182 protein-coding genes, 2 tRNA genes and 1 riboswitch (1 of these 185 running past the window's edge) are annotated in these 200,063 nt (G+C 68.3%); of the genes, 103 read left to right on the top strand and 81 right to left on the bottom strand.

Features of this window, described 5'->3' with window-relative positions; all coding sequences use genetic code 11:
• Positions 1–425, bottom strand: the 5' end (the start) of a protein-coding gene (gene trpD / locus F3087_RS35615) for an anthranilate phosphoribosyltransferase (RefSeq protein ID WP_150406527.1). 637 nt of this gene lie to the left of the window's left edge; 425 of the gene's 1,062 nt are visible here — the first part of the coding sequence; its start codon is at positions 423–425; its stop codon lies beyond the left edge, outside the window.
• Positions 426–625: 200 nt separating this feature from the next.
• Entirely contained in the window at positions 626–1,069 is a 444-nt protein-coding gene (locus tag F3087_RS35620; RefSeq protein WP_223885590.1) for a hypothetical protein, read from the bottom strand.
• A 239-nt stretch (positions 1,070–1,308) separates the two neighbouring features.
• Between F3087_RS35620 and ctaE the strand changes: the two genes are divergently transcribed.
• The 4 genes from ctaE to qcrB are packed head-to-tail and all read left to right on the top strand — an operon-like array spanning position 1,309 to position 5,717.
• Positions 1,309–1,920 (top strand): aa3-type cytochrome oxidase subunit III, encoded by a 612-nt coding sequence (ctaE, locus tag F3087_RS35625; RefSeq protein ID WP_150406528.1) that lies wholly within the window; start codon positions 1,309–1,311, stop codon positions 1,918–1,920.
• Between the two features lie 58 nt (positions 1,921–1,978).
• The gene (gene qcrC / locus F3087_RS35630) at positions 1,979–2,842 is read left to right on the top strand and encodes a cytochrome bc1 complex diheme cytochrome c subunit (protein ID WP_191094313.1); all 864 of its coding nucleotides are present in this window, start codon (positions 1,979–1,981) and stop codon (positions 2,840–2,842) included.
• Between the two features lie 20 nt (positions 2,843–2,862).
• Positions 2,863–4,101, top strand: a complete 1,239-nt coding sequence (gene qcrA / locus F3087_RS35635) for a cytochrome bc1 complex Rieske iron-sulfur subunit (RefSeq protein WP_150406529.1) — start codon at positions 2,863–2,865, stop codon at positions 4,099–4,101.
• Positions 4,098–5,717 carry a cytochrome bc1 complex cytochrome b subunit gene (qcrB, locus tag F3087_RS35640; protein ID WP_150406530.1) on the top strand — a complete coding sequence of 540 codons (1,620 nt, stop codon included), beginning with the start codon at positions 4,098–4,100 and terminating at the stop codon, positions 5,715–5,717. Before qcrA ends, qcrB begins: the two co-directional genes overlap by 4 nt.
• Positions 5,718–5,875: 158 nt before the next feature.
• Here qcrB and F3087_RS35645 read toward each other — a convergent pair whose 3' ends face one another.
• Positions 5,876–6,397, bottom strand: a complete 522-nt coding sequence (locus F3087_RS35645; RefSeq protein ID WP_223885609.1) for a polyadenylate-specific 3'-exoribonuclease AS — start codon at positions 6,395–6,397, stop codon at positions 5,876–5,878.
• A gap of 162 nt (positions 6,398–6,559) precedes the next feature.
• Between F3087_RS35645 and F3087_RS35650 the strand changes: the two genes are divergently transcribed.
• On the top strand, positions 6,560–7,945 hold the full coding sequence (locus tag F3087_RS35650; protein ID WP_150406531.1) for a class II 3-deoxy-7-phosphoheptulonate synthase: 1,386 nt from the start codon (positions 6,560–6,562) through the stop codon (positions 7,943–7,945).
• Between the two features lie 212 nt (positions 7,946–8,157).
• Here the strand turns inward: F3087_RS35650 and pknB are convergent, their stop codons facing one another.
• On the bottom strand, positions 8,158–10,104 hold the full coding sequence (gene pknB, locus F3087_RS35655) for a Stk1 family PASTA domain-containing Ser/Thr kinase (protein ID WP_150406680.1): 1,947 nt from the start codon (positions 10,102–10,104) through the stop codon (positions 8,158–8,160).
• Between the two features lie 161 nt (positions 10,105–10,265).
• Between pknB and F3087_RS35660 the strand changes: the two genes are divergently transcribed.
• Positions 10,266–10,631: an Rv2175c family DNA-binding protein gene (locus tag F3087_RS35660; protein ID WP_150406532.1), complete on the top strand. Its 366-nt coding sequence runs from the start codon at positions 10,266–10,268 to the stop codon at positions 10,629–10,631.
• 37 nt (positions 10,632–10,668) lie between these two features.
• Here F3087_RS35660 and F3087_RS35665 read toward each other — a convergent pair whose 3' ends face one another.
• The 4 genes from F3087_RS35665 to F3087_RS35680 all read right to left on the bottom strand — a co-directional run bounded on the left by F3087_RS35665 (position 10,669) and on the right by F3087_RS35680 (position 16,308).
• Positions 10,669–11,712, bottom strand: a complete 1,044-nt coding sequence (locus F3087_RS35665; protein WP_150406533.1) for a phytoene/squalene synthase family protein — start codon at positions 11,710–11,712, stop codon at positions 10,669–10,671.
• Positions 11,709–13,412: an alpha-(1->6)-mannopyranosyltransferase A gene (locus F3087_RS35670; protein WP_150406534.1), complete on the bottom strand. Its 1,704-nt coding sequence runs from the start codon at positions 13,410–13,412 to the stop codon at positions 11,709–11,711. The genes F3087_RS35665 and F3087_RS35670 overlap by 4 nt, the downstream gene beginning before the upstream one ends.
• A 125-nt stretch (positions 13,413–13,537) precedes the next feature.
• On the bottom strand, positions 13,538–15,079 hold the full coding sequence (gene crtI / locus F3087_RS35675) for a phytoene desaturase family protein (RefSeq protein ID WP_150406681.1): 1,542 nt from the start codon (positions 15,077–15,079) through the stop codon (positions 13,538–13,540).
• 77 nt (positions 15,080–15,156) lie between these two features.
• On the bottom strand, positions 15,157–16,308 hold the full coding sequence (locus tag F3087_RS35680) for a polyprenyl synthetase family protein (protein WP_150406682.1): 1,152 nt from the start codon (positions 16,306–16,308) through the stop codon (positions 15,157–15,159).
• A 109-nt stretch (positions 16,309–16,417) separates the two neighbouring features.
• Here F3087_RS35680 and F3087_RS35685 point away from each other — a divergent pair, with 109 nt between their 5' ends.
• Positions 16,418–17,419: a methylenetetrahydrofolate reductase gene (locus tag F3087_RS35685; protein WP_396897602.1), complete on the top strand. Its 1,002-nt coding sequence runs from the start codon at positions 16,418–16,420 to the stop codon at positions 17,417–17,419.
• Between the two features lie 90 nt (positions 17,420–17,509).
• On the opposite strand, the gene F3087_RS35690 is transcribed toward F3087_RS35685, so the two are convergent.
• From F3087_RS35690 to F3087_RS35755, 14 genes are all read right to left on the bottom strand, one after another.
• On the bottom strand, positions 17,510–19,537 hold the full coding sequence (locus tag F3087_RS35690; RefSeq protein WP_150406535.1) for a CocE/NonD family hydrolase: 2,028 nt from the start codon (positions 19,535–19,537) through the stop codon (positions 17,510–17,512).
• A gap of 392 nt (positions 19,538–19,929) precedes the next feature.
• On the bottom strand, positions 19,930–21,081 hold the full coding sequence (locus F3087_RS35695) for an LLM class flavin-dependent oxidoreductase (RefSeq protein WP_150406536.1): 1,152 nt from the start codon (positions 21,079–21,081) through the stop codon (positions 19,930–19,932).
• Entirely contained in the window at positions 21,078–21,884 is an 807-nt protein-coding gene (locus F3087_RS35700; RefSeq protein ID WP_150406537.1) for a DUF1684 domain-containing protein, read from the bottom strand. The genes F3087_RS35695 and F3087_RS35700 overlap by 4 nt, the downstream gene beginning before the upstream one ends.
• A complete protein-coding gene (locus F3087_RS35705) occupies positions 21,881–23,251 on the bottom strand; it encodes an NtaA/DmoA family FMN-dependent monooxygenase (RefSeq protein WP_150406538.1) in 1,371 nt (456 codons plus the stop codon). Before F3087_RS35705 ends, F3087_RS35700 begins: the two co-directional genes overlap by 4 nt.
• Positions 23,248–24,375 carry an LLM class flavin-dependent oxidoreductase gene (locus tag F3087_RS35710; RefSeq protein ID WP_150406539.1) on the bottom strand — a complete coding sequence of 376 codons (1,128 nt, stop codon included), beginning with the start codon at positions 24,373–24,375 and terminating at the stop codon, positions 23,248–23,250. The genes F3087_RS35705 and F3087_RS35710 overlap by 4 nt, the downstream gene beginning before the upstream one ends.
• Positions 24,375–24,614: a hypothetical protein gene (locus F3087_RS35715; protein ID WP_150406540.1), complete on the bottom strand. Its 240-nt coding sequence runs from the start codon at positions 24,612–24,614 to the stop codon at positions 24,375–24,377. The genes F3087_RS35710 and F3087_RS35715 overlap by 1 nt, the downstream gene beginning before the upstream one ends.
• Complete coding sequence (locus F3087_RS35720) at positions 24,614–26,290, bottom strand: dipeptide ABC transporter ATP-binding protein (RefSeq protein WP_150406541.1); 1,677 nt, start codon at positions 26,288–26,290, stop codon at positions 24,614–24,616. The genes F3087_RS35715 and F3087_RS35720 overlap by 1 nt, the downstream gene beginning before the upstream one ends.
• Before the next feature lie 2 nt (positions 26,291–26,292).
• A complete protein-coding gene (locus F3087_RS35725) occupies positions 26,293–27,156 on the bottom strand; it encodes an ABC transporter permease (protein ID WP_150406542.1) in 864 nt (287 codons plus the stop codon).
• Entirely contained in the window at positions 27,149–28,159 is a 1,011-nt protein-coding gene (locus F3087_RS35730; RefSeq protein ID WP_150406543.1) for an ABC transporter permease, read from the bottom strand. Before F3087_RS35730 ends, F3087_RS35725 begins: the two co-directional genes overlap by 8 nt.
• A gap of 2 nt (positions 28,160–28,161) precedes the next feature.
• Positions 28,162–29,781 carry an ABC transporter substrate-binding protein gene (locus F3087_RS35735; protein WP_150406544.1) on the bottom strand — a complete coding sequence of 540 codons (1,620 nt, stop codon included), beginning with the start codon at positions 29,779–29,781 and terminating at the stop codon, positions 28,162–28,164.
• Complete coding sequence (locus F3087_RS35740) at positions 29,778–30,890, bottom strand: LLM class flavin-dependent oxidoreductase (RefSeq protein WP_150406545.1); 1,113 nt, start codon at positions 30,888–30,890, stop codon at positions 29,778–29,780. The genes F3087_RS35735 and F3087_RS35740 overlap by 4 nt, the downstream gene beginning before the upstream one ends.
• A gap of 3 nt (positions 30,891–30,893) precedes the next feature.
• Positions 30,894–31,853, bottom strand: a complete 960-nt coding sequence (locus F3087_RS35745; RefSeq protein WP_223885591.1) for an ABC transporter substrate-binding protein — start codon at positions 31,851–31,853, stop codon at positions 30,894–30,896.
• A 14-nt stretch (positions 31,854–31,867) separates the two neighbouring features.
• Entirely contained in the window at positions 31,868–32,659 is a 792-nt protein-coding gene (locus F3087_RS35750; RefSeq protein ID WP_150406547.1) for an amino acid ABC transporter ATP-binding protein, read from the bottom strand.
• Entirely contained in the window at positions 32,656–33,660 is a 1,005-nt protein-coding gene (locus F3087_RS35755; RefSeq protein WP_150406548.1) for an amino acid ABC transporter permease, read from the bottom strand. The genes F3087_RS35750 and F3087_RS35755 overlap by 4 nt, the downstream gene beginning before the upstream one ends.
• Positions 33,661–33,931: 271 nt before the next feature.
• Positions 33,932–34,026, bottom strand: a riboswitch (SAM riboswitch).
• Positions 34,027–34,415: 389 nt separating this feature from the next.
• Between F3087_RS35755 and F3087_RS35760 the strand changes: the two genes are divergently transcribed.
• Positions 34,416–35,138 (top strand): hypothetical protein, encoded by a 723-nt coding sequence (locus F3087_RS35760; RefSeq protein WP_150406549.1) that lies wholly within the window; start codon positions 34,416–34,418, stop codon positions 35,136–35,138.
• 7 nt (positions 35,139–35,145) lie between these two features.
• On the opposite strand, the gene F3087_RS35765 is transcribed toward F3087_RS35760, so the two are convergent.
• The 5 genes from F3087_RS35765 to F3087_RS35785 all read right to left on the bottom strand — a co-directional run bounded on the left by F3087_RS35765 (position 35,146) and on the right by F3087_RS35785 (position 40,261).
• Entirely contained in the window at positions 35,146–36,306 is a 1,161-nt protein-coding gene (locus F3087_RS35765) for a glycosyltransferase (RefSeq protein ID WP_223885612.1), read from the bottom strand.
• Positions 36,285–37,031: an LppM family (lipo)protein gene (locus tag F3087_RS35770; protein WP_150406685.1), complete on the bottom strand. Its 747-nt coding sequence runs from the start codon at positions 37,029–37,031 to the stop codon at positions 36,285–36,287. Before F3087_RS35770 ends, F3087_RS35765 begins: the two co-directional genes overlap by 22 nt.
• 96 nt (positions 37,032–37,127) lie before the next feature.
• A complete protein-coding gene (locus F3087_RS35775; protein ID WP_223885614.1) occupies positions 37,128–37,946 on the bottom strand; it encodes a carotenoid biosynthesis protein in 819 nt (272 codons plus the stop codon).
• A gap of 103 nt (positions 37,947–38,049) precedes the next feature.
• On the bottom strand, positions 38,050–39,615 hold the full coding sequence (locus tag F3087_RS35780; protein WP_150406551.1) for a phytoene desaturase family protein: 1,566 nt from the start codon (positions 39,613–39,615) through the stop codon (positions 38,050–38,052).
• 34 nt (positions 39,616–39,649) lie between these two features.
• The gene (locus tag F3087_RS35785; protein WP_150406552.1) at positions 39,650–40,261 is read right to left on the bottom strand and encodes a GNAT family N-acetyltransferase; all 612 of its coding nucleotides are present in this window, start codon (positions 40,259–40,261) and stop codon (positions 39,650–39,652) included.
• A gap of 143 nt (positions 40,262–40,404) precedes the next feature.
• Between F3087_RS35785 and F3087_RS35790 the strand changes: the two genes are divergently transcribed.
• The 22 genes from F3087_RS35790 to ileS all read left to right on the top strand — a co-directional run bounded on the left by F3087_RS35790 (position 40,405) and on the right by ileS (position 66,229).
• Entirely contained in the window at positions 40,405–40,845 is a 441-nt protein-coding gene (locus F3087_RS35790; protein ID WP_223885592.1) for an SAV_6107 family HEPN domain-containing protein, read from the top strand.
• A gap of 148 nt (positions 40,846–40,993) precedes the next feature.
• The gene (locus F3087_RS35795; protein WP_150406553.1) at positions 40,994–41,422 is read left to right on the top strand and encodes a DUF3040 domain-containing protein; all 429 of its coding nucleotides are present in this window, start codon (positions 40,994–40,996) and stop codon (positions 41,420–41,422) included.
• A gap of 415 nt (positions 41,423–41,837) precedes the next feature.
• On the top strand, positions 41,838–42,269 hold the full coding sequence (gene mraZ / locus F3087_RS35800; RefSeq protein ID WP_040733463.1) for a division/cell wall cluster transcriptional repressor MraZ: 432 nt from the start codon (positions 41,838–41,840) through the stop codon (positions 42,267–42,269).
• A gap of 142 nt (positions 42,270–42,411) precedes the next feature.
• Positions 42,412–43,440 (top strand): 16S rRNA (cytosine(1402)-N(4))-methyltransferase RsmH, encoded by a 1,029-nt coding sequence (gene rsmH, locus F3087_RS35805; protein ID WP_317983948.1) that lies wholly within the window; start codon positions 42,412–42,414, stop codon positions 43,438–43,440.
• A gap of 85 nt (positions 43,441–43,525) precedes the next feature.
• Positions 43,526–44,338: a hypothetical protein gene (locus tag F3087_RS35810; RefSeq protein ID WP_150406555.1), complete on the top strand. Its 813-nt coding sequence runs from the start codon at positions 43,526–43,528 to the stop codon at positions 44,336–44,338.
• Positions 44,335–46,227, top strand: a complete 1,893-nt coding sequence (locus F3087_RS35815) for a peptidoglycan D,D-transpeptidase FtsI family protein (RefSeq protein WP_396897603.1) — start codon at positions 44,335–44,337, stop codon at positions 46,225–46,227. The genes F3087_RS35810 and F3087_RS35815 overlap by 4 nt, the downstream gene beginning before the upstream one ends.
• Before the next feature lie 127 nt (positions 46,228–46,354).
• On the top strand, positions 46,355–47,941 hold the full coding sequence (locus F3087_RS35820; protein WP_150406556.1) for a UDP-N-acetylmuramoyl-L-alanyl-D-glutamate--2,6-diaminopimelate ligase: 1,587 nt from the start codon (positions 46,355–46,357) through the stop codon (positions 47,939–47,941).
• Positions 47,938–49,452, top strand: coding sequence for a UDP-N-acetylmuramoyl-tripeptide--D-alanyl-D-alanine ligase (locus F3087_RS35825; protein WP_150406557.1), 1,515 nt, complete (start codon positions 47,938–47,940; stop codon positions 49,450–49,452). Before F3087_RS35820 ends, F3087_RS35825 begins: the two co-directional genes overlap by 4 nt.
• A complete protein-coding gene (mraY, locus tag F3087_RS35830) occupies positions 49,449–50,525 on the top strand; it encodes a phospho-N-acetylmuramoyl-pentapeptide-transferase (RefSeq protein WP_150406558.1) in 1,077 nt (358 codons plus the stop codon). The genes F3087_RS35825 and mraY overlap by 4 nt, the downstream gene beginning before the upstream one ends.
• A 49-nt stretch (positions 50,526–50,574) precedes the next feature.
• On the top strand, positions 50,575–52,011 hold the full coding sequence (gene murD, locus F3087_RS35835) for a UDP-N-acetylmuramoyl-L-alanine--D-glutamate ligase (protein ID WP_150406559.1): 1,437 nt from the start codon (positions 50,575–50,577) through the stop codon (positions 52,009–52,011).
• Positions 52,008–53,450: a putative lipid II flippase FtsW gene (gene ftsW / locus F3087_RS35840; protein WP_150406560.1), complete on the top strand. Its 1,443-nt coding sequence runs from the start codon at positions 52,008–52,010 to the stop codon at positions 53,448–53,450. The genes murD and ftsW overlap by 4 nt, the downstream gene beginning before the upstream one ends.
• Positions 53,447–54,547: an undecaprenyldiphospho-muramoylpentapeptide beta-N-acetylglucosaminyltransferase gene (murG, locus tag F3087_RS35845; protein WP_150406561.1), complete on the top strand. Its 1,101-nt coding sequence runs from the start codon at positions 53,447–53,449 to the stop codon at positions 54,545–54,547. The genes ftsW and murG overlap by 4 nt, the downstream gene beginning before the upstream one ends.
• Positions 54,548–54,590: 43 nt before the next feature.
• Positions 54,591–56,030 carry a UDP-N-acetylmuramate--L-alanine ligase gene (gene murC / locus F3087_RS35850; protein ID WP_223885615.1) on the top strand — a complete coding sequence of 480 codons (1,440 nt, stop codon included), beginning with the start codon at positions 54,591–54,593 and terminating at the stop codon, positions 56,028–56,030.
• A 4-nt stretch (positions 56,031–56,034) separates the two neighbouring features.
• Positions 56,035–56,784 (top strand): cell division protein FtsQ/DivIB, encoded by a 750-nt coding sequence (locus tag F3087_RS35855; protein WP_223885593.1) that lies wholly within the window; start codon positions 56,035–56,037, stop codon positions 56,782–56,784.
• A 407-nt stretch (positions 56,785–57,191) separates the two neighbouring features.
• The gene (gene ftsZ / locus F3087_RS35860; RefSeq protein WP_150406563.1) at positions 57,192–58,424 is read left to right on the top strand and encodes a cell division protein FtsZ; all 1,233 of its coding nucleotides are present in this window, start codon (positions 57,192–57,194) and stop codon (positions 58,422–58,424) included.
• A 305-nt stretch (positions 58,425–58,729) separates the two neighbouring features.
• A complete protein-coding gene (gene pgeF, locus F3087_RS35865) occupies positions 58,730–59,455 on the top strand; it encodes a peptidoglycan editing factor PgeF (RefSeq protein WP_150406564.1) in 726 nt (241 codons plus the stop codon).
• The gene (locus tag F3087_RS35870; protein ID WP_150406565.1) at positions 59,455–60,237 is read left to right on the top strand and encodes a YggS family pyridoxal phosphate-dependent enzyme; all 783 of its coding nucleotides are present in this window, start codon (positions 59,455–59,457) and stop codon (positions 60,235–60,237) included. Before pgeF ends, F3087_RS35870 begins: the two co-directional genes overlap by 1 nt.
• 187 nt (positions 60,238–60,424) lie before the next feature.
• The gene (locus tag F3087_RS35875; protein ID WP_150406566.1) at positions 60,425–61,228 is read left to right on the top strand and encodes a cell division protein SepF; all 804 of its coding nucleotides are present in this window, start codon (positions 60,425–60,427) and stop codon (positions 61,226–61,228) included.
• A gap of 89 nt (positions 61,229–61,317) precedes the next feature.
• The gene (locus tag F3087_RS35880) at positions 61,318–61,620 is read left to right on the top strand and encodes a YggT family protein (protein WP_150406567.1); all 303 of its coding nucleotides are present in this window, start codon (positions 61,318–61,320) and stop codon (positions 61,618–61,620) included.
• Between the two features lie 68 nt (positions 61,621–61,688).
• Complete coding sequence (gene wag31, locus F3087_RS35885) at positions 61,689–62,546, top strand: DivIVA-like cell division protein Wag31 (protein ID WP_150406568.1); 858 nt, start codon at positions 61,689–61,691, stop codon at positions 62,544–62,546.
• Between the two features lie 80 nt (positions 62,547–62,626).
• Complete coding sequence (locus F3087_RS35890) at positions 62,627–62,830, top strand: hypothetical protein (RefSeq protein WP_150406569.1); 204 nt, start codon at positions 62,627–62,629, stop codon at positions 62,828–62,830.
• A gap of 267 nt (positions 62,831–63,097) precedes the next feature.
• Positions 63,098–66,229 carry an isoleucine--tRNA ligase gene (gene ileS, locus F3087_RS35895; protein ID WP_150406570.1) on the top strand — a complete coding sequence of 1,044 codons (3,132 nt, stop codon included), beginning with the start codon at positions 63,098–63,100 and terminating at the stop codon, positions 66,227–66,229.
• Between the two features lie 43 nt (positions 66,230–66,272).
• Here the strand turns inward: ileS and F3087_RS46225 are convergent, their stop codons facing one another.
• Together F3087_RS46225 and F3087_RS35900 are read right to left on the bottom strand one after the other, a co-directional pair.
• The gene (locus F3087_RS46225; protein ID WP_191094314.1) at positions 66,273–66,431 is read right to left on the bottom strand and encodes a hypothetical protein; all 159 of its coding nucleotides are present in this window, start codon (positions 66,429–66,431) and stop codon (positions 66,273–66,275) included.
• A complete protein-coding gene (locus F3087_RS35900; protein ID WP_150406571.1) occupies positions 66,431–66,847 on the bottom strand; it encodes an ester cyclase in 417 nt (138 codons plus the stop codon). The genes F3087_RS46225 and F3087_RS35900 overlap by 1 nt, the downstream gene beginning before the upstream one ends.
• A 42-nt stretch (positions 66,848–66,889) precedes the next feature.
• On the opposite strand from F3087_RS35900, the gene F3087_RS35905 reads away from it, so the two are divergent.
• Both F3087_RS35905 and F3087_RS35910 read left to right on the top strand, forming a co-directional pair.
• Positions 66,890–67,537 carry a TetR/AcrR family transcriptional regulator gene (locus F3087_RS35905; protein ID WP_150406572.1) on the top strand — a complete coding sequence of 216 codons (648 nt, stop codon included), beginning with the start codon at positions 66,890–66,892 and terminating at the stop codon, positions 67,535–67,537.
• 308 nt (positions 67,538–67,845) lie between these two features.
• Positions 67,846–68,349, top strand: coding sequence for an NlpC/P60 family protein (locus tag F3087_RS35910; protein WP_150406573.1), 504 nt, complete (start codon positions 67,846–67,848; stop codon positions 68,347–68,349).
• On the opposite strand, the gene F3087_RS35915 is transcribed toward F3087_RS35910, so the two are convergent.
• A complete protein-coding gene (locus F3087_RS35915; protein ID WP_150406574.1) occupies positions 68,346–69,230 on the bottom strand; it encodes a UTP--glucose-1-phosphate uridylyltransferase in 885 nt (294 codons plus the stop codon). The genes F3087_RS35910 and F3087_RS35915 overlap by 4 nt on opposite strands.
• Before the next feature lie 256 nt (positions 69,231–69,486).
• Here F3087_RS35915 and F3087_RS35920 point away from each other — a divergent pair, with 256 nt between their 5' ends.
• From F3087_RS35920 to F3087_RS35935, 4 genes are all read left to right on the top strand, one after another.
• Positions 69,487–69,828 (top strand): TfoX/Sxy family protein, encoded by a 342-nt coding sequence (locus F3087_RS35920; RefSeq protein WP_150406575.1) that lies wholly within the window; start codon positions 69,487–69,489, stop codon positions 69,826–69,828.
• Between the two features lie 239 nt (positions 69,829–70,067).
• Entirely contained in the window at positions 70,068–71,384 is a 1,317-nt protein-coding gene (locus tag F3087_RS35925) for a DNA polymerase IV (RefSeq protein WP_150406689.1), read from the top strand.
• A gap of 195 nt (positions 71,385–71,579) precedes the next feature.
• Entirely contained in the window at positions 71,580–72,080 is a 501-nt protein-coding gene (locus tag F3087_RS35930) for a hypothetical protein (RefSeq protein WP_223885595.1), read from the top strand.
• 199 nt (positions 72,081–72,279) lie between these two features.
• Positions 72,280–75,486, top strand: coding sequence for an arabinosyltransferase domain-containing protein (locus F3087_RS35935; RefSeq protein ID WP_223885616.1), 3,207 nt, complete (start codon positions 72,280–72,282; stop codon positions 75,484–75,486).
• Between the two features lie 13 nt (positions 75,487–75,499).
• Here F3087_RS35935 and rarD read toward each other — a convergent pair whose 3' ends face one another.
• Positions 75,500–76,420: an EamA family transporter RarD gene (rarD, locus tag F3087_RS35940; protein ID WP_150406577.1), complete on the bottom strand. Its 921-nt coding sequence runs from the start codon at positions 76,418–76,420 to the stop codon at positions 75,500–75,502.
• Between the two features lie 35 nt (positions 76,421–76,455).
• Between rarD and F3087_RS35945 the strand changes: the two genes are divergently transcribed.
• Both F3087_RS35945 and F3087_RS35950 read left to right on the top strand, forming a co-directional pair.
• Positions 76,456–78,864, top strand: a complete 2,409-nt coding sequence (locus tag F3087_RS35945) for an HAD-IC family P-type ATPase (protein WP_150406578.1) — start codon at positions 76,456–76,458, stop codon at positions 78,862–78,864.
• A gap of 64 nt (positions 78,865–78,928) precedes the next feature.
• Positions 78,929–79,747 carry a PhzF family phenazine biosynthesis protein gene (locus F3087_RS35950; RefSeq protein ID WP_150406579.1) on the top strand — a complete coding sequence of 273 codons (819 nt, stop codon included), beginning with the start codon at positions 78,929–78,931 and terminating at the stop codon, positions 79,745–79,747.
• A 158-nt stretch (positions 79,748–79,905) separates the two neighbouring features.
• On the opposite strand, the gene F3087_RS35955 is transcribed toward F3087_RS35950, so the two are convergent.
• Complete coding sequence (locus F3087_RS35955; RefSeq protein WP_223885596.1) at positions 79,906–81,975, bottom strand: MMPL family transporter; 2,070 nt, start codon at positions 81,973–81,975, stop codon at positions 79,906–79,908.
• Positions 81,976–82,107: 132 nt separating this feature from the next.
• On the opposite strand from F3087_RS35955, the gene F3087_RS35960 reads away from it, so the two are divergent.
• Positions 82,108–83,367, top strand: a complete 1,260-nt coding sequence (locus F3087_RS35960; protein ID WP_150406580.1) for a sensor histidine kinase — start codon at positions 82,108–82,110, stop codon at positions 83,365–83,367.
• On the top strand, positions 83,364–84,020 hold the full coding sequence (locus F3087_RS35965; protein WP_150406581.1) for a response regulator: 657 nt from the start codon (positions 83,364–83,366) through the stop codon (positions 84,018–84,020). Before F3087_RS35960 ends, F3087_RS35965 begins: the two co-directional genes overlap by 4 nt.
• Here the strand turns inward: F3087_RS35965 and F3087_RS35970 are convergent.
• Complete coding sequence (locus F3087_RS35970) at positions 83,987–84,544, bottom strand: helix-turn-helix domain-containing protein (protein WP_150406582.1); 558 nt, start codon at positions 84,542–84,544, stop codon at positions 83,987–83,989. The genes F3087_RS35965 and F3087_RS35970 overlap by 34 nt on opposite strands.
• Positions 84,545–84,580: 36 nt before the next feature.
• Here F3087_RS35970 and F3087_RS35975 point away from each other — a divergent pair, with 36 nt between their 5' ends.
• Positions 84,581–85,843: an alpha/beta hydrolase gene (locus F3087_RS35975; RefSeq protein WP_150406583.1), complete on the top strand. Its 1,263-nt coding sequence runs from the start codon at positions 84,581–84,583 to the stop codon at positions 85,841–85,843.
• 90 nt (positions 85,844–85,933) lie between these two features.
• Here the strand turns inward: F3087_RS35975 and F3087_RS35980 are convergent, their stop codons facing one another.
• The 3 genes from F3087_RS35980 to lspA are packed head-to-tail and all read right to left on the bottom strand — an operon-like array spanning position 85,934 to position 88,156.
• Positions 85,934–86,602, bottom strand: a complete 669-nt coding sequence (locus tag F3087_RS35980; RefSeq protein WP_150406584.1) for a hypothetical protein — start codon at positions 86,600–86,602, stop codon at positions 85,934–85,936.
• A complete protein-coding gene (locus tag F3087_RS35985) occupies positions 86,595–87,521 on the bottom strand; it encodes an RluA family pseudouridine synthase (RefSeq protein ID WP_150406585.1) in 927 nt (308 codons plus the stop codon). Before F3087_RS35985 ends, F3087_RS35980 begins: the two co-directional genes overlap by 8 nt.
• Complete coding sequence (gene lspA / locus F3087_RS35990; RefSeq protein WP_150406586.1) at positions 87,518–88,156, bottom strand: signal peptidase II; 639 nt, start codon at positions 88,154–88,156, stop codon at positions 87,518–87,520. The genes F3087_RS35985 and lspA overlap by 4 nt, the downstream gene beginning before the upstream one ends.
• A 76-nt stretch (positions 88,157–88,232) precedes the next feature.
• Between lspA and F3087_RS35995 the strand changes: the two genes are divergently transcribed.
• Entirely contained in the window at positions 88,233–89,186 is a 954-nt protein-coding gene (locus F3087_RS35995) for a hypothetical protein (protein WP_150406587.1), read from the top strand.
• Positions 89,174–89,899, top strand: a complete 726-nt coding sequence (locus F3087_RS36000) for a YdgA family protein (protein WP_223885597.1) — start codon at positions 89,174–89,176, stop codon at positions 89,897–89,899. The genes F3087_RS35995 and F3087_RS36000 overlap by 13 nt, the downstream gene beginning before the upstream one ends.
• 30 nt (positions 89,900–89,929) lie before the next feature.
• Here F3087_RS36000 and F3087_RS36005 read toward each other — a convergent pair whose 3' ends face one another.
• The 4 genes from F3087_RS36005 to F3087_RS46900 all read right to left on the bottom strand — a co-directional run bounded on the left by F3087_RS36005 (position 89,930) and on the right by F3087_RS46900 (position 95,495).
• Positions 89,930–90,376, bottom strand: a complete 447-nt coding sequence (locus F3087_RS36005; protein WP_150406588.1) for a QcrA and Rieske domain-containing protein — start codon at positions 90,374–90,376, stop codon at positions 89,930–89,932.
• 14 nt (positions 90,377–90,390) lie between these two features.
• Positions 90,391–90,963, bottom strand: coding sequence for a DUF6529 family protein (locus tag F3087_RS36010; protein ID WP_150406693.1), 573 nt, complete (start codon positions 90,961–90,963; stop codon positions 90,391–90,393).
• Positions 90,953–91,615, bottom strand: coding sequence for a hypothetical protein (locus F3087_RS36015; RefSeq protein ID WP_150406589.1), 663 nt, complete (start codon positions 91,613–91,615; stop codon positions 90,953–90,955). The genes F3087_RS36010 and F3087_RS36015 overlap by 11 nt, the downstream gene beginning before the upstream one ends.
• Positions 91,616–92,030: 415 nt before the next feature.
• Positions 92,031–95,495 carry a BTAD domain-containing putative transcriptional regulator gene (locus tag F3087_RS46900; protein WP_223885598.1) on the bottom strand — a complete coding sequence of 1,155 codons (3,465 nt, stop codon included), beginning with the start codon at positions 95,493–95,495 and terminating at the stop codon, positions 92,031–92,033.
• Positions 95,496–95,608: 113 nt separating this feature from the next.
• Between F3087_RS46900 and F3087_RS36035 the strand changes: the two genes are divergently transcribed.
• Positions 95,609–96,505, top strand: a complete 897-nt coding sequence (locus F3087_RS36035) for an alpha/beta fold hydrolase (protein WP_150406590.1) — start codon at positions 95,609–95,611, stop codon at positions 96,503–96,505.
• Positions 96,502–97,077, top strand: a complete 576-nt coding sequence (locus F3087_RS36040; RefSeq protein WP_150406591.1) for an NADPH-dependent FMN reductase — start codon at positions 96,502–96,504, stop codon at positions 97,075–97,077. Before F3087_RS36035 ends, F3087_RS36040 begins: the two co-directional genes overlap by 4 nt.
• 187 nt (positions 97,078–97,264) lie before the next feature.
• Here the strand turns inward: F3087_RS36040 and F3087_RS36045 are convergent, their stop codons facing one another.
• The 9 genes from F3087_RS36045 to F3087_RS36085 all read right to left on the bottom strand — a co-directional run bounded on the left by F3087_RS36045 (position 97,265) and on the right by F3087_RS36085 (position 107,529).
• Positions 97,265–98,200, bottom strand: coding sequence for an extracellular catalytic domain type 1 short-chain-length polyhydroxyalkanoate depolymerase (locus F3087_RS36045; RefSeq protein ID WP_150406592.1), 936 nt, complete (start codon positions 98,198–98,200; stop codon positions 97,265–97,267).
• 102 nt (positions 98,201–98,302) lie between these two features.
• Positions 98,303–100,246: an acetate--CoA ligase gene (acs, locus tag F3087_RS36050; protein WP_150406593.1), complete on the bottom strand. Its 1,944-nt coding sequence runs from the start codon at positions 100,244–100,246 to the stop codon at positions 98,303–98,305.
• Between the two features lie 69 nt (positions 100,247–100,315).
• Complete coding sequence (locus F3087_RS36055) at positions 100,316–101,953, bottom strand: solute symporter family protein (RefSeq protein ID WP_150406594.1); 1,638 nt, start codon at positions 101,951–101,953, stop codon at positions 100,316–100,318.
• The gene (locus F3087_RS36060) at positions 101,950–102,306 is read right to left on the bottom strand and encodes a DUF485 domain-containing protein (protein WP_150406595.1); all 357 of its coding nucleotides are present in this window, start codon (positions 102,304–102,306) and stop codon (positions 101,950–101,952) included. The genes F3087_RS36055 and F3087_RS36060 overlap by 4 nt, the downstream gene beginning before the upstream one ends.
• Positions 102,307–102,469: 163 nt before the next feature.
• Positions 102,470–104,224 (bottom strand): sodium/solute symporter, encoded by a 1,755-nt coding sequence (locus F3087_RS36065; protein ID WP_223885599.1) that lies wholly within the window; start codon positions 104,222–104,224, stop codon positions 102,470–102,472.
• A gap of 318 nt (positions 104,225–104,542) precedes the next feature.
• Positions 104,543–104,911 (bottom strand): hypothetical protein, encoded by a 369-nt coding sequence (locus F3087_RS36070; RefSeq protein WP_150406597.1) that lies wholly within the window; start codon positions 104,909–104,911, stop codon positions 104,543–104,545.
• Positions 104,908–105,705, bottom strand: a complete 798-nt coding sequence (locus F3087_RS36075) for a LytR/AlgR family response regulator transcription factor (RefSeq protein WP_150406598.1) — start codon at positions 105,703–105,705, stop codon at positions 104,908–104,910. The genes F3087_RS36070 and F3087_RS36075 overlap by 4 nt, the downstream gene beginning before the upstream one ends.
• A gap of 72 nt (positions 105,706–105,777) precedes the next feature.
• A complete protein-coding gene (locus F3087_RS36080; RefSeq protein ID WP_150406599.1) occupies positions 105,778–106,977 on the bottom strand; it encodes a sensor histidine kinase in 1,200 nt (399 codons plus the stop codon).
• 102 nt (positions 106,978–107,079) lie between these two features.
• On the bottom strand, positions 107,080–107,529 hold the full coding sequence (locus F3087_RS36085) for a hypothetical protein (protein WP_150406600.1): 450 nt from the start codon (positions 107,527–107,529) through the stop codon (positions 107,080–107,082).
• A 125-nt stretch (positions 107,530–107,654) separates the two neighbouring features.
• Between F3087_RS36085 and F3087_RS36090 the strand changes: the two genes are divergently transcribed.
• Together F3087_RS36090 and dnaE are read left to right on the top strand one after the other, a co-directional pair.
• Positions 107,655–108,050, top strand: coding sequence for a DUF3052 domain-containing protein (locus tag F3087_RS36090; RefSeq protein WP_150406601.1), 396 nt, complete (start codon positions 107,655–107,657; stop codon positions 108,048–108,050).
• A gap of 252 nt (positions 108,051–108,302) precedes the next feature.
• On the top strand, positions 108,303–111,851 hold the full coding sequence (gene dnaE / locus F3087_RS36095; protein ID WP_150406602.1) for a DNA polymerase III subunit alpha: 3,549 nt from the start codon (positions 108,303–108,305) through the stop codon (positions 111,849–111,851).
• Positions 111,852–111,873: 22 nt separating this feature from the next.
• Here dnaE and F3087_RS36100 read toward each other — a convergent pair.
• From F3087_RS36100 to F3087_RS36110, 3 genes are all read right to left on the bottom strand, one after another.
• Positions 111,874–111,952, bottom strand: a tRNA-Phe gene (locus F3087_RS36100).
• A gap of 119 nt (positions 111,953–112,071) precedes the next feature.
• Positions 112,072–113,259, bottom strand: a complete 1,188-nt coding sequence (locus F3087_RS36105) for a Cmx/CmrA family chloramphenicol efflux MFS transporter (RefSeq protein ID WP_150406603.1) — start codon at positions 113,257–113,259, stop codon at positions 112,072–112,074.
• 76 nt (positions 113,260–113,335) lie between these two features.
• Positions 113,336–113,908, bottom strand: coding sequence for a TetR/AcrR family transcriptional regulator (locus F3087_RS36110; protein WP_150406604.1), 573 nt, complete (start codon positions 113,906–113,908; stop codon positions 113,336–113,338).
• 113 nt (positions 113,909–114,021) lie between these two features.
• Here F3087_RS36110 and F3087_RS36115 point away from each other — a divergent pair, with 113 nt between their 5' ends.
• The gene (locus F3087_RS36115) at positions 114,022–114,339 is read left to right on the top strand and encodes a hypothetical protein (protein WP_150406605.1); all 318 of its coding nucleotides are present in this window, start codon (positions 114,022–114,024) and stop codon (positions 114,337–114,339) included.
• The gene (locus tag F3087_RS36120; protein ID WP_150406606.1) at positions 114,336–114,659 is read left to right on the top strand and encodes a type II toxin-antitoxin system PemK/MazF family toxin; all 324 of its coding nucleotides are present in this window, start codon (positions 114,336–114,338) and stop codon (positions 114,657–114,659) included. The genes F3087_RS36115 and F3087_RS36120 overlap by 4 nt, the downstream gene beginning before the upstream one ends.
• A gap of 187 nt (positions 114,660–114,846) precedes the next feature.
• Here F3087_RS36120 and F3087_RS36125 read toward each other — a convergent pair whose 3' ends face one another.
• From F3087_RS36125 to F3087_RS47220, 3 genes are all read right to left on the bottom strand, one after another.
• Positions 114,847–115,464, bottom strand: coding sequence for a class I SAM-dependent methyltransferase (locus F3087_RS36125; protein WP_150406607.1), 618 nt, complete (start codon positions 115,462–115,464; stop codon positions 114,847–114,849).
• A gap of 279 nt (positions 115,465–115,743) precedes the next feature.
• Positions 115,744–116,607, bottom strand: coding sequence for a hypothetical protein (locus F3087_RS36130; RefSeq protein WP_150406608.1), 864 nt, complete (start codon positions 116,605–116,607; stop codon positions 115,744–115,746).
• Positions 116,608–116,777: 170 nt separating this feature from the next.
• Complete coding sequence (locus F3087_RS47220) at positions 116,778–116,903, bottom strand: hypothetical protein (RefSeq protein ID WP_263407263.1); 126 nt, start codon at positions 116,901–116,903, stop codon at positions 116,778–116,780.
• Between the two features lie 598 nt (positions 116,904–117,501).
• On the opposite strand from F3087_RS47220, the gene treZ reads away from it, so the two are divergent.
• Positions 117,502–119,226, top strand: a complete 1,725-nt coding sequence (gene treZ / locus F3087_RS36135; RefSeq protein ID WP_150406609.1) for a malto-oligosyltrehalose trehalohydrolase — start codon at positions 117,502–117,504, stop codon at positions 119,224–119,226.
• Positions 119,227–119,315: 89 nt separating this feature from the next.
• A complete protein-coding gene (locus F3087_RS36140; RefSeq protein WP_191094315.1) occupies positions 119,316–120,563 on the top strand; it encodes a serine hydrolase domain-containing protein in 1,248 nt (415 codons plus the stop codon).
• A 1-nt stretch (position 120,564) separates the two neighbouring features.
• Here the strand turns inward: F3087_RS36140 and ilvA are convergent, their stop codons facing one another.
• Positions 120,565–121,920: a threonine ammonia-lyase IlvA gene (gene ilvA, locus F3087_RS36145; RefSeq protein ID WP_150406610.1), complete on the bottom strand. Its 1,356-nt coding sequence runs from the start codon at positions 121,918–121,920 to the stop codon at positions 120,565–120,567.
• A gap of 98 nt (positions 121,921–122,018) precedes the next feature.
• A complete protein-coding gene (locus F3087_RS36150; protein WP_150406611.1) occupies positions 122,019–122,456 on the bottom strand; it encodes a nitroreductase family deazaflavin-dependent oxidoreductase in 438 nt (145 codons plus the stop codon).
• 89 nt (positions 122,457–122,545) lie between these two features.
• Between F3087_RS36150 and F3087_RS36155 the strand changes: the two genes are divergently transcribed.
• A complete protein-coding gene (locus F3087_RS36155) occupies positions 122,546–122,773 on the top strand; it encodes a hypothetical protein (RefSeq protein ID WP_150406612.1) in 228 nt (75 codons plus the stop codon).
• Here the strand turns inward: F3087_RS36155 and F3087_RS36160 are convergent.
• Positions 122,770–125,457 (bottom strand): helix-turn-helix transcriptional regulator, encoded by a 2,688-nt coding sequence (locus tag F3087_RS36160; protein WP_150406613.1) that lies wholly within the window; start codon positions 125,455–125,457, stop codon positions 122,770–122,772. The genes F3087_RS36155 and F3087_RS36160 overlap by 4 nt on opposite strands.
• Before the next feature lie 123 nt (positions 125,458–125,580).
• Here F3087_RS36160 and F3087_RS36165 point away from each other — a divergent pair, with 123 nt between their 5' ends.
• Positions 125,581–126,180, top strand: coding sequence for an MspA family porin (locus F3087_RS36165; RefSeq protein ID WP_223885600.1), 600 nt, complete (start codon positions 125,581–125,583; stop codon positions 126,178–126,180).
• A gap of 147 nt (positions 126,181–126,327) precedes the next feature.
• Complete coding sequence (locus F3087_RS36170) at positions 126,328–127,539, top strand: DUF2235 domain-containing protein (RefSeq protein WP_150406614.1); 1,212 nt, start codon at positions 126,328–126,330, stop codon at positions 127,537–127,539.
• Here the strand turns inward: F3087_RS36170 and treY are convergent.
• The 4 genes from treY to F3087_RS36185 form a co-directional block, all read right to left on the bottom strand.
• Positions 127,459–129,843 carry a malto-oligosyltrehalose synthase gene (gene treY / locus F3087_RS36175; protein WP_223885617.1) on the bottom strand — a complete coding sequence of 795 codons (2,385 nt, stop codon included), beginning with the start codon at positions 129,841–129,843 and terminating at the stop codon, positions 127,459–127,461. The two genes, F3087_RS36170 and treY, sit on opposite strands and share 81 nt — an antisense overlap.
• A gap of 59 nt (positions 129,844–129,902) precedes the next feature.
• Positions 129,903–132,023: a glycogen debranching protein GlgX gene (gene glgX, locus F3087_RS36180; protein WP_150406616.1), complete on the bottom strand. Its 2,121-nt coding sequence runs from the start codon at positions 132,021–132,023 to the stop codon at positions 129,903–129,905.
• Positions 132,024–132,097: 74 nt separating this feature from the next.
• Positions 132,098–132,223, bottom strand: a complete 126-nt coding sequence (locus F3087_RS47225; RefSeq protein ID WP_263407264.1) for a hypothetical protein — start codon at positions 132,221–132,223, stop codon at positions 132,098–132,100.
• A gap of 60 nt (positions 132,224–132,283) precedes the next feature.
• Positions 132,284–133,228: a bifunctional helix-turn-helix transcriptional regulator/GNAT family N-acetyltransferase gene (locus tag F3087_RS36185; RefSeq protein ID WP_150406617.1), complete on the bottom strand. Its 945-nt coding sequence runs from the start codon at positions 133,226–133,228 to the stop codon at positions 132,284–132,286.
• A 156-nt stretch (positions 133,229–133,384) separates the two neighbouring features.
• On the opposite strand from F3087_RS36185, the gene F3087_RS36190 reads away from it, so the two are divergent.
• The gene (locus F3087_RS36190; protein WP_223885601.1) at positions 133,385–134,671 is read left to right on the top strand and encodes an adenosylmethionine--8-amino-7-oxononanoate transaminase; all 1,287 of its coding nucleotides are present in this window, start codon (positions 133,385–133,387) and stop codon (positions 134,669–134,671) included.
• Between the two features lies 1 nt (position 134,672).
• On the opposite strand, the gene F3087_RS36195 is transcribed toward F3087_RS36190, so the two are convergent.
• Entirely contained in the window at positions 134,673–135,047 is a 375-nt protein-coding gene (locus F3087_RS36195) for a cupin domain-containing protein (protein WP_150406619.1), read from the bottom strand.
• A gap of 61 nt (positions 135,048–135,108) precedes the next feature.
• Between F3087_RS36195 and F3087_RS36200 the strand changes: the two genes are divergently transcribed.
• The 3 genes from F3087_RS36200 (at position 135,109) to bioD (ending at position 137,689) form a co-directional block, all read left to right on the top strand.
• Complete coding sequence (locus F3087_RS36200) at positions 135,109–135,588, top strand: MarR family winged helix-turn-helix transcriptional regulator (protein ID WP_150406620.1); 480 nt, start codon at positions 135,109–135,111, stop codon at positions 135,586–135,588.
• Positions 135,589–135,641: 53 nt separating this feature from the next.
• Positions 135,642–136,796: an 8-amino-7-oxononanoate synthase gene (locus F3087_RS36205; RefSeq protein ID WP_150406621.1), complete on the top strand. Its 1,155-nt coding sequence runs from the start codon at positions 135,642–135,644 to the stop codon at positions 136,794–136,796.
• Between the two features lie 218 nt (positions 136,797–137,014).
• Positions 137,015–137,689 (top strand): dethiobiotin synthase, encoded by a 675-nt coding sequence (gene bioD, locus F3087_RS36210; RefSeq protein WP_150406622.1) that lies wholly within the window; start codon positions 137,015–137,017, stop codon positions 137,687–137,689.
• On the opposite strand, the gene F3087_RS46230 is transcribed toward bioD, so the two are convergent.
• The 4 genes from F3087_RS46230 to F3087_RS36230 form a co-directional block, all read right to left on the bottom strand.
• Complete coding sequence (locus tag F3087_RS46230; protein WP_191094316.1) at positions 137,682–137,840, bottom strand: hypothetical protein; 159 nt, start codon at positions 137,838–137,840, stop codon at positions 137,682–137,684. The two genes, bioD and F3087_RS46230, sit on opposite strands and share 8 nt — an antisense overlap.
• Before the next feature lie 197 nt (positions 137,841–138,037).
• Positions 138,038–139,063 carry an ABC transporter substrate-binding protein gene (locus F3087_RS36220; RefSeq protein WP_191094317.1) on the bottom strand — a complete coding sequence of 342 codons (1,026 nt, stop codon included), beginning with the start codon at positions 139,061–139,063 and terminating at the stop codon, positions 138,038–138,040.
• Between the two features lie 1,648 nt (positions 139,064–140,711).
• Entirely contained in the window at positions 140,712–141,428 is a 717-nt protein-coding gene (locus tag F3087_RS36225; protein ID WP_263407266.1) for an ABC transporter ATP-binding protein, read from the bottom strand.
• 149 nt (positions 141,429–141,577) lie between these two features.
• Positions 141,578–142,609 carry a FecCD family ABC transporter permease gene (locus F3087_RS36230; RefSeq protein ID WP_150406624.1) on the bottom strand — a complete coding sequence of 344 codons (1,032 nt, stop codon included), beginning with the start codon at positions 142,607–142,609 and terminating at the stop codon, positions 141,578–141,580.
• Positions 142,610–142,916: 307 nt separating this feature from the next.
• Between F3087_RS36230 and F3087_RS36235 the strand changes: the two genes are divergently transcribed.
• From F3087_RS36235 to F3087_RS36260, 6 genes are all read left to right on the top strand, one after another.
• On the top strand, positions 142,917–144,086 hold the full coding sequence (locus tag F3087_RS36235; RefSeq protein WP_150406625.1) for an alpha/beta fold hydrolase: 1,170 nt from the start codon (positions 142,917–142,919) through the stop codon (positions 144,084–144,086).
• Between the two features lie 86 nt (positions 144,087–144,172).
• Positions 144,173–145,267 carry an ABC transporter substrate-binding protein gene (locus F3087_RS36240; protein WP_150406626.1) on the top strand — a complete coding sequence of 365 codons (1,095 nt, stop codon included), beginning with the start codon at positions 144,173–144,175 and terminating at the stop codon, positions 145,265–145,267.
• Complete coding sequence (locus F3087_RS36245; protein WP_150406627.1) at positions 145,267–146,121, top strand: ABC transporter permease; 855 nt, start codon at positions 145,267–145,269, stop codon at positions 146,119–146,121. Before F3087_RS36240 ends, F3087_RS36245 begins: the two co-directional genes overlap by 1 nt.
• A complete protein-coding gene (locus tag F3087_RS36250; RefSeq protein WP_150406628.1) occupies positions 146,097–146,858 on the top strand; it encodes an ABC transporter ATP-binding protein in 762 nt (253 codons plus the stop codon). Before F3087_RS36245 ends, F3087_RS36250 begins: the two co-directional genes overlap by 25 nt.
• Positions 146,855–148,204, top strand: a complete 1,350-nt coding sequence (locus F3087_RS36255; RefSeq protein WP_150406629.1) for an LLM class flavin-dependent oxidoreductase — start codon at positions 146,855–146,857, stop codon at positions 148,202–148,204. The genes F3087_RS36250 and F3087_RS36255 overlap by 4 nt, the downstream gene beginning before the upstream one ends.
• 58 nt (positions 148,205–148,262) lie before the next feature.
• A complete protein-coding gene (locus tag F3087_RS36260) occupies positions 148,263–149,456 on the top strand; it encodes an MFS transporter (protein ID WP_223885603.1) in 1,194 nt (397 codons plus the stop codon).
• Between the two features lie 87 nt (positions 149,457–149,543).
• Here the strand turns inward: F3087_RS36260 and F3087_RS36265 are convergent, their stop codons facing one another.
• Positions 149,544–150,128: a TetR/AcrR family transcriptional regulator C-terminal domain-containing protein gene (locus tag F3087_RS36265; RefSeq protein ID WP_150406630.1), complete on the bottom strand. Its 585-nt coding sequence runs from the start codon at positions 150,126–150,128 to the stop codon at positions 149,544–149,546.
• A 229-nt stretch (positions 150,129–150,357) separates the two neighbouring features.
• Between F3087_RS36265 and bioB the strand changes: the two genes are divergently transcribed.
• From bioB to F3087_RS36285, 4 genes are all read left to right on the top strand, one after another.
• Positions 150,358–151,371 (top strand): biotin synthase BioB, encoded by a 1,014-nt coding sequence (bioB, locus tag F3087_RS36270; RefSeq protein WP_150406631.1) that lies wholly within the window; start codon positions 150,358–150,360, stop codon positions 151,369–151,371.
• Between the two features lie 8 nt (positions 151,372–151,379).
• Positions 151,380–151,607 (top strand): biotin synthase auxiliary protein BsaP, encoded by a 228-nt coding sequence (gene bsaP / locus F3087_RS36275; protein ID WP_223885604.1) that lies wholly within the window; start codon positions 151,380–151,382, stop codon positions 151,605–151,607.
• Positions 151,607–152,263 carry a DUF2567 domain-containing protein gene (locus F3087_RS36280; RefSeq protein ID WP_150406632.1) on the top strand — a complete coding sequence of 219 codons (657 nt, stop codon included), beginning with the start codon at positions 151,607–151,609 and terminating at the stop codon, positions 152,261–152,263. The genes bsaP and F3087_RS36280 overlap by 1 nt, the downstream gene beginning before the upstream one ends.
• 94 nt (positions 152,264–152,357) lie before the next feature.
• Positions 152,358–152,891, top strand: coding sequence for a DUF1353 domain-containing protein (locus F3087_RS36285; RefSeq protein WP_150406633.1), 534 nt, complete (start codon positions 152,358–152,360; stop codon positions 152,889–152,891).
• Positions 152,892–153,206: 315 nt separating this feature from the next.
• Here the strand turns inward: F3087_RS36285 and F3087_RS36295 are convergent, their stop codons facing one another.
• Positions 153,207–153,965, bottom strand: a complete 759-nt coding sequence (locus F3087_RS36295) for an NUDIX hydrolase (protein WP_150406634.1) — start codon at positions 153,963–153,965, stop codon at positions 153,207–153,209.
• A 76-nt stretch (positions 153,966–154,041) separates the two neighbouring features.
• On the opposite strand from F3087_RS36295, the gene nadA reads away from it, so the two are divergent.
• The 5 genes from nadA to F3087_RS36320 all read left to right on the top strand — a co-directional run bounded on the left by nadA (position 154,042) and on the right by F3087_RS36320 (position 159,880).
• Positions 154,042–155,100, top strand: a complete 1,059-nt coding sequence (nadA, locus tag F3087_RS36300; RefSeq protein WP_150406635.1) for a quinolinate synthase NadA — start codon at positions 154,042–154,044, stop codon at positions 155,098–155,100.
• A gap of 67 nt (positions 155,101–155,167) precedes the next feature.
• Entirely contained in the window at positions 155,168–156,739 is a 1,572-nt protein-coding gene (locus F3087_RS36305) for an L-aspartate oxidase (protein WP_150406636.1), read from the top strand.
• 91 nt (positions 156,740–156,830) lie between these two features.
• Entirely contained in the window at positions 156,831–157,691 is an 861-nt protein-coding gene (gene nadC, locus F3087_RS36310; protein ID WP_150406637.1) for a carboxylating nicotinate-nucleotide diphosphorylase, read from the top strand.
• Between the two features lie 102 nt (positions 157,692–157,793).
• On the top strand, positions 157,794–158,795 hold the full coding sequence (locus tag F3087_RS36315; RefSeq protein ID WP_150406638.1) for an alpha/beta hydrolase family protein: 1,002 nt from the start codon (positions 157,794–157,796) through the stop codon (positions 158,793–158,795).
• A gap of 134 nt (positions 158,796–158,929) precedes the next feature.
• Positions 158,930–159,880: an alpha/beta hydrolase family protein gene (locus tag F3087_RS36320; protein WP_150406699.1), complete on the top strand. Its 951-nt coding sequence runs from the start codon at positions 158,930–158,932 to the stop codon at positions 159,878–159,880.
• Here F3087_RS36320 and F3087_RS36325 read toward each other — a convergent pair whose 3' ends face one another.
• Genes F3087_RS36325 through F3087_RS36335 form a run of 3 tightly spaced genes read right to left on the bottom strand, consistent with a single transcriptional unit; the run spans position 159,881 to position 161,971 of the window.
• Positions 159,881–161,059: a winged helix DNA-binding domain-containing protein gene (locus tag F3087_RS36325; RefSeq protein WP_150406639.1), complete on the bottom strand. Its 1,179-nt coding sequence runs from the start codon at positions 161,057–161,059 to the stop codon at positions 159,881–159,883.
• A 29-nt stretch (positions 161,060–161,088) separates the two neighbouring features.
• On the bottom strand, positions 161,089–161,574 hold the full coding sequence (locus F3087_RS36330; RefSeq protein ID WP_223885605.1) for a tellurite resistance TerB family protein: 486 nt from the start codon (positions 161,572–161,574) through the stop codon (positions 161,089–161,091).
• Between the two features lie 55 nt (positions 161,575–161,629).
• On the bottom strand, positions 161,630–161,971 hold the full coding sequence (locus tag F3087_RS36335; RefSeq protein WP_150406640.1) for an ArsR/SmtB family transcription factor: 342 nt from the start codon (positions 161,969–161,971) through the stop codon (positions 161,630–161,632).
• A gap of 109 nt (positions 161,972–162,080) precedes the next feature.
• On the opposite strand from F3087_RS36335, the gene F3087_RS36340 reads away from it, so the two are divergent.
• The 9 genes from F3087_RS36340 (at position 162,081) to hisH (ending at position 172,945) form a co-directional block, all read left to right on the top strand.
• The gene (locus tag F3087_RS36340) at positions 162,081–163,310 is read left to right on the top strand and encodes an MFS transporter (RefSeq protein WP_150406641.1); all 1,230 of its coding nucleotides are present in this window, start codon (positions 162,081–162,083) and stop codon (positions 163,308–163,310) included.
• A gap of 209 nt (positions 163,311–163,519) precedes the next feature.
• On the top strand, positions 163,520–164,512 hold the full coding sequence (locus tag F3087_RS36345; RefSeq protein WP_150406642.1) for an alpha/beta hydrolase family protein: 993 nt from the start codon (positions 163,520–163,522) through the stop codon (positions 164,510–164,512).
• Positions 164,513–164,594: 82 nt separating this feature from the next.
• Positions 164,595–165,461, top strand: a complete 867-nt coding sequence (locus F3087_RS36350; RefSeq protein WP_150406643.1) for an arylamine N-acetyltransferase family protein — start codon at positions 164,595–164,597, stop codon at positions 165,459–165,461.
• A 61-nt stretch (positions 165,462–165,522) separates the two neighbouring features.
• Positions 165,523–167,271 (top strand): penicillin-binding transpeptidase domain-containing protein, encoded by a 1,749-nt coding sequence (locus tag F3087_RS36355; RefSeq protein ID WP_150406644.1) that lies wholly within the window; start codon positions 165,523–165,525, stop codon positions 167,269–167,271.
• A 156-nt stretch (positions 167,272–167,427) separates the two neighbouring features.
• Positions 167,428–169,005 carry a serine/threonine-protein kinase gene (locus tag F3087_RS36360; protein ID WP_317983950.1) on the top strand — a complete coding sequence of 526 codons (1,578 nt, stop codon included), beginning with the start codon at positions 167,428–167,430 and terminating at the stop codon, positions 169,003–169,005.
• Between the two features lie 202 nt (positions 169,006–169,207).
• Positions 169,208–170,545, top strand: a complete 1,338-nt coding sequence (gene hisD / locus F3087_RS36365; RefSeq protein WP_150406646.1) for a histidinol dehydrogenase — start codon at positions 169,208–169,210, stop codon at positions 170,543–170,545.
• Positions 170,542–171,675: a histidinol-phosphate transaminase gene (locus tag F3087_RS36370; RefSeq protein ID WP_150406647.1), complete on the top strand. Its 1,134-nt coding sequence runs from the start codon at positions 170,542–170,544 to the stop codon at positions 171,673–171,675. The genes hisD and F3087_RS36370 overlap by 4 nt, the downstream gene beginning before the upstream one ends.
• A 20-nt stretch (positions 171,676–171,695) precedes the next feature.
• A complete protein-coding gene (hisB, locus tag F3087_RS36375) occupies positions 171,696–172,313 on the top strand; it encodes an imidazoleglycerol-phosphate dehydratase HisB (RefSeq protein WP_150406701.1) in 618 nt (205 codons plus the stop codon).
• A complete protein-coding gene (hisH, locus tag F3087_RS36380; protein ID WP_150406648.1) occupies positions 172,310–172,945 on the top strand; it encodes an imidazole glycerol phosphate synthase subunit HisH in 636 nt (211 codons plus the stop codon). The genes hisB and hisH overlap by 4 nt, the downstream gene beginning before the upstream one ends.
• A gap of 11 nt (positions 172,946–172,956) precedes the next feature.
• Here the strand turns inward: hisH and F3087_RS36385 are convergent, their stop codons facing one another.
• Positions 172,957–173,418 (bottom strand): hypothetical protein, encoded by a 462-nt coding sequence (locus F3087_RS36385; RefSeq protein ID WP_150406649.1) that lies wholly within the window; start codon positions 173,416–173,418, stop codon positions 172,957–172,959.
• A 211-nt stretch (positions 173,419–173,629) separates the two neighbouring features.
• Between F3087_RS36385 and F3087_RS36390 the strand changes: the two genes are divergently transcribed.
• The 7 genes from F3087_RS36390 (at position 173,630) to hisI (ending at position 178,988) form a co-directional block, all read left to right on the top strand.
• The gene (locus tag F3087_RS36390; RefSeq protein ID WP_150406650.1) at positions 173,630–174,154 is read left to right on the top strand and encodes a hypothetical protein; all 525 of its coding nucleotides are present in this window, start codon (positions 173,630–173,632) and stop codon (positions 174,152–174,154) included.
• Between the two features lie 138 nt (positions 174,155–174,292).
• Positions 174,293–174,733 carry a MarR family winged helix-turn-helix transcriptional regulator gene (locus F3087_RS36395; RefSeq protein WP_150406651.1) on the top strand — a complete coding sequence of 147 codons (441 nt, stop codon included), beginning with the start codon at positions 174,293–174,295 and terminating at the stop codon, positions 174,731–174,733.
• 139 nt (positions 174,734–174,872) lie between these two features.
• On the top strand, positions 174,873–175,604 hold the full coding sequence (priA, locus tag F3087_RS36400; protein ID WP_150406652.1) for a bifunctional 1-(5-phosphoribosyl)-5-((5-phosphoribosylamino)methylideneamino)imidazole-4-carboxamide isomerase/phosphoribosylanthranilate isomerase PriA: 732 nt from the start codon (positions 174,873–174,875) through the stop codon (positions 175,602–175,604).
• On the top strand, positions 175,601–176,416 hold the full coding sequence (locus tag F3087_RS36405; RefSeq protein WP_150406653.1) for an inositol monophosphatase family protein: 816 nt from the start codon (positions 175,601–175,603) through the stop codon (positions 176,414–176,416). Before priA ends, F3087_RS36405 begins: the two co-directional genes overlap by 4 nt.
• Before the next feature lie 4 nt (positions 176,417–176,420).
• A complete protein-coding gene (gene hisF / locus F3087_RS36410) occupies positions 176,421–177,194 on the top strand; it encodes an imidazole glycerol phosphate synthase subunit HisF (protein WP_150406654.1) in 774 nt (257 codons plus the stop codon).
• A 442-nt stretch (positions 177,195–177,636) separates the two neighbouring features.
• The gene (locus tag F3087_RS36415; protein ID WP_150406655.1) at positions 177,637–178,575 is read left to right on the top strand and encodes a TIGR03564 family F420-dependent LLM class oxidoreductase; all 939 of its coding nucleotides are present in this window, start codon (positions 177,637–177,639) and stop codon (positions 178,573–178,575) included.
• Positions 178,576–178,622: 47 nt separating this feature from the next.
• Positions 178,623–178,988 (top strand): phosphoribosyl-AMP cyclohydrolase, encoded by a 366-nt coding sequence (gene hisI, locus F3087_RS36420; RefSeq protein WP_150406656.1) that lies wholly within the window; start codon positions 178,623–178,625, stop codon positions 178,986–178,988.
• On the opposite strand, the gene F3087_RS36425 is transcribed toward hisI, so the two are convergent.
• From F3087_RS36425 to F3087_RS36440, 4 genes are all read right to left on the bottom strand, one after another.
• On the bottom strand, positions 178,961–179,401 hold the full coding sequence (locus F3087_RS36425) for a MarR family winged helix-turn-helix transcriptional regulator (RefSeq protein WP_223885606.1): 441 nt from the start codon (positions 179,399–179,401) through the stop codon (positions 178,961–178,963). The two genes, hisI and F3087_RS36425, sit on opposite strands and share 28 nt — an antisense overlap.
• Before the next feature lie 201 nt (positions 179,402–179,602).
• Positions 179,603–180,184: a permease gene (locus tag F3087_RS36430; RefSeq protein WP_223885607.1), complete on the bottom strand. Its 582-nt coding sequence runs from the start codon at positions 180,182–180,184 to the stop codon at positions 179,603–179,605.
• Between the two features lie 74 nt (positions 180,185–180,258).
• The gene (locus tag F3087_RS36435; RefSeq protein ID WP_150406658.1) at positions 180,259–180,720 is read right to left on the bottom strand and encodes a peroxiredoxin; all 462 of its coding nucleotides are present in this window, start codon (positions 180,718–180,720) and stop codon (positions 180,259–180,261) included.
• Positions 180,721–180,837: 117 nt separating this feature from the next.
• The gene (locus F3087_RS36440; protein WP_150406659.1) at positions 180,838–181,131 is read right to left on the bottom strand and encodes a hypothetical protein; all 294 of its coding nucleotides are present in this window, start codon (positions 181,129–181,131) and stop codon (positions 180,838–180,840) included.
• Between the two features lie 194 nt (positions 181,132–181,325).
• Here F3087_RS36440 and F3087_RS36445 point away from each other — a divergent pair, with 194 nt between their 5' ends.
• The 11 genes from F3087_RS36445 (at position 181,326) to F3087_RS36495 (ending at position 193,125) form a co-directional block, all read left to right on the top strand.
• Positions 181,326–182,870, top strand: coding sequence for an anthranilate synthase component I (locus tag F3087_RS36445; RefSeq protein ID WP_150406660.1), 1,545 nt, complete (start codon positions 181,326–181,328; stop codon positions 182,868–182,870).
• Positions 182,867–183,649: a TIGR02234 family membrane protein gene (locus tag F3087_RS36450; RefSeq protein ID WP_150406661.1), complete on the top strand. Its 783-nt coding sequence runs from the start codon at positions 182,867–182,869 to the stop codon at positions 183,647–183,649. The genes F3087_RS36445 and F3087_RS36450 overlap by 4 nt, the downstream gene beginning before the upstream one ends.
• Positions 183,650–183,832: 183 nt before the next feature.
• Positions 183,833–184,651: an indole-3-glycerol phosphate synthase TrpC gene (gene trpC, locus F3087_RS36455; RefSeq protein WP_150406662.1), complete on the top strand. Its 819-nt coding sequence runs from the start codon at positions 183,833–183,835 to the stop codon at positions 184,649–184,651.
• Positions 184,648–185,910, top strand: a complete 1,263-nt coding sequence (gene trpB / locus F3087_RS36460) for a tryptophan synthase subunit beta (RefSeq protein ID WP_150406663.1) — start codon at positions 184,648–184,650, stop codon at positions 185,908–185,910. Before trpC ends, trpB begins: the two co-directional genes overlap by 4 nt.
• A 70-nt stretch (positions 185,911–185,980) precedes the next feature.
• Positions 185,981–186,781 carry a tryptophan synthase subunit alpha gene (gene trpA, locus F3087_RS36465; RefSeq protein ID WP_150406664.1) on the top strand — a complete coding sequence of 267 codons (801 nt, stop codon included), beginning with the start codon at positions 185,981–185,983 and terminating at the stop codon, positions 186,779–186,781.
• 73 nt (positions 186,782–186,854) lie between these two features.
• Positions 186,855–188,024, top strand: a complete 1,170-nt coding sequence (gene lgt / locus F3087_RS36470) for a prolipoprotein diacylglyceryl transferase (protein ID WP_150406665.1) — start codon at positions 186,855–186,857, stop codon at positions 188,022–188,024.
• 246 nt (positions 188,025–188,270) lie between these two features.
• Entirely contained in the window at positions 188,271–188,780 is a 510-nt protein-coding gene (locus tag F3087_RS36475; RefSeq protein WP_150406666.1) for a TM2 domain-containing protein, read from the top strand.
• 252 nt (positions 188,781–189,032) lie between these two features.
• Positions 189,033–189,788, top strand: coding sequence for an amino acid ABC transporter substrate-binding protein (locus F3087_RS36480; RefSeq protein WP_191094318.1), 756 nt, complete (start codon positions 189,033–189,035; stop codon positions 189,786–189,788).
• A gap of 12 nt (positions 189,789–189,800) precedes the next feature.
• Complete coding sequence (locus F3087_RS36485; protein WP_150406667.1) at positions 189,801–190,469, top strand: amino acid ABC transporter permease; 669 nt, start codon at positions 189,801–189,803, stop codon at positions 190,467–190,469.
• Positions 190,470–190,795: 326 nt separating this feature from the next.
• On the top strand, positions 190,796–192,214 hold the full coding sequence (gene pyk / locus F3087_RS36490; protein ID WP_191094319.1) for a pyruvate kinase: 1,419 nt from the start codon (positions 190,796–190,798) through the stop codon (positions 192,212–192,214).
• A 95-nt stretch (positions 192,215–192,309) separates the two neighbouring features.
• Positions 192,310–193,125, top strand: a complete 816-nt coding sequence (locus F3087_RS36495) for an acyl-CoA thioesterase (protein ID WP_223885618.1) — start codon at positions 192,310–192,312, stop codon at positions 193,123–193,125.
• 73 nt (positions 193,126–193,198) lie between these two features.
• Here the strand turns inward: F3087_RS36495 and F3087_RS36500 are convergent, their stop codons facing one another.
• The 4 genes from F3087_RS36500 to F3087_RS36515 form a co-directional block, all read right to left on the bottom strand.
• Positions 193,199–193,612 carry a hypothetical protein gene (locus tag F3087_RS36500; RefSeq protein ID WP_150406669.1) on the bottom strand — a complete coding sequence of 138 codons (414 nt, stop codon included), beginning with the start codon at positions 193,610–193,612 and terminating at the stop codon, positions 193,199–193,201.
• Between the two features lie 131 nt (positions 193,613–193,743).
• Positions 193,744–194,364 (bottom strand): arsenate reductase/protein-tyrosine-phosphatase family protein, encoded by a 621-nt coding sequence (locus tag F3087_RS36505; protein ID WP_150406670.1) that lies wholly within the window; start codon positions 194,362–194,364, stop codon positions 193,744–193,746.
• Between the two features lie 252 nt (positions 194,365–194,616).
• Entirely contained in the window at positions 194,617–195,129 is a 513-nt protein-coding gene (locus F3087_RS36510; protein WP_150406671.1) for a monooxygenase family protein, read from the bottom strand.
• 1,250 nt (positions 195,130–196,379) lie between these two features.
• A tRNA-Leu gene (locus tag F3087_RS36515) sits at positions 196,380–196,463 on the bottom strand.
• 224 nt (positions 196,464–196,687) lie between these two features.
• Between F3087_RS36515 and F3087_RS36520 the strand changes: the two genes are divergently transcribed.
• From F3087_RS36520 to F3087_RS36530, 3 genes are all read left to right on the top strand, one after another.
• Entirely contained in the window at positions 196,688–197,305 is a 618-nt protein-coding gene (locus tag F3087_RS36520) for an ANTAR domain-containing response regulator (protein WP_150406672.1), read from the top strand.
• Between the two features lie 287 nt (positions 197,306–197,592).
• Positions 197,593–198,795 carry a branched-chain amino acid ABC transporter substrate-binding protein gene (locus F3087_RS36525; protein ID WP_150406673.1) on the top strand — a complete coding sequence of 401 codons (1,203 nt, stop codon included), beginning with the start codon at positions 197,593–197,595 and terminating at the stop codon, positions 198,793–198,795.
• A gap of 113 nt (positions 198,796–198,908) precedes the next feature.
• The gene (locus F3087_RS36530) at positions 198,909–199,946 is read left to right on the top strand and encodes a branched-chain amino acid ABC transporter permease (RefSeq protein WP_150406674.1); all 1,038 of its coding nucleotides are present in this window, start codon (positions 198,909–198,911) and stop codon (positions 199,944–199,946) included.
• Positions 199,947–200,063 lie beyond the last annotated feature (117 nt).

Consider the following 200,063-nt stretch of genomic DNA (forward strand, 5'->3'; position numbering starts at 1 on the left):
GCCACCGCCTCCGGCCCGAGCGCCAGCCGCACCCCGAGCGATTCGAGCACGTCCGCCCCGCCGCTCTTCGACGAGGCCGCGCGGTTCCCGTGCTTGACCACCGGCACCCCCGCCGCGGCCACCACGATCGAGGACATGGTGGAAATGTTCACCGACCCGGACCGATCGCCGCCGGTCCCGACGATGTCCACCGCGTCACCGTCGATGTGCACCAGTCGCGCGTGTTCGAGCATCCCCGCGGCGAGCCCGGTCAGCTCCGCGGGCGTCGGCCCCTTGATCTTCATGGCGACCCCGAACGCCGCGATCTGAGCCGGAGTGGCGTTGTCCGACATGATCTCGTCCATCGCCCACGCCGTGTCGTCCGCGGCCAGGTCGCCACCGTCGGCGAGGGTTCCGAGCACCTGGGGCCAGCTGCGCACGCTCATGACTCCACCTCGCTGGCGCTCGGTTCCGTCACGCGCGCGGCGCGCTGTGTCACGATTCGCTCGCTGCGCTCGCTCATGAATTAACTTTCTCCCGTCACCTGGTTTCACAACCAGTTTGTCGCGAAGCAGCTTACTGCCCCCGGTCAGGGCAAAGCCCGTCGTTAAACCGCGCCCGGCCGAGTCGGGAGAACTTACTGCCGCTACCCGGTCGCGGGCCCGGATTGTCCGGCCGCCGGCCGCGGTTGCAGCGCATCCCACCCATCCGCGGTCCCGTCGTGCCGCTGCGCCAGCCCGGCCATCCGCGAACGCTCCTGCGAACAATGCAGCGCGTCCAGCACCTGCACCCGTTGCAGGATCACCGTCTCCAACGCGTCGGTCCCCGGCCCGCCGACCTGCGGCGCGGGCGCGTACCCGTCCTGTGCCGCGATCGCACACACGGCCTCGACCTGTCCCGGCGGAATCCGCAGATGATGCCGCAGCACCGCATCCGCGTCCGGCACCAGCTCGCTCGCCCGCGCCAGCGCCGCCGAACACGCCTCGGCGTCATCGAAACTCGACGCGACCACCACCAGATCGGCCCGGCTCGGATCCAGCGGCGCCGGACCGCCGCGCCCGAACAACCGACCCCACAAACGCGCTGCCACATCGCCTCCATCTCAGCTTTTACTTACGCACACCTGTCATGCTGTGGTCCAGCTACCCGAGGGCACGCGGACCCGGCACGTAAACACGTTCCGACCGATGCCGCCGCGCCGCGGGCAGCCCGACCTCAACACGCCGAGCCCTGGTCGAGAGGCTGTCTGTCCGTGGGTTTTCCGACACGGGGACACAAGTTTCGCACCCGGGTACTTGTGTCGTACTACGACGAGTCATACTTACCCCCGTGACGACCGCAGTAGGGACCCCCGGATCGGCCATTACCCAGCGTGTGCACTCGCTGAATCGGCCCAACATGGTCAGCGTCGGTACCATCATCTGGCTGTCCAGCGAGTTGATGTTCTTCGCCGGCCTCTTCGCGATGTATTTCGTCGCGCGCGCACAGGCGCACGGCGTCTGGCCGCCGGAACCGACCGAGTTGAACCTCAAGCTCGCCGTGCCGGTCACCGCCGTGCTGGTCGCGTCGTCGTTCACCTGCCAGATGGGTGTGTTCGCCGCAGAGCGAGGCGACGTGTTCGGCCTGCGCCGCTGGTACGTCATCACCCTGATCATGGGCGCGATGTTCGTCGCCGGTCAGGCCACCGAGTACCACGCACTGGTCGGAGAGGGCACCTCGATCTCGAGCAGCGCCTACGGCTCGGTGTTCTACATCACCACCGGCTTCCACGGTTTGCATGTCATCGGCGGTCTGATCGCGTTCGTGTTCCTGCTGATCCGCACCAAGGTCAGTAAGTTCACCCCCGCGCAGGCCACCGCCGCGATCGTCGTCTCGTACTACTGGCACTTCGTCGACATCGTCTGGATCGGCCTGTTCGCCACGATCTACTTCGTCCGCTGAGCCGGGCATACCCCAGTCTTTTGCACACGTCGGTTCCGTCTACTCCAAAGGGACACAGATGAGTTCATCTCCCCCGTCAGCGCCAGAGCCCGCCAGCAACGGGAACGGCGAGGCCAGCAAGACACGCAGGCAGCGCCGCGTTCGCCGTCGCATCGCGGGCGGGCTCGCGCTGTTGGTGGGCCTCGTCGGTGCGGGCTTCCTGGCCGCGGCCTTGACGCCGGACCCGCAGCGGGCGACCGCGAACGAGGATTCCTCGGCGCTGATCCGCGAGGGTAACCAGCTCTACGACACCTCCTGCATCACCTGCCACGGTGCGAACCTGCAGGGTGTCCAGGATCGTGGCCCGAGCCTCATCGGCGTCGGCGAGGCCGCCGTCTACTTCCAGGTGTCCTCCGGTCGCATGCCGATGGCCCGCAACGAGGCCCAGGCGCAGCGCAAGCCACCGAAGTTCGACGAGCACCAGACCGACGCGCTGATGGCGTACGTGGCGGCCAACGGTGGCGGCCCCACCGTGGTCCGCGACGCGAACGGCGAGATCGCGCAGGAGTCGCTGCGCGGCGACGACATTGCCCGCGGTTCGGAACTGTTCCGGATGAACTGCGCGTCCTGCCACAACTTCACCGGGCGCGGCGGCGCGCTGTCCTCCGGTAAGTTCGCCCCGCCGCTGGAGCCCGCCTCCGAGCAGCAGATCTACGACGCGATGATGACCGGCCCGCAGAACATGCCGAAGTTCTCCGACCGGCAGCTGTCGCCGGAGGAGAAGCGCGACATCGTCGCCTACGTCATGAACGCGAAAGAGGAGAAGGCCCCCGGCGGCTGGGACCTCGGCGGCTTCGGTCCCGCGACCGAGGGCCTGGTCATGTGGGTGATCGGTATTACGACGGTCGTCGGTGCCGCGATTTGGATCGGGTCGCGGTCATGAGCGAGAAGGAGCCAAACGACATGGGTCGGCCGGATGAGGGCCACGACGGCGGCGAGCCGTCGAAGGAATCCACGGGCCACGGATCCCACGAGGTGGTCGCCGGTTCCGACGGCCACGCGGTGGCGGAGTCCGATAGCCACGCGGTGAAGCGCGACTACACCGAGGCCGAACTCGACGCGATGACGCGCGACGAGCTGGTCAAGCTCGGCACCGAGCGGGACGGCGTCGACGTCGCCTACCGGCGCGAGCGGTTCCCGGTTCCGGGCACCCGCGCCGAGAAGCGCGCCGAGCGCGCGGTCGCGTTCTGGTTCGCCGTCTCCGGCATCGCCGCGGCGGCGCTGGTCGGTGTGTACCTGTTCTGGCCGTGGAAGTTCAAGCCGTCCGACGAGGAAGGCCACACCGCCTACTCGCTGTTCACCCCGCTGGTCGGTGTCACCTTCGGTGTCTCGGTGCTGGTCATCGGCGTCGCGGTGGTGCTGATCCGCAAGATGTTCATCCCCGCCGAGCTGTCCATCCAGGACCGTCACGACGGCCCGTCGCCCGAGGTCGAGCGCCGCACCCTGGTCGCCGAGCTCACCGACGCGCTGGAGACCTCCACGCTGGCCCGCCGCAAGCTGATCACCCGCACGGCCGGCGCCGGCGTCGGTGTGCTCGGCATCGGCGCGCTGCTGGTGTTCGTCGGCGGCATGGTGAAGAACCCGTGGGCCAAGCGGGAGAAGTCGCCGCTGTGGGTCTCCGGCTGGACCCCGGACTTCGAGGGCGAGACCATCTACATCCGCCGCGACACCGGTCGCCCGGAGGACGTCGTGCTCGTCCGTCCCGAGGACATGGACGCGGGCGGCATGGAGACGGTGTTCCCCTGGAAGGAGAAGTGGCGCGGCGACGAGCACGCCACGCTCCAGTCGCTGCGCGGTATCCGCAACGCGGTCATGATGATTCGCCTGCGCACCGAAGACGCGCAGAAGGCGATCAAGCGTAAGGGCCAGGAGAGCTTCAACTACGGCGACTACTTCGCCTACTCGAAGATCTGCACCCACCTCGGTTGCCCGACGTCGCTGTTCGAGTCGCAGACCAACAAGATCCTCTGCCCCTGCCACCAGTCGCAGTTCCTGGCGACCGAATGGGGTAAGCCGGTCTTCGGTCCCGCCGCTCGCGCACTGCCGCAGCTGCCGATCACCGTCAACTCCGAGGGCTACCTGGTCGCCAACGGCGACTTCATCGAGCCGCTCGGCCCGGCATATTGGGAGCGTCGTTCATGAGTCCTTCTGCTGCCGCACAGGCCAACGAGATGGACGAGCGGTACCAAGCCGCCGCGTTCGTGAAGCGGTCGATCAACAAGGTCTTCCCGACCCACTGGTCGTTCCTGCTCGGTGAGATCGCGCTGTACGCGTTCATCATCCTGCTGCTCTCGGGTGTCTACCTGACCCTGTTCTTCGATCCGTCGATGACCGAGGTCGTCTACAACGGTTCGTACCAGCCGCTGCGTGGTGTCACCATGTCGCGGGCCTACGAGACGTCGCTCGACATCACCTTCGAGGTGCGTGGCGGTCTGTTCGTCCGCCAGGTGCACCACTGGGCGGCGCTGCTGTTCGCGGCGTCGATCATCGTGCACCTGTTCCGCATCTTCTTCACCGGCGCGTTCCGCAAGCCGCGTGAGGCGAACTGGGTGATCGGCTCGCTGCTGCTGATCCTGGCCATGTTCGAGGGCTTCTTCGGTTACTCGCTGCCCGACGACCTGCTGTCCGGCACCGGCCTGCGGGCCGCGTTCGGCGGTATCACGATGAGTATCCCGATCGCCGGCACCTGGATGCACTGGCTGATCTTCGGCGGGGACTTCCCCGGCACGATCATCATCCCGCGCCTCTACATCGCGCACGTGCTGCTGCTGCCCGGCATCATCCTGGCCCTGATCGCCGCCCACGTGGCGCTGGTCTGGTACCAGAAGCACACCCAGTTCCCCGGGCCGGGCCGCACCGAGAACAACGTGGTCGGCGCGCGCATCATCCCGGTGTTCGCCGCGGACCAGGGCGCGTTCTTCGCCTTCACCCTCGGCATCGTCGGCATCATGGGCGGCCTGTTCCAGATCAACCCGATCTGGAACCTGGGTCCCTACAACCCGTCTCAGGTCTCCGCGGGTTCGCAGCCGGACTTCTACATGATGTGGACCGACGGCCTGGCGCGTCTGATGCCGCCGTGGGAGCTCTACCTGGGTCGCTACACGGTTCCGGCCGTGTTCTGGGTGGCGCTGATCATGGGCCTGGTGTTCACCGTGCTGATCATGTACCCGTGGATCGAGAAGCGGCTGACCGGCGACACCGCCGGGCACAACCTGCTGCAGCGTCCGCGCGACGTGCCGGTGCGCACGGCGATCGGCGCCATGTCGATCGGCTTCTACGTCGTGCTGACCCTGTCCTGCGTCAACGACATCGTCGCGCTGAAGTTCGACATCTCGTTGAACGCGACCACCTGGATGGGCCGCATCGGCATCCTGGTCGTGCCGCCGCTGGCGTACTTCATCGCCTACCGGTTCTGCATCGGCCTGCAGCGCAGCGATCGGGCGGTGCTCGAGCACGGCATCGAGACCGGCGTGATCAAGCGCCTGCCGCACGGTGAGTACATCGAGGTGCACCAGCCGCTCGGCCCGGTCGATGACCACGGCCACCCGATCCCGCTGGAGTACCAGGGCGCGACCGTCCCGAAGAAGATGAGCAAGCTCGGCTCGGCCGGCAAGCCCGGCACCGGCAGCTTCCTGCGGGCGGACCCGTGGCAGGAGAGCGAGCAGCACTTCGAGACCGAGCACGCCGAAGAGCACAAGCAGCTCAAGGTGTTGCAGGCGCGTCAGGAGAAGGAACTCGGTGGCAAGCACAACCACTGATAGCTGAAACACAAAGGCCCCGAGTCGAAACCGGCTCGGGGCCTTTGCGTTCGGGTTCTGCGTTTCGGATCGGCCCGGCGTCGGCGAAATCAGTTGCCGCGTTGGCGAAAGCGAAGGCCCCGAGTCCAATTCGACTCGGGGCCTTCGCATTCAGATTTCTACAAACGCGGTGCGCTGCGGCGGGACGCCTCGATGGCCTCGAACTTGGCCAGGTTGTGCCGGGCGTCGGCGAGCGCGTCGTGCGCGTCCGGGGGGACCGGGGGCAGCTCGGGGCGGCCGTGCGCGTCCCAGTGCTGGCGCAGCTCGTTGGTGTAGCGGGGGAAGATGGTGGGCAGGTCGACCATGGAACCCCACAGCTGGCACAGCGCCACGTGGTCGTACGCGCCGACCCAGGCCCACAGCTCCGGCACCACCGATGAGCGCGGCACCAGGAACTTGTACAGGTCGTCGCGGATCTGCTTGCGGCTACGCCACAGCGGCGAGGACGGCGAGGGCAGCTGCGGCAGCACGTGCCTGCGCACCCACGGGCCCGCCTTGTCCGGATCGAATTCCGTGGACACCGCGTAATATTCGCGCCCGTCCTCGCACACGACACCGATGGAGACCAGGTCGATGACGACCCCGTCCTCGATGAATTCGCAGTCGTAAAAGTATCGAAGCGAGATCGGTCTACTCCTCAGCAATTCGGTATGGCGCCGGTTCGATCAGGCGTACGTTCCGAACAATCACCCTAAGCGGAACAGGGGCCGGATTCGCAGCCGGGCTCGGATCCGCGGGGAGGTGGCCGGAGACACCCCTATGGTGGGTACCACGGACGTCCGACTCATCCGTATTCTGAACGAGTGAACTGGACCGTCGACGTACCGATCGATCGCCTGCCGGAACTGCCTCCGCTGCCTACCGAGTTGCGCAGGCGGTTGGACGAAGCGCTGGCCCGCCCCGCGTTACAGCAGCCGTCGTGGGATCCAGAACAGGCCGCGCAGATGCGCACCGTGCTGGAGAGCGTGCCGCCGATCTGCGTGCCCGCCGAGGTGGAGGACCTGCGCGAGCAGCTCGCCGAGGTGGCCCGCGGCGAGGCGTTCCTCATGCAGGGCGGCGACTGCGCCGAGACGTTCGCCGACAACACCGAGCCGCACATCCGCGGCAACATCCGCACCCTGCTGCAGATGGCCGTCGTGCTCACCTACGGCGCCAGCCTGCCGGTGGTCAAGGTCGCGCGCATCGCCGGCCAGTACGCGAAACCGCGTTCCTCCGATACCGATTCGCTCGGCCTGAAGTCCTACCGCGGCGACATGGTGAACGCGCTGGTCGCCGACGCCGCACAGCGCGAGCACGACCCGTCCCGGCTGGTCCGCGCCTACGCCAACGCCAGCGCCGCGATGAACCTGGTGCGCGCGCTGACCGGCGCCGGCATGGCCGACCTGCACAAGGTGCACGACTGGAACCGTGACTTCGTCGCCAAGTCGCCCGCCGGCGCCCGCTACGAGGCGCTGGCCGAGGAGATCGACCGCGGCCTCGCGTTCATGACCGCCTGTCGGGTGAACGACCCGAGCCTGAAGTCGGCCCGCATCTACGCCAGCCACGAGGCCCTCGTCCTCGACTATGAGCGCGCCATGCTGCGCCTGAGCGAGAACGCCGCCGGCGAGCCGGTGCTCTACGACCTGTCCGCGCACTTCCTCTGGATCGGCGAACGGACCAGGCAGCTCGACGGCGCACACATCGCGCTCGCCGAACTGCTGGCCAACCCGATCGGCCTGAAGATCGGACCGACCACCACGCCCGACATGGCCGTGGAGTACGTCGAGCGGCTCGACCCGAACAACGAACCCGGCCGGCTCACCATCGTCTCGCGCATGGGCAACGGCAAGGTCCGCGACGTGCTGCCGCGCATTATCGAGAAGGTCCAGGCCACCGGCCACCAGGTGATCTGGCAGTGCGACCCGATGCACGGCAACACGCACGAGGCCTCCACCGGTTTCAAGACCCGCCACTTCGACCGCATCGTCGACGAGGTCCAGGGCTTCTTCGAGGTGCACCACGCCCTCGGCACCCACCCCGGCGGCCTGCACATCGAGCTCACCGGCGAAGACGTCACCGAATGCCTCGGCGGCGCCCAGGACATCTCCGACCTGGACCTCTCCGGCCGCTACGAAACCGCCTGCGACCCGCGGCTGAACACCCAGCAGTCGCTGGAGCTGGCCTTCCTGGTCGCCGAAATGCTCCGCTGACCCAGCGTTTTCACCGCTCGGTCCCAGAAGCGCGCAAGTCTCCTTGTAGCCGTTAACCAGCCCGAGCACGACTCGGCCGACGGCCCGCTGTGCGCCTCCGGGCAGCAGCATCACCCAGCCGCACCACTTCTGATTTCCCGCACCGAAAATCGCATGCAATTTTCGGTGCGGGAAATCAAGAGTGGTGCGGCGAGGTCGTTCTTGGTCGGTGCCTAAGGCAGGGCGACCAGGGATACCGTGTTGCCCGATTCGATGTTGGCGCCGACGGCCGGGGTTTGCGAGACGATGAGTGAACTGTCGCTCGCGACAAGCTGTTTCACCTCGACCTGCACGCCGAGCGATTGCAGCTTGGCCCGGGCGTTGGCGACGGTCCAGCCGCGGACGTCGGGCATCTTCAGGGCGTTGGAGACGATCAAGGCGACGCCGTCGCCGGATTGAACGGTCGCGCCGGCGGCGGGATCGGTCCCGATCGCCTTATCTGCTTCGATGGTGCGGTCGAACTGAGACCTGTTCTCGCGCACGGCAATACCGGCGGCGGTGAGGATCTTCGTCGCCTCGTCGGTCGTCTTTCCGCGCACATCGGGCACCTTCACCGGCTGAGAACCCTTGCTGCGGTAGACCTTTACCTGTCCGCCCGTCGGCAGCACGACGCCGGGGCCCGGATCGACCTTGGCCAGCGTTCCTTTCGGCGCGGAGTTGCCGATCTCACCCGAATCCACCGGTTGCAACCCGGCATCGCGAATCAGCTGGTTCACCTTCGTGATCGGATCACCGGGCTGCACGTCGGGCACCTTCGGCTTACCGCTGGACACCAGCACCGCGACCGTCGACCCCTTGGTCACCCGCGAGCCGGCGGACGGATCGCTGCCGACCACACCGCCGACCGGAATGATGTCCGACGCCTTCTGCCGGAGCTCGGTCTCGAACCCGGCATCTCGCAGCGCCGCGACCGCACGATCGGAATCCATCCCGGCGATCGCCGGAACCGGCGAATATCGGCCGACTCCGAGCCACCAACCGCCGACCCCGACGACCAGCGTGAGGATCGCCACAATGGCGACCCACACCCACGTCGTCCGGCGCGACTTGGACCGATCGGGGGCGTACGCCTGATACGGCGACGACGCGTGCTGCTGCCGCACCGGTTGCTGCGGCGGCTCGTAGCCGTCCGGCGGACCGTAGTCGACCCGGGGCCGCGGCGCGGTGACCACCTTCGTGTGCTGCACGGTCGGCGGCGTGTACGGCTCCGGCACCGCCGCGGCCTGCTGGGTGGCCGGCGTCGCTATCCGATAGCTCGCACTCAAATGCTCCGCCGACTCCTGCGGCGCGGGCACCCGATACGGCGGCAGGTTCAGCTTCGCGCCGATCTGCCGCAGCGCCGCCGCCATCTCGTTCGCGTCGGAGAACCGGTGTGCGGGTTCGCGCGCGGTCGCCTTGGCGACCAGCTCGTCGAACTCCTGCGGCACCCCGGAGATGAACCGGCTCGGGCTCGGCACGTCGTTCTCGATCCGCTGATACGCGACCGACAGCGACGTGTCGCCGGTGAACGGCACCTTCCCGGTGAGCAGCTCGAAGATCAGCACGCCGAACGAATAGACGTCACTGCGCGCGTCGGCCGTGCCGGTGGTCACCTGTTCGGGGGACAGGTACGCGGCAGTGCCGAGAATCACGCTGGCCGAGGTGGTATTCGCCGCCGCCACCGCGCGGACCAGGCCGAAGTCGGCGATCTTCACCTCGCCGTTGTCGGAGATCAGCACGTTCTCCGGCTTGATGTCGCGATGCACCAGTCCGGCCGCGTGCGCGACACCGATCGCCGCGAGCACCGGTTCGGCCACCGCGCGCACCGCGTGCGGCGGCATCGGGCCGCGCTCGCGCAACAACTCGCGCAGCGTGCCGCCCTCGACCAACTCCATGATCAGGAACGGATACTCACCGTCCACGCCCTGGTCGTACACCGCGACCAGCGACGAATGCTTGAGCTTGGCGACCGCGCGCGCCTCGAACTCGAATCGGGAGAGAAACTGCGGGTCACCGGCGAATTTCGGGTCCATCACCTTGATCGCCACCGGACGATCCAGACGGGTGTCGACGCCCCGGAAGACCATCGACATGCCGCCGCGGGCGATCGGCGCATCGATGCGATAGCGCCCTTCCAGCATCTGGCCGATCAATTGATGTCCTCCGGCTTTCACAAAGTTCTCACCCCTCGCGGTTGATCCCACAAGCGATCGACCGCCCCGTGCGGCCCTCACGATGGTATCGACCAAACGCACCCGGGTGTCTCACGACTTGCTGCGGGTGACCGTCTACCGTTATCCGCGTGAGTGCATTTCCTTGCAGTGATGATGTCCTTCCGGAGTCCGTGGCTGTGCTGCCGCTGCCCGAGGTGGCCGACAGACTCGGGCTCGTGGTGACCCGCGTCCATCAGATGCTGCGTGACCACCAACTGCTCGCCGTCCGCCGCGACGGCGTGGTCAGCGTCCCCGAACGATTCTTCGATCAGGACGGCGTGGTCAGGTTCCTGCCCGGCCTGATCACCGTGATGAAGGACGCCAAATACACCGACGAGGAGATCCTGGAATGGATCTTCACCGAGGACGACAGCCTCCCCGGCATGCCGGTCGACGCCCTGCACGGCCCGCTGGCCCGCGAGGTCATCCGCCGAGCCGCGGCAGATCCGTTCTGAGCTGTCGATGCACAGTGCATCCCAGCTGCACGTCAGGTCAGGGCCTTCGGTTGGGTACTGCTGCGGTGGTGAATTGGATCGCCGCTACGCCTAGGCGTTGGTGGCGGGGGACTACTGCGCGCTGGCTGAAGACTGCGTAGTCGGTGGACTCGATGCGGTCGAGGATGCTTGCGTAGAGGACGGCCGCTGTACGGATGGCGGGGCGGACTCGTGGTTCGAGCAGGTCGATGCCGGGTTCGGCGCGGCGGTAGATGTCGCGGTTGATCGCGATCAGGTGGGCGAGGGCTCGGCGGACTCGCGGATCCGTGCGGCGCGTGCGGTGGCAGTGGACGAGCAGGTCGTGGTCGACACCGAAGGCGGCCAGCTCGTCTGCGGGTAGGTACACCCGGCCGCGGTCCAGGTCTTCCGCGACATCGCGCAGGAAGTTGGTCAGCTGGAACGCCTCGCCGAGCGCCGCCGCAGCAGGTTCCGCCTCCGCGATCGGCACCACGGTGCCCAGCACCGGTAGAACTTGCAGGCCGATGGCAGCAGCCGAGCCGCTCATGTACTCGCACAGATCGGCCATCGTCGCGTAACGATCGCGAAAGCGGGGAGTGCCGGGAACGTCCATCCGCATCGAGTCCAGGAATGTCCAAAAATGTTGGGCGGCAATGTCATAGCGGCGAATAGTGTCGGCGACCGCAAGCATGACCAAGCCTCGACGGTCCTGGCTCGCGGCATGCAGGGAGTTCCCGAGAGGCCAGGCGGCGTCGGGTGACTCCAGCGCGATCCGCAGCTGCTTCTCGATCAGGTCCAGTTCATCGCCGGGGCCGTGCCCGGGCGGGTCGGGCCGATCGCGCTCGGAAAGCTCCCGCACCTGACCCGGATAACGCTGCACCACATCGGTTTCCGCATGGTCCACGATGTCGTCGACCATCCGGGCGAATGCGTACAGCGCGTGCACCGCCGGTCGCCGCTCGGCCGAAAGCAGCCGAGTCGCAAGGAAATACGTGCGCCCATGGGCTGCCGCGATCCGCTTGCATTCGCGATAGGCGACGCTCAACTCTGCCTGCCCCGCGACGCGCGGCGCATCGCCGATCATGGCCGGGCGTCGGTGGCCGCGTCGAGGTTCGGCGGCGTGGCCCGCAACCGCAGCGGGTCCACCTTGCGCAGTGACATTGCCGCCACCACGGCGGCGAAGGTCGCCAGGGCGACGTGCCAGAAGCTGTAGAGCCCGATCGATCCGTCCGGTTGGAACACCAGCATCAACCAGGTACACAACCCGACCAGCACCATCAATGTCGTGGTCGACAAGGCGAACCCGGCGGCCAGCGCCAGCGGCCACGAGTAGTACCAGGGCAGCGCGGCGGGTGACAGGATCACGATCCCGACGAACGCGATCAGGATGCCGAACACCGCTTCACGCTCGCTGTGCCGGAACCGCCACCAGGCCCACACCAGCACGACGACCAGCGCCAAGGCGCACATCGCCCTGGTCACGGTGAGCACCTTGCCGGAATCGAGCGAGGTGAACCAGCCGACCGCGTGCATCATGATGGTCGGCAGCGAGAGCCAGTTGATGATCTTCTTCGACCCGGACAGCGCGGTCAGCCAGCCGATGCCGACACCGGCGATGGCCGAGGCGGCCACGAACACCGCCGCGAACACGCTGAGCCCGAGTCCGGCGATCTTGGCGAACATCAGCGCCGGGTGCGGCATGTCCTCGGTCGGCTCGGCGGCATCGTGCGGCCGCTCGCTCTCCGGGAGGTTCGCCGGGTCGCGTCCGGCCCGCTGGGCGGCGCGCTTCTCGCGTTCGTGCAGCATCCAGATCCACACCAGGAACGGCAGCGCGATACCGGCCGTCGCCTTGATCGCCACTCCGATGGCGACCACCACGATGCCCGCGACGTGATGGCGTTCCAGCACCAGCGCGATGCCGGCGCACATCAGCCCGACCATCAGCATCTCGTTGTGCACGCCACCCCAGAGGTGGATCAGCACCAGCGGGTTGAGCACCGCCAGCCACAGCGCCACGGTCGGCTTGCCGCCGAGGTGTTTGGTCAGGTAGGGGACCGCCCACATCATCAGCGCGAGGCCGGGCAGCATGACCAGGCGCATCGCGATGGTTCCCGCGACCACGTTGTCCCCGGTGATACTGGTGATCCCGCGGCCGAGCAGCAGGAAGATCGGTCCGTAGGGCGCGGTGGTGGTCTTCCACACCGGGCTCACGTTGTCGAGCAGCACGCCGGGGTTCGCGATCGGTCCGACGACGTAAGGATCGAAACCATCGCGCAGCAGCGCGCCCTGCGCCAGGTACGAGTAGACGTCCTGGCTGAACATGGGCACGGCGAACAGCAGCGGCGTGATCCAGATGACGACGATGGCCCGTAACTCGTTCAGCGTCACGCCGGCGTCGAGGCGATCGCCCCGGCCGATCGTGGTGCGGCCGAGTCGCACCCACGCGGTGATCATCAGCAGCACGCCGATCCAGATGACGATCGTGGACAGCGCGTAGCCGTGGCCGAACCGTAGCCAGGACAGGTGCAGCGCCTCGAGGATCGGGTCGCGCTTGCGCGTGCTGCCCGCGCCGAAGCCGCCGAAGGTGATCATGATCGCGCCGTAGAAACCGAGCAGCGCCGAGTGCCCTTCCGGGCTGCGCAGGAAGATCGCGACGGTGCGCATCCAGGACCGCACACCGGGTGCCTCGGCGGCGGCCGATTCGCGCTTCGCCGCGGTGTTCGGTGCGTGGCCGGTGATTTCAGTCAAGGTGGCCTCTGCGGCGCGCGTTTCGGGGGATGCCATCTGGTGTCGGTCCCCCCGAATGGTCAGCGGTCGCAACCGCGAGTGAATAGGTCGGCGCCTAGTTTACGGCGTCGCCGGGAACACTATCTCGCTGGTACGCGCGGTTTCATCTCGAGCGGGTGCGGCTAGCCGGTAATGCGGGTTGCCGCCAGTTTTCCGGACAGCAGGGTGGTCGGTACCCCAACGCCCGGCGTGGTGCCGCAACCAGCGATAACTACATTGTCGCTGGAGCGCGGAAAATTGCGCGAACGAAATGGTCCGGTTTGCCGGAAGAGGTGCGCCGCGGAGAACGGGGTACCGGCCAGCATGCCTTGATCCAGCCAGGTTTGTGGCGTGTCCAGATGGTCGACGGTGAAATGCTCGGCAATGCCGGTGTAACCGCGGCTTTCCAGCACTTCGAGCAGTTCACGCAGGTATGCGGGCGCGAGCCGGGGCCAATCCAGGGGAGCGGCGTCCAGATTGGGGCAGGGAGCCAGCAGCGAGAATGGTTCGTGCGGTCCGTCGGCGCGGGTGATGAACAGGCCGGGGTCGGTGAGGGCGGGTCGAGTGAGCAATAGCGACGGGTCGCTCATCAATCGACCGCGGCGCCCCGCGATCTCCTTGAACGTCGTGTCCCACGCGTCGCCGAATTCGATCGTGTGATGCGCCTGGACGGGCCATGTGCGCGCTACTTCGGCTGGGACGGTGCCGTGCGCGACGACCGCGGAGGGCGCGGCCCGCAATCCGCGGCGGCGACGCACGCCGAAGCGTTCGATGGATCCGATATCGGCGGTCAGCACCAGGGCATCGCAGTCGAACGTGCGACCGTCGGCCGTGCGCACCCGCTCGGCTCGCCGCCCCGCGTAGTCCACCCTGGTCACCTCGGTGCCGAGTTCCAGCGTCCCGCCCGCGGCCGTGAACGCCTCGGCCATCGCCGCCGCGATGGCCCGCATCCCGCCTTCGGGGAAGTAGACGCCGAGCGAGGTGTCCATGTGCGGGATCGCGCCGTACACCGCCAGCGCCTCGGCGGGCGCCAGGCCTGCGTACAGCGCCTGGAAGGTGAACAACCGGGCCAGCCGCGGATCCCGCAGGATCCGGTGCACCCGCGGACCGAGCCTGCCGAATCCGCCGAGCCGCACCAAATCCAGGAGGGCACGGCGCTTTTCGGGCACGCGAACCATGTCCAGGGGCGAATCGAAGTTGGTGTCCATGAACTCGCCGAACTCGGCGGCGTAGATCCGCGCCAGCCAGTCCCGCAGCCGTCGATAGCGCCGCGCCTCGGCCGGACCGCAGACCAGCGCGACCTCCTCGGCCATCGCGTCGGCGTCGGCGAACACCCGCAGGGACGCGCCGTCGGCGAACTCGGCGTGATAGCTGGGGGTGAGTTGCTGGATGCGCAGCGCGGGTTTACAGGTCTCCGGTGTCCGCCCGACCGCGGCGAGCGCGTCGGTGATCAGCTCGGGCAGCGTCAACACGGTTGCGCCGGAATCGATCTCGTAATCCGGTCCCTGGTAGCGCCCGACTCGTCCGCCCGGATGATCGGCTCGTTCGAGCAGGGTCACTGTGCGGCCCGCGCCGGTGAGATAGAGCGCGGCGGACAATCCGGCCAGTCCGGCACCGACTACAACGACCCGATCCGTCGGCCCGGCAACAGTTTTCAGCACGCGCGTGACTGACCTGTCCCGCATAGGTGCGCGATCGGCCGGTGCGGCAACGTCTTTCATTCAGCTTCCCCTTTTCGCGGCCCGCGTCGCCGAATGCGCACTCACGCAGCGCGCTTGGTCGCCGCCAATGCCATGGCGCGCAACCGCTCTTTCGAAGCCGGTGTCGCCGTGCTGGTTTCGATCGCGGCCAGGCCGGCCTCGGTGAGCTCGGTGATCCGCCGCTCCACCTCGTCGACCGCGCCGAGTTCGGTGATCACGGCGCGCAGCTTCGCCACCTCGTCCGCGTCCAGATCGGTGCCGATGCTGGTGCGCAGCAGCTTCGCCGCGGCCGGATCGGCCTCGTCGGCCCTGGCCAGCGCCTCGGCGAGCAGCACGGTGCGCTTGCCCTCGCGCAGATCGTCACCGGACGGCTTGCCGGTCACCGCCGGGTCGCCGAATACGCCCAGCAGATCGTCACGCAGCTGGAAGGCGATGCCGATATCGGTGCCGAACAGGCGGTAGGCGTCGACCAGACCCTGGTCGGCGTCGGCGATGGCCGCACCCAGGTGCAACGGGCGTTCGACGGTGTAGGCGGCGGTCTTGTACCGGTTGATCCGCAGCGCGGCCTCGACCGATTCGTCCGCGCCGGCCTCGCCGTGGATGTCGAGCAGCTGCCCGCCGAGCACCTCGGTGCGCATGCCCGCCCACACCGGCGCGAACCGGGCGATCGCCGCCGGATCCAGCCCGGACGCGTGCACCATGTCGTCGGCCCAGGCCAGCGCCAGATCGCCGACCAGGATCGCGACGCTGGCGCCGAAGTGCGCGGAGTCGCCGGTCCAGCCGCGGTCGCGGTGGCGCTGCTCGAAGTCGACGTGCACGGTCGGGAACCGGCGGCGGGTGCGCGAGGAGTCGATGATGTCGTCGTGGATCAGCGCGCAGGCCTGCACCAATTCGAGCGCCGAGCAGGCGGTCAGCACCGCGTCGGCGTCCGGTCCGTCGGCGTCGCCGCCCGCGCCGAGCCAGCCGGTCCAGGCGAACGCGGGCCGGGTGCGCTTGCCGCCGCGCAGCACGAACAGTTCCAGCGCGTCCGCGGCCTCCACGAAGACCGGGCCCAGCTGCTCGACCAGCTCCCGCCGGGTGGCGAAGAACCTGGTCAGCGCGTCTTCCACGGCGGCGACGAAGGCCGGCGTGCCCGGCTGCGGTGCGATGAGCTCGGCCGCCGAGGTGCGGTGAGGCGTCTGGATACCGGATCCGGCGGACAGGGGAGCCTCCAAGGTCGTGCGGGCGATGGGCGCGTGGCGCCACGGGTTTTGTTGCGAAGAATACGCGTACTCGTCGGTACGACCCCTCGGGCCTGCCACCCCTCACCACTAGACTGAACCGGTGACTTTCGACAATGCGCGGGGACCCTCGACCCCAGGCGGTCCGCCCCGGACGCAGCCGGACGTCTCGGCCACCCCTTCCGTTGTCCAGAGTCTGCGGACCCATTCCAGCACCTCGGTGCCGTTCTCGGTGGAGTTCAATCCGCCGCGCGACGCCGCCAACGAGGCCCGGTTGTGGCGGGCCGTGCGCCAATTCGAGCGGATGCATCCGGCGTTCGTCTCGATGACCTACGGCGCGGGCGGATCCACCCGCGATCGCACCGTGCGGGTCACCGGCGAGCTGGCCCAGCAGACGACCCTGCTGCCGGTGGCGCATCTCACCGCCGTGGAGCACAGCCTGTCCGAATTGCGTTCGCTGGTCGGCTCTTACGCCGATTCGGGGATCCGCAACATCCTGGTGCTGCGCGGCGATCCGCCCGGCGATCCGCTCGGCGAATGGCAGCAGCATCCCGAGGGCGTCGCGTATGCCGAGGAGTTGGTGCGCATCGTGCGCGATCTCGGCGACTTCCACGTCGGCGTCGCCTCGTTCCCGCAGGGCCACCACCGCTCGCCCGATCTGGACTCCGACACCGCCTACCTGGCCGCGAAACTGCGTGCGGGCGCGGAGTATTCGATCACCCAGATGTTCTTCGACGTCGAGCACTACCTGCGGTTGCGCGACCGGATCGCCGAGTTCGACCCGATCGAGGGCGCCAAGCCGATCATCCCCGAGCTGATGCCGATCACCTCGCTGCGCACGGTCGCGCGCGCCGAGGAACTCTGCGGTCGCGCGCTGCCGGCCACGGTCTTGGAACGGCTGAACAACGCCGCGGGCGACGATCCGGACGCCAACCACGCCGCGGTGCGCGAGGTCGGCATCGAGATCGCCACGGAGATGGCCCAGCGGCTCATCGACGAGGGCGCACCCTGCCTGCACTTCATCACCCTGAACTTCGCCAAGGCGACCACCGAGGTCCTCACCAACCTCGGCTACGGCGTCACCGCCGCCCCGATCAGCGCCTAGCCCGCACAGCCGCACCACTCTTGATTTCCCGCACCGAAAATCGCATGCAATTTTCGGTGCGGGAAATCAGAAGTGGTGCGGCTGTGGGGGTTACCAGCCGGGGGTGCCGGCTAGGGGGACGTTGACGTAGCTGGGTTCGGATGGGTCCAGTTGGAGGTGCTGGGGTTTGAGTTCGGTTGCGTCCAGTAGTGGGCGGATGGGGAGGCCCTTGGGGTAGTTGCCTGCGAAGATGTCGATCCGAAGCCGGTGTCCCGGTTGCAGTATCGCGTCGGTGGGGGCGAGGCCTAGGTCGAGTTGGGTGGGCTGACCGGGGACGGTGGGCTGTCGAGCGGCGAGGGACATCATCGGGAAGGGATCGGTGTACGCGCCGTCGGGGGAGCGGCGGCTCTTGGCGTCGTCGATGGCGCGCATCGAGGACATCAGCTGGCCGGTGGTCAGTGTCACCGAACGGCCGTCCGGGGCAACATCATTCAGTGTGGCGGTCCAGTAGCCGTCGGTGGCGTCGTGCACCGTGTTCAGGTGCACCGCGATCGGCCCGGAGATCGTCGTCGGCTCGGCCACCGGGGGGCTGGTGAAGGTCAGCCCGCTGAGTTCCTGCACCCTGGCGTCTTTGCCGCAGCCGGAGAAGACGAGGATGCCCGCGGTGCCTTGAACGGCGTCGGCCGAGCAGAGGCTGGCCAGACCGGGCGCGACGGTGAGGCGGGTCGGCTCGGAAGTCGGCTCGGCCGTGAGGGTTCCGTCGTGCACGCTGGTGGTCGTGGTGCCGCTCGGAGCGGCCGACAGATACAACCGGCGATGGCTCGCCTCGGCCCGCGGGAACTGGTCGTTGCTCGTCCAGCCGGCACCCTGCTGCCACATCGTCACCGGCCCGTATCCGTCGATGCCGTTGTCGATTCCCTTGAGCCACTTGTCGAACCACGCGCGCTGCAACACATCGATGCGCGGCGGTTCACCGGCCTTGCCGCGCATGTCGAAGCCCGCGTTCACGTGGTAGCTGTTGCCCATGATCAGCTGCTTCTGCCCGGGCGGCAGCGGAATGTCTTGGTAGATCCGGGGTTCACCGTTGGCGAAGTTGTCGTGCCAGCCGCCGATCACCAGCGTCGGTACCGTGATGCGCTCGGGATGCCCCAGCCACGCTTGACGAATCGGGCTGTCGGGGTCGAGAACGCTCTGCAATTGCGGCTGGATCGCATCGAACGAATCCGTGCTCATCGTCTGAATTCCGACGTCCATGAACGACATCGGACTGGCCAGCCGGTCGGCGAGCCACTGCATGTCGAACTTGCCCTGCATCAGCGACACCAGATCCGGCACGAACTTGGCCACATTCACCGCGAGCAGGTAGGGGAGCAGGATGCCGATGGCCGCTCCGCCGGGGGCGATCATGTCGCGTACCAGGTCGTTGCCCGGCACCACCGGCACGATGGCTTTCAGTGCGGGCGGCTGCTTTTCGGCCGCCTGCACCTGATTGATCGCGGAGTACGAGGCGCCGGTCATCCCGACCTTCCCGTCCGACCACGGCTGCGCGGCCGCCCAGGCGATCACCTCCGGGGTGTCCTGCTGATCCTTCGGCCCCCACGGCTCCCAGATCCCTTGGGAGAAACCGGTTCCGCGGACATCGACCACGACCTGGGTGTAACCGCTTCGAATCAGGTTGGGGTCCACCGCAAAAGCCCGCCCGAACCCACCACCGGCCACCCGCGTCGCATCGGTCAGCGCCTCCAGCGGGGTGCCGGGCAGCTCGAAGTCCCGCAGGAACCCGACGATCGCGTCGGATAACACCGGCACCGACAGCCCCGTCTGCGCGATCATCGACAACAGCTTGGTGTAGGGCGTCAGATTCACGATCGTCGGCAGCGGCGTGCTGACCGGACCGTTCGCGTCCGCAGGCCGGTACACATTCGCCTTCAGCACCGTCCCGTCACTCATGGTGATCGGCACATCCCAATCGATGTGCATCCCCGGATACTGCTGCGGCCCATCGTGCACCGCCGTCCACGCGGCAACACCCGCAGGCGCAGCGGGCACCCCAGGCGCCACCACCACCTGCGAAACTCCAAGCAGCGCAAGAACTCCGATAAGCGCCCTGGTCCACCGACGGGCTGGAGCAATCAACATCGACATCTCCCTCTCCTGATCGGCCAGAAATATACATGCACGCCTGTATGTTTTGACCTGATCGAAGGAACTATGTCGTAGTGCCCAAGAACGCCCCAACACCCTGGGCACCGTACCCAACGCATAGCGCTACGACAGACTCGATCGCCATCCGCTGACCACCGCGGCGCTCTGCCTGCGGCGCGCGTTTTTGCCTGGCGCGCACGGACTTGCCAGCGGTTTTGTGCGCGCGGGCCTGAAAGGCGCGCGGCCGGAACTTATGCCGGGGTCGTGTGCATCGGGCGGCGCGCGTGCTCCGCCTCGTGGTTGTGTCACCTGCTGCGCGCGTATCTGCCTGGCGCGCACGAAACTGTGGGCAGTTTCGTGCGCGTCAGGCAGATTGGTGCGCGCGGTCAGGCGGCGCGGGCGGCGCGCAGGCCCCAGGCGTCGGCGAGGAGGCGGTGGGACTCCAGGCGGTCGGCGTGGTGGTGGGTGATGCTGGTGACGAGGAGTTCGTCGGCACCGGTGACGCGTTGCAGGGCCGCGAGGCGTTCGGTGACCGTGCTGGGGGAGCCGACGAACTGGGTGGAGAGGCGGTCGGCGACGAGGCGGTGCTGCTCCGGGGTGAGCGGAGTGGCGGTGGCGGGGTCGAGGTAGTCGGCCGCGCCGGCGCCGCTGCGGATGCTGTGCACCCAGTGGCCGTAGGTGGCGGCGTGGTGCTGGGCGGTGGCGTCGTCACCGGCGACGACCACGTCCGCGGATACCACCACGTAGGGCTCGGCCAGCAGCGCGGAGGGGCGGAACGCGGCGCGGTAGGCCTCGACGGCGTCCAGGGCGGTGCCGGGCGACACGTGATAGGCGGCGGCGAACGGCAAGCCGAGTTGGCCTGCCAGCACGGCACTTTCGCCCCCGGAGCTGCCGAACAACCACAGGTCGACCTGTGCGCCCTCACCCGGAACCGCGTGCAGCGCAACCCCGTCCTTGCTCACGAAGTGCCCGCCGAGCAGCGCGCGGATCTCGTCGACCTGTTCGGCGAAGTCCTGCGGCTGCGCTCCCTCCTGCTGGAGCGCCGCGGCCGAGGCGAGGAACTTCGATCGGTCGGCGACCCGGCCCGGATCGAACGGCGGCGGTACCACGACACCGTCCCTGATCACGGTCCGCCCGGTCGCCGTATCGACCTTGGGGTGGCTGCCTTTCGGATGCGACGGCTCCGAGCCGTACTGGCTGCGCCGATGACCGGACCGCCCCAGCCCGAGATCGAGGCGGCCGGGGTACAGCGCGTCGATCGTACCGAACGCCTCCACGATCGACGCCGACGTGTGATGCCCGACCTGAACGGCCGCCGACCCCACGCGAATTCGCGAGGTGGCCGCCGCGACGAGGCCGATCAGGGTGATCGACGAAGAACTGGCGACCGACACGAAATGGTGCTCGGCGAGCCAATAACGGTGGTAGCCCCACTGTTCCGCGTGCTGGGCGAGATCGATGGTGTTGCGCAGCGCCTGCTGCGCCGTCGATCCGGCGCTGACCGGAGACAGGTCGAGGATGGAGAGCGGGACCGTCATGAATTCCTCCCTAGCCGTGGATGCTGCTCGCCCGCCTCGATCGCCACGCGCAGCCGGTTCTCCGCGGGCGCGAGCGGGCAGGTCGCGAAATCGGTGAAGGCGCACGGCAGATTGGCCGCGCGGTTGAAATCGAGGCGTACCGTGCCGTCCGCGTCCGGCGCGCCGACCGCGAGCGCGCGGGCCGCCGGGTAGGTGGTGATGCCGCTGGTCGCGTCGGTGAACAGCAGGCGCAGGTCGTTCGGATCGCCGAACGCGATGACTCGCTCGGTCGCCTCGCCGATGGTGAATTCGATGGTGCCGGAAGCGGTGTGGTGATGTTCGAGTCCGTCGACCACCGCGCCGGTGGTCACCGTGCGCTGCTCGTCGAACGGCGTGAACCGCCCCTGCACCACCCAGCGCGGATCGGGCGCGTAGGTGGGAATGCCGTCGAAGCTCGACAGCGTCGGCGCGGCCGGATCGTGCACGCGCACCGCGTACAGACCGGTGCGCCGGATCACCTCCAGCACCCGATGTTCTTGCAGCACACTGAGTCCCGGCGCACCCTCGGCCGGCTTGATGATCTGCACGCCCGCGATGCGCGTGCCGTCGAACTCCAGCCGGTCGGCGGGCTGGGCGGTGATGAACACCTTGTCGTCGGTGACCCACCAGGTGCCGGGCACGTCCGGCAGTCGCTCGGGTTGGTCGGTGAGCCAATGCAATCCGGTCAGGCTGAGGAAGCCGAGCGGATCGCGCAGCTGGTCCTCTCTGCTGTCGTGCCAGTGCGCCCACTCGGTTTCGAAAACGGTGCTGATGCTGGTCGTCATGACGCTCGGGCTCCTTCGTGGGCGGTGGTGTGCTGGTGTGGATGGCGCAGACCGAGATGGTCGCGCAGCGTGGTGCCGGTGTATTCGGTGCGGAAACTGCCGCGCTCCTGCAGTTCCGGGACGACCCGGTCGACGAATTCGTCCAGTCCGCCCGGGGTGAGGTGCGGCACGAGGATGAATCCGTCGCTGGCGTCGGCCTGGACGTAGGTGTCGATCTGCTCGGCGACCGCGGCGGGCGTGCCGACGAACTGCTGGCGCGCGGTGACCTCGATGATCAGCTCACGGATGCTGAGCTTTTCGGCCTCCGCCTTGGCCCGCCAGGCTTCGGCGACCGCGCGCGGGTCCTTGGCGTGGCGGACCCGGCCGCGGGTGATGGCGACGTTGTCGGTCGGCTCGACGTCGGGCAGCGGTCCGTCCGGGTCGTAGCCGGAAAGGTCACGGCCCCAGACCTGTTCGAGGAAGGCGATGGCGGTCTGCGGCCCGACCTGCTGGCGGCGGATGTGGCGGGCGCGGTCCTCGGCGTCCTGCGCGGTGTCGCCGAGCACGAAGGTGGCCGCGGGCAGGATCTTCAACTCCTCCGGTGTCCGGCCGTATTTCGCCAACCGGCCCTTCACGTCCGCGTAGAACCGTTGTCCCGCTTCGAGGGTGCCGTGCACGGTGAAGATCGCGTCGGCGGCGGCCGCGCCGAACTCCCGGCCGTCGTCGGAATCGCCTGCCTGCAACAACACCGGGTGCCCCTGCGGGCTCGGCGGCAGCACGAACCGTCCGGCGATATCGAATTGGCCACCGCGATGCCGGGTTTCGGGAATCTCCCGGGCGAATACGCCGGCGGCCCGATCGACCACCAGGGTGTCGGCGGCCCAGCTGTCCCACAGCTTGCGCGTCACCTCGACCACCTCGGCGGCCCGCTGGTAGCGCTGCGCGTGTTCGAGATATCCGCCGCGCCGGAAGTTCTCGCCGGTGAACGCGTCCGACGAGGTGACCACATTCCAGGCCGCCCGCCCACCGGAGAGGTGGTCCAGCGAGGCGAACTGCTTGGCCAGCTCGAACGGCTCGTTGTAGGTGCTGTTGATGGTGCCCGCGAGGCCGAGCTTGTCGGTCACCCCGGCCAGCGCGTTGAGCACGGTGAAGGTGTCCGGCCTGCCGACCACGTCGAGATCGTGGATGCGCCCGAGGTGCTCGCGCAGCCGCAGTCCCTCGGCGAGGAAGAAGAAGTCGAACAGGCCGCGCTCGGCGGTTTTCGCCAAGTGCACGAACGACTCGAAATCGACCTGGCTCTTGGACGCCGGGTCGGCCCAGACGGTGGTGTTGTTGACGCCGGGGAAGTGCGCGGCGAGATGGATCTGCTTGCGTGGTGTGCCGGTCACGACGGCGTGCCCTCCTGGATCGTGGTACCTGCGTAGCGGCTGACCGGACGCGGCAGCCCGAGTCGGTCTCGCAATGTGCTGGCGGACAGTGGCTTCCGGTCCAGCGCGGCGAGGCGCCGGACGGCCGCCGGTACGGCGAGCGGGCGCAGCACGACGCCGTCGGCCGCGCCGGAAGCGTCGATGGAGCCGAGCAATTCGCGCAAGGTCGCCGGAGTTCCGATGTGGCGCAGGCCGGCCGGAGTGACGGCGGTCCACTGATCCAGCTGAGCCACCTCATCTCGCGCGGCCTCGGCCGAATCGGCCAGATGCACTTCGACATCAAGCAGAACTCGCACGGAATCCGGATCGCGGTCGGCCGCTCGAACGGCCGTGCGCAGCGCCGTCCGCAGCACCCGCGCCGAGTCGAGATCGCTTGCGGCGACCCGGATCAGATCGGCCCGACGCACCGCGACACCGGTGCTCGCGTCGTCGTGCGCCCGGACCGAGACGATCGATTGCCCCTGCGGCGAGCGCGGCGTGATCGACGGCCCCTTCACCGAGAAGTTGTCCCCGGCGAAGTCGATGTAGTGCAGCTTGTCTCGATCGATGAACCGCCCGGTGGGCACGTCGCGGATCTCCGCGCCGTCCTCCCAGCTGTCCCACAGCCGGGTGACCACCTCGATCGCCTCGTCCGCCTCGTGCCACAGCGACGCCACGTCCTGCTCGCCCTTGCGCCCGAAAGCCCTTGCCTGCTCCACGCCTTCGGACACGGTGACCTCCCAACCGGCGCGCCCGGACGAGGCGAAATCGAGACTCTGGATCGCCTTGGCCAGATGGAACGGCTCGGTGTGCGTCACGGGTCCCTGCGGCAACAGGCCGATGTGCCGGGTGGCCGCCGCGACTCGGGCGGCGATCGCCACCGCGTCGAGCCTGCCGCGCGCGACCCCGGGCCCACCGGGCTGCAACCCGAACGAGTCGGGCACGAATACCGCGTCCACACCGGCCGTTTCGGCCGCGGTGACGGCGTCGACCCAGTACGCACCGGTGAACAGATCCTCGGCCCGCGAGTCGTCCCGGCGCCACGACGCCGGATGAATCCCCGTCCCGGCGAGCTCGATCGCCAGGAAGAAGTCGGATTCGGCCATCAGTAGGTTTCCTTCCAATCGAGGCACTGCCGCGCCGCCGGGTGCACGCCCGCGGCGTCCGGCGCGAAGAAGAACGCGTGCTGCCACAGGTCGGTGGCGGCGCTGCGCTCGGGCCCGTGCAGATGGGTGCGCCACCAGCGCTTCGCCCGCGCGGGCAGCGAGCCCGGGCGCTCCGGCCTGCTGCGGCAGTGCGCGGGGCGGTCAGAACGGACGAGTATCCGGTAGGTCGAGTCCGACATCAGGATGGTCCTTTCGCGACGGCGGGAGTGGGGATGGCGGAGAGCAGCTCGCGGGTGTACTCGTGCTGCGGATTGTCGAAAATCGCCGCGGTCGGGCCGGATTCGACGATGCGACCGTGCCGCATGACGGCGACGTGATCGCTGATCCGGCGGACCACCGCGAGGTCGTGGGAGATGAACAGATAGCTCAGCGCCAGCTCGGTTTGCAGCCGGTCCAGCAACTCCAGGATCTGCGCCTGCACCGAGGCATCGAGGGCGGAGACCGGTTCGTCGAGCACCAGCAGGTCCGGGTGCAGGGCGAGGGCCCGGGCGATGGCGACGCGCTGGCGTTGCCCGCCGGACAGTTCCGCGGGGCGGCGCTGCGCGAAGTGCTCCGGCAGGGCCACCTGCTTCAGCAGTTCGGCGACCCGCGCCTGCCTGGCCGCGCGATCACCGACGCCGTACGCGCGCAACGGTTCCTCGATGATCGTGCCGACCCGCCAGCGGGGATCCAGTGAGGAGTACGGGTTTTGGTACACCACCTGGAACCGCTTGCGCAGCAACCGCAGCCGGGTGCCGCGGACCCGGGTGAGCTCGTGTCCGTCGAAGGTGACCCGGCCACTGTCGGGTTCGGTGAGCCGCAACGCGATCCGCGCCGTCGTCGACTTACCCGACCCGGATTCGCCGACCAGCGACAGGGTTTCGCCACGGCCGAGTTCGAACCCGACGCCGGCCACCGCCGTCACCGACCCACCGGCCTGCGCGCGGAACCGCTTGCGCACCTCGCGCAGCGCCAGCAGCGGCGCACCCTCCCGCGGCTTGGGCGTCCGGTAGGCGCCCGCGGGCGCCAGGCTCGGCGACGCGGCCAGCAGCCGCTTGGTGTACGGATGCCGCGGCTGGGCGAGCACGGTCGCGGTCGGCCCGCTCTCCACGATCTCGCCGTTGTTCAGCACCACGATCCGGTCGGCGCGCTCGGCGGCCACCGCGAGATCGTGGGTGATCAGCAGCACTGCGGTGCCCTTGTCCGCGATCTGGGCCGCCAGCTGATCCAGCACCCGCCGCGCCACCGTGGCGTCCAGCGCGCTGGTCGGCTCGTCCGCGATCACCAGCTCCGGCCGGCAGGCCAGCGCGGACGCGATCAGCACCCGCTGCCGTTGCCCGCCCGAAAGTTCATGGGGGTACTGAACTTCCCGAAGTTCGGGTCGATCGATGCCCGCCTCGGCAAGCAGTTCGATCGCGCGCTCCCGCGCGGAGCGCTTGTCCGCGAGCCGGTGCACCAGCAGCGCCTCGGCCACCTGATCGCCCACGCGCCGAACCGGATTCAGCGACAGGCCGGGATCCTGCGGCACGAACCCGATCCGCGCACCGCGCAACCGCTGCAACGCCCGCTCGGACCGAGTGTCGACGACGTGCCCGTCGAACGCGATGGTCCCGCCGCTGATCTCGGCGTTCGCCCCGAGCAGGCCGATCACCGCCTGCGCGAGAGTGGACTTGCCCGAACCGGATTCACCGACCAGGGCCACCACTTCGCCACGCGACACACTGAGCGAGACGCCGTCCAACGCGGTGACGTCGCCGGAGTCCGACCGGTAGCGCACGCGCAGGTTGTCGATCCGCAGCAGCGGGCCCGCTTGCGGCCCCGCGGTTTCGGCGGGGGCGTCGATCGGTTCCGCGCGCGGCGAAGAGGTGGTGGTCATGGCTATTCGTTCCTTCCTACGGCGCGCCCGAGGCGCTGGGCGGCCACGACGACCGCGACGATGACCAGGCCGGGGAGGGTGGTCATCCACCAGGCGGTGGCGAGATAGTTGCGCCCCTCGGAGATGAGCGAACCCCACTCGGGGGTAGGCGGTTTCGCGCCGTAGCCGAGGAAGCTGAGCGCCGAGATGGACAGCACGGCCATGCCGAACTCGACCGCGGCCAGCGCGAGCACCGGCTGGTAGGAGTTGGGCAGCACGTGCCGCAGCAGTACCGTGTACCAGCGGACCCCGGAGGCGTGCGCCGCCTCGACGAACACCTCATGGCGTACCCGCAGTACCTCCGATCGCATCACGCGCGCGAAGTTGGCCACGAGCGAAACACCCACCGCGATCGCCACATTCCGGGTGCCGAAGCCGAGCGCGGTGACCAGGGCCAGCGACAGCAGCAGGGCCGGAATCGACAGCAGCACATCGACCACGCGCATCACCGCGGCGTCGACGATGCCGCCGACCGCCCCCGACAGCAGGCCGAGGACCGACCCGGTGATCAGCGCGATGCCCACCGCGGCGAGCGTGGCGGTCAGCGAGAGCCCGGCGCCGTGCACCATGCGCGTGTACAGGTCGCGGCCGAGATTGTCGGTGCCGAACCAGTGCTGCGCACTGGGGCTTTGGAACTTCTGCGCGGGCACGCCGATCAGCGGATCACCGCCGGCGAACACGGACGGGAACAGCGCCCAGCCGATGGCGAGCAGCACCACCACACCGGACAGCACCAGAACCACGTTGTCGCGCAACCATTTCCACCGCAGTGCCGGTGTGCGCAGGCGGGGCACCGCGCCGCGCCGCTCGTCGATGACGTCAACCATGAATTGCCACCCCTTCGGCAGTGCCGCCGATTCGATCGTCGGCCGCCTCGTCCTTCGCCACCCGCCGCGACCGCGTGGCGATACGCGGGTCGAGCAGCGGATACAGCAGGTCCACCGCGAGATTCACGGAGACGAAGACGACCGAGGTGAGCAGGACGATGCCCTGCACCACCGGAATGTCCTGGGCCAGTACGGCGGTCTGGGTGAGGCGGCCGACACCCTGCCGGGCGAACACGGTCTCCACTACCACCGACCCGGCCAGCATGTTGCCGACCAGCACTCCGGCGATGGTGAAGGTGGGCACGCTGGCCGAGCGCAGCACATGCTTGCGCTGCACCCACCAGCGCGAACCGCCCTTCGCCAGGGCCACATCGACGTACGGCTGACGCCAGGTCGAGGCCAGCCCGGAGGCCAGCACCTGGGCGATCACCGCGCCGATGGGCAGCGCGAGGGTCAACGCGGGCAAGACGGTACCCGCGAACCCGTGCCCGCCGAACGCCGGCGTCAGCCGCAACTTGAACGAGAACAGTTGCAGCAGCAGCAATCCGGTCCAGAAGGTCGGCACCGACACCGCGAGCGAGGGGAGCGCGGTCAACGCGGTCCGCAGCCACGGCCGCCGGGTATAGGTCGACGCGAACGCCAGTGCCACGCCGCCGACGGTCGCGAAAACCAAGGCCAGTCCGGCCAATCCGAGCGTGCCGGGCAGCGCACTGCCGATGGCGTCGGTCACCGGCTGCCCGGTGACGATCGAGTGCCCGAGATCACCACGCACCGCATGCCCGAGCGCGGTCCAATACTGTTCCCACAGCGGACGATCCAGCCCGTAGCGGGCCTGCAACTCGGCGATGGCGGCCTTGTCCACCGGCGTGCCCGCACCGGCGCCGTCGGCCGCGATCGAGATCGGGTCGGCGGGCAGCAGGTAGAGCACGACGAACGAGATGGTGAACGCGGCCCAGAGCACCCAGATCGCCTGCAGGACCCGCAGAGCCAGATAGCGCGCCATGACTACCGCCCGCTCAGCCAGGTGTCGAAGAACTGTAGTCGCGCCGACGCCTCGAACTTCAGATCCTGGGTGGTACTGGCGGCGCCGATGGCCTGGGACAGCTCCACCGTCGGGATGAGCAGCCCGGCATCGAGCACCTGCTGCTGCGCGGTGTGCACGAGACCGTTGCGCACACCGGTGTCGACGGTGCTCAGCTGCCCGTTCAGCGCGTCGTCGAGCGCAGGAATCGGTCCGCGCGCATTGAGATTGCGCCCTTCCAAACCGAACGAGGTGCGCAGAATGTCCCCGTCGGCGCGGGTGGTGTTGCCGTAGGAGCTGTCGAAGTCCTTCGTGTTCTGCCGGGCGGTCTGCTCGGCGGTCGACACCAGATCCAGCTTCAGCTCGACCCCGACCTGGCGCAGCTGCTGCTGCACCAGCTCGATGATCGCTTGATTACCACCGAACACCTGGCTGAACACCACCGAGAAGGACAGTCGCTCACCGTTCTTCGCCCGGATGCCGTCGCCGCCGGGCACCCAGCCCGCCTGGTCGAGAATGCCGCGGGCCTTGGCCGGGTCGTAGGCCAGCCGCGCCGAGAGATCCGCGTAGCCGGGCGTGCTGCTGGCCAGGGGACTGGTCGCGGGCTTGAACTGAGGCCCGAGCACGGTGTCCACCAGCTGCTTCCGGTCGATCGCCGGCAGCAGCGCCTGGCGCACCGCCGGGTCGCGCAGCGGTCCGCGGGTCACGTTGGTCTGAAAGCCGAACGGCACACCGGGATTCGCGGTGCTCAGCACCCGCCCGCCGGCCGCCTCGATCTGCGGCGCGTCCTGCGGCAGCGCATCGCTGATCGCGTCGAGCTGACCCGACGCGAGACTGCCGGTGCGCACGCCGGATTCGGGCACCACGGTGAACTCGATCTTGTCCAGGTAGGCCTCGCCGCGATGCGCGAACACCGCCGAACCCCACTGGTACCCGGCGCGTTTGGCCAGCGTCGCCGACGCGTCCTGGCGGTAGCTCGCGTAGGTGAACGGACCGCTGGCGATGTTGTCGCCGAGGCAGCGCTGCTCGGCCGGCTTGGCGGTGGTGGCCTCGGCCTGGATCCCGAGCTGGGTGGTCGAAGTCGCCTGCAGGAACTGCGCATTGGGCTTGCTGAACTCGACTCGCGCGGTCAATCGGTCCACGGCGGTGGTGCCGACGTAGTTGGTGAGGTAGCTGGAGGCCAGTGCCGCCTTCGCCCCGCCGAGCTTGATCACCGAGTCGAAGGTCTGCCGCACCGAGTCCGCGGTGAACGCGGTGCCGTCGCTGAACGTGACGCCGTCGGTGAGGTGGAAGGTGAACACCTTCGCGTCCGGGGTGACCTCCCAGCTCTGCGCGAGCCACGGCTTCAGCTCGCCGGTCTTCGGATCCTGGTCGGTCAGCGAATCGACGATCTGCCGGGTCACATAGAGGGTTTGGTTGGTACCCGACTGTGCGGGATCCGAGCAGGTCGGCGCCTGCGACAGGCCGTAGCGCAGGGTGCCGCCCGGTTTGGGCGGTCCGGCGTCGCCGCCGGGCGCGGCCGACTCGGCGCCGCAGGCGGTCACGGCGGTGGCCGCCGCGAGGGCGCCGGCCAGCGCGACGATTCGGTGTCGGGTGCGAATCACGAGGTAACTCCAGAAGTTTCGGCGCGGACGGGTGTGTCGCGCGGGTCGAGCTCGGCGGCATCGGCGCCGGTGGCCAACGGGCGGCTGGGAATTCGGCGGCGCAGTTCCGGCGCCACCTCGGTCTGGAACAGCGCGAGGCTGTCCAGGTAGTCGATCTCGGGGCGGCCGTCGCGCTCGGCGGACAGGTGGATCACCTCGTGGCCGAACTGCTCGTGCTGCCTGCCGACCTTGTCGATGACCTGCTCCGGGCTGCCGACCAGAGCTGAACTGCGGGTGACGAAGTCGTCCAGGGTTTCGAACACCACCGGCAGGCCGAGCTTGCGCGCCAACGCGAGTCGCGCCTCGAAGATCGGGCGGTACGTCGCCAAGGCCTGCTGGGAACTACGGGCGACGTGGAAGCCCGCCGTGCCCGCGCCGACCAGCGCGTCGGCGGGGTTGTGCCCGTAGAACTCCCAGCGCTCCCGGTAGTGGCGGACCAGTTCGGCATACGGCTCGATCGGGTTGGTGACGTTCGCCGAGAACAGCGGATCACCTTGGCGCGCAGCCAGTTCCACCGAATCCCGGCTGGTCGCGCTGCCGTGCCAGATCCGGATCTTCGGCTGCCACGGCCGCGGCAGCGCCTTGGCGTTGGTCAGCTCCGGCCGGAACCGGCCCGACCAGGTGACGCTGTCGCTGTCCCAGAGCGCCCGGAACAGGTCGTAGCCTTCGCGATTGCGGTCCCACTGGTCGTCGGTGGTGACGTGGAACAGCTCGGCCTGCGCGGCCCCGTTGCCCTTGCCGATGATCAGTTCGAGGCGGCCGCCGGACAGGTTGTCCAGCGTCGAGTAGTCCTCGAAGGCGCGCACCGGATCCAGCAGGCTCAGCGTGGTTACCGCGGTGAACAGCGTGATGCGGGAGGTGACGGCGGCGATGTGGCTGAGGATCACCGGCGGTGCGGCGGACAGGAACGGATCCTCGTGCCGCTCACCGACGGCGAAGCCGTCATAGCCGAGATCCTCGGCGAGCCTGGCCTGTTCGACGACGTTGAGCAGTCGTTCTCTGGTGCCGGGCAGCCGGCCGGTGCTCGGATCCGGCACCCGGGTGACGAGGGTGAAGAGTAGGAATTTCATGTCTCACCGCTGCTTCGGTAGGCCGGGCGGGTTGATCCGCGACTCGGTGACCTGTTCGGTCTTCAGGCCCCACCGATCGATCACCTGCTGGTAGGTGCCGTGCTCGATGGCGTAGTTCAGCGCGTGCTGGACCGCGGTGATCAGCCCGTTGTTCTTCTTGGTGAGCACCGCGATCTCGCCTTGCAGCGCGTCGCCCGCTCCGGAGAAGGTGGCCAGGATCTTGGTCTGGTTCGCGGTGGCGGAGTGGTAGATCGCGGTCGGGTTCGGGCCGATGTAGGCGTCGAGCCGCTGCGAGGCCAGCGCGAGATAGTAGTCGCTGGTCTTGTCGAAGTAGGCGATGTCGATCGGCGGCAGCTTCTCCGCGGTGTTCTGCTCGTTCCACTTCACCAGCAGCTGCTCCTGGTTGGTGCCGGTGCCGACGCCGATCCGCTTGCCCGCCAGGCTTTTCCGGTCCTTGTAGTCGAGGGTGCTCTGCTTGGGCACCTCGAGTGCGACGGTGTCGTTGCGGTAGGTGGCGAAGTCGTACTTCTCCTTGCGCTCCTCGGTGACCGTCACGTTGGAGATGAACGCGTCCACCTCACCGGAATCGATGCGCACGAAGTTCTGCGACCAATCCGCCACCTGCACATCGAGTTTCAGGCCGAGCACGTCGGCGACCAGCGAGGCGAAATCGACCTCGGAGCCGACCACGGTCTTGTCGTCGTTGGCGTAGAACCGCAGCGGCGGCGCGGTGCCGGACGCGCCGGTCACCACCAGGGTGCCGCGATCGCGGATGGCCTGCGGCACCTCGGCGGCGATGCTGTCCACCTTGGCGGCGCGCACCCGGCCGGTCTGGGCGGCGGACAGATCGAAGGTGATCGCACCGGCGGGCTGGGCCGCGGACTCCGCTTCGGGATCGGTGCAGCCGGTGGCCAGCAGTACGACCGCGGTCGCGGCGGCGGTGGCCAGGGCGGAGAGCTTCATCGGATACCTGTTCATCAACGGACTCGGGAAAGGAAGGCGCGGGTGCGCGGGTGTTCGGGATGGTCGAGGACGGCCTCGGGCGGTCCCTGCTCGACGATCGCGCCGGCGTCGAGAAACACCACGGTGTCGGCGATTTCGCGGGCGAAGCCGATCTCGTGCGTGACGATCACCAGCGCGGTGCCGCCGTGTGCGAGGTCGCGGATCACATCCAGGACCTCGCCGACGAGCTCGGGATCCAGCGCGGAGGTCGGTTCGTCGAACAGGATCACCCTGGGGCGCAAGGCAAGTGCGCGGGCGATCGCCACTCGCTGCTGCTGCCCGCCGGAGAGCCTGCGCGGGTAGGCGCCGGCCAGCTCGCCGATGCCGACCCGGTCCAGCAGCACCCGCGCCTCGGCCTCGACCGCTGTGCGGTCGCGTCGCTTGCCCCATGTACGGCCGGGGCCGGATGCGGACAGCGGTGCGATGGTGACGTTGTCGAGCACGGTCAGATGCGGGAACAGGTTGAACTGCTGGAAGACGAACCCGATGCGGGAGCGCTGCTTGCGCACCTCGCGGTCGGGCAGCGCGTGCAAGGTGTTGCGGCGCAGCCGATATCCGATCAGTTCACCGTCGATGTGCACGGTGCCCGCGTCCAGCGACTCCAGGTGATTGACCACCCGCAGCAGCGTGGACTTGCCCGAACCGGACGGGCCGATCACCGTGACCACCTCGCCGGAGCGCACGGTCAGGTCGACGCCGCGCAAGACCTCGTGCGCGCCATAGGATTTGCGGACGCCGCGGACCTCGACGGCGAGTGCGGCGGTCATCGGGTCGCTCCTCGTGGTGCGGTGGAACCGGATTCGGCGACCTCGCGCAGCTTCTGCCAGGCCCGCTGCACCGGCGACGGCGGTGGCGTGCGCTGGGTGCCCTTGGCGTAGTGACGCTCGATGTAGTACTGCGCCACCGACAGAATGGTGGTGAGCACGATGTACCAGGCGGTGGCGACCAGCAGCAGCGGCACCACCCGGCCGTTGCGGCCGTAGATCACCTGGACCTGGTAGAACAGCTCGGCGATCGCCATCACCGACACGATCGAGGTGCCCTTGAACAGGCTGATCACCTCGTTGGTCGCGTTCGGCAGGATCGAGCGCATGGCCTGCGGGACCACGATCGAGCGGAACTGGCGCACCTTCGGAATACCCAGCGCGGCAGCCGCTTCCAGCTGGCCGGCGTCGACGGAGATGATGCCCGCGCGGATGATCTCGGCCGAGTACGCCGCCTGATGCAGCGCGAGCCCGATCACCGCCGCGGTGAACCCGCTGATCACGCCGTTCACCTCGAAGGTGAAAAACGCGGGGCCGAACGGGATTCCGACCGAGAGCGTGTTGTACAGGTAGGCGATGTTGAACCAGAACAGCAGCTGCACGATGAGCGGAATCGACCGGAACGCCCAGATGTAGCACCACGAGATCACCCGCAGCACCGGGTTGTTCGACAGCCGCGCGATAGCCAGCGCGGTGCCGAGCAGGAAGCCGAGCGCGGTGCCCCAGGCGGTGAGTTCCAGCGTCACCTTCAGCGAGGCCAGCACCGACTTCGCGGTGATGTACTTGGCGAACGTCGGCCAGTCCCACCCGGGATTGGTGACCAGGCCATGGACGAACTGGGCCAGCAGGATAAGCGCGACGGCGCTGATCACCCAGCGCCATGGATGCCACTGCTTGGCCACCTTCGGCGCGGAATCCGCCGGTGTCGCGGCAGAGTCGTCCTGCAGGGGGTCGGGATGGACAGCGGCCTTGTCGACGGCATCGGGTGCAACAGATGCACTCATGACTCCGCCTCGCTGGCGCTCGGCTCCGTCATGACTGCATTGGCAGCTGTGCCTTTCGGCCGCTCGCTGCGCTCACTCATGGTCGTGGTCCTTCGGAAGAACGAACGAGACCGCGCCACATCGGGCCGCGGTCACATCACCCGGCCAGCGACGGGTGCAACGAACTGGCTGCGGGTCAGCCCCGACAGCTCGCGGACGTCACTTTGCATTGGTCGATATGTCGGCGGCCCCAACGGGTGCCTCGGGCAGCGGCGATTCGCACTTCGGTTCTCCTCCATCGGTCCCGGCGGAAGCACCCGCACCCGGTGAACCGGGGGGTTGCTGCGACGTCGACGAGCCAGGTCTCTCGGTCGCTCTGGATGGTTGTCGCCGATCCGGACAACGGACGATGTCAGGGTCGAGCCGAATTATCATGCCCAGCAGGGGAACCCTTAGGCAAGGGAAGCAATCATCGTGAGCGTAGATCTTGCCGCGGCCCGGTTCGCCGGGTAGATCGGATAGCCGGATATGCGCTGGCACAGTCTGATCGGTGCCGGTCGGCGTTCGCGGTGCGGGCGCTCACATACTCGGGCGGCTCCGCCGGGAAGCAGCATACGGCCTACTGCACGCTGCCGAGTGGGGACCCCGCGATCCGGGCGTCGCCACTGCGGCCCTGGGGACACGCCGATAGCTTGCCGTGGGTAATACAACCAGTTCAGCGCGTTTGCCGGAGTACCGTCAGCCTTCGATTGCGTCGACGATGAGAAGAGGTCTCCATGGCCGTACCGCGCCGTCTGACCGTATTGTCCGCTGTCGCGATCTGCTCGGTCGCGCTGGTGCTCGCGGCCCCGACCGCGGGCGCGGTCCCGACGCCACCCGCCGCTCCGGTCCCGCCGGTGGTCACCGACCGTTCCGGGCAGAACGGCGCCGTCGCGCCCGGCGATCTGTTCGGCGTCTACAACGCCGCGATCGACGGCCTGCGCGCCTTCGGCATGCAGCCGTTCCTCTACCCGACCGCGGCCGCGTACTGCCTCAACGGCAACTCCCTGGGTCTGGCCCCGGCCGTGGCCGGCGCGGTGCCGGGGCCGTGGCCCAAGACGTCGGTCACCATCCCCGGACTCGACCTGTCCGCCGTCAAGGCCGGGCAGACCATGTTCACCTTCGTTCCCTACGGCCTGAACCAGGACGGACCGGACACCACCGGCATGCAGGTGGCCTGGCTGAACGTGACCAGTGGTCGCGGCGGGCTCGCGTCGATGGGCCCGCTGTCCACCATCCTGCGCGCGATGATCCCGGCCGAGGTGCCGATCGCCCTGCGCCCCATCGCCGAACGCGCCATCCAGGACTTCTTCTTCGCGGCCCTCCCGATGGGCGGCGTGCGGGCGGTGCCGGTCGATACGGGGCAGGGCACCGTGCTCGCGGCGGTCTTCGGCACCGTCGAGAACGGTGGCAAGTCCTGTTTCTTCCTGCCGACGGTGGGGATCACCGAGGTTCCGTAGCGAGGCATCAGGTGTTGAGCGCGCGGTGTTTCCAGCGCAGCGTGCCCTGCCGCCGGGCGCGCTGGGAACGTGCCCACAGCGTCAGATAGGCGGCTACGGAGAATGGATGCGCCAGTGCCGCAAGGACATCGGCGGAGCCGAGCCTGCGGGTTTCGAGCGACCGCGCCAGCAGCCTGCCGGTGACGGCGGCCGCATAGCCGGCCACACCTGCGCGGCGGACGGCCCCACGACCCCCCAGAGCCGCCAGTGGCGGCACCCAATAGGCCAGGGCGGCAATCGTTCCCACGGCCGCACCGCCCGCGATGGTGCCGCCGTACGCGGACCACAGCCATCGGGTGTATCCGGCGTCGAGTTCGGCTGCGCTCTCGTACATGCGAGTGCTTGCCATGCGTCCCGCGGCGACGAGTGCGGTGGGTTGCCCTGCGCGGCGCAGCGTTCGGGCGAGGTCGAGGTCTTCGGTGACGCTGGCGGCCACCGCCGAGTGTCCGCCGACGGCGCGATATGCGGCGGTGTCGAACACCAGAAACTGGCCGCAGGCAACGGAAGTCGACGGTCGCAGGCTCCGGTTGGCGGGTGCGATCGGTAGCGTCGCCGCCCACGACCAAGCCAGCAACGGCTGTACCAGGGCCTCGGTCAGCGACTCGGCCCGTTGCCTCGGCCACGGAGATACCAACGCGACCCGGCGCTTTCGCAATTCGGTGACCGCCGCCGCGATCGCGTCAGGTTCCAGCCGCACATCCGCGTCCACGAAGACCAGGACCGGCGCGACCACCGATTCGGCCAATCGCGCGCACGCGGCGGCTTTGCCGGTCCAGCCGGACGGAGGTTCGGTGTCGTTGCGCAACACCGTGATTCGCGGATCGTCACCGGCCGCCTCGACTGCGGCCGCGAACGTGTCATCGCCCGACGCGTCATCGAGAATCACGACACTCATCCGCGCGACCCCGCGCTGCGCCCGCAGATCCGCGATCAGCCCGGGCAGCCGCGCGGCCTCGTCCCGAGCCGGTACGCACACCGCGACCGGCTCGATCACGCTGGTCGCGGTATTCGCCAACTGGCGCACCGTGATCCGGTTGTAGAGCGCGATCCCCGCGCCCAGCACCGCGATCCCGGCGCCGGCCCGAACCGTGCCCCGCCGAACGGAACTCAGCGGTTCTGCTTGACCGATTTCCACCAGCGACTCCAGGAGAGGCCGGTGGGCGCGCCGGGCGCGGGCGGGTTGCGGTCCATGTAGGCCATGGCCGCGATGATGGCGGCGACGGCGAGGGTGATGCCGCCGACGATGCCGGCCCAGCCCGCGAACGAGCGGGTGTTCGGGTCGGCGTAGCTGACCTCGGCGCGCAGCGTGGAGACGTCGCCGGCGGGCAGCTTCCAGGACACGATGTTGTCGCCCTCGCGGTTGCCGTTGGTCTTGGCCACGCGGGCCGGGAACGCGATGGTGAACTGCACATCGGAGCCGTGCGGCGGCACGGATTTCAGGTCGACCCGGCCGGTCAGGCTGACCAGATCGCCGGCCCGCTGGAACTGCAGTTGGAACATGCCCTGGGTTTGCTCGGACAGCTGACCGAGCTGGCCGACCTCGCCGAACGACATGTCCTCGAAGAACACCTGACTGCCGACGTACCCATCCTGCGAATAGGACTCCACCCGCACCTTCGCGGCGAGCGAGTCCGGCGCCTTCAGCTGCGGGCCCTTGTCATTGGGTTCGGCGGGCACCACCGCGGCGACGATCCGCCCGGAGACGCGGTCGTTGGACGAAACACCCATCGACACCTGCACCCGCAGGCAGCCCGCGAGGACGGGCACCAGCATTGCCGCGAGCAGAACGGCCGCGGCGACACGCACGCCAAGGCGGCGCGTCCGCGGCGACGGTAGTACCGGGGCATCGGGCATCGTGGTGACGGGACTCGGCTGCACGGGGACATCGTGCCAGGCCATCCGTCCAGATGCCCACGCGACGGGCGGAACGAGGCGCGCGATGTGTCCCGGCTAGCCCGCACGCTCCGGTCGCGGGCGGGAAAAGCGCAGGTGACGCAGCAGCGGGAGGCCCAGCACGGCGAGCCCGACGCCGCCGTAGCACGCCGAGATCGGCAGCCCGAGAAACACGGCGTGCGCGAGCGCGGAACCGAGCCAGGTCCACAGGAAAACCGCCACCGGAACGGATATCGCGGAAACCTTGTCCAGCCCTGCTGACGGATTCGGCGGGATATCCAGCCCCACTGACGCAGGCACCGCTCGATCCAAGACGGTCAGCAACGTACCCATGAGCAACGCCACCGTGAACCAGCCGAGATAATTCGTGACCGGAATCTCGGGCAGGCCGGGCAGTCCGGAGTCGGTGTCGCACCACGTCCACTGCCCGTCGGCGACCATCTGCGGGTCGAGGAAAAGATCCCAGCCGACCGCGCCCACCGCGGTCAGGCCGATCCGGGACAGCGCCCGCCGCGACAGCAGCCCCGCGACCACCCAGATCGGATACAACCCACCGGTCCAGGCCAGCGGAACCACCAGCGGAACCCCGCTGAGCGCCGGCCCCAGCCGATCGACCGCGTAGTCGTAACACCCGAACGGCACACCCGTCGCGGTCCCGACGACCTCGGCAGCCAGCCCGAGCCCCGACACGACCACCAAAACCCCGGCCGCATAACGAATCCCACGCGTCGCGGTCGCGTGCGCCAACGCCGTGCCCGCCGACAGCAGCACAACCGCCACCGTGACCCGATCCCGCGCATCACCGGACGTCAGCGGGTACGCGATCTGCACCAGCACCAGCGCCACCGCAAAGCCCACCGGCGCAAGCCGGCGCACTGTCCCATGTGCGCCACTCACAGCCGCACGCCTTCTGATTTCCCGCACCGAAAATCGCATGCGAATTTCGGTGCGGGAAATCGAAAGTGGTGCGGCTGCGTGGTCATCGCTTGCGCAGCAGCGGGAATCGGCGGCGGCGCAGGTCGCGTAGGGCCAGGGTGGCGGCGCTGCGGCCGCTCGCGCCGGAGACGCCGCCGCCCGGGTGGGTGGACGCGCCGGTCAAGTACAGCCCGGGTGCGCCGGGCACGCGCTGGCCGGACAGTTCCGGCAGCGGCCGCCACAGCATCATCTGGTCCAGCGACATCTCCACGTGCATCACATTGCCGCCCAGCAGCCCCATCTCGCGCTCCAGATCGACCGGGGTCTGGACGAACCTGCGCAGCACGGAATCGGCGAAACCCGGTGCGTAGGAGTCGACTTCGGCGATGATCCGATCCGCCTCCCGCTCGGCGTGCGCGGCCCACTCGCTGCCGTCGGCCAGCCGATACGGATGCCACTGCGCCCACAGCGAGAGCTGATGCTCGCCGGGCGGCGCGATGCTCGGGTCCAGCGCGCTGAAACTCATCGCCAGCACGACCGGCCGCGGCGGCAGATCGCCGGCCGACGCGGCCCCGTACGCGAGCCGGAGCTGCCGCCGGTCGGACACGAGAAACTGCAGGCCACGGGCGGATTCGCCGACCGAGCTGCCGAGGTAACTCGGCAGCGACCGGGTCGCCACCCGCACCACCATGCCGATGCCCGGCCCGACCCGAATGCGCCGCCGCCAGTCGTCGAGCACGGCGGCGTCGAATCCGCCCGCGCGCAACAGATCCAGCGTGGTCAGCACGTGCGGGCCCGCGATAACGGTGTCGGCGTGGAGGTTTCGCCCCGACGCCGTGCGCACCCGCCAGCCGTCCCCGTCGCGCCGCAACTCGGTCACCGCGTCACCCGCCGTCACCACGCCACCATCGGCACGCAGCCGCCGCACCAGCGCCGCGGACAGCGCGCCGCTGCCGCCGACCGCACGACCGGGCGGCAGCGTGTGCATCAGCGCGGCGAACCCCACCATCGGCGCGGTGCCCGGCTCGGACATCGGGGGACCGGACTGCGCACCGAACCAGGCCAGCGAGGCCTTGAGCCGTTCGTCCTGAAAGTGCGTGTCCAGCAACGCATCCCCGGACTGCAAGAACTCCCGCGACAGCGCGCTCCCGCCGTCCTTCGCGTCCAGCCCCCAGAACGACCGCAGCAACCGTCCCGGCGTCGGCCCGCCGCCGAACGCGCGCATCACCCTGGCGCTGCGCGGCCCCCACACCTCGACGAACCGCCGATACGCCACGGCATCTCGTTCGCCACAGGCGGCCGCGATCGACGCACAGGTCGCATCCAGATCGCGATGGAACACCAACGGCGCGTGTCCCGCGAAACCCGGCGTGAAACCCCAAGGGTCGCAATCGATATACCGCAGCCCGAAGCGGTCGAGTTCGAGTTCCTCGATGATCCCGGTGTGCCGCACCATGATGTGCGCCGACGACCCGCGATCGACCAGATGCCCGGGAAACCGCTCGACCGTCGACACCGCCCCGCCGAGCACCTCGTCGCGCTCGAGCACCTGCACCGCGTGCCCGGCCCGCGCGAGATAGCAGGCGGCGACCAGCGCGTTGTGCCCCGAGCCGACGACAACGACCGTCACGTGACCCTCACGCCGGTACCCCGAAGGCTCAGTGTCACAGCGGCAGCCGTCGTCCGAGGATGGCGAACGGCCGATTGTCGCCCGCGAACACGAAATTCCGTACCACGTCGGTGAATTCCTGCCGCCGATACAGCCGCCAGGCCCGGTTGTCCTCGCCGGCCACCTCCGGGGTGGACAGCAGCACCGCCTGCTCCGGCCGATCGCGCAGCAGCCGTTGCAGCAGTGTGGCGCCGATGCCGAGACCCTGTGCCGACGGGTGCACGTGCAGCTCGGTCAGCTCGAAATAGTCCGAAAGCAGTTCGCGCGTCGAATGTTCCGGCCAGCCGGAGCGCCGCATCCCGCTGTGCACCTGCTGATGCCACCACTGGTGCGCGGCGCCGCGGTAGCCGTAGGCGATCGCCACGATCGGCGAGGAGCGTAGGTCGACGTGCCCCGAATCGTCGGGCACCACCGCGGCGACGGCCTGCCAGCCGGGGCGGGTGGTGTGCTCGGTCCACATCGGCGCGCGATGGTGTTCGGTGCCGCGCGGATAGTCCATCGCCGCGACATACACCGCCAGCGCATCGTGCAGCCGGGAGCGCAGTGCCGCGACGGAGAGGTCGACGACGACAGGTGCGGGGGTGTGATTTGGCTTGACGGCGGTCATGGCTCTCGTCGGGTCCACTGCGGGCGCGGAAGTTTGTCGGTGGGTGTCTCTATATTCGAACTCAATTCAAACGTTCGAATGCCTGTTCGATCACACCAAGGCGGTGTTGGCCCACAGGCAAGCGATGGCGGAGGGACTCCGAGATGTCTGGTCGGGTCGAATATCCGGGACAGCCCGGTCGGGCGGGCAAGCTGCTGCAACGGGCCGACGGCCTGCTCATGCAGGCGGCGGGGGAGCGGGACCCGCGCGAGCGCTTCCGCGCCGCGTATATCGCCGCCCTACGCGGGGCCGGCGCGGTGATCGCGCTCACCGGCGCGGACGCCGCGCCGCGGGCTCGTTCGCGCAACGCGTGGGTGCTGTTGCAGTCCGCCGCGCCCGAGTTCGTCATGTGGTCCGATTACTTCAGCGCACGGTCGGAGACCAGGGCCGCGCTGGAGGCCGGACTCGATCGCGACATCGACGATGACGAGGCTGACGAGTTCTATTCGCGGGTAGGAGCATTCCTGCACGACGTCGAAGATCTCCTTAGCGCATCGGCCCGGTTGCGCCCCGCACCGGGGTGGACAAACGGCATGACCGGATAGTGACCGGCGGCACGCCCACATAGTTATGGGCGACTAGGTGGTACGGCCCTGATCGAACTCGTATCATTGGTGTCAGATAGCCGCCAAGGTCGGCTATCAGGTCGCCTACCCGGAGGCGACAGCCACGCCTAGTGCCGGGGGAGGTACCGTGCCACTCTCCGAGCACGAGCAGCGCATGCTCGAACAGATCGAGAGCGCGCTCTATGCTGAGGATCCGAAGTTCGCGTCGTCCGTCCGCGGCGGGCGCCTTCGCTCGACCTCGAGTCGTCGCAGACTCCAGGCCGCGGCCTTGTTCGTCCTTGGTCTGTTCCTACTCGTCGCCGGCATCGCCGCTCCAGTGAAGCCCGGCGGCTTCCCGATCATCAGTCTGGTCGGATTCATCGTCATGTTCGCGGCCGGCGTACTGCTGCTGGTCGGCACGTCCAAGGGCATGGCGAAGGGTGATCGGGCCGGCGGCGACGCCACGCCCGGCGGTCCGAGCGGTGGAACGGCCGGACCGCGTGGGCGCCAACGTAAGTCCGGCGGTTTCTCCGAACGCATGGAGGACCGATTCCGGCGACGGTTCGAGCAGGATTAACCCGCTCGTAGCCTGATATCTGCACACAGACGGCGACGCCGCACCGATCCGGTGCGGCGTCGCCGTCTCGCGTGTGGATAACCACGGACCGTCGGTGATCTTCGCGCGGGGTGCGCGGCACTTCCTCCACATCTCCCCACAAGATCCCCCACTTCCCCCCATCCGCGGCCGAGTGACGCGGCACCTGGGCGTTTGCTGGGTGTTTCCGGGCCTTTGTCCATGCGGACTGTGCGTGTCGGCAGAACACGCAAAAAGTTCTCCACCATGGTGATAGCTGGGATGACCTGCGGAATCGTCTGGGCCGGGAGCCAGATCACCGGCAGTTTCGATTGAAAGTGGGGGAAAGTGGGGTAATGTGGAGCGCGCACTACAGGAAAGGCCGACCATCGAGGTGATCGACTAGGGAGGTATCGAGTTGTTTCTCGGTACCTACACACCTCGGCTGGACGACAAGGGGCGACTCACGTTGCCTGCGAAATTTCGAGACGATCTGGCGGGAGGGTTGATGGTCACGAAGGGTCAGGACCACAGCCTTGCCGTGTATCCCAAGGAAGAGTTCACCGCGCTCGCCCGGCGAGCCGCGGCGGCATCTCGAAGTAACCCGCAGGCTCGCGCATTCGTCCGGGCTCTAGCGGCTGGTACGGATGAACAACGTCCGGACGCACAGGGCCGGATCGTGTTGTCTGCCGAACATCGGCGCTACGCAAACCTGCAACGGGATTGCGTGGTCACCGGCTCGGTCGACTTCCTCGAAATATGGGACAAGCAGGCGTGGGACTCCTACCTCGCCGAGCACGAGGAGGACTTCTCGCAAGCGAGAGACGAGTCGCTGGGCGGAATCTTCTAGCCCCGAGCGAACGAGTGCCGCGCGGCCTCTGCCCGGACGCGGACCCTGACGTACTTCCCCGACGCCAGGTGCCGAGGTTCGGTCAGAGACCACGGGGCATTCGTCTCCGGCAACGGTTTCTTATGCAAAGCATTCTCCGAACATGGCGACCCGTCCGCGGTGCGCGACGAAGCGAGGCAGATCCCGGGAGGTCGAGGTGAACCGTGAGCAGGACGGCCCCCGCCATGTTCCTGTTCTGCTCGGGCGAGCCGACGGGTTGCTCGGGCCCGCGCTCACCGAACCCGGCGCCGTCTATCTCGACGCGACCCTCGGTCTCGGCGGACACGCCGAACATTTCCTGCGTACCTATCCCGGCCTCCGGCTCGTCGGTCTCGATCGGGACACCGCCGCGCTGAAGCTGGCCACCGAGCGGCTCGCGCCGTTCGCGGATCGAATCACCCTGGTGCACACCCGTTATGACGGGATCGCCGAGGCACTGGCGCAAGCCGGGTTGACGGCCAAGGGCTCGGTTTCCGGCATCCTGATGGACCTCGGCGTGTCCTCGATGCAGCTGGACGAGGCCGAGCGCGGCTTCGCCTACTCCATCGATGCGCCGCTGGACATGCGGATGGATCCGACCACCGGACCGACCGCCGCCGACGTGCTCAATACCTACAGCCACGGCGACCTGGCCCGGGTGCTGAAAACCTATGGCGAGGAACGCTTTGCGGGCCGGATCGCGTCGGAGGTGCTGCGCCGCCGCCAGCAGAAGCCGTTCACCACCAGCGCCGAGCTGGTGGAGCTGCTGTATGCGGCGATCCCCGCGGCGACCAGGCGGACCGGCGGGCATCCGGCCAAGCGCACGTTCCAGGCGCTGCGGGTGGAGGTCAATCGCGAGCTCGATTCGCTGCGCGCGGCCTTGCCCGCGGCGCTCGATGCGCTGCGGATCGGCGGCCGAATCGTCGTCATGTCGTATCAGTCACTCGAGGACAAGGTGGTCAAGCAGGAGTTCGCGCCGCGCGCGGCCTCCCGCACCCCCGTCGACCTACCGGTCGAATTGCCCGGCATGGGACCGGAATTCCGGATGCTGACCCGTGGCGCGGAGAAGGCGACCGAGGAGGAGATAGAAGAGAACCCGCGGGCCGCACCGGTAAGGATGCGGGCCGCGGAGCGAATTCAGGAGGCCGGATGAGAGATGAGCTCGTCCGGCGGACCGGGTGCGGGGCCTGGACAAGGGAGGCCGGATGTCCCGCACAGACTCACGAGGGGACGGCAGTATGAGCATACGGACGCGCACCGTCGAGGCACCTGGGCGGATCGCCCGCCGGGTCCACGAATCCGAGCGGGTGAAATCGGGCGCCGCGCAACGGGCCTACGCCCGCCGCCGGACTCGCGCCGAAACCCGTTCGGACACACCTGATCTGCCGCCCCGGCAGGGGTCGGTGATGGCCGCGCGGATTCCGTTCGTCGCGGCGATCATCGCGCTGCTCGGCTGCGGTCTCGCACTCACGCTGCTGCTGACCACCCGCGCCGCGGAGGACAGCTACCAGCTCGGCGACATCCGCGCGACCAACAAGCGGCTCGCCGACGAGCGGGCCGCGCTGCAACGCGAGGTGGAGTCCGCGGACTCCGCGCCCGACCTGGCCGCTCGCGCAAGGGAATTGGGCATGATTCCGGCCAAGGACCCGGCCCGCATCGTGGTCGCCCCGGACGGCACCGTGACGGTGATCGGCAAGCCGATGCCGGCCGACGGCCCCCCGGTGCCGCCGCTGAATGTCTCGCCCACCACCCCGCCGAACCCGCAGGCGGGCAACGCCCAGGCCCGCGGTGAACGCGTGATGCCGGTGACGACCACGCCTGCGCCGCCGCCCGCCCTGCCGCCCGCACCGGGTACCAACCCCGGGACGAACGCTCAGGTGAACGCGGCCCAGGCCAGCCCGGTTCCGGTCAGCCCGGTCCCGCCGGTGCCCGCCGCCCCGGCCGAGGCCACCCCGCCGCAGGCCGAAACCCCGCACCCGCCTGCGGATCTCGCGCAGGGACTGCCGGAAACCCCACAGCCGCAAGCGCTTCCTGACGGGGGCCAGCGGTGACACAGACCAGGCCCGCGCCGCGCCGGCGACGCGAGCCTGGTCCGAGCAGGTCGGCCCGGCCACGCTCCGCGCCGCCCAAGAAGGACCGGCCACTACGCAGGCGACTCGGCGCCGGGCGGATCATCATGCTGATCGCGCTCGGTGTCGTCGCGTTGCAGCTGTTGTGGATTCAGACCATCGGCGCGCCGAACCTTTCCGCACAGGCGGCGACGCAGCGCACGCAGCACGAGCCCGACTACGCGGTGCGCGGGCCGATCACCGATCGCAACGGCAAGTCGCTCGCGTACACCATCGCCGCGAAGCAGCTGAATTTCCAGCCGGTCGTGGTCCGCAAGCAGCTGGCCGACGCGAAAGCGAAGAACAGCAAGGCTCCCGACCCGGACGAGCGGTTGAAGGCCATCGCCAAGACCGTGCACGACAAGCTCGGCAAGGCGGGCCCCGCGGAGGCGGACCTGCTCGCCAAGCTGCGCAGTGACGAACCGTTCGTGTACCTGGCGCGCGGCGTCGACCCGCGGATCGCCGCGGATATCCGCACGCAGTATCCCGAGGTCGGCGCCGATTCTCAGTATCCGAGGGAACACCCGGGCGGATCGCTGGCAGCCAACATTCTCGGCACCACCGGCTGGGACGGACACGGCCAGATCGGGCTCGAGTCGTCGCTGGACTCGGTGCTCGCGGGCACCGACGGTTCGCACACGTTCGATCGCGGCTCCGACGGCGCGGTCATTCCCGGCAGCTCGCGAGACAAGCAGGACGCGGTCAACGGCCACGGCGTCGAGCTGACCGTGGATTCGGACTTGCAGTACTACGTGCAGCAGCAGGTGCAGCAGGCCAAGGAGATGTCCGGCGCCAACTCGGCCTCGGCGGTCGTGCTCGACGCCAAGACCGGACAGGTCCTGTCCATGGCCAACGACAACACCTTCAATCCGCAGCTGGGCCCGCAGACGTGGGCGAGCGCGGAGATGAGCAACCCGTCGGTGTCGAACGTGTTCGAGCCCGGATCGGTGAACAAGATCATCACCGCGGCCGCCGCGATCGAGTACGGACTGACCAATCCCGATGAGGTGCTTCAGGTTCCGGGCAAGATCCGGATGGCGGGGGTGACCGTCAACGACGCTTGGGTGCACGATGTGGCGCCGTACACCACCACCGGCATCTTCGGTAAGTCCTCGAACGTGGGGACCCTGATGCTCGCCCAGCGGGTCGGTGAGGATCGCTTCGCCGACATGGTGAACCGCTTCGGCCTCGGCCAGCGCACCGGCGTCGGCCTGCCGGGCGAGAGCGGCGGCGTGGTGCCCGCCCGGGATCAGTGGTCCGGCGGCACCTTCGCCAACCTGCCTATCGGCCAGGGTCTTTCGATGACCACGTTGCAGATGACGGCCATGTACCAGGCCATCGCCAACGACGGTGTGCGTATCCCGCCACGGATCATCAAGGCGAAGATCGCGCCGGACGGCGCCCGCACCGACGAGGTGCAGCCCGACGGAGTGCGGGTGGTGAGCCCGCAGACCGCCGCGACGCTGCGCACGATGTTCCAGTCGGTGACCCAGCGTGACCCGATGAACGCCAACCAGAACGGCACCGGCGGGCCCGCCGCGATCGAGGGCTACCAGATCGCGGGCAAGACCGGCACCGCGCAGAAGGTCGACCCCAACTGCCAGTGCTACTCGACCTCGTCGTTCTACATCACCTTCGCCGGCATCGCCCCCGCCGACAACCCGCGCTACGTCATCGGCCTGATGCTGGACAACCCCATCCGCAGCGCCGACGGCAGCGGCGGTCAATCGGCCGCGCCGCTGTTCCACAACATCGCCTCCTGGGCGTTGCAGCGCGACCGCATCCCACCGTCGCCGGAACCGTCCAAGCGATTTGTGCTCCAGGCCGACTGAGTCCGCGCGGTGTGGGACATACCGTGCGTGCGGTGCGAGGTGTTCGGTAGGTGCGTTGCTTGCCCGTGACCGGCCGTCGGTAACCTGACTCGTCGTCCCAGTCCCGCCCGTATCAGAGAGGAGCAATGTGCCTGCGCAGCCCAGCCAGCACGCGCTCCGGCCTGCCGATCCGCCGGCCACCGCGCTGACCACCGTGCTGGCGTCGACCGGCGCCGAGGCGATCGGTCCCGCCCTCGCGGAGATCCAGGTCACCGGCATCGAGCAGCGGTCGCAGGCCGTGCGACCCGGTGATCTGTTCACCGCCTTACCCGGCGCGCAGGCGCATGGCGCCCGGTTCGCCCGCGATGCGGTCGAACGCGGCGCGGTCGCGGTGTTCACCGACGCGGCGGGCGCCGAGCTGGCCGGGGAGCTGAATGTGCCGGTGCTGGTGAAGGAGAATCCGCGTGCGGCGCTCGGGGAGTTGTCGGCCCTGATCTACGGCAATCCGTGTGAACGGCTGCGCATCGTCGGCATCACCGGTACCTCGGGCAAGACGACGACCTCGTACCTGGTGGAGGCCGGTCTGGCCGCCGCCGGGCTGTCGACCGCGCTGATCGGCACGATCGAGACCCGGATCGGCGGCCGCCGCGTGCCGAGCGCGCTGACCACGCCGGAGGCGCCGCAGCTGCACGCGATGTTCGCGCTGATGGTCGAGCAGGGCGTGGACGCGGTGGTGATGGAGGTGTCCAGTCACGCGCTGGCGCTCGGCCGGGTGGACGGCGTCCGCTTCGCGGTGGGCGGGTTCACCAACCTGTCGCAGGACCACCTGGACTTCCACGCCGACTTCGAGGACTACTTCGCCGCCAAGCGCAGGCTGTTCGAGCCGACCTCGCCGATCGCCGCGCGGACCGCGGTGATCTGCGTCGACGACCAGTGGGGCAGGCGGCTCGCGGACGGCCTCGACGGCCCGATCACGGTGTCCACCACCGGAACCGGCGATTGGGCGCTGGACGGCGCGATCACCGCGCACGGCGGCGAACAGGACTTCACCGCGGCCGGACCGGACGGCAATATCGCTGTGCGACTGCGGCTTCCGGGTCGCTACAACGTGGCCAACGGGCTGCTCGCGATCGCCGTGTGCGCGGCCGCCGGGGTCGAGGCGTCGATCGCCGCGCCCGCGCTGGCCACCGTCGACGTGCCCGGCCGGATGCAGCGGGTGGAGCGCGGGCAGAACTTCCTCGCGATCGTCGACTACGCGCACAAGCCGGCCGCGCTGGAATCGGTGATCGCCACGCTGCGTGGACATCTCGCGGCGGACGCGCCGGAATCGCCCGGACGGCTCGCCGTGGTGGTCGGGGCCGGTGGCGACCGGGACGCGGGTAAACGCCCGCTGATGGGCGCGGTAGCCGCCCGCGGCGCCGACCTGGTGATCATCACCGACGACAATCCGCGCAGCGAGGACCCGGCCGACATCCGGGCCGCGCTGCGCGCCGGTGCGCTGGCCGAGACCGAACGCGGCGAGGTGCGCGAACTCGGCGACCGCGCCGAAGCCATTGCGGCGGCGGTGAATTGGGCTCAGCCCGGCGACGTGGTACTGGTTGCGGGCAAGGGGCACGAGGCAGGGCAGGAGATCCGGGGTGTGAAGCACCCCTTCGACGACCGCGACGTGCTCGCGGCGGCACTGGACAAGCGAAGTCCGCACAACGCGGACGCGGAGGACTTGACGGTTTCATGATCGAGATGACACTGCGGGAGATCGCGGACGTCGTCGGCGGCACGCTGCACGACGTCCCCGACCCGGAGGTGCGGGTCACCGGTTCGGTCGAATTCGATTCGCGCCGAATCGGTTCCGGCGATCTGTTCCTGGCCCTGCCGGGCACCAGGGCGGACGGGCACGACTGGGCCGCCACGGCGGTCGCGGCCGGCGCGGTCGCGGTGCTCGCGGCCCGCCCGGTGGGGGTGCCCGCCATCGTCGTCGCGCCGAACCCCGGTTCGGTGCCGTCGAGTTCGGTTGCGCTGGCCGGTGATTCGGACGGTTCCGGGGCCGCGGTGCTGGCCGCGCTCGCCGACCTGGCCCGCGCCAGCGTGCAACGGCTCACGGCCGCGGGCACGCTCACCGTGATCGGGGTGACCGGCTCGTCCGGCAAGACCTCGACCAAGGACCTGCTCGCAGCGGTGCTCGCGCCGCTCGGCACCGTGGTCGCGCCGCCCGGCTCGTTCAACAGCGAGCTCGGCCATCCGTGGACCGCGTTGCGCGCCAACGCCGATACCCGCTTCCTGGTGCTGGAGATGTCCGCGCGCGGCCCCGGCCATATCGCGGCGGCCGCCGAGGTGACCCCGCCGAGCATCGGCGTCGTGCTCAATGTCGGTACCGCGCATCTCGGCGAGTTCGGCAGCCGCGAGGCGATCGCCAAGACCAAAGGCGAACTGGTGCAGGCCCTTCCGCCGTCCGGGCTGGCCGTGCTCAACGCCGACGACCAGCAGGTCGCCGCGATGGCGGCGCGCACCACCGCCCGGGTGGTGACCGTCGGCACCTCCGCGGGCGCCGATCTGCGGGCCACCGACATCCGGCTCGACGACGCCGCGCGCGCGGGCTTCACGCTGCATACGCCGGTGGGCAGCATCGCGATTCAGCTGGCGGTGCACGGCGAACACCAGGTCGGCAACGCGCTGTCCGCGGCGGCGGTCGCCCTCGAATGCGGCGCCGACCTGGACACCATCGCGCGGTCGCTGTCCGGCGCGCGCGCCGCGTCCGCCCGCCGGATGGACGTGCAGACCACCGCGGCCGGGGTGACCGTGGTCAACGACTCCTACAACGCCAACCCCGACTCGGTCCGCGCCGCGCTCAAAGCCCTGGTCACCATGTCGCGTGCGGGCGAAACGCCGCGCCGCAGCTGGGCCGTGCTCGGCGAAATGGGCGAGCTCGGGGAAGAATCCGTGATCGAACACGACCGGATCGGCCGGCTCGCGGTGCGCCTGGACGTGCACCGGCTGATCGTGGTCGGCACCGGAAGGCCGTCCCGGGCGATGCATCAGGGAGCGGTGATGGAAGGCTCATGGGGCGAGGAGTCGATCCTCGTGCCCGACATCGGCGCGGCCATCGCGTTGCTCGACGACGAAGTCGAGGCGGGCGATGTGGTGCTGGTCAAGGCGTCGAAGTCGGTAGGCCTCTGGGAAGTCGCCGAACACTTGATCAAGTCGGAGCCATCCAGCGGACGTACGGGAAGCACGGAGGCAGTTGAGTGAGACAGATTCTATTCGCGGCCGCGATAGCGCTGGCCGTATCGATTCTGCTGACCCCGCTGCTGATCAAGATGTTCGCCAAGCAGGGCTTCGGCCAGGAGATCCGGGTCGACGGCCCGGCCAGTCACCAGGCCAAGCGCGGCACCCCCACCATGGGCGGCGTCGCCATCATCATCGGCATGTGGGCCGGTTACCTGGGCTCGCACCTGATCGGCATCGGCTACCGCGCGGACGGCCCGTCGGCGTCCGGCCTGCTGGTGCTCGGCCTGGCCACCGCGCTCGGCGGTGTCGGCTTCGTCGACGACTTCATCAAGATCCGCAAGCAGCGCAACCTCGGCCTGACCGCCGCGGGCAAATACCTCGGACAGCTGACTGCCGCAGTCGTTTTCGGCGTGCTGGCGTTGCAGTTCCGCGGCGCGAGCGGGCTGACCCCGGCCAGCAGGCACCTGTCCTACGTGCGCGACATCAGCACGGTGACCATGGGCGTCGTCGTGTTCCTGGTCTTCGTCTGCCTGGTCGTGGTCGCCTGGTCCAACGCGGTGAACCTCACCGACGGCCTGGACGGGCTCGCGGCCGGCTCGATGAGCCTGGTGCTCGGCGGCTACGTGGTCATCACGTTCTGGCAGTACTACCACGCCTGCGAGATCAAGGCCGAGGTCGGCTGTTACAACGTGCGCGACCCGCTGGACCTGGCGCTGGTCTGCGCCGCGGGCGCCGCGGCGTGCGTCGGCTTCCTGTGGTGGAATGCCGCGCCCGCCAAGATCTTCATGGGTGACACCGGCTCGCTGGCGCTCGGCGGCATGCTGGCCGGATTGTCCATCACCACACGGACCGAGCTGCTGATGATCGTCATCGGCGCGCTGTTCGTCGCCGAAACCCTGTCGGTGGTGTTGCAGGTGGCGGTGTACCGCACCACGCGCAACCGGCTGTTCAAGATGGCGCCGTTCCATCATCACTTCGAACTCAGCAAGTGGGCCGAGACTACGGTGATCATCAGGTTCTGGCTCTTGGCCGCGATGGCTTCCGCCGTCGGTCTCGGTTTGTTCTACAGCGAATATCTCTCTGCGGTCGGGTGAACTAGCGATGGTCGAACATTCTCCTCGGGCCCTGCGATCACCTGGGCCCATGCTCGAATTCCTGCGTGGCCGTGACGTTCTCGTCGCGGGCTGGGGCATATCGGGACGCTCGCTGGTCGAGCCGCTACGCGATATCGGCGCGCGCCCGGTGGTCACCGACGGCGGCGCCGCGGCGCTGGCCGAGGCGGCCGGGCTCGGCCTGGACGTCGCCACCTGCGTGGAACTGGAAACCACGGACTGGAGCCGGTTCGCGCTGGTGATCACCAGCCCGGGCTGGCGGCCGGACTCGCCGGTGCTCGCCGCGGCGGTGGCCGAGGGCACCCCGGTGTGGGGTGACGTCGAATTCGCCTGGTGGGTCGATCAAGCCAGGATCTACGGACCCGTGCGCAAGTGGCTGGTGATCACCGGTACCAACGGCAAGACCACCACCACCCAGATGACGCACGCCATCCTGCGCGCCGCGGGCATCCCGAGCGTCGCCTGCGGCAACATCGGCCTGCCGATCCTGGATGCGTTGCGGCGCAACCCGGGACCGCAGGTGCTCGCGGTCGAGCTGTCCTCGTTCCAGCTGCACTGGGCGCCGTCGGTGCGCCCGGAGGCGGGCGTGGTGCTCAATGTGGCCGAGGATCACCTGGATTGGCACGGCGGCCTGGACGCGTACGCCGCCGCGAAGGCGCGGGCGCTGGTCGGCCGGGTCGGCGTGGTCGGGCTCGACGATCCGGTGGCGGCCTCGCTGGCCCGTCGCTCGAAGGCCCGGCGCACCGTCGGCTTCCGGATCGGCGTGCCCGCCGACGGTGAGCTCGGCGTGGTGGACGGCAAGCTGCTCGATCGCGCGTTCACCAAGGCCGCGATCCTGGCCGAGGTCGGCGACATCAGCCCGCCCGGCCCGGCCGGCGTCGCGGACGCGCTCGCCGCGTCCGCGCTGACCAGGGCCATCGACGTGGCGCCGCAGTTCATCCGGGAGGGGCTGATCGAGCACAAGGTCGGCCCGCACCGGTCCGCGTTCGTGCGCGAGGTCGGCGGCGTCGACTTCATCGACGACTCCAAGGCGACCAACCCGCATGCCGCGCGCACCGCGATCCTGGCGCACCCGCAGGTGGTCTGGGTGGCCGGCGGTCAGCTCAAGGGCGCACAGATCGAAGACCTGGTCGAGGAGGTCGCCGACCGGCTGGTCGCGGTGGTGCTGATCGGCGCCGACGCACCGGTATTCGCGGCCGCGTTGGCGCGACACGCGCCTGAGGTCCCGGTCATCGAGCTGATCGCGGGAGACGATGCAGGGATGGGTGACGCGTCGAGAGATAAGGCCGACGTCGTCATGGCGCGCGCCGTTCAGGCCGCGGCCGGGTACGCCCGGCGCGGCGACGCCGTACTGCTCGCCCCCGCGGCGGCCTCGCTGGACATGTTCGCCGACTACACGCATCGGGGCCGCAGTTTCGCGGCCGCGGTGCACGCACTGGAAGACGGTGACGTCGGGCGGACGCTATGACGGAAACGGCGCGGCGGAAGGAACAACCTGGGGCCGGGGCCAGGTTCGTGGCCTGGCTGGCGCGGCCGCTCGCGTCGTTTCATCTGGTGGTCACCATCGCCACCCTGCTCACCGTGCTGGGCCTGGTGATGGTGCTGTCCGCGTCCAGCGTCGAGGCGTATGCCGATGGGGGATCGGCGTATTCGCTGTTCATCCAGCAGGCGATGTTCGCCGCGATCGGCACCGTGCTGTTCTATCTGGCGCTGCGGATTCCGTTGCGCCGGTTGCGGCAGTGGTCGTTCCCGCTGTTCGTGCTGTCCGTGCTCGGTCTGGTGCTGGTGCTCATTCCCGGCATCGGCTCCAAGGTGCAGGGCGCGCGGCGCTGGATCGACCTGGGCCTGTTCAACGTGCAGCCCTCGGAGATCGTGAAGGTCACCCTGGTGGTGTGGGGCGCGCACCTGCTGGCGTCGCGCCGTTCCGAACACGCCGGGCTGAAAGACATACTGATGCCGCTGGTTCCGGCGGGCCTGCTGGTGTGTCTGCTCGTCGTGGTGGAGCCGAACCTGTCCACCACTATCGCGCTGGGCATCGTGCTGGCCGCGCTGCTCTGGTTCGGCGGGCTGCCGCTGCGGCTGTTCGTGACGGTCGCGGTGTCCGGCATGATCGCGGCGGCCGTGCTCGCCCTGTCGGCCGGTTATCGATCCGACCGCATGCGCGCGTTCTTCAACCCCGGCGACGACCCGCAGGGCATCGGTTATCAAGCCCGCCAAGCGCTGTACTCGCTCGCCGACGGCGGCATCTGGGGCCGCGGCCTCGGCCAGAGCCGGGCCAAGTGGAGCTACCTGCCCAACTCGCACAACGACTTCATCTTCGCCATCATCGGCGAGGAACTCGGCTTCCTCGGCTGTGCCCTGGTGCTCGGACTGTTCGCGCTGTTCGTCTACACCGGGATCCGGATCGCCAGCCGCTCGGTCGATCCGTTCCTGCGGTTGCTCACCGCGACCGCGACCACCTGGATCACCGGGCAGGCGCTGATCAACATCGGTTACGTGGTCGGCCTGCTGCCGGTCACCGGCCTGCAGCTGCCGCTGGTGTCGGCGGGCGGTTCGTCGCTGGCCATCACGCTGTTCATGTTCGGCATCATCGCCAACGCGGCCCGGCACGAACCGGAGGCCGTCTCCGCGCTGCACGCCGGGCAAGACGGTAGGTTCAGTAAGTTGCTGCGGCTGCCCAAGCCGGAGGTGTACTCACCGGCGCGAGCCAGCGCCGCACGGGCGAAATCCGCGCAGCGAAAGGCGCCACGGCCGGGCAGGCAAGCGTTGCCCGCGCGGCGTCCGCAGCCGGAGCCGGGACGGCGCCGCTCGCCGGAGAGCCGCGGCACCAGCTCGCTGCGCGCCACCCGAGCGTGGGAGCCCAGCTACCCGGTCAACCACACAAGAGAACGAGGAAAATCTAGGTGATCTCGGTAATCGTCGCAGGCGGCGGCACGGCGGGCCATATCGAACCCGCCCTCGCGGTGGCGGATGCGCTGCGGCGGCTCGACGATTCGATCCGGGTGACGGCGCTGGGCACCGAACGCGGGTTGGAGACCCGGCTGGTGCCCGAGCGCGGCTATCCGCTCGAGCTCATCCCGCCGGTTCCGTTGCCGCGCAAGCCCACCGCGGACCTGCTGCGGCTGCCCGGCCGGGTCCGGGCGTCGGTGGCGCGGACCCGGGCGGTGATCGACGCGGTCGAGGCCGACGTGATCGTCGGTTTCGGTGGATACGTCGCGCTGCCCGCCTACCTCGCCGCAGGGCAGGGGCTGCTGCGCCGCCGGCGCAAGGTGCCGGTGGTGGTGCACGAGGCCAACGCCAAGGCCGGGATCGCGAACAAGGTCGGCGCCCGGCGCGCCGCGCGCGTGCTTGCCGCGGTGCCGGATTCGGGCCTGGCCAGGGCGCAGGTTGTCGGGATTCCGGTGCGCGCCTCGATCACCACGCTGGACCGGGCCGCGCTGCGCGCCGAGGCGCGCGCGCACTTCGGCCTGCCCGCCGAGGGACCGGTGCTGCTGGTGTTCGGCGGCTCGCAGGGCGCACGCAGCCTGAACGAGGCGGTGTCCGGCGCCGCACCGCAACTCGCCGCGGCGGGCATCTCGGTGCTGCACGCGCACGGACCCAAGAACACCCTCGAGGTCACTGAGAGTGGTGCGGGCGCACCGTATGTCGCGGTGCCGTATCTTTCCCGGATGGATCTCGCCTACGCCGCCGCCGACGCGGTGGTCTGCCGCTCGGGCGCGATGACCGTCGCCGAGGTGTCGGCGGTCGGCCTGCCCGCGTTCTATGTGCCGCTGGCACACGGCAACGGCGAACAAGAACTCAATGCCAGACCCGTCGTCCGACAGGGCGGCGGCAGGATTGTCCCGGATTCGGAGCTGACGCCGAAATACGTGATCGATGAGGTGATTCCGCTGCTCATGGACTCCGCACGGCTGATCGAGATGGGCCGCGCCGCGGCCGATGCCGGGCACCGCGACGCCGCCGACGCGGTGGCGCGGATCGTGCTGGAGGTAGCAGGTGGCTGACGAGGATCTCTCGGCCCTGCCGCCGTCGCTGGCGCGGGTGCACATGGTCGGCATCGGCGGGGCCGGCATGTCCGGCATCGCCCGGATCCTGCTGTCCCGCGGCGGCGCCGTGTCCGGCTCGGACGCCAAGGAGAGCCGCGGCGTGCTCGCGCTGCGTGCTCGCGGCGCGCAGGTGCGCATCGGCCACGACGCCAGCGCGCTGGACCTGCTGCCCGGCGGCCCGACCGTGGTGGTCACCACCTACGCGGCCATCCCGAAGACCAATCCCGAACTGGTGGAAGCGAAACGGCGCGACATCCCGGTGCTGCTGCGCCCGGCCGTGCTCGCCTCGCTGATGCAGGGGCATCGCACGCTGCTGGTGTCGGGCACGCACGGCAAGACCTCCACCACCTCGATGCTGATCGTGTCGTTGCAGCACTGCGGCTTCGACCCGTCCTTCGCGGTCGGCGGCGAGCTGAACGAGGCGGGCACCAACGCCCACCACGGCACCGGGGACATCTTCGTCGCCGAGGCCGACGAGAGCGACGGGTCGCTGCTGCAATACGACCCGGATGTCGCGGTGGTCACCAACATCGAATCCGATCACCTGGACTACTTCGGCACCGACGAGGCCTATGTGCAGGTCTTCGACGATTTCGCCGACCGGCTCGCCGACGGCGGCCTGCTGGTGGTCTGCCTGGACGACCCGGGTTCGCGCGCGCTCGCCGAGCGGGTGGGGGAGAAGCTGGCCGCCAAGAACATTCGGGTCCTGGGTTACGGCTCCGGCGAACTCGCCGACGCGCCGGTCCCGGTCGGTGTGCGGCTGCACAGCTGGGAGCCGCGCGACGTCGGCGGCATCGCCCAGTTCCAGCTCGACGACGAAGCCACGCCGCGCACCCTGCGGCTGTCCGTGCCCGGCCGGCACATGGCGTTGAACGCGCTGGCCGCGTTGCTCGCCGCGCGGGCGACCGGGGCCGACGTGGACGAAATCATCCAGGGCCTGGAGGGTTTCGGCGGCGTGCACCGCCGGTTCCAGTTCGCCGGCCGGGAGAACGGCGTGCGCGTCTTCGACGACTACGCCCACCATCCGACCGAGGTGCGCGCCGTGCTCGGCGCCGCCGCGGAGCTGGTGCAGCAGGAGGCCCGCGATGGCGCCCGCTCCCGCCAGGGCCGGGTGATCGTGGTCTTCCAACCGCATCTCTACAGCCGCACCGCGACGTTCGCGCAGGACTTCGGCGCCGCGCTGAGCCTGGCCGACGAGGTGGTCGTGCTCGACGTGTACGGCGCGCGGGAGAAACCGCTGCCCGGCGTGAACGGCGCGCTGGTCGCGCAGTCGGTCACCAAACCCGTGCACTACCAGCCGGATATGTCGCGGGTCGGCCGTCAGGTCGCCAAGCTCGCGCTGCCCGGCGACGTGGTGATCACCATGGGCGCCGGCGACGTGACCATGCTCGGCAGCCAGATCCTCGACGGTTTACGGGCGCGTCCACAGTACGGGCGGTGAGGCCGTGACCGAGCGATCGAGGCGCGGTGTCGGGTCGGTGCGGGACAAGGGCGTCGGCGCGGCGCGTTCGGCCGGTGCGCGGCTGAGCCCGAACGGGTGGCGGCGGGTCCGGTTGTGGGGATTGCTGGGCGTGTGCGTCCTTGCGATCGTCGGCGGCGTCGCGTGGTTCACGCCGGTGCTGTCGGTGCGCACCGTCGACATCGACGGCGTGGTCGCGGTGCCCGAACAGCAGGTGCGCGACCTTCTCGAAATCCCTTCCGGCCGGTCGATGTTGCGCATCGACACGACCGCGATCGCCCGGCGTGTCGCGAGCATTCCGAAGGTGCGCACGGCCCGGGTGCAGCGGGTCTTCCCGTCGACCGTGCGGGTGACCGTGGTCGAGCGAACTCCGGTGCTGTTCTTCGACAGCCCGCAGGGCGCGCACCTACTGGACGCGGAGAGCGTGGAATTCGCGATCGAGGACGCGCCGATCGGCGTGCCCAAGCTGATCACCGATCGCCCGGCCAGTGACGCGCCGGTGACCAGGGCCGCGGTCGGGGTGCTTGCCGCGCTGCCGCCCGCGCTGGCGGTTCAGGTGGACGAGGTTGCGGCACGGTCAATTTCGGATATTTCGCTGAATCTCAAGGACGGGCGCACGGTACTCTGGGGCGGCATGAACGACGCCGCACGTAAGTCGGCGGTCGTGCTCCCGCTGCTGACCCGCCCCGGAACGGTGTTCGATGTGTCGAGTCCCAACCTGGTCACGGTAAAGTGAGCGATACCCATTGCGCCCGCGTCGAATTGCAGTATTCGACGGGTGGCGTTCGCCGACCTGGAAAGGTCGCGCGAGCTGCCGCTTCCGGGCCTGACGCTCACGGCACCGGCCCTTGCGCCGGGAACCGAGCGCCGGGGGGCAACCGTTCACCATACGTCGTGCGGCGCTGCGAGACGAGAGGGATCACACAAGATTCTGTCTCTTGTTTCGGCGCGCCTGCGCGCGTATTGCGGCGGCGGCGAATAGCGTTCCGCAGCAGTCGGATACTTGACATAACGCTAACCCTATGGTTCAGGTTTAGGGTTTGCCCGAGCGGCGGTTCGCTGAGTGAAGCCGCTCAGGCGAATACGGCGGAGTGTCTCGAATCCGAAAACGACAGGCTTTAGATCGAAGGAAGGCGAGAGCCCATGACGCCCCCGCACAACTACCTTGCCGTGATCAAGGTCGTCGGTATCGGCGGCGGCGGTGTCAATGCCGTCAACCGGATGATCGAACAGGGCCTCAAAGGTGTCGAGTTCATCGCGGTCAACACCGACGCGCAGGCCCTGCTGATGAGCGATGCCGACGTCAAGCTCGACGTCGGCCGTGAACTCACCCGTGGTCTCGGAGCCGGCGCCGACCCCGAGGTCGGCCGCCGCGCCGCCGAGGACCACAAGGACGAGATCGAAGAGGTGCTCAAGGGCGCCGACATGGTGTTCGTCACCGCGGGCGAGGGCGGTGGCACCGGCACCGGTGGCGCCCCGGTCGTCGCCCAGATCGCCCGCAAGCTCGGCGCGCTGACCATCGGCGTCGTCACCCGCCCGTTCTCCTTCGAGGGCAAGCGGCGCGGCGGCCAGGCCGAGACCGGCATCGGTCAGCTGCGCGAGTCCTGCGACACGCTCATCGTGATCCCGAACGACCGGCTGCTACAGCTCGGCGACGCGGCGGTCAGCCTGATGGACGCATTCCGCTCGGCGGACGAGGTGCTGCTCAACGGTGTCCAGGGCATCACCGACCTGATCACCACCCCGGGTCTGATCAACGTCGACTTCGCCGACGTCAAGAGCGTGATGTCCGGCGCGGGCAGCGCGCTGATGGGCATCGGCTCGGCGCGCGGCGAGGGCCGATCGGTGAAAGCGGCCGAGTCGGCGATCAATTCGCCGCTGCTGGAGGCGTCCATGGACGGCGCGCACGGCGTGCTGCTGTCCATCGCGGGCGGCTCCGACCTCGGCCTGTTCGAGATCAACGAGGCCGCGTCGCTGGTCCAGGAGGCCGCGCACATCGAGGCCAACATCATCTTCGGCACGGTGATCGACGACTCGCTCGGCGATGAAGTGCGCGTCACCGTGATCGCCGCGGGTTTTGACGGGGGAGGTCCCGCCCGGCGGACCTTCGAGAACCCGAGCCGGAGCACCATCGGATCGGCCCGCGCCGGCGAGATCGGCCAGAGCCGTCCCGCCGAGGTGGCGGCCCGCAGCACCGACATCGCGGCCGCGTCCGCGAGCTCGACCTCCTCGACCCGTGGCGCCGTCCCGAGTTACCGGGACAGCGAGAAGGCCAGGATGGCCGACCCGACCGTGGCGAACAACGCACGGACCCACATCGAGCCGCCCGACGATGACGACGACGATGTCGACGTCCCGTCCTTCATGCGACGGTGACGCCCAGACAGCGCGCAGAACAAGCTGAACCGCGAAGGCCCTGATCCACTTCGGATCAGGGCCTTCGTGGCCTCCACCCCCGCGAACCCAGATCCGCACCAACAGCGCCCCCGTCGTCCGACACGGTCCGTCGACCCATGCCCGCCGCACTACTTCTGATTTCCCGCACCGAAAATTGCATGCGATTCCAGGTGCGGGAAATCAGAAGTAGTGCGGCTGACGTGCTGACCGGCGGGGGTGGGGGGGAGTGTTGTAGTCCTGGTGGCGGGTCGTCGGGGGTGGTGAGCGCTATTAGGCTCGGTGGCATGACTTCTGCCCCTACGCTGACCGTTCGACGAGTGACGACGACTAGGGCGGGTGGGTTTTCGGCGCCGCCTTATGAGTCGTTCAATCTTGGGGATCATGTCGGCGACGATCCGGCGACGGTGCGGCGCAATCGGGATCGGCTGGCCGAGGGGATCGGGCTCACGCCGGACCGGCTGGTGTGGATGGAGCAGATCCACGGACGCAACGTCGAGATCATCGACGGCCCGCGCGAGGAGCCGGTGCCGGCCACCGACGCCCTGGTGACCAAGGTGCCCGGCCTGGCGCTGGTGGTGCTGACCGCCGATTGCGTGCCGGTCCTGCTGTCCGACGACGAGGCGGGCGTCATCGCCGCCGTGCACGCCGGGCGGATCGGCGCGCGGATCGGGATCGTGCCGCTGGTGCTCGAGGCGATGGTGTCCATCGGCGCGCGCATCGACCGCATCGGCGCGTTCCTCGGCCCGGCTGCCTCGGGGCGGCAATACGAGGTGCCCGCCGCGATGCGTGCCGACGTCGAAAAGCACCTGCCGGGTAGCGCTTCCACCACCGTGCGCAAGACGCCCTCGCTCGACCTGCGCGCCGGCATCGCCAGGCAGCTCATCGAGGCCGGGATCAACGGTGTCGCCATCGACCCGCGCTGCACCATCGAAGACCGCACCCTGTTCAGCCACCGCCGCGGCGCGCCGACCGGGCGGCTCGGCAGCGTGATCTGGTCGGAGGTGCGCTGATGACCGGCTCGGAAGCCGTTGCGGCCCAGGTCGACGCGCGCACCGCGGAGCTGGCCACCAACCTGTCCGCGCTGCTCCAGCGGGTCGACGCGGCCTGTCTCGCGGCGGGGCGCGCGCCGGACTCGGTGCGTCTACTCCCCGTGACGAAGTTCTTCCCGGCCGCCGACGTGGCGATCCTGTATCGCCTTGGCCGGCGCGAGTTCGGCGAATCGCGCGAGCAAGAAGCCACAGCAAAGGTGGCAGAACTGCCAAATTTGGTCGGCCAGGGAGCTGAAAGTGACGAAGGACTCCCGGATGTCCAGTGGCACATGATCGGTCGCCTGCAACGCAACAAGGCACGGGTCGTCGCGCGCTGGGCGCACGCCGTGCACTCGGTCGACAGCGAACGCCTGGCAACGGCTCTGGACACGGGCGCGCAGACCGCGCTGGACGCGGGGGAGCGGACCGGCCCGGTGCGCGTCCTGTTGCAGGTGAGCCTGGATGACGACCCCTCGCGCGGCGGTGTCGCGCCGGCCGAATTAGCCCGTCTCGCAGAACAAGTTGCCGGGTCCAAGGCATTACGACTGTCCGGTCTGATGGCCATTCCCCCATTGGGGGCTGAGTCTGATGCGGCATTTGCGCGACTTGCGACTTTGCACACCATGCTGCTCGCCGAGCATCCCGGCGCGACAGAACTTTCCGCAGGAATGTCGGGCGATCTGGAATCTGCCATCGAACACGGCTCCACCTGTGTGCGTGTCGGTACCGCCTTGATGGGCGCTCGACCGATAACCTCGGCGTAGCAAAGAAACCTCATCAGTCACATTCGACACATATGCTTGAGGCAGACGAGGGCTGAGCAAGACTTCAACACCCGGCCGCCACCGGGGCCGAAGGAAGGTCGACCAATATGAGCGAGCGCAGCGAGCGAGTTCTCGACGCAGCCACCATCGTGGTCATGACTGCGCCGAGCGTCAGCGAGGCCAGGTCATGAGCACGCTGCATAAGTTCAAGGCGTACTTCGGCATGGTCCCTCTCGAAGACTACGAAGACGACTATGTCGATGATCGCGCCCCACGAGGGAGCGACGATCGCGTCGCGCGCCGGCCTCGGCCCCGTGACTACCCGGACGGCTACGGTGCCGACCGGTACCCCGAAGACCGTTACGGCGCTGGTCATTACGCCGCCGACGGCTTCGACCGCGAGGACGCCGACTACTCGGAACCTGCCTACAAGTCGCCGTACAAGGCCGGCTACCCGGTCTCCCGCCGCGAGGAGTACGCGGACGAGCCCTACGGCGAGGACCGCTACGAATCGCAGCGTCGGCCGACCCGGATCGAGACCGCGCCGTCCTCCGGCCGGTTCCGGGGCAGCGGCAGCCTGCCACCGCTGCGGGGTGCCACCCGCGGTGCGCTCGCCGTCGATCCCGACGCCGAGGAGCGTCGGCTCGAGGAGCGCGTGCGCCCCGAACCGGCACCCGCGCGCAGGCCGGGGATCTTCGAGGACGGAGGCCCCTTGTCCAAGATCACGACACTGCGCCCGCGCGACTACAGCGAGGCCAGGATCATCGGCGAGCGGTTCCGCGAGGGCAACCCGGTGATCATGGACCTGGTCGATCTCAGCAACGCCGACGCCAAGCGCCTGGTCGACTTCGCCGCCGGACTCGCGTTCGCGCTGCGTGGCTCGTTCGACAAGGTTGCTACGAAGGTGTTCCTCCTCTCACCGGCCGACGTCGACGTATCAGCCGAAGAACGCCGTCGCATCGCCGAAACCGGCTTCTACAACCAGAAATAAGGTCGTGATCTGGGGGGTGTTGCAGACCGGTCGCAGGTGGGGCGGCGCGGTCATTTTGCGCAAAGCGGATTTTGCGGCAGAGTGAACTCGTGGCCTTGTTCGCGGTGCTGTACTTCGTACTGTTCATCTTCTGGCTGTTGCTGATCAGCCGGGTGATCGTCGAGTTCATCCGAAGCTTCGCTCGTGACTGGCGTCCCACCGGTGTCGTGGTCATCATCCTCGAGATGATCTTCACGATCACCGATCCTCCGGTGAAACTCCTGAGGCGGTTGATACCACCGGTGTCACTGGGGGGAATTCGCCTGGATCTGTCGATTATGGTCCTGCTTTTCATCGTCTTCATCTTGATGTCGATCGTGGGCAGGCTCGGGCAGCCGGTAGCCCCGGTGTGACAGAATGGGCCGTGAAGTAGCTTGCTAGATCTGCTAGATCTCCAAAAGACGCGTGAAGGGATCCTTCCATGCCGCTGACTCCAGCCGATGTGCACAACGTCGCGTTCAGCAAACCGCCGATCGGGAAGCGCGGCTACAACGAGGATGAAGTCGACGCCTTCCTGGATCTCGTCGAGCAGGAACTCTCGCGTCTGATCGAGGAAAACGCCGATCTGCGTCAGCGGGTCGCCGAACTCGACGCGGAACTGGCCGATGCCAAGAAGAATCGCGGCCCGGTCGGCCCGAACAACGTGAAACCGCCTGTACAGCAGGCCCCTCCGCCGCCGCCGGAGCCGATCAAGCCGCCGGTGCAGCAGGCCCCGCCTGCCCCGATGCCCGCGCCGCCCGCCCCGAAAGAGGCGCCGAGCGCGGACGCCAATCTGCAGGCCGCCAAGGTGCTCAGCCTCGCCCAGGAGATGGCGGACCGGCTGACCAGCGACGCGAAGGTCGAGGCGGAAAACCTGCTCTCGAACGCCCGGGCAAACTCCGAGCGTCTGGTCGGCGATGCCCGCACCCGCTCCGAGGCGATGATCGCCGACGCGCGCCAGAAGGCCGACGCGATGCTCTCGGACGCGCAGTCCCGTTCGGACAACCAGCTGCGCCAGGCCAAGGAGAAGGCCGACGCCCTGCAGGCCGATGCCGAGCGCAAGCACACCGAGATCATGGCCACCATCACCCAGCAGCGCAGCGTGCTGGAGAGCCGGATCGAGCAGCTCAAGACCTTCGAGCGGGAGTACCGGGTGCGGCTGAAGTCCTACCTGGAATCGCAGCTCGAGGAGCTGGAGAACCGCGGCTCGGCGGTCCCGGTCGACGGCGGCGAGGCGTTTGCCGACGCCAACACGGCCAACAACCTGCAGCCGGCCTCGTTCGCCAAGGGTGGCAAGTAAGCCGCTCATACCGAGCACTACCCGCAGTTCAATACACTTGAAGGAACTGTCGAGCCGCCTGGCATGCGTTGGGGGTTTCCATGCTCGTGTTGACGCTCGTTCTTGCCGCCGTCGGCTTCGCACTACTGGTCGCCGCGCTCACCACCGGATCGGTGATCTGGGCGTGGGGTTGCATCCTGGTGTGCGTGCTCGGCGCGGTGCTCCTGCTGGTCAGTGCCTTGTCTATGGGTAAGCCGGACGAAGATTCGACTCCGCCTCCGCCGGGCCGCCACGCGAAACGCTAGGCGGGCCGTAAACAGGTTTGACCGCACTGGCTAGAATCAAACATGAACATGGTGTTGATCCGGCCATCACCGGGGAGCCTTCGGAAGAACAGCACCCGCTGCCCGTGCGGCGGTGCCCAGTAGAACCGAACGGGTGAGCCCGTCACAGCTCACAATGAGAGGTCCGGCTGCTCTGGCCGGGCAAGCGGGGTGGTACCGCGGTTTCGGCGCACCGGCGCCGGCATCGTCCCCGTGCCAACGGAAACGGCACGAGGAGACGCATCCGCGATGGCGGACCAAACTTCCAGCAACAGCGGCTATCCGAGGGTCGACCTCGGTGCCGGAGCGACGTTCCCCGAGATGGAACGCCGCGTGCTAGACGCATGGGCGGCCGCCGACACCTTCCGCGCGAGCATCGAAAACCGTTCCGGGGCAGCGGAGTTCGTCTTCTACGACGGACCGCCGTTTGCGAACGGGCTGCCGCATTACGGGCATTTGCTCACCGGATACGTCAAAGATCTCGTCCCGCGTTTCCAGACGATGCGCGGCAAGCGCGTCGACCGGCGTTTCGGCTGGGATTGTCACGGATTGCCCGCGGAACTCGAGGCGGAAAAGCAGCTCGGTATCACGGACAAATCACAGATCGAAGCAATGGGGCTCGCCGAATTCAACGCGGCCACTAAATCTTCCGTGCTCCGCTACACCGGCGAATGGCGCGATTACGTGACGCGTCAGGCTCGTTGGGTCGACTTCGACAACGACTACAAGACACTCGATCTCGACTTCATGGAGTCGGTGATGTGGGCGTTCAAGTCGCTGCACGAGAAGGGGCTGATCTACCAAGGTTTCCGGGTACTGCCCTACAGCTGGTACGAGCAGACACCGCTGTCCAATCAGGAAACCCGGCTCGACGACGCGTACAAGATGCGCCAGGATCCGGCGGTCACCGTCGACATGCCGCTGCGCGTGCCGGCCGACCATCCGCTGCACGCGCTCGACGGCGCCAACGCGTTGATCTGGACCACCACCCCGTGGACCCTGCCGTCGAACCTCGCGATCGCCGTGCACCCCGACGTGCGCTACGTGCACCTGCGCGGCACCGACGGCAAGCGTTATCTGCTGGCCGCCGAACGCGTGTCGCACTACACCCGCGAATTCGGCGACGAGCCGGAGGTGCTCGGCGAGTACGACGGCGCGGCGCTGACCGACCTGGCCTACGACCCGCCGTTCGACTTCTTCGCCGGCCACCCGCGCGCGCACCGCGTGCTGAACGCCGACTACGTGACCACCGACTCCGGCACCGGAATCGTGCACCTCGCACCGGCATTCGGTGAGGAGGACATGGACGTCGCGACGGCCAACGGCATCGAGATCGTGCAACCGCTCGATCAGGGCGGCAAGTTCACCTCGATGGTGCCGCCGTACGAGGGCCTGATGGTGTTCGACGCCAACCCGGTGATCATCAAGGACCTCAAGGCCGCCGGAAAGCTGTTGCGGCACGAGACGATCGAGCACTCCTACCCGCACAGCTGGCGCTCCGGGCAGCCGCTGATCTACATGGCGGTGCCGTCCTGGTTCGTCGCGGTCACCACGTTCCGTGACCGGATGGTCGAGCTGAACCAGCGGATCTCCTGGGTGCCCGAGCACATGAAGGACGGCCAGTTCGGCAAGTGGCTGGAGGGTGCGCGGGACTGGAACATCAGCCGTAACCGCTACTGGGGCAGCCCGATCCCGGTGTGGGTGTCCGACGATCCGGCCTACCCGCGCACCGACGTCTACGGCTCGCTGGACGAGCTGGAGCGCGACTTCGGCGTGCGCCCGACCGATCTGCACCGGCCGATGATCGACGAGCTGACCCGCCCGAATCCCGATGACCCGACGGGCAACTCGACCATGCGCCGGGTGCCCGAGGTGCTCGACTGCTGGTTCGAGTCCGGCTCCATGCCGTTCGCCCAGGTGCACTACCCGTTCGAGAACACCGAGTGGTTCGACAGTCACTTCCCGGGCGACTTCATCGTCGAGTACAACGGGCAGACCCGCGGCTGGTTCTACAACCTGCACGTGCTCTCGACCGCGCTGTTCGACAGTCCGGCGTTCAAAACCGTTGTCGCGCACGGCATCGTGCTCGGTGACGACGGCCTGAAGATGAGCAAGTCCAAGGGCAACTACCCGAACGTCAACGAGGTGTTCGACCGGGACGGCTCGGACGCGATGCGCTGGTTCCTGATGAGCTCGCCGATCCTGCGCGGCGGCAACCTCATCGTCACCGAGCGCGGCATCCGCGAGGGCGTCAGCCATGCGCTGCGGCCGCTGTGGAACGCGTGGACCTTCCTGCAGCTCTACGCCTCGAAACCCGGTACCTGGCGCACGGATTCGCCGAACGTGCTCGATCGTTACATCCTGGCCAAGCTCGCGCAGACCCGGGATACGATGACCGAGGCGTTCGAGACCTACGACATCGCCGGCGCCTGCGACGAGCTGCGCGGGTTCGCCGACGCGCTCACCAATTGGTATGTGCGCCGGTCGCGTTCGCGCTTCTGGAGCGAGGAGCCGGATGCGGTGGACACGCTGCACACGGTGCTAGAGGTGGTCACCCGGCTGGCCGCGCCGCTGCTTCCGCTGATCACCGAGGTGATCTGGCGCGGGCTCACCGGCGGCGAGTCGGTGCACCTGACCGACTGGCCGAAAGACGGTGAGCTGCCTGCGGATCCGGAGCTGGTCGCCGCGATGGACGAGGCCAGGGTGGTCTGCTCGACGGTGCTGAGCCTGCGCAAGGCGCAGAACCTGCGGGTGCGGCTGCCGCTGGCCGAGGTCACCATCGCCGCGGCCGACGCCGAGCGGTTGGCGCCGTACGCCGACATCATCGCCGACGAGGTCAACGTCAAGAAGGTCGACCTGACCACCGACGTCGCCGTGCACGGCCGCTTCGAACTGGTGGTGAACGCCCGGGCCGCCGGTCCGCGCCTCGGCAAGCAGGTGCAGACGGTGATCAAGGCGGTCAAGGCCGGCGAATGGTCCGAGGACGCCGCCGGTGTCGTCACCGCCGCCGGAATCGCCCTGCTCCCGGAGGAATACACCCAGCGCCTGGTCGCCGCCGAACCCGAGTCCACCGCCGCGCTGCCCGGCAATGCCGGTCTGGTGGTGCTGAATTCGGTGGTGACCGAGGAACTGGAGGCCGAGGGCTGGGCCCGCGACCTCATCCGCGACCTCCAGGAGACCCGGAAGTCGTTGGGGCTGGACGTATCCGACCGGATCACCGTGGTGCTCGAGGTGCCCGCCGATCGGGCCGGGTGGGCCGAGACCCATCGCGGCCTGATCGCGGGCGAGGTGCTCGCCACCACGCTCACCCTGGGTGCAGCGGGCGCCGACGCCGCCGAGCTGGTCGGGGGAGTGCGCGCACAGGTCACCAAGGCCGGATAGTTCGACACGGCGAGGGCGGGGCCAGTCGGTCCCGCCCTCGCGGTTATCCCTTGCCCCGCACCGAACCTGGCTGTGGCCGCGCCGCCGCTGCTGAATTGCCCAGCGGCGGTAGCCAATACGCGTCGGCGCTGTCCTGTCGCCGATCGCGCCGTTCGTAGCGGTGCGCCGCGACCCCGCGCTTGGCCGCCTTGTACGCGCCCATCAGGCCGGCGCCATCAGCTGCTGCATGATCGCGGCGGTGTCCAGCCAGACGTTCTCCCGGCTGATCTTGTGGTCGCGAACCTCGCAGACGTGCAGGATCCGGAAGCTGATCTGCCGATTGTTGCCCGGCACGCCGAGCAGCATGCCGGTCGCCCGGCCGTGCCACACGGATTCGTCGACGAAGAAGTCCTCGCCGTAGTACCGGTGCACGCTTTCCATCTTGTCCTCGCTGATCGCGGCGAACAGATCGCGGTAGCGCTGGGCGATCGCGTCCGGCTCGCGCAGGTTCCCTTGTGGATCGCCGACCGCGTCGTGCTCGACCTCATCGGCCAAGGTCGCCATGATCGCGTCGACATCGTTGGCCGCCTCGGCCGCACAGTGCCGCTCGAACAGCTCGTCCATCTCTTCTCTGGTCATCACACGCCCTCCGGAATAGTGAGATTCTGCTATCGTGGTGAGATGACTTTCTCACGGCGAGACGAGATTCTCAATAGTGGTCGAGCGACGAATCAGAAGATGCGGACCAGGGAGGCCTTGATCACCGCCGCGCTCGAGCTCGCCCGCAACGGTCACCCGCCGTCGATCGCCGAGGTCGCCGAGGCCGCGAAGGTCTCCACCGCCACCGCCTACCGCTACTTCCCGAATCCGCAGTCGCTGTGGTCGGACATGGCCACCCGGCAGGCCGGGTTCGCCGGTGGCTTCCCCGACCTGCTGCGTGACCTGCCCGAGGATGTGGAGGACCGCATCGAGCGGGTGGTGCGTGAGTGCTGCGCCTTCCAATTCGCCGACGAGGTGGTCTGGCGCGGCGTGCTGCGTGCGACCCTCGACCGCTGGTTCAGTCAGGTGGATGTCGCTGAGGCGGAACGGGTTCCGGTGCGCGGGGTGACCCGGCTGGAGATGGCGCGGATCGCGCTGGCCCCGCTGCGGGAGACGCTCTCGGCCGAGCGGTTCGAGCGGTTGGTGAATGCCGTCGTGCTCGTGTTCGGCGTCGAGGCGCTGGTCTCCACGCGCGATACCAGCGGGCTCGATCCCGAGGCGGCCACCGAGACGATGAGCTGGGCGGCCCGCGCGCTCGTTCGGGCCGCGATCGCCGAGTCGAAGGCGTGAGGGCCGTTTCGTCGGGTTCCAGCGTGTCGATCATGCCTGTGAGGCAGATCACATGCTAGAAATTAGCTGAAGTATTGTCGCAGGTCCGAGGCTCGCGGCAGAATCGGACCTGGTGCTGCTGTTGCAGAGAAGTACTTCTGGGGCAGCAGTGAGTTCGTGGATTGTCCTACCTGAAACGCGCTGTGTCCGGCGTCGCCGCGCCGGCCGCGGCCATTGCGGCTCCTGCTGGATGACGCGGCTCGACCCAGGCGTCCGCCGGGACCGCCGGATGGCGACCCGCTCGCCGGGCCGCCGGAAGGGACGAGCACGTGAACAGAAAACCCTTGCGTCGCATCGCTTTCGGATTCCTCCTAGCCACCGCCGCGACGCTCATCCTGGCCGGACCGGGATGGTCGGACACCGGCAGCGCGACCGGCAGCGCCGAATCCCTGTCCGCCTCCGGTTCCGCCGCGATCCCGCTGCCCAGCTCGCACGGGGTAGGTGCGCTGGCCGCCGCGGTGTCGCAGACCGGAAAGCCCTACGAGTGGGGCGGCACCGGCCCGTTCACCTGGGACTGCTCCGGCCTGGTCCAGTGGGCGTTCCGGCAGGTCGGCGTCAACATTCCGCGCACCACCTGGGAACAGGCCAGAGCCGGCGCGCCCGTCCCGTTCTTCGCCCTCTCACCGGGCGACGTGGTGGTACTGAACACCGACGGTTCGCACGTCGGCATCTACGCCGGCTTCGGTCAGATCTTCAACGCCTACGACTGGGGCGTGCCGGTCGGCCTCAGCCCGCTGCGTCAGTTCGACATCTTCGCCATCCGCCGCTTCTAGCGGGTCTCCTCGACCAGGCTGCGCAGCAGCGGGGCGTACTTCGGATTGGCCAGCGCCGAGGCGAACTGGGCGACCAGATAGTCGGCCGGGTTGCCGGTGTCGTACCAGCTGCCACGGATCACCTGGCCGAAGACCGGGTTGTCGGCGGCGTGCACGTTGATCGCGTCGGTCAGGTAGACCTCGCCGGAGCGGTGCTCGTACCAGGCCTTGGTCTGGGTGCGCAGCTCGTCGATGATGCCGGGCGTGACCACATAGCCGCCGATCGCGGCGAAGTCCGACGGCGCGTCCTCGGGCTTGGGCTTCTCCCGCAGACCGGTGATGCGCAGCAGGCCGTTGCCCTGGTCGTCGGCGACCACCGGCACGCCGTAGCGCTGCGACTCGGCCGGGTCCATCGGCATCAGCGCGAGCACCGGGGCGCCGGTCGCCTCGTAGGCGTCGATCAGCTGCTGCGCGCGCGGGACCTCGGCGACGAACACGTCGTCCGGCCACAGCACCAGCATCGGCTCGTCGCCCAGATTGCGGGCCGCGTTCAGCACCGGGGTGCCGTTGCCGTAGGGGCCGTGCTGGTCGAGGTAGGTGATGTGGCCGAGCCGGGACAGGTCGCCGACCTCTTCGACAGCGTCGGCGTAGGCCGTCTTGCCGTCCGCGCGTAGCTGCGCCACCAGGGCCGGGTTGGGCCGGAAGTGATCCTGGATCAACGATTTTCCGCTGCTGACCACGATGGTGATGTCGGTGATGCCCGACGCGACCAGCTCGCGGACGGTGTGCTCGATGACCGGCTTGTCGCCGACCGGCAGCATCTCCTTCGGGATGGCCTTGGTCAGCGGGAGGAGCCGGGAACCGATACCGGCGGCCGGGATCACGGCCTTGCGGATCTTCATAGGTCCGATCATCACATACGAAGCTGGGCGGTAAGGCCGGTCCCCGTGCTTCGTCAACTGTTTACCGAAACCGTGTAGTGCGCCGCCGCGGGCGATATCCGCCCAGGTCGTGGGCTGGTTGACCGTTCAAGGTCGGAGCGCGGGCGGGCGGGCAAGGGCTGTTGATCTCTACAGGAAATCAACAGCTAGTACGCAGTCATCGCCCAGCGTCGGGACCTGCCGGGATCTGTCGGTGTCCGGGCGTAGATTTCGGGTCGTGAGTACAGACAAGGCCACGGTCGCCGGGATCCTCGAGCAGCTCGAGCCGCTGGACGTGCGAGCCAGGGCGATGTTCGGCGAGTACGGCCTGTACTGCGACGACAAACTGGTCGCCTTGATCGCCGACGATCACCTGTTCGTCAAACCCACCGCCGTGGCCACCGGTTACGCCGACGAATCCTGGCTGGCGCCACCGTATCCCGGCGCCAAGGACTACTACCGGGTGCCCGCACCGCGGCTGGCGGATACGGCCTGGTTGGGCGAGTTCGTGCAGCGCACCGCCGAGGTGCTGCCGGTGCGGGTACCCAAGTCCAGGAAACCCTCGGCGAAACCACGGTGAGCGGGCAGCATCCGCCGGCCCGCGCGCAACCGCGCGGCGCGGTGACCACCGACGGGCCGGCGGCCGAGCGCGCCGACCCGCCGCGTGGCGACGCGCCGGGCGACGCATCTGGGGACGGGACGAACCCGGTCCGCGCCGACGTGCCGAGCGCTCCGATCGGCGACGTGCCTGCCGGCACACCGGGTTTCGTGCGCGCCGATGCGCAGAGCACGGCCCGGCGCTGGGTGCTGCATATTGATATGGACGCGTTCTTCGCCTCCGTCGAACAGCTGACCCGTCCCACGCTGCGCGGGCGGCCGGTGCTCGTCGGCGGCACCGGCGGACGCGGTGTCGTCGCGGGTGCGAGTTACGAGGCGCGGGTCTACGGCGCGCGCTCGGCGATGCCGATGCATCAGGCGCGCAGGCTGGTCGGCGTCACCGCGGTGGTGGTGCCGCCGCGCGGCGTCGTCTACGGCGTGCTGAGCGGGCAGGTGTTCGACGCACTTCGCAGCCGGATTCCGGTGCTGGAAACACTGTCGTTCGACGAGGCCTTCGGCGAGCCTGCCGAGCTGGCCGGCGCGACGGTCGCGCAGGTCGAGGAGTTCTGCGCGGACCTGCGCGCCGCCGTGCGCGAACGCACCGGACTGACCGCCTCGGTCGGCGCGGGCACCGGCAAGCAACTCGCCAAGATCGCCTCCGGTCTCGCCAAACCCGATGGGATACGGGTGGTTTCGGCGGTCGAGCAGCCGCAGATGCTGGCCGCGCTGCCGGTCCGGAAGCTGTGGGGGATCGGCCCGGTGGCCGAGCACAAGCTGCGCTCGCTCGGCATCGAGACGGTCGGCGCGTTCGCCGCGCTGCCCGAATCCGAGGCCATGTCGATCCTGGGCAGCAGCGTCGGCGCCGCGCTGCACCGGCTGGCCCGCGGCATCGACGACCGGCCGGTCGCCGAGCGCAACGAGGCCAAACAGATCAGCGCCGAAACCACCTACGAGACCGACATCGTCACCCTGGCCCAGTTGCGCCCCGCCATCGAGAAGATGGCCGCGGCCGCGTATCGCCGCCTGGTCAAGGACGGTCGCGCGGCCCGGACCGTCGTGCTCAAGCTGCGCAAATCCGATATGAGCATCGTGACCCGCTCGTTCACCCTGCCCTATGCCACCGAGGACCTGGTCACGCTGACCACCGCCGCCCAGCGCTCGGCGATCGACCCGGCCGAGCTCGGGGCGATCCGGCTGGTCGGCGTCGGCTACGGCGGATTGTCCACGGTGCGACAGGAATCCCTGTTCCCCGAACTGGATCAGGCGCCGATCGCCGAGGAATGGGAGAACGCGGCCGAGGTCGAACCGGACGCGGTGCCGGTGATCGCGCCGTCGGCTAGCGCGCCGTCCAGCCCGCTCTGGCATCCGGGCATGGACGTCGAGCACGCCGAGTTCGGCCACGGCTGGGTGCAGGGCGGCGGCTACGGCGTGGTGACCGTGCGGTTCGAGACCCGTTCCACCGGACCCGGTCCCGCGCGCACCTTTCCCGCCGACGATCCGAGCCTGACCAGAGCCGATCCGCTGAACAGTCTGCGGTGAGCGCGCGGGCGAACGGCTCGACATCGCCGAGCCCACCGGCTACGTTCGCTGCCGACGACATCAGTCAGTCCCGTGTGGGTCCACGCGGTGGTCCTCGGGGCCGGTAGCCTGGGAGCTCGTGCAGCGCCGCCGGTCGGGTGGAGGCTGCCATTTGTGGACATGACACGGACCTACTCGAACGCAAAGGACGAGCAGTTGAAGCTTCGTAAGACTGGACGCATCGCGATCGCCGGCCTGGCCGTGGTTGCCGCGCTGGGGATGACCGCGTGCGGCAGCGACGACAAGGACAAGCCCGCCGCCAAGACCACGACCAGCGCCAAGGCGTCGGCGTCGGCGAGCGCCGCGAACCTGCCGCCGGTCCCGACCGTCGCGGAGCTGAACACCGCCCTGGGCCGCGCGCTCGACCCGTCGGTTCCGGCGTCGGAGAAGCTCGACGGCGTGCAGGGTGCCGAGGCCGACCCGACGCTGCCGGACCGCCTCTCCCAGGCGGCCAAGGGTGCGGACGTGAAGATCGAGGTCACCGACGTCTCCAGCTTCGGCGACAGCGTCAACGCCAAGGCCAAGTTCATCGTGAACGGCCAGGAGAACATCGTCGACGTGCCGTTCGTCGCGGACAACGGCAAGTGGAAGATCCAGAAGTCCTGGGCCTGCGCCATGCTGACCAACCTGGGCCAGACCTCCACCGCCTGCGGCTAGATCGGGTCCGTCGCGGTCGGCTCTGCGGAGCCGACCGCGGCAACGACCTAGCTGGGACTCTGTGTCATCCGATGATTTCGCGCTAGCATCCACCGTCGTGACTGTCAGTGACGCTGTGCGTGAATCCGCTCAACCGCCGGCCAAGCAGGCGGACCAGCAGGATTCGAGCAAGCGCCGCACTGCTTCCGGTCGGCTCCGCATGCTGGCGATCGTCAGCGGGGTGCTCGCGCTCCTCGCGGCGGTATCGATTCCGTTCCTGCCGATCAAGCAGGACCAATCCAGTGTGGTGTGGCCGCAGGCGGCCGCGGTGACGTCGGTGACCTCGCCGCTGATCACCTACGCGCCGATGAACCTGTCCGCGCAGATCCCGTGCGCCGCGTTCGGCGCGCTCGCGGATACGGGCGGCGTTGTCGTGTCGACGATTCCGCGCCAGTCGCCCGACCTGGAGCGCTACGGGTTCGTCGCGAAGGTCGTCGCCGATACCCCGGATCGCGCGGGGCGGGTCGACGTGGTCTCGCGCAACATGCTGCTGTGGTCCGCGCCGCTGAGCGCGGTCCGCGACTCGTCCTGTGCGGTCGATATCCAGATGAACACCGGGCGGACCACGGTGTCCGCGCCGGGTCTCGCGGATTCGGACAAGGAGTTCGCCGCCGACGTCCGCCCGCAGGTCGTCGGCGTGTTCAGCGAGCTGACCGGCGCCGCGCCGGCCGGGCTGCACGTGAATGTCCAAGTGGATTCCCGGTTTTCGTCGTCGCCGACCCTGCTGAAGCTGGCCGCGATAGTGCTGGCCGCCTTGGCCACCGTGGTCGCGCTGGTCGCGCTGTACCGCTTGGACAGCCTCGACGGCCGCCGGACCCGGCGATTCCTGCCGACCAGCTGGTGGCGGTTGCGCCCGGCCGACTACGTCGTGTTCGCGACGCTGCTGGTGTGGCACTTCATCGGCGCCAACACCTCCGACGACGGCTACATCCTCGGGATGGCGCGCGCCTCGCAGAGTTCCGGCTTCATGTCGAACTACTACCGCTGGTTCAGCGTCGACGAGGGCCCGTTCTACACCCCGTACACCGACATGATCTCGTTGCTGACCCATGTGTCCTCGGCGAGTCCCTGGGTTCGGTTGCCCACCTTGCTGGTCGGCGTTTTCACCTGGTGGGTGATCAGCCGGGAGATCCTGCCCCGGCTCGGTACGGTGTTGCGGGACAACAAGATCGTCGGGTGGACCAGCGCGCTGGTGTTCCTCGCGTTCTGGATGCCCTACAACAACGGCTTGCGCGCCGAACCCTTTGTGGCCCTTGGCGTCGTGCTCACCTGGGCCTCGGTCGAACGGGCCATCGCGACCCGGCGGCTGCTGCCCTACGCGCTCGCCATCATCGTCGCCGCGCTGACACTGACCTGCGCGCCCTCGGGCCTGATCTGTCTCGGCGCGCTTGCCGCCGGCGCGCGCACCATGACCGCGGTGCTCGTGCAGCGGGCGAAGAACTCCGGTTACCTCGCGCTGCTGCTGCCCGTGCTCGCGGCCGGCACCGTGGTGCTGACCGTCGTCTTCGCGGATCGGACCCTGGCGGGCGCCCGCGAAATGTTCTACGTGCACGGCCGGATCGGCCCCGGCGAGTCCTGGTTCTTCGAGTTCCTGCGCTATCAGTATCTGTTGCAGATCAACGCCGACGGCTGGCTGACCAGGCGGTTCGGCATGTTCATGCTGCTGCTCGGCCTGGCGGTCTGCGTGGTCACGATGCTGCGCCGGGGCGGGCGCATCCCGGGGACGGCGCTCGGGCCGGGCCGCCGGCTGGTCGGCATCACCGTCGCCGCGATGGTGCTGATGATGTTCTCCCCGACGAAGTGGACCCACCAGTTCGGCGTCTTCGCTGGCCTGGCCGCCTGCGTCGCGGCGCTCACCGCGGTCTCGATCAGTCCCGCGGTCATGCGCCCGCTGCGCAACCGCGCGCTGTTCGCCGCCGCCGTATTCTTCGCCATGGCACTGACTTTCGTCGGCGCCAACGGCTACTGGTACGTCTCGGCCTGGGGCATCCCGTGGTGGGACAAGCCGCCGACCTTCGTCGGCTTCGGCCTGTCCACCTTCGCCGCGGGACTCTCGGTGCTCGCGCTGGCGGTCGCGGCCTGGTTCCACATCCGCCCGGAGTCCCAGCCGCGGGCCGGCTCGGTGCCCGGCCGGTTCGCGCGGGTGCCGGTGCTGGCCGTCGTCGCGGCCGCGATGGTGTTGTTCGAGGTGCTGTCCTTCGCCAAAGCCGCGGTGGCACAGTATCCGTCGTATTCGCTCGCGCAGTCGAACCTGTCCGCCGCCACCGCCGGTGGCTGTGGCCTCGCCGACAAGGTGCTGATCGAGACCGATCCCAACGCGTCGGTGCTGAAGCCGCTGTCCGGCGACCCCGCGACCGCGCTGGCCGGCGCCGACTCCGCCGGCTTCACGCCGAACGGCGTGGCCACCGACCTCACCTCCGACGAGGTCGAATCCACCACGGGCAAGGCGAATTCCGTCGCCAGCGCCGGCTCCGACGACACGACCGACCCGAAGGCCGGATCGAAATCGCCCGGCTCCGAGGCGGGTACGTCGGGGGTCGGCATCAACGGCAGCAATGTCCCGCTGCCCTTCGGCCTCGACCCGGCCACCACCCCGGTGCTCGGCAGCTACCGTGACGGCGCGCAGGTGCCGGCCGAGCTGACCTCCGGCTGGTATCGGCTTCCCGAGGACAGCAACGGAAGTCGCGGCCCGATCGTCTCGATCGCGGTGGCAGGCCGGATCCGGCATGTGGACAGCGACGGCATCGTGCACCCCGGTCAGGATCTGCGCGTCGAGTACGGCCGGGCCGGATCCGACGGCACCGCAACCACACTCGGCAGCGTCGACCCGATCGACATCGGCCCGTCGCCGTCCTGGCGCAACGTGCGCGTCCCGTTCGACCAGCTGCCCGGCGACGCGAACGTCGTCCGGATCGTGGCCAGCGACAAGGATCTCGGCAAGGACCAGTGGCTCGCGGTGACCCCGCCGCGCGTGCCGCAGACGAAAACCCTTACCGCCGTGGTCGGTTCGAAGACGCCGGTGCTGCTCGACTGGGAAGTGGTGCTGCACTTCCCCTGTCAGAACCTGGCGCCCACGCACGCGGGCGTCGGTGACCTGCCGACCTACCGGATCCTGCCGGACCGCAACGGCGCCACCATCACCAACCTGTGGCAGGCGCACGACGGCGGCGGCCCGCTCGGCTGGACCCAAATGCTGTTCACCGCGCGGACTTTGCCCACGTATCTGGACCAGGACTGGGACCGTGACTGGGGCTCGATCGAGCAGTACCTGCCGCTGGATCCCAACGCGCAGCCGGCCAAGGTGACCGTCGACGAAACCCAGCGCTGGGGCACCTGGACCCCGGGCCACATCAACACGGCCTGGTAGCCGGCGCGCGGACCTACCCGCGCTCCGATCCGGCTGCCGCGGTGCTCCGCGCGTCGAGATGGGTCCGCCGCGCACGCAACAGGGCGTGCGCGGTGAAGATGGCCAGCGCGGCCCAGATGAGCGCGAAACCGGCCCACCGGGAGGCAGGCATGGGTTCGTGGGCGATCGCCACGCCCCAGGCCAGCTGGAGGGCCGGAGTGAGGTACTGCAACAGCCCCATGGTGGACAGCGGAACCCGTTGCGCGGCAACCGAGAACAGCAGCAGCGGAATCAGCGTGACCGGGCCGGTCGCGATCATCAGCGCGGCATGCCCTGGGCTGGAACCGAATTCGCTGCGTCCGGTGACCGCCAGCCCGATCACGAAGAGCAGCGCGAACGGCGCGGCCACCACCCCCTCCGCCGCGATGCCGCGCAGCGCGTCCAGCGGAACCACCTTCTTCACCAGACCGTACGTCGCGAACGAGCAGGCGAGGACGAGCGCGATGACCGGCGGTCTCCCGTAGTCGACCGTGAGCACCGCCACCGCGGCGGCACCGAGCCCCAACGCGGCCCACTGCGCCCGAGCCAGTCGCTCCCGGAAGATCAACACCCCGAATGCCACCGTGACGAGCGGGTTGATGAAGTACCCCAGCGCGCACTCCACCACATGCCCCGAGATGACGCCGTACACGTACACACCCCAGTTGAGCGCGATCGCCGCCGACGCCACCGCGGCCAACCGCCAGGTCCGCGCGCCGATCCCGCGCAGCTCGCGCAGCCGTCCCGACACCAGCAGCACCGCGAGCACCACCAGCAACGTCCACAGGATCCGCTGCGCGACCACCTCGGCCGCCCCGGCGAACGCCAGCAACCCGAAGAACGCGGGGAACAAACCCCAGAGGAAGAACGCGCTCGTACCGAACGCAACACCCGGGATAGACCTGCTCCGCTGCACGCTTGCGACGCTACTTCTCCCGTAGCCTTGCGGTCATGTCGACAACCGTGCAGGCAGCGCGCGCCACCGGACTCACCGCGGCGGAGGTCGAGCAACGTCGCCGCGACGGGCTCACCAACGACGTGCCGGACCGAGCCAGTCGCTCGGTCCGCGACATCGTCCGGGCGAACGTCTTCACCCGGATCAACGCCCTGCTCGGCGTGCTGTTCGTCCTGGTGCTGGCCACCGGTTCGATCATCGACGGCATGTTCGGCCTGCTGATCATCGCGAACAGCGCGATCGGCATCATCCAGGAGGTCCGGGCCAAGCGCACCCTGGACAAGCTGGCCATCGTCAGCCAGACCAAGCCGACCGTGCGCCGCGACGGCAAGGCCGTCGAGGTGCCGCCGCGCGAGGTGGTCCTGGACGACCTGATCGAGCTCGGCCCCGGCGACCAGATCGTGGTCGACGGTGAGGTCGCCGAGGCTGCGCAGCTGGAGATCGATGAGTCGTTGCTCACCGGCGAGGCCGACCCGATGGACAAGCAGGTCGGCGCGGAGGTGATGTCGGGCAGCTTCGTGGTCTCCGGCAGCGGCTGCTATCGCGCGACCAAGGTCGGCAAGGACGCCTACGCGGCCAAGCTGGCCGACGAGGCGAGCAAGTTCACCCTGGTGAAGTCGGAGCTGCGCAGCGGCATCGACACGATCTTGAAGGTGATCACCTACCTGCTGATCCCGGCGGGCCTGCTGAGCATCTACAACCAGCTGTTCTCCAGCAAGGAGTCCTGGCGGCCCGCGGTGAGCGGCATGGTCGCGGCGCTGGTGCCGATGGTGCCGGAGGGTCTGGTGCTGATGACCTCGGTCGCGTTCGCGGTCGGTGTGGTCCGGCTGGGGCGGCGGCAATGCCTGGTGCAGGAGCTGCCCGCCATCGAGGGCCTGGCCCGGGTGGACGTGGTGTGCGCGGACAAGACCGGCACGCTCACCGAGAACGGCATGCGCCTGTCCGAGATCAAGACCCTGGACTCGTTCGAGGACAACGACGTTCGCCAGGCGCTGGCCGCGCTGGCGGCCGACGATCCGCGCCCGAACGCGAGCGTGCAGGCCATCGCCGAGGCGCTGCCGGACGGCCCCGGCTGGCAGCGCACCGCGGTCGCGCCGTTCTCCTCGGCCAAGAAATGGAGCGGCTGCTCCTACGGTGAGCACGGCGACTGGCTGCTCGGCGCGCCGGACGTGCTGCTCGACCCGGACTCCGACGCGGCCGGGGTCGCCGAGGAACTCGGCTCCTCGGGCCTGCGCATCCTGCTGCTGGCCCGCAGCGATCGCCCGGTCGACGCCGCGGACGCGCCGGGCACCGTGCACCCCGCCGCGCTGGTCGTGCTCGAGCAGCGGGTCCGGCCCGACGCCAAGGAAACGCTCGAATACTTTGCCGGCCAGAACGTTTCGATCAAGGTGATCTCCGGCGACAACGCCGTCTCGGTCGGCGCGGTCGCCGCCTCGCTCGACCTGCAGGGCGGCGATCACGCGGTCGACGCGCGCCAATTGCCCGACGACCGTGAACAACTCGCCGACGTGCTCGACCACGAGACCACCTTCGGCCGGGTCCGCCCGGACCAGAAGCGCGCCATGGTCGCCGCCCTCCAGTCGCGCGGCCACACCGTCGCGATGACCGGCGACGGCGTGAACGACGTGCTCGCGCTCAAGGACGCCGACATCGGCGTCGCGATGGGCGCGGGCAGCCCGGCCACCCGCGCGGTCGCGCAGATCGTGTTGCTGGACAACAAGTTCGCGACGCTGCCGTACGTGGTGGGCGAGGGCCGCCGGGTGATCGGCAACATCGAGCGGGTCTCGAATCTGTTCCTCACCAAGACCGTCTACTCGGTGCTGCTGGCCTTCCTGATCGGCATCGCCGGGGTCGGCTCGCAGATCTTCGGCTACGACCCGATCGGCTATCCGTTCCTGCCCCGGCACGTCACCATCGCCGCCTGGTTCACCATCGGCATCCCGGCGTTCATCCTCTCGCTCGCGCCGAACAACGAGCGCGCGCGCAGCGGATTCGTCCGGCGCGTCATGCGTTTGGCCATCCCGTCCGGCGTGGTGATCGGTGTCGCCACCTTTGTCGCCTACCTGATCGCCTACGCCGGCCCGGACGCCACCGCGCAGCAGAAGGAACAGGCAGGCACCACCGCGCTGATCACCCTGATCATGATCGCGGTGTGGGTGCTCGCCATCGTGGCCAGGCCGTATGTGTGGTGGAAGGTGGTGCTCATCGGGGCCTCGGTGGCCGCCTACATCTTCCTGTTCACCGTCCCGTTCACCCGGCACTTCTTCAAGCTGGATCCGTCCGACGTCGGGCTCACCACGGCCGCATTCATTTGCGGCGCGGTCGGAATCGTGCTCGTCGAGGTCGCGTGGTGGGTGAGCGCGAAGCTGCTCGGCGAGAAGGGAAACGACAAACTGGACATCTGACCCGGCGCGCCGCGAGAAGCCTTGTGCGAAGCGACCATTCAGTGTTGGAGTACCTTCTCCGAATATGGAGGTACTGCTGCACCAGATCGACGCGTTCGCCGACGCACCGTTCTCGGGCAACCCAGCCGCGGTGATGCCGCTCTCGTCGTGGCTCCCGGATTCGTTGCTGCAACACCTGGCCGAGGAGAACAACCTCGCCGAAACCGCCTTCTACACCGCGGAATTACCGCCGGAGGCCGGTGCGCCGCCCGGGGATTGGCCCGCGTTCCACCTGCGCTGGTTCACTCCGGCCGTCGAGGTCGACATGTGCGGGCACGCCACGGTGGCCAGTGCCGCACAGATTTTGGCGGACATGCATCCCGGCGCCGATCGGGTGAGCTTCTTCACCCGCAGCGGCTGGCTGCACGTGGACCGCACCGACGACGACGAATTCGTGCTCGACCTGCCCGCCGTGCCGTCCACCGAGGTGGAACCCGATCTTGTGCTGGTAGCTGCGCTCGGCGTCCGCCCGGTGCGTGCGTTCACCGGCACCGACGAGGTCATCGTGGTGGCCTCGGAGCAAGAGGTCCGCGATGCCGAACCGATCTTCACCGCATTCCCGCCGCTGCCGCGCGGAGTGATCGTCACCGCGCGTGGCGATGCCGTCGATTTCGTGTCGCGCTTCTTCGCGCCCGGCGTCGGTGTGGCCGAGGATCCGGTCACCGGATCGGCGCACGCCCAACTGGTTCCGCTGTGGGCGCACGAACTCGGCCGCACCGAACTCGCCGCCCGCCAGCTCTCCCGCCGCGGCGGCAGCCTGCGCTGCGAACTGGCCGGTGAGCGCGTGCTGCTCGTCGGCCGCTGCCGCCGCTACCTGGATGGGGTTGTCACACTGCCGGACTGACCCGAGTCCCGCGACTCACGCGCGCTACCACCAGGATTCGCGCAGCCGAGTCGTGTCCTGTCACCACGGTGCGGCACACCACAGCGCGGCGTGGTGATGTCAGTCCTCCGCCGGGATGAAGTGGGGATGAATCATCCCGGCGGAGGGCTGTCCCCTCCCTATATCGGCGACGGTTCCTGCTCGCGCGGGATCGACACCGAATCCTGTTGTGGCCTGGCCGGTTTCGACGGCCACCAGACCAGGTCGCCGGCCAGCACGGTCAGCGCGGGCACCAGCACCGACCGCACCAGCAGCGTGTCGAGCAGCACGCCGAACGCCACGGTGAACCCGACCTGGACCATCGCCACCAGCGGCAATGTCATCAGCACCGCGAAGGTCGCGGCGAGCACCACGCCCGCCGAAGTGATCACGCCGCCGGTCACCGACAGGCTGCGCAGCATCCCGTACCTGGTGCCGTGCCGCGGTGTCTCCTCGCGGGCGCGGCTCATCAGGAAGATGTTGTAGTCGACGCCGAGCGCCACCAGGAACAGGAACGTCATCACCAGCAGCGACGGCTCGAGCCCGTGGAAGCCGAAGAGGTGCTCGAACACGAAAATGCCTGTCCCGAAGGCCGATCCGAACGACAGCAGCACGGTCAGCACCAGCCCGATCGGCGCGACGACCGAGCGGAGCAGCAGGCCGAGGATGACGGTCACCACCAGCAGCACCAACGTCAGCACCCGCCAGTTGTCCCGCGCGGAGGCGGTGTCGACATCGAGATTCATCGCGCTCGGGCCGCCGACCAGGGTGCCCGCGCCGACCTTCGGCAAGGTGTCGCGCAGCCGTTCGATGGTGGCGTACTCGGCCGCCGAATCCGGTGCGTCCACCGGGATCGCGGTGATCGCCGCGTATTCCGGCCCGACCCGCCCTTCCTCGGCGAACCCGACGCCTGGGTCGGCGCGCACCGCCCGCAGGACCTCCGCCCGGAATTCGTTGCGGGCCAACACGGTCAACGGCAAGCCGCCGCGCTCCGGGAAGTGCGCGGCGATCTGTTGCTGTCCGGCCACCGAGTCCGGCGCGGTGACGAAACGATCGGCCTGCCCGAGCGCGCCGGTGTCACCGAACAGCCCGAGTGTCAGTACCGCGAGCACGCCGACAGACCCCACGGCCGCCACAGCGGGGCGACGAGAGATGGCTTGCCCCACGCGATCCCACAACGTGGTCCGTTGCTCCACCGCAGCTTGCAGGCGGGGAATGCGCGGCCAGAACACCCAGCGGCCGCACAGCACGAGCACCGCGGGAAAGAACGTCAGCATCACCGCCAGCGTGCCGACGATCGCCGCCGCGCCGACCGGGCCGAGCCCCGCGGTGCTGTTCATGTCGGCGACCAGCAGGCACAGCAGGCCGGCGGTCACCGTCGCCGCCGAGGCGATGATGGCCGGGGCCGCCCGGCGCAACGCCGCGGACATCGCCGCGCCGGGGGCCGAATGACGGTGCAGCTCTTCGCGATACCGCGCGACGATCAGCAGCGTGTAGTCGGTGCCGACGCCGAACGCCAGAATGGTGAGGATCGCCGAGCTCTGATCGCTCACCGTGATGCCGAACGCGCGCACCAGCCCGTACACCGCGGCCATCGACACGACGTCGGCCACCGCCACCGAGATCAGCGGCGCCAACCACAGCAGCGGACTGCGATAGGTGAGCAACAACAGCACGGCCACGACCGCCACGGTCACCAGCAGCAGTTGGGTGTCGACGCCGTCGAAGCTGCCCTCGAAATCGGCCTGGAGTGCCGCGGGGCCGGTGACGTGCACGGTGAGTCCGTCCGGGTGGTCGGCCACCTTCTTCCGTATGTCCTTGATGTACTTGCCTGGCTCGCCACGGGATTCGTCGACCGTCAGCGAATACAGCAGCGCGGTGCCGTCTTTGGCGAGCGTCGGCTGGTTGCCCAAAGGGGCGGTGCCCGGAGTCAACTCGGCCGACAGCGCCGAAAACTGCTGCGCCGCAACGGACCGGTCCAGGTCGGTCAATCCGCTCTGCCGGAAGTAGGACAGCACGAACAGGTTCGCTGAGCCGCCCGGCAACGTCGCTTCCAACTCGGCGGCCGCGGTCGACTGTGCCGATGCGGGTAGATATTCCACCATCCGATCGGTCTTCACGCCATCAAGCTGTCCGGCCAGCGGCACCAGCGCGAGCAACGCGACCAGCCACAGGCCGAGCACGATCAGCGCGCGTGTTCGCATCCCCATCTTTTCTCCTCTGTCGAGTCCCGAATGCAGCGTCGCTGGCGCGGACCGGGAATGCGTCGGCCGGTGGAGGGCAGTTCGAGGTACTCCGCACGGAGTACGTGGGCGGCCGCGAAACCGCGCACAATGGCTGGAATGGAGCGGCGATGGTGGATCGACGGCGCGATCACCGGTGTGGTCCTGGTCGTGGGATTCGGCTGGGCCCTGCTGATGCCGGGGGACTCCGCGCTCGACCCGCTCGGCGTGCTGCTGCTCGTGGCGGGTGTGCTGCCGCTGCTGGCCTGTCGGCGCGCGCCGCTGGCGGTGCTGGCCGCGCACTTCGTGGTCGCCGCCGTGTACCACCTGTCCGACTACCCGCACGAGGCGCTGATCCCCGCCACGATGGTCGCTCTGTTCGCGGTCGCTCGTTACGGGAACCGGCGGCGCACGCTGCTGGTGTTCCTCGTGGTCATCACGCTGACCGAGCTCGGCATCTTCTATTCCGCCGAATCCGGCGAGAACACCGCGTTCCTGGCGATCGACTCGGTCGGGTGGGTGCTGGTCGCCTGTGTGGCCGGTGAGGCCGCACGCCTCCAGCACGCCTATCTCGCCGCGATCGTGGATCGGGCCGAACGGGCGGAACGGTCCCGCGACGAGGAGGCACGCCGTCAGGTCACCGAGGAGCGGCTGCGCATCGCCCGGGATCTGCACGATCTGCTCGCGCACACCATCACCGTCATTCAGGTGCAGGCCGGCGTCGCCGCTCATCTGCTCGCCGAGCGCAAGGCCGAGCCGTCGACGGTGATCGCTGCCCTGGACACGATTTCCGACGCCTGCGTGGACGCCAGAGCCGAACTCACCGCCACCGTGGGCGTGCTGCGGTCCGCGGTGGCCGAGCCGCGCGCTCCGCTGCCCACCCTGGCGCAGCTCGGCGCGCTGGCCGGACCCATCGAAGCCGTGGGTGTCGCGGTGCGGATCGACCGCACCGGGCGGGTACGTGCGCTCGCGCCCGCGGTCGAGCTGGTCGGATACCGGATCGTCCAGGAGGCGTTGACCAACGTGGCCAAACACTCCGGGGCGAGCGCGGCGCGGGTGGGTCTCGACTATGCGGACGACCGGCTCACCATCCGGGTCACCGACAACGGACGCGGAACCGGCAGCACGGCAACAGAACTCGACTCGAATCGCGGAATCGGCAACACCACAACCGGATTCGGCATCCTCGGCATGACCGAGCGCGCCGAGGCGATCGGCGGGACGCTGATTGCGGCGGGGACGAGCGGGGGATTCGCGGTCACCGCCGACCTGCCGGTCGCGGATCGGGGCGAGGCGAGCCCCGGCGTGGTCGGCAAGTTCCCCGATGCCGCCGCGCCCGTGGGTACCGGCCGCGACGACTTCGCCGGTGCCGCCTCATGATTCGGGTACTCCTCGCCGATGATCAAACACTCGTCCGGAGTGCCTTCGCGATGCTGGTCGCCTCGGCGCCCGACATGATGGTGGTCGGCGAGGCCGCGACCGGCCGTGCCGCGATCGCGCTGGCCCGCACCGAGCGGGCCGACGTCGTCGTGATGGACATCCGCATGCCGGATCTGGACGGCATCGCCGCCACCGCCCGGATCGCCGCCGACGAGAACCTGGCCGGCGTCCGGGTTTTGGTGCTCACCACGTACGACACCGACGACAACGTGCTCGCGGCGCTGCGCGCGGGTGCCAGCGGTTTCCTCATCAAGGATGCCAAACCGGCCCTGCTGCTCGACGCCATCCGGACGGTCGCCGCGGGCGACGCGCTGCTCTCGCCGGGCGCGACCGCCGCCGTGATCGCCCGGGTCCGCGCGGTTCCGGATCCGGTGCCGCGCCCGGAGATCGCCATCCTGACCGACCGCGAGCTGGATGTCCTCGTCCGCATCGCCCGCGGCATGACCAACGCCGAGATAGCGGAGGCGCTGACGGTCAGCCCGCTGACCGTCAAGACCCACGTCAGCCGGATTCTCGCCAAACTCCTTGCCCGGGACCGGGTTCAGCTGGTCATCGCCGCCTATGAGGCGGGGCTCGTCACGCCGTCGGGCTGATCCTCGATGGGGAAGAGGATGGGGCTCAGCAGGTATTGCGTGCGGCCGGGCGCCGCCTCGTTGCCCAGCTTGGGGACGATCGCCGCGCGCATGCCCTCGATCAGCTCGAGCACCTCGTCGTCGCTGAGCCAGATCGCGTACTGGCGATAGCCGACGGCGTCGCGGGTCAGGTCGGCTTCCGGGCGATCGAGGTAGGCGTTGAACTCGGCGAGCAGGGTGGCCATGGCGGCGGTGAATACCCGGCGGTGGTCGTCGGGGGTCAGCGCTCGAACGGCCTCGGGGCCGACGCTCGCGCGGTCCTGCCGTAGCCGGTACCGGCGCTGCACCGCGCCGCGTACCCGTTCCTCCTCGGCCACTTCGAGAATGCCGCCCGCCGTGAGCATTTCGACATGCCGGTAGACGGTCGCCTTCGAGGTATCGGGCAGTCGCTCGCACAGTTGCGCGGTGGTGAGCAGGCGCCCGCCGCGCATCGCGTGCACGATCCGCAATCGCACCGGATGCGCCAGCAGCTCCAAAGGGTCCATTGCCCAACGATCTCACAACTGATACCATTCTCAAACATGAGAACGGTAGTGGAATCGGACGGGCCAACCGCCGTCCGGGTCGTGGAATTGCTGCGCGACGGGGAGTTCACGGGGGTCGCCGAGCTGTTCGGTGCGCCGTTGCGGGCGGCGGTGTCGCCGGATTCGCTGCGCGCCGCGTGGCTGACCGAGATCAGCCGGATCGGCGCGGTGACCGCGATCGGCGAGCCCGCGATGGAGCCGTTCGGCGACAAGCTGATTCGCGCGAGCGTGCCGGTTACCTGCGAGCGCGGCGAATTCGCCTTGATCATGTCTATCGACGCGGCGGGCCTGCTGCAAGGACTGCGGCTGGCGGACACGGCCAACGCGTGGGCGCCGCCGGACTATGCCGACCCGAGCGCCTTCGCGGAACGTGAGATCACCGTAGGCGCAGGCGAACTCGCGGTCCCGGGCACTCTGAGCGTGCCGCACGGCCCTGGACCGTGGCCCGCCGTCGTGCTGCTCCATGGCGGTGGCCCGTTCGACCGGGACGAAACCGGCGGTCCGAACAAGCCGTTCAAGGATCTGGCCTGGGGCCTGGCCGGCCGCGGCATAGCGGTGCTCCGTTTCGACAAGGTGACCTACGCGCATCCGCAGTTCGCCGAGCGGCCGGACTTCACGATGGCCGACGAATATGTGCCACATGCCGTTTCGGCCGTGGACCTGCTCCGGCAGCACCCCGGCATCGACCCGGCCCGGATCCACGTCCTCGGCCACAGTATGGGCGGCAAGGTCGCGCCGCGGGTAGCGGCGGCGGCACCCGAGGTCGCCGGGCTGGTGATCATGGCGGGGGATACCCAGCCCATGCATCGCGCCGCGGTGCGGGTCATCCGCTACCTCGCCGGGCTCGACCCCGGCCCGCAGGCCGACGCCGCGGTCGCGGCGATCACCCGGCAGGCCGACGTGGTGGACAGCCCGGCGCTGTCACCGTCTACCCCACGAGCGGACCTGCCGTTCGCCTACTCCGGCGCTTATTGGCTGGATCTGCTTGCCTACCAACCCGTCTCGACCGCAGCGGCGCTCACGACACCACTACTGATCCTCCAGGGCGCCCGCGACTACCAGGTCACCGTCACCGATGACCTAGCCGGATGGCGGTCCGGTCTCACGGACCGTCCCGATGTCACCATCCGGGTCTACGACCTGTGCGACCATCTCTTCTTCGCCGGTACCGGCCCCTCGACCCCCGGTGACTACCAAACTCCGCAACACGTAGACCCTACCGTCGTATCCGACATCGCCAACTGGCTAGCACACCCCTGACGCTGGATGCCGGACGCAGCGCGTCCTTTGTCCAGCCGCGCACGAATCAGCTAGCAAATCCATGTGCGGCAGGAGAATTGGTGCGCGGCATTATTGATCCGGGACGGGTCCGTCGTTCGGGCCGGGCTGGACGACGTCGAGTTGGTCGGGGAGTAGCGGTACCACGCCGAATCGACCGGCCACGGCGTCGGCGGGCAGCGCTTCGACCGCGCGGATCCCGTTCTGGGAGGCGATCTTCCGGAGGCCGTCGAGCGGTCCGCGCACAACCAGGCCGACGGTGCAGGCGCACCCGGAGCGCAGGCGAGCGGCGGAGAGCGCGGCGATCCGGGTAGCCCGTTCGTCGGACGCGCTCCGGGGGAGCAGCCATGCGGCCGATTCCGCGGAGGTGACCGCCGCCTCGTCGCCCTCCGGCACCGGCACCGCGATCAGCGGAGTCTGCACCCGGGGAACCGGAACCTGGTACAGCACTTGCGAAATCCGCAGGCCACCGCTGTTCGGCGGAATCTGTTCCGGCACCAGCGGTTCGGTGAACGACACCAGCGCCCAGTGCTCGGCGCCGTCGGTGCCGGTCAGCGAGTCCCCTGCGCGCGCAAGATAATCCGCGACCAGCTCGCCCTGCTCCGGTCCGAGCCGATCGGTGAACACCCCCGCCTTGCGCGGCGGGTTCAGCACCCCGAGCAGCACGATGAACACGACCAGCGCGACGGCCGCCGCCCCGAGGACGATCCGGCCGCGGGGCAGCGCCCGCCGGTCAGGCATTGCGCAGGACGTCCAGCGCGTGCTTCAGATCGTCGGGGTATTCGCTGGTGATCTCCAGCCAGCGACCGTCCGCGGGATGGTTGAAGCCGAGCGAACGGGCATGCAGCCATTGCCGTTCCAGGCCGAGGCGCTGGGCCAGCCGCGGGTCCGCGCCGTAGGTGAGGTCGCCGCAGCATGGGTGCCGGATCGCGGAGAAGTGCACCCGGATCTGGTGCGTGCGACCGGTTTCCAGGTGGATGTCGAGCAGGCTCGCCGCTTGGAACGCCTCGACGGTGTCGTAGTGCGTGATGCTGGGCCGTCCGTCCGCGGTGACCGCGAACTTCCAGTCGTTGCCGCGGGCCCGCCCGATCGGGGCGTCGATGGTGCCGCTGCTCGGATCCGGATGTCCTTGCACCAGTGCGTGATACCGCTTGGCCACGGTGCGCTGCTTGAACGCGCGCTTGAGCACCGTGTAGGCGTGCTCGGACTGCGCGACCACCATCACCCCGGAGGTGCCCACGTCGAGCCGGTGCACGATGCCCTGCCGCTCGTGCGCGCCGGAGGTGGAAATCCGGTAGCCGGCCGCGGCCAGCCCGCCGATCACCGTCGGCCCGGACCAGCCGACACCGGTGTGCGCGGCGACGCCGACCGGCTTGTCCACCGCGACGATGTCGTCGTCGGCGTACAGAATCCGCATGCCCTCGACCGGGGCGACCTCGATCGAGAGCTCCCGCTTCGGTTCCGGGAAGATCACCTCGAGCCAGGCGCCCGCGGCGAGCCGATCGGACTTGCCCGCGGCGATGCCGTCGAGCTGCACGGAGCCCTCCTCGGCGAGCGCGGCGACCGCGGTGCGGGACAGGCCGAGCAGCCGGGACAGCCCCGCGTCCACGCGCATGCCGTCGAGCCCGTCGGGAACGGGCATGGTTCGTGTTTCCCTCATGCAGTGTTCCCTTCGCTGGTGGTCTTGTTCGCGGTGGTTTCGGTCGCCTCGTCCTCGGCGGCGTCGGGCTCGTCGCGTCCGGTGCGCGTCCCGTTCGGCTCGAAGCCGAACACGGTCAGCACGACCAGCAGGATCGCGCCGCAGACGATCGACGAGTCGGCCACGTTGAACACCGGCCACCAGCCGATCGCGATGAAGTCGACCACATGCCCCTGCAACGGCCCCGGCGCCCGGAACAGCCGGTCGACCAGATTGCCGAGCGCGCCGCCGAGCACCATGCCGAGCCCGATCGCCCACCACAGCGACCGCAGCGTGCGCCCGATGCGCACCACCCCGATCACCACGGCCGCCGCGACCAAGGTCAGCAGCCAGGTCATGCCGGTGGCCATCGAGAAGGCGGCGCCGGGATTACGCACCAGGCTGAACCGCGCGAAGTCGCCGATGATCGACACCGGCTCGCCCGGCTTCAAGTTCGCCACCACGAGACATTTGGTGAGCAGATCCAGTCCGAGCAGGACGGCCGCGATGATTAGTAGGGTCCGCAGCCGCTGCGGCGGAGCCGCTGGTGTCGCCTCCTCGGCGTGGTTTGCTGGGTTCTCCTCGGACGGCGGCTCATCACTCACACGCACCATCATCGCTCGAGCTACCCGACACGTTGTGCGGTGGTCACCCGCAAGACCCAGCTGACACTCAGGAACCGGTCGTACCCTGATGCTCGTGACGGTGTTGTCTTCCCCCCACATCCCTCGGTTCGCGCGTTCGGGTGTGCTGCTGATAGTGCTCGCGGTCGGCCTGACCGCGTTCGGAACCGGTTGCAGCGGTGGCAGCGAGTCGCGCTCGGAACCGGACAGCACCGAGCCGCTCGGCATCGGCAAGGGCGTGACCGTGCCGATCCCGGCCGCGATCACCACCATCGTCGACCCCGGCGCCGAGCCGCGCTCGCTGCTGCGCCGCGACTATCCGGCGGGCACCGTGCAGCAGGTGACGCTGAATACCTCGCATCGCATCGCCCAGCAGATCAACGATCAGCCCGCGCGCGACTTCTCCGCGCCCGCGCTGTCCATCCCGATGACCGCGAAGACCGACGCCGAGGGCATCGACCTGACGCTGGGCACCGTCACCACGCCGGACCCGTCGCTGGCCAAGGCGCTCACCAAGACCGGCGGTTCGCACGCCGGATTCGATCTCAGCGACCTCGGCGCCATCACCGCGCTGCGGCTCGAGCCGTCGCCGGACACCTCCAATCCCGCGCGGGCCGCGCTGGAACAGGCCTTCTATCAAGCGGTCTACCGATCGATCGCGTTCCCCGATCAGCCGGTCGGCGAGGGCGCGGTGTGGACGGTGCAGCAGGAGATCAGCGGCGGAGTCACGCTCGAACAGACCACCACGGCGACGTTGACCAGGCGCGACGGCGACCGGCTGACCATCGAGCTCGACGTCATCCAGCAGCCCAAGTCCGCGGTGTGGAACCTGCCCAACAACGCGGGCAAACTCGATATCCAGGACTACGTCATGCAGGGCAACGGCACCATCACCGTCGATCTCGGGTTGCCGCTGCCGGTTTCCGGGGCCATCACGGTCGGCGGGCATCAGGGTTACCGCGATCCGCGCAGTGCGAGCGTGCTGGAGCAGACGATAGACACGCAGGTGTCGTGGACGGAGTGAACCGCGGGGTCGGGCTGTTGCTGGCCGCTGCTTCCACCGCGCTGGTCGCGGCGTGTGGATCGTCGAAATCGGCGGCTCCGGAATCGTCGCCATTGCCGTCGCTCGGTCCGGTCGCGGCCGCAGCGCCGGTGAACGCGGCGCCGATCACGAATGCCGATCGGTTGCGTGACCAGTTGCTGACCGGGACGAATCTGCCGCCGAACTTCACCGCGCTGCCGACACGGGCCGACGTGGCCGCCGATGGGCAGGCCTCGCCGACCGACCCGGCCGAATGCGCGAAAGTCCTTACTCCCTTGGCTGCGCAGCGGCCGGGCTCGCTCGCCAATGCGTCCGTCGGGTATTCGGGGCCGAACTTCTCCAGCATTGATATCGACGCGGCGAGCTACGCGAACGACGTGGTGGCGTCCGCGTTTTCGGAATTGCAGGCGACCCTGCGCCGGTGCACCCATTACTCCGGCACGGACGCCACCGATATTTCGGTCGATTACCGAGTCGGCGGGTTGACCCCGCCGGCGGCCGGTGACGCGGCTACCGCTTTTCAGGTGCGCACCAGCAGTGACGGGCTGACGTTGCATTCCTCGGTCGCGATCGTCCAGGTCGGCAGCACGCTGGCACAGGTGGCGGTGACCGCGCCGGAACCGGTCGAGGCCGGGGTCCTGAGCGATCTGACGGCCGCGCAGGTACGTCGGCTACAAGGTGTTTCGGGGCCTTGATCAGGACCGGCGGATGGCCGAGCATCTCGCTTAGCCGGGTACCACCGAATCGCCCACGACTCGAACGGTTTTCGCGGCCAGCGGCTTGGTCGCCGGACCGTTCGAGACCGAGCCGTCCAGCTTGTACTTGCTGCCGTGGCACGGGCAGTTGATCGTGCCGCCGGATATCGACGCGACCGTGCAGCCGGCGTGCGTGCAGGTCGAGGACAGGCCGACGAAGGTGCCCGCGCTCGGCTGGGTCACTACCGTGTCGCCGACGATCACGCCGCCGCCCACCGGGACATCGGCGGTCTTGGCGAGTGCCTTCGCGGCCGGCTGATCGGCGCCCGCCGGGTTGCCTGCGGGTGCGGGATTCGGTGCGGGCGCGGCGTTTTCCTTGCCGTAGGTGGTGCAGGCGGTGAGCGCCGCGGTCGCGACAACGGCGCCCGCGCCCGCCGCGACCATGCTGCGGCGGGTGAAAACCGATTCGTTGGTCATGGATGGATCTCCGATCAGAAGGTGAGGCCGTTGTTCTGGAAGAACCAGAGCGACGAGGTGAGCCAGAGGCCGGTCAGCCCGGCCAGGACGAGACCGCCCGCGACCGGGATCACCCAGCCCGGCAACCCTTTTCGGGTGAGCAACAGCATCTTCGCGACGAACGCGCCGTAGAAGAAGCAGCCCAGCAGGGAATGCAGCAGCACGCGCGTGTCGTATTGCTGAAAACCCAAGGCGTACAGGCAGTGCACCGCGACCGGCACGCTGACCAGCACGGCGAGCCGGCCCGACCAGACGTGCGCGGTGCCGATCCAGGACGGTGCGCGGACCGGCAGTTTGCCGTACATCGCCAGCGCCGAAACGAATTGGAACAGCGCCAGCAGGAATGCGACGGTCGCCAGCCACGCCTTCACCGCCTGCGGGCCGGAGAAGCCCGCGATATTGACGGAGAACGCCGACGGCTCATGGGTTTTGGCGTAGACCCCGAGCAGCACCGACACCGCGGCACCGATGAGCAGCGGGATCGCTATGGCCGCGAACGCTTTTGCGTTCGGCTGTCCGACGGGCGTCGTCTCTCGCTCAGCCGACACTGTCACCACCACTTACCTTGTTCGCGGTTATTTTCTTGCCGTTGACGATTGCCGTGCCGTCGGGGGACAGGCCGGGAGCCGGGGAGGTCGAACCGTCCTGCGCGCGCTGAACACCCGTGACATTGCCGTTGGCGTCGACGATCCAGCTCTGCCGGGCGCCACCCTCGTTGTAGACATAGAGCCCCGCGGGCGATTGCACCGGTGCGGCACTGAATTCCCACTTCTTCTCACCGAGCCACAACGTGCCCCCGACCATCTTGCCGTCATAGCGCCCCTCCAGCTTGGCGTCGTTCTTCCCGCTCAGCTGGAGCGCGCCGCCGGTCGCACTGCCCTGCAACCACGACTCCACCTTGTTGCCATCACAGGCATAAGCGGTCGCCCTGTCACCTGCGACGGCGACCGACAGCGTGATCGGCGCACCGCTCGCCAGCGGAATATTGCCGACATAGTCCGCTTTCGGCGGAAACTGTAGCGGCGGCGCAGCAGTAGTCGGCGCCGGAACCGCACTGGTCGTCACCACACTCGTGGTCACCCCCGGCGAATCCGGCGCAGCCGCCACCGGTTCGGTCTCCTTGGACATATTGACAACAAGCAAGACAATCCCCAACACGGCCACCGCCGCCAGAGTGAGCCAAGGCCCAAGACGTTTCATAGGTTCTCCTCGATACCCGGCCGTCGAAATTCCAGCCGAAGCGATCCCGCCCAGGCTGCGCCGGCACCGCTCTTCGCATTGTCAACGGCACAGCCCACCCCCCGGTTCAAACGGACATTCACGACAGCCGAATATCGGCGTGTCGAGTGAATGTGTCGTGTCGCCCGCGCGGACATCGTCGTGGCGTGAAGCCCTTATGCGGCGAAAGCGATGGATCCGTGCAACGGAGGTGGTCCAGGAGTTGGATCGCCTCGGTCCCGATGCCTCGGATCAACGTGACGAATTGCGCGAAATATTGTCCGAGACAACGGACGATCTGCGTTGGTGAGCACGGTGCGGCATTAAGGCGAGCTCGAGTGCAGAGCGGTACGTCTGCTGACCGGTCCAGCAGGCAGTGAGCACGCTGGGCGCATGGTCAGGTGCGGGTCGAGGCGGCGAGGGTGCGGGCTTCGGGGACGGTGAGTTCGGTGCCTGCGGTGTGGGCGGCGGTGAAGGCGTGGTCGCCCAGGACGGCTTGGAGGGTGGTGGTTGGGCGGTCGATGTCTGGGCGTTCGGCGGGGAGGAGGGGGATGCCGTTGGTTTCGCGGATGGTGTGGGCGGCGCCGAGGAGTTGGGCGGCGGTGTCGAAATGGCCGAGGGCGGCGGTGGCCGAGGCCAGGGCGGCCAGGGCGAAGGTGGTGTCGCGCGGGGCTTCGATGCGTTGGGCGCCGTCGAGGGCGGTCAGCGACATGGCGAGGGCGGCGGCCGGGTCGCGGGGTTCGAGCAGGTAGCTGAGTTCGACCTGGAGCATGGGGACGAACAGCGGGGTTTCCTCGCCGTCGGCGGGGGCGAAGGCCAGGAGTTCGTGCAGGATATGTTCGGCGACTTCGGGTTTGCCGTTGCGGCGGGCGGTGAAAGCGAGGACGACCGAGGCGAAGAGGCGGCCCGGGCCGTAACCATGTTCGGCGGCAACCCGCATGGCCTGGTCGCCGAGGGTTTGGGCACGGTCGAATTCGGTGTGCTGCATGCTGATCCAGCCGAGCCAGCAGAGGTGGGTGCACACCTGGCCCCACAACTCCAGCTCCTGAGCCAAACCCAGTGCCTCCGTGTGGATGTCGGTGGCGCCGGACAGATCGCCGGTCAATTCGGCGAGACCACCCAGCCATTCGGCGGCTTGCAGCCTGCCCCAGCGGTCATCGATTTCGGCGAACAGGCGCGCGGCGGCGCGGGCGTGGAGTTCGAGGGCCGGCAAGTCGACTCGGCTGTGTGAAGCCTTCGCCAGGGCGACGTGTCCGAGTGCGACGCCCCATCGGTCGCCGAGTTCCTCGCATACCGGAAGTGCCTTGTGCACCAAGGCTTCCAGTTCTGGGAGGTCGCCCGATTCGAGCGCCGAGAACGCGAGGAAAAGCTCGGCGCGGGCCCGCCCGGCCGCGTCGTCGACGGTGTCGTACACGGCCGCGATCTCGCGCCGCCTGGTCGCACCATCGGTGAATTCGCCCTGTTGGAAAGTGAATCCGACTCGCCAGGCAAGAGCCGGAGCCCGTCGCCGCGCCGAACCACCCAGCGCGAGCGCGGCATCGAACCACCGCCGCGCCTCGGCCAACCGCCCACGCAGCAACCAATACCAAGCAAGCGCATTGACCAGCTGCAAGGACTCATCGGCCGCACCGGCGCGCACGAATCCATCCAGCGCCGCCCGCAAATTAGCCCCCTCCACATCCAACCGCCGCAACCATCGCCGCTGATCGGCCCCATGCAACTCGGGCGCCGCCCGCTCGGCCAGCATCAGGTAATACCGATGATGCGCCCGATGCACCCCGTCGAATTCACCCGCCTCCACCAGCCGATCCAGACTGAACGCCGCCACCGACTCCAGCAACCGATACCGCCGCCCCGCGGCATGCACAAGCGACCGATCCACCAGCCGCGCAACAACATCGGCAACAGTGGACTCATCGACACGCGGCGAGCGGCCGACTTCGGATCGGATGAGAGGATCTGCGCCGCCACCGCCACCGCCGCCACCGCCACCACCGCTGCCGCTGCCACCGCCGCTGCCGCTGCCGCTGCCGCCGCCGCTGCCGCTGCCGCCGACACCGCCGCTGCCGACACCGCTGCCGCTGCCGTTGCTGCTGCTGCCGACCCCGCTGCCGCGGGACATATTTCCTGCTAGTAGTCCTGCATCGGACGACTCGTCCGTCTCGGCGGCGACGTTGTACGGCTCGAATCCATCTGTAGCGCAGACGATCTCGGCCGCATCGAGCGTGCACCCGCCCGCGTGCACGGCGAGGCGACGCAGCACCGCCCGCTCCGTTTCGTCGAGTAACTCCCAACTCCAGTCGATCATTGCGGTGAGCGTCTGCTGACGTGGTGGGGCGCCGCGATGGCCGGTGGCGAGGAGTCGGAAACGATCGTCGAGGCGGGCGACCATCTCGTGTACGCCGAGTGCGCGCACCCGAGTTGCGGCCAGTTCCAGGGCGAGCGGGATGCCGTCCAGTCTGCGGCACAGGGTGGCGACCGGTTCGGCAGTCTCGGCGTCGAGGACGAAATCTCGGGCGCCGGCCTGGGCGCGGGTGACGAAAAGCTTTACGGCGCTGGATTGTTCGAGGTCGGCGAGGTTTGCGTGGGATGCGGGTATCGCGAGTGGTTCGACGGCGATGACGTCCTCGCCGGGTAGCCGCAGCTGCTCGCGACTGGTGGCCAGGATGTGCAGGTTCGGCGCCGCGCCGAGGAATAGTTCGGCGAGGTCGGCGGCGTGCTCGACGACATGTTCGCAGTTGTCGAGTACCAGCAGCAGTTCCTGCTCGGCGAGCACCTCGCACAGCAGCTCGGTCGGATCGGCGCCGTCGGTGGCGCGAATGCCGAGCACCTGCGATACCGCCTCGACGAGGAACGTCGCCCCATCGGCCGCGGTCGGTTGCAGCGGGGCCAATTCGACCAGCCAGGTGCCGTGCGGGAATCGGTCGGTCGATGCGGCCGCGGCGGCGAGCGCGAGCCGGGTCTTCCCGACCCCGCCCGGCCCGGTGAGCGTGACGAGCCTGGCCTCACCGACAGCGCGGCTCAACTCGGCGAGATCCGCTGCGCGCCCGATGAGTTCGGTGCGTTGCGCGGGAATGTTGGAACTACGCCGCCGCAGTACGGTTTCCGGCCGCGGCGTGGCGAGTTCCAGCTCCTGCCCGAGAATCGACCGTTGCAGCGCAACCAATTCCGGACTCGGGTCGAGGCCGAGCTCGTCGGCCAACTGCCTGCGCAGATCCTCGTAACTATCCAGCGCCTCGGCCTGCCGACCCGCCCCGTACAGCGCCCGCAGCTGGGCAGCGCGAAGCCGTTCGCGCAGTGGATGTTCGGTCACGATGGTGGCGATTTCGCTGGCAACATCGCCGTATTCGCCCAGCGACAAGCGCGCTTCGGCCAACTCTTCCACCGCGACCAGACGCTGCTCCGTCAACTGCGCGATGGCCGGTTGCGCGAACGCGGCGTCCCGGAAGTCCGCGAACGCGGGCCCGCGCCACAGTCCGAGCGCTTCGCTCAGCACCCGCGCCCGATCCCGCGGCTCGGCCGTCTCCCGCGCGGTCGCCACCAGCGAGCGGAACTGCAGCGCGTCGAGATCGGTACTCGCCAGCCGGTAACCGGGTGGCGGCGAGACCACCAGATCACGTCCCCCGGGTTCGGCATCCGCCAAGGCCCTGCGCAGTTGGGAGGCCTTGGCCGCAAGCGTGCCCGCCGGATTGCCGGGCGGATCGTCGGCCCAGATGTCGTCGATCAGCCGATCGCCCGACACCGGTTGCCCGGCGTTGACCAGCAGATCCGCCAGGAACGCGCGCACCTTGGCACCAGGGATCGGCACGGTCGTACCGGAATCCGTCCAGACCATCAACGGACCGAGCACACCGAAACGCATACCGGCAGCTTAGCGATGCCGCTGCGCAGCGGAAACGCACCGTAAACAAACCGGAAGGCACCCCGGCCACAGTGGTTCACAACGCAGAACCAACCCACCGAAAGAGCCCCGACATGAAACTCGCGACCGTCTTCGCCACCGCCGCACTCGCCGCTACCGCCTTGCTGACCGGCTGCGGAACCACCGACCCGAAGCCTGCCGACCCCGGCGCTTACGCCGATATCAACGGCCTGCACATGTACTACGAACTACACGGCACCCCGACCGAGCAACCCCCACTGGTCCTGCTGCACGGCGCACTGTCCGGCATCACCACCGACTTCGGCCAGCTCATCCCGGAACTCGCCAAGACCCGCCGGATCATCGCGATCGAACAGCAGGCCCACGCCCACACCGCCGACATCGACCGCCCGCTGCGCACCCCGCAGATGGCCGAGGACACCGTGGCCTTGCTGCACCAGCTCGGCGTGCAGCGCGCCGACATCCTCGGCTACAGCATGGGCGCCGGTGTCGCCCTGCAGATTTCACTGACCCACCCGGAGTTGGTGCGCAAGCAGATCCTCGCCGCCGGCGGTCTCGACGCGGGCGCGATGCATCCGGGCCTGATGGACGGTCTGGCCGAGCTGAAACCCGAACAACTGCACGGCACACCGTTCCACAACGACTACCTGACGAATGCCCCACGCCCCGAAGACTTCCCGCGTCTGGTCGCCAAGGTGACCGAACACGACCAGAACGCGAGCCCGGTATTCCGCGTCGAAGCGGTGCGCCAGATCAAGGCCCCGACCCTTACGGTGATCGGCGATTCCGACATCGTCCGCCCCGAGCACGCGGTCGAGATGTTCCGCCTCTTCGGCGGCGGCATCATGGGCGACACCCCCGCCGGCCTGCCGAACGCGCAGCTGGCCATCCTCCCGGGCACCTCCCACATCACCCTCGTGCACCGCCCCGAACTGCTGCTCCCGATGATCCCGGCCTTCCTCGACGCTCCCGTCAGGGACGCCCGATGACCCGGTTGCGTGTGGCGCTGATCGTCGGCAGCACCCGCACGGGCCGGTTCGGCCCCACCGTCGCCGACTGGTTCGCCGGCCGCCTGCACCGCCGCGACCTGGACCTGGACCGCATCGACCTCGCCACCGCCGACCTGCCCGACCAGCTGACCGGCCACGACGACCCGGCCCCCGCCGCCGTCCGCGCCCTCGGCGCCCGCTTGACCGCCGCCGACGCCTTCGTCGTGGTCACTCCCGAATACAACCGCAGTTTCCCGGCCTCGGTGAAGAACGCCATCGACTGGTTCGACACCGAATGGGCCGCAAAGCCGGTCACCATCATTGGCTACGGCAGCGATCCCGAAGGTGGCCACGCCGCCGCCCACCTTCGCCAGGTGTTCGCCGAGCTCAACGCCGTCCCCATCCGCCGCACCCTCACCATTCCCAAAGCGTGGCAACGCTTCGCCGCCGACGGCACCTGGCCCCGCCGCGACCCCGAACTGGAAGAAGACACGAATGCCTTAGTGGACCAACTCCTCTGGTGGGCAATCGCTTTGCGCGCCGCTCGCAAAGCGACGCCCTTCGTCCCCTAGCGAGTGCTGCCGACAACAACGGGGACCCGGGTGAAGGAGCATCGGCCGGGCGAAATGCGCAGGCGCTGGCGGCGGACCCGACCCCCCTCAACACCGCGGTGGCCGGGTCCGCCGCAGTGGGGTTACCCCGGAGCGATCGCTGCGGAAACCTCTGGCTCGGGTAGGTGCGCTTGGGGCGCTGGGTGTTTCAGCAGGTTTGGTGTGGGGGCGGCATGCGGTGAGCCAGGAGGAACCGCATCAGGTTCCGCTGGATTTCGAGGCCGTGTGCCTGCTGCACGAACCCGGCGCCGATGGCGTGTTCGGCGAGCACGGGGAGGGTGAACTGGGCGAGTTCGCAGCCGCGCGGGCCGGCGTAGTGCTCGACGGTGAGGGGGATCGGCAGACCCGGGCCGACGGCGAGGACCTCGACGTCGGTGGGCACGGCGGGGGCCGAACCCGGGTCGGCCAGGTTGTCGGCCGCGAGCCATTGGGCAAGGTTGGTCCGGCCGATGACGATGTTGCTGATCTCGTCGAAGAGGGTCTGCAGGAAGAAGGCAGGCATCGGGCGGGCGCGCGGGCCCATCGCGTCGATGATCGGCCCGGCCTCGAGTCTCGTCAGATACGGCGCGCCCGCCATCGGGGCGATCGCCGCGTACAGGTCGGGGTAGGTGGCGCCGAGATTGGTGGTCATCGCACCGCCGGCGGAGTATCCACCCAGGTAAACCCGGGAGCGGTCGAGCTCGAACTCGTCGGTGAGGGCGACGGTGAGGCCCGCGATGATGGACGGCTCACCCTCGCCGCGCTTCTGGTGCCCGGCCTTGTCCCAGTTCCAGCACAGGCCCTTGTTCGACGCGCGGTCCTGGATCGGATACGCGAGCACGAAATCCATCTCGTCGGCGACCCGCCTGAGCGAGAAGCCGCTCGGCTGCGGGTGTGCGATCGGATCGTCGCACCCGTGCAGATACACCATCAGCGGCTTGCCCGCGGTCGCGCCGGGCGGCAGATGGAGGTAGTAGCACCGGGTGCCCGCCTCATTTGTGAAGCAGCGCTTGTCCAATTGGGCTCGCGCACCCGGCGCACCGGCCAGCAGACAGCCGGCCAGCAGCAGGAAGACGCCGAAGAGGCGAAGCCCGGTGACTCGCACACCACGAGCCTAAACCACCCGCCGCGTATCGCGGGTTTCCTGGGCGACGGACCCGACCCCTCATCGCCATTGCGGTCGCCGGGTCCGTCTCCGGGGCGGGAGTTACCCGCGGGCGATAGCCTCGAAGACCTTGGGGTCGACCAAGGTAGAGGTATCGCCCAGCTCGCGGCCTTCGGCGACATCGCGCAGCAGCCGGCGCATGATCTTGCCGCTGCGGGTCTTCGGCAGTTCCGGAACCAGATGGATTTCCCGGGGCCGGGCGATCGGGCTGATCTCGTGCGAGACCGCTGATTTCAGCTCGGTGACGAGCGGATCGCCGCTGTTCGTCGCGCCCGCGGTGAGGATGACGAAGGCGACGATGGCCTGACCGGTGGTGTCGTCGCTGGCCCCGACCACCGCCGCCTCGGCGACCGCCGCGTGCCCGACGAGCGCGGATTCGACTTCGGCGGTGGAGATCCGGTGGCCGGACACGTTCATCACGTCATCCACCCGGCCGAGCACCCAGAGGTCCCCGTCCTCGTCGAGCTTGGCGCCGTCACCGGCGAAATACCAACCGGCGGCGGCGAATCGGGCCCAATAGGTCTCCCGGTAGCGCTCCATGTCGCCCCAGATGCCGCGCAGCATCGACGGCCACGGCTGGTCCAGCACCAGCAATCCGGCTGCGCCACGGTCGAGTTCGGCGCCGTCGTCGTCGACCACCTTCGCCGAGATACCCGGCAGTGCGGCCATCGCCGCACCGGGCTTGGTCGCGGTGACGCCGGGCAGCGGGGAGATCATGATGGCGCCGGTCTCGGTCTGCCACCAGGTGTCCACGATCGGCGTGCGGTTGCCGCCGATGACTTCCCGGTACCAGCGCCAGGCTTCGGGGTTGATCGGCTCGCCGACGCTGCCGAGCAGGCGGAGCGAGGACAGATCGTGGGCGTCGGGGATCTCGCGGCCCCACTTCATGAACGTGCGCACCAGCGTCGGAGCCGTGTAATAGATGCTGACGCTGTACTTTTCGATGATCTGGAAGTGCCGGTGCTCGTCGGGTGAGTTGGGCGTGCCCTCGTAGACCACCTGCGTGGTGCGGTTGGCGAGCGGCCCATAGACGATGTAGCTGTGCCCGGTGACCCAGCCGATGTCCGCGGTGCACCAGTAAACGTCTTGTCCCGCTTTGTGATCGAACACATTGTGGTGGGTATATGCGGCCTGCGTGAGGTATCCGCCGGAGGTATGCAGGATCCCCTTGGGCTTACCCGTAGTTCCGGACGTGTAGAGGATGAACAGCGGATGCTCGGCATCGAACGCCTGCGCCTCGTGTTCGGGTGACGCATCGGTGACCGTGTCGTGCCACCACAGATCACGACCCTCGGTCCACGGCACGTCGATGTTGGTGCGCCGCACCACGAGTACGTGCTCGACCGTCGACGGCGCACCGCCGAGCGCCTCGTCGACCGCCGCCTTGAGCGGCGCCGCCGTCCCGCGCCGCCACTGCCCGTCGGTGGTGATCACCAATCGGGCCTCGGCGTCGTCCACCCGCTGACGCAGGGCGGTGGGGGAGAAGCCGGCGAACACCACGGAGTGGGTGAGCCCGAGCCGGGCGCAGGCGAGCATCGACACGATGGCCTCGGGCACCATCGGCATGTAGATGGCGACCCGATCACCCGCCCGCAACCCCAGCTCGGTCAGATAGTTTGCCGCCCTGCAGACTTCGTCTCGAAGTTCCTCGTAGGAGATATCGCGTGAGTCGCCGGGCTCGCCTTCCCAGTGAATGGCGATCTGGTCACCGTGCCCGGCGAGCACGTGCCGGTCGACGCAGTTGTGGGCGACATTGAGCTTGCCGCCGACGAACCACTGCGCGACCGGCGCGTCGCTCCAGTCCAGAACCTGCGTCCACGGCTGTTCCCAGTACAGCCTCCGCGCCTGCTCGGCCCAGAACTCCATCCGATCGGCCGCCGCCAGGTCATACAGTCCCGCATCGGCATTCGCCGTCGCGGCGAAGGTATCGCCGGGTGGGTAGGACACCGGAGTGGTGTCGCGGGGATCGGTGGTTGCGCTGGTCACGCGATATCTCCTAACGAGAGAACAAGGGGGCTGTAAACCCTCGAGTTTGGGGCGACTATCGGCTGACGGTCAGTGCACTACCGCCTTCTCCGCACCGACGCCGGTCAGCGAACGGACCTCCATCTCGGCGGCCTTGGCCGGGTTCTCGTCCTTCTTGCCGAGGAACGTCCCGACCACACCGAGCACGAAAGCCAGTGGGATGGACACGATTCCGGGATTGGACAGCGGGAACCAGTCGAAATCGGAGCCCGGCAGCATCGAGGACGCGGTACCGGACACGGCCGGCGAGAACACGATCAGCACGATGGTCGAGATCAGCCCGCCGTACATGCTGAACAGCGCGCCGGTGGTGTTGAACCGCTTCCAGAACAGCGAGTACAGGATCGTCGGCAGGTTCGCCGCCGCCGCCACCGCGAACGCCAGCGCGACCAGGAAGGCGATGTTCTGCCCGTTGGCCAGGATGCCGAGGCCGATCGCGATCAAGCCGATCACCACGGCGGTGATCCGGGACACCCGCACCTGCTTGGCGTCATCGACCTTGCCGCGCTTGATGACTCCGGCGTAGATGTCGTGCGCGAACGAGGTCGCCGCGGTGATGGTCAGTCCGGCGACCACCGCGAGGATGGTGGCGAACGCGACCGCCGAGATGACCCCGAGCAGGACCACGCCGCCGAGCTCGAACGCGAGCAGCGGTGCCGCGGAGTTCTGTCCGCCCGCCGCCGCCAGGATCCGGTCCGGTCCGACGATGGCCGCGGCGCCGTAGCCGAGCACCAGGGTGAACAGGTAGAACGCGCCGATCAGCCCGATCGCCCACACGACTGATCGGCGCGCCTCCTTCGCGGTCGGCACGGTGTAGAAGCGCATCAGCACGTGCGGGAGACCCGCGGTGCCGAGCACCAGCGCCAGACCGAGAGACAGGAAGTTCAGTTTCGAGGTGGCGGTGGCGCCGTACTGTGCGCCGGGCGCCAGCACGTCCCGGGCGGCCACGCCCTTGGCCTTGGACCCGCTGACATGCTCCTGGGCCGAGCCGAGGATGTCGGACAGGTTGAAACCGAACTTCGCGAAAACCATGACCGTCATCAGCGCGGCGCCCGCGATGAGCAGCACCGCCTTGATGATCTGCACCCACGTGGTGCCCTTCATGCCACCGACCAGCACGTACACGATCATCAGCACGCCGACCACGGCGATCACGACGGACTGCCCGGTCTTGTCGGAGATGTCGAGCAGCAGCGCGACCAGGCCACCGGCGCCGGCCATCTGCGCGAGCAGATAGAACAGCGACACCGCGAGCGTGGTCAACGCGGCTGCGGTGCGCACCGGGCCCTGCTTGAGCCGGAAGCTCAGCACATCGGCCATGGTGAATTTGCCGGTGTTGCGGAGCATTTCGGCGACCAGCAGCAGGGCGACGAGCCAGGCGACCAGGAACCCGATGGAGTACAGGAACCCGTCGTAGCCGTACACCGCGATGGCGCCGGCGATACCGAGAAAGCTTGCGGCAGAAAGATAGTCGCCAGCGATGGCGATGCCGTTCTGCGGTCCGGAGAACCCGCGGCCGCCGGTGAAGAAGTCGGCGGCGGTGGCATTGTTGCGGCTGGCTCGCACGACCACGACCATGGTGATGATGACGAACACCGCGAAGATGGCGATGTTGGCCGTCGGGTTGCCGACCGTCGCGGCGGCGGCATAGGTGCTGACGTGGCTCACGCGTGGCCTCCCTCGAGCTGGTTGCGGATGGCCGCCGCGCGCGGATCCAGTTCACGGTTGGCGAACCGGACGTAGAGCGCGGTGATGGCGAAGGTGGAAACGAATTGCCCGAGGCCGAGCAGCAATCCGAGGTTGATGTTGCCGAAGACCTTGTGCGCCATGAAGTCGTGCGCGTAGGCGCCGAGCAGCACATAGCTGAGGTACCAGAGCAGGAACAGGGCGGTCATCGGAAATACGAAGCGGCGCAACCTAGTTCGTAACTCTTGAAAGTCCGGGCTGGCCTGTACCTCGACGAATTCCGCTGCACTCGGCGTGCGCCGTGGGGCGGTGCCGTCGAGTTCTGTACTAGTCATGGGCGTCCTAGCTTGTGACATGGCTTACTTGTTCAGCACCGTATCGAGGCCCGCGTGAGGAAACGATGATGTGGTGTGGGTCACTCCGGGAAGGCGGCCGATTGTGCGGTGAACGGTCGGTGTGACGCGATGAGCGGTTGAGCGTCGAGCGCGGCCGGACGGCTCACTTCGAGCGCAGCGTGCCTTCGCGGTCGGCGCCCATGCCGAGCCGTTCGGGGGCGTGCATGCGGACGAAGATGCGGCCGACCCGCCGGGTGCCCGGACCCTGGGTCACCTTGCTGACCAGCACCATTGCCGCGAACGCCAGCGGGACGCTGATTGCCGCCGGATAGCCGATCAGCGCGGCGGGCCAACCGTCGGCTACCTCGCCGGACAGGCCGCCGGTCACCGACACCACGGTCGCCCCACCGGCCGCCAGTCCGCCCGCGATCAGGCCCGCGCCCGCGCCCGCCGCGGTGAGCCCGCGCCACCAGATGCCGAGGACGAGCAGCGGGCACAGGGTAGAGGCGGCTACCGAGAACGCGAGACCGACCGTGCGGGACAGGTCGAGCGAGGCCACCGTGAGCGAAAGAGTAAGCGGCACAGCGCCGGCGACCACTGCCGCCGCCCGGAAGTCGCGAATTCGCCCGCGCAGCATGTCGGTACTCAGCACGCCCGCGATGCTCACCAGCAGTCCGGATGAGGTGGACAGGAACGCGGCGATCGCGCCCGCCGCGACGAGGGCGGCCAGCAATTGGCCGGGCAGGCCGAGGACCACCGAGGCGGGCAGTAGTACGACCGCCGCGTCGGAGGTGCCGGTGATCAACAGTTGCGGCACGTAGAGCCGCGCGAAAACCCCTAGCAGGATGGGGAATAGATAGAACACACCGACGAGTCCGATGACGGCAGCCGCGGTCACGCGTGCGGCCCGGCCGTCCGGATTCGTGTAGAAGCGCACCAGGACGTGCGGCAAGCCCATGGTGCCGAGGAACGTCGCGATGATCAGCGAATACACCTGATAGGTCGGGTGCGCGCCGCCGAAACCGACGCCCGGCTCCAGCCATTCGGCGCCGTTCGCGGGGGCACCCGCCACCACCGGCACCGTCGCGCCCGCCTCCAGCACCAGCTCGGTACCCGGCGACAGCGCGTGCGGGCCCGGCGGCAACACCACGCGACCGGTCACCGGACTGCCGTCGAGCGTCCCGGTGATCGAAACCTGTTGTGCCGCAGCGACCTGCACCACCACCGCGGTGCGCACGTCGACCACGGTGCGCTCGGTGACCACCGGGGGAGCGGGCGCACCGAGCTGCTGATCCTCGGCCAGAAAGTGCCCGAGCAGCACCAGCGCCGGAATCGTCACCGCCGTCAACTTCAACCAGTACTGAAACGCCTGCACCAGCGTGATCGACCGCATCCCACCACCGGCCACGTTCGCGATCACGATCGCGCCCACCGCCGCCGCCCCGACCCAATCGGGCACGCCGAGCAGCGTATGCAACGTCAAACCCGCGCCTTGGAACTGCGGAATCAAATACACCGCGCACACCAGCACGACCACGGTGGCCGCCAGCCTGCGCAATCGCACCGAGCCCAAACGGAATTCGGCGAAGTCCGGCACGGTGTAGGCCCCGGATCGCCGCAGTGGCGCGGCGACGAACAGCAACAGCGACAGGTATCCGGCGGTGAACCCAACCGGGTACCACAACGCATCCGCGCCGTACTTCGCGATCAACCCCGCGACGCCGAGAAACGAAGCAGCCGAGAGGTATTCACCAGATATGGCGGCAGCATTCCACCCGGACCTGACACTGCGCGAGGCAACCAAGAAGTCAGAAGTAGTGCGCGCCAACCGAACCCCGTAAGCGCCGATCGCGACAGTCGCGAGCGCGGCAGACAACAGCGCGAACACAGTCAGCAGCGGCACCGCCCCCGCAGTCACCGCCCCCTCCCTCGATGCGCCACCAACCCACTGCGCGCAACCGCGCATCCGACACCATCCCGCGCACCGTTCGGCCTCCCGCTGACGAAATCGCCATCTATTTCGTCAGCGGGGGGCAAAGTTATGCGCGTCGAGCAAAGCTCGGTGCGGCAAACGGCCAACTCCCATCGCCGAGGCTTGTGCGCAGATCCGTTTGTGCCGCGACCGTTTCGGTTTGCCGCGCAAGAGATTGCCGACAGTTTTGTGCGCGGCGGGACGGACGGTGCGCGGCGAATAGTGCGGATAGCGGTGGGATCCGTTGTGGTGCGGCGGTTCACGTCAGTCCTCGGCCAGGTCGAGGAAGTCCTGCTCGTTGCGTTCGGCTAGGCGGACGTAGAGGCGTCCGACGAGGTAAAGGAGTGGGTAGACGGCGACGCCGAGTAGGAGCCACGGTAGGCGCAGGCCGAAGACCACCGTCGAGCCGACGGTGCCGATGCCGAAAAGTACGGGCAGTGAGCACAATACGACGACGATGATCAACCCGAGGCGCAGCGCGAGACCGAGCTGCGCGCGGATCAAGCCGCCGATCAACGCCTCGCCGATCTCGGTCTGCTCGGCCACTTCCATCCGGGTGCGGACGCGGCGCGCACCGCGCCGTTCCGACAGCACGACGCGCTGCCTGGCCGGGCGATGCTGCGGTCCGGTCATTGGCCGGTCCACTGTTGCCGCGGGCCGTGCACCAGACGCTGTTTCAGCTCGCGGACCTGCCTGCGGCTGACCGGTAGTTCCACCGCTGCCGTATTGCCGTCGGCGCGTAGGCACACCACCGTTCCGGTGCCGACCGTGCGCAGACCGGTCACCAGTCGCAGCGCGACCAGGTAGGAACGATGCACGCGCAGAAATCCCGCATCCTGCCAACGGGACTCCAACGCGGACAACGGAATCCGCACCAGGTGCGAGCCGGCGCTGGTGTGCAGGCGCGCGTAGTCGCCGTCCGCCTCCACCCAGCTGACGCTCGACCGGGGCACCAGCGTCGTGACGCCGCCGAGCTCGACGGGAATGACCTCACTCGGATCGGCCTGCGGTTCATCGACAACCGGGGCCGGGGTGCCGCGGGTCGACGCGATCCGGCGCACCGCCTCGGCCAGCCGCGCCTCGCGCAACGGCTTCAGCAGATAGTCGACCGCGCCCAGATCGTAGGCGGCCACCGCGCGATCGTCGTGTGCCGTCACGAAGACCACCGCGGGCGGGTTCGCGAACTCCGACAGGATGCCCGCCAGCTCCATTCCGTCCAGCCCCGGCATGTTGATATCCAGGAAGACCGCGTCGATCGAATGCGCGCGCAACACCCGCAACGCGGTGGTCGCGTCGGCCGCATCGTGGATCTCGCCGACCCCGGGCTGCGCGCGCAACAGATACACCAGCTCGTCCAGAGCAGGCTTTTCATCGTCGACAGCGAGCACCCGTAAGGTGCCGCCCGCACTATCGGTGGTCCGCGTCACAACCGCTCCATCGTAAGCAATCGGCCCGATCGCCCGGCCCCGATCCCCGTCGACTCGACGTCCACCGCCACCTCACGCCTGGATACCGGCGCGGAACTTCGGGACCCGCAGGGAGACCTTCGTGCCCGCGCCCGGAGCGGTTTCGACGACGAGGCCGTAGTCGTTGCCGAAGGCGGCGCGCAGCCGGTCGTCCACGTTGGCCAGGCCGACGTGTGCCGATTCGCCGGAACTCGCGGGGCCGCTGCCGGTTTCGATGGCGTCGAGGGCGCCGGAACGGAGCAGTTCGGGGTCCATGCCGACACCGTCGTCCTCGACGCTGATCAAGCAGTCGGTGCCCGCGTCGGCGGCCGTGATGCTGACCGTGCCGCCGCGGGCGGCGCGGGCGAGGCCGTGGCGGACCGCGTTTTCGACGAGGGGTTGCAGCGCGAGGAAGGGCAGGACCACGCCGAGGACCTCGGGTGCGATTTGCAGGCGCACGTCGAGGGCGTCGCCGAAGCGGGCGCGTTCGAGGGCGAGGTAGCGCTCGATATTGCGCAATTCATCGGCCAGCACGGTGAATTCGCCGGCGGCACGGAAGGAGTAGCGGGTGAAGTCGGCGAATTCGAGGATCAGTTCGCGGGCCCGATCCGGATCGGTGCGCACGAACGAGGCGATGGTGTTGAGCGCGTTGTAAATGAAGTGCGGGCTGATCTGGGCCCGCAACGCCCGGACCTCGGCGCGGTCCAGCCGCGCTCGCGAGGCATCCAGCTCGGCCAATTCGAGCTGTCCGCAGGCATACCTGGCCACCTCGGCCACCGCCCCGAGCCACCCCGGCCCCGGCTGGCCCGTGGTGACCACGCCGATCGCCCCGGCCACCCCGGTGCTGTCGATCAGCAGCGGCTGGGCGATGAGCGTGCGGCCCGCGTGCTCACCGCTGCCCGGCCCGGACACGAGCACCGGCCGCTCCCCGGCGACGGCCCGCTTGGCCGCCTCGGTGAAGTGCTCCGCGAGTTCGGCGTGCGGTCCGTCCCACGCGAGCAGCGTGCCGTCCGGATCGGCGACACCGAGCGCCTCGGCCCCGGTGAGCACGCGCAGATGCGGAGCCGAGTCCTGCGCCGACTGCGCGGTGAGCCCGCGCCGCAACGGAATCGCCGCCAGCGACGCGGTATGCAGCGCCGAATGCACCGCCCGCTCGGCCGGCGTGGTCACCACTCGCCGGGTCCGCGGCCAGATGACCAGCGCCCCGGCGATCAACGCCGCCGAGACGACCATGGCCACAACGGTCGTCGTCATCGTGGTCCCGGAATCCGATAGGGCGACAGCGCATTCATCCGCCGATTATCGCGTCCGCGGCGGAATCGCCGGCGTATTCGCCACGCTGACCTCGAACTCGCCTTATCCCTGGTAAGGATCGACCCGGAACTCGACCGTGCCCGGCTCGGGGATGTGCGCCGCACCGACGGTCATCGTGCCGGTGAATCGGCCGATGCCCGGATGGAACAGCGCGGAATAGCCGCTGTTGCCCCAATATCCGGGTCCGTGCGCGGTCACCGTGAATGCCCCGGTCTCGCCGGTCTCCACATTGCGCCAGTTCAGCGTGAGCGCCAGGTTGCAGCTACCGGCGCCGAACATGGTGGTCGCCACGCTGAACGCCGCGTGCTCCGGATAGGCGTTGCTGGTCACCGCGGAGCTGACCTGCGCGACGCAGAGCCCATCGGTGAGCGAATAGAAACTGTCGAACTGGTCGACGATCTGGGCTGCGGCGGGCGCGGACGTGGCCACCATGGCGGCCACCGCGACGGCGGGTACGGCGGGAATCGCGAACAGTGCTCTGAGCGAATTCATCAAACACCTCGGCAGGTTCGGTCACACTCGGGTCTGTCGTATGGCCTGACTATGCTCCTTCCGCGCGGCGATATCCCCGATTTGCTGCCCTCGATTCCGGGGGCATTGCCATTTACAGTCGACCCATGAGCGCCGGTTACTCCGGAACGCCGTTGGCGAAGAAGCTGGGCATCAAGCCCGGCCATCGGCTCGCGTTGCGGCACCGCCCGCCGGGCTGGCGGATTCCCGATCTCCCCGTCGAGGTCGAACTCGCCACCGAGACCCCCGATGTCCTGATCGTCTTCTATCGCACGCATGCCGAATTGGCCGCCGAGGCGCCCGCGCTGGCGGCCGGATTGCCGCGCGGCAGCATGCTGTGGATCGCCTGGCCGCGCAAGGCCGGCGGCCACGTCAGCGACATCGCGGAGAACGATCTGCGGGAGCTGCTGCTGCCGATCGGCGTCGTGGACGTGAAGGTCGCCGCCTTCGACAATGATTGGTCCGGTTTGAAATTCGTCTGGCGGAAGAAAACTCGACCGTGAGTGTCGCGGCCGACTGCCGCGGATGGCTCGAGCACGCCAGAGTAGGGTCAACCGGTCCGCGCCAGACGTCACTCGCGGAAATCAGACATCTCTAGGGCGACTCGCCAGACGCGCCGGTGATCTTCGACACCGACACGCCGGGCCCTCCTGGGACGTCTCGTTGCGCGCCGCGCGCCTCGGAAAAAATGTCATACCGACGTGCCTAGAATCGCTAGGCCAACCCCCGTCGAGACCTTGGGAGGAAGGACCGTCTTGGCCGCCTCGTCCGGATCGTTCGTTCACCTGCACAACCACACCGAGTACTCCATGCTCGACGGTGCGGCTAAGATTTCGCCCCTGTTCGCCGAGGCGAAACGCTTGGGGATGGACGCGGTGGGGATGACCGACCACGGCAACATGTACGGCGCCTCCGAGTTCTACAACTCGGCGAAGAAGGCAGGCATCAAGCCGATCATCGGCATCGAGGCCTACATCGCGCCCGCCTCCCGGTTCGACACCAAGCGCGTGCAGTGGGGCGATCCGAGCCAGAAAGGCGACGACGTCTCCGGCTCCGGCGCCTACACCCACATGACCATGGTCGCGGAGAACGCGACCGGGCTGCGCAACCTGTTCAAGCTGTCCTCGCTGGCGTCGCTGGAGGGTCAGCTCGGCAAGTGGGCGCGTATGGACGAAGAGATCATCGCGCAGTACGCCGAGGGCATCATCGCGACCACCGGCTGCCCGTCGGGCGAGGTGCAGACGCGGTTGCGCCTCGGCCACGACCGCGAGGCGCTGGAGGCCGCGGCCAAGTGGCAGGAGATCTTCGGGAAGGACAACTTCTTCCTGGAGATCATGGACCACGGGCTGTCCATCGAACGCCGGGTCCGCGAGGGTCTCATCGAGATCGGCCAGAAGCTCGGCATTCCGCCGATCGCGACCAACGACTGCCATTACGTCACCAAGGACCAGTCGACCAATCACGAAGCGCTGCTGTGCATTCAGACCGGCAAGACGCTCAGCGACCCCACCCGGTTCAAGTTCGACGGTGACGGTTACTACCTGAAGTCCGCCGAGGAGATGCGCGCGCTGTGGGACGCCGAGGTTCCCGGCGCCTGCGACAACACCGTGCTCATCGGCGAACGCGTGCAGTCCTACGACGACGTGTGGGCCTTCAAGGACCGGATGCCGGTGTTCCCGGTGCCCGAGGGCGATGACCAGAACTCCTTCCTGCGCAAGGAAGTCGACCGCGGTCTGGCCCGCCGGTTCCCGGACGGGGTGCCGGAGGAGTACTACACCCGCGCCTACTTCGAGCTCGACGTGATCAAGCAGAAGGGCTTCCCGGCCTACTTCCTCGTCGTCGGCGACCTCGTGTCGCACGCGAAAGAGGTCGGCATCCGGGTCGGTCCGGGCCGTGGTTCGGCGGCCGGTTCGCTGGTCGCCTACGCGCTCGGCATCACCAACATCGACCCGATCCCGCACGGCCTGCTGTTCGAGCGGTTCCTCAACCCGGAACGCCCGTCCGCACCCGATATCGATATCGACTTCGACGATCGCCGCCGCGGCGAGATGGTCCGCTACGCCACCGAGAAGTGGGGCACCGACCGGGTCGCCCAGGTGATCACCTTCGGTACCATCAAGACCAAGGCCGCGATCAAGGACTCCGCGCGAGTCCTGTTCGGCCAGCCCGGTTTCGCCATCGCCGACCAGATCTCCAAGGCGCTGCCGCCGCCGATCATGGCCAAGGACATCTCGGTCGCGGGCATCACCGACCCCGACCACGAGCGGTACAAAGAAGCCGCCGAGGTCCGCGAACTCATCGGCAGCAACCCCGATGTCGCGAAGATCTACGAGACCGCCCGCGGCCTCGAGGGCCTGATCCGCAACGCAGGCGTGCACGCCTGTGCGGTGATCATGTCCTCCGAGCCGCTCACCGACACCATCCCGGTGTGGAAGCGTGCCCAGGACGGCGCCATCATCACCGGCTGGGACTACCCGTCGTGTGAGGCCATCGGCCTGCTGAAGATGGACTTCCTCGGCCTGCGCAACCTCACCGTCATCGGTGACGCGATGGAGAACATCAAGGCCAACCGCGGCATCGATCTCGACCTGGACACGCTGCCGCTGGACGACAAGGCCACCTACGAATTGCTGTCCCGCGGTGACACGCTCGGCGTGTTCCAGCTCGACGGTGGTCCGATGCGCGACCTGCTGCGCCGCATGCAGCCGACCGGCTTCAACGACATCGTCGCGGTGCTCGCGCTGTACCGCCCCGGCCCGATGGGCATGAACGCGCACAACGACTACGCCGACCGCAAGAACAACCGGCAGCCGATCAGCCCGATCCATCCCGAGCTCGAGGAACCGCTCAAGGACATCCTCTCGGAGACCTACGGCCTGATCGTCTACCAAGAGCAGATCATGTTCATCGCGCAGAAGGTCGCCTCCTACTCGATGGGTAAGGCCGACGCGCTGCGTAAGGCCATGGGTAAGAAGAAGCTCGAGGTGCTGGAAGCCGAATACAAGGGCTTCCACGCGGGCATGACCGCCAACGGGTTCTCCGAGGCCGCGGTGAAGGCGCTGTGGGACACCATCCTTCCGTTCGCCGGTTACGCGTTCAACAAGTCGCACGCCGCCGGCTACGGTCTGGTCTCCTTCTGGACCGCCTACCTCAAGGCCAACTACCCGGGCGAATACATGGCCGGGCTGCTCACCTCCGTCGGTGACGACAAGGACAAGGCCGCGGTCTACCTTTCGGACTGCCGCCGCCTCGGCATCACTGTGCTGCCGCCGGACGTCAACGAGTCCGAGCTGAACTTCGCCTCGGTCGGCAAGGACATCCGGTTCGGGCTCGGCGCGGTGCGCAACGTCGGCGCGAACGTGGTGTCCTCGATCATCGCCGCGCGCAAGGAGAAGTCGAAGTTCACCGACTTCTCCGACTATCTGAACAAGATCGACGCGATCGCCTGCACCAAGAAGGTCACCGAATCCCTCATCAAGGCAGGCGGATTCGACTCGCTGGGGCACCCGCGCAAGGGGCTGCTGCTGATCCACTCCGACGCCATCGACGCGGTGATGTCGACCAAGAAGGCCGAGGCGATCGGGCAGTTCGACCTGTTCGGCGGGGTGGACGCGGACGAGTCGGTGTCGTCGGTGTTCAACGTGAAGGTGCCCGACGACGAGTGGGAGTCCAAGCACAAGCTGGCGCTCGAGCGCGAGATGCTCGGCCTGTACGTGTCCGGGCATCCGCTCAACGGCGTCGAGCATGTGCTTGCGGCGCAATCGGATACGCACATCCCGGCGATCCTCGAAGGCGACATCAAGGACGGCACCCAGGTGACCGTCGGCGGCATTCTCGCCTCGGTGAACCGGCGGATCAACAAGAACGGCCTGGCCTGGGCCTCGGCCCAGCTGGAAGACCTGGCCGGTGGCATCGAGGTGCTGTTCTTCCCGCAGGCGTACTCGGTGTACGGGATGGACGTGGTCGAGGACGCGGTGGTGCTGGTGAAGGCGCGCGTCTCGGTGCGCGACGACCGGATCTCGCTGATCGCCAACGATCTCGCGGTGCCGGATCTGTCGTCCATCGGTGTGGCCAAGCCGCTCGCGGTGGTGATGTCGACCCGGATGTGCACGCCCGACAAGATCGGCGAGTTCAAGCGCATCCTGTCCCGGCATCCCGGCACCGCCGACGTGCACATCCGGCACGTGGGCGCCCGGGAGAAGACGACGCTGCTGAAACTCGATGACAGCCTGCGGGTTACGCCGTCGTCGGCGCTGATGGGTGACCTGAAGGCGCTGCTCGGTCCCGGTTGCCTGGCGGTCTGAGCACCGCCAGGCTCGGTGTCGGCGGAAGCGACAGGATTCGAACCTGCATGGGCAATGCCCAGTCAGCGTTTAACTGACCCCTTTCCACAAGGCGCGCTTCCGATGTCAGTATGCGAGCCGGGGTGCCTGCGGGTGGTGCTTCGGGGAACATCCTGTGGGTGGACTGTTCGACGCGAAAATCTCCGGCGGGGCCGGCCCGCCGGAGATCTTCTGGTTGTGCTCAGTGCACGAGTTCGGGCTGTTTGCCGTGGTGCGGGGCGGTGATGGGGCGGCGGTTCAGGAGTTGCTCCGCAGTGACCGTGCCGATGGCGGCCAGGCCGATGGCGGCGCCGATCCAGGCGACCGACGAGTAGCCGAGGCCGGCGCCGATGGCCAGACCGCCCAGCCACGGGCCGAGGGTGATGCCGATGTTGAACGAGGAGACGTTGAAGGCCGGGGCGAGGGTGGGTCCGTCGGCGGCCAGGTTGAAGACTCGGCTGTTGAGGGTGGGGTTGGTGCCGAAACCGAAGGCGCCCAGCAGGAAGGTGAGGGCGACGACCGGGGCGGGGTGTTCGGCGGTGAGGGCCAGCAGGATCGACGTGATGATCACGCCGGTGAAGCCGATGTACAGCGTGCGGATCGGGTGGGCGTCGGCGGTGCGGCCGCCGACCACGATGCCGAGGAAGCTGCCGACGCCGTAGACCACCAGCACGATCGGGATCCAGCCGTCGCTCAGGCCGGTCGTCTTCGAGAGCAGTGCGCCGAGGTAGGCGAAGGTGACCATCAGCGCGGCGGTGGAGAGCGCGGTCGTGCTGTAGGACAGCCACAGGCGGGGATTGGCGATGCTGCGCAGTTCTTTTCGGAGATCCGGCTGGGTTTCCGCGCGGCCGGCCGGGATCTTGGCGAGCACGCCGACCATGGCCAGCACGGACATGATCGCGACCGCCCAGAACGCGGCGCGCCAGCCGAGATGCTGGCCGATCACGGTACCCGCGGGCAGGCCGATGACGGTGGCGATGGTGAGGCCGCCGGCCACGATGCTCATCGCCTTGCCGCGGGCGTTCGCGGGGACCAGGCCGATGGCGGTGGTGGCCGCGACCGACCAGAAGCCGGCGTAGACGAACGCGCCGACCGCCCTGGTCGCGAACAGCACCCAGTAATCCGAGGTCAGCGCGCCGACGACGTGCGCGCCGACGAATACCGCGAGGAAGGCGAGCAGTGCGCTGCGGCGGGGGAGGCGCAGGGTGGTGACGGCGAGGATCGGTGCGCCGATCAGCATGCCGATGGCGAAGGCCGAGATCAGCAGTCCGGCTTGGGGAATGGTGACGCCGAGGTCGGTGGAGAGCTCGGTGAGCAGGCCGGAGAGCATCATCTCCGAGGTGCCCTGGGCGAAGATGGATAGGCCCAGGATGTAGACGGCGAACGGCATCGGGTACCTCTCTGGTTTTAGATCATTCAGTTCAAAACTGGCACGTGGAAAGAGACTGTCGGCGTGGGGGATTGGGTCAGAGGGCGTTCAGTGCGGTCGCGGCGATGGCTTGCAGCGCGTCGCGGCCGACGCCGCCGCGGGCGGCTACGCGCATGCCGCCGATGGTGGCGTTGATGAAGTGCGCCAGCTCGCGGGCATTCTTGGTCTTGTCGATTTCGCCTGCGCGCCTGCCGCTTTCGAGCACCTCGGTCAGGGCGGCGAGGCGTAGTTCCTGGTCGTCGCGCAGCGCCGCGGCCACTTCCGGATCGCGGGGTGCGAGTTCGATGATCGAATTGACGACCAGGCAGCCGAGTGGGTCGTCGTCCGGGGCGTCGACGACCTGTTGCAGGAGGGTTCGCATCTTGTCCCTCGCGGACTGGTCGCCGTCGAGTAGTGCGAAGGTGGTGGTGTTCTTCGTGGTCATGTATCGGCGTAATGCCCGCTCGAACAGGTCGTGCTTGCTCGTGAAGGTGTTGTAGATGCTGCTGCGGCCCAATCCGGTTGCGTCGCACAGGTCCTGGGTCGAGGTCGCCTCGTAGCCCGCGGTCCAGAACGCGCGCATCGCGGCGTCGACTGCCCGCTCCTCGTCGAACTGTCTCGGTCGTGCCATGCGAAAGACGTTAACACAGTTTTGTACTGACCGTTTCAAAAGAAGGTGATGCGAACAGGTGCATCACTATCTGATGCTTGATAGCGCATCTGCATCGATGTAAAATCTGATGCATGACCAGACGAACCACCTTGACCCTCACTGAGCGGGAGGAACGCACCCTCGCGACGCTCAGTGACCGAAAGGGAGCCGAGTGGGTGCTGTTCGAATCCCTCGCCGCACACCTCGGTTACTCCCTGACCCCCGATGCGTCCGAAGCGACTGTCATCCGAGTTCTGATGTCGATCGGCGCGCAAGTGCTGATCGACCAAGCACTGGAGGACGGTTATGAACAGCTCGCCGAGATTTGGCCGGAGATCCACGATGAGGCCGAGGCTGAGGAGCGGCGCCGCAGGTATGCGGACGAAGTCGATCGAGTGATGCCCGGATGACACTCGTCGTGCCGAGCCGTGGTCAGATCTACAGTGCCGACTGCGGCTACGGACCTAAACCTTGGTTGATCGTCTCCAACAATCGCCGGAATCGGCAGCTGCCACGCATACTTGCCGTCCGCATTACGACGACGGACAAGTATGCGAGTTTGCCAACTATGGTGCCGCTATCGACCGATGATCCGCTCGTCGGTCACATCGTTACCGACGACCTACAGCAATTACATCGAGACGAGTTCACCACGTTCCTCGGCGCGGTGTGCCCGGCCACCATCATGGCGGTCAACACAGCGTTGAAGCTGGTGCTGGCCATTCCGTGACGCGGAGACCTGCTGTGTTGCGACGATTCCAGTCGCACGTCGGCTCTCGGGCATTCGATAAATCGACTTCGAACGGCCGGGGGTCGACGTCACTCAGCTGTCGGCGGGTCGTAGGTGTCGCGGCTCGGATCGCAACCGTCGCGGAACGAACTTGCACCGCTGGTTGTCATTCAATACCGCGTGTTAGCTAGGGGGAGACTGCGGTGCCGAGAGATTGGGCGGCGAGGAATCGGGGGGCGTCTTCAGCGTAGAAGACGTCGATGTCTTGGATTTCGAAGCCGGCGGTGGTCAGTAGGCCGCGGATGTTGCGGTTCAGGTTGCAGCCGCCGCAGAGGGTTTTCTGGATCGGGTTCAGGCGGTTCTGCCACACCTGGACCTTGTGGTCCGGGGCGAGGCCGTGCTCGACGAAGTGCAGGGTTCCGCCGGGAGCGAGCACTCGGCGGACCTCGGCGAGTGCAGTCGCAACATCGGGGATCGTGCACAGAGTCCAGGTCGACACCGCGGAGTCGAAAGTGTTGTCCGCGAACGGAAGTGACTGTCCATCCAGCCCGGCCCGCTCGACCGGCACCTTCGACGCCGCAACCCGCTCACTCGCCAACTTCCACCCGAGATCAGCAGGCTCGACCGCACTGACCGAATCCACCGCCGCCGGATAGAAAGGCACATTCAACCCAGACCCGAACCCGATCTCCACAACCCGCCCCCGCAACCCGGAACACACCCGCTCCCGCAACGGCTCATTGAACCGCATCCCACACGCCACATCGACAATCCGCGGCACAACTCGATCTCCATAGAAGCCCACCAGCCCACTCTCCCAGCACCACCCCCAACGCGCCACCAGGCGCAACCTCTCGCCGACCCTGATCGGCGGCAGACACCGATCTTGCGCAGCGCCGAGACAGGGTCTGTGCTGATCGGGCCGGTGAATTGGAAACAGTGGTGAATGCTGTCGACCGCGGCTCGATGCCAGTCGCTCATCGAAGCCGACTGGTTGACCGGAGGTCTGCTCCGCGGTGCGGGCTGTCGGCCATATTGTGCCCGGTCGCTCATCGGCACCGCACCGCGCAAACTGCCGGGAGATCTACAACCCGGTGCAGGCCTTCGGGGGTGCGTCGGGTGCCTTTTCGGCGACCGGTCGCATGGTTGGGCCGAGTGCTGGGCGTAAACGGGACCAGGGGACTTCTACGCAGGGGTAGCCGTAGACGTAGAGGCCGGTGTCTATGTAGATCTGGATGCCGGTGGGAGTGGGGATCCAGTTGGCGAAGTTCTTTTCTGTTGGTTGTAGCGCGGTCGTGATGGTGGGGCTGTCGGCTAATTGGGGATGGACCTGTTTTGTTGCTTCGGTTGTGGCGGCGGCCAGTTCGGTGATTCCGGACTGGCGGTCGGTGAAGAGGTCGCCGATCAGGATGGGGGCGGCGGTGTGGGCGTTGGTGGTGATGGTGGCGAGGATCTTGAACGGGTGGGCCTCGCCCTGGTAGCTGATCAGGCCGGAGATGACTTCGCTGATCGTGCTGTCGGTGGAGAAGAGCTTGCCGGTGGAGTGGACGGAGTGTGGGCGTGGGTCGTCGCTGTGGTTGACCGCGTCCAGTTGTTCCTGGATGTACGTCCGCACACCGCGATTGAAGACCTCGGCGACCCGCGGATCGCCGCCGGACAGCTCTAACGATGCTGCGACATCGGAGGTGCCGACACCGTTGGGCACCTCCACCTTTCGAACCGTGTAGGTCGAACCCGCGGACTGGACCGTGGTCGAGTCCGCAGGTTCCGCACTCGTGGCCGGTGCCGTCGAAGCGCCGCCAGTCGTTGCCGCCGAAGCACTCGGACGCTGCTGCACGGCGCTGCTCGGGCCGCCCCCATTCGAGCCGCCGGCACCACAGCCGCTGAGCGCCACGGCCAGCGACAGTCCCACCACCGCCCGCGTCACCGTCATCGTTTGCTTGGTCACCGATCGCACCGCATGACCTCCTCGTGGAATCGAGCCGCACACATCATCGCTGCACCCGTGGCCCCGTGGGAAGTAGGCGCGCGAGGGTCGCACACATCGAAGATCGCTTGTCGATGCACGCGACAACGAGCCCCCGCCCCCTGCTCATCCCAACCGTGCATCAACCCGCATCATCCGACGCCGAGCACGCCGAGCACGCCGAGCACGCCGAGCACGCCAAGGGACGTCGGGCACGTCGGGAACGCGGGGCACGTCGAGCGCGCCGGGGGACGCGGCATGCCGGGCACGCGGGGCATGCCGGGGACGGTCAGGGACACCGGGGCACGCGGGGGACGTCGAGCACGCGGGTTACGCCAGGCACACAGAGCGACGCCGGGCACGCAGGGCCGCCGAGCGACGTCGGGCACGCGGAGGGACGTCGGGCACGCGGGGCACGACGAGCGCGCCAGGGACGCGGGCATGCTGAGGACGTCGGGCACGCAGGGCCGCCGGGCACGCAGGCCGCCGAGCGCGCCGGGCATGCCGAGCGACGTCGGGCAAACAAGGGGACGTCAGGCAAAGCAGGGGGACACCGAGCGTGCCGGGGATGCCGGGGGACGTCAGGCACGCAGAGCGATGTCGGGCACGCAGAGCGATGTCGGGCACGCCGGGGGGACGCCGAGCACGCCGGGGATTGCCGGGGGACGCCGGGGACGCCGAGTATCCGGGGGACGCCGAGCACGCCGAGCATGCCTAGCGCGCCGGGCGCGTCGGGGGACGCCGAGCACGCCTAGAGCGCCCGGGGATTGCCGGAGGACGCCGGGCACGCCGAACGGCTGCGGGGATGCTGAGGATGCCGGGCTACGGGGATTGGGTTGCGGGGCGGGGAGGCCTGGGCCGTGGAATGCTGGCGGGGTGACCTTGTTCGAGGTGTGGGCGCCGCGGGTGGAGCGGGTGCGGGTGGATGTGGATGGTGTTGTGCATCCGATGGGGCGGTTGGGGGGTGGTTGGTGGCGGGCTGAGGTGGTTGCTGCTGATGGGGCGCGGTATGGGTTTTTGCTTGATGATGATCCGAAGGTTTTGCCGGATCCGCGGTCGGCTCGGCAGCCGGACGGGGTGCATGAGCGGTCGGCGGTGCACCGGCTTGATCGGTCGGTGTGGACGGATTCCGGGTGGACCGGGCGGGAGTTGGCCGGTGCGGTGTTCTATGAGATGCACGTCGGTACCTTCACTCCGGAGGGGACGTTCGACTCGGCGATCGAGCGGCTCGACTATCTGGTCGATCTCGGTGTCACCGTCGTTGAGTTGATGCCGGTGAACGCGTTCGACGGCTCGCATAACTGGGGTTACGACGGGGTGCTCTGGTATGCGGTGCACGAGCCGTATGGCGGGCCGGATGGGTTGCAGCGGTTCGTGGACGCCTGCCATGCGCGTGGGTTGGCGGTGGCGCTGGACGTTGTCTACAACCATCTCGGCCCCTCCGGGAATTACCTCCCGCGCTTCGCGCCCTACCTCACCGAGGGGCGCAACACGTGGGGGCAGAGCCTGAATCTGGATGGCCCCGACTCCGACGAGGTGCGCCGGCACATCATCGGCAACGCCTTGCGCTGGCTGCGCGACTTCCACATCGACGCACTCCGCATCGACGCCGTGCACGCCCTGGTCGACCGCACCGCGAACCACATACTCGCCGAACTCGCCACCGAGACAACGCGTCTCGCCGCGCACGTGCGCAGGCCGCTCACCCTTATCGCGGAGAGCGACCTGAACGACCCGAAACTGATCACCCCGCGCGCCGCGGGCGGTTACGGACTGACCGGCCAGTGGAACGACGACCTGCACCACGCGATCCACACCGCGGTCTCCGGTGAACGTCAGGGCTACTACGCCGATTTCGGCTCACTGCGCTGCCTGGCCCACACCCTGACGCACGGATTCTTCCACGCCGCAACGTTTTCCAGCTTCCGTGCGCGCACCCACGGCCGCCCGATCGACACCGCGGTGATCCCGGCCAGCTCCCTGCTCGCCTACACCTGCAACCATGACCAGATCGGCAACCGCGCCATCGGCGACCGCCCCAGCGCCAATCTCACCGACGGCCAACTGGCGATCAAAGCCGCACTGGTGCTGTGCTCGCCGTACACGCCGATGCTGTTCATGGGCGAGGAGTGGGGCGCGAACACCCCGTTCCTGTTCTTCACCTCGCACACCGACCCGGTGATCGCGGCCGCCACCGCGGACGGCCGCAAGGCCGAATTCGCCGAACACGGCTGGAGCACCGACGAAGTGCCGAACCCACAGGACCCGGAGACGTTCCTGCGCTCGAAGCTGAACTGGGCCGAACTCGAAGAATCCCGGCACATCCGGCTACATTCCTGCTACCGGAAACTGCTGGCCCTGCGCCGCGAGCGACCCGAACTCACCGACCCGTGGCTGACCCATATCTCGGTCGATTACGACGAGAACGCGCGCTGGATCGTCGTGCATCGCGGCGAGCTGAAACTGGTGTGCAACCTGTCCGAAGACCAGGTCACCGTGCCGGTCACCGGCTTCTCGCTGCTGTCCTGGGAGCCGCCGACCTCGGGCCCGTCGGCGACGACGCTACCCGCGCACTCGTTCGCGCTCCTCGCCGACCACTGAGCAAAACCCCGGTTGCGGGGAAGTCACGAAAGAAAACTGTCCGAGACAGATCCATTGCCCGGTGTGACCGCCGCCATTACCGTAGAAAGATGAGCAACGAGGCTTCCGGGGATCTAGCGCCGATCCCGACCGGGATGGGTGGCCAGGCCACCGCCGAATTCGCCCCACTGGTGCGCGCTTTCGCCAGAACCTTCGGACACCGCCGCGGCGCGGGCGGCGCCCTCTCGGTGCACCTGCACGGCGAGCCGCTGCTCGACATCTGGACCGGATCCGGCGGCAGCACGCCGTGGACCCAGGACACCGGGTCGATCATCTTCTCCGCGACGAAGGGCGTCACCGCCACCGTCATCCATCGCCTCGCCGACCGGGGGCTGATCGATTACACCGCTCCGGTCGCGGAGTACTGGCCGGAGTTCGCCGCCAACGGCAAGGCGAAAATCACCGTGCGCCAAGCGATGACGCACAGCGCGGGCCTGTCCGCGCTCGCGCCGCTGGCCACCGGCCTCGGCGACGTGCTCGACCACGAGCTGATGGAACAGCGCCTGGCCGCCGCGAAACCCGATCGCCTGCTGGGCGTTCCGGCCTATCACGCGCTCACCTTCGGCTGGCTGATGGCCGGCCTGGCCCGGTCGATCACCGGCCGCAGCATGGGCGAGCTGTTCCGTTCCGAGGTCGCCGACCCGCTCGGCATCGACGGCATCCACCTCGGCGCACCGCCGCCGGACGCCCCGACCACCTATGCGCCGCTGGCCGGCTCCCAGCTGAGCCTGATCGGAAAGCCGGTCAGCGCAATGATATTGGGCCGCAGCCACCGGATCCCCGGTGCGTTGGGCGCGGCTACCCGCTGCCTGTTCCTGCCCGGATTGGAATCCATCCTGGCCGGCGACCAGCCACCGATCCTGAATACCGAACTCGGCGCCGGCAACGGTGTCTGCACCGCAACGGCGCTCGCCACCATGTACGGCGCGCTCGCCAACGACGGTGTGGCAGACGGCCGTCAGTACCTGAGCCCGCGAACGATCAAGGCGATCCGGCGGATTCAGACCTACCGCCTCGACCACGCCCTGTTCTACACGCCCATGCTCTGGCGGCTCGGCTACCACTCGCTGCCGATGCCGGGCGCGCACGCCGGATTCGGCCACATCGGCCTCGGCGGTTCCTTCGGCTGGGCCGAACCGCGCCTCGGCCTTTCGGTCGGCTTCGTGCACAACCGGCTGTCCGTCGGCCAGATGTCCTACGACATGTCGGCGGCGTTCTGGATGCTGCCGATGCTGCTGAACTGCCTGCGCGCCACCCGGCGCATCCCCCTGGAGGAGACGCGCGAGGCGGCGGCATAGGTCAGGTCAGATAGCGGTAGGCCGGCGAGCCGGGTTCGAGTCGTTCGCACTGGATCGGCGATTCGGCCATCCGTTCCAGCAACGCGCCCAGCCCATCCGGGGCGCCGAGCTCGATACCGACCAGCGCCGAACCGGTTTCGCGGTTGTTGCGCTTGACGTACTCGAACATGGTGATGTCGTCGTCCGGCCCGAGCACCTCGTCCAGGAAGCGCCGCAGCGCGCCCGGCTCCTGCGGGAAGTCCACCAGGAAATAGTGTTTCAGGCCGCGGTGCACCAGCGAGCGCTCGATGATCTCGCCGTAGCGCGATACATCGTTGTTGCCGCCGGAGACCAGGCACACCACCGTCGAACCAGGCTGCACCGTGAGCTCGGACAGCGCCGTAACCGCCAGCGCCCCAGCGGGTTCGGCGATGATGCCCTCGTTCTGGTACAGGTCGAGCATGGTCGTGCAGATGGCGCCCTCGTCGACCTGCATCATCCGGAACGAGCTTGTCCCGGTGGGGGATTCGGTGGTGGTCAGTAACGGCAGCGAGGCGTGCGAGACCACCCGGCCGCCGAACCCGGCGATCGCCGCGAACGGCACCTGACCGATCCGGCGCACTGCGGCGCCGTCCACGAACGGGTCGATCTCCGGCAGCGTCACCGGTCCGCCGGCCACCAGCGCCGCGGTCATCGAGGCCGCACCCGCCGGTTCCACACCGAGAATCGAGGTGTGCGGCGACCGGTCGCGCAGGTAGGTGCCGACGCCGGCCAGGCAGCCACCGCCGCCCACCGGCACCACGACCAGGTCGGGGGAGGTGCCGAGCTGCTCCAGGATTTCCGGCGCGATGGTGCCCTGCCCGGCCGCGGTGCGCACGTCGTCGAACGGCGGCACCATGGTCGCGCCGGTGCGTTCGACGTCGTCGCTGGCCGCCGCGGCCGCGGCATCGTAGGTTTCGCCGACCGCGATCAGCTGCACGAATTCGCCGCCGTGCACCCGGATCCGGTCGCGTTTCTGCTTGGGCGTGGTGGTCGGGACGTAGATGCGGCACTTGATGCCCATCGCGTGGCAGGCGAACGCCACGCCCTGTGCGTGGTTGCCCGCGCTGGCCGCGACCACGCCGGCGGCGCGTTCGCTCGCGGTCAGCTGCATCACCAGGTTGTAGGCGCCACGCAACTTGTATGAGCGGACCGCGGACAGGTCCTCGCGCTTCAAGTAGACGTTCGCTCCGGTGAGCCGCGATAGCCGCTCGCTGCGTTGCAGCGGAGTCGGCTCGATAATCTCGGCAATTCGCTTGGCGGCAGCGTCGATCTCGTCCGCGCTCAGCGCGGGACGAGAACTGGACAGTGCGTCGATGACATCAAGCGGATTGGACACCCGAAATATGCTGCCACCCGCCGCTTCGGGCTGCTGCGGCGGGTGGCGGTGCTGCACAGAATCAGCCGGCATCGCGTCGGATGATCCGACGCCGGGGCTCAGTCCTGCGGAGTCAGGACGAAGACAGGGATGACGCGGTCTGTCTTCTTCGTGTACTCGTTGTAGTCCGGCCAGACCTCGGCGGCCCGGTCCCACCACACCTGCCGCTCGTCACCGGTGACCTCGCGGGCGGTGTAGTCCTTGTTCTCCGTGCCGTCGCGCAGTTCGACGTGCGGTTCGGCCTTGATGTTGTAGTACCAGACGGGATGCTTCGGTGCGCCGCCCAGCGAGGCGACCACCGCGTATTCGCCGTTGTGCTCGACCCGCATCAACGGGGTCTTACGCAGTTTGCCTGACTTCGCACCCTTGGTGGTCAGCAGGATGACCGGCTTTCCCTGCATCGTGGTGCCCTCGGCGCCGCCGGAGTTCTCGTACTTCTCGGCTTGCTCGCGGGCCCAGTCGGATGTACTCGGTTCGTATTCTCCTGTCAGTGGCATGAACGAGGAAACGTCTCGGGGATCCACTGTGTTCCCGGCGACACCAAAGTTCGGTAGACCGAACTTCACTGTCCGCATATCCTTACTAGATGGCAGTTGTTCACCCGTCGGCCCGCTCCGCGACCATTGAGATCGCCGGGAGCGCGTGGCCGCTGTACAAGCTCGAGGCGCTGGCCGCCGCGCTGGTGATCTGCCTGATTCTCGCGCTGATCACCGGATCGCCGCAGGTGGCGGTGCTGATCGCCGCAGCAGTCGGGGCGGCCCGCTGGCTGGTCGGCGTGGCCGTCGCACGTCGTTCGGCCGACCGCAGCGCCTAGTCCGCGTCGAGCGGGAGATCCGCGAGTTCACCTCGCGACAGCACGCCCAGCTTTGGATACGCCTTGTACAGGTGATGGCCGACGGTGCGTGGACTGAGGAACAACTGCGCGGCGATGTCCCGATTGGACATGCCCTGCGCGGCCAATCGGACGATCTGTAGTTCCTGCGGCGTCAATGCCGCCAGCACGCCCTGCGCGGGGCGGGCGGCGGTGCCGACGCCGAGCGCCGCGAGTTCGGTGCGGGTTCGTTGGGCCCACGGGTTGGCGTCGAGTCGTTCGAAGGCTTCCAGCGCGGGTTGCAGCTGAGTTCGCGCGTCGGCCTTGCGGCGCGTGCGACGCAACCATTCGCCGTACAGCAGTTGGGTTCTCGCCTGTTCGAACGGCCGGCCGCCGAGGCGCAGCGCCGCGCGGTAGTGCTGGTCGGCGTTCGCGTCATCGATCAGGGCCCGGCCCCGGAATGCCAGAGCCGAGACCCACTCCTGCTGCGCGACCTCGGCCCATTCGGTCAGCCGGTCCAGTGCGTCGCCCGCGCGGGCCGGATCACCGAGCCGGACCGCCGCCTCGATCAGTTCGGGTAGCGCACGCCGCCCGGCCACGTGATGACGTGCGGGTTCGACGGTCAGCAGGGCCAATCGGGCGAACGCGCTGTCGACCTTGCCGAGCCCCAGCTCCAGTGAACCGAGTGCGAGATGTGTCCACGGCGCGCCCGCCGCGGCACCACCGCCGAACTCCTCGGCGAGCGCACGATCGACCAGTTCCCGGCAGTCTTCCGCCCGGCCCTCCAGCGCCGCCAGATACGCGAGGTAGGCGGACAGCTGACTGATCCACTGCCCGTGCCCGAGATCGGTCGCGATCCGCAACCCCTCGGTCGCGGCGATCCGGCCCTCACCCGGCCGGCCGAGAAACGCCTCGGCCTCGGCCCGGAAGAACAGCAGCGTCGGCAGCAGCGCGATCCGGCCCTGCTCGCGGCATTCGGCGACGAGTTCGCCGGCCAGCTCGGCGACCTGGTCGTCCTGCCCGACGACCAGACCCATGCCACACAGCTGCACCAGGTCCCGCGGACTGTCCGCACCCGCGTTCCGCGCCGCGGTCGCCGCCGCGCGCAGGTCGACGGTGAACCGCCCGTTGGCCGCCGCGACCATGTAGCGCGCGATCGGTGCGAGCGGTTCGCTGTCCGGCAGCGCGAGCGTCGTCAGCGAATCGACCACCTCGGCCAGCTCCGGCGCACCGAGGTACCAGGCCGTGTGCAGCGCTTGAGCGAGGATGCGCGCGGCACGCGGCGGCTCGGACGCCCGCACCGCCGCGGCCGCGCCGAGTAGCAACCGGTGCGCCGAAAGTGGCTTGCCCGCACCGAATTCCGCGACGCCGCGGACGAGGTCGAGGCGTGCCAGCACCAGTTGATCGGTCGTCTGGGCGGCGGCGCGTTCGGCGAGCTGCCTGGCTAGATCGGGCAGCCCCGTTTCACCCGCGGTCTCGGCGGCGAGCACCAGCCTGCGCACCCGATCCGTCGCCGCGGTGCTCAGTCCGGCCGCGCGTTCGTAGGCGGCGACGGCACCGTGATAGCCGCTGCGTTCCCGAGCGCGGTCGGCGGTTTCCTCGAGCGCGGCGGCGGTGGATTCATCCGGACCCGTTGCCGCCGAAGCAAGGTGCCAGGCCCGCAGGTCGGCATCTTCGTCCGAGGTCAGCGCCTCGGCGAGGGCGCGGTGGACAGCGAGGCGCTGAGTCAGCGGCGCACCCTGATAGATCGCCGAACGCAACAGCGGATGACGGAAGCTCAACGTCCGGCCGTCGCTGTGCACGAGTCCGGCGTCTTCGGCCGGCGCCAGATCGGACAGCTCAGCGTCGAGCGCGGCGCCCGCCCGCAGCACCGTGGCGAGGTCGGCATTGCTCGCCGCCGCCGCGATCAGCAACAGCAGTCTGGTCGGCGCGGGCAGCCTGCTCGCCTGACCGTGGAACGCGACCTGGAGCCGCTGCGTCAATGGCAGCGGATTCGCTCCTGCGCCAGGTGATTCCGCCGCGAGCACGGCGGGCAGCTCGCGTAAGGCCAGCGGATTGCCGCCCGCCTCGCTGAGCAGCCGATACCGCAGCACCGGGGACAAATCAGGGTCGCGACTGTCCACCAGGGCGGCGGCCGCCTCCGGCGGCAGCCCGGTCACGATCAGCTCAGGCAGACCCGGGGCGGGGAAAACGTCCACCCCCGGACGGGTCGCGAAGATCATCACCACGCCCTCCGCGTCCAGCCGTCGGGCGGCGAACAGCAGCGCTTCCGCGGTCGCGCGATCGAGCCAGTGCGCGTCATCGATCAGGCAGAGCAGCGGCCCGTCGGTCGCCTCCTCGGCCAGCAACGACAACACCGCGAGGCCGATCAGCAGCCGATCGCCCGGATCCGGTTGCGCCAGACCGAAAGCGCCGCGCAACGCGTCGCGCTGCCGGTCGGGCAGGGTGTCCAGCAATGCGATACCCGGCCGCACCAGCAGATGCAGTCCGGCGAAGGGCAATTCGGCTTCGGATTCGATGCCCGCGCTGCGCACCGCCGGAATGCCCTGGGCGGCCGCATAATCCAGCAGCGCCGTCTTGCCGATCCCGGGCTCGCCGCGCAGCACCAGCGCGCTGCTGCGCCCGTCGCGTGCCGCAGCGAGAAGCCGATCGATGTGTTCTTGTTCGGCTTGTCTTCCCTGGAGCATGTCCACACCGTATCGGGCAGCTGGACGACCGATCATCGGTCGGTAAGCGCGCGGCAGTTATGCCGTGTCGCACCCGGCTGATATAGCCATCGGCTACTAAGGTCTGGGGCTATGGGGTCGAATGTGAAAAGGACTGTCCAGGCCTTGGCGGGCGTCGCCGTGACCTGCGCGTCCGTTGCTGCCCTCGCGCCGACCGCGACTGCCGAGGTGATCAGCATGCCCCCGCACGAGAAGTCGTTCGTCCCGCCGGGCGACGGTGCGAAGAAGTTCACCATCGGCAGCCGGGAGGAGTACATCTACCGGATTCCGCCGTTGAACTTCATGGGGACCACCCGGGAGGCGCTGGTCAGTTCGATCGGCTACGGCCAGGTCGAGGGAGCCTCGGCGGGCAAGCTCCGGATCGGCTATCACGTCGGCTGCGCGGTGACCATCGGCGCGGGCACCCTCGGTGCGACGCCCGACCTCGTCATCGGCCAGTCGCCGAGCGTCAATCCGAACCCGGTCGCCACCCTGAATCTCGCCCCCGGCGAGGTCGGCGAGGTAGCAATTGCCGAGAAAGACATGATTCCCGGCAAGTTGATCCAGCTCAGCTTCCGCGATTTCCATATCAAGGTGAATTCGTGCACCGGCCCGGTTACTCTCCGGCAATACGCGTACGTCGATTACAAATCCCCCGAGGTCGACGATTCCGGCGCGGTCTTCGGCGATCCCACCTGGCTCTGAGCGGCTGAATCGTCCCGCCCGACCTGGCCGAACCGGCCTACCTGATTGAAACAGGTGTTGTTCATTAACACCTTTTACCGTGTGCTCGATGATTCGAGTAGTCGAGTACGCGGGTTTCATCAGGAACCCGGCGGGAGGATCTGGTCCATGAAACGCCTGGTCGTATGTTGTGACGGAACGTGGAAAGCGGAGTCCAGCAGCACGGTATCCAACATCATCAAGATCGCGCAGACGATCCGGTACGACGCGGCCGGTCCGCTGGGCGAGACGATCCCGCAGTGGGTCACCTACGTATCGGGGCCCGGTGCCCGTGGGTTCCTGTCCGATCGGCTGATGGGTGGCGCCTTCGGGCTCGGCCTGGAGGCGAATCTGTCCTCCGCGTACTGGCACCTGGCGCTGAATTGGCAGCCGGGCGACGAGATCTACATCTTCGGGTTCAGCCGCGGCGCGTTCACCGCGCGCAGCCTCTCCGGCCTGATCGACCGCATCGGGATCCTGACGCCCGAGGCCATGATCAACGGCAAGTACCCGGAGGCGCTGAACATCCACCAGCAGGTGGCGCCGAAAGACGGGACGACGCCGCAGGAGTGGATCGACTTCCGCAAGGCCAACTGCCACAAGAACGCGCCGATCATCAACTTCCTCGGGGTCTTCGACACCGTCGGCGCGCTCGGCGTGCCCGGACTGACCTCGCTGCGCTACAAGTTCCACGACGTCAAGCTCGCCCCGAGTGTGCACTGCGCGCGGCAGGCGCTGGCCATCGACGAGCGGCGGCGCAACTTCGAGCCGTGCCTCTGGGAGGTGCCGGTCGAGCCGAACGTGAAGTACCGCAGGGGATTCCAGCGGGTCAAGCAGGTGTGGTTCGAGGGCGTGCACAGCGACATCGGCGGCGGCTACGCCGAATGCGGGCTCTCCGACATCACGCTGCGCTGGATGGTGCGCGAGGCCGAGTCGGTCGGGCTCGCCTTCGACCGCGAACGGCTCGAGGAGCTGTCCAAGACCTGCCGGGCCGCGGACGCGGAACGGCACATGCGGCCGCATCCGTCGCTCGGCCTCGGCTACCGGGTCCTGAATGTGGTTCGCACGCTGCGGCATCCGCGCAGCCCGCGGTTCTACCTGGACTCCTGGCGGCGCTTGGCCAACGGTCACGAGCAGGGCATCCGGCTGGCCTCGGTGGTCAACGAGAACGATGACTACCGCCCGCCGAACCTGCGCCGCTGGCGCGCCCGGTTCGGCGGGATGTTCCCGGAGGAGCTGCTGGAGAAGGTCAGCCCGGTCTCAGCGCACCAGCAGTGCGACGGGCAGCCGGCCGAAGAGCTTCTCCAGGCGAGCCCGGCCCTGGAAGGTGTGGCCGGTTAGCCGGTCCGTCCAGGTGCCCTGGGGCAGGTCGAGAGTCGTATCGCCCCAGCCGGTTTCGGCGAGGTCGACGCTGTGCCTGGTGGTCGCGACGATCACCTCGGGGGCCGCGCCGACGCGGCCCCTGGCATAGGACACCAACCTGCTGGCCTGCTCGCCGATGGCGAACAGCGGCAGGTAGGTGCCGCCGACGAAGCAGTCGGGGCGCTCCCGGCGCAACCACAGCGCGTACGCGACGATCCACATCTTCGCCGCCCCGGTGGTGTCCAGCGCCGGTGTGCCGGTGAGGGATTGCAGCATGCCGGTGCGGACCGCGAAGTCCACCGGGCGCCGGTTGTCCGGGTCGACGAGGGAGTCCTCCCACAGCTCGCACCCTTGATAGATGTCCGGGATGCCGGGGCCGCAGAGCTGGAGCAGCTTCTGCGACAACGCATCCGACCACGCGTGCGGTGCGAGCTCGTGCACCAGGTCGCCGAGTTCGGAGCCGACCGGGCCGTCGATCACCGCGTCGATCCAGGTGTGCACCGCGGTCTCGAACTCGGAATCCGGTTCCTCCCAGGAGGATTTGGTGCCGGCCTCGCGAATCGACTTCTCCGCGAACTTGTGCAGCCGCTCGCGCAGGCCGGGGACCGACGCTGCCGGGCGGCCGTCGGCCGGCCAGACGCCGAACATGTTCTGCAACAGGAACAATGTGGTCGCGCCGTCCGGTCCGGGGGTCGACTCCTCCCAGGACTCGACGTTCTGCGCCCACGTGTCGGCGGCTTGGGAGAGCACGCCGATGCGGGCGCGCACGTCCTCGCCGCGCTTGGTGTCGTGGGTGGACAGCGTGGTCATGGTGGCGGGCCAGCGCTGCGCGCGTTCGCTGTTGGACAGGTGGAATTCGTTGAGCGAGTGCGCGAACCGGGCCGGATTACCGCCTACCTCTTGCAGCGAGACCAGCCGGGCGGCCTGGTAGAACATGGTGTCCTCCACCGCCTTCGCGGTGACCGCGCCGCAGACCTGGCTGAACCGCACCGCCGCCTCGCCGTCCGCGGCGAGCGCGGCGACCAGCACCGCCAGCGGCGCGGTGAGTTCGCTGTTGCGCTTCTCCACCTCGGCGATGACGGCGGCGATCATGCCGGCCAGCGGCGCGTAGTCGGCCCGGTAGACCGGCATGAACGCGAGCACCTCGATGGTGGCGTTGGTCATCGCCATGGTGTCGAAACTCTCGGCGCCCGCGTCCCGCTTGATCGCCCCGACGAGGCGCCGAACCTCCGGCGCCAGAATGCTTTCCGCGACGGCGCGCTTGATCCGGTGCTCGGTCTCGCCGATCCAGGAGCGGTCGCTGCCGTGCCCGGCGACCTGCTTGGACAGCTCGGTCAGCGCCTGCTCGCCGTCCGGGTCGATGAGCACGCCGCCGAGGTCGGCCAGCGCGTCGTAGCCGGTGGTGCCGTCGACCGGCAGGGTCGAGTCCAGGGGTTCCCGGTTGGCCAGGATCTTCTCTACCAGCAGCAGCCGGTTCGGGCCGATCAATCTGCGCACCCGCGCGAGATAGGCGGTGGGATAGGACAATCCGTCCGGATGGTCGATGCGGACGCCGTCGATCAGGTCGTGCTCGCACCAGGCGGCGAGCTCGCGATGGGTGGCTTCGAAGACCTCTTTGTCCTCCTGGCGGACGGCGGCCAGGCTGCTCACCGCGAAGAACCGGCGGTAGGTGCACACGCCTGCCTTCCAGCTCACCAGGCGGTAGTGCTGTTTGTCGTGGATGCGCAGCGCGTTGTCGCCGTCGGTGCCCTGGGCGATGGGGAAGCGCAGATCGTGCAGGGCCAGCATCGGTTCGGAGCCGGACCGATCGACTGTCAGTGCGGCCGGGTCGTTCTCGCTCTGCAACACCGGCAGGGCCAGCCGGCCGCCCGCGCCGTTGGCCGAGCTCCAGTCGATGTCGAAGTAGTGCGCGTAGGCGGATTCCCGGCCGTTGCGCAGCACATCCCACCACCACGCGTTCTGCCGCGGATCGGCCACGCCGACATGGTTGGGCACCAGGTCGACGATCAAACCCATACCGCGGCTGCGCACTTCGTCGGACAGCGCCTTGAGCCCGGCGGGCCCGCCGAGCGCCGCCGACACCGTGGTGGGGTCGGTGACGTCGTAGCCGTGCGTCGAACCGTGCGCCGCGGTGAGGATCGGCGACAGGTACAGGTGCGAAATGCCCAGCTGCTGTAGGTATTCCGCGATGGTCCTGGCGTCGCTGAAGGTCAGTGCGTCCGGCCGCAGCTGGAGCCGGTAGGTGCTGCGGACCGTGGTCGGCCTGGCCGGGGTGCGGCGCATCGAGAGGGGATCGGTCACGTGCGTCTCGGTGGATTCCGGTGTGGTCATGGGTGTTCCGGTCATCCGGCGTGACGGAGGACCAGCAGGCAACGGGATTCGACCGGCAGGGTGGCCGCCGCGGGGTAGCTCGCGTCGGTCAGCCCGGTCGGCGTCGAGCAGTCGAGCGCGACCGCCCACTGGGTTCCGTAGTCGGAGTTGGGCAGGGTGAAGTCCATGGCCTCGTCGTGCGCGTTGAAGCACAGCAGGAACGAGTCGTCGGTGATCCGCTGGCCGCGCGGGTCCGGTTCGTGAATGCCCTTGCCGTTCAGGAAGACCGTGAGCGACTTGCCGAAGCCGCTGTCCCAGTCCGCGGTGGTCATCTCCGCGCCCTCCGGGGTGAGCCAGGCGATGTCGCGCGCGCGGTCCTTCGAGCGCACCGGCCTGCCGTCGAGGAAGCGGCGGCGCCGGAAGACCGGGTGCTCGGTGCGCAACGCGATCACGTTGCGGGTGAATTCGAGCAGGTCCGAATTCTTCTGCATCAGTGACCAATCCATCCAGGCCAGCGGGGAATCTTGGCAGTAGACGTTGTTGTTGCCGTGCTGGGTGCGGCCCATCTCGTCGCCGTGCGCGAGCATCGGCACGCCCTGGCTGAGCACCAGCGTGGCCAACAGGTTGCGGCTCTGCCTGTCCCGCAGCGCCAGGATGTGCGGATCGTCGGTGTCGCCCTCGACCCCGCAGTTCCAGGACCGGTTCCAGCTCTCGCCGTCGCGGTTGTCCTCGCCGTTGGCCTCGTTGTGTTTCTCGTTGTAGGACACCAGGTCCCGCAGGGTGAACCCGTCGTGCGCGGTGATGAAGTTGATGCTCGCGCTGGGCCTGCGGCCGGTGGCCTCGTACAGATCCGAGGAGCCGGTGAGCCGGGAAGCGAACTCGCCCAAGGTGGCCGGCTCGCCGCGCCAGTAGTCGCGCACGGTGTCGCGGTACTTGCCGTTCCACTCGGTCCACAGGCCGGGGAAGTTGCCGACCTGGTATCCGCCCTCGCCGACGTCCCAGGGTTCCGCGATCAGCTTGACCTGGCTGACCACCGGATCCTGTTGCACCAGATCGAAAAACGTGGACAGCCGGTCGACGTCGTGCAGCTCGCGGGCCAGCGTGGCGGCCAGGTCGAAGCGGAAGCCGTCGACGTGCATGTCCAGCACCCAGTAGCGCAGCGAGTCCATGATCAGCTGCAAGGTGTGCGGGTGCCGCACGTTCAGGCTGTTGCCGGTGCCGGTGTAATCCATGTAGTGCGAAGGGTCTTCGTCGAGCACGCGGTAGTAGGCGGCGTTGTCGATGCCGCGGAAGCCGATGGTCGGCCCGCGATGGTTGCCCTCGGCGGTGTGGTTGTAGACCACGTCGAGGATCACCTCGATGTCCTCGGCGTGCAGTGCGCGCACCATCGCCTTGAATTCGGTCACCGCGGAGTCGGCGCGTTTGATCGCGGCGTACTCGTTGTGCGGGGCGAGGTAGCCGAAGCTGTTGTAGCCCCAGTAGTTTCGCAGGCCCTGATCGAGCAGCACGCTGTCGTGCAGGAACTGGTGCACCGGCATCAGCTCGATCGCGGTGACGCCCAAGCCTTTCAGGTGCTCGATGATCGCCGGGTGCGCGATGCCGGAATAGGTGCCGCGCAACTCTTCCGGGACGTCGGGGTGGGTCGCGGTCATGCCTTTGACGTGCGCCTCGTAGATCACCGTCTCGTGGTACGGGCGGTTCGGCGCGCGGTCGGTGCCCCAGTCGAAGTACGGGTTGATCACCACGCCTGCCATGGTGTGGCCGAGCGAGTCCAGGCCGTGCGTGTACAGCGACGGGTCGTTGTCGAATTCGCCGTCGAACGCCTTGCCGTACGGATCGAGCAGCAGTTTGCTCGGGTCGCAACGTAATCCGTGGTCCGGATCGTAGGGACCGTGCACCCGGAACCCGTAGCGCTGACCGGGGCCGACCGCGGGCAGGTAGGCATGCCACACGTACCCGTCGACCTCGTCGAGCGGCACCCGGGATTCGGTGCCGTCCCGGTCGATGAGGCACAACTCGACGGCGTCGGCAACCTCGGAGAACACCGAGAAGTTGGTGCCCGCCCCGTCGTAAGTCGCGCCGAGCGGGTAAGCGGTGCCGGGCCACACACCGAGTGGTGTCGCGTCACCGGACGCTGCGTCGGGCTGAGCCATAGGAACGACATTAGCGGCAGCGGGCTATTACTCGGAGCGGGTGGTTGCCGACCGGGCGGGTCAACGGGGGCTGGTCAGGTGTCCAGCCAGCGCGTCGGATCGCCCGGCGCGACGGCCGGGCGGGCCGGTCCGCCCAGCACGGCGCGTTGCAGCCGGACGGGGTGACCGGCCAGGTAGCCGTCCTGGTAATCGCACAGCAATGGCGGAGTGGGCCCTCGGTTGCGGGTGGTTTTGCCCGCCAGCTTGTCTTTCGACGTTGCTTATTCGGGCTGCCCGAGTGAGCGTCGCCAAGTCTGGCCGATCAGATCGGCGCCCCAGCTGTGGTGCGGGCTTTCCTCGGCCAGTTCGAAACCGGCGCGCTTGTAGATGTGCCGAGCCGAGGTGAGGACGTCGTTGGTCCACAGCACCATCTCCCGGTAGCCCGCGGCGGTGGCGAAGCGCAGGCACTCCTCGACCAGTGCGGCGCCGATGCCGAGGCCGCGCGCGGTGGGTTCGACCAGCAGCAGGCGCAGGCGGGCGGTGGTGTCGTTCTCGGCGACGCAGAAGATGCTGCCCACCGGTTCGCCGCCGGATTCGGCGATCCAGGCGTGCTCGCGCTCGTCGTCGTGGGACGCGAGGTAGTCGGCGACGATGCGCACGATCAGTTCCTCATACGTTCCGTCCCAACCGTATTCGTCGGTGTAGAGCCGGGCGTGCCGTTCGATGACCCAGCCGTAGTCGCCGGCCTTGGGCTCCCGGATGCGAAAAGGCGGCGCGGCCACCGCGTTGGCCGGGTGGTCCAGGATCTGCTGGATGGTCTGCATGGCGGTGACCAGGCGGGCGCGCGCGGCCGGCGGCTTGGCGTTGAGCAGGTAGCCGATCTCGGCGCTGGAGCGTTGGTCCAGGACCGCGGCGATTTCCTTGCCGCGGACGGTGAGTCGCACCTCTTGGCGGCGGCCGTCGCTGCTCGACCGGTTGCGCTGGACCAGGCCCGCGTCCTCGAAGCTGCCCAGGATGCGGCTCAGGTATCCGGCGTCGAGATCCAGTGTCTGGCGCAGGGTTACCACCTCGGCGGTCCCGGAGTTGGCCAGTTCGAACAGGATTCGGGCCTCGGTGAGCGAATACTCGCTGTCCAGCAGGCCTTCGCGGAGCACGCCGATGACCCGGGTGTAGCGGCGGTTGAACTCACGGACTGCGGCGATATCCGTGGCGGCGACGGTGGTCACGACGGCTCCATTCGTGCGGTGATCGTTGACTCAGTCAAAGAATAGCTCCGGATGGCCGCCGGGTGGCGAAATTCGGCGGGGTTATCTTTCGTGCGCAGATCCGGTGGTAACTTGAACGGCGTTCAAGCCTGCCGTTGTTCGACCGCGAGGATTCCTGTGGCACTGACCCTTGACGAGATCGCCGCCATCGATGCGAAGCATGTCTGGCATCCCTATGGCGGATTTCCCGCGACGACGGAGCCGCTGGTCGTCGCCGAAGCCTCGGGCACGCGGCTCACGCTGGCCGACGGGCGCGAGGTCATCGATGGCATGAGTTCGTGGTGGGCGGCGATTCACGGCTACCGGCACCCGGTCCTGGACGCGGCGTTGGTGGCGCAGTCGCAGCGGATGAGCCACGTGATGTTCGGCGGGCTCACCCATGAACCTGCGGCGCGGTTGGCCGGACTGCTGGTCGAGCTGACTCCGGCTGGTCTGGACAAGGTGTTCCTGTGCGACTCCGGCTCGGTGTCGGTCGAGGTCGCGGTGAAGATGTGCCTGCAATATTGGCGCGCGCTCGGACGGCCAGGGAAGCGGCGGCTGCTCACCTGGCGCGGTGGGTATCACGGCGACACGTTCACGCCGATGAGCGTGTGTGATCCGACGGGCGGCATGCATTCGCTGTGGACCGATGTGCTGGTCGATCAGGTGTTCGCGCCGATGCCGCCGCGCGAGTATCGCGCCGAGTATGTGGCCGAGCTGGAGCGCATGATCAGTGCCCACGCCGACGAACTCGCCGCGGTCATCGTGGAACCGATCGTGCAGGGTGCGGGCGGAATGCGCTGGCACCACCCGCGGTATCTGACCGATCTGCGCAGGCTGTGTGACGAGCACGGGGTGCTGCTCGTCTTCGATGAGATCGCGACCGGTTTCGGCCGCACCGGAACGTTTTTCGCGGCCGATCAGGTCGGGGTCGGTCCGGACGTGATGTGCGTCGGCAAGGCATTGACCGGTGGTTACCTCACCCTGGCCGCCACACTGTGCACCACGCTGATCGCCGAGACGATCAGCGCGGGACACGGCGGTTTGATGCACGGGCCGACCTTCATGGGCAACCCGCTGGCCTGCGCGGTCGCCGTGGCCTCGCTCGAACTGCTGACGGCGGGGGATTGGCGGAGCGAGGTGGCGCGGATCGAATCCGGGCTCGAGGCGGGGCTCGCGCCGTTGCGCGGGCTGCCCGGTGTCGTCGAGGCGCGGGTGCTCGGTGCGATCGGGGTGATCGAACTCGATCGTCCGGTGGATATGCGCACCGCGACCGACGCCGCCGTCGACGCCGGGGTGTGGTTGCGGCCGTTCCGGAATCTCGTCTACACCATGCCGCCGTTCATCAGCACTGATGCGGACGTTGCGGCGATCACCGCCGGAATGCGGGCCGCGGTCGCCGCGCAATCTCGAATTGCGGTGTAGCTCAGGCGATCCAGGGCGGCACGACCAGGGTGTCGCCGCCCGGCACGCCCGCCTTGGCACCGGCCGGTGCGGTGACGATCGCGGTGAAGCCCTCGTCGCCGGTGCTCACCTGGCGCAGCACGTTTGCCGGGAGGATGACCGTATCGCCCTCGGCGGCAGTGAGTTTCGTGCCGTCCAGGTCGATGGTCGCGCGGCCGGCGACGAGGGTCCAGATCTGTTCGGTATCGATGAAGTGGACCGGGCCCGCTTTGTCGGCCGGCACCTCGACCCGCCACAGGGCGAGCGAGCTACCGCCCTGTGTGGGGGAGGCGAGGGTGGTCATGACGCCGCCGGGGGTTTCGGTGCGACGGGTTTCGGTGTGTTGGATGACGGTCATGCTCGGTCGCTCCGTAAGATAGACAATGAAGTTGTCCATATAGTCAACGAGGTTGTCCAATATGTCAAGTGATTCCGGTGGGTACGAGCTGCCGCTGCGGATGCTGCTCGGGTTTCGCGCGGTCATTGATGAGGTGCATGCCGAGTTGGTCGAGCACGGGCATGCCGAGCTGCGGCCGATGCACGGGTTCGTGTTCCAGGCTGTCGGGCGGGTCGGTGGGCCTTATGGGTGCACTGCCGCCGACCTCGGGCGTGCCCTCGGGATCTCGAAGCAGGCCGCGGGCAAGCACATCGAGGCGCTCGAGCGGCTGGGATATCTGCGGCAGGGGCACGATCCGAACGATGCGCGGCGCAAGGTTTACACGTTGACCGAACGGGCGCTCGACATGCTGAATCGGTCCGCTGAGATCTTCGACCGGATTCATGCACGCTGGGCGCGTCAGCTGGGTGCGGATCGGCTGGCGCAACTCGAGCAGGATCTGCGCACGGTGACGCCGGGTGAGGTGTTCCGTTTCGATACGCCGAACTGGTTCGGCGGGTGAGGCCGGTGCCGGGCATATGCACCTTGAACGGTGTTCAAGTATGCTCCGGAGCTGTGACTACCGATCCATTGAGCTGGTTGGACGAGCGCGCGTCCGCGCGGGTGGCCGCCGGGCTGCGCCGTGAACTCCGTCCCCGGGCGGCGCGGTCGCCGTCGATCGACCTCGCCTCCAACGACTACCTCGGGCTGGTCCGGCACCCCGAGGTGATCGACGGCGCGATCGAGGCGGTGCGACGGTGGGGCGCCGGGTCTACCGGGTCCCGGCTCGTCACCGGAACCACCACCGAGCATGCGCGGTTGGAGGCCGAACTCGCCGAATTCGTCGGTGCCGAAGCGGGACTCGTGTTCGCGTCCGGGTATGCCGCCAACCTCGGCGTGGTCACGGCGTTGGCCGGGCGCGGGGCGTTGGTGGTGTCCGATGCCGGCAGCCATGCGTCACTTGTGGACGCGTGCAGGCTTTCTCGGGCTCGCGTGGAAGTTGCCGCGCACGGTGATGTCGACGCGGTCGACCGGCTGCTGGCCGCGCGGACCGAAGAGCGGGCGCTGGTGCTCACCGACTCGGTGTTCAGTGCTGATGGTGATCTCGCGCCGCTGGTCGAGTTGCACCGGGTTGTCCGGGCGCGGGGTGCGGTGTTGATCGTGGACGAGGCGCACGGGATCGGGGTGCGTGGTGACGGTGGACGCGGGTTGGTGCACGAGGTCGGCTTGGCCGGCGAGCTGGACTTGGTGATTACTGCGACGTTGTCCAAATCCCTTGCTGCACAAGGCGGAGTGGTGCTGGGCAGTGAGCGGGTGCGTGCGCATCTGATCGATTCCGCGCGGACGTTCATCTTCGATACCGGACTCGCGCCCGCTGCGGTCGGTGCCGCGCGGGCGGCACTGCGGGTGCTGCGTCGCGAACCGGAACTGGCGGGCCGGGTGCTGGAGCGGGCGGCCGACATCGCGCGGATTGCGGCTGTGCCCGTACCGGATTCGGCGGTGGTGTCGGTGGTGCTCGGTAAGGCGCAGATTGCCTACGACGCGGCGCAGGCGTGCCGGGCGCGCGGGCTCGACGTCGGTTGCTTCCGTCCGCCGTCGGTGCCGGAGGGTACTTCGCGGCTGCGGCTGACTGCCCGTGCCAACTTGACTCCGGCCGAACTCGACGTCATCGCAACGGTTCTCGGCCAGGTACTGGTCGAGGCGCGCGGACTGGATGTGGTGCGCGCGTGAGTGCCGACAGGGGTGCGGCCGGAGAACATGGGTATCGCGCGGGACTCGGCCAAGTAGGGCTTGGCCGAAGCCGAGACGGCAGCGTGCAGGATGGGTAGCGCGGCATCCTGGGCGACGGGCTCGACCACGCCGACCGTCCCCGCGAGCGTGGTTCCGGCGCATGTGAGTATTGAGGACATGGCGATCGCAGGAGGTCGTGGGTTGCAGGAGGTGGCGGTATGAGTGTTCTGTTGGTGACCGGAACTTCCACGGAGGTCGGCAAAACCGTGGTCACCGCGGCCGTCGCCGCACTGGCCATGGCCGAAGGCCGATCGGTGGCGGTGTGCAAACCGGGCCAAACCGGTGTCTCCCTGACCGAACCAGGCGATCTCGCCGAGATCGAGCGGCTCAGTGGCGTCACCCGCACCGTCGAACTCGCGCGCTTCCCCGACCCGCTGGCACCCGACACCGCCGCCCGGCGCGCGGGACTGCCCGAGCTGACGCTGGCCGAAACCCTGTCCGGAGTAGCCGAACTCGCCGACGCGGACCTCACCCTGGTGGAGGGTGCGGGCGGCCTGCTGGTCCGACTCGGCGACTTCACTCTTCTCGACCTCGCCCAAAAACTCGACGCACCGGTACTTCTGGTGACCGCCGCCGGCCTCGGCACCCTGAACCACACCGAACTGACCACCCGCGCACTGCAATCGGCGCGCGTACCGTGCGCGGGCTTGGTGATCGGTTCGTGGCCCGACGAACCCGATCTGGCCGCCGAATGCAATCGCGTCGACCTGCCCCGCGTCACCGGTGTCGATCTCGTCGGCGCCGTTCCGGCCGGTGCCGGTGCTTGGGACCGGGACCGGTTCACCACGGCAGCTCCCAGTTGGTTCACTCCGACCTGGTCGCCGTTCAGTTGAATGTACGGCCGGACAGCGTCCGCAATGCCGCGCTATCTGCACGCTCATCGACGCGGACGGCGGCACCGATGTCGATGCGGTGCACGAGAATCTGCCCGCCGGGGTCGCGCCCGAAGACAACGAACCTCGACTGGCGCATCTCGTTCAGCAAGCTTGCCGCCCTCGCGGAGGGCGGCCCCATTCCCTGAGGTGGCTGTCGAGCGTCAACGCTGCCCGCCGCAGGAACTCAGTGGCACGAGTCAGGGGCGCAACGCGTACCTCACTGTTTCGGGTGACGTTCCGCTCGATGCGCACCGGGATGGCCGCGAAGTTGGTGCGCGGCCGGCGATTTGGCGTGCGGCAGGTCGGTCAGCGGATGGTGTCGTCGGCTTTGGGCTGGATTGTGGAGGCGGGGACCAGGTTCCAGCGTTCTAGTTGCTTGCGGATCTGCTCGGCGGCGTCGATGTTGAGCGGGCCGCTGGTCCACATGGCGTAGGGGAGGTTGAGGAAGCGGCCCTCGGTGACGGCGCGGAGTTGGTTGATGCCGGGCTTGGCGCGCAGCGCGTCGACCTTCTGGGCGAAGGTTTGCGGCGGGTAGTCGACGAACATGATCGCGTCGGGGTCGGCGGCGGCGAGGCGCTCCCAGGAGACCCGGGTCCAGGTGTCGGGCACGTCGCTGAGTGCGTTGCGCCCGCCAGCGGCATCCAGGATCGCTTGCGGCGCACCGAAACTGCCGCTGGACATGAGCGAGTCGGTGGCGCTGTCGAACAGGAAGATGGTCGGCTTGCGCTCGGCCTGCGGTGCACTCGACAGTGCCGCGAGCCGCTGATCCAGGTCGGCGGTCACCTCCTTGGCGCGGTCGGCCCGCCCGGTGATCGCGCCGAGATTGGTGAGGTCGTCGCGTAGCGCGGTCCACGGTTCGACGATCCCGCGCGGCCGTTCACCATTGTGCTGACGGCAACTCTCGGTGAGCGTATACGCGGCAATCCCCGCCTTGCTCAACGAATCCGGCGTCAGATTCTTCGCCTCGTCATACCCGTAACTCCACCCCGCGACCATCACATCGGGCCCCTGCGCCAACACGGTCTCCCGCGAAGGATATTCCGGCGCAACAGATTTCAACTGATCCACCACCGGCCCATAGTGCCGCCGCAACGTATCCGCATCCCGCTGCACACTCGACACCGCAACAACCTGATCCTGCGCCCCCAGCGCCAACGCCATCGAAATCAAGTTCCCGTCATTGACGAACAACCGCTGAGCCGGCGCCGGAAACCGCACATCCACATCACAATTCCGAACAGCGATATCCCCAGCACCCCCCTTCTCCGCACTACACCCAACCACCGCCCCCACCAGCGCAACCGCCACCAACACGCGCAAACCGTGCTTCATCCATTCGCCTCTCGAGTAACAACAAGTTCAACTACTGATCCGCAACGGGACCCAGCCACACCAGCCAGCGATTGGTACTCACTGACGTCCCCCTCATCGCCCCCACCCATCACAAACGGGACATGACCGCGCCAAATCACGAGTACGGCCGCCGTGGTGTCCCGTTCGCGATCAGAGTGCGCGCCAAACGGGACATGGCCGCGCCGAATCGCGAGTGGGGCTGTCGTGGTGTCCCGTTCGCGAGTGGAGTGTGCGGCGAACGGGACATAGCTGTGGTGGCCGCCGCGATGCCTGCGCGCAATCGCGTCGAGTGCCTGGGATCTGCCAACGAATGTGGCTGCGACAGGTTGTGAGTGGGCGCCGTGGAGTCCCGTCCCCCGCTCGTGCCGACCGTGAACGGGGCATGGCTGCGCCGAATCGCGGGTGGGGCCGCCATAGTGTCCCGTTCGCGAGCGGTGTTGAAACTGGATAGGACTGGCTGAGCCGGATCGCGGGTAGACCCGCAGCAGTTCCGCTCGCACCGGTGTCGGGTGCCTGAGATCGGTGCGAGCCATGGCGGCGACCAGAAACGAGTAGGTACACGCCGAAGTCCTTTCGCGGGTGGAGTGCGCGGCGAACGGGACACAGGTCTGCCAACGAACGTGGCTGCGACGAATTGGGAGTGGACGTTCCGTGGAGTCCCGTTCGCTGGGCGTGCCCGCAGTAAGAGGGACAGGACTGCGCCAGATCGCGAGTGGGGCTGCTGTGGTGTCCCGTTCGCGGGTGGGTTGTGCGTCGGAGGGTATGTGCGGCAACGCGATGTGATGCCAGGGATGGCGGGTAATCCCGCCGCTGTGATGCGCGCCGACGGAATGTCGTTGCGGCAGGTTGGTGAGTAGGCCCTCGGCGGCGTCCCGCTCGCTGTCATCGCAGATCGCGAACGGGACATGGCTGCGCCAAATCGCGAGTGGGGCCGCCGTGCGGTCCCGTTCGTGAGCTGAGTGCGCGTCAGACGGGACATGGTCGCGTCGACTTGTGAGTGGGGCTGTCGTGGTGTCCCGTTCGCGGGTGGAGTGTGCGGCGAACGGGAGACGGGTCTGCCGACGAATGTGGCTGCGACGGGTTGGGATGGGCGTTCCGTGGTGTCCCGTTCGCGGGTGGGTTGTGCGTCGGAGGGTATGTGCGGCAACGCGATGTGATGCCAGGTATGGCGGGCAATCCCGCCGCTGTGATGCGCGCCGACGGAATGTCGCTGCGGCAGGTTGGTGAGTAGGCCCTCGGCGGCGTCCCGCTCGCTGTCATCGCAGACCGCGAACGGGACATGGCCGCGCCAAATCGCGAGTGGGGCCGCTGTGGTGTCCCGTTCGCGCGTGGGGAGCGCGTCCGACGGGACACGGGTCTGCTAACGAATGTGGCTGCGACGGATGGGGAGTGGGCGCTCGGCGGAGTCCCGTTTGCCGGGTGTGCCCGCAGTGAGCGGGACAGGACTGCGACAGATCGCGAGTGGGGCCGCCGTGCGGTCCCGTTCGTGAGCTGAGTGCGCGTCAGACGGGACATGGTCGCGTCGACTTGTGAGTGGGGCGCTGTGGTGTCCCGTTCGCGAGCAGGGTGTGCGTCGGACGGGACTTGGTTGTGGTGGATTGGGAGGAGGGGGTTGCTGGGGGTGGGGTCATGGGGTGGGCTCGCGGGGGGTGATCAGGAGGTGGGGGTGGCCGGTTTTTGGGTGTGGGATGCGGAGGGCGTGGACGCCGAAGACCTCGTCGACTACTTCGGGGGACAGGGCGTCGGGGGGTGGGGTGAGGGGGTGGGCGGTGCCGTTGTGTAGCACCAGGATTCGGTCGCAGTAGCGGTCGGCCAAGGCTAGGTCGTGTAGGGCCATGATGACGGTGCGGTTCAGTGTGCGGGTCTTGGCGAGGAGGTCGAGGCTGTGGGTGATGTCCAGGTGGTTGGTGGGTTCGTCCAGTAGCAGGATCGGGGTGTTCTGGACGAGGGCTCGGGCTAGGAGGACGCGTTGGCGTTCGCCGCCGGAGAGGCGGTGGACCGGGCGGTCGGCGAAGCCGGTGAGGTCGACGGTGGCCAGAGCTTCTTGGACGACCTGCTGTTCGTGCGGTGAACCGGCTCCCCACGGCGGGAGGTATGGCGTAAGGCCCAGCGCGACAACCTCGCCCGCGCGCAGGTCGGCGGGTGGGCGTTCGTCCTGCGCCACCATGGCGACGGTGCGTGCTCGGCGGCGTGCCGACATCTGGTGCAGGACTTGCCCGTTCGCGATCACGTCGCCGCGTACGGGTCGCCGCACTCCGGCGAGCGTCTGTAGCAGTGTGGTTTTCCCGGTGCCGTTCGGGCCGACGATCCCGATGGTCTCGCCGGCCTGGATCGCGAAGGTCACATCGGTGACCACGGTCCGTCGGCCGGCAGCGCACGCGAGCCCGCGTACCTCTAATGCCCCGGCATCGCTTCGCGTTTCGACTGCTGCACCATTGCCGCGTGCTGCGTCTGACCTGCGATCGAGTCGTGCTCGATGATCGTTGCGCAGGTTCATGATTCACCGAACCGATAACGCCGACGCCCCATCAGGATCAGGAAGGCGGGCGCGCCGATGAGCCCGGTCAGCACACCAACGGGGATTTCCGTGGGGCGAACCAGGATTCGGGTGGCAGCGTCGGCGACGACGAGGAACAGCGCCCCGCAGAGAGCGCAGGCGGGCAGCAGCGTGCGGTGACGCGGCCCGACCAGCAGGCGGGCGGCGTGCGGGACGACCAGTCCGACGAAACCGATGCCGCCGGAAACCGCAACGAGCACCCCGACCAGCACCGCAAGCAACAGGAACAGTCCGATGCGCAGCTCCTTGACCGGAACCCCCAGCGACGCAGCGGTATCCGCACCGACGGTCAACGCATCGAGCCACCCACTCGCCACGAGCAGCGCAACCCCCGCGACCACGACCACACTGAGCGGCAACGCGATTCGCGTCCAGTCCGCCCCCGCGAGACTGCCGAGCAACCAGAACAACACCGACTGAGCCGCAGCCGGATCCGGCCGACGAAAGATGAGATAACTGCTCAACGCCGCGAACGCGGATCCGAGCACCGTCCCAGTGAGCACCAACCGCAACGGCGTCAACCCACCCTGCGCGACCGCGATCAGGAACACCAACCCCGCCGCGACGAACGCCCCGGCCAACGCCCCGCCGGACAACGCCCACACCCCGGCACCAGCGAACAACCCCGAAGTAATGACCGCGGCCGCCCCCACACCAGCCCCCGAAGACACCCCGAGCAGATAGGGATCGGCAAGCGGATTCCGCACCAACGTCTGCATCGCCGCCCCGGCCAACGCCAACCCCGCCCCGACGATCGCCGCCAGCACCGTCCGCGGCACCCGCAACTGCCAGACGATGGTGTCGAGCCCGAAATCAGTAGGCGCCTGCCCGGTGACCCGATGCCGCAGCACCTCCACCACCGAGGAAACCGGCAGCGTCTCCGCCCCGAACCCGGTGGCAAGCACCATCGCGCAGATCAGCAGTACCCCGAGCAAGGGGAAGATGAGCGCCGAGCGCACACGGCTCATGCCTGCACCTCGCTGGCGCTCGGTTCCGGCATGCGCCGAGGCGCGCTGGCACATGATTCGCTCGCTGCGCTCGCTCATCGGTAATGCTCCACAGGCAAGTCGCGGCCTCTCCAGAGTTGTCCTGGCAGGGGAGGTCTGACTCTCGCCGGTGAGGGCGATCACAGTGGCGCGACCGTTCCGGTTTCGCACCGGATTCTCGCACCTGCCAGGGATGACGGAGGAACTCTACCGGTCGGTCGGGTTAGTGCCGTCGCCAGGGTTGTGCGGGGAATGGCGACCATCCACACCCTTACGTACGGTGGGATAGATGTCGCCGTTCGATGACCGGCACCCGTCCACTGTCTCGGACTGGGACGACGCGCGACGCAAAGCCCGGCTACGGGACACCAGCCTGTGGCACGAGTGGAAGACGTTGCGCCGGACCAGGTCGGCAGTGCTGCGGGTGGTCGTGCTGCTCGCTGCCGTACTCGTCGTTTTCGCCCAGTACCTGACCTTCGATGTCGAACCGGAGCAAGCCCGCCTGGCGCGCACCGACCCCGCGATCCTGCCCGTCGCCGCCCCGGCCGACCCCAAGAACTGGGACACCGTGGTGGTGGACATGGTCGGCCTCGGCGGCCTGGACGCCAGCTCGACCGCCGCCGCGCTGCCCTCGCTGCGCGGAATGGGCGTGGTGTGGGCGATCCGCTACGACAACGAAGGTATCGACACCAAGGTGATCGCCGACCTGATCGTGCGCGCCGCCGAGCTGTCCGGGCTGAAGAACGTCGTGCTGGTCGGGCACAGCATGGGCGGCGTGATCGCGCTGGAGGTCGCGAAACACATCCACCTCGACAGCGACCGCCGCCTGGTCGGCGTGATCCTGGACTGCACGCCCGTCGACTTGAACGCGGTCCGCCCGGAAAGCCGCGGCGCGGGCGAGGACATGGTGCGCTGGATGCGCTGGCTGCCCGGTGCGCGCGAGAGCCGGCTGCTGCGGCTCGCGGTGGAAACCTATGCGCGCCGGGATCGTTTCCTGTCCGACGGCGGCGGTGGCATCCCGCCCGGCATCCGCTTCGCCAAGCTCGGCGAGGTACTGCGAGAAGTGTTGCGGGAGAAGATCTTCTCCCGCAACGCGGCCAGCAACGGCCTGATCGAGGCGCAGTTCACCGCGATCGTGGCCGGCGGCGCGACGGGCGATCTGCACGCGCTGGCCGCGCCGGCCGACGGAAAGCCGCGCCCCGCTATCGTTTTCATCCGGCCGCGCGATCCGGACCGGGACCGGGTGGTCGACGTCGAGTACTCGCATCGGGTGCTGATCGAGGAGTCCGGCGGCGTGGATGGCACACTGTCGGTGGTGCTCGCGCGAAACACCGGGCACGCCAACCCGATGCAGCGGCCGGTCGAGTACAACACCTTCATCGATCAGCAGATCCTGCCGTTCATCCAGCGCTATCAGGCGCAGGTGCGGGAGACGGCGGTCGCGGCCGCGCCGCGCTGATACCGCATCGGGCGCCGGGACGGGCAGTTCGAACCAGGCTGAGACAAACGGTGTTCGGGCCGGTTTTGTCTTGTTTGAATCCGTCTATGTACCGACCACGCACGTTTTTGTTCGGCCGCCCAGGCCGCACCACCGCCGCATTGCTCGCCGTGGCAGCCGTTGCGACCCTCGGACTCACCGGCTGCTCGAACAACGACAAGCCGGTCGGTCCCGTCGCCGCGGACACGCCACTGCCCGTTGAAGTTCCGGCTGGAACCAAATTAGTCCTCGCAGACCAGTCCGAACGCCTGCAACAGGTGCTCCGGATCTCCGGCGAGCTGGACAAGCTGCCGTTCAAGGCGGAGTTCGCCAATTTCGTCGGCGGCCCGGCCATTCTCGAGGCCTTCCGCGCCGAAGCCGCCGACGTGGCGTGGGTGGGCGACGTCCCGCCGATCCACGCGCTGATCGCCGGGCAGGACGTACCGATCGTCGCGGCCTATCAAACCAGTCCGGCCGCGCTGAAACTCGCTGTCGCGCCGGGCAAATCGGTGAGCACGCTCGCGGATCTCAAGGGCAAGAAGATCGCCTACGCCGAGGGCACCGCCCAGCAGGCGGCGGTGCTGCGCGCGCTGGACAAGGCCGGGCTGAAAACCGGTGACGTGCAACTGGTCCGGTTGCAGCTGGCGGAGTTCCTCGACGCCGTGCGCACCGCGCAGGTCGACGTCGCCCCGCTGATCGAGCCGAATGTCACCCGGCTGCTGCGGACTCCGGGCGCCTCGCTGATCCCGGACTCGCAGACCGAAGGCATCTATGGCGGCCTCGGTTACCTGTACGCGCGGCGCGCGGTGACCCAGGATCCGGCCAAGGCGGCCGCGACCCGCGCGCTGGCCGCCGCGTTCGTCCGCGCCAATCAGTGGGTCAACACCCATCAGGACGAGTGGGCGCGGAAGTACTACGTGGAGAACCAGAAGGTCAGCCCAGAAGATGCCAAGCGCATCGTCGATTCGCTCGGTCTGTTCACCTTCCCGCACCTGGACCAGCAGCTCATCGCCCGCCAGCAGGCCACCATCGACGCCATCGACAAGGCCGGTGAACTGCCGAAGAAGGTGCAGGCGGCCAAGGGCTTCGACCTGCGCTACGACGCCGCGATCACCGAGGCGGTCACCCAGAGCGGCGCCGCGTTCGCACCGAAGGAACGCTGATGGCGACGGTAGACGCCGGGGTATTTCACCGGCTCGGAAGCCGCACCGCGCCGACGCTGGCCAAGCGCAAGCCGGCCCGGCCGTGGCTCGGACCGGGACGGCCGATTCCGTTCGGCGCCGCCATCGGGCCGACGCTGCTGATCCTCGCCTGGGTCATCGGATCCGCCTCCGGCACCTTGGATCCGGAGACCTTGCCCGCGCCGTGGACGGTCGCCTCGACCGCCGGTGACCTGATCGCCGACGGCAGGCTGCAATCCAATCTGCTCACCTCGGTGCAGCGGGCCGGTATCGGCTTGGTCATCGGTGTGCTGGTCGGTCTGGTGCTCGCGCTCGTCGCGGGACTGAGCCGGATCGGTGAAGCGTTGGTGGACGGGCCGATTCAGATCAAGCGCGCGATTCCGACGCTCGCGCTGATCCCGCTGTTCATCGTGTGGTTCGGCATCGGGGAGGAGATGAAGCTGCTCGTCATCACGACGAGCGTGGCGATCCCGATCTACCTGAACACCCACGCCTATCTGCGCAGCGTCGACTCCAGGTATGTGGAACTCGCTCAGACGGTGGGCCTTTCGCGCTGGGGCTTCATCCGGCGGATCGCGCTGCCCGGCTCGCTGCCCGGCTTCTTCACCGGACTTCGCCTCGCGGTCACCATCGCCTGGCTGGCCCTGGTCGTGGTGGAACAGGTGAATGCCACCAGCGGCATCGGCTACCTGATGACGCAGGCCCGCACCTACGGGCAGATCGACGTGATCGTGGTCGGGCTCGTGATCTACGGCCTGCTCGGACTTTTCGGTGATCTCGCCGTGCGCGCGGTGGAAAGGAAGGCGCTGTCATGGCGACAGACATTGGGGGACTGAACGTCGTCCGGACGCGCGAGTTGCGTCGCGGGTTCGGCGAGCGAGTCGTGTTGCAGGACATCGACCTCGACATCGCGCGCGGGGAATTCGTTGCCCTGCTCGGCCGGAGCGGCTCGGGCAAGAGCACGTTGCTGCGGGCGCTGGCGGAACTGGACTACGACGTGCCGGGTTCGGGCGAGCTGACCGTGCCCGCCGAACGTGCCGTGGTGTTCCAGGATTCGCGGCTGCTGCCGTGGATCCGGGTGCTCGACAATGTGATCCTCGGTCTGAGCGGGAGCAAGGCCGCCGAGCGTGGCCGGGCCGCGCTGGCCGAGGTCGGTCTGGCCGGCCGGGAAAAGGCTTGGCCCAGGCAGCTTTCCGGCGGCGAGCAGCAGCGGGTCGCGCTGGCTCGTTCGCTGGTGCGGGAGCCGGAGCTGTTGCTGGCCGACGAGCCGTTCGGCGCGCTCGACGCGCTCACCCGGATCAAGATGCACGCGCTGCTGCAAGACCTGTGCGCCAAGCATCGGCCCGCCGTCCTGCTGGTCACCCACGACGTCGACGAGGCGGTGCTGCTCGCCGATCGCGTCCTCGTGCTCGACGAGGGCCGCATCGCCGTCGACCAGCGCATCGATCTGGAACGTCCACGCAGGCACAGCGATCCGGGCTTCATCCGGCATCGGTCGCTGTTGCTCGCCAGCCTCGGCGTCGGTTCGACCGACCTGCCGAGCCGTCACGAAGAAGAGAAGCAAGCCTCATGAGTACCCCGCGTCAGCTCAGCCTCAACGCGTTCATCTACCCGTCCGGTCACCACGAGGCCGCCTGGCGGCATCCCGACAGCCAGCCCGGGCGCATCTATGACGTCGACTACTACCAGCAGATCGGCCGCACCGCCGAGGCCGCGAAGCTCGACGCGGTGTTCTTCGCCGACGGCCCCGCGCTGCGCACCAACGTCAAGCACAACGCGGGCTCCGGGCTGGAGCCGATCACGCTGCTGACCGCTATCGCCACGGCGACAACGCATCTCGGGCTGATTGCCACCGCATCGACCACCTACTACGAGCCGTACAACCTGGCTCGGCTGTTCTCCACGCTGGACCACATCTCGCGTGGGCGGGCCGGCTGGAACATCGTCACCACCGGAACCGACTTGGCTGCCGCCAACTTCGGGTTGGACAAGCATCCGGATCATGCCGAACGCTATGCGCGGGCAAGGGAATTCGTCGACGCCGTGGTCGCGCTGTGGGACAGCTGGGAGGACGACGCGATCCTGCTGGACCAGGAGAGCGGGGTGTACGCCGACCCGGAGAAGATCCACCCGATCGACTTCGTCGGCGAACATCTGAAGGTGCGTGGACCTTTCAACGCGCCGCGCACGCCGCAGGGCTACCCGGTGCTCGTGCAGGCGGGGGCGTCGAACGAAGGGCGTTCGTTCGCAGGCAAATACGCCGAGGCGATCTTCACCGCGCATCAGCGGCTCGAGGACGCGCAGAAGTTCTATGCCGACATCAAAGCGCAGGCACAGGGTTTCGGGCGCAACCCGGAACACGTCAAGATCCTGCCCGGCATCAGCCCGTTCATCGGCGATACCGAGGAGGCGGCGAAGCGGCTGGAGCGTGAGTTCAACGAACTCACCGTGCCGGAATACGGTCTGACCCAGCTGGAGAACATCGTCGGCAAGAGTTTGCGTCAGCTGCCGCTGGACGAGGCGGTCCCGGTGGATCTGTTCGACGACGCGGGCGATGTCACCGACAACGCGCGCAGCCGGTTGCAGGTCGTCGCGGGCATCGTGCAGCGGGAGCGGCCGACGGTGCGTGGGCTGCTGCACAAGCTGGCCGGTGCGCGCGGACATCGGGTGTTCGCCGGAACGCCCGAGCAGGTCGCGGACACGATCGAGGAGTGGTTCCGCAACGGCGCCGCCGACGGTTTCAACGTGATGCCGCCGTACTACCCGGGCGGACTGGAAGTTTTCGCCGAGACCGTCGTCCCGATCCTGCAAGAGCGCGGCCTGTTCCGCACCGAATACACCGGCACCACCCTGCGCGACCACTTCGGCCTCCCGCGCCCGGCGGGCCGGACCGCGCGTCAACCGGCCCTGGCCCAGTGAGTCGCGGGGACATCGAAAGTGACTGTCTCACACTGATTCACTGCTCGGCTGCGGCGCGGTGAGCGCGGAAGTCGATACCCGGCAGCCGGTTCGGCTGCGGTCGCTCACCTGGACCGTGTTCGTGCCGATGGCGTTGTACGGCACCGGAGCCGGTGCGGCCTCGCCGATGTATGCGCTGCGGGCGCTGGATCTCGGGGCCTCGATCGGGCTGGCCGGGGTGCTGGTCGCACTGAGCGGGCTCGGCATGGTGGTGGCGGATCTGCCTGCGGGGCGGATCGTGGCCCGGATCGGGGAGCGAGGTGCGATCGCGGTCGGCTCCGTGCTGGGCGTGATCGGGGTGTTGTGTGCGGTTGTCGCGCCGAATGTTTGGTGGCTGGCGGTAGGTCTGCTGCTCAACGGTGCGGCCGCCGCGGTGTGGGGGCTGGCGCGTCAGTCCTACATCGTGGCGGTCGTGCCGGCGGCGGACCGCGGCCGGGCGATGTCCACACTGGCGGGGGCGCACCGGTTCGGGTACTTCTGCGGGCCGTTCCTCGGTGCCGCGCTGGTGCATGCGATGGGGCCGAGCGGTGCGTTGTGGTTGCAACTGGTCACCACGGTGTTGTCCGGCGCCGCGATGGTCGCGATCCCGGCGCCGGAAGGTGCGGATTCGGGCAAGAGTGGACACACTCTGCGGTCTGTGGTCGTCGAAAACATCGGAGTGCTCGGCACTTTGGGATCCGCGGCGTTGTTGATGGGCGCCGTGCGCGCGGCCAGGGTCTCGGTACTCCCGTTGTGGGCGGCGCACATCGGACTGAGCGCGTCGACCACGAGTCTGGTGTTCGGCATCGCGGGCGCGGTAGACGTTCTGATGTCCTATCCGGCGGGCCTCTGGTTGGACCGGCGCGGCAGCCGAGCCACCGGTATCCCGGCAATGATGTTGTTCGCCATCGGATTCGGCGCGCTGCCGTTCACCTCATCGGTACTCGGCATGGGCGCGGTCGCCGTGCTCCTCGGCCTCGCCAACGGCGTGAGCAACGGTCTGATCATGACCGTCGGCGCCGACGTAGCCCCCGACGGCCGCCGCGCCGAATTCCTCGGCGCTTGGCGGTTGACCCACGACATCGGCATGTTCGCCGGCCCGATCCTCGCCGGAGCGATCAGTGCCATTGCCCTGCTGAGCATTTCATCGCTCGCGCTCGCCGCCGCGGCAACCGCCGGGGCGGTCGCCATCTACCGCTGGTTCCCCGGCCAGAACCCGCACGCGGAGCGCTAGCACCGCCGCACACCTTCTTGTTTCCCGCACACGGATTTGCATGCGATTCCATGTGCGGGAAATCAGGAGGTGTGCGGCGGGCGTTGCTCAGCGGACGCGGGTGCCCAGGAGTTGGCGGACGCCGGCGATGAAGAGTTGCAGGCCGAAGTCGAAACGGGCGGTGGGGTCGGGGGATTCGTCGAGGGGGGTGTCGTCGGGGGGGAGGGCGCCGGCGGAGTCCATTTGCATTCTGGACTGCTCGTCGACGGTTTGGCCGAGGACGTAGTACAGGAGGGTGAAGGAGGTCAGGTCGGCTTCGGGGCGGGGCATGCCTGCGCGGATCGCGGCGCTGGACATGCGTTCTCGGCCCTTGCTCGTGGTGAGCCTGGAAGCGTAAGTGGCGGAGACGAGTTCGGCGCCGTCGCGGTAGGCGAGCAGGCAGTCGCGCAGGCGGTGGGCCAATTCGCTGAGCTGACCGGACCATTCGGTGGCGGCGATCGGGTCCTCCATGGGCAGCAGGATCTTGTCCGCGACCGCGCCGAGCAGGGCCTGTTTGTTGGGGAAGTGCCAGTAGAGCGCGCCGGGTTGCACCTGCAGTGAGCCGGCCAGCCTGCGCATGGTGAGGTCGGCGAGGCCGTACTGGTCGAGGATCGCGATGGCGCCGTCGACCACGTCCGCTCTGTGCAGTTGCACCCGAATTCCTTCCCGTCCGAGGGTGGCGCTGGTGGCCGCCTTCGTGGTTACGCAGGCTACCGGTTCGGGCGTGGCGGCTCGCACGCCGTGGTGTTCGCCGCACGCCCGGATGAGCCGTTGTGCGGCGGCGCACCCGGCTCACAGTGTTTTGACTCACTGTCGGGTCTACCCTAGCCTGAACACCGTTCAAGTTGCCCGGCCACCTCGGCCGACCGAAGGGATTCGTGCAGTGACCCAGGCTTCCGTCGACACCTCCATTCTGTCCGTCGCCCGCGAGCAAGTACTCGAACGCGGCGAGGGACTCACCCAGGAGCAGACCCTGGAGGTGCTCCGCCTCGGCGACGACCATCTCGAAGAACTGCTGGCCCTGGCGCACGACGTGCGGATGAAGTGGTGTGGCCCCGAGGTCGAGGTCGAGGGCATCATCAGCCTCAAGACCGGCGGCTGCCCGGAGGACTGCCACTTCTGCTCGCAGTCGGGCCTGTTCCAGTCGCCGGTGCGCGCGGCCTGGCTCGACATTCCGAGCCTGGTCGAGGCCGCTAAGCAGACCGCGAAGACCGGCGCCACCGAGTTCTGCATCGTCGCCGCGGTGCGCGGCCCGGACGAGCGGCTGATGGCGCAGGTCGCGGCCGGCGTCGAGGCGATCCGCAACGAGGTCGACATCCAGGTCGCCTGCTCGCTCGGCATGCTCACCCAGGACCAGGTCGACCAGCTCGCCGCGATGGGCGTGCACCGCTACAACCACAACCTGGAGACCTCGCGTTCGCACTTCCCGAACGTGGTCACCACGCACACCTGGGAAGAGCGCTGGGACACGCTGCGCATGGTCCGTGAGGCGGGCATGGAGGTGTGCTGCGGCGGCATCCTCGGCATGGGCGAAACCCTGGAGCAGCGTGCGGAATTCGCGGCGAACCTGGCCGAGCTCGAGCCCGACGAGGTGCCGCTGAACTTCCTCAACCCGCGTCCCGGTACCCCGTTCGGTGACCTCGAGGTGCTGCCCGCGGCCGACGCGCTGCGTGCGGTCGCCGCGTTCCGGCTCGCGTTGCCGCGCACCATCCTTCGGTTCGCCGGCGGTCGCGAGATCACCCTCGGCGACCTCGGCGCCAAGCAGGGCATCCTCGGCGGCGTCAACGCTGTCATCGTCGGCAACTACCTCACCACGCTGGGTCGGCCCGCCGAGGCGGATCTCGATCTGCTCGGCGAGTTGAAGATGCCGATCAAGGCGCTCAACGAAACACTCTGAGTAGACCCATGAGTAAGGTCATGGACATGGACGAGCGCTACAACCCGTTCACCGGCAAACGGATCGTGCCCGGCCTCGAGGATGCCGTGCCCGCGGCCGCCGCGCTCGGCCTGGAGCCGCCGCGGTTCTGCGAGCAGTGCGGCCGCCGGATGATCGTGCAGGTGAGCCCCGACGGCTGGTGGGCCAAGTGCTCGCGGCACGGCGTGATCGACGCGGCCAGTCTGGAACTGCGCTAGTGGGCGGGTCGAAGAATGCGCTGCGGGGCGCGGTGATCGTCGCGGTCGCGGTGATCGTGGTGAGCGCGCTCGGCGGCATCGGGTGGGGTCTGCTCGCGCCGACCGAGCAGCTGTTCGTGGTCGAGCCGGGGCGCGGTGCCGTGCTGACCGGCGAGAGCGTGCATCAATTCGACGCGGTGGCGATGTTCGTGTGCTTCGGCGCGGTGGCCGGAGTGCTGAGCGCGGTCGCCACGTGGCGGTGGCGTAGTCAGCGTGGGCCGCTGTTGCAGATCGGCCTGCTGGTCGGCTCGCTGATCGGGGCCGTGGTGATGGCGCGGCTGGGGGAGCAGGTCGCCGAGTGGTACCACCCGCGGCCGCACGATCCGCCGGTCGGGCAGATCGTCGAACTGCCGACGGAGGTGGGCACCTGGCTCGCCTTGATCGTGCAGCCGCTGCTCGCCTCGCTGCTGGTGCTGTTCTTCGCGGCATTGAATCCGTCCGAAGATCTCGGCACCGGCACCGCCGTCGAGGCCGGAACCTACGATCCGGCAGGCGCGTTCGACCCGTACGGCGCCGCGTCGTACCCAGCGGGCGCCGGTCCGCTCCCTTACGGTAGTTACGAACCGGCCGGCGAGGGCGGTTCCGGTTCGTTGCCGGAGACTCGTCCCCACCGCTGACGCGTTGTCCGAACCGTTGCCCGCGGGACGGCGCAGGCGTACCAAACCGGCCTAGAATTGTGGGACACGCTGTGCGTTCAGAGAGGAACGAGTCGTGGCGTTCGTCGGTAGCGGGCTGGTGGTCGAGGAACTCGACGCCAAGTTCTGGCGAGTGGTCGAACCGCTCGTCTATCAAGGTGATTCCCAAGAATTCGTGATCCCCGCCGGGTTCCGGACCGACTTCGCTTCGGTGCCGCGGGCTTTCGTGTGGCTGGTGCCGCGCTACGGCGCCTACACCCGCGCCGCCATCCTGCACGACTATCTGCGCAGCTCACAGGCGGTGGGCATCGCCGACGCGGACGGCATCTTCCGCCGCTGCCTGCGTGAACTGGGCGTCACGGTGCCACGCCGCTGGATGATGTGGGCGGCCGTGCGTTTGGCCAGCGGCCTGCGCGGCGCAACTCCCGGCGCGCTGATCACCTGGGCACTGATCGCCGTGCCTTCCGTTGTGTTCCTGGCGATCCCGGCGATCGTGGTACAGATCTTCCTGGTGCTGTTCTGGCTGATCGAGCTGCTCTCCTGGGGCATCGCCCGCCTGTTCACCCGCACCATGACCCCACCCCCACAACCCCAGATGAAGACCGCCTGAGCTGCTTCCGTTGCGCGCCACGCACTCCGGTTGATCGGGGTGGGGGCGGAATAATTGGGTGGAGGGGGTGTTGGGGGTGGGGGTAGGTTCGGCGGGTTGAGTTGGACGGGTGGTGGAAGGAGGGGTGGCGGTGAGTGGGGATAAGGTGGCGGCGGATCTGGCGGTTGGGCGGGAGCGGGCTGATCTGGTGGCTTGGCGGCGGCGGGATGCGTTGCGGCGCAGTAGTGCTGCGCAGCCGGTGGCTAACAAGAAGCGGTATCGGCGGGGGAGTAAGCATCGGAACGCGAACGTCGATTCTTGAGTCCTGCGCTGCGGTCAGGAGGGTGGGCGCAGGGCGGCGAATTCGTCGGTGACGCGGAGGCCGGAGTCGGTGTAGCGGTAGACGGCGGCGGGGCGGCCGCCGGCGCGGCCGGGGGCTCGGGTCTTGCCGGTGGGGGTGATTACCTTGCGGCGGGACAGGACTCGTTGCAGGTTCGTCGTGTCGACATCGTAACCGAGTGCGGCGCAGTAGATTTCGCGCAGCGTGGACATGGTGAAGTCGGCGGGGGCGAGCGCGAACGCGATATTGGTGTAGGAGAGTTTGGCGGCCAGGCGGGTGCGGGCGTGGTCGACGACGGTGCCGTGATCGAAGGACATGCGCGGCAGCGCGGACAGCGGATGCCAGGCGGTGTCGTCGGGTAGCTGCGGGTCTGCGGTGAGCGGGACCAAGCCGAGGTAGGCCGAGGCGATGCGGCGCGGGGCGGGGACCCGGTCGGGGGCGCTGAAGACCGACAACTGCTCGAGATGCGCCAGCTCGCGCACATCGACCTTCTCCGCGAGCTGGCGGCGGGCCGAGGTGTCGAGGTCCTCGTCGTCGCGCAAACGGCCGCCAGGCAGCGACCAGGTGCCCTTCTGCGGGTCCAGCGCGCGCTCCCACAGCAGCACCGCCAATTCGGTCCGTTGCCCGGGTGGGCACCGACCGATTACCTCGTTTCCGGCATCGGCAGGGCTCGGACCTGCGGCGATGTTCGCGGGGAACCGGCGAACCTGGAACACCGCGGTGAGCGATTCGTGGATGGTGCTACTATGGGCCACGTTTTCGATTATAAGTCGAAAACCTGGTTTGGTGCGAATCGGCGGAGTAGCTGTTCGCACGACGAAGGGAGCCATCATGGCGACGATGGGTGCGAAACTGGCGCCTCCGCTGATGGGGCAGGTGTTCGACGGGCCGTCGGGGTTCACTGGTGTCGAAGCCACCCCCGAGTGGGCACAGGAGATCAAGCGACTGGCCCGCGAACGAAACGCGACGATTCTCGCGCACAACTACCAGTTGCCGGAGATCCAGGACGTGGCCGATCACGTCGGCGACTCGCTGGCGCTGTCCCGGATCGCGGCCGAGGCCCCGGAGGACACCATCGTGTTCTGCGGCGTGCACTTCATGGCCGAGACCGCGAAGATCCTCAGCCCCGCCAAGACCGTCCTGATTCCGGATCAGCGAGCAGGCTGCTCGCTCGCGGATTCCATCAGCGCGGACGACTTGCGTTCCTGGAAGGCCGAATTCCCGAACGCGGTGGTGGTGTCGTATGTGAACACCACCGCGGAAGTGAAGGCGCTCACCGACATCTGCTGCACCTCGTCCAACGCGGTCGACGTGGTCGCCTCGATCGACCCGGACCGCGAGGTGCTCTTCCTGCCGGATCAGTTCCTCGGCGCGCACGTCAAGCGGGTCACCGGCCGGGAGAACATGCACATCTGGGCCGGCGAATGCCACGTGCACGCGGGTATCAACGGCGACGAGCTGACCGAGCAGGCCCGCACCCACCCGGACGCGGATCTGTTCGTGCACCCCGAATGCGGTTGCGCCACTTCGGCGTTGTACCTGGCCGGCGAGGGCGCGTTCCCGGCCGAGCGGGTGCACATCCTGTCCACCGGCGGCATGATCGACGCGGCCAAGCAGGTGCGCGAGCAGCGCGGTCAGGCAACGCAGGTGCTGGTCGCCACCGAGATCGGCATGCTGCACCAGCTGCGAAAGGCCGCCCCCGGCATCGACTTCCAGGCCGTGAACGACCGCGCCTCGTGCAAGTACATGAAGATGATCACCCCCGCGGCGCTGCTGCGCTGCCTGGTCGAGGGCCGCGACGAGGTGCACGTCGACCTGGAAACCGCGGCGCGCGGCCGTAATTCGGTGCAGCGAATGATCGAGATCGGTACGCCGGGCGGTGGTGAATGACGCCGACCCCTGCCCTCGCGGCGGTGGTCGGACAGCGGTTGCGCAACGCACAGAGAGGCACGGGCGAATGACTCCAGTGTCGATCGACTGGGAGACCGAGGCCGATCTGGTGGTGATCGGCGGTGGCGTCGCGGGACTGACCGCGGCGCGCACCGCCTCGCTGCGCGGGCTGCGGGTGTTGACGCTCAGCAAGGGCGGTGCCACCGACACGTCCACCCAGTACGCCCAGGGCGGGATCGCTGTTGTTGCGCCGGAAGGTGATTCGGTCGAATCGCACGTGCACGACACGGTCGAGGCCGGCGCCGGACTGTGCGATGTGGACGCCGTGCGATCCATCGTCGAAGGCGGGCAGGCCGCGGTCGCGGCGTTGACCGACCTCGGTGCGGTCTTCGATCTCGGCCGGGACGGGCAGATTTCGCGGACCCGCGAGGGCGGGCACAGCACTCGGCGGATCATCCACGCGGGCGGCGACGCCACCGGCGCGGAGGTGCAGCGGGCATTGAACGCGGCCGGTTTGCCGGTGCTGTTCGGCGCGGCGGCCTGTGAGATCCGCACCGGTCCTGCCGGTGTGCAAGGTGTTCTAGCGGTGTCGGACAAGGGATTCGGTGTCGTGCACGCGCCGGCGGTGCTGTTGGCGACCGGTGGTCTCGGGCAGCTCTACGCGCTCAGCACGAACCCGCCGGGTGCGACCGCCGACGGGGTCGCGCTGGCGCTGTGGGCCGGGGCCGCGGTGGCCGATCTGGAGTTCTTGCAGTTCCATCCGACGGTGTTGTACACGCCGGGTGGGCTCGGGCGCCGTCCGCTGATCAGCGAGGCGGTGCGGGGCGAGGGCGGCATTCTGGTGGATTCCGAAGGAGATTCGGTGACCGCCGGGGTTCATCCGCGTGGTGATCTGGCGCCGCGGGATGTGGTGTCGCGGGCCATCGCGGCGCGGATGCGCGCGCTCGGCACGGACCACGTCTATCTCGACGCGCGAGCGATCGACGGTTTCCCGCAACGGTTTCCGACGATCACCGCCTCCTGCCGCGCGGCGGGCATCGATCCGGGTACCGACCTGATTCCGGTCGCTCCGGCGGCGCACTATCAATGCGGTGGGGTGGTGACCGACCCGCACGGTCGCACAGCGGTGCCGGGGCTCTATGCCGCGGGCGAGGTTGCGCGCACCGGACTGCACGGCGCTAATCGGTTGGCGTCCAACAGCTTGCTCGAAGGTCTCGTCGTCGGCGAACGGGTCGGCGCGGCGGCTGCCGAACGGCTCGGTGAGCGCGGTCGAGCGACCGACGTATCCACCCGGATCGTCGACAGCGCGGATCGCGGTGTGGTGCAGCAACTGATGACCGACCACGCCTCGGTGGTGCGGGACCGCGCGGGGCTGGACGAGGCGCTCAAGCGCATGAAAGACGCAGTGACACAACGTGAGACCGGGCATGTGGCCGGCCCCGATATTGCCGCGAACATCAAGGCGATCGAGGATGCCGCGCTCACCCTGACGGCCCGCACCTTGCTGCTCGCCGCCTCCGCCCGCACCGAAAGTCGCGGCTGCCACACGCGTTCCGATCACCCCGAGTCCGACGACCGCCTCCGCCACAGCATGTCAGTAGTGCTGGACGAGGACGGTCGCCCCCGGCTCGACCAATAACCGACCGTGTCGCGAGGGCACATGGTGGTGGCAAACCCGCCATGTGCCACTCGACCCCGGTCGCACGCACGAGTAGATAGAGGAGTGATTGATGGCTCTGGACAGTAGGTTGGACAAGGCTGAGGTGCTCGCCCTCATCCGGACCGCGCTCGACGAGGATCTGCGCTACGGCCCGGACATCACCACTGCCGCGACGGTGCCCGCCGACGCGGTGGTGAAGGCGTCCGTGGTGCCGCGGCAACCGGGGACGGTGGCCGGGCTCGACGTCGGACTGCTGGTGCTGGACGAGGTGATCGGCGCGGGGAATTACGAGGTCGCCGGCCGCGTCGCGGACGGAACCCGGGTCACCCCGGGGCAATCCGTGCTCACCGTCGTCGCCCCCACTCGCGCCCTGCTCACCGCCGAACGCACCATGCTCAACCTGGTCTGCCATCTCTCCGGCATCGCCACCGCCACCGCCGCCTGGGTCGACGCGGTCGAGGGGACGGACTGCAAGATCCGCGACAGCCGCAAGACGCTGCCCGGACTGCGCGCGTTGCAGAAGTACGCGGTCCGGGTCGGCGGCGGGGTGAACCACCGGATGGGTCTCGGTGATGCCGCGCTGATCAAGGACAACCATGTGGTCGCCGCGGGTTCGGTGGTCGAGGCGTTGCGGGCCGTCCGCGAGCTGGCGCCCGACATCGCCTGCGAGGTCGAGGTGGACAGCCTCGAGCAACTCGACGCGGTGCTCGCGGAAGACGTGGAACTCGTGCTGCTCGACAACTTCCCGCTGTGGCAGACCCAGGCCGCCGTGCAACGCCGCAATGCGGTGGCGCCGCAGACGAAGCTGGAATCCTCCGGCGGGCTCAGCCTCGAGGTGGCCGCCGAATACGCGGGCACCGGTGTCGATTACTTCGCTGTCGGCGCGTTGACCCACTCGGTGCGCGTGCTGGACCTGGGCCTGGACATGTAGCGGAACGATCGCGGGTGCCGATCAACGAGTGTGTTGTCTCGTCTTGATCGCATTACCGTTGTTACGCAATACATTTGCGTGAACCCGTGCCACGATGCCGTAATGAACAGCGGGTGTCGCCTGCTTGCCTCGGTGCTGTCGATCGTGACAATTCTTGCGGTGTCGTGGGTCGGTGCGCCGTCGGCTGCGGCCGAATCGGACTGTGCTGGAAGTGTGGTCATCCGGCCGATCGCTGTCGCGGTCGACGGGGAGCAGTCGAACGGGTGGGCCTATGAGCCGTATCAGTGCACTCCCGGTGACCTGCCGCCGGCGCGGCTGATCCTTGCGGTGCACGGGTTCAACGAGAAGTCGTCCGACTATCCGGACGTGATGTCCGCGAACGCGCAGCGGAGTGGAGCGACGCTGCTGACGCTCGATCAACGGGGCGGGGACAGCCAGTGGAAGACGGGGGAATGGAATCCCTGGGCCGGTTGGCACGACGTGGTCGCTACCGCGCAGTGGTACAGGAGCGAGCATCCGTCGATCGGTAAGACCGTGCTGTGGGGGTGGAGCCAAGGCGGCATGACCAGCGGGCTGGCGTTGGCGTACGGGCCTGCGGGGTTGTTCGATTACTGGGTCGATACCGCGGGTCCGTCGAACACCGTCGATTACTGGAATGCGGGCAACACGCTGGGGCTGCCGCAGGTCTCGCAGATCGAGCGTGACGCCGGTGGTTGCACGCCGGCGGTCTGCCCGCAGGCGTATGCGGATCGATCCACGGTGGCGCTCGCGGCGAAGATGAGCGCGCAGCGGGTGTTCCTGGTGCACGGGACCGCGGATCCGATTGTCCCGTACCAGCATTCGCTCGATCTGAAGAACGCGCTCGCGGCGGCGGGGCAGCCGTATTCGATGTACACGGTGGTGACGGGGCGAGGGCCGGACGGGGCGGTGCTGCCCGGTACGCACTGGATCGGTCCGGTCTGGTTCCAGGGAGCCTGTGTGGTGGAGCGGTTGCTCACGGATCTCGAGCCGTTGGACGGGGCGGCTCGCGAGTACGTCACCGATGTGCTGGCCGGGGTGGACACAGCGCCCGCCGCGCCACCAGGTGCGACCTGTGCGGCTTGACCAGCTGTGATGTGGCCGACTTCAGTCGGACGTTGCGGACTCCGGCTATTAGCCGAGTGTTTGCCACTGCTGGGTACTATGCGGCGATGATTGGTGGCCGGCGCGCGGTTGCGTGGTTGTTGTCGAGCGTGACCATGTTGGTTGCGTCGTGGCTGGTTGCGCCCTCGGTGTCGGCCGAGCCGGAGTGTGCTGGGGACGTGGCCGTGCGGACGGTGGCGGCGACTGTCGATGGTGAGCAGGCGACCGGGCGGGTTTATGAGCCGTATCGGTGCAGTCCGGGTGATCTGGCGCCGCGCAGTCTTATCGTCGCGGTGCACGGGTACAGCGAGACGGCCGCTTCGTATCCCGACGTCATGGCTGGGATGGCTCGGCGCACCGGAGCCGCGCTGCTGACGCTGGATCAGCGGGCCGAGGGCAGTGTGTGGAAACCGGGTGAGTTCAATCCGTGGGCCGGATGGCAGGACACGGTGGCGCTCACACAGCAGTTCAAGAGCGAGCATCCGTCGGTCGGCAAGACCGTGCTGTGGGGTTGGAGTCAAGGCGGTCTGACGGCCGGGTTGGCATTGGCGTACGGGCCCGCCGGGTTGTTCGACTACTGGGTCGATGCCTTCGCTCCGACGAACATCGTCGACTACTGGAACTTGACCAGCGCGTTCTTCCCGGCGCAGCGAGCGCAGATCGAGCACGACGCGGGCGGCTGCACACCGCAGCAGTGTCCGCAGGCCTACGCCGACCGCTCCCTGGTCGCCATCGCGCCGAAGCTGAATGCCGAGCGCACCTTCCTGATCCACGGACTCTTCGATTTCGATGTGCCGTACCAGCATTCGGTCGATCTGAAGAACGCACTGGCTGCGGCGGGCAAGCCGTACTCGATGTACACGGTGGTGACTGAGCGGGGTCCGGACGGCAGCATTCAACCCGGTCTGCACGATGTCGGGCCGACCTGGCAGCAAGGCATCTGCGTCGTTGAACGGGTGGTCGAGGGGCTGGAACCGTTGGATGGGGCGGCCCATGACTACGTCATCAACGTGCTGACCGGCGTCGACACCGCCCCGCTCCCGCCGGGTGCGAGCTGCCCGGCCTGATCAGGCGGTCAGTTCGCGTTGCAGCGGGGTGCGGAAGCGGGGGATAGCGCGCACGTCGCCGAACCATTCGGCGGTCCGCGCGGCCTCGGCCTCGATCAGTGCGACGGCGTCGGCGCCCACGTCTTCCAGTAGGCGATAGACGATTTCGCCGTCGCCGCGCTGCCCCCAGCCGCCGACGATGCGGCCGTTCCACCAAATCGTCGGTCCGATATTGCCATTGGTGTCGAACAGGGCCGGTGCGTGCGGGCCGAGGTACCAGTCGCGGGACTGCCAGCCCATCGGGGTCGGGTCGAGGCAGGGCAGCAGCGCGGCCCAAGGTTCCGGCGCCGCAACGGGTTCCACGTCGTCGGCGAGCAGAAGGCCGGTGGCGCCGTCCAAGTCGACCTCGACCACGTCGAGATCGGTGAGCGCCTTGCGTACTTCGCCGAGACCCCAGCCGGTCCACCACTTGAGGTCGGTGATCGGGGCCGGGCCGAAGGCGTGCAACCACTGCCGGAGCAGTTCGGCGCGCGCCTGTTCGGCCGACATCGACGGAACCCCTTGGGGCAGCCAGGATTCGATGGGCTCCCAGGTGTACTGGCTGCTGGCCCAGCTGCCGTTCGGGCGGCCGCGCACGATCCGGCCTTCGCAACCGAGAGTGACCAGCACCCAGGTGGTGATGTTGGTCGGGCGCGAATACGACTTCCCCGGAGCGGGATCCACTTGGGTGCGCAGCCGGGGCACGTCCTTGCTCAGCTGTGCGCCGGTGGCGGCGCCCCTGGCCAGCAGCGCGTCGTGCGTTTCGGCCTCGACGTCGTCCAGCCAGCTCGCCACGTCGCCCTCGACCGCCCCCGATTGCTCGATGAACTTGCGGTAGGCGCGACGCTGCTTGTGCGCCAACGCATCCGCGCACGACGCCTGCAAGACCGGGACCAGGTCGAGCGGCGCGATGAACATGGTGCGGCGCATCGCGAGCATGCGCAGCAGCGTCCGGTCGTCGTAGAGGGCCTGCTCGACGTCGGGCGGGGCGAGGGTGTTGCTGCGGGACCCGACGGACAGGAACACCGTCGCCGGGTCGGTCGCGTGCAGCACCACCATCGATCGGACGATCTCGGCCACCTGATCGGACCGGTTCGCCGCCGCGAGCCGATGCCGCACCGCCAGGCGGGCCCGTCGCTCAGCCACATCAATCGAACGCATCAGCGAATCCTAGCGTTCGACGGTGCGGTTCAGATGCCGTAGTCCTGCGGGTTCAGGCGCAGGGTCTGGCAGGCCTCGCGGACCGCGGCGATCTCGGTCTGGTCGAAGTTGCCGTCCGCGTTGCCGATCATGATGCCGATCCGGACGACCGCGTCGGCCTCGGTCGGCTTGCCCGCGGCCTTGCCGATCTGTTGCAGCACGTGGGCGCGGCCGAAGGCTGGGTCGCTGGTCAGGCGGTTGCAGTTGTCCTCGAACAGGGCGCGCAGGTCGTCGATCGGGAAGTTCTGCAACACCTGATCGGCGGCGATCAGGTTCGCGACCTTCATCCGCTCGGCCGGGTCGATGCTGCCGTCGGCGGCCGCGACCAGCGCGCAGATGCCCATGCTCGCGTCGCGGAAGGAACCGCCGCGCAGGTCGTTCTTCTTGGCCAGCAGCTGGGCCTGCCATTTCGGCGCGTTGTCCATCAGCTTGCTGATCAAGGTCGCGTTGGACATCAGGCGGTTCAAGAAGGCCATGACCGGGAATTTAGCAGACCTGCGCCGACCAGTCCCGGCCACAAACGATCCGGCGTCAGTGCCCCGGTTTCCAGGCGCGGACCAGGTCGAGCAGGCCGGGGAAGCGGGCTTCCAGGTCGTCGATCCGGACCTTGCTGCGGCGCTCCAGGCCGTAGCGCTGCTGGCGGGTGACGCCGGCCTCGCGCAGCACCCGGAAGTGGTGGGTGAGCGTCGATTTCGGGCGGTCGATGTCGAACCAGCCGCAGGAGCGGTCGGTGTCGGGGGATTCGGTGAGCAGCTTTTGAATCATGGTGAGCCGCAAGGGATCGCTGAGCGCGGCGAGGACGTGATCGAGGCGGAGGTCGGCACGGTCCGGCTCGGGGAGCCGGGTGTCGGGGACTTCGGTTGCCGATGGCATCGCGGGACTCCTGAGGGTGTGGGTGCCCTGTACGGGTTTTATCGTACTAGATGCTAAGTTCGATTTCGTTCGTATCGGTACGATAAAAGTCGAACCAGTGGAGGTTGGGATGGCGACGCTCACTGCGCACCGGGTGAACCGGGACGGGCTCGTGTGGCTGGCGGCATGGCCGGTCATGGCGGTGTTCGTGCTGTCGAACGCGGCGACACCGCTGTACGTGGTGTGGCAGCGCGAGCTCGGGTTCTCGGCCGGCACGCTGACGGTGATCTTCGCCAGCTACATCGTCGGGCTGCTCGGTGCGCTGCTGGTCGCGGGTGTGGTGTCGGATCGGGTCGGGCGTAAGCCGGTGCTGTTGCCCGCGATCGCGCTGGCGGTGGTGGCGTGTGTGCTGTTCGCCACCGCGAGTTCGGTTGCGGTGCTTGCGGTTGCGCGGTTGCTCACCGGGATCGCGGTGGGTGCGGCGGTGTCCGCGGGGATGGCGGCGGTGACCGATGTGGGTGGGCCGGAGCGCAAACGGCTTGCGGCGCTGGCCGCTTCGTCGGCGATGGTGTTGGGCGCGGGGTTCGGGCCGCTGTTGTCCGGTGTGCTGTCGGAGACCGTGCCCGGCCCGACGGTGACCATCTTCGTGGTCGAAATCGCGCTGCTCGTCTCGGCTTTCGTGGTGGTTGCCCGGCTGGATCTGCCGAAGGGCGCCGGTGGGCGCGGGCCGTGGATTCGGATTCCCGCGGTGGCGCCGGGTGGGCGGACGGCGGTGCTGCTCGGCATCGCAGTGTTCGCGCCGGGGATCACCTCGACCTCGTTCGTGCTGTCGCTGGGACCGTCGCTGCTCGCGCACCTGCTCGGCGCCACCAACCGGGTGATCGCGGGCGGGCTGGCCTTCGTGATGTTCCTGGGCGCCACCGGCATCCAGTTCGCCGCGCGCCGCCTGCGGGTGCGCACGATTCTGCTCGGTGGCGCGGTCGCAACGACGGTAAGCATGCTGACCCTGGTGCTGTCACTACAGCTTTCCTCTCTCACCCTGTTCGCAACGGCCGCCGTCCTCGCCGGAATCGGCCAGGGCCTGGGCCAATTCGGCGGCCTCACCGCGATCAGCGCCACCGTCCCCGCAGCTCGCCTCGCCGAAGCCAACGCCGCCCAGAACGTCGGCGGCTACCTGCCCGCGGCCGTCCTGCCGTTGAGTGCCGGTTTCCTCAGCGACGCAATAGGTTTGACCGGCGGCGCAACCACCTTCGCCATCGTGGTGATCACTGCTGCCATCGCAGGCGGCTGCTCGGTCCTCCTCCGATCGAGCAGTTCGTCACGCCAACAGCGGAATCCGCACTCTCACACATCGAGGTGAGTCAAGAGGTCGTTCCGGCGTATCGAGGGGAGTCAAATGGTTGCTGCTGAAGATCAACTGGCGACCATATGACGCACCTCGATATATGAGTGGTGGCGCGCATCGGCGGATGCGCAGTGCGGGGTGGGACGGGTACGCGGCGGGGCGTAGGGCGCATGGGTCCGGCCTGGTTTGGCCGGTTCGCGCTGGTGGCGTGCCATTATTCGAGGATGAGGCGTGGATTCGTAGTGGTCGCGGTGGGTGCGCTGTTGGTTGGGTTGGCTACTGCGGTCGCGCCGTCGGTTGCGGCTGAGCCGGAGTGTGAGACGCAGGTGGCGGTGCGGGCGGTGACGGTCAGCGTCGATGGGGAGGATGCGACGGGGCTGGTGTATGAGCCGGATCGGTGTGGGGCGGGGGACTTTTCGCCGACGGATCTGGTTGTCGCGGTGCATGGGCACGATGCCGGGTCGGACAGCTATGCGGGGTATCTGACGTCGATTGCCCGGCAGAGCGGTGCGCCGGTGCTTTCGATGGATCTGCGCTCGGACAGCAGTGTGTGGCGTACCGGTGAGTGGAATCTGTGGGCCGGTTGGCACGACCTCGTGGCGTCCACTCAGTGGTACAAGGATCAGCATCCTTCCATCACGCGCACGGTGCTGTGGGGGTGGAGCCAGGGCGGGATCATGAGTGGGCTCGCGGCGGCGTACGCCCCGCCCGGATTGTTCGACTACTGGGTCGACAATTACGGTCCCGCAGATGATTTCACGATGTGGCTGGGTTCGGCGGTGATCGATCCCGTGCTGCCCGCACAGATCGAACGCGATGCCGGTGGCTGCACGCCCGTTGTCTGCCCGCAGGCCTATGCCGAGCGTTCGCCCGCGCTGGTGGCCGGTCGGATGAGTGTGCGGCGCGCGTTCCTGATCCACGGCACCGGAGACAACGTGGTGCCCTATCCGACGACGCTGGAGATGCGCGCCGGACTGCTCGCCGCAGGCAAACCCACGTCGATGTACACCATCGCCACCGGCCGCGACCTGTACGGCGCGGTGGTCCCCGGCGATCACAGCGTCGGACCCGCCTTCTTCGAGGGCGGTTGCGTAGTCCAGCGACTCCTGCTCGGCACCGAACCTACCGACGGCCCCGATCGCGACTACCTCGTCGACGTCGCCCACGGCATCGCCACCGCACCGCCCGCCCCACCGAACGCCAAGTGCGCCGCCTGATCGCATCGACCTCGATCCGGGAACAGGATCGCGGCCGCTTGCGGTTGATGTTGACGACACCGACGACGAAGTGAGGGTGAGAATGGGTAAGCCGACGGATCCGGCGTATCACTGGGACGGCGCGGAACTGGACCTGGACGGGTACCTGGCGCGTATCGGGTTCGACGGCGAGCGGGCGCCGACGGTGGAGACGCTGCGCAAGGTGGTGCGTGCGCACACCACCTCGATTCCGTTCGAGAACCTGGAGATCCTGCTCGGCCGCCCGATCCTGCTGGACCTGGAGTCGTTGCAGAACAAGCTGATCCGGCAGCGCCGCGGCGGCTACTGCTATGAGCATGTCGGCGTGTTCGCGGCCGCGTTGGAACGGCTCGGGTTCGGTATCACCGCGCTGAGCGCCCGGGTCACGATGGGCGCGGACGAGGGCCTGCGCCCCGCGACGCACGCCCTCCTGCGCGTGACCACCGATGACGACGACCGAGTCTGGCTGTGCGACGTCGGCTTCGGCTCCGGCCCGCTCGAACCGTTCGAACTCTCTACGGAGACAACCGATTTCACCGCGGGCGAGTGGAAGTTCCGGCTCGAATACACCCGCGGCGAGCTGGACAGCGACCTGTGGGTGCTGCACCAGTTCGGCAAGGACGGCTGGATCAGCCGCTACACCTTCGCGACCACCCCGCAGTACCGCATCGACTTCGCGGTCGGCAACCACTTCGTCGCCACCTCGCCGCGTTCGCCGTTCACCACCCGCCCTTACGTGCAGCACTTCGGCCCGGACATCCACCTGACCGTCGACGGCACCACGCTGATCACCGAACGCCCGGACGGCACCAGCGAAACCCGCCTGATCGAAGCGAGCGAACTGCCGAAGATCCTGTCCGAGGAGTTCGCCATCGACCTCACCGAAGCCGACGCCGCCGCCCTGGTTACAGGCTCCTGGCGGACCGCGTGAACCAGCCCGCCCCGGCGTAGCCTCTCTCACCTCGCCGGGGCCGGCAGATACAGTCGGCTGGGTGCGTACCCGCCGGAATTACCTCGTCCTGTTCGCCGCACCCGCGCTCGTGCTCGCCGCCTGCTCGTCCGGTCCGGACCAGCCGGACACGGTCGCAGGCCAGTTCGCCGACGCGCTGAACCGCGACGATGTCGCGGCCGCGGCCAAGCTGACCGACGATCCGGCGAAGGCCGCCGACGCCCTCGGCAAGCTCTACGACGGCCTCGGCAAGGAGGTCCGTTTCGACGTCCGCTCGATCGACAAGAACACCTTCACGCTGGCCGCCACCTGGAAGCTGGGCAAGGACGGCAAGTCCGAGTGGACCTACACGACCACCGGCACCGCGAACGACAGCGACGGCTGGAAGGTCAAGTGGAACCCGGACACGGTCGCACCCGGCCTGGCCGCCGGCCCGCTGAGCTACAGCGCGGTCTATCCGCAACCGTCGCGCATCCTCGATTCCACCGGCGGCGAGTTGATGACCCAGCAGGTGGTCACGCTGGTCAACGTGAGCCCCGGCGCCGACCTCGGCGCGCTCGCCGGTCTGCTCGGCCCGATCTCGCCCGGCATCACCGCGCAGTCGTTGCAGGCGGATCTGGCTGCGGCGCAGGGCAAACCGGTCACCGCGATCAGCCTGCGCGACGCCGATCTCGCGCCGATCCAGGCGCAGCTGTCCGGTCTGCCCGGCGTCACCCTCGCGCCGCAGACCCGGCTGCTCACCAACGACAAGTCGCTCGCCTCGCCGACCCTGTCCGGGCTGGCCGAACTGTGGCAGAAGAACGCCGACGACAACGCGGGCTGGGCGGTGCGCGCGCAGACCGGCGACGGCACCCAGCGCGTCGGCGGCCAGGATCCGAAGCCGACCGCCGATATCGCGTCCACCCTGAACATCGACCTGCAACAGGCGGCCGAGGCGGCGCTGACGCCGATCCCGCAGCCCGCGGCGATCGTCGCGATCCAGCCGTCCACCGGCAATGTCGTCGCGGTCGCGCAGAACGCCGCCGCCGACGCACAGGGGCCGATCGCGCTCACCGGGCTGTACCCGCCGGGTTCGACGTTCAAGACGGTGACCGTCTCGGCCGCGCTGCAAGCGGGCACGGTCACGCCGGACACCGTGCTGCCCTGCCCGGGCGTCGCGAACATCGAGGGCCGCAAGATCCCCAACGACAACAATTTCGACCTCGGACAAGTCCCGCTACATACCGCGTTCGCGCGTTCGTGCAACACGACGATGGGCGAGCTCGGGGTGAAACTGCCCGCCGACGCGCTGACGAACGCGGCCGCGCAACTCGGTCTCGGCATCGACTACGTCACACCGGGACTGACCACCGTGACCGGCAAGGTGCCGCCCGCGGACACCCCCGCGCTGCGGGTCGAATCCGCCATCGGGCAGGGCCAGGTGACCGCGACACCGTTCGGTATGGCACTGGTCGCCGCGTCCATCGCGCGCGGTTCGGTGCCCGCGCCGACGATCGTCAAGGGTCAACCGGGCACACCGGACAAGACGCCGGCCGCGTTGCCCGCGAGCGTCGCCGACCAGGTCAAGGCCATGATGCGGGAAACCGTCACCGCCGGAACCGCGACTCAGCTGCGCGACATCCCCGGCTTGCTCGGCAAGACCGGCACCGCCGAATTCATCGACGACAAGCACGCGCACGGCTGGTTCGTCGGCATCGCCGATGACCTGGCATTTGCCGTATTCATCAACGACGCCAACAGCTCTGGGCCCGCGGTGGACGCGGCCGGACGGATGCTGCGGGCGGCGCATTAGTCGCGGCGCGCCGATGTGGGCGGAGAATATGCCCGTGCTGGCGCGGACCGAAGTCGCGCGGCCCGCTACACTCGTCCCCGGACCGCGTCTGTAAGCAATATGCGGGATGTCACGATTTCGAGAAGGTTCGGAGTAGGCGCCATCGATACCGGTCAGTTGATCGCGGAGCATTACCGCCTGGTCGAGCGGATTGGTAGCGGCGGCACAGGTGTTGTTTGGCGTGCCATCGACGAGCGTCTGCAACGCTCGGTGGCCGTCAAGCAGATCCACATCAAGCCGAGCCTCCCCGAGGCCGAGCGTGATGTGGTGCGCCAGCGTGCCATTCGCGAGGCCCGCAACGCCGCTCGTTTCCAGCATCCGAATGCCATTGTGGTGTTCGACATCACCGAGCATCAGGGTGATCCCTGCCTGGTGATGGAATACCTCAAATCCAACAGCCTGGCCGGCGTGCTGTCCGCGCAGGGCCCGCTGCCGTTGACCCAGGTCGCGCGGATCGGCGAACAGGTCGCCTCGGCGCTGATCGCCGCGCACGACGCGGGCATCGTGCACCGGGACGTGAAGCCGGGCAACATCCTGCTCGACGACCACGGCACGGTGAAGATCACCGACTTCGGCATCTCCCGCGCCGCCGGTGACGTCACGCTCACCGAGACCGGGCTGATCTGCGGCACCGCCGCCTATCTCGCGCCGGAGATGGCGCGGGGCGCGGACCCGACGCCCGCCTCGGACGTATTCGCCTTGGGCGCAACTCTTTTCCACGCGCTGGAGGGCGAACCGCCGTACGGCGCGAACGCCAACCCGCTCGCGGTGCTGTACGCCGCGGCCAACGGTCAGGTCAGCGAGCCGCGAAACGCCGGGCCCGCAACGGATTTCCTGCTCGACCTGCTCAGCCCGGAACCGCAGGACCGGCCCACCATGCGGGCCGCCCTCGACCATCTGGCCGCGTTCGCCGACTCCGGCCCCGCGCCGGTGGCCGCCGGATTCGTGCCCGCCAGTGAGGCTTTCGTGCGCCGCCGCAACGGCGCGCCGGAATCGGCGACGCGTGCCCTGCGCCCGTCGGCGGTGTCCGCGCCGGTGCAGCAGCCGGCCGAACGGCAGCAGCGCCCGCAGCAGCCCGCGCACCGTCCGCAGCACGCGCCGCGGCGGCCCGCGCAGCCGAACACCGCCACCCATCCCCGCACGCAGGCCCAGCCGCGCCCGGTGCCGCGCAAGTCCGGCGGCAAGAGCAAGGCCGTCATCATCGGCGCCGCGATCGGCGCGGTGGTGGCGGTGGCCGCGATCCTGATCGGTGCGTTGAGCCAGAAGGACTCGAATTCGCCGACGGTGAATGCGGGTCCGCCGTCGACGAGTGCGGCCAGCGGTGGGCCCAGCTCGGCTCCGCCGACCGGAACGCCCGGCAAGACCACCAGCGATGGCAAGGTCACCGAGGGTCCCGCGGCGGCGTTGGTGAAGCGGTTCTACGACGACGCCAGCGGATCGTGGTCCATCCTGACGCCGGCGGCGCAGAAGGTCTACGGCACCGAAACCGGGTTCCGCCAGTACTGGGACGCGCACACGGTCGAGAACTTCACCAACATCAGGAAGTCCGGCGACAGCGGTGCGGATGGATCGATGGACATCAAGCTGGACAGCCTGATCATCGACGGCCAGGACAAGCCGCTGGTCCTGCGGGTGATCAGCTCCGGCGGCAAGCTGCTCATCGACAGCGACACGCGCTTCCCGAACCTGTCCTGACTTTCGCGGAATCCGGCGTCGACGTCTGCTGATCGCCCTTCGTCGCGGTAGATGAGCTGGTCGGCGCCGGTCCCGGGCGCTACCGGTGAGACGCAGGGCGCAACAGGGCAGACCGTGCGGATAACGGCTGGCGTCGGCCGGATAGGCTGGTAGCTGCAACTTTCCTGTTGCGGATTCGGCTGAAGACAAGGATCGACACCACATGACTACCCGCATCGAGCTCGCCCGCGTTGATCTGCGCGGTCGCACTCCCTCCGTTGCCGAGCTGCGCGCCGCGCTGCCGCGCGGGGGAGTCGACGTCGACTCGGTGCTGCATCATGTGCGGCCGGTGGTCGAGGCGATCCGGGATCGTGGCGTCGCGGCGGCCCAGGAGTACAGCGAGCGGTTCGACGGGATCAGCCCGGCGACGGTGCGGGTGCCCGCGGCCGAGCTGGAGAAGGCGCTCGACGAGCTGGATCCCGCGGTGCGCGCGGCGCTGGCGGAGTCCATCGCCAGGGCCAGGAAGGTGCACGCCGATCAGCGGCGCACCGACAAGACCACCGAGGTGGTCCCCGGCGGCACGGTGACCGAGCGCTGGGTGCCGGTCGAGCGGGTCGGGCTGTATGTGCCCGGCGGCAACGCCGTCTACCCGTCCAGCGTGGTGATGAACGTGGTGCCCGCGCAGACCGCGGGCGTGGGCTCGCTGGTGGTGGCCTCGCCACCGCAGGCACAGTTCGGTGGCCTGCCGCACCCGACCATCCTGGCTGCCGCGCAGTTGCTCGGCGTCGACGAGGTATGGGCGGTCGGCGGGGCACAGGGCGTCGCGCTGCTGTCCTACGGCGGCGTCGACACCGACGGCGCCCAGCTGGAGCCGGTCGATCTGATCACCGGGCCCGGCAACATCTACGTCACCGCGGCCAAGCGGCTGTGCCGCGGCCTGGTCGGCATCGACGCCGAGGCCGGGCCGACCGAGATCGCGATCCTGGCCGACGCGACCGCGGACCCGGTGCACGTCGCGGCGGATCTGATCAGCCAGGCCGAGCACGACGTGCTCGCGGCCAGCGTGCTGGTCACCGACAGCGCGGACCTCGCGGACGCGGTGGACGCGGCGCTGACCCGGCAGATGGCCGTGGTGAAGCACGCCGAGCGGGTGACCGAAGCGTTGCACGGCAAGCAGTCCGGCACGGTGCTGGTCGACGACATCGAGCAGGGTCTGCGGGTGGTGAACGCCTACGCGGCCGAACACCTCGAGATCCAGACCGTCGACGCCGCCGCCGTGGCCGCCCGAGTACGCAGTGCCGGTGCGATTTTCGTCGGCGCGTACGCACCGGTGAGCCTCGGCGACTACTGCGCGGGCTCCAACCATGTGCTGCCGACGGCCGGATGTGCCCGGCACTCTTCGGGTTTGAGCGTGCAGACGTTCCTGCGCGGCATCCACGTCGTGGACTACACCGAGGCGGCGTTGAAGGATGTGGCCGGTCACGTGGTAGCGCTGGCCAACGCCGAGGACCTGCCCGCCCACGGCCAGGCCGTGCAGGCGCGTTTCGAGGCGCTGTCATGACCGGCCAGGCCACCGTGCCGGGCGCGGACATCAGCCTGGACGACCTACCGCTGCGGGACAACCTGCGCGGCAAGAAGCCTTACGGCGCACCGCAATTGACCGTGCCGGTGCAGCTGAACACCAACGAGAACCCGCACCCGCCGAGCCGGGCGCTGATCGACGACGTCGCCGAGTCCATTCGGATCGCCGCCGCCGACCTGCACCGCTACCCGGACCGGGACGCGGTGGCGCTGCGCGGCGACCTGGCCGAATACCTCACCAGGCAAACGGGTATCGCGGTGGACACCGACAACGTCTGGGCGGCAAACGGTTCCAACGAGATCCTGCAGCAGCTGTTGCAGGCGTTCGGCGGACCCGGCCGCAGCGCACTGGGTTTCGTGCCGTCGTACTCGATGCACCCGATCATCTCCGAGGGCATCGACACCGAATGGATCGAGGCCAAGCGCAACGCCGACTTCGCCCTCGACGTCGACTATGCGGTCGCCGCGATCGCGGAGCGCTCGCCGAACGTGGTCTTCGTGACCAGCCCGAACAACCCGACCGGACACAGCATTCCGCAGGATGATCTCGCGCGGATCCTGGAGGCCGCGCCGGGCATCGTGGTGGTCGACGAGGCGTACGGGGAGTTCTCTGCGCAGCCGAGTGCCCTCGCGCTGATCGATCGGTTCCCGGCGAAACTGGTGGTGACCAGGACCATGAGCAAGGCGTTCGCCTTCGCCGGCGGCCGGCTGGGCTACCTGGTCGCCGCGCCCGCGGTGATCGACGCGATGCTGCTGGTGCGGTTGCCGTATCACCTCTCGGTGGTCACCCAGGCGGCCGCGCGGGCGGCGCTGCGGCACGCCGACGAGACCCTCGGCAGCGTCGCAGAGCTTGCCGCGCAACGTGATCGGGTCGCGACGGCGCTGGCCGAGATCGGCTTCGACGTGATCCCGAGCGACGCGAATTTCCTGCTGTTCGGCCGGTTCACCGACGCATCCGCGAGCTGGCAGCGGTATCTTGATCATGGCGTGCTGATCCGCGATGTCGGCATCCCCGGCTACCTGCGCACCACCATCGGGCTGGCCGCGGAGAACGACGAACTCCTGAAGGTCAGCCGCATTCTGGTGCACACCGACGTGACGCCCCGATGAATCCGCCTGTGGAGGAACCAATCATGAACCGAATCGCGCGGGTCGAGCGTGTCACCAAAGAGTCCAGCATCGTGGTCGAGCTGGACCTGGACGGCTCCGGCAAGACCGAAATCGCCACGGGCGTCCCGTTCTACGACCACATGCTGACCGCGCTGGGCGCGCACGCCAGCTTCGACCTGACCGTGCGGGCCGAGGGCGACACCGAGATCGAGGCCCACCACACGGTGGAGGACACCGCGATCGTGTTCGGCCAGGCGCTGGGAAAGGCGTTGGGGGACAAGGCCGGCATCCGCCGGTTCGGTGACGCCTACATCCCGATGGACGAGACGTTGGCGCACGCCGCGGTCGACGTCTCCGGGCGACCATACTGCGTGCACACCGGCGAGCCGGAACACCTGCTGCACGCAGTGATCCCCGGATCCGGTCCCGGCGCACCGTACTCCACCGTGCTCAACCGCCACGTCTTCGAGTCGATCGCGTTGAACGCGCGCATCGCGCTGCACGTGCGCGTGCTGTACGGCCGCGACCAGCACCACGTCACCGAAGCCGAATTCAAGGCGGTGGCAAGGGCTTTGCGTGCCGCGGTCGAACTCGACCCGCGGGTGCACGGCGTTCCCTCGACGAAGGGGACGCTATGACACTGAAGTCTGTCGCGCTGCTCGATTACGGCTCGGGCAACCTGCACTCGGCCGAGCGCGCGCTGGTTCGCTCGGGCGCGAAGGTCGAGGTGACCGCCGATCCGGAGATCGCCTTGGCCGCCGACGGTTTGGTCGTGCCCGGCGTCGGCGCGTACGCCGCCTGCATGGCCGGACTGCGCGCGGTGCGGGGCGAGCGAATGATCGGCCAGCGCCTGGCCGGCGGTCGTCCGGTGCTCGGCATCTGCGTCGGCATGCAGATCCTGTTCGAGCGCGGCGTGGAATTCGGCGTGGAGACCGACGGCTGCGCGGAATGGCCCGGCGTGGTGGAACGACTGTCCGCGCCGGTGCTGCCGCACATGGGCTGGAACACCGTGTCGGCGCCGCAGGACAGCGTGCTGTTCGCCGGCCTGGACGAGGAGACGCGGTTCTACTTCGTGCACTCCTACGCCGCCCAGACCTGGGATCTGCCGCCGGGCGAGCATTTCGCCGCACCCAAGCTGACCTGGGCCGAGCACGGCGTGCCGTTCCTCGCCGCGGTGGAGAACGGGCCGCTCTCGGCGACCCAGTTCCACCCGGAGAAGTCCGGCGACGCCGGGGCCCAGCTGCTGCACAACTGGGTGCAGTCGCTGTAAGCCCAACCGGACTACCGGGTTTCGGCCCGGTTGACCAGCCAGCGGCCGTTCACGTTCTCGACGGTGATCAGCAGCGACATCTTGTTGGTCTTCGGCATGCCGCCGGTCTCGTCGCTGGTGGTCGTCCGCACCACGTCGACGGTCACGTCCGCGCGGGCCTCGTCACCGGAGACGACCCGGCAGTCCACCGAATCGACGGTCGCGCGGGTGTGGCTGGCGGCGGCGTTGGCCTGAATGGTCGGCCGGGCCTCCTCGAACTCCGCGCGGAACATGCCGGTGGTGATGTCGAGCATCTTGCCGGCATGGTCGTCGAAGCGCGCGTAGTCGTAAGTCCCTGCGACGGTGCCGAAATCGCAGCCGGCCAGCCGCGCCTCCTCGGGCGGGGCTGCCGCTGCGGTCTGCGCGGTGGCCAGCACCGCGGTGCAGGTGGCAGCCGAAATCAGGAGCACGGCAGGCAGGGTCGAGCGCGACATACGAGATCCCTAGGGAGAGTGCGGAGTCGGCGACCGGAGTGATCGCCGTGGCGAGACACTACCGGCGATTCCCCGGTCGCGGGGGCTGCCCGCGGCGTCGGTCGTGGGCGCCGCCTCCGGGTAGACCCTGACTCGTCCGCGCGGGATATCGGGGTTGCCACCGGATTCGCTTGTGGCGGCGTGGATCTATGGTCGATCCGAGGAGGCCGCTATGAGGAGCGTCACAGTCCCGTTGGTCGTGCTGACCGGGTACGCCGTGGTCGCGTGTTTCGTCTTCGGCACCGCCGCGGCGGAGACATTGCTGTTGTATCCCAACATCTTTCGGGACGTCCCGGAGTCGCTGGAACTGTCCCAGCGGTTCATGAGCGTGGTCAGCGTCGGTGACGTGATGCGACCGCTCGGTGGTGTGCTGACGCTATGCGCGGTGCTCGCGCTCGTGGCGGCGGTGCGGTATCGGGTCGGGTTGCGCTGGACCGGGCTGTCGCTGATCTCGTTGATCAGCGGGCAGTTCCTGCTGTCGGTGCTGTACGAGTGGCCGCGGGCGACGATCCTGTTCGACGATCGGGACGAGCACACCCTCGCCGAGATCGAACGGGCCGCAACGGAATTCCAGATCGGGGAGGGGTTGCGCCTCGTCGCGGCGGCGCTGACCGCGCTGTTCGCGGTGGCAGCGGCCCTGGTCTGTTACCGCCGCCGGGTGCTGGCAGCCCATGCCCGGACGGGCGCGGTCGTCTAGATCGGGTGGTCTCGACCCGCGATAGTCATCGGTCTGCTTCGGCGCCAACCGCGCCGAAGCGGCAGACCTCGCCGAGGACGTATCGCGATTCGCCCGTTCACATATTGTGGGTGCGACCAACAAGAGTTAGATTGCACCATGGAGATCTCGCAGGAGGGTGCGCCCGCCAGACTGCGGGCGCTGCCCACCCGGCTGGTCAATCAGGTCGCCCTCGTCGCCAATCGGGCGACCGAGCGGGCGCTGAACGCCACCGGCTCGCGGCGTTACCACTACGCGCTGCTCGCGGCGCTCGGCGAGTTCGGCTCGATCAGCCAGGCCGACCTGGGCCGGCGCACCCGGATCGACCGCAGCGACATCGTCGCCACGGTGAACGAGTTGGCCGGCCGCGGCTTCGTCGAGCGCAGCCCAGACGAGGGCGATCGCAGGCGCAAGATCGTCACCATCACCGAGGCGGGCACGGCCCATCTCGCCGAGCTGGACGAGCGACTGGCCGGCGCGCAGGACGAACTACTGTCCGGCCTCGACCCGGCGGAGCGCGCGGAGCTGGTCCGTCTGCTCACCCGAATCCTCGATCGGTGATTCAGCTCCTATATGCGCAGGCCGGAGACGGGCCGGACGAACGGAACCACTAGGGTGGTCGCGTGAGTGAGCGCAGCGAACGAACCATCAATACAGCGTCAAAGACGTCGACGGAGCCGAGCGCCAGCGAGGCGCAGTCGTGAGTCTTGTGCTGCTACCCGCCGTCGATGTCGCCAATGGAGAGGCCGTGCGCCTCGTGCAGGGGGAGGCCGGGAGCGAAACCAACTACGGCTCGCCGCGCGATGCCGCCCTGGAATGGCAACGCGCCGGCGCGGAGTGGGTCCATCTGGTCGACCTGGACGCCGCCTTCGGCCGCGGCTCGAATCGTGAGCTGCTGGCCGGTGTGGTCGGCGAACTCGACGTCAAGGTGGAGCTGTCCGGCGGCATCCGCGACGACGACACCCTGGAGGCCGCGCTGGCCACCGGGTGCGCCCGGGTGAACCTGGGCACCGCCGCGCTGGAGGATCCGATCTGGTGCGCCAAGGCCATCGCCAAGCACGGCGAACGCGTCGCGGTGGGCCTGGACGTGCGGATCATCGACGGCGACTACCGGCTGCGCGGCCGCGGCTGGGTCAGCGACGGCGGCGACCTGTGGGAGGTGCTGGAGCGCCTGGAGCGCGACGGCTGCTCGCGCTACGTGGTCACCGACGTCACTAAGGACGGCACGCTGACCGGCCCGAACCTGGACCTGCTGCGCGAGGTGTGCAACGCCACCGACGCCCCGGTCATCGCCTCCGGCGGCGTCTCCACCATCGAGGACCTGATCGCGATCGCCGAACTGGTGCCCGAGGGCGTCGAGGGTTCGATCGTCGGCAAGGCGCTCTACGCGGGCCGGTTCACGCTGCCCGAGGCGCTGGCCGCGGTGAGATGAGCCCGGACCTATCGGCTCTGCTCGCGGTCGCCCGCGAGATCCTGGACTCGGTCACCTCCCGCTTCATCGAGGGGGTCGGCGCGCCGAGCGCGGTGACCAAGGGGCGCAACGACTTCGCCACCGAACTCGATCTGGAGCTGGAGCGCACCATCTCCGCCGAGCTCGAGCAGCGCACCGGAATCAAGGTGCACGGTGAGGAATTCGGCGGGCCGCAGCTCGTGTCCGGCACCGCGTGGGTGCTCGATCCGATCGACGGAACGTTCAATTACTCGTCCGGGCACCCGCTTTCGGGCATGCTGCTCGCGCTGGTGCACGAGGGCGAGCCGGTGCTCGGCCTGACCTGGCTGCCGCTGCTCGGACAGCGGTATGCCGCGATCACGGGCGGACCGGTGCAGCTCAACGGGCAACCGCTGCCGCCGTTGCCGCACGGCAAGCTGGCCGAGGCGATGATCGGCTTCGGCGCGTTCAATGTCGATGCGCGAGGCCGGATTCCGGGGCAGTTCCGGTTCGATCTGCTCGGCCCGCTCAGCCGGCTCTCCTCGCGCGTGCGGATGCACGGATCCACCGGCATCGACCTGGCGTTCACCGCGGCCGGGGTGCTCGGCGGCGCCATCGTGTTCGGCCATCACCCGTGGGACAACGCCGCGGGCGTCGCGCTGATCCGGGCCGCCGGCGGCGTGGTCACCGACCTGGCCGGCGCGCCGTGGACCATCACCTCGGGCTCGGTGCTGGCCGCCGCGCCGGGCGTGCACGAGGAACTGCTCGAAATGATCTGCACGGTCGCCGATCCGGCGACCGCGGAGGAAGGGTGAGGCAATGACGTTGGCGGTACGCGTGATTCCGTGTCTGGACGTCGACGCGGGCCGGGTGGTCAAGGGCGTGAACTTCGAAAACCTGCGCGACGCAGGCGATCCCGTCGAGCTGGCCGCGACCTATGACGCGCAGGGCGCCGACGAGCTGACCTTCCTGGACGTCACCGCCTCCACCGGCGATCGCGGCACCATGATCGACGTGGTGACCCGCACCGCCGAGCAGATCTTCATTCCGCTCACCGTCGGCGGCGGGGTGCGCACGGTCGACGACGTCGACCGGCTGCTGCGCGCCGGCGCGGACAAGGTTTCGGTGAACACCGCCGCGATCGCGCGGCCCGAGGTGCTGCGCGAGATGTCGGAACGCTTCGGCTCGCAGTGCATCGTGCTGTCCGTGGACGCGCGCACGGTGCCGGAGGGGCAGCCCGCGACGCCCTCCGGCTGGGAGGTCACCACGCACGGCGGCAAGCGCGGCACCGGCATCGACGCGGTCGAATGGGCCACCCGCGGAGCCGAATTGGGCGTCGGCGAGATCCTGCTCAACTCGATGGACGCCGACGGCACCAAGGCGGGCTTCGACCTGCGGATGATCCGCGCCGTCCGCGCCGCGGTCTCCGTTCCGGTCATCGCCAGCGGCGGCGCGGGCGCGGTCGAGCACTTCGCCCCGGCCGTGCAGGCGGGCGCGGACGCGGTGCTCGCGGCCAGCGTGTTCCACTTCGGCGACCTGACCATCGGCCAGGTGAAGGACTCGATGCGCGCGGAAAACATCGTCGTCCGCTAGCCCGCCCGCGCCCAATTTCGCCCGGCGCGCACGAATTCGCTAGCGATTTGGTGCGCGGCTCGGGATTTGGTGCGCGGCTGGAGTGTTGGTGCGCGGCTCGAGGATGTACGCGCTTTGAGGTTGTATACGCGGGCCGGGGTAGTGCGCAGTTATCGGGTGCGCCGCGCACGATTTCGCCCGCCGCGTAGAAGTTTGTTCGCTGCGAATGGGTTGGCTAGAGATTTCATGCGCGGCATGGGGTTGTGTGCGCGGCGGCGGGGTGGCGGCCGGTGCCGGAGCAGCGGGAGGGGCGGGTGTTGCGTATCGAATGGTTCGCTGCGTGTGAGTTTGTTGACGAAATCGTCTGCGCTCTGCGAAATCGTGCGCAGGAGGGAGTGCGGCGGACTCGGCGGGAATCGGCCGTGGCGGAATGTGGCTTGCGCTGGGTGGCGTTGGTGGGGAGATGAGCATCGGTATTGCGTTGTCGCCCTTCCGTCTCGACAAAACCGACAACGCGGTGGATGCGGCGGTCGCCGCGGGCAGGCAAGTCGCTGCGGCGGGGTTGAGTTCGCTGTGGTTCGGCCAGACGTTCAGCCACGACAGCATCGTGCTGTCCACGGCGGTGGGGCGGGAGGTACCCGAGCTGGAACTGGGTACCTCGGCGATTCCGATCCCGGCGCGACATCCGCTGCTGATCGCCAGTCAGGCGCAGACCGCGCAGGCGGCCACGCACGGCCGGTTCACGCTCGGCCTCGCCCTCGGCGCGCGAGCCTTCACCGAGTCCGCCTTCGGTGTCCCGTACGACCGGCCGATCGCCCGGTTGCGTGAGTTCTTGAGCGCGCTGCGCGCCGTACTCGACACCGGCACAGTCGATTTCCAAGGCGAGTTGCTCACCGCGGTCGCGCCGATGCCCGCCGCGGTGGCGGGCGCGAAGCCGGCGGTGCCGGTGCTGGTCGCCGCGATGGGGCCGCAGGCGCTGCGGGCCACCGGTGAATTGGCCGACGGCACACTGCCTTTCCTGGTCGGCCCGAAGGCGCTGGCCGAACACGTCGTCGCGCCGATCACCGAAGCCGCTGAGCGAGCGGGCCGTTCCGCGCCGCGCATCGTGGTCATGGTCGCGGGGGTGGTCACCGCCGATGTGGAGGGCGCTCGCGCGGCGGCCGAGCAGTCGACCGCGTTCTACGACGACATCCCCTCCTATCAACGGATCATCGAACTGTCCGGCGCTTCGCGGGCCGCCGATCTGGTCGTCATCGGCGACGAACAAGCCATCGCCGACCGCGTCGCCGAGTACTTCGAGGCCGGCGCCACCGACGTCGTCTTCAGCCAAACCGACCTGAGCACCCCCGCCGACGAGCAGCGAACCTGGCAACTACTGGGCGAACTGAATCGCGCCGCCTGACCGGGCCGCCGGGAATAGCACCCATGTCCGGCTGTTATAACCGTGCTATGACTCTCGACCCCGCCATCGCCGCCCGGCTCAAGCGCAACGACGCCGGATTGGTCGCCGCTGTCGCGCAGGAGCGCGGCACCGGCGACGTGCTGATGGTCGCGTGGATGGACGACGAGGCGCTGGCCCGGACGCTGGAAACCCGTAAGGCCACGTACTATTCGCGGTCGCGCCAGCAGTACTGGGTCAAGGGGGAGACCTCCGGTCACACTCAGTATGTGCACGAGGTCCGGCTCGACTGCGACGGCGACACCATCCTCTTGGTCGTCGATCAAGAGGGCGCGGCCTGCCACACCGGGACCCACACCTGTTTCGATACGGACGTGCTGCTGGCCGATCAGGTCTCGGCGGGCGGATCTTCCTGAGTCGTCCCGCTCGACCGGCCCAGCGCATCGGTGAGATGGTCGGCGAGTAGCTCGCTCAGCTCCGCCAGCTGGGCGGTCTGTTCCGGCTCCAGGCCGTCGAAGACGAAGCGGCGCACCGCATCCAGATATCCGGGGGCCGCCTCGACCACCTTGTGGTAGCCGTCGTCTGTCAGTACCGCCTGCACGCCACGGCGCCCGACGGTAGCCGAGCGCTCCGCCCAGCCCATCCGCTCGAGCTTCGATACGACGTGCGAAAGCCGTGATAGCGATGCATTTGCCTTGTGGGCGAGGTCACTCATCTGTAAGCGATGTCCAGGTTCCTCGGACAGCAGAGTCAAAACCCAATACTCGAAATGGGTGACCCCGGATTCGCGCTGCAGCTGGGTATCCAAAGCGCCTGGTAGGCGGGTCATCAGCGCGACAATCGCACGCCAAGCTCGTTGTTCTACGGGGTCGAGCCACTTCGTCACTGTGTGCCTTCTTTCAAGCCAAGTGACGTGGTTTTGTTAGGTAGCCTACCGATTATTGAAAAGCATGTTCACAGTCACCCGTGGCGCCAAGTTTGCCACGACTTCGCTCGCTCGTCATGCAGATGCTGAGTAGCGTGAGTTCACTCACAAACCGTCGGGCCGGGTCATGGCCTTATCGGTAGTGGTCGCGGGCGGTGTCGTGGTGCCGCGCTGCTTCGGATGCCGGCGCCGCCACCACCGCATGACGACCAGCACGAGGGCCGCCAGCCAGATCGCCGCGGCGGCGATCGCACCGGCCATCGAGGCGCCGCGGAAGGCGGGCGCGTCGACATCGAGGATCCGCTGCCCGGCATGGGCGGCATTGCTGCCGCCGAGCACGATGGTGAGCGTCATCAGATTGGGGATCGCGACGAGCACGGCGATCACGACGGCCGCACCGGCCATGAACCGGCCACCCCGGCGCCGCCACACCCGAACCGCGAACAGCAGCAGGAACAGTGGGATGACCGTGCACACGCCGCCGAAGACCAGGCCCCAGCCGATGCCCTTGGCGAAGCTGCCGTTGACCATCTCCGCGATCCGCTGCGCCCACCAGCGCGGGATGAACGCGGACAGGATGAAGTACGCGATGAACAGGACGGCGATCACCGCCAGTCCGCCGACCACCCAGGTCTTCCAGGCGGGCCCGGTCGACTTCTGCTCCAGCTGTCCGTCGGTCGCAGTCATGAGCCCAGAGTAAGCCGGGCGAGGGCGGAAACGTGGTGATCGCCCCGGCGTTTCCGGTACGACCGTGCCGGGACCTACTGCGCGCGCTCGCGCAGGAACTTCAGCGCCTCGTCGGCGTGCACGTTGGCGCGCAGCTCGCCGGTGATGATCTTGCGGACGGTGCGGTCGGGATCGATGACGAAGGTCTGCCGCTTGACCGGAGCGAGCTTGCCGAGCAGCCCGCGCTTCACGCCGAACTGCGCGGCGACCGTGCCGTCGGGATCGGAGAGCAACGGATAGCCGAGGCCCTGCTTGTCGGCGAATCCCGCCTGGGTGTCGACGCCGTCGGCGCTGATGCCGACGCACGAGGCGCCCAGCGCGGCGAAGTCGCCGGCCACGTCCCGGAAGTGGCAGGCCTCCGCCGTGCACACCGGGGTATTCGCGGCGGGATAGAAGAAGAGGACCAGCGGGCCGTCCGCGAGCAACGCGTCGAGCGAACGGGGAGTGCCGGTTTGATCGGGGAGCTCGAACTGAGGGGCGAGCTGTCCTGTCTGCATAGAAAGGGACAGTACCGGGCGCATGTCGCACCCGGTACCGGTCCGTTCCGGCTCATGTCGAACCTCCGTCTGCATGCCGATGACGCGCGGGCCGAAGACGGACGACGTGGTTACGTCCTAGATACCGATCAGTGCCGCGACTTCGGGGTTCTTGATCTGCATCACGTCGAGGATGCCGTGCGCGCGCAGGAACGGCTTGAGTTCCTTGATCCGGTCGGCGTGCGTGGCGTACTCGTCCGGGAAGTGATTCCTGTCCAGCGACTCGAGGGCCTTCGCGTAGGTGACGAAGGTGGCTAGTGCGTTCGGGGCACCCTGTTGGCCTGCCTTCGACTGCAGACCGACCATCCGTGGGGCCTGGCTCGGCGCACCGCCCGGGGCGGCGTGCCTGCCCTCCGGTTGCGAGGGGTACATCAGTTGTCTCCTCTCGATCATGGATACCGCGTGCGAGATGGAACGGAGCGAGCATAGAGACGCCCGTCACAGCCCTGTCGAGGGCATCAGAACCGGGCGGTCGTGTTTGTGACGGATGTGACTTGCGCGGGTCGGTATCGGCCCGCCCGGGGTGCGCCGCGTGAGGTGTCGGTGCCCCCTGGGATGATGTGACCATGCAAGGCGCGTCGACTCCCACCACCACGACCCGGGCCCAGTTCCATCTGCTGGCCGCGGAGCATCGAGTGGTCCCGGTGACCCGAAAGGTGTTGGCGGACTCCGAAACTCCGCTCTCCGCCTACCGCAAGCTGGCCGACGATCGGGCGGGCACGTTCCTGTTCGAGTCGGCGGAGAACGGACGATCGTGGTCGCGCTGGTCGTTCATCGGCGCTGGTAGTCCGTCCGCGTTGACCGTGGTCGACGGCGAGGCGGCCTGGCTGGGCAACATTCCGGTGGACGCGCCCGCGGGCGGCGATCCGCTGCTCGCGCTGCGCGAAACCCTCGAGCTGCTGAAGACCGAGCGGCTGCCCGGGCTGCCCCCGCTGACCGGCGGCATGGTCGGCTACCTCGGCTACGACGCGGTGCGCCGGATCGAGCGGCTGCCGAACCACGCCCACGACGATCTGCAACTGCCCGAAATGGTGCTGCTGCTCGCCACCGACCTGGCCGCGTTCGACCATCACGAGGGCGCGATCACGCTGATCGCCAACGCGGTCAACTGGAACGGCACCGCCGAGCGGGTGGACGAGGCCTACGACGACGCGGTCGCCCGGCTGGACCGGATGACCGAGGCGCTCGCCGCGCCGGCCGCGTCCACCGTGTCGGTCTTCGATCGGCCCGAGCCGGAGTTCCGCCGCCGCCGCACCACCGAGGAGTTCGGCGCGGGCGTGCGCCGCCTGGTCAAGGAGATCGAGGCGGGCGAGGCGTTCCAGGTGGTGCTCTCGCAGCGCTTCGAAATGGACTACGACGGTGCGCCGCTCGATCTCTATCGGATGCTGCGCGCGTCGAACCCGAGCCCGTACATGTACCTGCTGCACGTCCCGGACGGCGACGGCGGCACCGCGTTCTCCATCGTCGGCTCCAGCCCGGAATCGCTGGTCACGGTGAAAGACGGGGTCGCGACCACGCATCCGATCGCGGGCACCCGCTGGCGCGGGGCCACCGAAGAGGACGACCTGCTGCTGGAGAAGGGCCTGCTGGCCGACGAGAAGGAGAACGCCGAGCACCTGATGCTCGTCGACCTCGGCCGCAACGACCTCGGCCGGGTCTGCCAGCCGGGCACCGTGCGGGTCACCGAGTATCGGCACATCGAGCGCTACAGCCATGTGATGCACCTGGTTTCGACGGTGTCGGGCCGGCTCGCCGCGGGCAAGATCGCGCTCGACGCGGTGCGCGCCTGTTTCCCGGCGGGCACGCTGTCCGGTGCGCCGAAGGTGCGCGCGATGGAACTCATCGAGGAACTCGAGCCGACTCGGCGCGGCGTCTACGGCGGCGTCGTCGGCTATCTCGACTTCGCCGGTGACGCGGACACCGCGATCGCCATCCGCACCGCGCTGCTGAAAGACGGCACCGCCTACGTCCAGGCGGGCGCGGGCATCGTCGCCGATTCCGACGCCGAGTACGAGGACGTCGAAGCTCGCAATAAAGCGATGGCGGTGCTCAAGGCGGTCGCCGCGGCGAAGACGGTGCGCGCGTACGGCGCGAAGGGCGACGACGCATGACGGCAGGTTCCAGCGAAGGCGACCAAACTCCCGATCCCGACCTTGTCACCCCGGACACCGCAGGTGCTGAGCCGGCCGAACCCGCCGCGCGGCGTAAGTCTCCGGTCGGCGCGCTCGTCCTCCTGGCCGTCGCGGCCGCCGCGCTGTGGGCCTCCTCGCGAATGACCTGGGTGACGGTCGCGTCCACCGACGGCCTCACCGAACCCCGCACCGACCGGCTCAACGGCGGCGTCTGGTTCGGCGCGCTCACCCCGCTGGCCCTGGTGCTGCTGGCGTCCATTGCCGCCGTACTGGCCACGCGAGGCTGGTTGCGTCGCGTGCTGGGCGTGGTCATCGCGTTGATCGCCGCGGTCGCCGCGGTTCCGGCCTTCGCGTTGCTCACCAACTCCGGCAAGATCGCCGAACGCGCCGCCAAGCTGGCCGAACTCCCGGCCAGGGCACAGGTGGGGGAGGCGACGACCTCGATCTTCCCGGCCGTGCTCGCCCTGCTCGGCGCGCTCGCGGCCTTCGCGGCGGGCGGACTACTCGCCCGGATGCCGCAGGACACCGCCCGGATGTCCGGTAAATACGACAACCCGGTTTTCCGTCGCGCCGCGGCCACCGAAGAGGTGACCAAGCAGCGCAACGAGACCGGCGCCGAGCCCGGTTCGACCCAGCTCTCCGAACGTGTGCTCTGGGACGCCTTGGACGCGGGCACCGACCCGACCGAGGACGCCGTGAACACCGGTGGGCGGACCGGCGATCCGGACGCCGACGAGGCAGGCGGACGTGTCCGCTGAGCGATTCGGCCCTGGCAACTGTGGCGGTGCACACCTTGCGCACGGACTGGTTGCCTGGTCCACAACACGACCCGGCGCAAACGCGGCCGGTACGTCCATTTATTCTTGGTCAGCATCGGTGAGACAGCGCCTGGGGAAATTCTCAGGCAGCAAGTCCGTCTCCCCAGAAAGGATTCGAGCCAGATGACGGTACTCGACTCGATTCTCGACGGGGTCCGCGCGGATGTGGCCGCTCGGGAAGCCCTCCTCGATTTCCAGGCGATCAAAGCGGCCGCCAAGGCGGCGAACAGCCCCCTCGACGCGCGCGCGGCACTCCTCGAAGACGGCATCGGCGTCATCGCCGAGGTGAAGCGCGCCAGCCCGTCCAAGGGCGAACTCGCCGACATCCCCGACCCGGCCAGCCTGGCCAAGGCGTACGAGGACGGCGGCGCGCGGATCATCAGCGTGCTGACCGAAGGCCGCCGCTTCCACGGGTCCCTGGAGGACCTGGACGCGGTGCGCGCCACGGTGAACATCCCGATCCTGCGCAAGGACTTCGTCGTCGGGCCGTACCAGATCCACGAGGCCCGCGCGCACGGCGCCGACGTGATCCTGCTGATCGTCGCGGCGCTGGAGCAGGACGTGCTGTCCTCGCTCATCGACCGCACCGAATCGCTCGGCATGACCGCGCTCGTCGAGGTGCACACCGAGGAAGAGGCCGACCGCGCGCTCGAGGCCGGCGCCTCGGTGATCGGCGTGAACGCCCGCAACCTCAAGACGCTCGAGGTCGACCGGGACGTGTTCGCCCGGATCGCGCCCGGCCTGCCCACCGAGGTCATCCGGATCGCCGAATCCGGCATCCGCGGCACCGCCGATCTGCTGGCCTACGCGGGCGCGGGCGCGGACGCCGTGCTCGTCGGCGAAGGGCTGGTGACCAGCGGTGATCCGCGCGCGGCCGTGTCCGAGCTGGTGACCGCGGGCACCCACCCGTCCTGCCCGAAGCCGGCGCGGCGGGGCCGGTGACCGGAGTGACCGAACTACCCAAGGCCAGCGACGGCGTCGCCCACCGCAGCGCGCACGAGCCCGACACCGGCGGCCACTTCGGCGTCTACGGCGGCAGGCACGTCCCCGAGGCGCTGATGGCGGTCATCGAAGAGGTCACCGCGACCTACGAGAAGTCCCGGCTCGACCCGGACTTCCTGAACGAGCTGGACCGGTTGCAGCGCGACTACACCGGGCGTCCGTCGCCGGTGTTCGAATGCACCCGGCTCGCCGAGCACGCGGGCGGCGCGCGCATCCTGCTCAAGCGAGAAGACCTGAACCACACGGGTTCTCATAAGATCAACAACGTGCTCGGCCAAGCCCTGCTGGCCAAGCGCATGGGCAAGACCCGGGTCATCGCGGAAACCGGCGCGGGCCAGCACGGCGTCGCCACCGCCACCGCCTGCGCGCTGCTCGGCCTGGACTGCGTCATCTATATGGGCGCCGTCGACACCGCGCGGCAGGCGTTGAACGTGGCCCGGATGCGGCTGCTCGGCGCCGAGGTCATCTCGGTGACCACCGGCTCGCAGACGCTCAAGGACGCGATCAACGAGGCGCTGCGCGACTGGGTCAGCAACGCCGACGACACCTACTACTGCTTCGGCACCGCCGCGGGCCCGCACCCGTTCCCCATGCTGGTGCGCGACTTCCAGCGCGTCGTCGGCCTGGAGGCCAGGGTGCAGGTGCAGGAATCCACCGGCAGGCTGCCCGACGCGGTCGTCGCCTGCGTGGGCGGCGGCTCCAACGCCATCGGCATCTTCCATCCGTTTCTCGACGACACCGACGTCCGGCTGATCGGCTACGAGGCGGCCGGTGACGGCGTCGAAACCGGCAGGCACGCGGCCACTTTCACCGGCGGCACGCCCGGCGCGTTCCAGGGCGCCTACTCGTACCTGCTGCAGGACGAGGACGGCCAGACCATCGAGTCGCACTCGATCTCGGCCGGTCTGGACTACCCGGGCGTCGGCCCCGAGCACGCCTTCCTCAAGGACATCGGCCGCGCCGAGTACCGCCCGATCACCGACACCGAGGCGATGGACGCGCTGCTGCTGCTGTCCCGCACCGAGGGCATCATCCCGGCGATCGAGTCCGCGCACGCGGTAGCCGGGGCGCTGCAACTGGGCAAGGAACTCGGCCCGGGCTCGATCATTCTGGTGAACCTGTCCGGTCGCGGCGACAAGGACATGGATACGGCGGCGCGTTGGTTCGGGCTGATCGATGAAGGAGCAGTTCAGTCGTGAGGGAGCGCAGCGAGCGAACCATGGATACAGCGTCTATGACGTCGACTGCGGGCGTTAGCAAGGTGCAGTCGTGAGTCAGCAGTCTCGTCTTGCGAATACCTTTGCCGCTGCGCGTGGTGAAGGGCGTGCCGCGCTCATCGGCTACCTGCCCGCGGGTTACCCCGACCTGGCCGGTTCCATCGAGGTCGTCCGCGCGATGGTCGAATCCGGTTGCGACATCATCGAAGTCGGCGTCGCCTACTCCGATCCGGTGATGGACGGCCCGACCATTCAGGCCGCCGCCGATCAGGCGTTGCGCGGCGGCGTGCGGGTGCGCGACGTGTTCTCCGTCGTCGAGGCGATCACCTCGGCCGGCGGGCAGGCCGTGGTGATGAGCTACTGGAACCCGGTGCTGGCCTACGGCGTCGACCGTTTCGCGCGCGATCTGGCCGGGGCCGGCGGCGCGGGCATCATCACGCCGAACCTCATTCCGGAAGAGGCCGACGACTGGTTCGTCGCCTCGTCCACGCACAACCTCGACCGCATCTTCCTGGTCGCGCCGTCCTCCACCGAGGAGCGTCTGGTGAAGACCCTGGAGGCGTCGCGCGGATTCGTGTACGCGGCCTCGACCATGGGCGTGACTGGCGCTCGCGATGTGGTGTCGTCCGCGGCGCCCGCGCTGTGCGCGCGGATCCGGACGCACTCCGACATCCCGATCGGCGTCGGCCTCGGCGTCCGCTCGGGTGCGCAGGCGGCCGAAATCGCTTCCTACGCAGACGGAGTCATCGTCGGCTCGGCCTTGGTGACCGCCGCGGGCGAGAGCCTGGACGCGGTGCGCGCGCTGACCGCGGAGCTGGCCGAGGGCGTGCGTTCGGCGACCGTCGCGTCGTAGGTGCCGGGTCTGACGGCAGTCCCCACGGAGCGGTGGTTCCATCGCCGATGAGGTTCTCCGCTACGGTGGCCCCGTGACCTTACGAGTCCTGGCGTACATACCCAGCCCCCCGCAGGGCGTGTGGCACATCGGCCCATTCCCGCTGCGGGCCTACGCGCTGTGCATCATTCTCGGCATCATCGTCGCCATCTGGTGGGGTGAGCGCCGCTGGCGCGACCGCGGCGGACAGCAGGGCGCGATCCTGGACGTCGCGATGTTCGCGGTGCCGTTCGGCTTGGTCGGCGGCCGGCTCTATCACGTCGCCACCGACTGGCAGAAGTACTTCGGCCCGGACGGCGACCCCAAGGCCGCGCTGGAGATCTGGAACGGCGGCCTCGGCATCTGGGGCGCGGTGCTGCTCGGCGGCGTCGGCGCCTGGATCGGCTGCCGGGTGTATCGAATCCCGTTGCCCGCGTTGGGCGATGCGATCGCCCCGCCGATCCTGCTGGCCCAGGCCATCGGCCGGCTCGGCAACTACTTCAACCAGGAGCTCTACGGCCGCAAGACCGACCTGCCGTGGGGTCTGGAGATCTTCTTCCGCTACGACGACAACCTGAAGCCGGACGCGATGAACGGCGTCTCCAACGGCGTCGTGGACAAGGTCGTGCACCCGACGTTCCTGTACGAGCTGATCTGGAACGTGCTGATCGTGGTGCTGCTGGTGCAGCTGGACAAGCGCTACCGGATCGGGCACGGGCGCCTGTTCGCGCTCTACGTCGCGGGATACAGCTTCGGCCGTTTCTTCGTCGAGCTGATGCGTGACGACGAGGCGACCAAGATCGCCGGCATCCGGATCAACTCGTTCACCTCCGCGCTCGTATTCCTCGCGGCCATCGCCTATTTCGTGTTCGCGACCAAGGGGCGCGAGACCGCCGAGCAGTTGCAGCCGAGCAAGGAACAGCGCCCCTGGCCGTGGCAGATCGGCGCGGTGCGCGCGGCCAATGCGGCGGCCGTGGCGAATGCGACCTCGGACACGGTTGTGCTGGAACGGGATTCGGCCGCCGAAACCGACGGCGCGACCGCCACGGACACACTCGAGACCGACGAGTCCAGCGAAACGGACGCCGAGCCGGACCGGGACGCCGATTCCGCGACGGACTCCGACGCAGACAAGACCGCCGAAACCAGCACCGACCCGGGCACCGCGAGCACTACCGCGGTGACCAGCACGTCGGAGAAATCCACGGACTCCGACAAGTCCTGAATACAACGGTGCCGCCGCGGATTACGCGGCGGCACCGCTGTCTGTCCGGCCGGTTTGCTCCGAATTTCCCACCGCCGATAACAATGCCGCATCACCTGCGATAACCCCGGGGAATGCCGAACGCTACGGGGCGACAAAACGCAGCGCTCCGACCACAATGTCTCGTGATCGTCGCGAGCATCTCCCCGCTCGGCGGATCGATCAATGCCGGGCAGAGGGTGCCCAGCACGAATGAGGAGGACATTGGTGACCGACCCCTACCAGCAGAACAATCCGGGATTCGGCGGGCCGCAGTACGGTCCGCCCGGCACGGGGCCGGATCTGAACAAGCCGCAGGACACCGCGGCCATGCCGCAGCAGTTCGACTCGCAGCCCTACGCCCAGCCGTCGGACCCGTACGCCCAGCAGCCGCAGTACGGCCAGCCCAACCCCTACGGCCAGCAGCCCGGCGGCTACCCGCCGGCCGGCTTCGGCCCGCAGGGCTACAACCCGAACGATCCCGAAGCCCCCTGGGGCCGTGACCAGTTCGGTGCGCCGTTCTCGGACAAGCAGAAGCTGATCGCGGGTCTGCTGCAGATCTTCGTCGGCGCGTTCGGCGTCGGCCGTTTCTACACCGGCCATACCGGCATCGCCATCGCCCAGATCGCCGTCACCTGGCTGACGTGTGGCTTCGGCGTCGTCTGGCCGATCATCGACGGCGTCCTGATGCTGGTCGGCAAGGTGCCCGACAGCGAAGGCCGCCCGCTGCGCGACTGAGCACACCGATAGCCGACGGGCATCGCCGATCCGGCGGTGCCCGTTCCTCGTTCCGGCCGCGGTCGTGCCCGTCTCGGCGGCGACACAGCAGGTCAGAGCCCCGAGAAATGGGGGCGGCGCGCTCGAATTCGGCGAGTACAACCCTTTCGCGCACCATGATCGATATAGGGTCCATCGAATGAGTCCCGGCGTAGCATGAGCCGGATTTGCGTGTTGTGCGTGGGATGTCCGCGTACCGAAGAGAGGGAACCCGTGCGTCGCAAGCTGTTCGCCGCCGCCATGCTCGCCATCGTCGCCGCCACCGGGCTCACCGCCTGCGGGAGCAGCAGCGATCCGAACGTGTTGAAGGTCGGCACCGAAGGCACCTACTCCCCGTTCAGCTTCCAGGGTTCCGACGGCAAGATCACCGGTTACGACATCGAGGTGATCCAGGCCGTGGGCGACAAGCTCGGCAAGAAGGTCGAGTTCGTGCAGACCCCGTGGGACGCGATCTTCGCCGGCCTCGAGTCCAAGCGCTTCGACCTGGTCGCCAACCAGGTGACGATCAACGACGAGCGCAAGAACAAGTACGCGCTCTCCGCCCCGTACACCACCTCCGACGGCGTGATCGTCACCCGCGCCGACAACAACGCCATCACCACCCTCGCCGACCTCAAGGGCAAGACCTGCGCCCAGTCCGCGACCAGCAACTGGGGCAAGGTCGCCACCAACGCGGGCGCGAAGGTCGAGGCGGTGGAGGGCTTCGTGCAGGCCATCCAGCTGCTGAAGAACGGCCGCGTCGATGCCACGGTCAACGACACCCTGGCCGTCGCCGAATACACCAAGAAGACCGGCGACACCGGCGTGAAGGTCTCCGGCAAGACCGGCGAGACCAGCAAGCAGGCCTTCGCCGCCCGCAAGGACGACGCGCTGATCAAGGACGTGGACAAGGCGCTGACCGAACTGCGCGCCGACGGCACGCTGGCCAAGATCTCGGACAAGTACTTCGGCACCGACGTCAGCAAGTAGCCGACGCCCTCCATGGATGCCGCTACCAGGGAACTGATCTGGCACAACCTGTGGCCGATGCTGCAGGCCACGCTCAAAATGACCATCCCGCTCACCGCGGTGAGCTTCGTCATCGGCTTGGCGATCGCGCTGTTCGTCGCGCTGGCCCGGATGTCGCCGGTGTGGCCGCTGTCCGCGGCCGCCCGGTTCTACATCTCGATCATCCGCGGCACGCCGCTGCTGGTGCAGCTGTTCATCGTGTTCTACGCGCTGCCGCAGTTCGGGCTGGTGATCGACCCGTTCCCGGCGGCGGTGATCGCGTTCAGCCTCAATGTCGGTGGTTATGCCGCGGAGATCGTGCGCGCGTCCATTCTCAGCGTGGCCAAGGGACAGTGGGAGGCCTCGCAGGCCCTCGGCCTGACGTATCCGCAGATGATGCGGCTGATCATCCTGCCGCAGGGCTACCGCATCGCGGTGCCGCCGCTGTCGAACACGTTGATCTCGCTGGTGAAGGACACCTCGCTGGCCTCCACCATCCTGGTGACCGAACTGCTGCGCGTCGCGCAGCTGGCGGCCGCGCCGACGTTCGACTTCTTCGCGCTCTATGGCGTCGCGGCGGTCTACTACTGGGTGATCTGCCTGATCCTCGGCTTCGGTCAGACCAGATTGGAGACGCGTCTCGCGAGGCACGTGGCGACCTGACCGACCTTGCTCCCGCGAACCCCGGCTACCCCGAGATCGGTAGCCGGGGTTCTTGCGTACCGGGCCACCAATCCGCGCCGATCCATGACGCGGCAACATCTGAAACAGCGATGCTCCAGCTACTCACTTTTGCGCGATTCGGCACCGAAAATATCTACTAACGAGTAACATTCGATTGCCGTTGTTTCAAATAGATGGCGCTGGCCAGGGCTGTTGCGCAATGCGTAACGACTTGGAGGTTTCACCAAGTCGCGGTTCATTTTTTAACTCAGCTTTCACCTGGGGCACAGGCGGCCCCGGGCACTGGTCGGGACTAGGCTCTACCCGTGATGCGACGGACGAAGATTGTGTGCACGCTCGGCCCGGCTACTGCCTCCGAGGACCGTATCCGCGAACTCGTCGAGAGCGGCATGGACGTGGCTCGACTGAACTTCAGTCACGGCGAACACGCGGATCACGCAGAGAACTACAAGAAGGTGCGGGCCGCCTCCGATCACCTGGGCAGAGCGGTCGGCATTCTCGCCGACCTCCAGGGACCGAAGATCCGGCTCGGCCGATTCATCGAGGGTAAGACCGTCTGGGCGACGGGCGAAGAGGTCAGGATCACCGTCGACGAGGTCGACGGCACCCATGATCGAGTGTCGACCACCTACAAAGAACTCGCGCAGGACGCGAAGGCCGGCGACCGGCTGCTCGTCGACGACGGCAAGGTCGGGCTCACCGTCATCCGGGTGGACGGCAACGACGTCGTCTGCCGGGTGACCGAGGGTGGACCGGTCTCCAACAACAAGGGCGTTTCGCTGCCGGGCATGGACGTCTCGGTGCCCGCGCTGTCCGAAAAGGACATCGAGGACCTGGAATTCGCGCTGAACCTCGGCGTGGACTTCATCGCGCTGTCCTTCGTGCGATCCCCGTCCGATATCGAGCTCGTGCACGACATCATGGACAAGGTCAACCGCCGGGTGCCGGTGATCGCCAAGCTGGAGAAGCCGGAGGCGATCGACAACCTCGAAGCCATCGTGCTCGCGTTCGACGCGGTCATGGTCGCCCGCGGTGACCTCGGCGTCGAACTGCCGCTCGAGCAGGTCCCGATCGTGCAGAAGCGGGCCATCCAGATGGCTCGGGAGAACGCCAAGCCGGTGATCGTGGCGACCCAGATGCTGGAGTCGATGATCGAGAACTCGCGCCCGACCCGGGCCGAGGCCTCCGACGTGGCGAACGCGGTGCTCGACGGCGCCGACGCGGTGATGCTCTCCGGCGAGACCTCGGTCGGCGCCTGGCCGATCGAGACGGTGCGCACCATGGCGCGCATCGTGCACGCGGTGGAGACCGAATCGACCAGGGTGCCCCCGCTGACCCACGTGCCGCGGACCAAGCGCGGGGTCATCTCCTACGCCGCCCGCGACATCGGCGAGCGGCTCAACGCCAAGGCGCTGGTCGCGTTCACCCAGTCCGGTGACACCGTGCGCCGCCTGGCCCGGCTGCACACCCCGCTGCCGCTGCTGGCGTTCACCCCGCTGCCGGAGGTGCGCAGCCAGCTCGCGCTGACCTGGGGCACCGAGACCTTCATCGTGCCGATGGTGGACACCACCGACGCTATGATCCACCAGGTCGATGTAGCACTGCTGTCCATGGAGCGATACCAAAAGGGTGACCTCGTGGTAATCGTGGCCGGCTCCCCGCCGGGTACGGTCGGTTCCACCAACCTGATCCACGTGCATCGCATCGGTGAGGAGGATCATTAACTGTGAACAGCTCTCTTGGAGGGTCGGTCGTCGATTCGTCGGCGGCCGGGAAGTCTGATCTGGACGTTTTACTCGGTCTGCTCGACCTGCAGCAGATGGACGAGGACGTGTTCGTCGGGCAACATCCGGAGAAGGTGTGGAGTCGCACGTTCGGCGGCCAGCTGGTCGCCCAGGCGATCATCGCGGCGGGCCGTACGGTCGGTGACCGTCCGGTGCACGCGATCAACGCGCATTTCGTGCGCGGCGGCGATCCGAAGAAGCCGATCGAGTACCGGGTGGACCGGCACCGAGACGGCCGCGCGTTCGCCAACCGCACCGTCACCGCCCTCCAGGACGATCAAGAGCTGTTCGTGATGCTCGCGGCGTTCCAGGACTGGCACAAGGGCCTCGAGCACGGGCACCCGCTGCCCGACGTGCCGGACCCGGAGACCTTGCCGCGCATCGAGGAGAGCTTCGTCGGCTTGGAAGACAAGCTGGAGATGTTCATCAAGGCGCCGCACCCGATCGACATGCGCTACACCAACGACCCGGCCTGGATCATGAAGGGCACAGGGGAGCGGCTCAACCACAATCGGGTGTGGATGCGCACCGACGGGCGGCTGCCCGACAATCCGCTGCTGCACGTTGCGACGCTGGGTTATTCGTCCGACACCACGGTGCTGGACTCGATCATCACCACGCACGGGCTGTCCTGGGGGCTGGACCGGATCGTCGCGGCGACGGTGAACCATTCGATCTGGTTCCACCGGCCGTTCCGGTTCGACGAGTGGGCGCTCTACGCCACCGAGTCCCCGGTCGCCTCGGGCTCGCGTGGGCTGGCGACCGGTCGCTTCTTCTCCCGCTCCGGGGAGCTGCTCGCGACCACCGTGCAGGAGGGGCTGATTCGGCACTTCCCCGCGCGGGGCAAGTAACCGATCCGCTGAACTTCGCCGCATCCGCTTCCCGAGCAGTCGGGAAGCCGGTGCGGCGCAGTCGTTTCCGGGGTCAGATCCGTTCGCGCTCGACGTCGAGGTCCGCGCGCTGCCTGGCGCGGATCGAGAACGGGATGTTCTGGCCCGGCTCGGTGCGCGCGGCGCCGTAGATCCCGTGTAGCAGTTGCTGTTCCAGGCCGGCCATGTCCGCGTCGGTGAGCTCGGCAGGCGCGCCGACCAGGCTCAGCGCGATCTCGTAGGTGCCGCGTTCGCCCGGCTCGTCGCCGGGATGCTCCATCCGCCACTGGGTTTCGAGGGTGACGTGGGTCGGATCGTCGGTGTCCACCGGGAGCGTGAAGCGCCAGGCGAACACCTCGCGGTCCTGCAGGTGGTCGTCCACCACCTCGCGTACGGTCTCGACGACTCGTTCGAGGGTTTCCGGTGTCACATACACATGGAGCGAAACATCCGAAATGCGTTTCGGCATGTCTATTCCTGTCGTGTGTCGAACCAGCAACGGTGGAAGTTGGTGTCCGCGGGAGTGTAATACGTCCGGCCGGGAAATGGACATAGCAGCTCTGCATTGCTGTGTCGGAGAGCGGTATTTGGGTCGAAAGACTACCTGATGCGGTGCGCCGCCAGAAAGGATGCCAGCGGTGGGGAAGCCTCGCCGGGTTCGATGACCAGGCCGGGGCGTTCGTCCCGCACCGGCCGCGACTGCTCGTGCGGGGCCAGCGCGAGCAGCAGCGGCACCAGGGCCTCCGCGATCCGGTCGCCGACCTCGCAGTAGGCCTGCTCGGACAGCCCGACCGGGTCGGTGATGTTCTCCCGGCCGACGATCGACAGATCGTTGCGCGCCCGGTGCAGTTCGGCGATCGAGCGGGCCCCGGTCACATGCGCGATCCGGTGCGCTTCCAGGAGGGTGAAGGTGCGCGCCGCGACGCCGAAACCCATCTCGCTCACCGTGTCGCGGATCTGCTGGGTCATGGTCAGCACCAGATCGGCGCTGTCCACCATCTCGTCCTTGAGCCTGCGCGCCTTGAAGCCGCTCGCATCCGCACCGAGCCCCTCGATCGCCTGCGCGGCCAGCGGCTCGGCCGGGAAGCCCACCAGGGCACGGGTTCCGGCGCTCTCCGCGGTCAGGTTCGGCAGGGCGTGTTCGACCGCGAGGGCGCGGGTGAGGCGCTCGGCAATCACCGAACGGCAAACATTGCCGTTGCAGACGAACAGGACGTGCATAGGAATACGGTAAACGTTCGATAACGCCGCCGATGGCCGAAAACCTCCGAAACCCACGGTCTAGACCAATATTTCATCTACAGGTCAGATGCCGTACACGAATAGCGGCGCACATGAGGTGTGCGTCGCATTTGCCGTTGATCATGTTCGACTGTGTCCCTGTGCACTTACCCCGCCGCGCAATCATCGAAACGCAATGTTGTGATTGCCTTGTGATATGACTGTACAGCCGATCATGGGACGATCGGGTTGCTAGTCGAGTTCGCCACTGTAGTAAGTCTTTTCGTCCACCACCGGCGCCACCTTGGACGGCTGATCGTGCACCCGCCCCCGGGTGGAGAACATCCGCCCGCGCGAGGCGATCACCGGCGCGAACCGGGTCATCCCCGTCGTGGTGCCCATGTCGTCGTACATCGCGTCGATGCCGCCGCGCATGAAGTACGCCTCGTGCCAGAACCCGGTGCCGCCGGAGTCCCGCAGGAACTTCTGCCACCAATCCCGATGCGGCGCCGACCGGGTCCACGCCTCCAGGCTGTCCAGATCCCGCCAGTACTGCCGGGCTCCCCAGTGCGGCGGAAACAGCGACCAGATCACGTCCTCGTGCGACAGCAACCCGTCCGGCCGATCCTGGTGCGACCGATACAGTTTCGGCCCCAGCCCGAGCAGCCGCAGGATGCCGCGCGGCTTCCACACCCGCATCCCGAGATAGATGACAACAAGATCCGGATACGCACCCAGATCCACCGTGGCCCTGTTCACCCGCATCGCAACCTCCGCTGATTTGGGCGTTCTAGTTGCCCACCCTACGCGGGTGAATACGAGACGGATCGTCAAACAGTTCGATGAGTCGCACACGCCATTCACCGGTTGGCTGCCGACGCGGGGTAAGACCGCGAGGTGATCGGCTCGTCGTGTAACCGGCCCGACCCCGGCAGCCCGGTATCACCGGGGCTGTCGGCTGCGCTCGAGTCGTAGGAATCGATGGCCTCGGACGGGTGCACGAGGCCGTCGAAGGCACGCCTAGTCCGCGCGCAGCTCGGTGTACGTCGTGTTGGAGTTGTTGCCGGAGCCGCCGTATTCGTCAGAACACGTATCTGTGGTGCCGCATCGTCTTCGTTGCAGTGCGTAGTACGGACTGGCATCCCTTGCGCTGCGAGTCGCGCGGCAGTCCGTTATGGAACGTGGCAGCGGACTGTTTTGGAACCTGCGCCAGAAATGCGGAGCATTCGCCGAAAACCCCTGTGGTCCAACATTTTCAGTCGGTGCCGTGACATAGAGTGTTGGCACCTCCAACCGAGGGGCGGTGGACATGGTCCACACACCGCGCCCAGGATGGAGGTGATGGGGAATGGCGAAACATCGCCGGGCAAAGAGCGATGCCCCGGTCGACTACGGCATCTTGCTTGCAACAGCTGCCGTGGTCGCCGGGGCGCTCATGCTGGTCCGCTGGATGAGGGCTAGCTAAACCCATCAGGTGGGGCGTCGGTAGCAACGGCGTCCCACCGCCCAGCATCACTCATGTGACGCTCTGATACTACTCGACTGCGAACGAATCGGCGTGATTCGAACCAAAACGCGAGTCATCACCAGCTCGAACGCCGCAACCCGCCCGCGAAACGCTCACCGCCCCGGCAAGCCACCCGGAACCGTCACGGCCGCACGGGTTTTGACATCCGCACGCGTGTCAGTGCGGCGAGTCGGGGTGCGGGAGATCAGAAAGCGTGCGGGAAATCAGAAGATGCGCGGCATCCATTACAACGAGACAAGTTGGCGATCGGCTACAACCTGACCCCAACGAAGCGGCCAAACCACAATGCCCAAAGCCCTGCGGCTGACCGCAACACCCCCGCGACCGCTATACCCTCGCCCGCCAACATCCTCACGATCGCAACCACTGGAAGGGGGTTCGGGGGGCGAAGCCCCGCCGAGCGGGGCCCGGGGGTTGCACCCCCGGAAGAAATGACGAGACAACCCCCGTCCGCGCGTTCTGCGGACAGGGGTTGCCTATTGTCGAGTGCCGAGTGTGGGACTCGAACCCACACGTCCTTTCGGACAACGGTTTTTGAGACCGTCGCGTCTGCCAGTTCCGCCAACCCGGCGCACCGGGAGGAAATGATAGCGGGTGGGACGGGCTGGTACCTAACCGGTTGCCCGGTGACGCGCGGCCGGGCGGTTTGCCCTGGGTATATGCGTTCTATGCCGAAGTGAAAGGTACTCTTTACATCACTCGATAGCGCGGTGGTGAGGTCGATGGTCGACTTGTTGGACCAACGTCCACCCTTCGGCGTGTCGGGACAGGCATCTGAACCAGAGGGGTCTACCTATGAGCACAGCAGCAGGGGGCGCAAGCACTAAGCGCGACGCGGGGGCGAAGCGGGTTGTCGTCGCGGAGGATGAGGCGCTCATCCGCATGGACCTGGTCGAGATGCTGACCGAAGAGGGTTATCTGGTTGTGGGTGAGGCCGGCGACGGCCAGCAGGCGGTGGATCTGGCGGTGGAGCATCGCCCGGATCTGGTGATCATGGATGTGAAGATGCCGCGCCGGGACGGTATCGATGCGGCGGCCGAGATCGCGTCGAAACGGGTTGCGCCGGTGGTGATTCTGACTGCGTTCAGTCAGCGCGATCTGGTGGAGCGGGCCCGGGACGCGGGAGCGATGGCGTATCTGGTGAAGCCGTTCACCAAGTCGGATCTGGTGCCGGCGATCGAGCTGGCGGCGAGCCGTTTCCATGAGATCACCGCGCTGGAGGGCGAGGTGGCGAACCTGTCCGACCGGCTGGAGACGCGCAAGCTGGTGGAGCGGGCCAAGGGCGTGCTGATGCAGACGCAGGGGCTTTCCGAGCCGCAGGCTTTCAAGTGGATTCAGCGGACCGCGATGGATCGCCGGACTACGATGAAGGCCGTCGCCGAGGTCGTGCTGGAGAACTTGGCGCCCAAGTGAGCGGTCGGGTCCGCTGGGCGGACCCCTGTGGCAGGCACGGCGTGTCGAAGGACTGCGTCCGTCTGAGCTGATTAAGCGTGGATTTTACGCGGGTGAAACGCAATCGTGAACAAAAATTCGACACGATGTCGCGTTCATGATCCGAATGTGATGCGGAACTAACGTATGGACGCTAAGTTCTGACCGGGTCGACGTGGTCGGCCTCCTCGGTGATCCCGGGGGAGCACAGGACTTAGAGGTGAAACGTGCTTAGTTCGACATGGCACAGTCGTACGACGCGAGGTGTTTTGGCTATCGGCGCTGCCGCCGCGCTGGTGCTGACCGGATGCAGTGACAAATCGACCAGCACCGGCGGGACGGACACGTCCGGCACCAGCGGCGCGGCCGGGCTGTCCATCCAGCCGGTGGCGCAGGTAGACATCAACGGCAAAGAGGTGTCGAAGACGGACCCGGCCAAGGCCGCCGACCCTGCCGGTGACGGCAAGGCGACCTGCCCGGCCGGCACGACCATCGCCTTCGCCGGCGCGTTGACGGGCCCGAATGCCGCGCTCGGGATCAACATTCAGCTGGGCATCAAGCTGGCGCTCGACCAGCACAACAAGGCCAACGCGGGCTGCAAGATCGAACTGAAGTCGTTCGACACCGAGGGCGACCCGCAGAAGGCCACCCAGGTCATCCCGCAGGTGGTCAACGACAAGTCGATCATCGGCCTGATCGGCCCGGCGTTCTCCGGTGAGACCAAGGCGACCGGCAAGATCCTCAGCGACGCGGGCCTGGTCTCGGTGACCTCCTCGGCCACCAATGCCACGCTGACCCAGAACGGCTGGACCACCTTCTTCCGCGGCCTGGCCAACGATGACGTGCAGGGTCCGTCGGTGGCGAAGTACCTGACCGGCACCGCGGGCTACAAGAAGGTCTGCGTCGTCCAGGACAACAGCGACTACGGCACCGGCCTGGCGAAGAGCATCACCGATGGTCTCGGCGCCGCAGCCGACGCCGCCTGCTCGTCCAGCATCAAGACCGGTGACAAGGACTTCTCTGCCACGGTCACCAAGATTGCCTCGGCCAACGCCGACGCCGTCTTCTACGCCGGTTACTACGCCGAGGGTGCTCCGCTGGCCCAGCAGTTGAAGTCCGGTGGCTTCAAGGGCGTCTTCGTCGCCCCCGACGGCACCAACGATCCGCAGTTCCTGTCCCAGGCAGGCAGCGCGGCCAAGGGCGCGACGCTGACCTGCCCGTGTGGTCCGGCTCCGGAGAAGTTCGCCAAGGATTACCAGGCCTTCAACGGCCAGCCGTCCGGCGTGTACTCGGTGGAGGCCTACGACTTGGCCACGATCCTGGCCAAGGGCATCGACAGTGGCAAGGCCACTCGTCCGGACCTGCTCGCGTACGTGAAGTCCTACGACGGTGCCGGCCTCGCGCGTCAGTACAAGTGGAACGCCAACGGCGAACTGAGCAACGCGTTGATCTGGATCTACACGGTCAAGTAACCCACCCGAACGATCGCGCAGCACGTACCGGGGTTCGCGCGAATCCCAGTACGTGCTGCTGTGTCGTTAGGGGCGAATCTATGAGGGCGAATCGATGAGGGCGAATTAGCGAAATGACTTCAACGGCATTAACCGGCGCTGTACAACTCGCCGGCGGATCAATCGACTTCAACTATGAAGGAGTGATCCACGATTTCTGGCGACTGACCGTCGACGGATTGTCCTACGGTGCGATCTACGCGCTGGTTGCTGTGGGCTACACCCTGGTCTACGGCGTTTTGCGGCTGATCAATTTTGCCCATTCGGAAATATTCATGCTCGGCTTGTTCGGCCAGTATGTCGGGCTGATGTTGCTCGGGTTCTCGCCCAGCGGTGATGTCTACTCCCAGGGCATCATCCTCACCATTACCTATCTGGCGTTGGCCATGATCTTCGGCATGGCGGTATCCGGCGCCGCCGCGGTCGGATTGGAGCGCGTGGCCTATCGGCCGCTGCGCAGACGCGGCGCCAAACCACTGATCTTTCTCATCACCGCGATCGGCGCCTCGTTCGTGATCCAGGAGGTGGTGCACTTCGTGCTGCCGAAGATCTGGCCGAGCCTGGGCGGCACCAACGCGCAGAAGCCGATCATGCTGGTGGAGCCGACCAAGCAGTTCAACATCGGTGGCGCGGACATCACCAACGTGACGCTCGTGATCATCGGCGCCGCAGTCATTCTCGCGATCGCCACCGAACTGCTGATCAATCAGACCAAGTTCGGCCGCGGCATCCGGGCGGTCGCGCAGGATCCCGATACCGCGACGCTGATGGGCGTCTCGCGGGAGCGGATCATCATGCTCACCTTCCTCATCGGCGGCGTGCTCGCCGGTGCGGCCGCGCTGCTGTACGCGCTCAAGATCCCGAACGGGATCATCTACTCGGGCGGGTTCATCCTCGGCATCAAGGCGTTCAGCGCCGCGGTGCTCGGCGGCATCGGCAACCTGCGTGGCGCGCTGCTCGGTGGCCTGCTGCTCGGGCTGGCGGAGAACTACGGTCAGATCCTGTTCGGCACCGAATGGCGTGACGTGGTCGCGTTCGTGGTGCTCGTGCTGGTCCTGATGATCCGCCCGACCGGCATTCTCGGTGAGAGCCTCGGGAAGGCGCGAGCATGAGTGAGCGAAGCGAACGCCCAATGAACACAGCTGACCAGTCGGTCATGCCGGAGCCGAGCGCCAGCGAGGTGCAGGCATGAGTGACACGAAAACCGTTACCCCGCCGACCAAGCCGGA

The organism is Nocardia colli (assembly GCF_008704205.1).
Classification (GTDB): Bacteria; Actinomycetota; Actinomycetes; order Mycobacteriales; family Mycobacteriaceae; genus Nocardia; species Nocardia colli.

Excerpts from the sequence above, each read along its gene's own strand:
- F3087_RS35760 (WP_150406549.1), top strand. The coding sequence starts at position 34,416 with ATGGCCGTACCGCGCCGTCTGACCGTATTGTCCGCTGTCGCGATCTGC.
- F3087_RS36425 (WP_223885606.1), bottom strand. The coding sequence starts at position 179,401 with ATGACCCGCCTACCAGGCGCTTTGGATACCCAGCTGCAGCGCGAATCC.
- F3087_RS36385 (WP_150406649.1), bottom strand. The coding sequence starts at position 173,418 with ATGTCGCGCTCGACCCTGCCTGCCGTGCTCCTGATTTCGGCTGCCACC.
- F3087_RS35960 (WP_150406580.1), top strand. The coding sequence starts at position 82,108 with ATGGAGCGGCGATGGTGGATCGACGGCGCGATCACCGGTGTGGTCCTG.
- nadC (WP_150406637.1), top strand. The coding sequence starts at position 156,831 with ATGGCTCTGGACAGTAGGTTGGACAAGGCTGAGGTGCTCGCCCTCATC.
- F3087_RS35720 (WP_150406541.1), bottom strand. The coding sequence starts at position 26,290 with ATGACCACCACCTCTTCGCCGCGCGCGGAACCGATCGACGCCCCCGCC.
- F3087_RS35665 (WP_150406533.1), bottom strand. The coding sequence starts at position 11,712 with ATGATCGGCGATGCGCCGCGCGTCGCGGGGCAGGCAGAGTTGAGCGTC.
- F3087_RS36390 (WP_150406650.1), top strand. The coding sequence starts at position 173,630 with ATGAGGAGCGTCACAGTCCCGTTGGTCGTGCTGACCGGGTACGCCGTG.
- F3087_RS36520 (WP_150406672.1), top strand. The coding sequence starts at position 196,688 with ATGAGCACAGCAGCAGGGGGCGCAAGCACTAAGCGCGACGCGGGGGCG.
- F3087_RS35825 (WP_150406557.1), top strand. The coding sequence starts at position 47,938 with ATGATCGAGATGACACTGCGGGAGATCGCGGACGTCGTCGGCGGCACG.
- F3087_RS36140 (WP_191094315.1), top strand. The coding sequence starts at position 119,316 with ATGAGCAACGAGGCTTCCGGGGATCTAGCGCCGATCCCGACCGGGATG.
- pgeF (WP_150406564.1), top strand. The coding sequence starts at position 58,730 with ATGACTTCTGCCCCTACGCTGACCGTTCGACGAGTGACGACGACTAGG.
- F3087_RS47220 (WP_263407263.1), bottom strand. The coding sequence starts at position 116,903 with ATGCCCCGCGTGCCCGGCATGCCGCGTCCCCCGGCGCGCTCGACGTGC.
- F3087_RS35770 (WP_150406685.1), bottom strand. The coding sequence starts at position 37,031 with ATGCCCGATGCCCCGGTACTACCGTCGCCGCGGACGCGCCGCCTTGGC.
- trpC (WP_150406662.1), top strand. The coding sequence starts at position 183,833 with ATGACGGTACTCGACTCGATTCTCGACGGGGTCCGCGCGGATGTGGCC.
- F3087_RS35900 (WP_150406571.1), bottom strand. The coding sequence starts at position 66,847 with ATGACCAGAGAAGAGATGGACGAGCTGTTCGAGCGGCACTGTGCGGCC.
- F3087_RS36510 (WP_150406671.1), bottom strand. The coding sequence starts at position 195,129 with ATGCGGGTGAACAGGGCCACGGTGGATCTGGGTGCGTATCCGGATCTT.
- F3087_RS36440 (WP_150406659.1), bottom strand. The coding sequence starts at position 181,131 with ATGTACCCCTCGCAACCGGAGGGCAGGCACGCCGCCCCGGGCGGTGCG.
- ileS (WP_150406570.1), top strand. The coding sequence starts at position 63,098 with ATGGCGGACCAAACTTCCAGCAACAGCGGCTATCCGAGGGTCGACCTC.
- pknB (WP_150406680.1), bottom strand. The coding sequence starts at position 10,104 with ATGCTGGAAGGGCGCTATCGCATCGATGCGCCGATCGCCCGCGGCGGC.
- F3087_RS35950 (WP_150406579.1), top strand. The coding sequence starts at position 78,929 with ATGGAGGTACTGCTGCACCAGATCGACGCGTTCGCCGACGCACCGTTC.
- F3087_RS36495 (WP_223885618.1), top strand. The coding sequence starts at position 192,310 with ATGGACGAGGACGTGTTCGTCGGGCAACATCCGGAGAAGGTGTGGAGT.
- F3087_RS36195 (WP_150406619.1), bottom strand. The coding sequence starts at position 135,047 with ATGACCGTCATCCAACACACCGAAACCCGTCGCACCGAAACCCCCGGC.
- F3087_RS35750 (WP_150406547.1), bottom strand. The coding sequence starts at position 32,659 with ATGACCGCCGCACTCGCCGTCGAGGTCCGCGGCGTCCGCAAATCCTAT.
- F3087_RS36160 (WP_150406613.1), bottom strand. The coding sequence starts at position 125,457 with ATGCTCCAGGGAAGACAAGCCGAACAAGAACACATCGATCGGCTTCTC.
- F3087_RS36530 (WP_150406674.1), top strand. The coding sequence starts at position 198,909 with ATGACTTCAACGGCATTAACCGGCGCTGTACAACTCGCCGGCGGATCA.
- F3087_RS36430 (WP_223885607.1), bottom strand. The coding sequence starts at position 180,184 with ATGACTGCGACCGACGGACAGCTGGAGCAGAAGTCGACCGGGCCCGCC.
- F3087_RS36235 (WP_150406625.1), top strand. The coding sequence starts at position 142,917 with ATGTCGCCGTTCGATGACCGGCACCCGTCCACTGTCTCGGACTGGGAC.
- hisD (WP_150406646.1), top strand. The coding sequence starts at position 169,208 with ATGACTACCCGCATCGAGCTCGCCCGCGTTGATCTGCGCGGTCGCACT.
- F3087_RS36450 (WP_150406661.1), top strand. The coding sequence starts at position 182,867 with ATGACGGCAGGTTCCAGCGAAGGCGACCAAACTCCCGATCCCGACCTT.
- F3087_RS35710 (WP_150406539.1), bottom strand. The coding sequence starts at position 24,375 with ATGGCCGAATCCGACTTCTTCCTGGCGATCGAGCTCGCCGGGACGGGG.
- F3087_RS36105 (WP_150406603.1), bottom strand. The coding sequence starts at position 113,259 with ATGCCGTTCGCCGTCTACATCCTGGGCCTATCCATCTTCGCCCAGGGC.
- F3087_RS36005 (WP_150406588.1), bottom strand. The coding sequence starts at position 90,376 with ATGACCAACGAATCGGTTTTCACCCGCCGCAGCATGGTCGCGGCGGGC.
- F3087_RS35690 (WP_150406535.1), bottom strand. The coding sequence starts at position 19,537 with ATGTTGATTGCTCCAGCCCGTCGGTGGACCAGGGCGCTTATCGGAGTT.
- F3087_RS36070 (WP_150406597.1), bottom strand. The coding sequence starts at position 104,911 with ATGACCGGACCGCAGCATCGCCCGGCCAGGCAGCGCGTCGTGCTGTCG.
- F3087_RS36170 (WP_150406614.1), top strand. The coding sequence starts at position 126,328 with ATGAAACGCCTGGTCGTATGTTGTGACGGAACGTGGAAAGCGGAGTCC.
- F3087_RS36500 (WP_150406669.1), bottom strand. The coding sequence starts at position 193,612 with ATGCCGAAACGCATTTCGGATGTTTCGCTCCATGTGTATGTGACACCG.
- ftsZ (WP_150406563.1), top strand. The coding sequence starts at position 57,192 with ATGACGCCCCCGCACAACTACCTTGCCGTGATCAAGGTCGTCGGTATC.
- F3087_RS35915 (WP_150406574.1), bottom strand. The coding sequence starts at position 69,230 with ATGAAGATCCGCAAGGCCGTGATCCCGGCCGCCGGTATCGGTTCCCGG.
- F3087_RS35870 (WP_150406565.1), top strand. The coding sequence starts at position 59,455 with ATGACCGGCTCGGAAGCCGTTGCGGCCCAGGTCGACGCGCGCACCGCG.
- F3087_RS36230 (WP_150406624.1), bottom strand. The coding sequence starts at position 142,609 with ATGAGCCGTGTGCGCTCGGCGCTCATCTTCCCCTTGCTCGGGGTACTG.
- F3087_RS36155 (WP_150406612.1), top strand. The coding sequence starts at position 122,546 with ATGGCAGTTGTTCACCCGTCGGCCCGCTCCGCGACCATTGAGATCGCC.
- murD (WP_150406559.1), top strand. The coding sequence starts at position 50,575 with ATGCTCGAATTCCTGCGTGGCCGTGACGTTCTCGTCGCGGGCTGGGGC.
- F3087_RS35995 (WP_150406587.1), top strand. The coding sequence starts at position 88,233 with ATGCTCGTGACGGTGTTGTCTTCCCCCCACATCCCTCGGTTCGCGCGT.
- bsaP (WP_223885604.1), top strand. The coding sequence starts at position 151,380 with ATGAGTAAGGTCATGGACATGGACGAGCGCTACAACCCGTTCACCGGC.
- F3087_RS36485 (WP_150406667.1), top strand. The coding sequence starts at position 189,801 with ATGGATGCCGCTACCAGGGAACTGATCTGGCACAACCTGTGGCCGATG.
- F3087_RS35935 (WP_223885616.1), top strand. The coding sequence starts at position 72,280 with ATGCTGGCGATCGTCAGCGGGGTGCTCGCGCTCCTCGCGGCGGTATCG.
- F3087_RS36305 (WP_150406636.1), top strand. The coding sequence starts at position 155,168 with ATGACTCCAGTGTCGATCGACTGGGAGACCGAGGCCGATCTGGTGGTG.
- F3087_RS36435 (WP_150406658.1), bottom strand. The coding sequence starts at position 180,720 with ATGCAGACAGGACAGCTCGCCCCTCAGTTCGAGCTCCCCGATCAAACC.
- F3087_RS35725 (WP_150406542.1), bottom strand. The coding sequence starts at position 27,156 with ATGGTTGACGTCATCGACGAGCGGCGCGGCGCGGTGCCCCGCCTGCGC.
- F3087_RS36345 (WP_150406642.1), top strand. The coding sequence starts at position 163,520 with ATGAGGCGTGGATTCGTAGTGGTCGCGGTGGGTGCGCTGTTGGTTGGG.
- F3087_RS46900 (WP_223885598.1), bottom strand. The coding sequence starts at position 95,495 with ATGCGTTTCGGTGTGCTCGGTCCGTTGATGGTCTGGACGGATTCCGGT.
- F3087_RS36325 (WP_150406639.1), bottom strand. The coding sequence starts at position 161,059 with ATGCGTTCGATTGATGTGGCTGAGCGACGGGCCCGCCTGGCGGTGCGG.
- F3087_RS36060 (WP_150406595.1), bottom strand. The coding sequence starts at position 102,306 with ATGACTAGTACAGAACTCGACGGCACCGCCCCACGGCGCACGCCGAGT.
- murC (WP_223885615.1), top strand. The coding sequence starts at position 54,591 with ATGGTCGGCATCGGCGGGGCCGGCATGTCCGGCATCGCCCGGATCCTG.
- F3087_RS35875 (WP_150406566.1), top strand. The coding sequence starts at position 60,425 with ATGAGCACGCTGCATAAGTTCAAGGCGTACTTCGGCATGGTCCCTCTC.
- F3087_RS36255 (WP_150406629.1), top strand. The coding sequence starts at position 146,855 with ATGAGTACCCCGCGTCAGCTCAGCCTCAACGCGTTCATCTACCCGTCC.
- F3087_RS36340 (WP_150406641.1), top strand. The coding sequence starts at position 162,081 with ATGGCGACGCTCACTGCGCACCGGGTGAACCGGGACGGGCTCGTGTGG.
- F3087_RS46225 (WP_191094314.1), bottom strand. The coding sequence starts at position 66,431 with ATGGGCGCGTACAAGGCGGCCAAGCGCGGGGTCGCGGCGCACCGCTAC.
- F3087_RS35740 (WP_150406545.1), bottom strand. The coding sequence starts at position 30,890 with ATGAAATTCCTACTCTTCACCCTCGTCACCCGGGTGCCGGATCCGAGC.
- F3087_RS36120 (WP_150406606.1), top strand. The coding sequence starts at position 114,336 with ATGACACTCGTCGTGCCGAGCCGTGGTCAGATCTACAGTGCCGACTGC.
- qcrB (WP_150406530.1), top strand. The coding sequence starts at position 4,098 with ATGAGTCCTTCTGCTGCCGCACAGGCCAACGAGATGGACGAGCGGTAC.
- F3087_RS35715 (WP_150406540.1), bottom strand. The coding sequence starts at position 24,614 with ATGTCGGACTCGACCTACCGGATACTCGTCCGTTCTGACCGCCCCGCG.
- F3087_RS36245 (WP_150406627.1), top strand. The coding sequence starts at position 145,267 with ATGGCGACGGTAGACGCCGGGGTATTTCACCGGCTCGGAAGCCGCACC.
- F3087_RS36415 (WP_150406655.1), top strand. The coding sequence starts at position 177,637 with ATGAGCATCGGTATTGCGTTGTCGCCCTTCCGTCTCGACAAAACCGAC.
- F3087_RS35890 (WP_150406569.1), top strand. The coding sequence starts at position 62,627 with ATGCTCGTGTTGACGCTCGTTCTTGCCGCCGTCGGCTTCGCACTACTG.
- F3087_RS36220 (WP_191094317.1), bottom strand. The coding sequence starts at position 139,063 with ATGAAGCACGGTTTGCGCGTGTTGGTGGCGGTTGCGCTGGTGGGGGCG.
- F3087_RS35700 (WP_150406537.1), bottom strand. The coding sequence starts at position 21,884 with ATGACGACCAGCATCAGCACCGTTTTCGAAACCGAGTGGGCGCACTGG.
- F3087_RS35745 (WP_223885591.1), bottom strand. The coding sequence starts at position 31,853 with ATGAAGCTCTCCGCCCTGGCCACCGCCGCCGCGACCGCGGTCGTACTG.
- F3087_RS35975 (WP_150406583.1), top strand. The coding sequence starts at position 84,581 with ATGAGAACGGTAGTGGAATCGGACGGGCCAACCGCCGTCCGGGTCGTG.
- qcrA (WP_150406529.1), top strand. The coding sequence starts at position 2,863 with ATGGGTCGGCCGGATGAGGGCCACGACGGCGGCGAGCCGTCGAAGGAA.
- F3087_RS35955 (WP_223885596.1), bottom strand. The coding sequence starts at position 81,975 with ATGGGGATGCGAACACGCGCGCTGATCGTGCTCGGCCTGTGGCTGGTC.
- F3087_RS35785 (WP_150406552.1), bottom strand. The coding sequence starts at position 40,261 with ATGACCGCCGTCAAGCCAAATCACACCCCCGCACCTGTCGTCGTCGAC.
- F3087_RS35905 (WP_150406572.1), top strand. The coding sequence starts at position 66,890 with ATGACTTTCTCACGGCGAGACGAGATTCTCAATAGTGGTCGAGCGACG.
- F3087_RS35790 (WP_223885592.1), top strand. The coding sequence starts at position 40,405 with ATGTCTGGTCGGGTCGAATATCCGGGACAGCCCGGTCGGGCGGGCAAG.
- lspA (WP_150406586.1), bottom strand. The coding sequence starts at position 88,156 with ATGATGGTGCGTGTGAGTGATGAGCCGCCGTCCGAGGAGAACCCAGCA.
- F3087_RS36040 (WP_150406591.1), top strand. The coding sequence starts at position 96,502 with ATGACCCGGTTGCGTGTGGCGCTGATCGTCGGCAGCACCCGCACGGGC.
- F3087_RS36115 (WP_150406605.1), top strand. The coding sequence starts at position 114,022 with ATGACCAGACGAACCACCTTGACCCTCACTGAGCGGGAGGAACGCACC.
- F3087_RS36085 (WP_150406600.1), bottom strand. The coding sequence starts at position 107,529 with ATGAATTCGCTCAGAGCACTGTTCGCGATTCCCGCCGTACCCGCCGTC.
- qcrC (WP_191094313.1), top strand. The coding sequence starts at position 1,979 with ATGAGTTCATCTCCCCCGTCAGCGCCAGAGCCCGCCAGCAACGGGAAC.
- F3087_RS36150 (WP_150406611.1), bottom strand. The coding sequence starts at position 122,456 with ATGCCACTGACAGGAGAATACGAACCGAGTACATCCGACTGGGCCCGC.
- F3087_RS36395 (WP_150406651.1), top strand. The coding sequence starts at position 174,293 with ATGGAGATCTCGCAGGAGGGTGCGCCCGCCAGACTGCGGGCGCTGCCC.
- treY (WP_223885617.1), bottom strand. The coding sequence starts at position 129,843 with ATGCGCCGCACCCCGGCCAGGCCGACCACGGTCCGCAGCACCTACCGG.
- F3087_RS36330 (WP_223885605.1), bottom strand. The coding sequence starts at position 161,574 with ATGGCCTTCTTGAACCGCCTGATGTCCAACGCGACCTTGATCAGCAAG.
- F3087_RS36320 (WP_150406699.1), top strand. The coding sequence starts at position 158,930 with ATGTTGGTTGCGTCGTGGCTGGTTGCGCCCTCGGTGTCGGCCGAGCCG.
- F3087_RS35945 (WP_150406578.1), top strand. The coding sequence starts at position 76,456 with ATGTCGACAACCGTGCAGGCAGCGCGCGCCACCGGACTCACCGCGGCG.
- crtI (WP_150406681.1), bottom strand. The coding sequence starts at position 15,079 with ATGCGGGACAGGTCAGTCACGCGCGTGCTGAAAACTGTTGCCGGGCCG.
- hisF (WP_150406654.1), top strand. The coding sequence starts at position 176,421 with ATGACGTTGGCGGTACGCGTGATTCCGTGTCTGGACGTCGACGCGGGC.
- F3087_RS36370 (WP_150406647.1), top strand. The coding sequence starts at position 170,542 with ATGACCGGCCAGGCCACCGTGCCGGGCGCGGACATCAGCCTGGACGAC.
- F3087_RS36405 (WP_150406653.1), top strand. The coding sequence starts at position 175,601 with ATGAGCCCGGACCTATCGGCTCTGCTCGCGGTCGCCCGCGAGATCCTG.
- F3087_RS36080 (WP_150406599.1), bottom strand. The coding sequence starts at position 106,977 with ATGACGACGACCGTTGTGGCCATGGTCGTCTCGGCGGCGTTGATCGCC.
- wag31 (WP_150406568.1), top strand. The coding sequence starts at position 61,689 with ATGCCGCTGACTCCAGCCGATGTGCACAACGTCGCGTTCAGCAAACCG.
- F3087_RS36250 (WP_150406628.1), top strand. The coding sequence starts at position 146,097 with ATGGCGACAGACATTGGGGGACTGAACGTCGTCCGGACGCGCGAGTTG.
- F3087_RS35810 (WP_150406555.1), top strand. The coding sequence starts at position 43,526 with ATGAGCATACGGACGCGCACCGTCGAGGCACCTGGGCGGATCGCCCGC.
- F3087_RS35730 (WP_150406543.1), bottom strand. The coding sequence starts at position 28,159 with ATGGCGCGCTATCTGGCTCTGCGGGTCCTGCAGGCGATCTGGGTGCTC.
- nadA (WP_150406635.1), top strand. The coding sequence starts at position 154,042 with ATGGCGACGATGGGTGCGAAACTGGCGCCTCCGCTGATGGGGCAGGTG.
- F3087_RS35755 (WP_150406548.1), bottom strand. The coding sequence starts at position 33,660 with ATGAGTGCATCTGTTGCACCCGATGCCGTCGACAAGGCCGCTGTCCAT.
- glgX (WP_150406616.1), bottom strand. The coding sequence starts at position 132,023 with ATGGCTCAGCCCGACGCAGCGTCCGGTGACGCGACACCACTCGGTGTG.
- F3087_RS36445 (WP_150406660.1), top strand. The coding sequence starts at position 181,326 with ATGCAAGGCGCGTCGACTCCCACCACCACGACCCGGGCCCAGTTCCAT.
- F3087_RS35695 (WP_150406536.1), bottom strand. The coding sequence starts at position 21,081 with ATGACGGTCCCGCTCTCCATCCTCGACCTGTCTCCGGTCAGCGCCGGA.
- F3087_RS36335 (WP_150406640.1), bottom strand. The coding sequence starts at position 161,971 with ATGCCATCGGCAACCGAAGTCCCCGACACCCGGCTCCCCGAGCCGGAC.
- bioD (WP_150406622.1), top strand. The coding sequence starts at position 137,015 with ATGAGTGTTCTGTTGGTGACCGGAACTTCCACGGAGGTCGGCAAAACC.
- F3087_RS36315 (WP_150406638.1), top strand. The coding sequence starts at position 157,794 with ATGAACAGCGGGTGTCGCCTGCTTGCCTCGGTGCTGTCGATCGTGACA.
- F3087_RS35670 (WP_150406534.1), bottom strand. The coding sequence starts at position 13,412 with ATGGCATCCCCCGAAACGCGCGCCGCAGAGGCCACCTTGACTGAAATC.
- F3087_RS36015 (WP_150406589.1), bottom strand. The coding sequence starts at position 91,615 with ATGAAACGTCTTGGGCCTTGGCTCACTCTGGCGGCGGTGGCCGTGTTG.
- F3087_RS35965 (WP_150406581.1), top strand. The coding sequence starts at position 83,364 with ATGATTCGGGTACTCCTCGCCGATGATCAAACACTCGTCCGGAGTGCC.
- F3087_RS35925 (WP_150406689.1), top strand. The coding sequence starts at position 70,068 with ATGGACGCGTTCTTCGCCTCCGTCGAACAGCTGACCCGTCCCACGCTG.
- F3087_RS36505 (WP_150406670.1), bottom strand. The coding sequence starts at position 194,364 with ATGCACGTCCTGTTCGTCTGCAACGGCAATGTTTGCCGTTCGGTGATT.
- F3087_RS36090 (WP_150406601.1), top strand. The coding sequence starts at position 107,655 with ATGAGCGCCGGTTACTCCGGAACGCCGTTGGCGAAGAAGCTGGGCATC.
- rsmH (WP_317983948.1), top strand. The coding sequence starts at position 42,412 with ATGGCGACCCGTCCGCGGTGCGCGACGAAGCGAGGCAGATCCCGGGAG.
- F3087_RS36035 (WP_150406590.1), top strand. The coding sequence starts at position 95,609 with ATGAAACTCGCGACCGTCTTCGCCACCGCCGCACTCGCCGCTACCGCC.
- hisH (WP_150406648.1), top strand. The coding sequence starts at position 172,310 with ATGACACTGAAGTCTGTCGCGCTGCTCGATTACGGCTCGGGCAACCTG.
- F3087_RS35980 (WP_150406584.1), bottom strand. The coding sequence starts at position 86,602 with ATGCCTGACCGGCGGGCGCTGCCCCGCGGCCGGATCGTCCTCGGGGCG.
- hisI (WP_150406656.1), top strand. The coding sequence starts at position 178,623 with ATGACTCTCGACCCCGCCATCGCCGCCCGGCTCAAGCGCAACGACGCC.
- ftsW (WP_150406560.1), top strand. The coding sequence starts at position 52,008 with ATGACGGAAACGGCGCGGCGGAAGGAACAACCTGGGGCCGGGGCCAGG.
- F3087_RS35970 (WP_150406582.1), bottom strand. The coding sequence starts at position 84,544 with ATGGACCCTTTGGAGCTGCTGGCGCATCCGGTGCGATTGCGGATCGTG.
- F3087_RS36240 (WP_150406626.1), top strand. The coding sequence starts at position 144,173 with ATGTACCGACCACGCACGTTTTTGTTCGGCCGCCCAGGCCGCACCACC.
- F3087_RS35985 (WP_150406585.1), bottom strand. The coding sequence starts at position 87,521 with ATGAGGGAAACACGAACCATGCCCGTTCCCGACGGGCTCGACGGCATG.
- F3087_RS36350 (WP_150406643.1), top strand. The coding sequence starts at position 164,595 with ATGGGTAAGCCGACGGATCCGGCGTATCACTGGGACGGCGCGGAACTG.
- F3087_RS36110 (WP_150406604.1), bottom strand. The coding sequence starts at position 113,908 with ATGGCACGACCGAGACAGTTCGACGAGGAGCGGGCAGTCGACGCCGCG.
- F3087_RS36200 (WP_150406620.1), top strand. The coding sequence starts at position 135,109 with ATGTCAAGTGATTCCGGTGGGTACGAGCTGCCGCTGCGGATGCTGCTC.